We start from the raw sequence: 230686 nt of genomic DNA on the forward strand, positions 1-230686 counted from the left end.
GGAAGCACGGTAACGTGTGGAGGTGACCGGTACTAATAGGCCGAGGGCTTGTCCTCAGTTGCTCGCGTCCACTGTGTTGGTTCTGAAACCACGAACAGCCCCATACCAGGCCACGGTATGGTGTGGCATTGTTCGACAGTTTCATAGTGTTTCGGTGGTTTTAGCGTGAGGGAAACGCCCGGTTACATTTCGAACCCGGAAGCTAAGCCTTACAGCGCCGATGGTACTGCAGGGGGGACCCTGTGGGAGAGTAGGACGCCGCCGAACAATTTTTGGGAAAACCCCCGTGCCTTGGGCACGGGGGTTTTCTGCGTTCCAGGGACGGTTGACCACGTCCTCTATGGTCTTGGGCATGCGCTATGACCTTGTCATTTTCGACAACGATGGTGTCCTCGTCGACAGCGAGCCCATCTCCAACAAGCTCCTGGCCGGCTATCTGACCGAGCTCGGGCATACGACCTCGTACGAGGACTCCCTCCGCGACTACATGGGCTCCGCCATGCACCGCGTACACGATCTGGTGGAGGCACGGACCGGGCGGCGGCTACCGGAGGATTTCGACGATGTCTTCCATGGGCGGGTGTTCGCCGCGTTCGAGCGGGAGTTGGAGCCCGTGACGGGGGCTGTCGGGGTGCTGGAGAAGCTGGCCGCGGACGGAACGCCGTACTGCGTGGCGTCCTCCGGGAGCCACGAGCGGATTCGAGTGGGGCACCGGAAGACCGGACTGGACCGGTGGTTCGATGACGAGCGGATCTTCAGCTCGCAGGATGTGGGGCGGGGGAAGCCGGAGCCGGACCTCTTCCTCTACGCCGCCGAGCGGATGGGAGTCGAGCCCGCGCGGTGCGCGGTGGTGGAGGACAGTCCGCTGGGTGTGCGTGCGGCTGTCGCGGCCGGGATGGACGTGTACGGGTTCACCGCCATGACGCCTGCCGAGCGGCTTCAGGAGGCCACTCAACTCTTCTCGGACATGGGGGAGTTGCTTGACCTGCTGGTCTGACATTTGTCATGCCGAGGTCCGGACGATCGTTTCTATTGGCGTCGGCGGCTGCCCGGGAAGCTTGAAGCATGACGGAGACGCAGACGAAGACGATGGCGAAGTCGGACACCAAGACCAGGCGGAAGGCGTTTGTTCCGCTGATCATGGACGTGGCGGTGCCGGTCGGGTCGTACTACCTGTTCAAGGACGGGTTCGGGATGGGCACCGTGGCCGCGCTCGGCTGGAGCAGTGTGCTGCCGGCCGTGCGGACCGGATGGAGTGCCGTGAAGGACCGGACAGTCAACGGGCTTGCCGCGCTCATCCTGTTCGTGAACGTCGCCGGACTGCTGCTGGGGTTCGTCGCCGGTGATCCACGGCTGATGCTCGCCAAGGACAGCGGGGTCAGCAGCGTGGTGGGAATCGGGATCCTGGTGTCCGTGGCAATGGGGAAGCCGGTGATGACGGCCGGTATGAAGCCGTTACTGGTGAAGGGGGACCCGCGGCGGGAGGCCGCCTGGGCTCGGCTGCAGGGTGAGTCCGCCGCCTTCCGGCGCTTCGAGCGGGTCTTCTCCGTGGTGTGGGGTGTGGTGCTGCTCACGGAGTGCGTGGTGCGGGTCGTGGGCGCGTACACGGTGCCGGTGGACACCATGGTCTGGCTCGGGACCGTCATCATGATCGGCGCCATGGTTGTCGGCTTCCTCGCCGGCGGGGCCCTGGGTGCCGGGCCGATGGCGGCCATGCTCGAGCGGGAGTTGAAGTGTGAAGGCCAGGAGTGCTCGGACACCGTTCCGGTAACTGCTGGTGTCGCCGTCGCCCGGTGACGAATCAAAGCTGAGGGAAACTCATCTTTGGCTGGATCTACCCACGAGTACGCCGGGGCCCTACGCTCGCCGCCATGACAGATGTGCTGCGGCGCGGCAGGGCCTCGCTGGCGTTCAGCTTCTTCGCCCAGGGCGTGGCCTTTGCTCTGCTGGTGACGAGGATCCCGGCCATCCAGGACCGGTACGGGGTGTCCGACGCGCTGTTGCCCGCGTTCCTGGCGGCCGTGCCGATCCTCGCGGGGGTCGGGAGCGTGAGCACCGAGCAGTTGGTGAAGCGGATACCGCCCAGCCGGGTGCTGCGCTGGGCCCAGCCCGTCGTGCTCCTGGCGCTGCTCGGGGTGGGGGCGGGGGACGCGACGGTCGAGCTGGGTGTCTCGCTGGCCGCCTTCGGGCTCGCCGTGGGTGCGCTGGACGCGTCGATGAACATGCTCGGGGTGAGCCTGCAGCGGGCGTACGGGCGCAGCATCATGCTGAGTTTCCACGCCGTGTTCAGCCTGGGCGGGATTCTGGGAGCCTCGCTGGCGTGGGTGGGGGCGCACTGGCATCTGGCGTTGTGGGTGTCGTATCTGCCGGTGGTGGTCGTGCTGTTGCCGACCGTGCTGGTGGGAAGTCGGTGGTACGTCGACGGGTCCGGGGACGGCGATGCGGCGGGGGAGAAGGACGAGGGTGGGGCCCTCGCCTTCAAGCTGCTCCTGCCGCTGTGTCTGGTGATGTGTTTCGCGTACATCGGGGACTCGACGGTCTCCAACTGGAGCGCGAAGTATCTGCAGGACGTGCTGGGCAGCAGTGAGCAGCTGGCGACCGTGCCGTACAACGTGTACATGGTGACCACGCTGCTGGGGCGGGCCATCGGGGATCTCGGGGTGCGGCGGTTCGGGGCGGTCGCGGTCGTACGGGTGGGGGCGATGGTGGCGGCCGTCGGGTTCGCCGTGGTGGCGGTGGCGCCGGGGCCGTGGGTGGGGATGCTCGGGTTCACGTTGTTGGGGCTCGGGTTGTGTGTGCTGGTGCCGCAGACCTTCGCGGCGGCCGGCCGGCTGTTTCCGGGGGCGTCCGATGCGGCTGTCGCGCGGCTCAATGTCTTCAACTACGTGGGTTTCTTGATCGGTTCGCCGCTCGTGGGGGCGCTGGGGGACACCTGGAGCTACCGGGGGGCCATGCTCGTGCCGATGGTGTTGGTGCTGGTGACGCTCGTGTACGCCCGGTCGTTCGCCGCTCGACCGGACCGATACGGTGGCGGGCATGAGCGGCCGCGGACAGCTGATGTGGGACGAGGCAGTAACGGGCTATGACTTCGGTCCGGACCATCCGATGGATCCGGTTCGGCTTGCCCTGACCTGGAGGCTCGTTCAGGCCTTCGGGCTTGACCGGGAGATGGAGGTCGTGGCTGCCAAGCCGGCCGGGGAGTCGACGCTGCGGCTGGTGCATCGGGAGGACTACGTCGAGGCCGTGAAGGCGGCTTCGGCAGCGCCTCGGGCGGCCGACGGGTCGTACGGGCTGGGGACTCTGGACGATCCCGCGTTCGCCGGGATGCACGAGGTGTCCGCGCTGATCGCCGGGCAGTCGGTGGGGGCCGCGGAGGCCGTGTGGCGGGGGGACGCGCTGCACGCGGTGAACTTCTCCGGTGGGTTGCATCATGCGATGCCCGGGGGCGCGTCGGGGTTCTGCATCTACAACGACGCGGCGCTGGCGATCGCACGTCTGTTGGAGCTCGGGGCCGAGCGGGTGGCCTATGTGGATGTCGACGTGCATCACGGGGACGGGGTGCAGGCGGCGTTCTGGGAGGATCCGCGGGTTCTGACGGTCTCCCTGCATGAGCATCCGCGTACCTTGTTCCCGCAGACCGGGTGGCCGGAGGAGACCGGGGCGGAGCGTGCGGAGGGGTCGGCGGTGAATGTCGCGTTGCCGGCGGGGACCGGGGACGCGGGGTGGCTGCGGGCGTTCCACGCCGTGGTGCCTGAGGTGATCGCGGACTTTCGGCCTCAGGTGCTGGTGACCCAGCACGGGGCCGATACGCACTTCGAGGATCCGTTGGCGCACCTGGCCGTGTCGCTCGACGCGCAGCGGGCTGTGCAGGTTGCCTGTCATGACCTGGCGCATGAGTACGCCGAAGGGCGGTGGGTGGCGCTGGGTGGCGGCGGTTACGCGGTGGTGGACGTCGTGCCGCGGTCCTGGACGCATCTGGTGGGGATCGCGGCGGGGCGGCCGGTGTCGCCGGAGACGGTGATTCCGGAGTCGTGGCGGCAGGAGGTGTTCGCCCGGACCCGGCAGTTGGGGCCCGGGCGGATGACGGACGGGCGGTGGCCGGTGTCCTGGGCGGGGTGGGAGGAGGGGTACGACCCCGCGGACCGGGTGGACCAGGCGGTGATCGCTGCGCGGCGGGCGGTGTTTCCGTTGCGGGGGCTTTTGGCTTAGGCGCCCGAGGTTCTCGCCCCCGCCGCCCTTACCCGTCCCATCCCCGGGGCTGTGCCCCTGGACCCCGGCGGGGCTCCGTCCCCCCGGCGAATGATCCCCCCGGCCCCAGGCGCGGACTGGGTCCGTGAGCCCCAGGAGCCCGCCCCTCGACCCGGCGGCAGCTGCATCCGGGTCGGCCTCGGCGGGGGCTTGTTCGTGTGGCGTCGGGGGCCCGCGGGCGGGCTGTTACGTGGAGCTTGCTCTGCCCGCTGGGTGGGGCTGTCGGTGGTTGGGTTCTCGGGGTTACGCCGACCGTGGTGTGTTTTCTTGTTCGTGTCGTGAGGGTGGGGTTGGTGCGACAGCATCACTGGGGTGTTGAGCACTGGGGCGATGCGGGCTCATCTTCTGGCGGCTCGGTTGGCTGGGAGCGTGGCTACTTCGCGGGAGGAGAGTCTTCGGAGTTATCGGCTGTTCGCGGCTCGTGATCCTCGAGTTCTGATCGGGATTGATCCCGAATGGCCTTGGGGCGAGCGGGAATTGATCGAGTTGATGGCGGACAAGTGTGGGGTTTCGGCCGATCCGGGGCATACATCTGGTCATGATGTGATTGATCCGGAGCGGACGCTGGAGGCTCTGGATGCCTTCGCGGCGCGGCTCGCGGTGGCGGCCGAACGGGGCGGGCCCGTGCTGTTCGGCACCGGGCACCCGCATCGGCTGCTCGGTTTCTACGCCGCCTTGGCGGACGCGCTGTCGGCGGCTGGATGTGCCGTCCTCACCCCAGCGCAGGGTCACTCTGTCGACATAACGACCCAGTTCGGTCTACGTACGTACGACCTTGACTACGTACGAGGAGTCGCGTTGGTACGGGAACCCGACGCGTCGAACTCCGGTCGCCGGGCCGGCGCGCACACGCATTCACCACTCCCGGTTCGCACCGCGCTGACGGCGGCCGCCGATGCCGGCGGGCCGCTTCCCGAGCTCGTCATCGGGGACCACGGATGGGTCTGCGGGGCAGGTCAGCTGGGGTTTGAGGCCATCGGGCTGGCGGATACCGACGACCCGGCGCTGTTCGTGGGGGAGGCCGAGGGGGTGGTGTCTGTCGTCGTTCCACTTGATGACGCCGTGCGGGCTGCTCACTACCGGCCGGTCACCCGCTACGTACTCAATCGCGCGGCTCTGTCACAGTAGGCCGCCGATGGGTGCACCTCTTCCCCACTTGCATCACCCGCCCCTACATTGGGGAGTGAGCACGCAACGACGAAGAGTCACCGGAAGGGGAAGCCGGTGGCCGTCGAGTGCGGAAGGTTCAGGTGTGTCATGGCTGCAGCTGGCGAGAGGCCTCTGAACGAGGTTCAGTTCCTTACCGTGGCGGAAGTCGCCTCGGTGATGCGAGTGTCGAAGATGACCGTGTACCGGCTGGTGCACAGCGGTCATCTGCCCGCTATCCGGGTGGGGCGGTCCTTCCGCGTCCCCGAGCAAGCGGTTCACGAGTACCTCCGTGAGAGCTATGTGGGGGTGGAAACCGCCTGACGACGACGGGCCGGGGACGCCTCAGGGCAGGTCAGGGCCTCCCCGGCACCTCGATTACGACCTCAGCGCTCGGGCGGGTAGGCTAACCCCTCGTAGGTCGTATGGGCCCATGGCGCCCAGCACCGAGTGATGAGAAGTGAGCGAGGGTAGTCGTGGGCTCTGTTATCAAGAAGCGGCGCAAGCGGATGGCCAAGAAGAAGCACCGCAAGCTGCTCAAGCGCACGCGCGTTCAGCGTCGCAACAAGAAGTAAGCGACGCCGCGTAAGAAGCGTGTCTGTGGCCCCCCACCACACCGGTGGGGGGCCACACGCGTATCCGGACACCATGAGCCGGCGTTGTGCGGTACGCACGTCATCCACCTGGCTGGGACCGGCCGTACGTCTGTGTGTGCCGTCACGTGGCGCATCGGGCGGTCATCACAGCGCAACACCGACCCGCTAAGTTGGCCGTACACGGGGACTCGGCGGAGTACGAGGGTTGGAAGGAAGGCGCTGATCTTGGGCAATGTCGTGCTCGTGACCGGGGTGGCCCGTCAACTGGGGGGCCGGTTCGTACGACGAATCCAGCGTGACCCGCAGGTGGACCGGGTCATCGCCGTGGACGCGGTCCCGCCGGAGCACCATCTGGGCGGCGCCGACTTCATCCAGGCCGATCTGCGGCAGCCCACCATCGCGCGGGTGCTCGCGGAGACGGCCGCCGACACGGTCGTCCACCTGGACGTGACCGCGACCGCGCTCGGCAGCGGCAGCCGGACCTCGGTCAAGGAGACCAACGTCATCGGCACCATGCAGCTGCTCGGTGCCTGTCAGAAGTCCCCGACGGTCCAGCGGCTCGTGGTGAAGTCCAGCACGAACGTCTACGGGTCCGCGCCCCGGGACCCGGCCGTGTTCACCGAGACCACCTCGGCCAAGTCGCTGCCCAGCGGCGGGTTCGCCAAGGACACCGTCGAGGTCGAGGGATATGTGCGCGGGTTCGCCCGGCGGCGGCCCGACGTAGCGGTGTGCGTACTGCGGTTCGCCAACATCCTCGGCCCGACCGCGGACACCCCGCTCGCCTCGTACTTCTCGCTGCCGGCTCTGCCGACCGTGCTGGGCTACGACCCGCGACTGCAGTTCGTGCACGAGGACGACGTGATCGAGGTGCTGCGGATCTCCTCGCACGAGCCGGCGCGGGGCACGCTCAACAGCGGCACCTTCAACATCGCCGGCGATGGCGCGCTGCTGCTGTCGCAGTGCGCGCGGCGGCTCGGCCGACCCACCGTGCCCCTGCTGCTGCCCGCCGTCACCTGGGCGGGCTCGCTGGTGCGTACGCTGGGTATGACGGACTTCTCGCCCGAGCAGATCCGGCTGCTGACCCACGGCCGTGTCGTGTCGACGGTCCAGATGCGGGAGACCCTCGGGTTCCAGCCGAAGTACACGACGGCGGAGACCTTCGCGGACTTCGCGCGCAGCCGCGGCCCCGGACTCCTGCCGCCCGAGACCGTCGCCGGGGCTGTCGACCGGATCGCCGCCCTGCCCTTCGTGGGCAGCGGCCACCCCCCGGCGCAGAGCGCCAACTGAGGAGCGCATCAACGATGGCGGACGCCAAGGTCATCCCGTTCGACGACGACCGGTCCCGCGGGGGCGCCGCGCAGCGGCCGCCGCGGCGCCGGAGTGCGGGCAGTCGGCGCAACGGCACGGAATCTTCGCTGGTCCGCGAGGTCCAGCCCCTGCCGAGCAGGCCGCCCGCGCAGGATGATGTTCCTGTGACCGGTGAGGAACAGCCGCCTGAGCAGGCGCACGACGACAGTGGACCCGACGGCCTGGAAGCGCGTGTCGCGAAGGGACTCGCCTTTCTGCGCCGCCGCCTCACCGGTGACTACGAGGTCGACGACTTCGGCTACGACGAGGAGTTGACCGACCAGGTTCTGATGTCCCTGTTGCGGCCGGTGTACGAGAAGTACTTCCGGGTCGAGGTGAAGGGCGTCGAGAACATCCCGGCGAAGGGTGGCGCCCTGATCGTCGCCAACCACTCGGGGACGATCCCGCTGGACGGCCTGATGATGCAGGTCGCCGTCCACGACCACCACCCCGATGACCGTCATCTGCGCCTGCTGGCGGCGGACCTGGTCTTCATGCTGCCGGTGGTCAACGAACTGGCCCGCAAGCTCGGTCACACGCTGGCCTGCGCGGAGGACGCGGAACGGCTGCTGGCCAAGGGCGAGCTGGTCGGAGTGATGCCGGAGGGCTTCAAGGGCATCGGCAAGCCCTTCAGCGAGCGCTACAAGCTTCAGCGGTTCGGCCGCGGCGGTTTCGTCTCCACGGCGCTGCGGCAGGGCGCACCGATCATCCCCTGCTCCATCGTCGGGGCCGAGGAGATCTACCCGATGATCGGTAACGCCAAGACGCTGGCCCGCGTCCTGGGCTTCCCGTACTTCCCGCTCACGCCGACCTTCCCCTGGCTCGGTCCGCTGGGCGCGATCCCGCTGCCGACCAAGTGGACGATCCAGTTCGGCGAGCCGATCCGTACGGACGGTTATCCGCCGGAGGCCGCCGAGGACCCGATGCTGATGTTCAACCTGACCGACCAGGTCAGGGAGCAGATCCAGCACACGTTGTACAAACTGCTGGTGCAGCGGCGGTCGGTGTTCTTCTGAGGGCGGTTCTGCAGAGGCGCCCTCAGCGCGCGTACGACGATGGGGGCGCCCTCCTGAGAGGGGCGCCCCCATCGCCGTAAGGACCGCAGGGACAACCAGGGGCCCGGACCGCCGAGCTACTGGTCCTCTTCGCCGTCGATGCCCAGGCCGGGGAGCAGGCCGGGGAGCAGGGGCGGGAGGGTGACGTCCGGTTCGGTGGTGGGCGGGATGGTGGTGGACGGGGTGATGCTGCCGGTGTCCTTGGAGGGGTCCAGGAGACCGCCGGTGTTGCCGCCGAGCAGGCCTTCCTCGTCGCCGGTGGAGCCGGCCGACCCGCTGGGGCTGTGGCTGCCGGTACCGGTGCCGGTGCCTGAGCCGCTGTTGTCGGAGGAGCTGCTGCCGCCGCCGGTACGGGGCGCCGAGGAGTGGGCGGACCCGGACGAGGCGTCGGAGGACGCCGGTCCTGAGCCCTGCCGTCGTCCGTCGTCACCGTTGCCCCGGGCCGGGGGGCGGGGGAGGAGGGACTGCAGCGGGGCGACCTCGTCGTCTATGGCGTCGAAGACCGACGACACCTGCTGACTCACGTCACCGAGCTGCACCGGAAGCCTGTCGCGGAGCGCGCCCCAGGCGTCACGGTGCGAGCGGGAGAACGCGTCGAGGGCCTGGATGGGGCCCAGGGAGTCCGGGTCGTGGTGGTACGCCGCCGTCAGCAGGCGGTGGCCCTCGGACGCGTCGTGCTGCATGCCGGACAGGGCGCGGCGGATCTCGCCGAGGGACTCGTGGTCGAGATGGCCGCCGCGATCGCGCTCCATCAGTCGGCGGGCCTCGCTCAGGCGGGTGGAGGCCTGGTCGAGGTAGGCCACGCCACGTTCGTCGTCGCCCTCGGACAGGTGGTTGAGCTTGAAGTCCTCGATGCCCCGCTTGAGGCCGTACAGCGAATCACCGGGCAGGGCGTCCGAGCTGGCGGCCGCGATGCCCCCGAAGGCGCCCGCGGCCACTCCGACGCTGAGCCCGCCCGCGGCAAGGCCCTTGGCCAGGCGGGAACGCGGCCGGAACTTCCCCAGCGGACTCGCCCGGTGGGAGCCCCGCGCCCGAGTCGAACGCTGCTCGGGAACCGAAGCGTCCGTCGCCCCGTCGCCCGCCGCCGTGCCCTCCAGGAGCATGGCCTCCATGGCGGCCACGAGCTGGGCCCGTTGGACGACCTTGACCTCGGGATCCAGCTGTGGTCGGGGCAGCTCGCCGAGACACGCCGCGAGGGCCGCCAGACGGCCCTGCTCGGTCTGTTCCGCAGCAGCCGGGGACGGCGGGGGTCCTTCGGACTGCTCGGCCGCCGTGCCCAGGTCGGACTGCTCCTCCAGGACTTGGGCGAAGGCGTTCGCCCGCCGGTGCGCCGAAACGTTCGCGATCACAGGCGGCACCTCCTCTCGTCATGACGATCGGCTCCCCAGGGGGTCCTGAGGGTCGCACGCCCTGACCACAAGCACTCGATCGGGTGATCGAAGTCGGCCAGGGAGTGACCACAGGGAGCCTGCATCCCGCACAACGAGTGGCGCGGCACTTGGGTTACGGACGGCGGATGATCGGATCGGGGAGCCAACGGACTTTCACCCGCTGCGAGTTGAGGGTCACCGAGCGTGCGCTGTCAGTGCGCGTCGTCCGGGAGGAGCCGGGCGAGCGTGCGGACGGCCCGGTACTGGAGGGTCTTGATGGCCCCCTCGTTCTTGCCCATCACCCGGGCGGTCTCGGCGACGGACAGGCCCTGGAGGAACCGAAGGGTCACACACTCCTGCTGCTGTGGATTGAGCCGCCGTACGGCGTCGAGGAGCGCGGCGTTGGAGAGGGACTCCAGGACGGAGTCCTCGGGGGAGCGCTCGACCTCGTTGGCGTCGAGCATCTCTCCGGTGGTCACCTCGAGCCGGAAGCGGCTCGACTTGAAGTGGTCGGCGACCAGGTTGCGGGCGATCGTCACCAGCCAGGCGCCGAAGTCGCGGCCCTGCCAGGTGAAGGTGCCGATGCGGCGCAGGGCGCGCAGGAAGGTCTCGCTGGTGAGGTCCTCGGCGGTGGCTTTGCCTCCCACGCGGTAGTAGATGTACCGGTACACGGTGTCGCTGTACTGGTCGTAGAGGCGGCCGAACGCGTCGGACTCGCCGGCCTGGGCGCGTTCCACCAGGTCCATCATGCGGGCGCTGTCACTGTCCGCGGCGGGACGGCGGACGGGGGCGGCGCCATTCGAACGCCCTCGTCTGCCGACGGCGGCGCTCCCGTCGGCGAGTGCGTAGCACGGGCCGACGGGGGTAGTGGCAACGGCGAGGGCGGGGGCGGCGTACGCGGTGGGGACGAAGCCGCGCAACAGGTCTTGGACCGTTGCGCGCAGCGTAGCCAGGCCCGAGGCGTCAACCCCGACGTGTGGGTACACGGGACTCCCAGAGGCAGAGCTTCCAACACGTGCAGTGCGGAACCGTTCACCCGTCGTAGCGACGGAAGGGGATCCGGATTGCGTCTGAGGAGAATAACGCTTAGTGCAGGCCCTGTTACACGCAGTTGCTAAAATCATCGGTTACGTCGCTTCCGTAACCGATTGACGCCCGATCAAGTATCGGACCGTGATCGATTGCTGATCGAAATGGCCCGTATTAGGTCCCGGTCCGGGGCGTGTTGTGGCCGTGTGCAGCCAACGTGACTGGACAGCCGGGTGCGGGGGGACCGAGCTGGGACTCGGTCGTCAGCGACGCAGCTTGTGCAGGGCGATCGCCGTCAGCGACGGCGCTTGTGCAGGGCGATCGCCGCCGCCGTACCGCCCGCCACCGCGCCCACACCGGCCGCCGCCGGGATTCCGACCTTCGCCGCCTTGCGGCCCGTGCGGTAGTCGCGCAGGCGCCATTCCAGTTGACGGGCGTGCTTGCGGAGCTTGCTGTCCGGGTTGATCGCGTAGGGGTGGCCGACCAGGGACAGCATCGGGATGTCGTTGTGCGAGTCGCTGTAGGCCGCGCAGCGGGAGAGGTCCAGGCCCTCCGCCGCGGCCAGGGCGCGGACCGCCTCCGCCTTGGCGGGGCCGTGCAGGGGCTCGCCGACCAGCTTGCCCGTGTAGACGCCGTCGACCGACTCGGCGACCGTGCCGAGCGCGCCCGTCAGGCCGAGACGGCGGGCGATCACCTGGGCGATCTCCACCGGGGCCGCTGTGACCAGCCACACCCTCTGGCCCGCGTCGAGGTGTGCCTGCGCGAGGGCCCGGGTGCCCGGCCAGATGCGCTCGGCCATGTACTCGTCGTAGATCTCCTCGCCGATGGACTGCAGCTCGGCGACGCGGTGGCCCTTGACGATGGACAGCGCGGAGTCCCGGGCCTCCTGCATGTGCTCCGGGTCCTCGACGCCGGCCAGCCGGAACCACGCCTGCTGCCAGGCGAACTTCGCCAGGTCGCGGGTCTCGAAGAACTTCCGCTTGTACAGGCCCCGCCCGAAGTGGAACAGCGCGGCGCCCTGCATCACGGTGTTGTCCAGGTCGAAGAAGGCGGCGGCGTGTGCGTCGCCGTGCACCGGGAACTCCGGCTCCTCGCCGGAGACGTCCTGGGTGGACTTGCGCGCTGCCTCCGCCGAGGCCTCGCCGGCCAGCACGCTGCGTGCCGTGGCGGAGCGCCTACGGGGGGTGAGCCATCCGAGAGCGGCCATGGCGTGAGCATAGCCATTCTGTTCGGTGGTTCCGGAGTCGTGGGGTTTGGAGGCTGTGAACTCTCCGCGACTGTGCCGTTAAACAAGCGGGAGAATGGACGGCATGACTCCACTCTTCCGCCGTGGCGGACCCGCCCCGCAGGACCGGCTTGTGACGCTTATCCGGAAGCCAGGGTGCCATTTGTGTGACGACGCCCAGGTGATAGTGGAGAAGGTGTGTGACGAGCTCGGCGTTTCCTGGGAGCGGAAGGACATCACCGAGGACCCGCAGCTGCATGACCAGTACTGGGAGCAGGTTCCGGTCGTCCTCGTCGACGGCGAACAGCACACGTTCTGGCGTGTGAACGAGGAACGCCTTCGCAAAGCATTGGCTTAGGATCGACGACGAACAGGTCTCGGGGGCGGGGATCGTAGAGGAGAGTGGGCGGTTTTGCCCCCAGGAGAGAAGGAACGGCGGTGCGTGTGCGCCGGTTCCACGCCGGTGCGCCGGGGGCGCGTGACCCCGGTCACGTTGACCGGGCAAAACGGACACCATCTTTGTGCACGCGTTCACAAAGACATAGCCTGCTGTCGACGGGGCGGTCTGGGGACGTGTGACCGCCTGCAGCCCCGCTCTACCCGCAGGAGCACCGTGGCAACTGGCCGAACTCACCGACCGGCGACCCGCAGCCGAGGGATTCCCGAGGCCACCGTCGCCCGGCTTCCGCTGTATCTCCGCGCGCTGACCGGCCTCTCGGAGCGCTCGGTGCCCACGGTCTCCTCCGAGGAGCTCGCGGCCGCCGCCGGAGTGAACTCCGCGAAGCTGCGCAAGGACTTCTCGTACCTGGGTTCGTACGGCACCCGTGGTGTCGGCTACGACGTCGAGTATCTCGTCTACCAGATCTCCCGTGAGCTGGGGCTGACCCAGGACTGGCCGGTAGTGATCGTCGGTATCGGCAACCTCGGCGCTGCCCTGGCCAACTACGGCGGGTTCGCCTCCCGTGGATTCCGGGTCGCCGCGCTCATCGACGCCGACCCCGCGATGGCCGGGAAGCCGGTGGCCGGGATCCCCGTCCAGCACACCGACGAGCTCGAGAAGATCATCGACGACAACGGCGTGTCGATCGGCGTCATCGCCACGCCCGCCGGCGCCGCCCAGCAGGTCTGCGAACGACTCGTGGCCGCCGGGGTCACCTCCATCCTGAACTTCGCGCCGACCGTGCTGTCCGTGCCGGACGGTGTCGACGTGCGCAAGGTCGACCTCTCCATCGAGCTGCAGATCCTCGCCTTCCACGAGCAGCGCAAGGCCGGCGAGGAGGCCGCCGCCGCCGCCGCGGACGGCGCGATCCCGACCGCGGCCGCGCGCAAGGGCTCCGCCGGCAAGGGACCAGACGGGGACGTCCCCGCCGTGATGCCGGCATGAGTCTCCTCGTCGTCGGGCTGAGCCACCGCAGCGCCCCGGTCAGCGTGCTGGAACGGGCCGCGTTGAACGCGGACGCCCAGATCAAGCTGCTCCAGGACACGGTCGCCGCCGAACCGGCCGCCGAGGCCGCGGTGCTCGCCACCTGCAACCGCATCGAGCTGTACGCCGACGTGGACAAGTTCCACGCCGGTGTCGCCGAGCTGTCCACGCTGCTCGCCCAGCACAGCGGGGTCGGCCTGGAGGAGCTCACTCCCTACCTCTACGTGCACTACGAGGACCGGGCCGTCCACCACCTCTTCTCGGTGGCCTGCGGGCTCGACTCGATGGTCGTCGGCGAGGGGCAGATCCTCGGTCAGATAAAGACCGCGCTGGCGAAGGCCCAGGACCTGCACACCACCGGGCGACTCCTGAACGACCTGTTCCAGCAGGCCCTGCGGGTCGGCAAGCGCGCCCACTCCGAGACCGGCATCGACCGGGCCGGACAGTCCCTGGTCACCTTCGGACTGGAACAGCTGGCGTCCGGTACGGCGATCGAGACCTGGGCGCGGGGCAAGCGGGCGCTGGTCATCGGGGCCGGCTCGATGTCCTCGCTGGCGGCGGCCACGCTCGCCCGAGCCGGGGTCGCCGAGATCGTCGTCGCCAACCGCACCCCCGACCGCGCCGAGCGCCTCGCACAGATACTGGCCGAGGGCGACGACACGGACGTGCTGGCCCGCGCGGTCCCGATGGAATCGGTGCCGGTCGAGCTGACACGTGCTGATGTCGCCGTCTCCTGCACCGGGGCGACGGGGCTGGTGCTCTCGGCCGAGGCGATCGGGGACGCGGTGCGGGGGCGGGGGCCCGAGGGCGGCGGTGGTTCCGAGAGCGGAAGTGGTTCCGAGGGTGGAAGTGGTTCCGCTGGGGCGCACCTGTCGGGTGCGGGCCACCAGGCCACTGGATCCGGTGGGGCGACCGCTTCGGCCGCTCTGCCGCCCACCAGCCTCGGTGCCGAGGACGGCTGTCCGCTCGATCTGACCGCCGTACCGGCGACCGCCGGGTTCTCCGTGCTCGGCGAGGCCGCCGTGGCCGGGATGGCCGCCTCCGACCTGGAACAGCACGCCGCCTGGGTGGACAACGGCACCTCGCGTCATCAGAGCACCCCTCCCGCCGGCCTCGTCAGCACGCTCGACCCGGCCGAGGAGACGGACGCCATCGCCGCGCTCGCCGCCACCGCGGCCGTCATCGGGCGGGTGCCCGAGCGCCGCAAGCCCGAACCGGTCGCCGAGATCCCGCGCCCCGAGCCCACGCTCTTCCTGCTCGACCTCGCCATGCCGCGCGACATCGACGCGGCCGTGCACCGGCTGACCGGGGTGCGGCTGGTCGACATCGAGTCGCTGGCCGAGGCCTCCGCCGACGCCCCCATGGCGGCCGACGTCGACCAGGTCCGCCGTATCGTCGCCGACGAGGTCACGGCCTTCGGGGCGGCGCTGCGGGCCGCCCACATCACGCCGACCGTGGTCGCCCTGCGCACCATGGCCGCCGACGTGGTCGCCGGTGAGATAGCCCGGCTCGACGGCCGGCTGCCCGGGCTCGACGACAAGCAGCGCGGCGAGATCACACAGACCGTGAAGCGGGTGGTCGACAAGCTGTTGCACGCGCCGACCGTGCGGATCAAGCAGCTCGCGGCCGAACCCGGCGGCGCCGGATACGCGGACGCGCTGCGCACCCTGTTCGATCTCGACCCCGAGACGGTGGCCTCCGTCTCCCGCGCCGAGGACAGCACCGAGAACAACGGCAAGAACCGAGGGCCGGCATGAGTAGCAAGGCATTGAGGCTGGGGACCAGGCGCAGCAGGCTCGCCATGGCCCAGTCCGGGCAGGTGGCGAAAGCCGTGAGCCAGGTGACCGGACGGCCCGTCGAGCTCGTCGAGATCACCACGTACGGTGACACCTCGCGGGAGCAGCTCGCGCAGATCGGCGGCACGGGTGTCTTCGTGACCGCGTTGCGCGAGGCACTGCTCAAGGGCGAGATCGACCTGGCGGTTCATTCGCTGAAGGACCTCCCGACCGGGCAGCCCGACCAGCTCTCGCTGGCCGCCGTCCCGGCGCGCGAGGACCCGCGGGACGTCATAGTCGCCCGGGACGCGCTGAAGCTCACCGACCTGCCGCGCGGGGCCCGGATCGGTACGGGCTCACCACGGCGGATGGCCCAGCTGAACGCGTACGCCCGCGGCCACGGACTGGACATCGAGACGGTCCCCATCCGCGGCAACGTCGACACCCGCATCGGGTACGTCCAGGGCGGTGAGCTGGACGCCGTCGTCCTGGCCGCCGCCGGACTGAGCCGGATCGGCCGGATCGACGAGGTGACCGACTTCCTGTCGGTCGACACGGTTTTGCCCGCTCCCGGCCAGGGAGCACTAGCGATCGAGTGTGCCGCGGACAACGCGGGCCTGATCGCCGCGCTCGGTGAGCTCGACGACCCGTTCACACGGGTCGCCGTGAGCGCCGAACGGTCACTGCTCGCCGCCCTGGAGGCCGGCTGCAGCGCCCCTGTGGGTGCGCTGGCCGACCTGCTGGCCGACGGGCAGATTGTCAAAGAAATGCGCCTGCGCGGCGTCGTCGGCACGACCGACGGCTCGCGGATGGTGCAGCTGTCCACCACCGGTCCCGTGCCCGAGACGTACGACCAGGCAATGGCGCTCGGTCGCGAACTCGCTGCCGAGATGCTTGCCCAGGGCGCGGCCGGTCTGATGGGGGAGCGAGCACAGTGAGCCCCACCACTCTTCCCGCCGGTCCTGAACACGGGCACGTCACCTTCCTCGGTGCCGGACCCGGAGATCCGGGACTACTGACTCTGCGCGCCGTCGAGGCGCTGGCGAACGCGGACGTCCTCGTCGCCGAGCACGAAGTGCTCGACGTCGTACGCACGCATGCCAGGTCCGGTGTCGCCGTCGTGAACACGGACTCGGACCCCTTCGCGGGTCCGCATCCGGGCACAGGCGCGCCTCAACTGACGGTCGTTGACGGCGCGTCAACAACCGCTGGCAACCCCGCCGTGCGGGATGCCGCACATCTTGTCATGGAGGCCGCGCGGGGCGGCAGGCGGGTCGTCCGTGCGGTGACCGGGGACCCCGGGCTCGACACGTACGCCGCCGAGGAGATGCTGGCCTGCGCCGCCGCGGGGGTCCCGTTCGAGGTGGTGCCGGGTGTCGCCGCGGCCGTGGGCGTCCCCGCCTACGCCGGTGTGCCGCTGCGGGACGCCGAGGGTGCCGACGTTCGGTTCGTGGACGCGCGGACGGCTTCGGACCGGTGCTGGACGGAGGTGGGGGCGTCGGACGGGACGGTTGTCGTGTCGACGACTCTGGACTCCGTCGCGGTGGCCGCCGGCGAACTGGTGTCTGCCGGGCGCAAGCCCGATACCCCGTTGACGGTCACGGTCGCCGGTACGACCACCCGTCAGCGGACCTGGACGGCGACCCTGGGGACCATCGCCCAGACGCTGAAGCAGGCCAAGGTGCTGCCCTCCCCGGAGGGCGGCCGGCCGGTGATAGCCGTGGTCGGTGAGCGGTCCGCCGCGGCTCAGCGTGAGCAGCTCTCGTGGTTCGAGTCCAAGCCGCTGTTCGGGTGGCGGGTTCTCGTACCGCGTACGAAGGAGCAGTCGGCGTCGCTCTCCGACCAGTTGCGGTCCTACGGGGCCGTGCCGCACGAGGTGCCGACGATCGCTGTCGAGCCGCCGCGGACGCCGCAGCAGATGGAACGGGCGGTCAAGGGGCTCGTGACGGGCCGCTACGAGTGGATCGCCTTCACCTCCGTGAACGCCGTCAAGGCGGTGCGGGAGAAGTTCGAGGAGTACGGGCTCGATGCGCGGGCCTTCGCGGGGATCAAGGTCGCCGCGGTGGGGGAGCAGACCGCGAAGGCGCTGGTCGCGTTCGGGGTGAAGCCGGATCTGGTGCCGAGTGGGGAGCAGTCGGCGGCGGGGTTGCTGGAAGACTGGCCTCCGTACGACCCGGTGTTCGACCCGATCGACCGGGTGTTCCTGCCGCGTGCCGACATCGCCACGGAGACGCTGGTGGCGGGCCTCATCGAGCTCGGGTGGGAGGTCGACGACGTCACGGCCTACCGGACCGTGCGGGCCTCGCCTCCGCCTGCGGAGACTCGGGAGGCGATCAAGGGCGGTGGGTTCGACGCGGTTCTGTTCACGTCGTCGAGCACGGTGCGGAACCTGGTGGGTATCGCCGGTAAGCCGCACAACGTGACGGTCATCGCGTGTATCGGGCCGGCCACCGCCAAGACGGCTGAGGAACATGGTCTTCGGGTGGACGTGATGGCTCCCGAGCCGTCCGTGCACAGGCTGGCCGAGGCTCTTGCCGACTTCGGGCAGCGGCGGCGGGCCGCCGCGGTCGAGGCGGGGGATCCGGTGACTCGGCCCAGTGAGCGGCGGCCGGGGGCTCGGCGTCGGCGTACTACGACCTGACGTTTGGGTGCGTGTAGCGCCTGCGGTTCGGGGGTGGGTCGGGGGGGGGGGGGGGGGGGGGGGGGGGGGGGGGGGGGGGGGGGGGGGGGGGGGGGGGGGGGGGGGGGGGTGGGGGGGGGGGCGGGGGTGTCCGTCCTCGGAACGTCGCGGAATCGGTTTCTTGGGGAGGGAGCCGGTGTTGACGCGACAACCGCTGCGGGCGGACACCCCCGACCCGTCCCCTTCTCGCCGTACGCGGGTGCGGACGCCTCCTCCGGCCCGCCCCCTTCTCGCCGTGCGCGAGTGCGGCGGTCCGTTCCCTACGGTGCTGTGCGCGGGCTTGCCCGTCGTTGTGGTGTGTGTGGGGGGCTCCGACGGCTCGTCGGCAAAGGGGGTGCGGGGGCGGGCGTAGCGTGGTGGCATGACGACCTACGGATCCTTTCCCGGCACGCGGCCGCGTCGGCTGCGGACCACTCCCGTCATGCGGCGCATGGTCGCTGAGACCCGGCTGCATCCGGCCGACTTCATCCTCCCGGCCTTCGTGGTCGAAGGTGCCGCGGAGCCGGTGCCGATCCCCACGATGCCCGGCGTTGTTCAGCACACCCGGGACACACTGAAGAAGGCTGCCGCTGAGGCCGTGGCCGCCGGGGTCTCCGGGATCATGCTGTTCGGTGTGCCGGAGGAGTCGAAGAAGGACGCGGTCGGTACGCCGGGGACCGACCCGGACGGGATTTTGCAGGTCGCTCTTCGTGATGTGCGGGCCGAGGTCGGGGACGATCTGCTCGTCATGTCTGATCTGTGTCTCGATGAGACCACCGATCACGGGCACTGTGGGGTGCTGGACTCGGAAGGGCGTGTCGACAACGACGCGACCTTGGAGCGGTACGCCGAGATGGCCCAGGTGCAGGCCGACGCCGGGGCCCATGTGGTGGGGCCCAGCGGGATGATGGACGGGCAGATCGGGGTCGTCCGGGACGCCCTGGATCAGGTCGGGCGGGAGGACGTGGCGATCCTGGCCTATACGGCCAAGTACGCGTCGGCGTTCTACGGGCCCTTCCGGGAGGCCGTCGCCTCGTCGTTGAAGGGTGACCGGAAGACGTATCAGCAGGACCCGGCGAATGCGCGGGAGTCCCTGCGGGAGCTGGCCCTGGATCTGGAGGAGGGGGCCGACATGGTGATGGTCAAGCCCGCCGGGCCCTACCTGGACATCCTGGCGCGGGTCGCGGACGCCTCGGACGTGCCGGTTGCCGCGTACCAGATCTCCGGCGAGTACTCGATGATCGAGGCCGCCGCCGAGAAGGGCTGGATCGACCGGGACCGGGCCATCCTGGAGTCCCTCACCGGCATCAAGCGTGCGGGCGCGCAGAACATCCTGACGTACTGGGCCACCGAGGTCGCGCAGAAGCTGGGTTAGGCGGCCGGCGACGCGGCGCTGCGAGTGGGGCCCGGGTGAGGGGCGTGGGGGTGGGCACCTTCAAATGGCGTTGGGCGTTAGGTTGTTGACCTGTCTGGTGAAACGACTGGAGACGCCGATGTCCGGTGACGCCCTCAGCCACGATCCCGCCGAGCTGAGAAGGAGGATCGACACCACCAAGGCGCATCCGGCCCGCGTCTACGACGTCTTCCTCGGCGGCAAGGACAACTACCCCGTCGACCGGGACGCGGCCGCGGCCGCGCTCGCCGCCAATCCGCGCGGTTACCTCGACGTACGGCACAACCGCGACTTCCTGCGCCGGGCCGTCACGGAGCTGGCCCAGCGGGACGGCATCCGGCAGTTCCTCGACATCGGCACCGGGCTGCCCACCGCGGAGAACGTCCACCAGATCGCCCAGCGCGTCGCCCCGGAGTCACGGGTCGTCTACGTCGACAACGACCCCGTCGTGCTCGCGCACGCGCGCGCGTTGCTGACCAGCGGGCCCGACGGACTCACCGACTACATCGACGCCGACTTCAAGGACCCGGCGCAGATACTCGAACAGGCCGCGAAGACGCTGGACTTCGACCAGCCCGTCGCGCTGTGCCTGGTGGCGATCCTGCACTTCGTCGAGGACGAGAAGGCGTACCCGATCGTGCGGGAGCTCCTCGACGCGCTGCCGTCCGGCAGCCGGCTCGTCCTCAGCCATCTGACGGAGGACCTCAATCCCGAGAACATCCGCGCCGTCCAGCGGACGTACACCGAGCGCGGGTTCACCTTCGTGCTGCGGTCCGCGGCGGAGGTCGATCGGTTCTTCACCGACAACTCCCTGGAACTCGCCGCGCCGGGGGTCGTTCCCGCTCATCACTGGCGGCCGGATCACGCGGCGCCCGTGCCCAAGCAGCCGGAGGCGGCCTACCTGGCCACCCTCGACGACATCGAGAGAGTCCGCTACGCCGACATCGATGACGTCACGGACGCGGACATCAATGTGTATGCGGCGGTGGGGAGGAAGGGCTGAGGACAGGAGGAAGGGCTGAGGGCAATCGTCCTGACTGGGGGCGGATAGGGGCAGGTGGGGGGCGGGGGCCTGGGCTGGTGTCCGTATCGTGGAAAGCTGCTTGTAGGGGGCATGTAGGTGTTTAGGTTCGCGGGTATTAGTCGTTCCGCTGCCTGAGGAGCCGTGTTGTGACGGTCACCGATTCCGCGCCCATCGCCGCCCCTGTGCCGCCTCTCGCCGCCCGGGCCCGGGCGATCGGTGGTTCGCCGGTACGGGACATTCTTGCCGTCATCGCCAGGCCCGAGGTGATCAACTTCGCGGGTGGGCTGCCGGCGCCGGAGTTGTTCGACCAGGAGGGGATCGCGGCCGCGTTCCGGGACGTGCTCGACGAGGCGCCCGCGCGGGCCCTGCAGTACTCCACCACGGAGGGCGAGCCGGCGCTGCGGACCGCGCTCGCCGACCGTACATCGGCGCGGGGGCTGCCCACCGACGCCGATGACGTGCTGGTCACGACCGGTTCGCAGCAGGCGCTGTCCCTGCTCGCCACCGCGCTCCTGGAACCGGGGGACACGGTCCTGGTCGAAAGCCCCTGCTATCTGGCGGCACTTCAGGCCTTCGGCTTCGCGGGCGCGCGGATCGTGGCGGTGCCGGGGGACGCGGACGGGCTCGATCCGGCGGCGCTGGAGGAGCTGGTGGTGCGGGAGCGGCCCAAGTTGCTCTACACCGTGCCCACCTTCCAGAATCCGACCGGGCGGACGTTGTCGGCGGAGCGCCGGGCCGCGGTCGCGTCCGTCGCGGCGCGGCGGGGGCTGTGGGTCGTGGAGGACGATCCGTACGGCGAGCTGCGCTTCGAGGGCGAGCGGGTGCCGTGGATCGCCTCCCACGAGGCGGCTCGCGACCGGGTCGTCCTGCTCGGTTCCTTCTCCAAGGTGATGGCGCCGGGGCTGCGGCTCGGCTGGCTGCGGGCACCGGATGCGCTGCGGCGGGCCTGCGCCGTGGCCAAGCAGGCCGCGGATCTGCACACCCCCACCGTCAACCAGCTCGCGGCGGCACGGTACCTGGCCGACCGGGACCTGGACGCCCATGTCGTTCGGGTCGCGGGGGTCTACCGGGAGCGCCGGGACGCGATGCTCGCGGGGCTGGGGGAGGCGCTGCCGGACGGCTCCGACTGGACCCGTCCCGAGGGAGGCATGTTCGTCTGGGCGCGGTTGCCGGAGTCGTACGACACCACGGCTCTGCTGCCGCGCGTGGTGCGGCACGACGTGGCCTATGTGCCGGGCGCGCCCTTCTACGCCGGTGAGCCCGACCGCTTCACCCTGCGGCTGTGCTTCGTGACGCAGACGCCGGAGGAGATCGGGGAGGGGCTGCGGAGGCTGGGAGAGGGGCTGGGGGCAGCTCCACGCTGAGCTGGGGGCAGCCCAGGGTGAGCCAGGAGCAGCCCACGCTGGTCGGTCACTCCCAGCAGAAGTGCCATGTCGGCTGGTGGAGGATCTTTCGCTCGGCGTACTCGCGCGGGGTCGGGTCGCCGTCCTGCCAGAAGTTGTCGGGGCAGAACGCGAAGTGCTCGGCGGCGAGTGCCTCCGCGTCGGCGAGGGTCGTGGGCGGCGTGGCGACGGAGACCAGCAGGTGGTCGAAGCCGAGCGCCACGACGCGTATGCCGAATCGGTCCTCCCAGGAGCGGAGCACCGCGCACAGGCGGCCGGGGTCGTCCTCGTGGTTGGCCGGGCCCATCCAGCCGATCGCGGCCGGGACGTCGGCACTGCGGCGGGCCGGGACCAGGGCGAGCCGGGGATCGGAGCCGGCGTTCGCGAGGAGGGAGTCGGCTATGTGCGCCGCCACGGAGTCCGGGTCGGAGGAGGGGGAGGGGGAGAGGGTGGGGGAGGGGGTGGGGGTGGGGCGGTGGGTCAGGCCGGGCCAGGGGGTTGTGTCGGGTGCGCATGCGTGCCAGGAGTCGGTCAGGACCTCCTCGGGGTCGTGGTCTCCCGGGTACGAGCTGTCTGCCGGCGCCAACTGCCAGTCCTCCGGGCCGCCGTGGCCGCCGGCGACGTCGATGACGAGGGGAAGCAGGCCGGCCGTCCGTCGCGCCGGCTCCAGCGCGGTCCAGCCGCCGGGCTCGGCTCGCTGGTCCGCGCACCACAGCAACGGCTCGTGCCACGGGCCCGCGTCGGTCGTGTCGATCAGTCTCCCGGCGGGGAGTTCGAGCCCGAGGGACGCGCCGCGCGGGTCGTCCGCCAGCTTCGGCAGGAGGTTGGGAAGTGTCGCCATGTCGGTGACTGTAAGGGCAGCCACTGACACCGCGGCCCGCCCTCTCTTCGGGGGAGAGGGCGGGCCAGGGTGTGTCGTTACCGCTGGGTGGCTCAGAGCCGTTCCGGAGTCCTGATGCCCAGCAGGGCCATGCCCTGGTGCAGGGTGCGGGCCGTGAGGGCGCACAGGAACAGACGGTTCTCGACGTGGGCCGGGGTGTCGGCCTTGAGGACCGGGCACTTGTCGTAGAACGACGTGTACAGCGACGCCAGCTGGAACAGGTACGCGGCCAGTTTGTGCGGTGCGTACTCCGCGGCCGCCTCGAAGACCGTGTCGCCGAACGCGTCCAGGTGCAGTCCCAACGCCCGCTCGGCCGGGGCGAGTTCGAGCTCGGGGTGAGCGACCGGCTTCGTCTCGCCCGCCTTGCGCAGGATCGACTGGATCCGGGCGTACGCGTACTGCAGGTACACGCTCGTGTCGCCGTTCAGCGACACCATCTGGTCGAGGTCGAACTTGTAGTCCCGGTTCGGCGACGTCGACAGGTCCGCGTACTTCACGGCACCGATGCCGACCTGCGCGGCCCGCTCCTGGATCTCGTCCTCCGTGAGGTCCTGCGCCTTCTCCCGCACGACCTCGGCGGCCCGCTGCACCGCCTCGTCCAGCAGGTCCTCGAGCCGTACGGTCTCGCCCTCACGGGTCTTGAACGGCTTGCCGTCCGCGCCGAGCACCGTGCCGTAGCCCATGTTGTGCGCATGGACGTCGTCGCTCAGCCAGCCGGCCCGCCGGGCCGTCTCGAAGACCATCTTGAAGTGCAGGGACTGGCGTACGTCCACCACGTAGAGCAGCGTCGACGCGTGCAGGTCGAAGACCCGGTTGCGGATCGCGGAGAGGTCGGAGGCCGCGTAGCCGAAGCCGCCGTCCGCCTTCTGCACGATCAGCGGCACCGGCTGGTCGTCCTTGCCGCGGATCTCGTCGAAGAAGACGACGAGCGCGCCCTCGGAGCGCACGGCGACACCGGACTCCTCCAGCAGCCGCGCCGTCTGAGCCATCATGTCGTTGTACGCGGACTCGCCGACGATCTCCTCGTCGCGGATCTCCATGTCGAGCTTCTCGAAGACCGAGTAGAAGTAGACCTTCGACTCGTCCACGAACCGCTGCCACAGGTCCAGCGTCTCCTTGTCACCCGACTGCAGGGCGACGACCCTCTTGCGGGCCCGCTCCTTGAACTCCTCGTCGGAGTCGAAGACCGCGCGCGACGCCTTGTACACCCGGTTCAGGTTGCTCATCGCCTGATCGCCGTCGACGTCGGCCGCCGGGGCCAGCTCGCCGGGGTTCTCGATCAGGTACTGGATGAGCATGCCGAACTGGGTGCCCCAGTCGCCGATGTGGTGCCGGCCGATCGTCTTCTCGCCGGTGAAGTCGAGCATGCCGCGCAGGGCGTCGCCGATGACCGCCGACCGCAGGTGGCCGACGTGCATCTCCTTCGCCACGTTCGGCTGGGCGTAGTCGATGACCGTGGTGCCCGCGTTCTCCTTCAGCGGCACACCGAGGCGCTCGCCGTCCGCGTACCGCGCGGCCAGGATCTCGATGATCGCCCGGTCCGAGAGCGTGATGTTCAGGAAACCGGGCCCGGAGACCTCGATGTCCTTGATCAGGTCACCGGTGACCACCTCGGAGACGACCTGCGTCGCCAGCTCCCGCGGGTTGGCCTTCGCCTTCTTGGCGAGGGCCAGGATCCCGTTGGCCTGGTAGTCGGCCCGGTCGCTTCGGCGCAGCAGCGGGTCGGCGGCACCGGCCTCCGGCAGGGCTGCCGAGAGAGCCGTCGCGAGGTGCTGCTGGACGGAATCGCTGAGGGACGTGACCGGGGCCATAGGAGTGGGTGCCGTTCTCCTCGGGGGAATAGGTGGGCCTGCCCAGTATCCCATGGGGCGTAAAGCGGTTTTCCTGGGCGCGAGGTGGTCTGGGAGAATGGAGCGTCGGCCGTGCGAACGTACCGGCTGCCCGTGTGAACCCTTCAGAAAAAGAGGACGTGCCGATCGTGGCTCAGAGCACCGAGACCACCGACTGGGTCTCCCGTTTCGCGGATGAGGTCATCGAGGAGTCGGAGCGTCGGGCCTCGGGCAAATCGACGTCACCCGCTGCCGCCGAGGTGATCGTCGTCGCCTCCGGGCTGTCCCCGTCCGGGCCCATCCACCTGGGGAACCTGCGCGAGGTCATGACCCCGCATCTCGTCGCCGACGAGCTCCGGCGGCGCGGCCACCAGGTGCGCCACCTGATCTCGTGGGACGACTACGACCGGTACCGCAAGGTGCCCGCCGGAGTCGCGGGCGTCGACGAGTCCTGGGCCGAGCACATCGGCAAGCCGCTGACCTCCGTCCCGGCGCCCGAGGGCTCCGCCCACCCGAACTGGGCCGAGCACTTCAAGGCCGCGATGGTCGAGTCGCTCGCCGAACTCGGCGTCGAGTTCGACGGGATCAGCCAGACCGCGCAGTACACCTCCGGGGTCTACCGCGAGCAGATCCTGCACGCGATGAGGCACCGGGGCGACATCGACGCGATCCTCGACCAGTACCGCACCAAGAAGGCCCCCGCCAAGAAGCAGCAGCAGAAGCCGGTCGACGAGGCCGAGCTGGAGGCCGCCGAGGGCTCCGGCGCGGCCGGTGAGGACGACGGCAGCTCCGGCACCGCCGGGTACTTCCCGTACAAGCCGTACTGCGGCAACTGCGAGAAGGACCTCACCACCGTCACCGCGTACGACGACGACACCACCGAGCTGACGTACACCTGCGCCGCCTGCGGCTTCTCCGAGACGGTCCGGCTCAACGAGTTCAACCGCGGCAAGCTGGTCTGGAAGGTCGACTGGCCGATGCGGTGGGCCTACGAGGGCGTGGTCTTCGAGCCGAGCGGCGTCGATCACTCCTCGCCCGGCTCGTCCTTCCAGGTGGGCGGGCAGATCGTCGGGATCTTCGGCGGCAAGCAGCCGATCGGGCCGATGTACGCCTTCGTGGGGATCTCCGGGATGGCCAAGATGTCGTCCTCCCGCGGCGGCGTGCCCACCCCCGCCGACGCGCTGAAGATCATGGAACCGCAGATCCTGCGCTGGCTGTACGCCCGCCGCCGGCCCAACCAGTCCTTCAAGATCGCCTTCGACCAGGAGATCCAGCGTCTCTACGACGAGTGGGACAAGCTGGACGCGAAGGTCGCGGACGGCTCGGCCCTCCCGGCGGACATCGCCGCGCACACCCGGGCCGTAGGGACCGCCACCGGTGAGCTGCGGCACACCCCGCGGCCGATGCCGTACCGGACGCTCGCGTCCGTCGCCGACATCACCGCCGGTCACCAGGACCAGGCCCTGCGCATCCTCAGCGAACTCGACCCCGCGAACCCGCTCGTCTCGCTCGACGAGGTCCGGCCGCGCCTCGACAAGGCCGAGACGTGGATCAACACGCAGGTGCCCGCCGACCAGCGGACCATCGTGCGCGACGAGCCCGACCACGACCTGCTGAAGTCCCTCGACGAGGCGTCCCAGCAGTCGCTGCGGCTCCTGCTCGACGGGCTGGCCGACCACTGGTCCCTCGACGGGCTCAGTCACCTCGTCTACGGCGTGCCCAAGGTGCAGGCCGGGTTCCCGGCCGACGCCACCCCGAAGGACCTCCCGCCGGAGATCAAGACCGCCCAGCGGTCGTTCTTCGCGCTGCTGTACCACCTGCTGGTCGGCCGGGACACGGGGCCGCGACTGCCCACGCTGCTGCTGGCGGTGGGTCAGGAGCGGGTGCGGGTCCTGCTCGGCGAGTAGGCCGCCACGTTACGACGATGGGGGCGCCCGGTGTTCGCCGGGCGCCCCCATCGTTGTCTGCACGCGGTATCGCTCAGGCGATGTGGTCGTCCTCCAGCTCCGCGGTGTGGCGGTTCTGGAAGCGCAGCACCATGCGCTTGGCGTCGGCGTCCGCGACGGGCGTGCCGTACGTCGCCTCGACGTTGTCGCCGAACTGGCGCGGGGTCGGGTAACTGCCGTTTATCGACTGCTTGAAGACCTGGTAGAACGATTCCTCATCCGGCTCGACGACCGGAGTGCCGCCGCCATCGCCGAGCTCGCGGGTGCGGCCCGGGCCCACCGGGATCGGGAACGTGCCGGTCTCCTCCGGGGAGGGGTCCTGCGCCGGGGGCTCCTCCTCGAACTGCTCGCGGTACGCGTCGGCCTGCTGCTGCTCCTCGAACCACCGGTCGTACTGTTCCGACGGGTCGTAGGTCGGGTCGTAGCCGCCCTGGTACTGGACCTCGTGCGGAGACTGGAACCAGGGGCTCTCATCGGCCTGGGGGCCGGGCTGCGGCTGGGCCTCCTGCGCGTACTGAGGCTCGGGCGCCCGCTGTTCCCCGGGCCGGCCCGCCTGGGGAGCGCCGCCGAGCTCCAACCGCTGCTCGCCGGACGGCGTCGTCCCGCGCCGCGGATCGGAAACCTCGTCGGCGGCACGCCGGCCCCCGGCCGGTCCAGCCCCTTCGGCTGCCGCGGTCGGGCCGGCCACCGCGGGGACCTCGGGCCGCGCCTGCCGGGGGGCCGGCGGAAGGAGGACCGGCTCGATTCCCGCCGCCGCCAGGCCCGCCGGAGCGGTCTCCGCCAGCGGCACGCCATAGCGCGCCAACGTCAGCGGCATCAGGCTCTCCACCGGCGCCTTCCTGCGCCACGCGCGGCCGAAACGGGAACGGAGGCGGGCCCGGTAGACCAGACGCTCCTGCTCCAGCTTGATGACCTGCTCGTACGAACGCAGCTCCCACAGCTTCATCCGGCGCCACAACAGGAACGTGGGGCCCGGGGCGAGCAGCCAGCGGGTGAGGCGGACGCCCTCCATGTGCTTGTCGGCGGTGATGTCGGCTATGCGGCCGATCGCGTGCCGGGCCGCCTCGACGGAGACCACGAACAGGATCGGGATCACCGCGTGCATACCGACACCCAGCGGATCCGGCCAGGCCGCAGCGCCGTTGAAGGCGATCGTCGCCGCCGTCAGCAGCCAGGCGGTCTGCCGCAGCAGCGGGAAGGGGATGCGGATCCAGGTCAGGAGCAGATCGAGGGCCAGCAGAACGCAGATGCCCGCGTCGATGCCGATCGGGAACACGTAGGAGAAGTTCCCGAAGCCCTTCTTGAGGGCCAACTCGCGGACGGCCGCGTACGAACCGGCGAAGCCGATGCCGGCGATGATCACGGCGCCGGACACGACCACACCGATGAGAATGCGGTGCATCCGGGTCAGCTGGACTGGCGCGGCCACCCGTAATCCCCTCCCATTGCGTGTTGTTGCGCGCAACAGAGTGGCACATGTGTGCGTCGGACGCGTCTTCGGTACGTCAGGAGCCCGGTCCCTGTGGAGGGCCGGGCTCCGTCAGACGGACGCCATGAGCTGCGCGTTGGCGTCCAGGTGTGACAGTCAGCTCTTCTTGGCCGCTGACTCTGATGGGGACGCGCTCTTCGAGGGCGACTTCGCCGAGGACTTCGACGAGGACTCCGACGGGGCCGCGCTCTTCGACGCCGACGGCGAGCTGTTCGCCGAGCTGTCGCCCCCGTCGTCCGACTTGCCCTGGCCCTTGCCGTTCGCCTCCGCCACCGCGGCCACCGTCTCCTTGGCCGCCTTCTCGGCGAGCTTCGTCAGGGTCTCGGCGCTCGGCGTCTTCTCACCGGCGAGGCCCGCGCCGTTGTAGTCGACGGTGATGACCACGTTCTCGGCGCGCGTGACGACCGTCTGCTGCTTGAAGGAGCCTTCCTTCTTCTTCAGGTCGTACGTCACCGTCGTCGCCTCGTCGCCCGCCCCGGCGAGCTGCTTCGACTTGGCGTTCTTCGCGCCCTCGGCCGATTGGGCGTCCTGGACCTGCTTCTCGTAGTACGCCTGCGCCTGCTTGTCGCCGCTGCCGCGCGAGGTGTCCGACTCGAAACGCAGCATCGAGATGTTCAGCCAGCGGAACTGGGAGCCCTTGACGCCGTTGTTGTCGAGGCTGTTCCAGGAACAGCCGGCCCGGGTCGCCGTGTCACCGGAGGAGCCCTCCTTGCCGGACTTCGTCCCCTTCGGTACGAGGTCGCCCAGGGTCTTCTTCGACACCACCGCACACGGCTTCGGGAGCGAGCTGTACACCGCCGCCTGCACCGTCGGTGACGGGCTCGCGGACGCCGACGCCTCCGGGCTGCCGGCGGAACTGCCGCTCTGGCTGCTCGCGTTGTCGGAGCCGGAGTCCGAGGAGCAGCCGGCTACGACCAGCACCGCGGGGACCACTGCCGCGCAGACAAGGACGCGGCTGCGGCTCTTCGCCCGCCGCTCACGCTGGTCTCGCTCGTCACTTCCCCACGGCCTGAACGGCGTGGGAGGGGCCCCCAGGTCTCGATGTGCTGGTCGCTGCATGGTTCCTTCACTCATGACGCTTGTGGTTCCTGCCGTCGGATCGGGTCCGCGGGGCCACCGTACGCGGTGAGGAACCGGTGTGGCCTTGGTTCGGTCGCTTTGTGCGTGCGGGTGAGAGGTCTGTGAAGGGGGGTCAGTCGGACAGTGAATCGGCCAGCTGTCCGGCCAGTTTCCGGGCGTTGTCCTGCATTTCCTCACTGTCGGGGGTCACCCCGAGAGTCGCCGACTGCTCCTCGTACTCGATCGTCACAATGACGTTCGACGTGCGGAACGCCACAGTCACGGTGCGCTGCTGGGCCGTCGAACCGCCACTGCTCAACGCGTCGTCCAGGAACCCCTCGTCGCCGAGATCGTCGAGGAGGCGGGGCTGGAGATCGGACGCGGCGACGGAGGACGAGGACGTGGGGGACGGCGATGTGGGGGACGACGCGGAAGAGGAAGAGGAAGGGGAAGAGGGAGAGGCGGGGGAAGCGCCGCCGGCGGCGGAGGAACCGGACGAAGGGGACGCGGGTGCCGACGCGGAGCCGGACGGGGCGGTCGTGGGGCTGCCGGTGCCCGTACCGCTCGGGTCGCCGCTGCCCGCGTCCGAGGCGGCACTGGAGTCCACCGGCGCCGGCAGGTCGGCCGCGTCCGCCATCTTCGCGAACAACTCCTGCGCCTCGGTGTCGTCGCTCACGGTGTTGTCGTACGACACCACCCGCTCGAAGTCGACGAGCAGATGGTCGGTGGCGTCCCGCTGGGCCACCTTCCAACGGCAGCCCACCTTGCGGTCGGTGTCGTAGGTGAGGGTCGGCTCGCCCGCGTACGCCTTCTCCCGCTGGTCCGCGTCGGTGATCTGCCGGATGCCCGGCAGGAGCGAGTCGAGGGTGCTCCGCCCCGCCGCACCGCAGGGTTCGGGGAGGGTGCGGTACCGGCCGGGTTCGGCGGCGGGTGAGGCGGTGCCGGCGGTGCCGGGGTTCGCGTCGTCCGTGGTGCCGCCGTCGTCCGAGCTGCCGGTGCAGCCGGCCAGCAGGGCCGCGAGGAGTGTGGCGACGCCTGTTACGTACGCCTTCCGCTGCACGGTCAGGCTCCTCTCGACGGATCTGTGGGCTGGTGCGCGCACTGGGAACTCGGCCTCCCCGCTGGTTAATCGCTTGCCGCGCGGGGGCGCCCCCTGGAGACAATGTCTATCGCACGCATGGCCATGGACGCCGGTCCGATGTCCCTTTCGTTGATCCTGGCGCTGGTTTTGCGATTCAAGGCTTCTGTTGTTTTTCCGGGGGAATGAGGACGAAATGTCGTACGTGGAAATGCCGGGTGCGAAGGTCCCGATACGTATGTGGACCGATCCGTCGACGGTCGAGGAGGGCGCCCTCCAGCAACTGCGCAACGTGGCGACCCTGCCGTGGATCAAGGGCCTGGCGGTCATGCCGGACGTCCATTACGGCAAGGGCGCCACCGTCGGGTCCGTCATCGCGATGCGCGGGGCCGTGTGTCCCGCGGCGGTGGGAGTGGACATCGGGTGCGGGATGTCGGCGGTGAAGACCTCACTGACGGCCAATGACCTGCCGGGGGACCTGTCCCGGCTGCGGTCGAAGGTCGAGCAGGCGATTCCGGTGGGGCGCGGGATGCATGACACCGCCGTCGAGCCGGGGCGGTTCCATGGGCTGGCCACCGCGGGGTGGGACGACTTCTGGGGGCGGTTCGATGGGGTTGCTGAGGCGGTGAAGTTCCGGCGTGAGCGGGCTGCTTTGCAGATGGGGACGCTGGGGTCGGGCAATCATCACCTTGAGGTTTCGTTGGACACTGAGGGGGTGGTGTGGCTCACGCTTCACTCCGGTTCCCGGAACATCGGCAAGGAACTGGCCGAGCATCACATCGGCGTAGCCCGGAACCTGCCGCACAACCAGGGCCTGGTCGACCGCGACCTCGCCGTCTTCGTCTCGGACACTCCGCAGATGGCTGCGTACCGAAATGACCTCTACTGGGCGCAGGAGTACGCGAAGTACAACCGCACCATCATGATGGCGCTCCTCAAGGACGTGATCCGCAAGGAATTCAAGAAGGCGAAGCCGACCTTCGGGACGGAGGTCAGTTGCCACCACAATTACGTGGCAGAGGAACGCTACGAGGGGATGGACCTCTTGGTGACCCGCAAGGGTGCGATCAGGGCTGGTGCCGGTGATCTCGGAATCATCCCGGGTTCCATGGGGACGGCCACGTACATTGTGAAGGGTCTCGGCAACGAGGCGGCATTCAACTCGGCGTCGCATGGCGCGGGTCGGCGAATGAGCCGCAGTGCGGCGAAGCGCCGGTTCTCGACGAAGGACCTGGAAGAGCAGACGCGGGGCGTGGAGTGCCGTAAGGACTCCGGAGTCGTGGACGAGATCCCCGGTGCGTACAAGCCGATCGACCATGTGATGGATCAGCAGCGGGACCTCGTAGAGGTCGTGGCCAAGCTGAAGCAGATTGTCTGCGTGAAGGGTTGACGTAAGAGGCCCCCGGCGGGGGCAGGGGCCTCGTTCATAAGGTCATTGATCGTTTGGCGTGGCGACTTGGCCGGTGCGTAGTCGCCAGAGGCGCAGGCTGCAGCTCTGGATGGTCCTGCCGAGTTCCTCGGCTGCCGACGTCGGATTGTTGTGGTCCATCAGGATTCGGTCTTCGTGCTCACTCCAGCGACGTTTGGTGTAGGCAACCCTCATACCTGTCGGACGTACCCAATGGGCGAGTGAGTCGGCCACCGTGCGCTTGCGCTCCAGGGACAGGCAATGGGGGTAGTACATGTCGGCGGCCAGTCTCTGGGCGATCTCCTTGGTGTAGAGGACGTTGTAGATGCTGTCGCGGGCGTTGCGCTTGATGATGCGCTCAGCCCCCGTGACCTCCCGCGCGTAGCCGCACAGATATGTGCCGATAGCCGTGCTGGCTGTGGTGAGGGAAATGAAGGGGAAGCCTTTGCTGGTGTACCCGACCGAACCGTCGGCGTCGATGAGGCCGCGGAGGTAGTCGCGGCCTGCGAACTCGCCGCGAGGTGGTGAAATCGTCTTCGACTTGCGACCGTAAGGCAGGCCGAGATCGTTGAGTCTGGTCCTCGCTTCGAGGGAGAACAGGCTCCAGGTTGCCGAGCGGTGAGACTCGGCGAAGTTGGTGGCACGGATGCGTTCGGTGACGCTGCTGTAGTAGGGCGTCAGTTTTTGGAACTTTCGTAAAATCTCGATGTCCCGGGCGCTGAGCTCGACGGACAACTTGCCCTTCTGTCCGATCCCTTGTTGCAGATGCCCGTCCGCCTGTAAGAAGCCGAACATGTACGCGTACTCGGGGACTGTGAGGTCCATGAATGCGTGGGCGATAGGCTCGCAGTCAGCCATGAGGAAGCTGTTCCTTCCTTGCTGGTCAGGCCCTCGGTCGGGTGGCCGCCCGACCGAGGACCATCGCTTTGGTGATGGCGTGAGCCTAGATCGCCCGTTCAGACCCCGTTCGCGTGATCGATGACGTTCACTCCTGTGAGTTACTTCGGTTGAAGCGTGAGACCGGCGTCGGCGCCGACCGTGCGTGAGTCGCGGCCGACGTGCGCGTTCATTGCTGACCGCAGTCGGTGCCGGAAGGTGAAACCCGGAGCCGGTCCTGCCTTCGCGGGCCGCTCCCGCACGTCGGCCTTCGTGCACAGCGCGTCCCACACCCGGTCCGGGCACTCTCCGCGCCGTTGAATGAAGTCGCAGTACGGGACGTGCACGATCTCCAGGTTCAGCCAGCCGTCCTTCGTCAGTACGCCCTCCCACTCGGACAGGCGGAGCTTCAGATAGCCGCGCCGCCGGTCGGACTTGTCGACGCTGGTGATGCCGAGCACGCGGACGAAGCCCGGGGTGCGTTCCAGCACGATCACCGGACGCTCCTTGTAGGTGTTGTTGTCGTGGGTGAGCTCGGCCGTCCACACAGCGCCGACGGCCGGTGGCCAGGACGTCACTGAGGGGGGCGCGGGGCGGGCCGGCGGCCCGGTCCTCAGCCAGGGCACCAGGCGGACCGCCGCGGCCACCGCGCCGCCGGCGGACAGTCCCACCAGCGACCACCACAGGACGGCGAGCAGCAGCGTCCCGGCGGTGGCGTCGTCCGGGTCGGGGACGAGGGTGCCGCCGGTGTGGTGGATCCAGTACCCGGTCACTACGGCTTGGAGCGCCTTCCACAGTGCCTTTCGCAGCAGGACCAGCGGGAAGTAGCCGTGATCCACGATCCGTGTCAGACCCAGTACGGCGGCGGTCGTCGCGTAGATCACGGTCATCCCGGCCATGGGCTGCGTGGGGACCTTCGTGTCCAGCGGTGCCACGACGACCGCCACGACGCAGCAGAGGCCCACCGCGCGTGCCGCGACCAGCATGCGACTCCCCTTGAGTCGCGCGGGGGCCGCCATCCGGACCATCAGCCGGGCGACCAGAACGCACAGCACGAGCAATGCCACGCATACCCAGGTGTTCCTGGTGCCGGTGAAGCCGACGCGGATCACCGGAAACGTCAGCAGCCACATCGCCCAGGAGCCGAGCCCCACCGCCAACGGCGCGCCTACCGAGTATTCGGGTTCTTGCGGCTTCGACCGTTTCGGCCGCTTCGGCCTCAGCCGTGGCTGCTGCATCCCTCCCATCAGGGGCGTGCTCAGACATACCAGAAGTACGGCCCCCGCCAGGATCGCCTGCACGTTCCCCGCCCCCGCCCCCGCTCTCGTCGCTGGGAGCAGCATGGCCGCGCAACCGACCTGCCCGGCGACGTTTCGCTCTTCCGGGACCGCGCGCCGGTCAGTCTGGTAAGGCGCCCGGGTCGGCGCGGCCTCACGCCTCCCGGTGGACCTTCGTGTTGGAGGCCTGGGCGCGGGGGCGCAGGACGAGGAGGTCGACGTTGACGTGGCTGGGGCGGGTCACCGCCCAGGTGATGGTGTCCGCCACGTCGTCCGCCGTCAGGGGCTCGGCGACGCCCTCGTAGACCTTCTGCGCCTTCTCCTGGTCGCCGCCGAAGCGGGTGAGGGCGAACTCGTCCGTCTTGACCATGCCGGGCGCGATCTCGATGACGCGGACCGGGCGGCCGACGATCTCCAGGCGCAGGGTCTCGGCGAGGACGTGGGCGCCGTGCTTGGCGGCGACGTAGCCGCCACCGCCCTCGTACGTGCCGTGGCCGGCCGTGGAGGAGACGACGACGATGGTGCCGTCGCCGCTCGCGTCCAGCTTGGGGAGCAGGGCCTGGGTGAGGTTGAGGGTGCCGATGACGTTGGTCTCGTACATCGTGCGCCAGTCGGCCGGGTCGCCGGTGGCCACCGGGTCGGCGCCGAGGGCTCCGCCCGCGTTGTTGACCAGCACGCCGATCGTCCGGAACGCGGAGGCGAACTCGTCCACCGCCGCGCGGTCCGTGACGTCCAGGGGGTACGCGGTCGCCTGGTGGCCCGCGGCGGTGATCTCCTCCGCGAGCGCCTCGATCCGGTCCTTGCGGCGGGCGGTGAGGACGACGCGGTAGCCCGCCGCTGCCAGCTGTCGGGCCGTGGCGGCGCCGATTCCGCTGCTCGCACCGGTGACGACGGCGATGCGGGAGGCGGCGGACGGGGCGGCGGTGGCCATGGGGGTGCTCCTCGGACGTGGTCGGAAAGCTGTTCGGCCAGGATAGGCAGGCCCGGCGACCGGGTGGTTCGGTATCTCGTTCTCCGGTCTGCAGGGCGGAAGAGCGGTGGGAGAATGGTGTGGGTGATCCTCTGACTTCGCTGGAGGTGGATCATGGGACAGGCACGCGAAGTGATGGACCGGCTCACGGACGCGCTGACCGCGCACCAGGACATCAAGGTCGTCGGGGAGCTGTACGCCGAGGACGCGGTCGCCGTCACCCCCGACGAGGGGGAGATCCGCGGGCGCGACCACATCGTCGAGTACTGGCGGCAGATGACGGAGGCGGTCCCCGAGGCCACGTTCGAGACCCTGCACGCGTACGAGGTTGGCGACACGGCCATCGATGAGGGATTCTTCAGCGGCAGGAACACCGGGCCGCTGCAGTTGCCCACCGGGGAGACCCTCCCGGCGACCCAGAAGGAGCTCAGGATCCGCGGGGTGGACATCGCCACCGTGGCGGACGGCCGCATCGTCGACTACCGGCTCTACTTCGACGAGATGGAGTTCCTGGGGCAGCTCGGTCTGCTGCCCGAAGAGCCGTCCTGAGCCGACTCCGCCTCACGTCCGCCTGAACAGGCACCGTCACGACGCCTGAACAGGCGGCGGCGCCGCACCCGTCCCGGCGGTTGCGGCGTAGGATCTCTGCGCGGCGCAGAGGAGAGGGAGACGGGATGGCCGGTGAGGCGACGGCGGGCAAGGCACGCGAGCGGCTGACGGCGGAGCTGTCCACCGTCTCCCGCCGGTACATGGCGTCGTACGCCCTCTTCAACCAGGCGGTCGCCGATCACCTCGGGCTGCACCCCACCGACCTGCAGTGTCTGAACTTGCTCACCCTGGAGGGCAGGCCGGTCACGACCGGCCGCATCGCCGAGCTGACCGGGCTGACGACCGGGTCGGCGACGCGGCTGGTGGACCGGCTTGAGCGGGCGGGGTACGTCGTTCGGGAGCGGGACGTGGCCGACCGGCGGAAGGTGCTGGTGGCGACCGTGCCGGAGCGGATCGCCGAGTTCGGGCAGGTGTGGGAGCGCCTGTCAGGCGGCTGGTCGACCCTCTTCGACGATCTGGACGACTCTCAGCTCGGGCTGCTCGTCGACCACATGAGGCGTACGACGGAGTTCAGCGCCGCTCAGGTGGCCCGGCTGCGGGCCGGCGAGGTGTGAACGCCTGCGGCGACCTGAACCGGAACCGGGTCAGGCCAGGGCGCCCAGCGTCATCGCGGCGACCACCGGGGCGGCGTACACCAGCGGGAACGGGATGTGGGAGTACCACCGCGCCCGCGCCACGGTGACCACCGCCCCGGCGAAGTACAGCACCAGGCCGATCCCGGCCGCGACCCCGATTTCCGGCACGAACAGCCCGACCAGCAGACCCACGGCCCCGGCGACCTTCGCCGCCCCGAGCCGGGGCCACCACGAGATCGGCACCCGGTAGTCGGCCAGGGCCTTGGTGATCCACTGAGCCCGGGTGAGGACGACGATCCCCGAGTAGCCCGCCATGGCGGCTGCCAGCAGGGTGACGACGGTGTGGGCGACGGACATGGTGTGCTCCTCATCGGTGGGCTGCGGTGCGTTCACCGGGTTGACGTGGAGCGGGAGGGGAGTGTGACGGGCGGCCGGGCTTTTCCTCGCCCACGGCCGCCCCGGGAGCCGGGCACCCCTCAGTGGTGGTGGTCCGCCTGCGCCTTGCGCGGCAGCAGGCGTACGAGGGGCAGGCACAGGACCGTGGCCGCGGCGACCACGCCGAGGCTCACGGTCATCGCGTGGGCCTCGCCGCCGTCGGCGGTGTGGAAGTACACGGTGGTCACGGCCGCCGCCCCGATCGCGTTGGCGACCTGCTGCACCGCGCTGAGCGAGCCGCTCGCGCTGCCCGCCTCCGCGGGGGCGATGTCGCCGATCGTGATGTCGTACACCGTGCCGAAGCAGGTGCCCATGCCGAGGCCGATGAGGAGCAGGGGCGGGACAAGCGCCCAACTGCTCACTGATGTACCGGCGTTGAGGACCAGGCAGGCCAGGTATCCGCAGCCCGCTGTGAAGATCAGCAGTCCGGCGACGACGAGCCCGCGGCCGTAGGAGTGGATGAGGCGGTAGCAGGCGATGGACGCGACGACGATCCCGATCGACAGGGGGATCAGGCCGAGCGCGGTGCCGGCGGGGGAGCGGCCGAGGCCCTGCTGGAAGAAGAGAGAGATGACGTAGAGGAGGCCGGCGGTCGCGGCGAAGACGAGGATGCCCAGGATCAGGCCCGAGGTGAAGCCACGGTTGCGCAGCAGAGACGGCTCGACGAGGGGGCGGGCGGCGGTGCGCTGGCGGTGGCAGAAGCCGGCGAACAGGGCGGATCCGAGAAGCAGCAGGGCGAAAGCGCGGGGCGTCCAGCCGTGGTCCGAGCCGTCGATGAGGCCGCCGAGCAGGCCGAGCAGTGCGCCGGCGAGCAACGCCGATCCGGGGCCGTCGACCGACACGGACGGATCGCCGGTGTCACGCGGCAGCAGGCGTGCGGCGGCGATCAGGGCGGCACCGCCCAGGGCCAGGTTGATCAGGAACATGGGGCGCCAGCCGAGCCCCGCGAGGTCGGCGTCGACGAGGAACCCGGCGAGGATCGGACCGCCGACGGCCGACAGGCCCATCACCGGCCCGAACAGGCTGAACGCCTTGGCGATCTGGTCGCGTGGCCAGGTGGCGCCCAGGATGCCGAAGCCCTGCGGGATGACGAGCGCGGCGAAGGCGCCCTGGACGAGGCGGGCGACGACCAGCACAAGCGGGGTCGGGGCGAGTCCGCAGGCCAGGGACGCGGCGACGAATCCGGCCAGCCCGATCAGGAACATCCGGCGGCGCCCGTATCTGTCGCCGAGCCGTCCGCCGGGCACGAGCAGCACGCCGAGCGCGAGCGCGTAGGAGGCGCCGAGCCACTGGACCAGGCTCGCGCCGCCGCCGAGATCCCTGGTGATGGTCGGGGCGGCGATGTTGGTGATCGTGGCGTCGAGGAGGTCCAGTACATCGGCGGCGAGGACCACGGCGAGGATCGCCCAGCGGGTGCGGGCGGACACCTTCTTTTCGTCTTTGTCATGCAGTATCTGCGTCACGCAGGTAAATATGGGACCGGGAGGGCTGAGCGTCAAGCGCATTTCCTGTCGGGGGTCGGTGCATGGCTTGCGCGTATGCCGGGGAATACGCCTGCCCGGGTGACCGTTGGAGAGCTATAGTTGAACGGTCAACAACTTGGAGGTTGAGCGACCATGCAGTTCGGGATCTTCAGCGTCGGCGATGTCACGCCGGACCCGACCACGGGCCGTACGCCGACCGAGCGCGAGCGCATCAAGGCCATGGTCGCCATCGCGCTGAAGGCCGAGGAGGTCGGGCTCGACGTCTTCGCGACCGGCGAGCACCACAACCCGCCGTTCGTGCCGTCGTCCCCGACGACCATGCTCGGGTACGTGGCCGCGCGCACGGAGAAGCTGGTGCTGTCCACCTCCACCACCCTCATCACCACCAACGACCCGGTGAAGATCGCCGAGGACTTCGCGATGCTCCAGCACCTGGCGGACGGCCGGGTGGACCTGATGATGGGGCGCGGCAACACCGGCCCGGTGTACCCGTGGTTCGGGCAGGACATCCGGCAGGGCATCAACCTCGCCGTGGAGAACTACGCCCTGCTGTGCCGGCTGTGGCGCGAGGACGTCGTGGACTGGGAGGGGAAGTTCCGTACCCCGCTGCAGGGCTTCACGTCCAGGCCCCGCCCGCTGGACGGCGTACCGCCGTTCGTCTGGCACGGCTCGATCCGCTCACCGGAGATCGCCGAGCAGGCCGCGTACTACGGCGACGGCTTCTTCCACAACAACATCTTCTGGCCGGCCGACCACACCAAGCGGATGGTGGAGCTCTACCGCAGCCGGTACGCCCACTACGGGCACGGCACGCCCGAGCAGGCGATCGTCGGCCTCGGCGGCCAGGTGTTCATGCGGAGGAACTCCCAGGACGCGGTGCGCGAGTTCCGGCCCTACTTCGACGTCGCCCCCGTCTACGGGCATGGGCCGTCGCTGGAGGAGTTCACCGAGCAGACCCCGCTGACCGTGGGCTCCCCGGAGCAGGTCATCGAGAAGACCCTGGCGTTTCGCGAGTACGCCGGTGACTACCAGCGCCAGCTGTTCCTCCTTGACCACGCCGGGCTGCCGCTGAAGACCGTGCTGGAGCAGCTGGACATGCTCGGCGAGGAGGTGGTGCCGGTGCTGCGGAAGGAGTTCGCCGTCGGGCGTCCGGCCGACGTGCCCGAGGCACCCACCCACCAGTCGCTGCTCGCCGCCGCCAGGGGGTGACGGTCGAATGAGGCTCGTCGTCGTCTCGGCCGGGCTGAGTGTCCCGTCGTCCACCCGGCTGCTGGCGGACCGGCTGGCGGCCGCGGTGGGGCGCCAGGCACCGGTCGGCGGGCAGGTCCCGGTCGAGGGGCAGGCACCGGTCGACGGGCAGGTCCCGGTCGACGGGCAGGGCGTCGAGACGCAGGTTGTCGAGACGCAGGTCGTCGAGTTGCGCGATCTCGCCGTGGAGATCGCGCACAACTTCACCAACGGGTTCCCGGGCCCCCGCCTCGCCGCCGCGATCGACGCCGTGACCGGGGCGGACGGACTGATCGTCGTCACTCCGGTGTTTTCGGCGTCGTACAGCGGACTGTTCAAGTCGTTCTTCGACGTGCTCAGCGTGAGCGACCAGGACGCGCTGGCCGGGAAGCCGGTGCTGATCGCGGCGACCGGGGGCAGCGCCCGGCACTCCCTCGTGCTGGACCACGCGCTGCGGCCGCTCTTCGCCTACCTGCGGGCCGTCGTGGTCCCGACCGGTGTGTACGCGGCCTCGGAGGACTGGGGCGCCGAGGGGCTGGACGCACGGATCGAGCGGGCGGCGGGGGAGCTGGCGGGGCTGATGACGGGGGTGTCGATGGCCGCGCAGGTCGCGCGGAGCACAGTGGTCGCGCAGTCCACGCCGGCCGACGCGCCGGCCGACGCGCGGGCCGCGCAGTCCCCGCCAGTCGCGTTCGTCCCGTTCGAGGAGCGGCTCGCCGCGCTGCGGGCGTGACCGTGCGGGCGTGACCCGCGATGCCCGGGCCGTGTGACGGTGAGATCCCAGTAAGAAGGGTGACCGTAAGAACCCTCACACGGCCCGGTCGCCGGAGGTCAGGGCACACTGAGGACGTGTCCCGAACCGTGCTGCTCGCCGAAGACGACCGCGCCATCCGTCACGCCCTGGAGCGGGCCCTGACCCTGGAGGGGTATCGGGTCATCGCGGTCGCCGACGGCGTCGAGGCGCTGGCGCAGGCTCACCGGACCCCGCCGGACGTGCTCGTCCTCGACGTGATGATGCCCGGCATCGACGGCCTCCAGGTCTGCCGGGTGCTGCGCGCCGAGGGCGACCGCACGCCGATCCTGATGCTGACGGCACTCGTGGAGACCCAGGACCGGATCGCCGGCCTCGACGCGGGCGCCGACGACTACGTGGTCAAGCCCTTCGACGTCGAGGAGGTCTTCGCCCGGCTGCGTGCCCTGCTGCGCCGCACCAGCCCGGTCGGCGCTCTGACCGGCGTACCGAAGCCGCCGCCCGCCCCCGAGGGGCAGCTCGAGGCGGCCGGGCTGCGGATGGACGTGCAGGCCCGCCGCGCCTGGCGCCGGAACCGCGAGCTGGAGCTGACCCGCACCGAGTTCGAGCTCCTGGAGCTGCTGGTGCGCAACGCGGGCATCGTCCTCGACCACTCCACGATCTACGACCGGATCTGGGGCTACGACTTCGGTCCCGGCTCCAAGAACCTCGCCGTGTACGTCGGCTACCTGCGCCGCAAGCTCGACGAACCGGGCGCGCCCCAGCTGATCCACACGGTCCGCGGGGTGGGTTACGTGCTGCGGGAGGACTGAGTGGGCCGCCTCGGGCGACTGCTGTCCTCCCGGCGGCCCCGGCTGCTGTCCCTGCGCACCACCTTCGCGGTGTCCTTCGCCACGGTGACCGCCGCCGTCACCGTCCTGGTCGGGGTGCTGTCGTACAGCGCGGCGGCGCGGCTGGTCCGAGTGGACCAGGAGTCCGTGTTCGACGAGGTCGTGCAGGATCTGCGGGCCGAGGTGCGGCAGCACCGGATGGCGCCGGAGGACTTCTCCTCCTCGGAACCCGGTCACGACCTGGTACGCCCCGCCCGGACCGACGTGCAGGTACTCGGGCCGGACGGCGCGGTCGTCGACCCGGGGCGCCCGGGCCTGCCCGTGACCGGCGGCGACCGGGAGATCGCGACCGTCGTCCCGGCCGGTCGGGCGGTCGAGCACAAGGACGTCCACGTCGGCAGCGACGTCTACCGCGTCGCGACCGTGTCCCTCGGCGGCGGCCGGGGCGCGGTGCAGGTCGCGCAGGAGTTCAGCGACACCGAGGACCTGCTGCGGGCGCTCCAGCAGCGGACCCTGATCCTGATGGCCGCGGTGGTGGTCGGGGCGGGCCTGTTCGGCTGGTGGCTGGCCCGGCGCATCACCCGCCGCCTGGTGATCCTCACCTCGGCGGCCGAGGACGTGGCCCGCACCCGCCGGCTCGGCATCCAGGTGCCCGTCACCGGCTACGACGAGGTCGGCCGCCTCGGTCGCGCCTTCGACCGCATGCTCGGCCGCCTCGCCCAGTCCGAGGAGGACCAGCGGCGGCTCGTGCAGGACGCCGGGCACGAGCTGCGTACGCCGCTGACGTCGCTGCGTACGAACATCTCGCTGCTCCGCAGGATCGACGAGCTGCCCCCCGCCACCCGCGAAGAGCTGGTCGCGGACCTCGGTCAGGAGGCGCGTGAGCTCACCGACCTGGTCAACGAGCTGGTGGAGCTCGCGGCCGGGCAGTCCGACACCGAGCCGCCGCGGCGGGTCGACCTCGCCGACATCGCCGAGGACGTCGCCGGGCTCGCCCGCCGCCGCACCGGCCGTCAGATCCTGCTCCGGGCGAGCGGCGACACCACGACCGACGGACGGCCCGGCATGCTCACCCGCGCCCTGTCCAACCTGGTCGACAACGCGGCGAAGTTCGACCGTGACGGCACCGAGCCCATCGAGATCAACATCGCCGGTCCGGCCCGGCCGGGGACCGTCCGGGTCGAGGTCCTCGACCGCGGGCCCGGCGTCGCCGACGCCGACCTGGTCCGGGTCTTCGACCGCTTCTACCGGGCCGCCGACGCCCGCTCCCTGCCCGGCTCCGGCCTCGGCCTGTCCATCGTGCGGGAGGTGGCGCTCGCGCACGGGGGGACGCCGTTCGCGATCCGGCGGGACGGGGGTGGGGCGGTGATCGGGTTCACGGTCGGGGGCGGGCTGAGCGGGGTGGGGTGACGAGTCCGCCGTCGAGGGGCGGGGGCTTACCGCGGACCAATGTTGTGCACTTTCTTGACGGAGGTGACTTAAGCGCCTAACTTCACGGTGTCCTTCCTCCGCTCAAGGGAGACCGCGATGCCCTCGTCCCCCATCGCACCACCGCCCGCGCCCCCGTCCCCCGAACGCGCCCGCCAGCTCCGCCGGGTAGCCCTGTCCGGACTCCTCGGCACCGCCGTCGAGTTCTACGACTTCCTGGTCTACGGAACCGTCGCCGCCCTCGTCTTCGGCGAACTGTTCTTCCCGGGTGCCGACCCGGCCGTCGGCACGATCGCCGCCTTCGGCACCTTCGCCGCCGGCTATGTCGCCCGCCCGCTCGGCGGCATCCTCTTCGGTCACTTCGGCGACCGGCTCGGCCGCAAGTCGATGCTGCTGCTCACCATGGGCCTGATGGGCGGCGCGAGTTTCCTCGTCGGCCTGCTGCCCACGTACGACACCATCGGTGTCTGGGCGCCGGTCCTGCTGATCGCGCTGCGCGTGGTGCAGGGCATCGCCATCGGCGGTGAGTGGGGTGGCGCCACCCTGATGGTCGTCGAGCACGCGGGCGAGCGTCGGCGCGGACTGTGGTCCAGCTTCACGCAGTTGGGGGCCCCGCTCGGCTCCCTGCTGTCCACCGCCGTCGTCACGTTCGTCGTCGCCCTCCCCAAGGACGAGTTCGCGGCCTGGGGATGGCGCGTGCCGTTCCTGCTGAGCGTGGTGCTGCTCGGCGTCGGCCTCTTCGTCCGGCTCAAGGTCGTCGAGAGCCCGCTGTTCGCCGAGGTGAAGAAGGACCACGCCCAGTCACGGCTGCCGATCCTCGACGTACTGCGCCGCCCCCGCCCCCTGGTGCTGGCCTGCTGCGTCGGCATCGGCGCCTTCACCGCCCAGTCGCTGCTGACCAGTTACCTCATCGCGTACGCCACCGGCATCGGCTACGCCCGCCCGCAGGTGCTCACCGCGCTCACGGTCTCCGCCTGCGTCGCCCTGGTCGTGCTGCCCTGCGCGTCCGCGCTCTCCGACCGGATCGGCCGCCGCCCGGTCGTCCTCGCCGGAGCCGTCGCCTCGGCGGCGCTCGCCTTCCCGGTCCTCGCGCTGGTCGACTCGAAGTCGCCCGGACTGCTGATCCTCGCCGTCGTCCTCGGCCACGGCATCGCCCAGTCCACGATGTACGGCCCGCTGGGCGCCCTGCTCACCGAGATGTTCGGCACCAAGGTCCGCTACACCGGCGCCTCCCTCGGCTACCAGAGCGCCACCCTCATCGGCGCCGGGTTCTCCCCGATGATCGCCGGCAGCCTGGTGGCCGGGAACGGCGGCTCCAGCACCCCGGTGGCGCTGCTGCTGTGCGGCGGCGCGGCGATCACCGCCGTGACCGTCCTCTTCGTACGCGAGACCAGCCGGTCGTCCCTCATCGACTCCGCCGACACCCCTCCAGCCTCCGACGCCCCCCACACGCAGGAGATCTCCGCATGACGCCCCGCACCCGCACCCGCACCCGAACCCGCCCCCGTACCCGCACCGCCTGGGTCGCCGCCCTGCTGTTCGCCGCCACCGCCCTCCCCGCCTCGACGGCGGTCGCGGCGGACACGAGCCACATCGAGGGCCGGCTCCCCTCCGGCGCCACGTACCTGATGGACGTGCCCGCGGCCTGGAACGGCACCGTGCTCCTCTTCAGCCACGGGTACAACGACACCGGCCGGCCCAACCCCGCACAGGACGCCCCGGACGAGGCCACCAAGGCCCTCCTCCTCCAGCAGGGGTACGCACTCGTCGGCTCCTCGTACGCCACCACCGGCTGGGCGGTGACGGACGCGGTCCCCGACCAGATGGCCGCCCTCTCCGCCTTCACCGACCGCTTCGGCGCGGCCGGCCGCACGATCGCCTGGGGGCGGTCGTACGGCGGGCTCGTCACCACCGCGATCGCCGAGCGCCACCCCGACCGGATCGACGGCTCCCTGTCCATGTGCGGCCTCGTCCACGGTGGCATCGCCAACTGGAACAACACCCTCGACCCCGTCTTCGCCATCAAGACACTCCTCGCGCCCGGCTCCGACGTCCCCCTGGTGAACCTCGCGGACCAGACGGCCGCCACCGACGCGGCGAACACCCTGACGGCCGTGGTCGATTCGGCGCAGACGACGCCCGAAGGCCGGGCCCGCACAGCCCTGGCCGCCGCCCTGCACAACATCCCGGTCTGGAACCAGCCGACGCAGACCCGCCCCGCCGCGACCGACTGGGACGCCCAACAGGCCAACCAGTACGAGGCCGTCAAGGGTCTGCTGAAGATCGCAGCCTTCAACCGGCGGCAGGAGTCCGAATCCCGGGCCGGCGGCAACATGTCCTGGAACACCGGCGTCGACTACGCCGCGATGCTCGGCCGCTCCTCCGTCCGCAAGGAGGTCACCGAGCTGTACAAGAAGGCCGGCCTCTCCCTGCGCGCCGACCTCGCCACCCTCAACCGCGCCCCGCGCATCAGCGCCGACCCGGCCGCCGCCGCGTGGATGAGCCGGACCAGTTCCTTCACCGGGCGGCTGACGAAACCGCAGTTCGACATCCACACCACCGGCGACGCCCTGGTGCCCGTCCAGACCGAGAGCGCCCTGCGCCGCGCCGTCACCGCCGCCGGTTCGGCACCGCTGCTTCGACAGGCGTACGTCGAGAACGCCGGGCACTGCACCTTCAGCCCCGCCGAGCAGCTCGCCGCCCTGCACACCCTGGAGGACCGCGTCACCACCGGCGGCTGGCACGACACCGACCCCGGGTCCCTCAACACCAGGGCCGCCGCGGCCGACCCGACCTCCCCCGCCCGATACGTCGCCTACCGCCCCGCCCCGTATCCGCGGCCGTACGACCTTGCCCACCCGGCCGACCGCCGCTGACGCGGTACGACCGCCCGCCGCACCGCCGGCGGGCGGTCGTACCCTTGCCAGCGTGGAGGACGACGACATCCTGGACACCTCGGTCAGCGACCCTTCGGGCAGCCCGCAGCTTCGGCCGCAGTCGCTGATGCTGGCCTTCTTCGGCAACCACGTCCTCGAGGCGGGCGACCTGGGGGTCTACTCGGGCAGCATCATCGAGGTGCTCGGCCGCGTCGGCGTCGGCGAACAGGCCGTACGGTCCACCCTGACCCGCATGGTCAACCGGGGCCTGCTGCGGCGTCAGCGGGAGGGCCGCAGGATGTACTTCGGCCTGACCCCGCAGGCGACGCGCGTCCTGGAGGACGGCCGGATCCGTATCTGGCAGAAGGGCGCCGTCAACGACGACTGGGACGGAGCCTGGACGCTGCTGGGCTTCTCGTTCCCCGAGTCCTGGCAGCGGCAGCGCCACGATCTGCGCTCGCAGCTCGCGTGGTCCGGATTCGGCGCGCTGTACAGCGGGCTGTGGGTCGCCCCCGGGAGGGTCGACGTCGCGGGCGTCGTCGCGGACCTCGGGCTCGCCGCCCACGTCAAGATCTTCCACGCCCAGGCCGACGAGGCCACCGACATCGGGCTGATGATCCGTGACACCTGGGACCTGGAGAACATCGCCGCCCGCTACGTCTCCTTCGACAAGCGCTGGACGGCCCATCCGGACGCCGGGTCCGGAGGCGACCCGATCGCGACCCGGCTGCGGCTGGTCAGCGAGTGGCTCTGGACCATCCGCACGGACCCCCGGCTCCCGGCCCGCCACCTGCCCGCCGAATGGCCGGCCCGCCCCGCCCAGGAAACCTTCCGCCGCATCGCCGGACAGACCGAGGCACCCGCGGAACGGCTGGCCGGCGAACTGCTGGACACGGCACCGCTGCGGTAGCCGGCGGTCGGCTTGCCGCCGGCTCACCGTCAGCTCGCCCTCAGCTCGCCCTCAGCTCGTCCTCGGCTCGTCCTCAGTGGTAGCCGTGGACGACGGCGTGGCCCTTGCCGCGGCCGATCATCCACTTGTTCACCGGGGTCGTGATCAGGAAGGCGATCACGAACCCGCCGAGGAGGGTCGACCAGAACAGCCCGTCCGACAGCTGGGCATCCATCGAACCCGGGACGAGGGCGATGATGCCGTTGTCCACCAGCTCCATCACAGCGATGGAGACGGTGTCGGCGGCCAGCGCCACCTTGATCGCGGACTTGAGGTCCAGACCGGCCCCGCGTACCGCGAACAGGGTGAAGGAGTACCCGAACAGGAACGCCAGGACGATCGCCGCGACCATGGTGGACACGTTGCCCCAGCCGAGGGCGGTACCGATGGCCATACCGAGGATCTCGCCGATCGCGCACCCGGTCAGGCAGTGCAGCGTCGCCTTCATGGCCATGGCCCAGGAGGCACCCGCGTGCCCCGCGTGCGAGGCGTGACCGCCGTGACCGGCGTGGGAGTCCTGCTCGTGCTGCTCGTGCGGGGTGTCGGTGTGGTGATCGCTGTGGCTCATGAATCAGCTCCGTTCCCGTCGGGTTGCCTGATCTCGTCACCCGGGTCCCGGTGATCCGGGGGATTGCGGGTCAGGCCCTGCCGGTCAGCTCGTAGCCGGCCTCGTCGACGACCTCGGCGATCACCGCGTCGTCCGGCTCGGCGGCGCTCGTGACGGTGACCCGGCCGGTGTCGAGGTCTACATCGACCTCGGTCACGCCGTCCAGTGCACCGATGACCTTGGTGAGCGTGGCCTTGCAGTGGCCGCAGGTCATACCGGAGACGGCGTACGTCGTGGTGGCGCCTTCCGTGGCCGTCGCGGTCGCCGTGGCCGTAGCTGTGGCCTGGCCTGCGGCGCCGGTCGAGCAGTTGCCGTCCGTGGAGCAGCAAGACGAAGACATGGGTTCCTCCTGGTCGATGCGGTCACAGCCATGTGCGTGTGCGGATACGGGGTAGGGGTACCCGTACACGACTCACTGTATACCCCAGGTGGGTATATCTGGCAATCAATTCCAGGCTCGGTAACTTATACCCCTTGGGGGTATCTGAAGTGCACGGGGGTCCCCTTCCTTCCGATGCGCGCGAGTCGTTACGGCCTGTCGGCCCGCGGACCGTACTGGCCGAGGAACATGTCGACGCCGCCGGTGATCAGGCGGTCGGTGCCGCCGTCATCGCCGCGGCGAGCGCCTTGATCGCCCTCGTCCTCGTACCGCACACCAAGCCGCAGGCAACCGGCGGCCCGCACGTGCACTGAACGCGCGGACGCGATCGGAGAACGTGATCGGAGGGAGAGGGAAGGGAGAGGGGGAGGGACCGGCGCGGACACCGGCCCCTCCCCGTCCACTTCCTCCGACCGTCAGTTCTTGCCGAGGAGCTTGTTCATCTCGGTGATCTCGGCGGTCTGCCCGGTCACGATGTCGCCGGCCATGGACATGGCGGGACCGTACTTGCCCTTGCTCTTCTCGGTGCCGGCCATCTCGACGGCGCCCTTGTGGTGGTCGATCATCATGGTCAGGAACATGGTGTCGAAGTCCGCGCCGGACGCCTTCTCCAGCTTGCCCATGTCAGCGGGGTCCATCATCCCGGCCATCCCGGATCCGCCCGAGTGGTCCATGCCGGGCATCGACTCCATGCTGTCGCCGGACGTCGGAACGTCCTCGCCCCAGGACGTCAGCCAGCCGCTCATGGTCTTGATCTCCGGGTCCTGTGCCTTCTCGACGCGCGCGGCGAGGTCCTTCACCTTGGGGGAGGAGGCCCGGCCGTCGGCGAGCTTCGCCATCTCCAGGGCCTGCTGGTGGTGGGGGATCATGCCCTGCGCGAAGGACACGTCCTGGGCGTTGTGCGCACCGGCCGCGGCATCGGCCCCGGCGCTCGCGGACGTGTCGCTGCCCGCGCTGCCGGTGCTCTCGCTGTCACTGCCGCTGTCACTGCCGCAGGCGGCGAGGACGAGGGCGGCGGTGACGGTGGCGGCCGTGATGATGGCGCGGCGGGTCAGGGTACGGGTGTTGCGCATGCGGAAACTCCTGTGCTGCTGTGCGAAAAGGGATGTGGACATGCCGAGGTACACCGCGTCGCCGTACCGGTGACGTGGTGCCGCGTGGTGTCTAGATCCGCAGCAGTTGGAGTTCCGCCAGAGACGGTGGCGCCCGTGCGCTGTCCGGGGCTTTGGGCGTGTACGCGCAGACGGTGTCGCCCCGTTCGGGGACGGCCACCGGGTCGGGAAGCGGGGCGGGCAGGACCGGCGCACCGCGTACGGCGGCCGCCGCGCAGGTCGGATCGGCGTGCTGGACGTGTCCTCCGCCGCAGCCCCCGGAGCACTCGCCGTGAGCGCTGACCGAGACCGACGTCATGCGCTGCGTGTCGGCGGCCCGTTCATGGCCCATGCCGCCCGGGGCCATGGCGTGCATGGCCAGCAGCCCCGCCAGCAACCCGAGCATGAGCAGCGCACGCCACGGCCGCACGGGCGGTGGCGCGAGGTGCTGCTCAGGGCTCTTCATCGGGATCATCCTAGGCGGAGCCCGCGACACGGGCTCGTCGAAGCTGTCCGTGTGGGTACGGGCGCGGAGGCGCTCGCGTTCACCGTGATCGAGCCGACCCTGCGCACACGACGAGGGCGGGACCCGAAAGCCCCGCCCGCACACCATGAACTGCCAGGCTCACGGCCAGACAAGGCAGTACGGCTGATGCCCCGCCTCATGCAACCGATGGCTGAAGTCCTGCCACTCGTGCAGCAGTTGGTACACGTTGAACGCGTCCCGTGGTCCACCCCGGTCCGGCACCGTCGACCAGATGAACGCCGCCGCGCCGACCGCTTCCTCGCCGATGCCGCGCAGCGGGTCGACGACCGTCATGGGGAGCTTGACCACCGCGTAGTCGGGGTGGAGGACGACGAGTTCCAGCGGGGGCACCCTGTTGAGGGGGACGCCTTCGATGCCCGTGAGGACCATCGCCGCCATCGTCTCCGGCTTGATCTTGGTGAACATGCCGTTCATCCCGAGCTCGTCGCCGCCGAGTTCCTCGGGGCGCATCGAGATCGGGACGCGGGCCGCGGTCGCGCCGTCGGGCGCGCCGAAATACTTGTACGTCACCCCCACCCGACCACCATTCCTGCTCCCCGCCCTGAGCTGTTCGACCCGTCGGTCGGTCAGCTCTGACTCGTTCGGTCCACCCGGTACAACGTGCCCCTGACGTGGTTCGTTCGATTCCTCCGCCTCGCGTCGGTGCCTTCCCCGCCGGGCACGTCGAGGACCCAGGTCGTCAGTCCCCTCGCCCAGTCCGCCACCGCGATGCATATCTCCACCCGACTGCTGTTCTAGGACGCGTGGCCCCCGCCGCGCAACCCGATCATCGTGTCAGTGACCTCCCCCACGGCCGCCTGACGAAACGTGCGTTGAAACACCTGTCCGCAGGATCTTCGCAGCCCCTGAACAAGCTTCCGTACACCTATACGTACGCCGGGGCCATGTGAGCTGTGTGTATCCATGGCCAGTTTCGCAGATCGTCGGGGACGGGCGGCTGCCCCGCGGTCGGGTGTGCCCCCTGGCCTACCCTGAGGAGGTCACTGACAACCGGAGTCCAAGAAGTCGGGGAAGGTCGGAGAAGTCGCGGGTCATGAGCGAATATCCCTATGCATACGACGCGCCTGCCTCGCAGGCCCTGTTCGACCGAGCGGCCGACGTCACGCCGGGCGGCGTGAACTCCCCGGTGCGTGCCTTCCGTGCCGTGGGCGGAACGCCCCGGTTCATGGTGTCCGGCACCGGCCCGTATCTGACGGACGCGGACGGCCGGGAGTACGTCGACCTGGTCTGCTCCTGGGGGCCCATGATCCTCGGGCACTCGCACCCCGAGGTCATCGCCGCCGTCCAGGACGCCGTCTCCCGCGGGACCTCTTTCGGTACCCCCGGTGAGGGCGAGGTCGCGCTCGCCGAGGAGATGGTCGACCGGATCGACCCCCTGGAGCAGGTGCGGCTGGTGTCCAGCGGCACCGAGGCCACCATGTCGGCCATCCGGCTCGCCCGCGGCTTCACCCGGCGCTCCAAGGTGATCAAGTTCGCCGGGTGCTACCACGGTCACGTCGACTCCCTGCTCGCGGCGGCGGGCAGTGGCGTGGCGACCTTCGCGCTCCCCGACACCCGCGGCGTCACGGGCGCCCAGGCCGGCGACACCATCGTCCTTCCGTACAACGACCTCGACGCCGTGCACGCCGCCTTCCGCGCCCACCCCGGCGAGATCGCCTGCCTGATCACCGAGGCCTCCCCGGGCAACATGGGCGTCGTACCGCCGCTGCCCGGCTTCAACCAGGGGCTGAAGGACGCGTGTGCCGAAAACGGCGCGCTCTACGTCTCCGACGAGGTCATGACCGGTTTCCGGACCAGCCGGAGCGGGTGGTACGGCATCGACGGGGTGCGGCCCGACCTGATGACCTTCGGCAAGGTCATGGGAGGCGGGTTCCCGGCGGCGGCCTTCGGCGGTCGCGCCGACGTCATGGAGCACCTCGCCCCGGCCGGCCCGGTCTACCAGGCCGGCACCCTCTCCGGGAACCCGATCGCCACCGCCGCCGGCCTCGCCCAGCTGCGGCTCCTCGACGACGCGGCGTACGACAAGGTCGGCTCCGTGTCGACGCGGATCCAGGCGTTGGTCTCGGACGCGCTCGCCAAGGAAGGCGTCGCGCACACCGTGCAGAACGCCTCCAACATGTTCTCCGTCTTCTTCACGGACCGCCCGGTCCGCGACTACGAGGACGCCAAGGCGCAGGAGTCGTACCGCTTCACCGCCTTCTTCCACTCGATGCTGGCGAACGGTGTCTATCTGCCGCCGTCGTCCTTCGAGTCCTGGTTCGTGTCCACGGCCCACGACGAGCGGGCCATCCAGCGGATCGCCGACGCCCTTCCGGCGGCGGCCCGAGCGGCTGCGGAGGCCACCGCGTGAGCGAGAACGGCAACAGCAAGAACGGCGCCGACGGCAGCGAGTTCACCGTCGTCCACGTCATGCGGCACGGCGAGGTCGCCAACCCCGACGGTGTCCTCTACGGCCGTCTCGCGGGCTACCACCTCTCCGAGCTCGGCCGGCAGATGGCCGACCGGGTCGCCGAGCACCTCGCCGCCCGCGATGTCACCTATGTCTGTGCCTCCCCGCTGGAGCGGGCGCAGGAGACGGCGACGCCGATCGCCAAGGCGCACGGGCTGGACCTCGCCACCGACGAGCGGCTCATCGAGGCCGAGAACGTCTTCCAGGGCAAGACGTTCGGGGTCGGCGACGGGGCGCTGCGGCGGCCGGAGAACTGGAAGCACCTGGTCAACCCGCTCCGGCCGTCGTGGGGTGAGCCGTACGTCGACCAGGTGGTGCGCATGATGGGCGCGCTGAACGCCGCGAAGGACCAGGCGCGGGGGCATGAGGCGGTGCTCGTCAGTCACCAGTTGCCGATCTGGATCGTGCGGTCGTACGTGGAGAAGCGGCGGCTGTGGCACGACCCGCGCAAGCGGCAGTGCACGCTGGCCTCGCTGACGTCCTTCACCTACCGGGGTGACAAGATCGTCTCTGTCGGTTACTCCGAGCCCGCCCGCGACCTCGTCCCCACCCACCTCCTCGCCGGCGCCAAGCCGACCAAGGGCAAGGGCAAGGGCAACAGCAAGGCCTTCGGGGCGTGAGCACGGGGCGTGCCTGACGTGGGGGACGTCACACGAGGCCCGCTCGCTGCTAGGCCCCTTCCGTGGGCATCTGTTACGAAAACCGTAAGAATCTGAGGAACCTCCCCGTTCGTCGCCGCCTCTGACTGGGTGACCACCAGAGAACGTGACGAACGGGGACGCCATGCGCACGCTCACCCGCAGGGGAGCACTCGGACTCGGGGCCGGTGCCGCGGCCGCCGCCGGACTCGCCGGCTGCGGCAGCCTCACCGCCTCAGACAAATCCAGTCACCCCGGCGGTTCCAAGAGTGGTCGCCCCAGTGGCAGCCCCAAGCCCAGCGCCCGCCCCATCGGCGACGGCTCCACCTCGTTCACCGGCAAGCAGCCCCACCAGCCAGGGAAACCCGAACCGTTGGAGCCGGGCCAGGCTCCGCCGCAGTTCGTCATCTTCTCCTGGGACGGCGCCGGCGAGGTCGGCAACGGGCTCTTCCCCCGCTTCCTGGACCTCGCCAAGGAACACGGCGCGAGCATGACCTTCTTCCTGTCGGGGCTCTACCTGCTCCCCGAGTCGAAGAAACGTCTCTACGACCCGCCGAACAACCGGCGCGGCGCCTCCGACATCGGCTACCTCGCCGACGACCACGTCAAGGCGACACTGACGAACGTCCGCCGCGCCTGGCTCGAGGGTCACGAGATAGGCACCCACTTCAACGGGCACTTCTGCTCCGGCTCCGGCACGGTCGGCAACTGGTCGCCCCAGCAGTGGCGCAGTGAGATAGACCAGGCGAAGGGCTTCGTCAAGGAATGGCGGACCAACACCGGCTGGAGCGACCTGCCCGCGCTGCCCTTCGACTACGACAAGGAACTCGTCGGCGCCCGCACGCCCTGTCTGCTCGGCCAGGGCAACCTGCTGCCCACCGCGCGCGAGCTCGGCTGGCGCTACGACGCCTCGTCGCCGGGCGGGCGTCAGACGTGGCCGCAGAAGAAGCAGGGGATCTGGGACCTGCCGTTGCAGCAGATACCTTTCCCCGGACACAGCTTCGAAGTGCTCTCCATGGACTACAACATGCTGGCGAACCAGTCGATCAACTCGACGAAGGCTCCCCCGTCCAACTACCCGGGCTGGCGGCAGCAGGCGTCCCAGGCGTACATCCAGGGATTCAAGCGGGCATACGAGACAAATAGGGCGCCTTTCTTCGTCGGCAACCACTTCGAGCAGTGGAACGGCGGCATCTACATGGACGCCGTCGAGGCGGCGTTCAAGCACATCGCGCGCGAGAAGGAGAAGGGCGGGGACGTACGCCTGGTCTCCTTCCGGCAGTTCGTGGACTGGATGGACGTGCAGAAGCCCGAGGTGCTCACCAAGCTCCGTTCGCTCGATGTCGGCCAGGAACCCGCCGGTGGCTGGAAGGAGTTCCTGAAGAAGACGCCCGCGGCCGGCTCCACGGCCTCCGGGAAAGCCGCCTGAAATGCGGGTTTCCGCCCGCAAGGGGGGTGGGCAAGATCCCCAGAACGGGCATGCGAAACTTTTCACATGAGTGCCGCCCACCGCGCCCCCCTGCGCACCGACGACTCGTCCACCGCGCAGCGCACCAACCGCACCCGTAGCCGCGCCGTCCTGCTCACCGCCGGTGCCGCGGCCGTCGCGCTGACCCTCTCGGCGTGCGGCTCGGGCGGCACCTCGGGCGGTGGCGGCGACACCAACTTCGTCACCGGGGCCAACGGCGTCTCCACCGCCGCGAAGGGTGAGCGGGCCGACCTCCCCGACCTGTCCGGCGAGACCGTGGACGGCGGGCAGCTGGACGTCGCCGACTACAAGGGCAAGGTCGTCGTCCTCAATGTGTGGGGCTCCTGGTGCCCGCCCTGCCGTGCCGAGGCGAAGAACTTCGAGACCGTCTACAAGGACGTCAAGGACCAGGGCGTCCAGTTCGTCGGCATCAACACCCGCGACGCCAAGGTCAGTCTGGCCAGGGCCTTCGAGAAGGAGTTCGGCGTCAGCTACCCGAGTCTCTACGACCCGACGGGCAAGCTGATGCTCCGCTTCAAGAAGGGCACCCTCAACCCGCAGGCCATCCCCTCGACGCTGATCATCGACCGACAGGGGAAGATCGCCGCGCGGACGCTGCAGGCGCTCAGCGAGGAGAAGCTGCGGGCCATGCTCAAGCCGGTCCTCGCGGAGAAGTGACGTGACCGTAGCGTCCACGCTCGCCGCCACGGGTTACAACGGCACGGTGCTCAACGGCGCCCTGCTGGTGGCCCTGCCCGTCGCGCTGCTCGGCGGCCTCGTCTCCTTCTTCTCCCCGTGCGTCCTGCCCCTCGTCCCCGGCTACCTCTCCTACGTCACCGGCGTCGCCGGGACCGACCTGGCTCAGGCGCGGCGCGGGCGGATGGTGGCCGGTGCCTCGCTGTTCGTCCTCGGCTTCACCGCCGTGTTCGTCTCCAGCGGAGCCCTCTTCGGGTACTTCGGCGACACGCTCCAGCAGCACAAGGACGTCACGTCCAAGGTGCTGGGCGTGTTCATGATCCTCATGGGTGTCTTCTTCATGGGCCTGATGCCCTGGATGACCCAGCGCGAGTTCCGCTTCCACCAGCGGCCCTCGACCGGTCTGGTCGGCGCCCCCCTGGTCGGCGCGCTGTTCGGCATCGGCTGGACGCCGTGCATCGGCCCGACCCTCTCCTCCGTACTGATCCTCTCCCAGGACCAGGGCAGCGCGGGCCGCGGCGCCATACTGACCGTCGCCTACTGCCTCGGCCTCGGCGTACCGTTCGTGCTGGCCGCGGTCGCCTTCCGCAAGGCGCTCGGCGCCTTCGGCTGGGTCAAGCGCCACTACGTCTGGGTCATGCGGATCGGCGGCGGCATGATGATCGCGACCGGGCTGCTGCTGCTGACCGGCGCGTGGGACAGCATCGTGCAGCAGATGCAGACCTGGTCCAACGGCTTCACTGTGGGGATCTGAACGATGAGCGCGACTCCCGAGACCGCCTCCGACACCGCCACCGAGCGGGCGGACGACAAGGACCTGGGCGCGGCCGGCTCCCAGCTGTCCACCGCCCCCCAGGAGGACGCCCTCAACCTGCCCACCCTGGGCGTCCTCGGCTGGGCCCGCTGGTTCTGGCGACAGCTCACCTCCATGCGGGTCGCGCTGCTGCTGCTCCTGCTGCTGTCGCTCGGCGCGATCCCCGGCTCCCTGATCCCGCAGAGCGGGACCGACGAGACGAAGGTCGCCGACTTCCAGCAGAAGCACTCCGTCCTCGGCCCGATCTACGACAAGCTCGGCCTCTTCCACGTCTACAGCTCGGTGTGGTTCTCGGCGATCTACATCCTGCTGTTCATCTCCCTCATCGGCTGCATCGTGCCCCGCAGCTGGCAGTTCGTGGGCCAGCTGCGCGGCCGCCCGCCGGGCGCTCCCCGGCGTCTGACCCGGCTGCCCGCCTACACGACCTGGCGCACCGAGGCCGAGCCCGAACAGATCCGTGAAGCCGCGCTCACCCTGCTGAAGAAGCGCCGTTTCCGCGCGCACACCGCCGGTGACGCGGTCGCCGCCGAGAAGGGCTACCTGCGGGAGTTCGGCAACCTCGCCTTCCACATCGCGCTGGTCGTGATGCTGGTCGCCTTCGCCTGGGGCCAGCTCTTCAAGTCCGAGGGCAACAAGCTGATCGTCGAGGGCGACGGCGGCTTCTCCAACACCCTCACCCAGTACGACGACTTCAAGTCCGGGACCCTGTTCACCCAGGACGACCTGGACCCCTTCAGCTTCAACCTCGACAAGTTCACCGGCACCTACGAGACGTCCGGTCCGAACCGGGGCACCCCGCGCACCTACCAGGCGACCGTGGACTACAGCGTCGGCGCCTACGGAAAGGCCAAGAAGACCACCATCAAGGTCAACGAGCCGCTGCGGGTGGGCGACTCGAAGGTCTACCTCACCGCCCACGGCTACGCGCCCGTCATCACCGTGCGCGACGGCAAGGGCGACGTCGTCTTCAATGACGCCGTACCGCTGCTGCCGCTCGACTCCAACGTCACCTCCACCGGTGCGATCAAGGTCATGGACGGCTACCGCGACCCCGACGGGAAGAAGGACCAGCTCGGCTTCCAGGCCGCCTTCCTGCCGACCTACGGCGGCGGTACCTCGGTGGTCTCACAGTTCCCGGCGCTGATGAACCCGGTGCTGAACCTGGCGGCGTACCACGGCGACCTCGGCGTCGACGCGGGCATCCCGCAGAGCGTGTACCAGCTCGACAAGACCAACATGAAGGGGTTCAAGGACTCCAAGGGCCAGCAGTTGCGGAAGAACCTGCGGCCCGGCCAGACCATGCAACTCCCGAACGGCGCCGGCTCGGTCACCTTCGAGAAGGGGATCAAGGAGTGGGCGAACTTCCAGGTCACCCGGCAGCCCGGGGCGGGCTGGGCGCTCGGCGGTGCCGTGGTCGCCATCTTCGGTCTCGCCGCCTCCCTGTTCATCCAGCGCCGCCGCGTGTGGGTACGCGCTACGCGCAGTGCTGACGGGGTGACGGTCATTGAAATGGCGGGCCTCGGCCGCAGCGAGTCCGCGAAGGTGCCCCAGGAACTCGGCGACCTCGCCGGGATCCTGTACGACCAGGCACCGGGCGCCCCCGACCCACAAGACCCGTCGGACTCCGACGGGGCCTTTGACCCCTCCGACGACACCCGCACCCCCCACACCCCCGACTCCGACGTCGTACCTGCCGAAGGGGCTGAGACGAAATGACTCTCGCCGCCGCTACCGATCTGGCCGCCGCAACCAACGAAAACCTCGCGAACCTCAGCAACACGCTGATCTACTCCTCGATGGCCGTCTACACGCTGGCCTTCTTCGCGTACATCACCGAATGGATCTTCGGCAGCCGCAGCAAGATCGGCCGCACCGCGGCGGCGCTCACCAGCGGTGCCGGTGCCGGTGGCGGGGCGAAGGCGCCCGAGGTGACGGTGAAGAACGCCGGCGGGACCGCCGTACTGGAGCGGCCCAAGGTCGTCGTACGGGCCGCGGCCGGGGCGCGGGACGTGCCGGACGGGCCCGGGGCGCACGGCGGGAACGAGCAGGGCGACCTCTACGGGCGTATCGCCATCTCGCTCACCGTGCTCGCGTTCCTCATCGAGCTCGGCGGTGTGCTCGCCCGGGCCCTGTCGGTGCAGCGGGCGCCGTGGGGCAACATGTACGAGTTCAACATCACCTTCTCCACCGTGGCCGTCGGGGTGTACCTGGCGCTGCTCGCGCTGCGGAAGAACGTGCGCTGGCTCGGGCTGTTCCTGATCACGACGGTCCTGCTCGATCTCGGCATCGCCGTCACCGTCTTGTACACCGCCAGCGACCAGCTGGTTCCCGCCCTCCACTCGTACTGGCTGTACATCCACGTCTCGACCGCGATCCTGTGCGGCGCGGTCTTCTACGTGGGCGCCGTCACCACGATCCTGTACCTGTTCAAGGACTCGTACGAGAACAAGCTCGCCAACGGCGGCAAGCCCGGCACCTTCGCCACGTCCTTCCTGGAGCGGCTGCCGTCCTCCGCGTCCCTGGACAAGTTCTCCTACCGCGTCAACGCGGCCGTCTTCCCGCTGTGGACGTTCACGATCATCGCGGGCGCGATCTGGGCGGGCGACGCCTGGGGCCGCTACTGGGGCTGGGACCCCAAGGAGACCTGGGCGTTCATCACCTGGGTCGCCTACGCCTGCTACCTGCACGCCCGCGCCACGGCCGGCTGGAAGGGCCGCAAGGCCGCCTACCTGGCCCTGATCGCGTTCGCTTGCTGGCTGTTCAACTACTACGGCGTGAACATCTTCGTCGGCGGCATGCACTCGTACGCGGGCGTGTAGCTCCGGCAACTCGCCTGCCATGAAGGCCGGTTCCCTGTGATGTGGTTCACGGGGGACCGGCCTTCGTCGTCCGGAACGGGCAAGGGGGGCGTGGACGCGGCCGCGGAGGCCGCCCGAGCGGGACGCGGCGCGGGCTGCCCCTGGGCCGGCGCCTGAAGCGCCTCCCCGCCGCCCGCGGGAAGGCCCGGGTCCTCGCGCGGGTTCCCGGCGTGCACGTCCGCATATCCGCGTCGCCGTCACGGCCCCGTGGTCCGCAGCGGCGTCCGGAACGCCGTCAGGGCCCTTGACTGTGCGGTAGCCGGGCCGGGCCGGTGGGCTCCGCCGGTGGTACAGGGGCGCGCAGGGGGCGCACTGAATTAAGGAATGCAACGGTTCTCAGTCGCAAAATCGCATGTACGCGGTCAGGGTCCCGTAGAGGTTCCTGGGTGCCCGCCGAAGCCTCGGTGACCGACAAGTTCGGAGGAATTGTGAACATCAATTCCGGCCACGGCGCCGTGGCTCTGGATCGCGCCACCAAGGGTGCCGCCGGGCCGCCGCTCCGTCGTGCGCGCCCGTTCGCCGGGGGCGGCAGGACACACAAGTCGTGGCCAAAGCTTGTCTGCTGATGGCCGGACAGGTCTGACGGTTGGTCATTGCGAGATAAGTCACAAATTTCAAATCGGCCACAGGGCTTCCACTTCTCGCCAGTCTATTGAACTCTTGACAGAGTGAATGAGGGGGAGTTGTGAAGATCGATGTGCGCGTCTTGCGCACGTTCAGGCAGGGGGCCTGAACCGGTCGTCGAGCCGGCGGTGAATTAACGGGCCGCCTACTGCAACCCGACGGGGGGTGGCAGCAAAGGATCCGGTCCGTACCGCAAACCCATGCACCAGTCGGCGCCGCGGACGCCTGCCCGGATCAGGGCGGTGACCGCACCTCAGGGGCGCCGTTCGTCGGCCCACATTTGCCGCGGGCCGGCTCCAGGAGGGGATCCACCATGAACATCTGCGTTCTCGGGCAGGGCTATGTCGGCCTGCCCCTGGCAATGCGGGCAGCCGAGGCGGGGCACGCCGTGGTCGGTTACGAGCCCGACACCGGCCGTTGTGACCGACTGCTGTCCGGTTCGTCCTACGTTGAGGACATCGACTCCGACCGCCTGCAGTCCGCGCTGCGCTCCGGCGCCTACGCGCCCACATCGGATCCGAAGCGTCTCAAGGGCTTCGACATCGCGGTCATCACGGTGCCGACGCCGTTGACCGACCGCGCCCCGGACCTGAGCTGTGTGAGGGAAGCGGCCCGCGTGCTGGCCGTGCACCTCGAACCCGGGGCCACGGTGGTCCTGGAGTCGACCACTCACCCCGGTACCACCCGGGATGTGCTCATCCCCCTGCTTGAGGAGGGGTCCGGCCTGACGGCCGGCCGCGACTTCCACGTCGGGTTCAGCCCGGAGCGCATCGACCCGGGCAATACCGCGTGGAGGCTGGAGAACACTCCCAAGATCGTCTCCGGGCTGACAGAAACGTGCCTGCAGCGGGTGAAGGCCTTCTACGACACGGTCACCGAGGTCACCGTCTCGGCCTCCGGGCTGGAGGAGGCGGAGCTGGCCAAGGTGTTTGAGAACACCTTCCGGCACGTCAACATAGCGCTGGTCAACGAGCTTTCCCGGATGGCGCACACCCTCGGCGTGGATGTGTGGCACACCCTGAACCTCGCGGAGACCAAGCCGTTCGGCTTCACCAAGTTCCTGCCTGGACCCGGTGTCGGCGGGCACTGCCTGCCCATCGACCCGGTCTACCTCAGCCACCACGTCAAGGCCCGGCACGGGCAGACCTTCCGGCTCATCGAGCTCGCCCAGGACATCAACGACAGCCAGCCCGACTACGTCGTGCGCCGCCTGCAGGACGCTCTGAACCGGCGCTTCCGCCGCAGCGTGCACGGCGCTCGCATCCTCGCGCTCGGAGCCGCCTACAAGCCAGGCACCGCGGACGCCCGTCAGTCGCCGGCTGTCCAGGTCATCGACCGGCTGCGTGAGATGGGCGCGGACGTCACCGTGGTGGACCCCTACCTCTCGGGAGGCGGCTGCCGGGACATCCCCTTCGCCGCCGCGGCCGACGGCATGAGCGTTGCCGACTTCGACGCCGTAGTAGTGCTCACACCCCACGCCGAGTTCGACCTCACGCAGGTCGCCGCCGAGGCGGCCTTCGTGCTGGACACGCGGGGCGTCGTGCCGGGCGGCCCGTGCGTCGAGCGGCTGTAGGACGCGGACGCCAAGCCTCCTGGGCACATCACATGCCGAGTGACCGCACAAAGCCGTGTGGCCCGGTCGGCCAACCAACCACCACAGAAGTCAAGCAAAGCCGATCCACAGAGGGGAAACCATGGGTTACGACGACGGTGCACTGGCCAGGACCGGAGTGGGCGCGCTCACGCTCTTCGGGGCGAGCGTCACACTGAACTGGATACTGGCCGTAGCGGTGACGCTCGTCCTGGCTGGGGCCTTTACCTACCGGGCCGTCACCCGTCAGCAGCGAGGGCGTTCCTGACATGTCCGAGCAGCACCGCACGTCAAAGCGGGGCGTGCATGCTCCGTGGCAGACCTGGGTGTGTGTGGCCGCCTCCGTGGCGGCCGCCGCCTGGACACTCATTTACCACATCTACTGGAGTACCCAGCCCTGGGGAGCCGCCCTGGTCTTCTACGCCGCCATTACGGCAGTTCTGATCTACTCGCTGGCTGCGGTGGTGAAGGGCAGAAGCTTCACCCACCTGCCGGAGTACGAGGGTCGCGTGCTGGCCATCGTTCCCGCCTACAACGAACCGCCCGACGCGCTGTACAAGACAGTCTGGGCGCTCATCAACCAAGTACGTCCGCCCGATGCCATCCACGTCGTCGACGACGGTTCCAAGGTTCCGGTGGTTCCGTTCGAGCACCCTCTCGTGACCTGGCATCGCCAGGACAACGCAGGGAAACGTGAAGCCCAGGCAAACGTGCTGCGCACGGTCGATCCCTCGACCTATGACCTCATCATGACCGTCGACTCCGACTCGATCGTGCACGGCATGGGTCTGGCGCACTGCTTGAAGGCCATGTCCGACCCCCGGATTCAGGCGTGCACCGGGCTGACTCTGGTCTCCAACTACGCGCACAACTTGTTGACGCGAGTGATCGACCTCGAGATTGTCACCTGGTGCCTGGTCACACGAATGGCCCGCTCTCAGGTCGGGGCAGTCGCCCCCACTTCCGGCATTCTCGCCGTGTACCGCAAGGAGTTGGTCCTGGACAACCTGGACGACTACGTCAGCTCCGGAACGGCGGGAGACGACAGGCGTCTGACTCATTACGCACTACAGCGTGGCCAGGTGGTGGCGGTCAACGAGGCGTGGGTCTACAGCAAGATGCCCACGGACCTGAACGAGTTGTTCACGCAACGAGTCCGATGGTTCAAGTCGTACTGGCGCTACGTCGGGTGGGAACTGACGAATTTCTCCGCAGCTCCCCTGTTCTTTCGACTCTACGGCCTGGTTGTCACAGCGACGTTGCCCATCCTGTACGTCTGGGTTCTGTTCGTCGTGCCCTACCACACCGATGGCAAGATGCTGTTCGTCCAGGGGCTCGGATACTGGCTCATCATGACCTACGCCCAAACAGGCATGTATGCAGCTCTGCGGCCGGAGCTGTCGACCCGTCAGAAGCTGATCGCCTGGCTCTTCCTCACACCCCTGGTGACGGTGCTCAATCTGCTCGTCGTCCGCCCTGCCATGTACTGGGCCCTCACTCAAGCCCGCACCACACACTGGGGCACCCGCAAAGTCTCTCTCTCAGCTCCCGTCGCAGACGGCAGCTGACAAGGCCGGGAGGTGCCCCGGTCGGCGGTTGGCCGGCTCCTCTTTCCGGTCCCGTCAGTCGACCGTGATCGAGTCCAGCTTTTCCCGCAGGTACACATGCGAGTCGACCGGCGGATACGCGACCCGTCCCACCGGCGCCGGGACTGACTCCACACGCGTGCCCGGCGTGCACTCGCCGAAGTAGACCAGGGACATCAGCTCCTCGGCGGGCGCGTCGGGCGGTGGGGGAAGGACCCGGTGGCGTCCGGACCGCCAGCGGTCGCCGGTCCAACGGGCCAGCAGGTCACCGACGTTGACGGTGAACGCGTCCGGGTCGTAGGGCGCGTCCTCCCAGCCGCCCTCGTCGGTGTACACCTGAAGGCCGCCCTTGCCGGCCTGCCGGTCGAGGATCGTCACCGTCCCGAAGTCGGTGTGCGGGCCGATGCGGAACTGGCCCGGCTGCGGGGTGCCGACGACCTCGGTGCCCGGGTACCAGTTGATGTTGAAGCCGTACGTCGGATGGTCCATGTGCCGGGAGAAGAAGTCCGGTTCGAGGCCGAGCGCCTCGCCGAGGAGGGACAGCAGTTCCTTCTCCAGTTCGGCCATCCGCGCCAGGTACTCCTCGCAGAGCACTCGCAGCTGGGGCACCTGGGAGGGCCAGACGTTCGGCGCGTACCACTCGGCGTTGACGACTGGGTCGTCGAACGGCTCGTGCGTCGCGAACGTCAGCGACTCCTTCAGGTCCGGCGGGGTCTCGGTGCCCTCCGCGTACCCGTTGGCCTCCGCACCCGGCCCCAGCCAGCCGCGCCCGCCGACCTTCGCCGCGTACGGCTGCTTGGCCTCGGCGGGCAGCCGGAAGAACGTCCGCGCGGCCTCCCGGATCCCGGAGCGCAGGGCCGGGTCCACGCCGTGCCCGGTGACCAGCAGGAACCCGGCGGTCTGAAGGGCCTCGTCGACGGTCCGGGCGATGCCGGCGCGGACGTCCGGGTCACCGCTCAGCCAGGGCTTCAAGTCGATCGTGGGAATGCGGGGCTCACTCACCGATGTCCTCGTTCCACAGTGCCGGATGGTTCTTGATGAAGTCGCGCATCATGGCGACGCACTCGGGATCGTCGAGCAGGACGATCTCCACGCCTGCCTCCGCCAGCCAGTCGTGCCCGCCGTTAAAGGTGGCCGCCTCGCCGATCACGACCCGCGAGATCCCGAACTGGCGGACCAGTCCGGAGCAGTACCAGCACGGCGAGAGGGTCGTCACCATCGTCGTACCGCGGTACGACCGCTGCCGTCCCGCCGCCCGGAAGGCGGCCGTCTCCGCGTGCATGGACGGGTCGTCGTCCTGGACGCGCCGGTTGTGGCCGCGGCCGAGGGGCGTGCCGTCGGGGGAGTAGAGGGCGGCGCCGATCGGGATGCCGCCCTCGGCGAGCCCGGCGCGGGCCTCCTCGACGGCGGTGGCGAGCCAGATGCGTGCCGTCGCCTGATCCATGGGGTCCATACGTTCACTCTCCTGTGGCCGAAACACGAGGGCAACGTGCGGAAAGTACTCTCCCGGCATCCCGTAGCCGGACGAACTGTCCGCGACCCGCAGTCGGACGAACTGTCCGCGACGCGCAGTAGGACGAACTGTCAGCGCCCTGGAGGTGCCCGTGCCCGCACTCACCCTCCGTGAAGTCCTGGCCCTCGACCCGGTACGGGCCGCCGCGCCCGAGCTCCTGGCCGGAGAGGCCGCCCTGGACCGCCCCGTGCGCTGGGTCCACTCCAGCGAGGTCTACGAGGGCGCCAACTTCCTCGACGGCGGCGAGCTGCTGCTGACCAACGGCTTCGGGCTGACGGACGCCGACGACGAGGTCCGCCGCCGCTATGTGCGCGAGCTGGCGGCCCGGGGCGCGGCGGGGCTCGCGGTGGAGGTGGGCCGCGCCCTGCCGGACATGCCGGCCGAGGTGACCGACGAGGCCCGCCGGCTGGGTATGCCGCTGCTGTCCCTGCACCGGGTCGTGCCCTTCGTGCGGATCACGGAGGCCGCGAACCGGGCGATCGTGGCGCGGGGCCTGTCGGGCCGTTCCGTGGTCCGCCCCTGGGGCGGCGACCACACGGCCGCCCTGCTGGCGGACCTGGCGGACCGCGCGGCCCTGAACCAGCCCGAGGTCGAGGCCCGGTCCGCCCTCGCGGGCTTCCACCCCGGCCCGGGTGCCCGCTTGCTCGGCGTGTCCCTGCATTGCGCGCGGGATGTGAGCACGGTGGATCGTGCGGTACGGCTGTTGGGCGGGGCGAGCGCCCTGCGGGCGGCGTTTCCGGGCGACGTGCTGGCGTTGCTGTCGTTGCCGGGCCACGGCACCCGCCCCGGCGACCCGGTCCGCGCCGTCCAGGACGCCTTCCGCGCCGTCGCGGCTCCCGGGCTCACCGTCGCGGTGGGCCATGCCGTCACCTCCGACGGTGGCTGGCTGCGCTGGAGCGACACGCTCCGAGCCGCCCGTACGACGTTGGAGCTGGCGCTGACCGTCCCGGCCGCCGAACCCGGCGTACCCGACGGCCCGTTGGTGACATCCTCCCGGGCCCTGGCCCTGGAGCGGGAGCTGACCCGGGGCGGGGTGGACGCCAACCGGGAGCGTCTGGCGGGGCTGGTCCAGCACGCGCTGGGCCCGCTGCTGGCCTGGGAGGCGACCCGCCCCAGCGACCTCGTCCGCACCCTGGAGGTCCACCTCCGTAACGGCTGCTCCCCGACCCGCACGGCCGCCCTCCTGCACATCGGCCGCCAGTCCCTCTACCAGCGACTGGAACGCATCGAGTCCCTTCTGGGCCTGGAGATCGACGACCCGGACCTGCTGGGCGAGCTGCTGGCGGCGGCCTGTGCGCACCGGGTGGTGCGGGGGACGGGCGCGACGGGCCGGGGCGGACTGCGGACCGTCGCCTGACTCGCTCAGCGCAGCGTGACCCGGCTGGTCCCGTTGTACGGCGCCATACACAGCACCGTCTTCGGGGTGCGCAGGACGTCGTCCTCGGTGAACAGCTTGCGCGCCCCGTCGAAGGACACGTCGTCACCCGCGACCAGGGAGACGCGGTCGTAGAGCTCGCGGGACGCTTCGGACAGGGGCTCGCCGAACTCGCCGTCCTCTCCCCACACGTCCCACAACAGGGTCTCCACCTTGTTCAGGGCGGCCAGGTCGAGCCGGACGTTGCCGGCGACGAACCGCTCCCCGAACATGGGCCCCTGCTCCGGCGGATGGAGCCCGAAGGTCCTCGGGTCCGCCCCGCCCTCACGGACGGCCCGCCACGCCTGGCCCGCGACGAGGAAGCGGTCGCGCGGAACGTCCATGGGGTCGAAGTCCGCGTTCCAGTGCCGGGTGATGCCCGGGTCGGCGAGCTGGGCGTCGGCGAGCAGCCAGCCGCGTTCCGTGTCCCAGTACTCGGTGACCACATGGTCACCGTGGAAGCCGTCCGTGCCGAAGTAGTCGGCGAAGCCGGACCGCAGCCGGGCCGGGACGCCCACATGGCGCAGGAACGAGCAGTGCAGCAGCGTGAAGTCGCGGCACACCCCGACGAACCGGTCCTCGACCGCCCGCCGCCGGGTCAGCGGGGCGTCGTCGCGTGCCACGAGGATCCGCAGGATGTCGTCGGTGTACCGGGTCTCGGCGTCGTTGTGGAGGCGGTCGGTGGGAATGGCGTACCCGAGGAGCTCGCCTTCCAGGCGGTGGATGAGCAGATCCCGGACCGTGCGGGCGAGTCCGGCGGGATCACGCGGCAGGCCGGTGTACCGGTGGGCCAGGTCTCCCGGGTCGGAGAACGGGCTCTGGGCGGCGTAGAAGTCGAGCGACACGGCAGGCCTCCACGAAGGTGTCATCGGCCGTATGTTCGAATAGGGCCGGTGCCCCTCACCGTGTCAAAATCCCCCCGCACATGTCCAGAGCCGGGAACCGGTGCCGTGCCGGCCGTGATCACGTGGGTGATGGGCCCGGCCCCTCCGCTGCCGATCCTGTCGTCGTCCCGGTCGCGCTGAGGTAGTCGTACAGCGCGCCCGCCCCTTCGAGCATCGCGCGGGTGCGGGCCGTCAGCGCCGCCCCGCGCGCGCTGACAGCCGCCCGCAGCGCCTCGCTGCTGCCCTCCTGGCGCAGTCCCTCCAGTCGAAAGCCCCGAGTTCCGAGAGCGGTTCCCCGGCGTCGAGCCGCCCGCCACCGTGCTCGGGGGCCGGTTCGAGGGCGTGGTGACGGCGCTGATGCGGCGGTACGCCGACCGGATCGAGGACACCGAGTACCGGGAACGGACCGAGAAGCAGGCGCTGGTGAAGGCGGGCTGCGGGGCGTGCGGGGGCAGCCGGCTGCGGCCTGAGAGCCGGGCGGTCACCGTGCACGGCCTCACGATCGTCGCGGCGGCGAGTCTCCCGCTCGACGAACTCGCGCTCTGGCTGGGCGGGTTGAAGGAGCGGGTCACCCCCGACGAGTGGCTGTTCGTGGAGCCCGTCGTCGCCGACCTGACCGAGCGGGTACGGCGCCTGGTCGACGTCGGCCTCGGCTACCTCCCGCTCGGCCAGCCCGCACCCACCCTCTCCGGCGGCGAGGCCCAACGCCTCAAGCTGGCCAAGGAGTTGGGCCGCAAGCCCGGCGCCCGCACCCTCTACCTCCTCGACGAACCGACCACCGGCCTGCACGCCGCCGACACCGCCCGCCTCCTCGACGTACTCCAACGCCTCGTCGACGCGGGCCACTCCGTCGTCACCATCGAGCACAACCTGGACGTGATGCGCGCCTCCGACTGGCTGATCGACCTGGGCCCCGGCGGTGGCAACAGCGGCGGCACGGTGGTCGCGGCGGGGGCACCCGGGGAGGTGGCGAAGAACGAGGCGTCACGGACGGGGGGATTCCTGTAGGCGAGCCCGACCCTCGGTCCCCGGCGGTGCGGGGCGGCCCTCACTGCCGCTCCAGCACCGCGTAGTCCGCGAAGCTGCGGCGGTAGCGCAGGTGGCGGGTCTCCTGGGTGTGCCGGCGCTGCCACTCCTCGACCGCGGCCGGGGCCTGGCAGGGGCCCGACCCCGCCCCGCACTCCGCCTCCTCGCCGGAGACGCAGTACGCCTCGTACTCCGGCTGCGCCGAGGGGTCCTGCACGATCGAGTACGGCACGTACCGGAAGATCCGGCGCCCGGCGGCCGGGGTGCCTCCGTGGTCCCGGCCCTGGTGCTGACGCAGCAGCACGTTCGCGTCCGTCTCCGCGCTGCCGTCGAAGGCGGCCCGTGCCTCGTCCCGGCGGGTCGCCAACTCCTCGCAACTCCCGCAGCCGGGGACCGGTACGGGCGGACGGGACACGTCAGCCACCTCGCGCGGCGCCCCCAGGCCCTCCCGGAAGCGGTCGTTGAGCGCCTTCACTCCCGCACTCAGCCGTTCATCCTGCGTCGCCGTCCGGATCCGCGACGGGTCAGCCTGCCACTCCCGGCCGCCGCCGACGGGGCGCAGCATCGCGTACGGGCCCACCCTGTCCTGGTACTCGCCCACTTTCCCGGCCTGCGGGTCATAGACGAGCGTTCCCGGTTCCAACCGCTCAGGCATGTGCAACTCTCGGCACCTTTCGTAACTCTGGGTGTATCGAGCGTCGCCCACGGGAACGGTCCGTATCAATGCCTGGCGCGTGCGAGTGGCTCTTTGACACGGAGGGGGACGCGGTGACGCGGCGCAATGCGGAGGGGGCGTCCGGGGTGACGAGCGCCGACCTGTTCGGCGAGGTGCTCCGGCATTTCCGCGAGAAGGCCCTGCTCACGCAGGACGGGCTGGCCAAGGAGATCCCCTGCGACCGCTCGCACGTGGCCCGGGTGGAGGCGGGGACGCGGGTACCGCAGGACACGTTCGCGAAGAAGTGCGACGAAGTGCTGGGTACGGGTGGGGTGTTGGCGCGGTTGTGGGGGAAGGTGGACTGGTATCCGCAGGTGGAGCATCCGGACTGGTTCCGGCGGCGGGCCGAGATGGATGAGGTGGCCGTTGCCCTGCGGGAGTATCAAGAGCGGGTCATTCCCGGGCTGTTGCAGACGGAGGACTACGCGCGGGCCCTGTTCTCGCGACTTGTGCGCGGCGACCAGTTGGAGGAACGCGTTCGGGCTCGACTGAGCCGACAGCGGCGCTTCCTGGCCGACGGTGGCCCGTTCTACACGGTCGTCCTGGACGAGAGTTGTCTGCGCAACGTGGTGGGTGGCGGGGCCGTCATGCGAGACCAGTGCGCGCATTTGCTCAGCGTGGGGCAGCTCCCCCACATCCATATCCAGGTGGCCCCGGCCGACCGCATCGGACTGGAGCGTCCCAGCGGCTCCATGTCGTTGATCAAACTGCCCGACGGGCATGAGTGGGTCTACTCGGAATCGCTTGACCGTGGCCATTTCAACGGCGATCCGGCCGTCTACGCCCGGCACAGCCAGACCTATGATGTGCTCAGGGCGGACTCTCCGTCAGCCCCCGAGTCCGCCGCGCTGATCGGCGACGCGATGGAGAGGTACGAGCATCATGAACAGCCACGATCTCAGCGCCGCGACCTGGACCAAGAGCAGCCACAGCGACGCCAACGGCGGCAACTGCATCGAAGTCGCCCCAGGATTCCCCACCGTCGTCCCCGTCCGCGACAGCAAGAACCCTGACGGCGCCGTCCTCCTGGTCTCCCGTTCCGCCTGGGCCGCCTTCACCTCCGCTCTGCGCTAGGTCGTGTTGCGAAAGTCCCGCCTGCCGAGCGACGTCTGGCACGCACTCTCGCCGCACCGGGCGAAACCCCACGTACAACCAGTACGAGGGCTTCCGCCCGGCACGCCGAGAGCACGCTCCCCCACTCTCGGCTGCGCTCGAGCGGGAGGGGCCCCCACGACGCCGCTCGGCCCGCCCTCCGGGCGGACGACGGGACTTTCGCAACACGCCCTAGCCGTTACGCCCTGGACCCCAGCCGCCCCCGCAACGCCGCGTACAGTCCCGCGCTCACCGCGAAACCGACCAGCGGGGTGCTGTCCCCGAAGGACGGCCAGTGCTCGGGTACGTAGCCGACGTACTTCTCCTGGTTGGAGAAGAGCGGGACGGACACCGCCACGCCGATCAACAGGGCGGTGACACCGGGCCAGTTGGTGAAGGTGCGGTCACCGAGGCGGGACGCGAGCACCTCGTCGCTCGTCGTACGGCCCTGGAGCAGGCGCTCGACCAGGACGACGCCGAGCCACGGGCCCACCCAGTAGGCGATGACCAGCAGGAACGCCTCGTACGCCGAGCCCGCGTCCGAGAGGGACGCCCATGCCGCCGCCGTACCGGCGACTCCGGACAACACGACCAGCGTGCCGCGGCCCAGCCACGGCGGGAGCTTCAGGCCGAGGGAGGTGAGCGAGATGGCGGAGGAGTAGACGTTCAGGGCGTTCGCGGAGACCGCGCCGAGGATGATGGCGAGCAGCACCAGGTCGCCCAGCCAGCCGGGGAGATGACCGGTGAAGGCAGCGGTGGGGGTGGCGTCCTTCGGGGCCACGATCGTCGCGGAGGCCGCGCCGATGACGGCCACCACGGCGACCGACACGAACAGGCCGACCGCCGGGTAGAGGACCGTCTTGAACTTGCTCGCCGTACGCGGCAGATAGCGCGAGTAGTCCGTGGCGTACGGGTTCCAGCCCGCCGCGTACCCCCAGGCCGCGCTGAACGCCAGCAGGAAGCCGCCGATGCCGCCGCCCGCGCCGCCGCCGCCCAGGTGGGCGTCCTTGAAGGTCCACACCCCGGCCGCCAGGAAGATCACCGCGAGCGCCGGGAACGCGTACTTCTCGAAGACGTGCACGAAATTGTGGCCGATGAAGCCGATCAGGATCTCCGCCGCCACCACGAGCAGCAGCGAGGGCAGCGGACGCAGTCCCGTCAGCGTGTTCAACGCGAAGGCCGCGCTGACGCTGTTGACGGCGAACCAGCCCACGCCCGCGACCACCGCGTTGACACCGGACGGCAGCACGTTGCCCCGGTGGCCGAAGGAGAAGCGGCCGATCACCATCTGCGGCACCCCGAACCGGGGCCCGTCCAGGGAGAGCACGCCCTGGGCGATCGCCCCGACCGCGGTGCCGAGGAGGATGGCGGCGGTCGCCTGCCAGAAGCTCAGACCGAAGAAGAGGACCGAGATCACGCCGATGTAGACCGTCGCGAACTCGATGTTGGGAGACGCCCAGGTCCACAGGAGCTGGAGCGGGGAGCCGTGGCGTTCGGCGTCGGGGATCGGGTCCGAGCCCGCCGTCTCGACGGCGATGACCTTGTCACCGTATGCGGGAGCGAGGGTGCCGGCGGAGTCGGCCGGAGCAGTCGTCATGCGAGGTAAGTGTCCGCTCCGGACGTGTTCCGGCCCAGGGGCGCATTGTCCGCTTCGAGAGGCTCGTCGGCGTACAACCTGTAGGGACCGGCCGCGGTCTCGTCAGTCGCCCTTGGGGTCGTCGCCGGGGCGCTTCCGGCCGTCGTCCCCGTTGTCCCCGTGGTCCCCGTTGTTGTCGGGTTGGTCCCTCAGGGATTTGAGGAACTCCGGGTTGTCGTCGGGCGCCACCCACTGCCGCCCGCCGCCCCGGCTCCACGGCGAACCGGCGGAACCCGTGAGGCCCGTGTAGCCACCCGCGCCGGCCGGGTGCCGCTTCTTGCCCGCGATCAGCCAGGAGATCGAGCCCGCCAGCGGGAACACCAGCACGAGGATCGCCCACAGCGGCTTGGGCATGTGGCGGACGTCCTCGTCCTTCGTGCTGATGCAGTCGATGAACGCGTACACGCTCAGCGCCAGTGGCACGAGGAACATCAGTACCCGGAGCATGGGGCCTCTCGGTTGAACGGTCGTCGGGGCCAGTAGCACGGACCCCAGGTACCGGGCCAGCCTAGTCGCTCGGGGATACTTGACCCCATGGCTTACGACGATCTTCGTTCCCTGCTCAGGGCCCTGGAACGCGAGGGCGACCTCAAGCGGATCAAGGCGGAGGTGGATCCGTACCTGGAGGTCGGGGAGATCGTCGACCGGGTGCAGAAGTCCGGCGGCCCCGCGCTGCTCTTCGAGAACGTGAAGGGCTCCGACATGCCCCTCGCGATGAACGTCTTCGGGACCGACCGGCGGCTGCTGAAGGCGCTCGGCCTGAAGTCGTACGGCGAGATCTCGGAGAAGATCGGCGGATTGCTGCGGCCCGAGCTGCCGCAGGGGTTCATCGGTGTGCGGGAGGCCTTCGGGAAGCTCGGCGCGATGACGCACGTACCGCCGAAGAAGGTGAAGTCCCAGGACGCACCGGTGCAGGAGGTCGTGCTCCAGGGCGACGACGTCGACCTCGACCGGCTGCCCGCGCTGTTCACCTGGCCGAAGGACGGCGGCTCCTTCTTCAACCTGGGGCTCACCCACACCAAGGACCCGGAGAGCGGGATCCGCAACCTCGGGCTCTACCGCCTCCAGCGGCACGACAAGCGCACCATCGGCATGCACTGGCAGATCCACAAGGACAGCCGCAACCACTACCAGGTGGCGGCGAGGCGGGGCGAACGCCTGCCGGTCGCGATCGCCTTCGGATGCCCGCCGGCCGTGACGTACGCCTCCACCGCCCCGCTCCCCGGGGACATCGACGAGTACCTCTTCGCCGGGTTCCTCGCCGGCAAGCGGATCGAGATGGTCGACTGCAAGACCGTCCCCCTCCAGGTGCCCGCGCAGGCGGAGGTCGTGATCGAGGGCTGGCTGGAGCCCGGCGAGATGCTGCCCGAGGGCCCCTTCGGCGACCACACCGGCTTCTACACCCCGCAGGAACCCTTCCCCGCGCTGAAGATCGACTGCGTGACGATGCGGAAGCGGCCGCTGCTCCAGTCGATCGTCGTGGGCCGCCCGCCCACGGAGGACGGCCCGCTCGGCCGCGCCACGGAACGGTTCTTCCTGCCGCTCCTCAAGATCATCATCCCGGACATCGTGGACTACCACCTGCCCGAGGCGGGCGGCTTCCACAACTGCGCGATCGTCTCGATCGACAAGAAGTACCCGAAGCACGCCCAGAAGGTGATGCACGCCGTCTGGGGCGCCCACATGATGTCCCTGACCAAACTGATCGTGGTCGTCGACGCGGACTGTGACGTCCACGACCTGCACGAGGTCGCGTGGCGGGCGCTCGGCAACACCGACTACGCCCGTGACCTGTCCCTCGTCGAGGGCCCCGTCGACCATCTCGACCACGCCTCCTACCAGCAGTTCTGGGGAGGCAAGGCGGGCATCGACGCGACCAGGAAATGGCCCGAGGAGGGCTACACCCGTGACGGCGGCTGGCCCGACATGGTGGAGTCTGACCCGGAGACGGCGGCGAAGGTCGACCGCCGCTGGAAGGAGTACGGCCTGTGAGCAGCGCGTCAGCCGCTCTTCCGCAACCGGGGCGCACCAAGGCGTTCCTGCGCCTGGTGATGATCGAGCACTCGGTCTTCGCCCTGCCCTTCGCGTACATCGCCGCACTGACGGCCATGTTCCAGTGGGACAAGAACATCCACTGGGGCCGCCTGCTGCTGGTCACCGTCTGCATGGTGGGCCTGCGCACCTTCGCGATGGCGGTCAACCGGATCATCGACCGCGAGATCGACGCGAGGAATCCGCGTACGGCGCACCGTGAACTCGTGACCGGTGCGATGTCGGTCCGCCACGCCTGGACGGGCGCGCTGATCGCGCTGGTGGTCTTCCTGGGCTCGGCGGCCCTGCTGAACCCGCTGTGTCTGGCCCTCGCCCCCATCGCGGTGATCCCGATGGTGGTGTATCCGTACGGCAAGCGGTTCACGAACTTCCCGCAGGCCATCCTCGGTCTCGCGCAGGCCATGGGCCCGGTCGGCGGCTGGCTCGCCGTCACCGGCGAGTGGTCCTGGGACGCGGTGATCCTGGGCCTGGCCGTCGGCATCTGGATCGGCGGCTTCGACCTGATCTACGCCTGCCAGGACGTGGAGACCGACCGGGAGATCGGCGTGCTGTCGGTCCCGGCCCGCTTCGGCATCCCGGCGGCCGTCTGGGGGGCGCGGGTCTGCCACGCGCTCACCACGGCGTTGTTCGTCTGGTACGCGGTGGCGACGGACGCGGGCACCTTCTTCTGGCTGGGCCTGATGATCGTGGCCGGCGCCTTCGTCTACGAGCACTCGATCGTGCGCCCGCATGACCTGTCCCGGCTGAACAGGGCGTTCTTCAGCGTCAACGGCTTCATCGGCATCGCCCTGTTCGGGTGCGCGCTGCTGGATCTGCTGGTGCGTGGTCTGACGGTGTGAGCGGCGGTGGCCGGCCCGCCGTCGGCAGCCCCGACAGCGCGGGCCCCAAGCCCATGGCGGCCGGTCACCGGACCACGTGACACCGAGGCAATACATCCCATGACCGTGATCGTAGGGGAGAGGCGCCTGCGGCCGCCACGGTCAGTGGATTGAATAACCGCAGGTGGTGCGGTCGCATATATAAATTTCTGCCGCAGGTATGGACAGTGGTGCCCGGTGGCTCTTAAATCCATCCCATGTCCGGAACCTACTGTTCCGCAGGGACAGCCATAGACGCGTGACGGCGGGTGGCTGCCGTGACTCCGAACCGACACCACGGCCCGCGGGCCGGGATGGCCACGCACCATGACTGAACCGATCAGCAACCACCGGCCCCGCCCGAGCCGTTCCGGCCGCGCGGCCACCGTCGACACCCGCGCTGTCGCGGCGCCCGCCTCCCACCTCTTACTCGCCGGAATCCGCGGCGAGCGTTTCATTCGCCGGCACGGCTGACACTTCGCCGACACGGCTGACACGTCGTGCAGCGGGCGCCGGCCTGAGCGCGCCGCCGACCGAGGCCGCACGTCCGGCCCGCGCGCCCGCCACAGCCATGGGACGTCGGCCGCTGCCTACGAGGTGTCACGGCCGTCACTGCCTCGCGAGCCCACTGTCCGTTCCCCTCCCCGCACGGCCCGACAAGGAGACGCAGCAATGGGCAGTTCGACCACGCTCGGCGTGCCGAAGACGCTCCGTGCGCCGACGACGGTCCGGGTGCCGAAGGTGAGCATGCGGCGCCGGGCCCGGCGCAGTGTCACCCGGCACTGGACGCTCTACCTACTGCTGATGGTGCCGCTGGTCCACCTGGCGATCTTCAAGTACGTCCCCATGACCAACGCGGTCATCGCCTTCAAGGACTACAACATCATCAGGGGCGTCTGGGGAAGCGACTGGGTGGGCCTGCGCAACTTCCAGCAGATCTTCGGCAACCCGGTCTTCTGGCAGCTGGTGAAGAACACCTTCCTGCTGTCGTTCTACGCGGTGATCGCGGGCTTCCCGGTGCCGGTCGTCCTGGCGCTGGCGCTGAACGAGATCCGTCAGGGGATCTTCAAGCGGACCGTCCAGATGGTGACGTACGCGCCGTACTTCATCTCCACCGTGGTCGTCGTCTCGATGACGATCATGATCCTGTCTCCCCAGACAGGTCTGATCAGCCATGTCACCGGCTTCCTCGGCGTCGGCAGGACGGACCTGCTGGCGGACGCGGACTACTTCCGGCACATCTACGTCTGGTCGGACATCTGGCAGACCGCGGGGTACTCGGCGGTGATCTACCTGGCCACCCTCTCAGGTGTCGATCCGTCGCTGTATGAGGCGGCACGCGTCGACGGCGCCACCCGACTGCAGAAGATCTGGCACGTCGACCTGCCGAGCATCAGGCCGACCGCGGTGATCATCCTCGTCCTCGCCGTCGGCAACATCATGACCATCGGCTTCGAGAAGGCCTACCTGCTGCAGAACCCGATGAACCTCAGCGCCTCGGAGATCATCGCCACCTACGTCTACAAGACCGGCCTGCTCAACGCCGACTTCAGCCAGGCGACCGCCATCGGACTGCTCAACTCGGTGGTCAATCTGGCCCTGCTGGTCTGCGTGAACTTCGTCGCCAAACGACTCACCGGGAGCGGGGTATGGTCATGAGCCGGTCACAGATCACAGCGGTTGCCGGCCCGGAGAACGAGGACCGCCCGCGCCGGCCCGGCATCCACCGGGGCCGCCGCTCCACGCGTCCGCTCCCGCTCCAAGGGCCGGGACGGCAGCGGCACATCCAGGAGACCCGGACCGACCGGATGTTCCTGTTCTGCACCTACCTGCTGCTGTGCACGTTTCTGGCCGTCGTTCTGCTTCCGCTGCTGAACATCGTCGCCAGTTCGCTCAGCGACCCGATAGCCGTCTCGTCCGGCCGGGTGCTGTTCTGGCCGGTCGATTTCTCCCTGCGCGGCTACGAAGTCGCCCTGAGCGACCCGCAGATCGTCACCGGATTCCTCAACTCGCTCTTCTACACGGGGGCCGGCACGTTCGTCAGCGTCGTCCTCACGATCGCCCTGGCCTACCCCCTGTCCCGCAAGACCCTGTTCGGGCGCGGCCCGGTCATGGGGGTGGTGATCTTCACCATGCTGTTCTCCGGAGGCCTGATCCCCACCTATCTGGTGGTCCAGGCACTCGGGATGATCAACACTCCGTGGGCGCTGATCGTCCCGCAGGCTATCGGCGTCTGGCAGGTCGTCATCGCCAGCACCTACTTCCGCACCATGATCCCCGACGAGTTGTACGAGGCCGCCCAGCTCGACGGATGCGGGGATCTGCGCTTCCTGTGGAAGGTCGCCCTGCCCCTGGCCAAACCGATGATCGCCGTGGTGGCGCTGATGTACGCCATCACCCAGTGGAACTCCTACTTCGACGCCCTGCTCTACCTCAAGGACGCCGACCTCTACCCGATCCAGCTGGTGCTGCGGAACATCCTCATCCTCAACACCACCTCCGGCGGCATGACGGACGCCTCCCAGATGCTGGAACGCCAGCAACTCGCCGACCTGCTCAAGTACTCCCTGATCGTCATCGCGAGCGTGCCCGTCCTGCTCATCTATCCCTTCGTCGCCCGGTACTTCACCAAGGGGATCATGATCGGCGCGATCAAGGGCTGAGCAGTCCGCGCCTCCCCGCGCACGCCTCACGCCTCCCCGCGCACGCCTCACACCTCCCCGTCCTCCCCGTCCTCCCTGCGCTCGCCTCACTCCCGCTTGTCATCCGCTCGTGACCAGAAGGGTTCCTCCCCCCATGCCTCGTTCACCTCTCCTCACCAGAGCGGCGGTCGCCGGGACGCTGCTCGGCACCCTGTCGGCCTGTACCGGTGGTTCGTCCGGTAACACCGACGCTTCCGAGCCGCTCCCCACGATCACCGGGAACCCGCCGGTCACCCTCAGCGTCTTCGCTCCTCAGGCCGCTGACCAGAACCTCAAGACCAACCAGTTCACCCAGCTGATCAAGCGGAAGTTCAACATCACCATCAACTGGCAGACGACCACCCAGGACGGTGGCGCGGCCAAGGAGAAGCGCCAGATCTCGCTGGCCAGCGGTGACCTGCCCGACGTGTACCTGCTGATTCCGTGGGTGGACCAGTTCAGCCAGACGGAGCTCCTCAAGCTCTCCGGCCAGGGCGTCGTCCAGCCGCTGAACAAGGTGATCGACCAGTACGGCCCCAACATCAAGAAGGCGTTCGCCCAAGTCCCCGCGTACAAGCGGATGGCCACCGCACCCGACGGCAAGGTCTACGGAATGCCTCAGTGGGTGGACTGCTACCACTGCTCGTATCCGTCCAAGCTGTGGATGAACAGCGCGTGGCTGAAGAAGCTGGGGCTGAAGCCGCCGACGACCACGGACGAGTTCCGCGACGTCCTGAAAGCCTTCAAGACGAAGGACCCCAACGGCAACGGCAAGGCCGACGAGGTCCCGCTGAGCGGGGACACCGGCGACACGATCATCCCGTACCTGATGAACGCGTTCATCGACACGCCGAACGGCAACTTCACCCCCGCCACCAACCCCACCCTGGTCCTGAACCACGGCAAGGCCGACATACAGGCGGACAAGGGGGGCTGGCGCGAGGGCCTGCGGTATATCAAGTCGCTCTACGACGAGGGTCTGATCGACAGCAGTGTCTTCACCCAGAACGCGGACGCCCTGCTGAAGCTGGGCGACCACGCGGGCGGGGTGGTCCTGGGCTCGGCGACGGTGATGCACCCCAGCATCTTTGTCACCCAGGGACAGAAGGACGGCCGCGACCAGCAGTACGACGCGCTGCCTCCGCTGACCGGCCCGCAGGGCAAGAGCTACGCGACGTACGCCTCGCCGTCGGTTCCCGGAGCGACCTTCGTCGTCACCACCAAGGCCTCACCGAACCAGCAGATCGCGGCGATCAAGATACTGAACTACATCTTCAGCCAGGAGGGTGAGCTCAACGGCATGTTCGGCCCGAAGGGCTGGGTCAAGCCGGGCCCCGGCGACGTCGCACTCGACGAGAGCCTGACGACGCAGTACAAACGAGTCGACTCTCCGCCTCCCAACGGCAACTGGGACGCGCTGGCGCAGTACAACAACACCGCGCAGTTCCGCAACACGCAGGCGGTGGCCAAGGACCCCAAGTCGCCCGACGGATACGAGCGGCGGCTCTTCGACGCCACCAAGCTCTACGAGCCCCACGCGGACAAGGCCGAGACGTTCCCGTACGGGGAGGCGTGGATCGATCCGACGCAGGCGAGTGAACTCGCCACGCTCCAGACGAACATCGGCACCTTCGTACAGCAGAGCGCCGTGCAGTTCATCACCGGGAAGAAGTCCCTCGACTCGGACTGGGACTCGTACCTCAAGAACCTCGACCAGCTCGGGCTGAAGCGCTTCCTGCAGATCTACCAGCAGGCATACGACAAGACGCACTGATCTCACCCCTGATCTCACCACTGACTCACCAAGGACAGGAAAGCGATGCACTCCGCACACCCCCCGGCGGGCGGCCCGGCCTCGTCCACGGCGGCCCTGGTCGCGCTGCCCGACCGCGGGATCCATGACACCGCTCCCGCCGACGAGTGGACCGACGGTTTCCTCACCGGCAACGGCGAGTACGGGGCGGTGGTGTACGGGGACCCGGCACTGGAAAAGGTCGTCTTCAACCACCACCGCCTCGTCCTGCCGAACGGCACCCGCGATCTCACCCCTCCGGTCCTCGCCGACCGGTTGGAAGCGGTGCGGGACAAGGCGCTGGCCGGGGACTACGCCGGAGCGAGCCGGGACTTCGCCGCCGGGTGGGAGCTGCGCTGGACCCAGACGTACCACCCCGCGTACGAACTGCGGATCGCCACCACGGAGGACCCCGCGGCCGACCGGTACGACCGGCCCAACCGGCACGACCGCTACACGCGGGTCACCGACTTCCGCACGGGTGAGGTCACCTCCGCCTGGACGGACGGGCACGGCGCCTGGTCCCGGCGGGTCTTCGTCTCGCGCGCCGACCGGGTCGTCGTCCACGAACTGCTGCCGGCCCCGGGCCGTACCGTCGACGTCACCCTGGGCGTGCACACCGCGCTCGACGACACCGCGACCGACCACGGCGGGGGCGACAGCCTGCACACCCGCATGACCTTCACCACCCTGGCCGACGCCGCGGAGGGCTCCGGATGGCTGAACCTGCGCGGCACCTACCCCGAGGGACTGGGCGCCCACGGCTACGAGGGCGTCACCCGCGTCGTGCCGACCGGCGGCACCCTCGCCGTCCGCGGCTCGGCCATCGTCGTCACCGGGGCGGCCAGGCTCACCCTCCTGACCCGGCTGGACAGGTACGAGACGCCGACCGCCTGGGACGCCAGGCCCCTGCACGCGGGCCTGGCCACCCTGGAAGCCGACTACGGGGTACTGCTCGCCCGGCACACGCGGATCCACTCGGAGCTGTACGACCGCTCCCGCCTCGACCTGAACGTCCCCGAGGCCGACCGCCGACTGTCCACCACCGAGCTGATCGCCCGTCAGAACGCCGACCGCGACGTCATCGACCCCGCGCTCCTGGAGCGGCTCTACGACTCCGGCCGTTACCTCTTCCTCAGCTCCAGCGGCATCCTGCCGCCCCGCCTGACCGGCATCTGGACGGGCGCGTGGACCGCCGCCTGGGCCGGTGACTTCACCACCGACGCCAACGTCAACCTCCAGGTCGCCGGCGGCAACATCCTCGACCTCACCGAGGCCATGGAGGGCTACGCCGACCTGATCCTCGGTCAACTGGACCACTGGCGCACCAACGCCAGGAACCTCTACGGCGCCCGCGGCTTCCTCGCCCCCTCCCGTACCGACGGCGAGTACGGCCACATGCTGCACTTCAACGGCGGCGACTTCCCCGGCCACTGCTGGACCGGGGGCGCCGACTGGCTGCTCCTCCCGCTCCTGGAGTACTACGAGGTCACCGGCGACCAGGTGTTCCTGCGGGACAGGCTCGGCCCCGCGCTGATGGAACTGGCCCTGTTCTACGAGGACTTCCTCACCCGCACGGACACCCACGGCAAGGCGGTCTTCGTGCCGTCCTTCTCCATGGAGAACGCCCCGGGCAGCACGGGCGAGCCCCTGTCCGTCAACGCCACCGGCGACATCACGGCCGGCCGGCACGCCCTCCGGGCCGCCGTCGACGCCGCGGGCGTCCTCGGCGTCGAACAGGGCAGCGGTGAGGGCGTCGAACGCTGGACGGCGCTGCTCGACAGGATCCCCGACCACCGGATCAACGAGGACGGCGCGCTCGCCGAATGGTCCTGGCCCGGCCTGACCGACCACTACGACCACCGCCACATCCAGCACCTGTACGCGGTCTGGCCCCTGGACGAGGTCAACCCGGAGGACCGTCCCGACCTCGTGGCACCGGCACTCAAGGCGCTCGAACTGCGTGGCGACCAGAACCTCTCCGCCCACGGCAGCCTCCATCGCGCCCTGGCCGCCGCCCGGCTCAAGAGCGGCGCCCAGGTGTACGACAACCTCCGGAAGATCATCGGCGGTGACATGCTCTTCCGGTCGCTGATGACCTCCCACAATCCCGGGCGGCACATCTACAACGCCGACGCCGCGAACGCCCTGCCCGCCGTCCTGGCCGAGGCTCTGCTGCACACCAGGCCGGGCGTGGTGGAACTCCTTCCCGCACTGCCCGAGCAGTGGGACAAGGGCACGATCACCGGCCTCAGGGCCCGGGGCGGAATCCGCGTGCACAGCCTGGACTGGGACCTGTCGGACGGCCTCACGACGGTGACCGTCACCGCGGACCGGACCCAGGACATCACGCTGATCAGCCGCCGCGGCATCACGGCCGTCACCACCACCGCACAGGTCCGCCCCTCCACGCTGGGCCCGCACGCCCGGAACGTCTCCCTCTCCGCCGGGCAACGCACCCGGATCACGATCTCCCTGCCGACGGCCTGACGCCCCCTGGACGTACCCCGCTCCGGCCGGGTTCGGCGGGCCGCACCCGGGGCGCCGAGCGGCGCGTCCTCTCGAACCTGACCGGCCGGTCCTGAGTACTTCCGCGCACGCCGGTACGCTCGGGGTGTGAACGCAGGAGAAACGCAGCGCGTGCCTTGGATCGTGGGGGTCTCCGGGGCGTCCGGTACGCCGTATGCCGCCGCGGTCCTGCGCGCGCTGCTGGACGCGGGGGAGTGCGTCGACCTGGTCGTCAGCCGGGCCTCGCGGCTCACCCTGCTCGACGAGACCGGTATCGCCTTCCGGGACGCGCACTGGCGCGACGACCTGCGGGAATGGCTGGCCAGGGGAGCCGACGGAAAGCCGGAGAGCTTCCCGGTGGACATCGGCCGGGTGCGGTACTGGGCTGCCGGGGACCTGGCGGCCGGGCCGTCCTCGGGGTCGTACCCCGCGAAGGGGATGCTGATCGTGCCCGCGTCGACCGCGTGTGTCGCGGGGGTCGCGCTGGGGCTGTCGAAGGACCTGCTCCAGCGGGCCGCCGGCGTGACCCTGAAGGAGCGCCGCCCGCTGGTCGTGGCCGTACGGGAGGCTCCCCTGGGCGGTCAGACACTGCGGCACCTGGTCGCCCTGGACGACGCCGGCGCGAGCGTGGTGCCCGCCTCGCCGGGCTTCTACGCGGGCGCCACCCACATCCAGGACCTGGTGGACTTCGTGGCCGGGCGGGTCCTCGACGCGGCGGGCGTCAACCACCGCCTCTACCGCCGCTGGAAGGGCGAACTCGGCCAAGGCGGGGCAACCCCTGCGACGTGAGCGCCGTCTGAGCTAGTCGCAGTACCTGACATCACCCAAGAACTTTCAGCGGAAGGCTTCGATCGCATGGACGCCGTGGACAGGCAGCTCATCCAGGCCCTGAGAGAGAACGGCCGGGCCTCCTACGCGGAGCTGGGGCGCCTCGTCGGCCTGTCGGGACCCAGCGTCACCGACCGCATCAACCGGCTGGAGGCGGCCGGTGTCATCACCGGTTACCGCGCCACCGTCGACTCCGCCTCGCTCGGTCTGGGCGTCATCGCGCTGATCGGCATCTCGCTCTCCGACGCCGCCGACCACGAGGACGTGGCCGCCCGGCTGAAGGACCTCGGGGAGATCGAGGACTGCTGGTTCATCGCGGGCGACGACTCGTTCATGCTCAAGGTGCGGGCGACGGACGTGGACGGACTGGAGAAGATCATCCGCCGGCTGTCGGGGACCAAGGGCGTGTCCCGGACCCGTACCACGGTCGTGCTCTCCACGAAGTGGGAGAACAGGGTCGGGGAGCTGCCCGAAGAGGAGTAGCCGCGTTCGGGTGTCCTTTGGGGCCGGCTCACGCCCGAGGGGTGGGGGCGTACGGTTGTCGGATTCGTCGTGGAAAGGTTGTGGGCATGGATCTCGGGCTCAAGCGCGAGCTGGAGGAGAAGGTCAGGGCCGGTGAGCGGCTGACCCGTGAGGACGGCATCGCGCTGTACGAGTCGGACGACCTGGCCTGGCTCGGAGGACTCGCGCACGAGGTGCGGACGCGCAAGAACGGTGACGTCGTCCACTTCAACGTCAACCGTCACCTCAACATGACCAACGTGTGCACCGCGTCCTGCGCCTACTGCTCCTTCCAGCGCAAGCCGGGCGAGAAGGACGCGTACACGATGCGCATCGAGGAGGCGGTGAAGCTCGCCACCGCGATGGAGAGCGAGAACCTCACCGAGCTGCACATCGTCAACGGCCTGCACCCGAGCCTGCCGTGGCGCTACTACCCGCGTTCGCTGAGCGAGCTGAAGAAGGCGCTGCCGAACGTCTCCCTCAAGGCCTTCACGGCCACCGAGATCCACCACTTCGAGACCATCTCCGGGCTCGGCGCGAGTGAGATCCTCGACGAGCTCATCGACGCCGGTCTGGAGTCGTTGACCGGCGGCGGCGCCGAGATCTTCGACTGGGAGGTCCGCCAGCACATCGTCGACCACGACACCCACTGGGAGGACTGGTCGCGCATCCACCGGCTGGCGCACGAGAAGGGGCTGAAGACCCCGTGCACCATGCTCTACGGCCACATCGAGGAGCCCCGCCACCGGGTGGACCACGTGCTGCGGCTGCGTGAACTGCAGGACGAGACCGGCGGCTTCCAGGTGTTCATCCCGCTGCGCTACCAGCACGACTTCGTGGACATGAAGGACGGCAAGGTCCGCAACCGGCTCCAGGCGCGTACCCAGATGGCGACCGGCGCGGAGGCCCTCAAGACCTTCGCGGTGTCCCGGCTGCTGTTCGACAACGTCCCGCACGTCAAGGTCTTCTGGGTGATGCACGGCGTCCAGACGGCCCAACTGGCCCTCCAGCACGGCGCCGACGACATGGACGGCTCGGTCGTCGAGTACAAGATCACCCACGACGCCGACAACTACGGCACCCCGAACAAGCTCACCCGCGAGGACCTCCTCGACCTCATCCGCGACGCGGGCTTCCGCCCCGTCGAGCGGAACACGCGGTACGAGATCCTCCGCGAGTACGAGGGCCCCGATCCGGCCCGCCGGGAGGCGCCGCAGGCGATGCGGGTCTGAGACCGTTCCCGCCCGCGGGTCCGTGGGTGGCCGATCGCGCAGTTCCCCGCGCCCCTGGGGCGGGGGCTTGTGAGGGCACCTCGCCCGCGGGTCCGTGGGTGGCCGGTCGCGCAGTTCCCCGCGCCCTGGGGCGAGTATCCCCACCTAGGGGCGCGGGGAACTGCGCGACCAGCCCCCACGCACCCGCAGCCGCAATGCGTCCGAACCACCCCCGGCGGGTACTCGGCCCCCATGCCCCCCGAGGACGCATACACGGCGGAGCCCTTCGTGCCGACCCGCGGCGGTCTCGCGGCCCTGCGCCGCGCCGCCGCCGACTGTCAGGGCTGCCCCCTGCACCGGGACGCCACCCAGACGGTGTTCGGTGCCGGAAAGGCGGCCGCCCGAGTCATGCTCGTCGGGGAGCAGCCCGGTGACCAGGAGGACCGCCAGGGCAAACCCTTCGTCGGCCCCGCCGGCAAGCTCCTGGACCGCGCCCTGGAAGAGGCGGGCATCGAGCCTGCGGACACCTACGTCACCAACGCCGTCAAGCACTTCAAGTTCACCCAGGCGGAGCCCAAAAAGCGCCGGATACACCGGGCACCGACGCTGCGGGAGATGATGGCATGCGCCCCGTGGCTCGCCGCCGAGCTGGCCGTCGTCGAACCGGAGCTGATCGTGGTGCTGGGTGCCACCGCCGGCAAGGCCCTGCTGGGGTCGTCGTTCCGGGTCACGCAGGTGCGCGGGACGGTGGTGGAGGAGGAGATCCACGGTCGCCCGGAACGGCTGGTGCCGACCGTGCACCCGTCGTCGGTGCTGCGCTCGGACGACCGGGAGGCCGCCTACCGGGCACTCGTCGCCGACCTGACGGTGGCGGCGCGAGCGCTGGGGTGACGTACACGACGTCGCTACGTCCTTGAGGCGACCCTCGCGTAATAACTACTCTCGCCTCATGCCCCTTACCTTCACCCTCGACCCGGCCGTCACCCCCGCCCTGCGCGACGGCCTCCTCGACCTGTGGACGGACGTCTCCAACACGGGCGGCGCCGTCGGTTTCGTGGCGCCGGTGAGCCAGGAGGCGATCCGGCCGGAGCTGGTGAAGCACTTCGTGGGGATGGCCGAGGGCCGCGCCCGGCTGCTCGTCGGGTACGACGAGGAGGGGCAGGTCGCCGCGGCCTGCTTCCTCACCTTCAACACGCACCGGCTGATGACGCACTGGCTGTGGCTCTACACGGTGATGGTCCACCCCCGGCACCAGGGCCAGGGGTACGGCCGGGACCTGCTGGCCGCCGCCGCGGACGCGGCCCGCACCCTCGACGGCATCGAGGCGATCCGGCTCACCTGCCGCGGCGGCCTGGGCCTGGAGCGGTTCTACGAGTCCTGCGGCTACAAGGAGGTCGGCCGGGTCCCCGACGCGATTCGCGTCGCCCCCGGCGACGACCGGGACGACGTGATCATGCTGCTTCCGCTGCACTGACCGGCCTGACCTGACCCGACCGGACCTGGTCCACCCCCCTCGAAGATCGGGACTCGGGCGTGCTTCACTGGGCAGTGCCCCTTTTTGGAATCGGAAGAGTGGATTGAGATGCTCCGCTACACGCTGATGCGCCTCGGGATCTTCGTGGGCTGCCTCGGGGTCGTCTGGGGCCTCGTCTACTCCGGTGCCGCCCCGCGTGGCCTCGGCGCCTCCAACGGCATGTGGGTCATCCTGCTGGCCCTGGTGATCTCCGCCCCGATCAGCTTCGTCGTGCTCCGCAAGGAACGCGACCGCGCCTCGATCCAGGTCGTGCGCAAGGTGGACCGTGTGAAGGCCAACCTGGAGGCGAACCGCAGCCAGGAGGACACCGCCGACGACACGGCGCGGGCCCAGAGCCAGGCTTCCTGACCTGACTGCGAGTGGTCGGCACCCAACTACTCTGTGCGCATGGGTGCCGTGAAGAGCAAGCGCATGCCGCGAGCGGTCCGTGAGCAGCAGATGCTGGACGCCGCCGTACGGACCTTCGGGCAGCGCGGGTACATGGCCGCCTCGATGGACGAGATCGCCGAACTGGCGGGCGTGTCCAAGCCGTTGGTGTACCTGTACCTGAACTCGAAGGAAGACCTCTTCACCGCCTGCATCCGGCGTGAGGCGCGGGCGCTCACCGAGGCGGTCCGGGCCGCGGTCGGGTCCGGTCTGCCGGCCGACCGCCAACTCTGGGACGGGCTGCGGGCGTTCTTCGGGCACACCGCGCAGAACCCGGACGGCTGGTCGGTCCTGCACCTCCAGGCCCGCACCCACGGCGAGCCGTTCGCCGCCGAGGTCACCGCGATGCGGGCGGAACTGGTCGCGTTCGTGACCCGGTTGATCGCCGTCGCGGCCCGGTCCGCCCACCGGGACCCCGATCTGCCGGAGCGGGAGGTCGCCGGTCTGGCCGAGTCCCTGGTCGGAGCCGCCGAGTCGCTGGCCGACTGGGCCAACGCGACGGACGGTGTCACCGCCCGGCAGGCGGCGGAGACCCTGATGAACTTCGCGTGGGCCGGCCTGGGCAACCTGATGGAAGGGCGCCCCTGGTCACCGCCCGACCCCGCTCACGAGACCAGCGGGTAGACGCCTCCGGTCACATGGGTACGGCCGTCCGCGCCGCGCAGTGCGAAGAGACCGTCCCCGGCCGCGTACGTGACCGTCCCCGGCAGCGGCACCGGCGCCCGGAAGTCGGCCCGCATCACGGCGGCGGCCGGGGTGCCGTGCGCGGCCAGACAGCGGGCCACCGTCCACATGCCATGCGCGATGGCCCCGCGGAAGCCGAACAGCCGTGCGGTGAGCGGGTACAGGTGGATCGGGTTGCGGTCCCCGGAGACCGCGCCGTACCGCCGCCCCACGTCCCCGGCGAGCTGCCACTCGGCGACGGCGGGCAGGGGGTCCCGCTGGTCGGTCACGGAGGTCACGGAGGTCACGGACGTCACCAACGCCGCCGCCCCCGGCAGGCCGTCCGTGCGGTGCCGGGCCAGATACGTACTCCGCGACTCCCACACCGCCTCATCTCCCGCCGCTCCGACGGCCCCCGTCCGCCCCCCGTCCGCCGCCCGCACCTCGGTCACCACGGCGGCCTCGGTGCCCCGCCGGTGCGGGACCACCTCGTCGACGTACACCGTGAGCCGGTACTCCCCGGTCGCGGTCAACGCCCGCCGCTGGGTGATCTCGACGGAGGTGTGGACGAGCCCGAGCAGCGGCAGCGGAAAGTCCCGGCCGCTCATCAACCGCATGGCCAGCGGGAAGCCCAGGACGTGCGGATACGTCGGCGGCAGCGCGTCGTCCCCGGTCGGGAACCCGCACACCCGCTCGTAGGCGGCCAGCCGCGCCAGGTCCACGCGCAGACCGGGCAGCACCAGCCGGGTGCGGGGGAAGCCCGCGTCCGGGCGGGGCCGTTTGAACGGGGACAGCAGGGCACCACGGGCGAGCAGGGGCGCGAGGGAGGGGGATCCGGTCAGGACGGTCAGGTGGCGGTCGACCATGTCATCTCCCAGCTGCGGTGACTGCCCTTACCCGCTTCCTTACTCCAAAGTAAGGTTACTGCGGGTAAGCCTATGTCAAAGGTGCGGAGCCGGTCGACACGCCCCCGTCGCGGCCGCCGACGTCACGGCACCCCCGGAGCGCCCCGCCGCCGCCCTGACCAGGGCGGACGCGAATCGTCCGCACGTAACCTCCGAGGTTGCACACGCCCGGCTCGGAAACACCTCCGAACCCGCACCAACCTTCCACGAGGGCCCCGTACGATCGCCGCCTAACCCCCGGTAACCCGGCAGTGACTCTCAAGGACCCCTAAGTCGCAACAGCCGGTGAACGTCCCGGTACGTACCGCACGTACCACTTGCAGCAGAGTGGAACCGAGCTGCACGCCTCAGGAGCTGCCCCATGTCCCTCTCCTACCTGTCCGGCCACGACTACGACGGAGCGCCCGTTCTGGTCGCACCGGAGATCCGGCGACTGGACGGTGAGGTCCGGGAGGTGTCCGTGCCGGCGATCGCCCCGCCGGTCACCCACGGCTCGCTGGCGGACCTGCCCTTCGACAACGCCGACGCGGCTCCTGAGCACCGGGTGCTCAGCCGCTCCACGGGGGACGGGGGCTGGGAGCATGTGACGGCCGCCCAGTTCGCCGAGCAGGTACTGGCGTTGGCGAAGGGCATGATCGCGGAGGGGCTGATGCCCGGCGACCGGATCGCCGTGATGGCCCGGACGATCTACGAGTGGACGCTCCTCGACTTCGCCGCGTGGGCCGCCGGCCTGGTCACCGTGCCGATCTACCCCACCTCCTCCGTCTTCCAGACCCGCTGGATCCTCCAGGACTCCGGTGCGGTGGCCCTGGTGACGGAGCACGCGTCCCAGGCGGCGGCGCTGGGCCCGGAGCTCAGCCGGCTGCCCGACCTGAGCCACATGTGGGTCATCGAGAAGGGGCACCTGGAGCGGGTGGCGGAGCTCGGCCGGCCGGTCCCCGACCAGGAAGTCGCCGTACGGCGGGGGATGCTGGGCCCGGGCACCCTCGCCACCGTCGTCTACACCTCGGGCACGACCGGCCGCCCCAAGGGCTGTGTGCTGACGCACGGCAACTTCCTCGCCGAGGTCGACAACGCGATCGAACTGCTCCACCCCGTCTTCCGGTCGTCGTCCGCCGAGGAACTCGCCACCCTCCTCTTCCTCCCCATGTCCCACGTCTTCGGCCGGATGGTGGCGATCGCGTGCGTCCGCGCCCGGGTCCGGCTGGGCCACGTGCCGAGCCTGCAGGCGGAGGACCTGGTGGCCGAACTCGGCGCCTTCAAACCGACGTTCCTGTTGTGCATCCCGTACATGCTGGAGAAGGTCTTCAACAGCGCCCGGGCCAAGGCGGAGACCGGCGGCCGGGCGACCGCCTTCGACCGCGCGGTGAACGTGGCCGTCCGCTACAGCGAGGCGATGGAGGCCCGCCTGGCCGGCACCGGCTCCGGACCCAGCACCGCCCTGAAGGCCGCCCGCACCTTCTACGACTCCCTCATCTACCGCCGGATCCGCAACGCCATGGGCGGCAGGGTCCGCCACATCATCAGCGGCGGCTCACCACTCGGCCGCCGGCTCGCCGCGTTCTACTCGGGCGCGGGCATGGAGATCATCGAGGGCTACGGCCTGACCGAGTCGACCGGCGCGGCCACGGTCACCCCGCCGCTCAAGCCCCGCCTGGACACGGTCGGCTGGCCGCTGCCCGGCACCAAGGTGCGGATCGCGGCGGACGGCGAGATCCTGCTCAGCGGGGAGCATGTGTTCCGCGGCTACTGGGACCCGCACGGCGGCGGAGTGATCCCCGCGTCGACCGACGGCTGGTTCCCCACCGGTGACATCGGCCGTCTTGACGACGAGGGGTACCTCACGATCACCGGCCGCAAGAAGGAGATCCTGATCACCGCGGGCGGCAAGAACGTGGCCCCCGCCCCGCTGGAGAACTGGCTGCGCTCCCACCCCTTGGTCTCCCAGTGCATCGTCCTGGGCGACCGCCGTCCCTACATCTCCGCGCTGATCACCCTGGACATGGCCGGCGTCTCCCACTGGCGCCGGATGAACGGCAAGCACCCGGTCCCGGCGCAGCTCCTGGTCACCGACGAGGAACTGCGCGGGATCCTCCAGCGCGCCGTCGACGAGGCCAACAAGCTCGTCTCCCGCCCGGAGTCCATCCGCCGGTTCACGATCCTGCCGACCGACTTCTCCGAGGAGGCCGGCCATCTGACGCCGTCGATGAAACTGCGTCGGGAGACGGTACTGAAGGATTTCGCGCAGGAGGTGGAGGGGCTCTACGAGCGGTGAGCCGGGGCCCGCTCCCGGCACCGGGCCGGGAGCCGGTCGGTCCACCCAAGGCAGGAGCCCCGTCGCCTTGCGGCGCGGGGCTCCTTGGGTACTGCTATCGGTTCCGGATCAGAGCTTTGGGCTCATGAACTCAGACAGGGGTGACGTTCTCCGCCTGCGGACCCTTCGGGCCCTGCGTGACGTCGAAGGAAACCTGCTGGTTCTCCTCCAGCGAACGGAAACCGCTCGCGTTGATCGCGGAGTAGTGGACGAAGACGTCGGGGCCGCCGCCTTCCTGGGCGATGAATCCAAAGCCCTTTTCGGCGTTGAACCACTTCACGGTTCCGGTAGCCATAAGCCCTCCTTGGGCCCAAAGGGTTGCCCTGCTCCAGAACCCTGCAAGTGTGAAAACAAAAATGCCGCACAACTGCATACGTCTGAAAACGACTGGAGCCCGCGGTCACATGCTCCGCAGGCTCTGTACTGCAAGGGAAACCAAACTGCAACTTGCGGCGAGCCTAGCACGCGGGCAGCCGAAAGCAATAGAGGCCAAGATCACGTCACCCGGATGTTTGAAGATCGTTCGGAGGTTGACCTCGGGGGTGGAGTCCGGAGCCTACTCCTGTGGGTCTAGTCTCGCGATGTGGACATTGCTCGCACCCGGCCGCGCGTCGGCCACATCCAGTTCCTCAACTGCCTCCCCCTGTACTGGGGGCTCGCGAGAACCGGCACGCTGCTCGACTTCGAGCTGACCAAGGACACCCCGGAGAAGCTCAGCGAGCAGCTGGTGCGGGGGGACCTCGACATCGGTCCCATCACCCTCGTCGAGTTCCTCAGGAACGCGGGCGACCTGGTCGCCTTCCCGGACATCGCCGTGGGGTGCGACGGCCCGGTGATGTCCTGCGTGATCGTCTCGAAGGTTCCGCTGGAGGAGCTGGACGGCGCCCGCGTCGCCCTCGGCTCCACCTCGCGCACCTCCGTCCGGCTCGCCCAGCTGCTGCTGGCCGACCGGTTCGGCGTCGAGCCCGAGTACTACACCTGCCCGCCCGACCTCAGCCTGATGATGCAGGAGGCCGAGGCCGCCGTACTCATCGGAGACGCGGCGCTGCGGGCCCTCCTGCTCGACGGGCCGAGGTTCGGGCTGGAGGTCCACGACCTGGGCGCGCTGTGGAAGGAGTGGACCGGGCTGCCGTTCGTCTTCGCCGTGTGGGCGGCCCGCCGCGACTACCTGGAGCGCGAGCCCGTCATCACCCGCAAGGTGCACGAGGCCTTCCTCGACTCCCGCAACCTCTCCCTGGAGGAGGTCGGCAAGGTCGCCGAACAGGCGGCCCGCTGGGAGGCCTTCGACGAGCAGGTCCTGGAGCGGTACTTCACCACCCTCGACTTCCGCTTCGGCGGCCCCCAGCTGGAGGCGGTCGCGGAGTTCGCCCGCCGCGTCGGCCCCACCACCGGTTTCCCGGCAGACGTGAAGGTCGACCTGCTGGAGCCCTGATCCCGGTGGGTGGCCGTGGTGGGATGATCGGCCGATGACCGGCTTGCTGATCGCCGTCGCGGCGCTGTGGGGTGCGGCCGCCGGAGTGCTGGTGCCGCGCGCCGCGTACCGCTTCTCCGTTCCGGAGGAGGAGGACTGGCGGGATCGGTGCCCCGGCGGGCATCCGTTCGGCGGGCCGGCCGGCGGGTGGCTCGGCCGGGCGCGGTGCGGGCAGTGCACGCCGACCGGCGCGTACGGCCCCGGCGCCCCCCTGGTCTGTCTCGTCACCGCCCTCCTGTGCGCGGGCCTCGCCGCCGCCACCGACACCCGGCCCGACCTCGTCGTCTGGCTGCTGTCGGTGCCGGTGTGGGTCCTGCTGACCCTCGTCGACCTGCGGGTGCGGCGGCTGCCCGACGTGCTGACCCTGCCGCTCGCCGCCGCCACCCTCGCCCTCCTCGCGGTGGTCACCGCGGTGCCCGAGCACACCGGGCACTGGCCGACCGCCGCGCTGGGCGCCCTCGCGCTCGGCGCCGGATACCTCCTGCTGTGGCTCGTCAACCCCGGCGGCATGGGCTTCGGCGATGTGAAGCTGGCGCTCGGGGTGGGCGCCGCGCTGGGCTGGTACGGCTGGGGGACCGTGCTGCTCGGCACGTTCGCCGGGTTCCTGCTCGGGGCGCTGTACGGCGGTGCCCTCGTCGTCGCGAGACGCGCGGGGCGCAAGACGGCGATCCCGTTCGGGCCGTTCCTGTTGGCGGGGGCGTACCTCGGGCTGCTGATGGGCGCGTACGCGGCCTGAGGTCGGTCCCGAGAAGCGCCTGACGTAGGCTGGTTCGGTCCGTCCACAACCCTTGACGAAAGGGACGCCCGGTGACCGAGAAGGCCGACCTTCAGTCCGTCCTCGACCGTGCCGCCGAGGGTGGGCGGATCACCCCGGAGGAGGCGCTCGACCTCTACCGCGACGCCCCGCTGCACGCGCTCGGCGCCGCCGCCGACGCCGTGCGCCGCCGCAGGTACGCGGGCACCGAGCACATCGCCACGTACATCATCGAACGCAACATCAACTACACCAACGTGTGCGTCACGGCGTGCAAGTTCTGCGCCTTCTACGCGGCCCCGAAGGACACCGCCAAGGGCTGGACCCGCGACCTGGACGACATCCTGCGCCGGTGCCAGGAGACCGTCGAACTCGGCGGGACGCAGATCATGTTCCAGGGCGGCCACCACCCGGACTACGGCGTCGAGTACTACGAGAAGCACTTCTCCGCCATCAAGCAGGCCTTCCCGCAGCTGGTCATCCACAGCCTGGGGGCCAGCGAGGTCGAGCACATGGCCCGGATCTCCGGGGTGTCGGTCGAGGAGGCCATCACCCGGATCCACCAGGCCGGTCTCGACTCCTTCGCCGGTGCCGGCGCGGAACTCCTCCCGGAGCGGCCCCGCAAGGCCATCGCCCCGCTCAAGGAGTCCGGCGAGCGCTGGCTGGAGATCATGGAGACCGCGCACCGGCTGGGTGTGGAGTCCACCTCCACCATGCTCATGGGGACCGGCGAGACCAACGCCGAGCGCATCGAGCACCTGCGGATGATCCGTGACGTGCAGGACCGCACCGGCGGCTTCCGCGCCTTCATCCCGTACACCTACCAGCCCGAGAACAACCACCTGAAGGGCCGCACCCAGGCCACGCTCTTCGAGTACCTGCGGATGATCGCCATCGCGCGGCTGTTCATGGACAACATCGCCCACATCCAGGGCTCGTGGCTGACCACCGGCAAGGAGGTCGGCCAGCTGTCGCTGCACTACGGCGCGGACGACCTCGGCTCGATCATGCTGGAGGAGAACGTCGTCTCCTCCGCCGGCGCCAAGCACCGCTCCAACCGGATGGAGATCATCGACCTCATCCGCAAGGCGGGACGCGTCCCGGCCCAGCGGGCGACGACGTACGAGCACCTCGTCGTGCACGACGACCCGGCGAACGACCCCGTCGACGAGCGGGTGATGTCGCACATCTCGTCCACGGCGATCGAGGGCGGCACGGCTCACCCCGAGCTGAAGCTGCTCACCTCCAACTGAGCTGATCCGAGCACGGGGTGGAGACCATTCACGCGGCCGACGAGGTCCGGCGGACCTGGGACGGCACCGAGCCGGTCAAGGACGGTGCCGTGGCGGTCAAGGGCTCCCGGGTCGCCGCCGTGGGGACGCTCGCGGAGGTGCGGGAGCGGTTTCCGGGCGCTCGGGTGCGGCACTGGCCCGGGGTGCTCGGACCGGCGCGCGTTCATGAGGGCCCGCTCCCCGAGGCCCCGTCGCCACGCGAACGCGTCCACGCGGTGCTGAAGACCGGTGCGGTGACGGTCCTGGAGGAGTACGTCGACTCGCCGGAACTCCGCGCCGCGGCCGACCGGAACGACCTCGTCGTACTCCCGCGCACCCGCCCGGCGGCCATCAGGGAGACCGAACGCGCCGACCTTGCGGTCTTCGACGAGACCGGCGCGTGTGTCGCGACGGTGTGCGCGGGACGCCTGGTGCACCGGCGTCGGTGACGTCCGGGCGGTGGGCGTCGTCGACACCTCGTCCGGAAGGCGGCGTCAGCCCGCGAACGCCTTCGCGAACGCGCCCGAACCCTGTTCCACCCCGCTGCAATTGGTGCTCGCGTCGTCGTCCCCGGTTTTTCCCTCCGCGCACTGCTGGTCGCGGAAGGTCGACCACATGGACACCCACGCGATCTCGTTCTCGGCGGCGAACGTCCGCACCTGGGCCGCGTCGGCGAGGGTGAAGGTCTCACCGTCGACATCGTTGACGCCGATCATCGACGTGAGCGCCATGCCCCGCCAGGCGGCCGCGGACGCCAGCCCGAACACCTTCATCAGCTGGGTGTGGGAGGCCTTGGCGGAGGTGAGCGCGTAGTCGCCCATGTCGCCGTCGTACGACTCGCCGTAGTTCATCGTCATGAGGTTGACGGTGGAGACCTGCACGTCGTGCTCGTTGGCCGACTCCAGCAGCGCCAGGCCGTCCGCGTCCAGGCCGGACGGCATCACCGGCAGCGTGAAGGAGACGCCGAGGTCGGCGCGGTCCCGTTGCAGGAGGGCGATCGCCTCCGAGCGGCGGTCCACCGAGGCGGCGTCGGCCAGTTCGTCACCCTCGATGTCGAAGTCGGCCTGGGTGGAGCCGGCCGCGTCCAGTGCCCTGCCGTACGCCTCGGCCAGCTTCGCCGCGCTGTCGCAGGTCGCCGCGAGTTCCTTGCCGGAGGCCCCGCCGAAGGAGACCCGCACGGTGGCACCGTCCTCCTTCAGGCGCGCGATCCGGGACTTCACCGCGGAGGAGCCGACGGCGTCGTCGTCGTTCCACTTCGGTGTGCAGCCACTGCCGTCGGAGATCACGAAGGCCAGGTTGTACGTCCCGGGGGAGCCCGTGGCATCGAGGTCGGAGGCGTCCGTCGCGCTGACGTAGGGGGCGTAGGCGGTGGCCGTCGACGCCTCCTCGCTCGGCGGAGTGCTCGCGCTCGCGCTCGCGCTCGGGGCCGTGGTCGTCCGTCCGGAGGCGTCGGGTGCCGCGTCCGAGGTGCCGTCTGACTCCGCGGAGCAGCCCACGGTGGTCAGCGCGAACAGGCAGGTGAGCCCAGCCGCCGGCTTCAGGAGACTCCGCATTGCGTATCCACCCGCTCTCGTTGCTTCTGTCTCAGGACGGAAACGAAGAGCGCTTCCGGAGGGGAAATGTCTCACACCCGACCGGGCTTCGCAGGGACAGCAAACACACGGGCACTTCATGGGCAGACATGGTCAAAAGGTGCACCTCAAGGGTGCGATCCGGGCATTCAACTCCTTTCTCTGCGAGGGGAGTTACGCAGGATTTCTGGGAAACTCTCAGGAAAGGGACAGGTTGGCGACTTTCTCACGGGCGGCTCACAAGAAATGCAGAGTCAGGACCGAATAAAGGGTCCCTAGCATCCGGGAATGCATTCTGAGCCTGCCATCGAAAACCGCGCCGCCACCGCCGGGCGCGGACGCCGCCGAAAACGCGGCAGCGAGTCCGCCGAGGGGCCCGTGTTCGTCGACACCTCCGGGCGCCGCTCCAAGCTGCTGCGCCGCGTCGGTCTCCTGGTCGGTGTCGTCTGCCTCGGGTACGCGGTCGTGCTCAGCATGGCGTTCATGGGCATCGGCACCTCGATCAACCCGTCCTCGCTGGTGCCGTTCGGCGGCGGCCGCGGCGGTTACCAGAACTCCGGCCCCCGCGGCGCCGAGCCGCAGGGCGGTATCGGCACCCCGCCCGCGAGGCCCACCGGCACCCCGCCCACGGGCATCGCCACCGGCGCCCCGCCCAGCTCCGCCCCGACCGTGTCGGCGTCCGCCGCCGCGGCCGACGACTGACGGGAGCGCAGGCACCCCATGACGACGACACCCTCACGCGGCCGCCGGCGCGCCCCCACCCGGATGGAACGGGCGGCAGGCAAGGCCGCGGCACTGCAGAGACCGCGGATCATCCTCGCGCTGCTGCTCCTGCTCGCCCTGACCAGCGTCATGCTGCTCGACGGCTATCTGCGCGCCGAGGTCGGCGGCGACCAGCGGGTGCGCGACGGAGCCGACTCCGACGAGGTCCCCGACAAGGTCCTCAACGGCGGGCCGATCCTCTCCTTCCGGGGCGGCCGGGCCACCACCGTCTCCGTCCCGAAGAAGACGATCGCGCTCACCTTCGACGACGGCCCCAACCCGACGTACACGCCCGACGTGCTGAAGGTCCTTCAGAAGTACGACGTCCCCGCCACGTTCTTCCTGGTCGGCTCGATGGTCTCGCGCTACCCGGGCATCGTGGACGACATGGTCGAGCAGGGCAACGAGGTGGGCATCCACACCTTCACCCACGTCGACCTGTCCTACCAGAGCGACGCCCGGGTCCGGCGCGAGATGGAGCAGACGCAGCTGACGCTGGCGGGCGCGGCCGGCATCACGACCACCTTGTTCCGGGCGCCGTACTCCTCCAAGACGGACGCCATCGACAACTACAGCTGGCCCGTCTACAAGGAACTCGGCGCCGACGGCTACACCAGCGTCTTCATCGACACCGACAGCGACGACTGGAAGAAGCCGGGCGTCTCGAAGATCGTCCAGTGGGCCACGCCGAAGGGGACCACGGGCGCGTCGGTCCTGATGCACGACGCGGGCGGCGACCGCGCGCAGACGATCCAGGCGCTGCCGAAGTACATCGAGAAGATGAAGGCGAAGGGGTACACCTTCACCACCATCAGCGGCGTCATCGAGCAGCAACAGCAGTCCGGCGCGGGCGGCAGCGGACAGCCGACGGGCGGACCCAACGGCCCGACGAGGAATGGGAGTTCGACCGCCTCCCCGCTCCAGGCCGCACACCGTGAGGCCACCGGAGCGACCCTCTACGAGGGCGAGGCCCTCGTCCTGGCCGTCGCCGTCGCCGAGCTGGCCGTTCCGGCCCTCTCGGCCGGGCTGATCGTCGTGGGGGTGGCGGTCATGGGCCGGTTCGGCATGATGCTGATCCTCGCCCGCCGGCACTACCGACAGCGCAACACCCGCCGGTTCAGCTGGGGACCGACGGTCACCCGGCCGGTGAGCGTGATCGTCCCGGCGTACAACGAGAAGGAGTGCATCGCCAACACCCTCGAGTCGCTGGCGCGGAGCACCCATCCGATCGAGGTCATCGTGGTGGACGACGGCTCGACCGACGGCACCTCCGAGATCGCGCGCGACGCGGCCGCGTCCCTCGGCATGACGAACGTCCGGGTCATCCGCCAGGAGAACGCGGGCAAGCCGGTCGCCCTCAACAACGGGGTACGCAGCGCCAGTTACGACATCGTCGTGATGATGGACGGCGACACGGTCTTCGAGCCGGACACCGTACGGCACCTCGTACAGCCGTTCGCCGATCCGGAGGTCGGGGCGGTCGCCGGAAACGCCAAGGTCGGCAACCGCGACACCGTCATCGGCGCCTGGCAGCACATCGAGTACGTGATGGGCTTCAACCTCGACCGCCGTATGTACGACCTGCTGCGCTGCATGCCGACCATCCCCGGTGCGATCGGGGCGTTCCGCCGCGACGCGGTGCTCCAGGTCGGCGGGATGAGCGAGGACACCCTCGCCGAGGACACCGACATCACCATCGCCATGCACCGGGAGGGCTGGCGGGTCGTCTACGAGGAGCACGCCCGCGCCTGGACCGAGGCCCCGGGTTCCCTGAAGCAGCTGTGGTCGCAGCGCTACCGCTGGTCCTACGGCACCATGCAGGCGCTCTGGAAGCACCGCAAGTCCCTCACGGACAAGGGGCCTTCGGGACGCTTCGGCCGGGTCGGCATGCCGCTGGTGGTCGTCTTCCAGATCGTCACGCCGGTCTTCGCCCCGCTCATCGACGTGTTCACCGTCTACTCGATGATCTTCGTCGACTTCCAGGCGGCGCTGCTGGCGTGGTGCGCGGTGCTGGCCGTCCAACTCGTGTGCGCGGCGTACGCCTTCCGCCTCGACCGCGAGAAGTACCGCTACCTGCTGATGATGCCGCTGCAACAACTGGCCTACCGCCAGATGATGTACCTCGTCCTCATCCACTCCAGCATCACCGCCCTCACCGGCGGCCGCCTGCGCTGGCAGAAACTGAAGCGGACCGGCGAGGTCGGCACTCCGGCGGGGGCGAGCCGATGAGCTGGGGCCAGGAGCAGCCGCAGGGGTACGGCCATGGGTACGGGGAGCAGCCCGGCCACGGGTACGAGGAGTACGCGGGGTACGTGGGGCGTGAGGGGTACACGGGGTACGTGGGGTACGACCAGCAGTCGTATCCGCAACAGCCCCATCCGCCGGTGTGGGCGCCGGAGGCCGAGGCCGAGACAGAGGCCGCTGTCGGGCCGGCGGAGGAGAAGCCTCCGCCACCGGCGAAGCCCGCCGGCCGCGACCGCTACTTCGACACCCTCAGGGCCGTCGCCCTGATCCGTGTCGTCACCTACCACACCTTCGGCTGGGCCTGGGCCGGACTGGTCTTCCCGTCGATGGGGATCATGTTCGGCCTGGCCGGCACCCTGATGGCGAAGTCCCTGGAGCGGCCCGCGCTCACGGTGGTGAGGAGCCGGCTGCGCCGCCTGCTGCCCCCGTTCTGGTTCTGGGGCGTCTTCGTGGTCCTGGCGATGCTGGTCCACGACTGGATGCCGGGCTGGCAGATCGTCTACTGGGTTGTCCCGCTCGGCGACCCCCCGGGCAACGCGTGGGGCGAGCAGGCCTGGGAGATCCTCTGGTACCTGCGGACGTACCTCTGGTTCGTGCTCCTGTCCCCGCTCCTGCTGAAGGTGTTCCGACTCGCTCCCGTCCCCGTACTGTTCCTGTCCCTCGCCCCGGTCCTGGTCCTGAACTTCGTGTGGTCCGGCCCGGACGACCGGCTCGGCAGCGCGCTGTGGGACCTGTCGACGTACCTGTTCTGCTGGATCCTCGGCTTCGCCCACCGCGACGGCGTGCTGCGGCGGCTGAGGCCGGCCGCGGTGGTCCTGCTGTCCCTGGCCGCGCTCGGGTACGGCGGCTGGTACGCCTTCTCCCACCGGGCCGAGTTCGGGACCTACGACCTGGACGAGATCCCCCTCGCGCAGGCCTTCTGGTCGGCCGGTTTCGTCATGCTCCTGATGTGGGCCAAGTCGCGGTTCCGGATCGACTTCGCCGGACTGACGTCCATGCCCCGCCTGGACCGGATCGTGACGGTCTTCAACGCCCGGGCCGTGACGATCTACCTCTGGCACCAGATCGCGCTGATCCTCGCGGTCCCGCTGATCGACCAGTTCTGGGAGGTGCCCGCGTTCGAGAGGTATCTGCCGCTGGAGAGCCAGTGGTTCATGTTCGGCGTCGGCTGGGTCCTGATCGCCGGGTTCGTCCTGCTGTGCGGGTGGGTGGAGGACGTGGCCGCGAGGAAGAAACCACGGCTCCTCCCCTGAGCGGGCGCGGGGTGACGTACTGCAACAATGGCCACGTGACCCGCGCCTCCCTGAACAAGCAGCCGCACGAAGTCGCCTCGATGTTCGACGACGTGGCGGAACGGTACGACCTGACCAACGACGTGCTGTCGCTCGGCCAGGACCGGGTGTGGCGCAAGGAGGTGGCCAGGGCCGTCGACGCCCGTCCCGCGCAGAAGGTCCTGGACCTGGCCGCCGGTACGGCCACGTCCTCCCTGCCCTTCGCCCGCACCGGCGCGTACGTCGTCCCGTGCGACTTCTCCCTGGGCATGCTCCAGGTCGGCAAGGGCAGGCACAGCTGGATGCCGTTCACCGCGGGCGACGCGACCAGGCTGCCCTTCAAGGACGACACCTTCGACGCCGTCACCATCTCCTTCGGGCTGCGCAACGTGCAGGACACGGACACCGCGCTGCGCGAGATGTACCGGGTGACCAAGCCCGGCGGCCGGGTCGTGATCTGCGAGTTCTCCCATCCGACCTGGGCACCGTTCCGCACGGTGTACACCGAGTACCTGATGCGTGCCCTGCCCCCGGTGGCCCGTGCCGTCTCCTCGAACCCCGACGCGTACGTCTACCTCGCCGAGTCGATCCGCGCCTGGCCCGACCAGCCCGCACTGGCCGGGCGGCTGCGCGAGGCCGGCTGGTCCAAGGTGGCCTGGCGCAATCTGACCGGCGGGATCGTGGCCCTGCACCGCGGGTTCAAGACCGACGGCAAGTAGGCCGTTGGGGCTGGGCCGCACGGGCCTGCCCGGTGGTCAGTACGGCGAGCCGAATCCGGCCACGGTGGCGAAGGGGCCGCCCGGCTCATCGAGTTCGCGCCGCAACCCGCCTCCGCCCGGCCGCGGCAGGCGCGGCTCGTGGACGCCCGCGCCTCCGCCTCCCTCGCCCTCGCCGAACTCGAACCAGACCGTGACCACGGCCCCGCGCGGCACTTCGACACCGGGTGGCGGATATTGCCGTACGACGTAGTCGACGACGGTGCGGGAGAAGTCGGGGCGGTCGGGCGCGGCGAGCAGCACGCCGCCTGTCGCGGCTGCCTCACGCGCGTCCATGGCCATCAGGCCGACCAGCCTCGGCACGCGCACTTCCAGCGGTTTGGGTGTAATTCGCACGGATGTCACCCCCAGCGGTACTGGCAGAGTAACCCCGGCCCGGTACCGCCCGGAAGCGTCAAGTGTCGTTCTGTAGCAGTCGATTACTCTCGGTGACGTCTCGTGCTGGATCCATTCATCCGGATGCAGTCATCTGGATGCACGAGGGCTGGAGAATCAGCCGGTAGCAGTGCCCCTCCTGGCGGGTGCTCGGCGTCACGAAGACCTCGGCGAGGCTCATCCCCAGGCGCCGGGTCACCGCGATGGAGCGCGCGTTGGCGGCGTTCACCATCGCCACCACGGTCGGTACGCCCGCCGCACGCACCCGTTCCACCGTCATCCGCGCCGCGGCGGTGGCGTACCCCTGGCCCCAGTGCTCCCGTCCGAGCCGCCAGCCGATCTCGATCTCGCCCTTGGGGCCCCACTCCCGCTCCCACGGCTGGGCCCCGGTGAAACCGATGACCTGCCCGGACTCGTCGAGCATGGTCCACAGGCAGTAGCCCCGCTCGGCGTCGTGCCGGCGCTGGCGCGCGGTGAGCTCCTCGTAGACCGACAGCTCCGCGACCCGGCCGCCGTGGAACTCCATGACGTCCGGGTGGGCGAAGGTCCGGTGCCAGGCCACCGCGTCCTCGTCGGTGGGGACGCGCAGCCGTACTACGGGGAGAGCTCGGTTCACTGGGCAGCCCTTCAGCCGGGTGATCAATTCTGCTGAATAGACTGCCCATGTCCAGTGCCGGTCGGCACGCACATTCCGAACTTGGGGAGATCCCGCCGTGACCGAGCCCCTCTCCGAAAGCACCGCCGATGTGATCGTCGTCGGCGCGGGGCCAGCCGGCTCCACCACCGCGTACCACCTCGCCAAGGCCGGACTCGACGTGCTCCTGCTGGAGAAGACCGAGTTCCCGCGCGAGAAGGTCTGCGGCGACGGCCTCACCCCGCGTGCCACCAAGCAGCTCGTCGCCATGGGCATCGACATCTCCGAGGAGGCCGGCTGGCTGCGCAACAAGGGCCTCAGGATCATCGGCGGGGGTGTGCGGTTGCAGCTCGACTGGCCGGAACTCGCCTCCTTCCCGGACTACGGCCTCGTCCGCAAGCGCGACGACTTCGACGAGCAACTGGCGCGGCAGGCACAGAAGGCGGGCGCGCGGCTCTACGAGCGCTGCAACGTGGGTGCGCCGATCCTCGACGACCGCACCGGCCGGATCACCGGCGTGCACGCCAAGCTCGGCGACGAGAAGCGCCAGGTCACCTTCCGCGCCCCGCTGGTCGTCGCCGCCGACGGCAACTCCACCCGGCTGTCCCTCGCGATGGGGCTGCACCGGCGCGAGGACCGCCCGATGGGCGTCGCGGTCCGTACGTACTTCACGTCACCCCGCCACGAGGACGACTACCTGGAGTCCTGGCTGGAACTGTGGGACCGCCGGGGCGCCGAGGACCGCCTCCTGCCCGGCTACGGCTGGATCTTCGGCATGGGCGACGGCACGTCGAACGTCGGCCTGGGCGTCCTGAACACCTCCGAGTCCTTCAAGGAGCTGGACTGGCGCGAGGTCCTGAAGGCCTGGTGCGCGTCGATGCCGGAGGACTGGGGCTACACCCCGGACAACATGACCGGTCCCATTCGCGGGGCCGCGCTGCCCATGGCCTTCAACCGCCAGCCGCACTACACCAAGGGCCTGCTGCTTGTCGGCGACGCCGGCGGCCTCGTGAACCCCTTCAACGGCGAGGGCATCGCCTACGCCATGGAGTCCGGCCAGATCGCCGCCGAGGTCATCGCCCAGGCACACGCCCGCGCCACTCCCGCGGGGCGCGAACTGGCCCTCCAGCGCTACCCGCGCGTCCTCAAGGACACCTACGGCGGCTACTACACGCTCGGCCGCGCGTTCGTGAAGCTCATCGGCAACCCGAAGGTCATGAAGATCGCGGCCCAGCGCGGCCTGACCCACCCGCTGCTGATGAAGTTCACCCTCAAGATGCTCGCCAACCTCACCGACCCCACGGGCGGCGACGCGATGGACCGCATCATCAACGGACTGAGCAAGGTGGCACCGAAGGCGTGATCGGCCGCTGAGGGGGACGATCCGGTCACCTCAGTGCGATCCGTCGCTGAGAGCGGCTGACGTGGCGGCCCGGCGCGCGAGGACCTCCTCCCGCCGGGCCGCGCTCGGTCCGCCCAGCACCGCCGGGCTCGGCCCGCCCCGGACAACACCCCTGTCGTCCCTGGGCAGTCCTGTGGCGCCACTCGGGCACAACAGAGGGGGCCGTCGCCCGAGCGGCTGCGGCCCCCTCCGTATGTCTGTGTGTGTCCCGGTGTCAGAGCACCCGCACCGCGCCGGTCGGCGGGTCGTACGAGAGCGGCTTCTCGGCGACGCCCGTCGACGGGTTCTGCGCACCGACGAACATGCCGTCGCCGACGTACACCGCCACGTGGTACGCGCTGCCCGCGCTGCCCCAGTACAGGATGTCGCCCGGCTGCAGGTTGCTCAGCCCGACCTGGGTGCCGGCCGTCGACTGGTCCTGCGAGACGCGCGGCAGGCTGATGCCGACCTGCTTGAAGGCGGCCTGGACGAGGCTGGAGCAGTCGTAGGCGGACGAACCGCTCGCGCCCAGCACATAGGGCTTGCCAACCTGCGACTTCACGAAGGAGACGACCGCGGCGGCCGAACCGGTGGCCGTGGACGAGGACGTGGACGTGCTCACGGACGTGTCAGCGCTCGCGGCGGCGGACAGGGTGGTCCGCTCGCTGCTGCGGGTCGCGCGCTCGGCAGCGGCCTTGCGAGCGGTCTCCTCGGCGGCCTTCTTCTTGGCCTCCGCCTTCTTCTTCGCCTCAGCGAGGTCCGCCTTGGCCTGCTTCGCCGCCTTTGCGGCGGCCGCGTCACGCTCGGCCTGCAACTGGTAGTTCGCCGCGGCCTGCTGTGTGGCGTCGGCGGACTGGGCGACCTGGGTGGCCATGTCGGCCGTCAGGGTGGGAAGTTCGAGCGTCTGCGTCACCGGCTCGGCGGCGCTGGCCGAACCGGCTGCCCCGGCGACAGCCAGGGTGCTGAGAACGCCACCGGCCACTCCGGCCCGCATCGCGATTTTCGACGCGCTGCGGCGGGGTTTCCGGTGGCTGCGTATGTGAGCGGTGTGGGACATGAGAACAACCGGTATCAGGGGCTCCTCCATACCTTCAAGAAACGTGTGCTGCGCCACAGTTGTTCAATCGGACCTCTGAACGACAGGTGTGCCGCTCTTTATTGACGCCGTAACGGACATTGCGGACGCAGGCGATCAAGCCTGTGATCATGGCCTTTCGTCGTTTGGTCCGGATTGCCCTCCGCCTACCATCTGTCGCGGTGAGTGGCCAAGCCTGCTTCTTGTGTGGCTCCTGTGGATGTGGCGGAGGTCACGCAACGGTTGCGAGAACGGTCGCGTCTCGCGGGGGGATCACGGACCGATTGCGAGCGGGTCACGACCGGACACCCGCTCGTGAACGCGTGCACACATCCACACCCACGCGACCCCTCGCTCCGATGTGTGAACGCGGCCCTCTATCAAGGCCTCGCTTCCCGTGTCAATTTGGATGCAGAGGAAGTCTCTTGATATAGAGACGCCCCGCTCACGCCGCATTGACAAGCGAAAATGTCACCTCTCGTGATCACTCGGACGCTTCGAGTATGAAGATCACTGCTCATCCGACTTCATGATCCTTCGTCAGGTGGTGGAGATCACAAAGCTTGTGCAATACCCCGTGTCGCAGATCACAGAGTCGCAGGCATAGGATGCGAGGCAGTTGGGCTTGTGACCTGCTTCACATGTTCTCGATCTTCGCCGGGACCAGCGGGGTTCGTGGGACAGGTGAGGCGGATGTGGGTCCGAACATCGCCAGCAGTCAGTGCCGACTGAGAGGAGCGAGGAGCGGTGAACGCGTATGCGCCCATCCTCGTACTGGGAGCCCTCGGGGCAGGCTTTGCGATCTTCTCCGTGGTCATGGCCACGCTGATCGGTCCGAAGCGGTACAACCGCGCCAAGCTCGAGGCCTACGAGTGCGGGATCGAGCCGACCCCCACGCCGGCCGGCGGCGGGCGCTTCCCCATCAAGTACTACCTGACGGCGATGCTCTTCATCGTCTTCGACATCGAGATCGTCTTCCTCTACCCCTGGGCCGTCACCTTCGACGCCCTGGGTGTTTTCGGGCTCGTGGAGATGCTGCTCTTCGTGCTCACCGTCTTCGTCGCGTACGCGTACGTATGGCGGCGCGGCGGCCTGGAATGGGACTGAGGGGCCTTTAGTCATGGGACTCGAAGAAAAGCTGCCGAGCGGCTTTCTGCTGACCACCGTCGAGCAGGCCGCGGGCTGGGTGCGCAAGTCGTCCGTCTTCCCGGCCACCTTCGGCCTCGCCTGCTGTGCCATCGAGATGATGACCACCGGCGCCGGCCGCTACGACCTGGCGCGCTTCGGCATGGAGGTCTTCCGCGGATCCCCGCGGCAGGCGGACCTGATGATCGTCGCCGGCCGGGTCAGCCAGAAGATGGCGCCGGTGCTCAGGCAGGTCTACGACCAGATGCCGAACCCGAAGTGGGTGATCTCCATGGGGGTCTGCGCCTCCTCGGGCGGCATGTTCAACAACTACGCCATCGTCCAGGGCGTCGACCACATCGTCCCGGTCGACATCTATCTCCCCGGCTGCCCGCCACGGCCGGAGATGCTGATGGACGCCATCCTCAAGCTCCACCAGAAGATCCAGACGTCCAAGCTCGGCGTGAACGCCGAGGAGGCGGCCCGGGAGGCGGAGGAAGCGGCGCTCAAGGCCCTGCCGACGATCGAGATGAAGGGGCTGCTGCGGTGAGCGACGCCAACGGCACCACGGGCGCGGGCGGGCCGGACGGGGTGAACCCCGAAAAGGACCTCGGCGCCGACAACCTCCCCGGCCAGCGCGGCGAGGGTGGTGAGGAGATCCGCGTCCAGCGCGGCATGTTCGGCGCCAACAACGGCGGCGACACCTCCGGCTACGGCGGCCTGGTCCGCTCGGTCCGGCTCCCGGGAGCGGCGAGCCGCCCCTACGGAGGCTGGTTCGACGAGGTCGCCGACGAGCTGGAGGGCGCGCTGGAGGAACAGGGGCTCCTGCCCGACAACGCGATCGAGAAGACGGTCGTCGACCGCGGCGAGCTCACCCTCCACATCGAACGCGAGCACCTGCTCCGCGTCGCCCGCACCCTGCGCGACGACCCCGCCCTGCGCTTCGAGCTCTGCACCGGCGTGAGCGGCGTCCACTACCCGCACGACAAGGGCCGCGAGCTGCACGCCGTCTACCACCTGCGCTCGATCACCCACAACCGGCTGATCCGCCTCGAAGTCAGCGCCCCGGACACCGACCGGCACATCCCGTCACTGGTCTCCGTCTATCCCACCAACGACTGGCACGAGCGCGAGACCTACGACTTCTTCGGCATCGTCTTCGACGGTCACCCGGCCCTGACCCGGATCATGATGCCGGACGACTGGCAGGGCCATCCGCAGCGCAAGGACTACCCCCTCGGCGGCATCCCCGTCGAGTACAAGGGCGCCCAGATCCCGGCTCCGGACCAGCGGAGGTCGTACTCGTGAGCACTTCGCATGCCTCCCCTCGGGAGACCACAGAGGGCACCGTCTACACGGTCACCGGCGGCGACTGGGACGAGGTCGTCCAGTCCGCGGCCCGGGCCGACGACGAGCGCATCGTCGTCAACATGGGGCCGCAGCACCCGTCCACCCACGGAGTGCTCCGCCTGATCCTGGAGATCGACGGCGAGACGGTCACCGAGGCCCGCTGCGGCATCGGTTACCTGCACACCGGCATCGAGAAGAACACCGAGTTCCGCACGTGGACGCAGGGCACCACGTTCGTGACGCGCATGGACTACCTGACGTCCTTCTTCAACGAGACCGCCTACTGTCTCGCCGTCGAGAAGCTCCTCGGCATCGAGGACCAGATCCCGGACCGCGCCACCCTCATCCGGGTGCTGCTGATGGAGCTGAACCGGCTGTCCTCGCACCTGGTGTGCATCGCCACCGGTGGCATGGAACTCGGCGCCACCACGATCATGATCTACGGATTCCGTGATCGTGAAATGATTCTCGACATCTACGAGCTCATCACGGGCCTGAGGATGAACCACGCGTACATCCGCCCCGGCGGACTCGCGCAGGACCTGCCGCCCGGCGCGGTGGACCACATCCGCGAGTTCGTGAAGAAGATGCGGAAGAACCTCCCGGAGTACGACAAGCTCGCCACCGGGAACCCCATCTTCAAGGCCCGTATGCAGGACGTCGGCTATCTCGACCTGGCCGGCTGCATGGCCCTCGGCGCCACCGGCCCGATCCTGCGCTCCGCCGGCCTGCCGCACGACCTGCGCAAGGCGCAGCCGTACTGCGGCTACGAGACGTTCGACTTCGACGTCCCCACCGCCGACTCCTGCGACTCCTACGGGCGCTTCCTGATCCGGCTGGAGGAGATGCGCCAGTCCCTCAGGATCGTCGAGCAGTGCCTGGACCGGCTGCAGCCCGGCCCGGTCATGGTCGCCGACAAGAAGATCGCCTGGCCCGCCCAGCTCGCCCTGGGCCCGGACGGCCTCGGCAACTCCCTCGACCACATCAAGAAGATCATGGGCACCTCCATGGAGGCCCTGATCCACCACTTCAAGCTGGTCACCGAGGGCTTCCGGGTGCCGCCGGGACAGGCGTACGCGGCGGTCGAATCACCCAAGGGCGAGCTCGGCGTGCACGCCGTGTCCGACGGCGGCACCCGCCCCTACCGGGTCCACTTCCGCGACCCGTCCTTCACCAACCTGCAGGCCATGGCGGCGATGTGCGAGGGCGGCCAGGTCGCCGACGTCATCGTCGCTGTCGCGTCCATCGACCCCGTGATGGGAGGCGTCGACCGGTGACCACCTCTTCTTCGGAGCGGGGCGTCAGCCTGGGCATGCCCGAACTGCCCGCCCCCGCTTACCCGGACGACGTCCGAGCGAGGCTGGAGACGGACGCGCGGGAGATCATCGCCCGCTACCCCGACTCCCGCTCGGCGCTCCTGCCGCTGCTGCACCTGGTGCAGTCGGAGGAGGGCCATGTCACGCGCACGGGGATGCGGTTCTGCGCGGACGTGCTGGACCTGACCACCGCCGAGGTGACCGCGGTCGCCACCTTCTACTCCATGTACCGGCGCCGGCCCAGCGGTGACTACCAGGTGGGCGTCTGCACCAACACGCTGTGCGCGGTGATGGGAGGCGACGCGATCTTCGAGACCCTCCAGGAACACCTCGGCGTCGGCAACGGCGAGACCACCGACGACGGCAAGGTCACCCTGGAGCACATCGAGTGCAACGCGGCCTGCGACTTCGCCCCGGTGGTGATGGTCAACTGGGAGTTCTTCGACAACCAGACCCCCGCCACCGCCAAGCGCCTCGTCGACGACCTGCGGGCCGGCCGCACGGTCGAGCCCACGCGCGGGGCGCCGCTGTGCACCTTCAAGGAGACCGCCCGGATCCTGGCCGGTTTCCCCGACGAGCGGCCCGGGGCCGTCGAGGCGAGCGGCGGAGCGGGACCCGCTTCGCTGGTGGGCCTCCGCCTGGCTAGGGGAGAGGCCACGCCCGCACGCGTGGTCCATCCACGCGACGGCGATCCGCACGGCGAGCCGCAGGACAGGGCCGTGCACGAACCGTCACCGACCGAGCACCTCAGCTCACACGACGCGCCACAGGACACGTCGGCCTCCGACCCGGCCCACCCGGCAGGGCCTGCCGCCGAGGAGGGGGAGTGATGACCTTGGCAGCCGAACTCAAAGACACCAGCCCCGAGAAGCTGCTCGCACCCGTGCTGTCGTCCTTCTGGGACGCCGACGGGTCCTGGACCTTGGACGTCTACCGACGGCACGACGGGTACGAGGGGCTCCGCAAGGCGCTCGCCATGTCACCGGACGACCTGATCGCGTACGTCAAGGACTCCGGTCTGCGCGGCCGTGGTGGCGCGGGATTCCCGACCGGAATGAAGTGGCAGTTCATTCCGCAAGGGGATGGAAAGCCGCACTATCTAGTTGTCAACGCCGACGAGTCGGAGCCAGGGACCTGCAAGGACATCCCGCTCCTCTTCGCGAACCCGCACAGCCTCATCGAGGGCATCGTCATCGCGTGTTATGCCATCAGGTCTTCGCATGCCTTCATCTATCTGCGTGGTGAAGTCGTCCCCGTGTTGCGGCGGTTGCACGAGGCCGTGCGTGAGGCCTACGCGGCGGGCTACCTCGGCGAGAACATCATGGGCAGCGGACTCGACCTCCAACTCACGGTGCACGCGGGCGCGGGCGCGTACATCTGCGGTGAGGAGACCGCGCTGCTCGACTCGCTCGAAGGCCGCCGGGGTCAACCGCGGCTGCGTCCTCCTTTCCCTGCCGTCGCGGGCCTCTATGCGTGCCCGACTGTGGTGAACAACGTCGAATCGATCGCGTCGGTTCCCGCGATCCTGCACCGGGGCAAAGAGTGGTTCAGGTCGATGGGCAGCGAGAAGTCCCCGGGCTTCACGCTCTACTCGCTCAGCGGCCATGTCACCACTCCCGGTCAGTACGAGGCCCCGCTCGGCATCACACTCCGCCAGCTCCTCGACATGAGCGGCGGCATGCGAGCCGGACATCGCCTCAAGTTCTGGACGCCGGGCGGCTCCTCGACTCCGATGTTCACCGACGAGCATCTCGACGTCCCTCTTGATTACGAAGGAGTGGGCGCCGCGGGTTCCATGCTGGGCACAAAAGCTCTGCAATGTTTCGACGAGACGACCTGCGTGGTCCGTGCCGTCACCCGCTGGACCGAGTTCTACGCCCACGAGTCCTGCGGCAAGTGCACACCGTGCCGCGAAGGGACTTACTGGCTCGTGCAGTTGCTGCGTGACATCGAGGCCGGCAAGGGCGTCATGGCCGACCTCGACAAGCTGAACGACATCGCCGACAACATCAACGGCAAGTCCTTCTGCGCCCTCGGCGACGGCGCCGCCTCGCCGATCTTCTCCTCGCTCAAGTACTTCCGTGAGGAGTACGAGCAGCACATCACGGGACGCGGCTGCCCCTTCGACCCCGCCAGGTCGACGGCCTGGGCCGACCGCACGGAGGTGAACGCATGACTGTGACCACCAGCGCTCCCTCGGGCGGGGGAGAAGCGGCGGTCCCGCCGGAGGACCTCGTGGCGCTGACCATCGACGGCGTCGAGATCAGCGTGCCCAAGGGCACCCTGGTCATCAGGGCCGCCGAGCAGCTCGGCATCGAGATCCCCCGGTTCTGCGACCACCCGCTCCTCGACCCGGCCGGCGCCTGCCGCCAGTGCATCGTCGAGGTCGAGGGCCAGCGCAAACCGATGGCCTCCTGCACCATCACCTGCACGGACGGGATGGTGGTGAAGACCCACCTCACCTCGCCGGTCGCCGAGAAGGCCCAGCACGGTGTGATGGAGCTGCTCCTCATCAACCACCCCCTGGACTGCCCGGTCTGCGACAAGGGCGGCGAGTGCCCGCTGCAGAACCAGGCGATGTCGCACGGCCAGGCCGAGTCCCGCTTCGAGGGAAAGAAGCGGACCTACGAGAAGCCCGTGCCGATCTCCACGCAGGTCCTGCTCGACCGTGAGCGGTGCGTGCTGTGCGCCCGCTGCACCCGGTTCTCCAACCAGGTCGCGGGCGACCCGATGATCGAGCTGATCGAACGGGGCGCGCTCCAGCAGGTCGGCACCGGCGAGGGCGACCCCTTCGAGTCGTACTTCTCCGGCAACACCATCCAGATCTGCCCCGTCGGCGCGCTGACCTCGGCGGCGTACCGATTCCGCTCCCGCCCCTTCGACCTGGTCTCCTCGCCCTCGGTGTGCGAGCACTGCTCCGGCGGCTGCGCCACCCGCACCGACCACCGGCGCGGCAAGGTCATGCGGCGGCTCGCGGCCAACGACCCCGAGGTCAACGAGGAGTGGATCTGCGACAAGGGACGGTTCGGGTTCCGGTACGCGCAGCAGCGGGACCGGCTCCAGTCACCCCTGGTGCGCAACCCGGAGGGCGACCTGGTGCCGGCCTCCTGGCCGGAGGCGCTGCAGATCGCGGCCCAGGGACTGCTCGCCTCGCGCGGGCGGGCCGGGGTCCTGACCGGCGGCCGCCTCACCATCGAGGACGCCTACGCGTACAGCAAGTTCGCGCGGGTGGCGCTCGACACCAACGACATCGACTTCCGCGCGCGTGTGCACAGCGGCGAGGAAGCCGACTTCCTGGCCGCCCAGGTCGCCGGCCGCGGCCGTGACCTCGACGGTACGGGCGTCACGTACACCGCTCTGGAGAAGGCGCCCGCCGTTCTGCTGGTCGGGTTCGAGGCCGAGGAGGAGGCGCCCGGCGTCTTCCTGAGGCTGCGCAAGGCCTGGCGCAAGCACGGACAGAGGGTCTTCTCCCTCGCCACGCACGCCACCCGCGGCCTGGAGAAGGCGGGCGGCACGCTGCTGCCGGCCGCCCCGGGCACCGAGACCGAGTGGCTCGAAGCGCTCGCGAGCGGGGACGGCCTTGAGGACGGCGGCGCCACGGCCGCCGAGGCACTGCGGGCCGAGGGCTCGGTGATCGTCGTAGGAGAGCGGCTGGCCTGCGTGGCGGGCGGCCTGACCGCCGCCGTACGGGCCTCGTCCGCGCTCGGCGCGCGGCTGGTGTGGATCCCGCGCCGGGCCGGGGAGCGCGGCGCCGTCGAGGCGGGCGCGCTGCCCTCGCTGCTGCCGGGCGGGCGCCCGGCGACCGACCCGCGGGCGCGGGACGAGGTCGCCGCGGTCTGGGGCCTGGCCGAACTGCCGCACCGCTACGGGCGCGACACCGGCCAGATGGTCGAGGCCGCCGCCAGGGGCGAACTGCAGGCGCTGCTGGTCGCAGGCGTCGAGGTCGCGGACCTGCCGGACCCGGCCCGCGCGCGGGAAGCCCTCCAGGAGGCAGGCTTCCTGGTGTCGCTGGAGCTGCGGCCCAGCGAGGTCACCGAACTCGCGGACGTCGTCCTTCCGGTCGCCGCGGTGGCCGAGAAGGCCGGCACCTTCCTCAACTGGGAAGGCCGGGTGCGTTTCTTCGAGGCCGCGCTCAAGCCCGACCAGATGACCCGCCGTCTCGCGCCCACCGACGCGCGCGTCCTGCAGATGCTGGCCGACGCCATGGACGTACACCTGGGCCTGCCGGATCTGCGTACCGCGCGCGCGGAGCTGGACCGGCTGGGCCCCTGGGACGGGACGCGCGCCGCCGACCCCCTGGAGACCCCGGCGCCCTTGCCGAGGCCGGCCGCCGGAGAGGCCGTACTGGCCGGGCACCGGCTGCTGCTCGACCAGGGACTCCTCCAGCAGGGCGACGAGGCGCTCGCCGGGACACGGCACGCGGCCCACGCGCGCGTGTCGCCCGCCACGGCCGCCGAGGCGGGTGTGAAGGACGGCGACCTGCTCGCCGTGACCGCGAGCACCGGCACGGTCGAACTTCCCCTGCGGATCACCGACATGCCCGACCGGGTGGTCTGGCTCCCGCTGAACTCCGTGGGCGGTGGCGTCGCCTCCGACACCGGGGCGCGGCCCGGTTCACTCGTCCGTATCGGACCGGCGACGCTCGCCTCCGACGTCACCGAGGAGGTGGAGGCATGAGTCCGTACCTCGCCGCTGAAGACCTCTCGATGTTCGGCACCGACCCCTGGTGGCTGGTCGTCATCAAGGCGGTGTTCTGCTTCGCCTTCCTGATGGTGACGGTGCTGTTCTCCATCGTGTGGGAGCGCAAGGTCGTCGCCTGGATGCAGCTGCGCATCGGCCCCAACCGGCACGGCCCCTGGGGCATGCTCCAGTCGCTCGCCGACGGCATCAAGCTGATGCTCAAGGAAGACGTCATCGTCAAGCGCGCGGACAAGGTGGTGTACGTCCTCGCGCCGATCGTCGCGGCCATCCCGGCCTTCATGGCGATCGCGGTGATCCCCTTCGGCCCGTCCGGCAACGAGATCTCGATCTTCGGCCACCGCACCGCGATGCAGCTCACCGACCTGCCGATCGCGATGCTCTACATCCTCGCGGTCGCCTCGGTCGGCATCTACGGCATCGTGCTGGCCGGCTGGAGCTCCGGATCCACCTATCCGCTGCTGGGAGGTCTGCGCTCCTGCGCGCAGATGATCTCGTACGAGATCGCCATGGGCGCCGCGTTCGCGTCGGTGTTCCTCTACTCGGGGTCGATGTCGACCTCGACGATCGTCGAGGCGCAGCAGGACCGCTGGTACATCCTGCTGCTGCCGGTCTCGTTCCTGATCTACATCGTGACGATGGTCGGCGAGACCAACCGCGCCCCCTTCGACATGCCGGAGTCCGAGGGCGACCTGGTCGGCGGTTTCAACACCGAGTACTCGTCGATCAAGTTCGCGATGTTCATGCTCGCCGAGTACGTCAACATGGTGACGGTCTCGGCCGTGTCGACGACGCTCTTCCTGGGCGGCTGGCGGGCCCCGTGGCCGATCAGCACCTTCTGGGAGGGCGCCAACCACGGCTGGTGGCCGCTGCTCTGGTTCGTGATCAAGGTGCAGTTGCTGCTGTTCTTCTTCATCTGGCTGCGCGGCACCCTCCCGCGGGTCCGCTACGACCAGCTGATGAAGCTCGGCTGGAAGGTCCTCATCCCGATCTCCCTGGTCTGGCTGATGCTCGTGGCCACCGTGCGGACCCTCAGGAACGAGAACTACGACTTCGCCGACATCGTCCTCTACGTGGTCGGCGGGGTCCTCGTCCTGCTGCTGCTCTCCTTCGTCGTCGACATGTTCCGCGAGAAGGCGAAGACGGCCGAGCAGGCCGCCGAGGAACCGGCCGGGTTCGACCCGATGGCGGGCGGGTTCCCCGTACCGCCACTGCCCGGACAGGAGCTTCCACCGGTGCCACGGCGCCGCTCGCGGCGCGAGCGGGAGCTGATTGTCAGTGGTGGGCCCGATACTCAGAGTGACGGATCTCTGGATGGAAAGGAGGCGTCCGATGGCTGAGGAGCCCAAGGAGACCAAGCCCGGTTTCCAGAACCCCGTGGCCGGCTTCGGCGTGACCTTCAAGGCCATGTTCAAGAAGCGGCTGACCGAGCAGTACCCGGAGCAGCAGAAGACCACCGCTCCCCGCTTCCACGGACGGCACCAGCTCAACCGCCATCCGGACGGCCTGGAGAAGTGCGTCGGTTGCGAACTGTGCGCCTGGGCCTGCCCCGCCGACGCCATCTACGTGGAAGGCGCCGACAACACCGACGAGGAGCGCTACTCGCCGGGCGAGCGGTACGGCCGCGTCTACCAGATCAACTACGCCCGCTGCATCCTGTGCGGCCTGTGCATCGAGGCGTGCCCCACCCGCGCGCTGACGATGACCAACGAGTTCGAACTGGCCGACTCCAGCCGCGCCAACCTCATCTACACCAAGGAACAGCTGCTCGCGGGCCTCGAGGACGGCATGGTCGACAGCCCGCACGCCATCTATCCCGGCACCGACGAGCAGGACTACTACCGGGGCCTGGTGACGGAGGCGGCGCCGGGCACGGAGCAGCAGATCGCCGTCTCCAAGGGCGAGCAGCCCTCCGACGAGGAGGTGGAGGCATGAGCGCACTGGCCGCCTACTCCACCTCCACCGGCGAGGCCTTCCAGTTCTGGGTTCTCGGCACCGTCGCCGTGATCGGCGCCCTGTGCACCGTCCTCATGAAGAAGGCCGTGCACAGCGCGCTCTGCCTCGCCGGCACCATGATCATCCTGGCGGTGTTCTACCTCGCCAACGGCGCCTACTTCCTGGGCGTCGTCCAGATCGTCGTCTACACCGGCGCGATCATGATGCTGTTCCTGTTCGTGGTGATGCTCGTCGGCGTCACCGCGGCGGACTCCCTCAAGGAGACCATCAAGGGCCAGCGCTGGCTGGCCCTGCTGTGCGGACTCGGCTTCGCCGTCCTGCTGTTCGCGGGCATCGGCAACGCGTCCCTCACCGAGTTCAACGGTCTCGGCCAGGCCAACGCGAACGGCAACGTGGAGGGCCTCGCCGCCCTCATCTTCACCAAGTACGTGTTCGCCTTCGAGATCACCGGCGCCCTGCTGATCACCGCGGCCGTCGGCGCCATGGTGCTCACCCACCGCGAGCGCACCGAGCGCCCCAAGTCCCAGCGTGAGCTGGCCGAGCAGCGGGTGCGCGAGAACAAGCACGTACCGCCGCTGCCGGCACCCGGCGTGTACGCCCGGCACAACGCCGTGGACATCGCGGGCCTGCTGCCCGACGGCACCCCGTCCGACCTCACCGTCAGTAAGACGCTGCGGGAGCGCGGACAGATCCGTGACGTGTCGCAGGAAGCGCTCAACGACCTGCGGGCCCTGGAGCGGCGCGCCACGGAGCGCCTGGAGCGCACCGAGATCGAGCCGGCGAACCTCAAGCGGGCCGAGGAGGCGTCGAAGTGAACCCCGTCAACTACCTGTATCTCGCCGCCCTGCTGTTCACGATCGGCGCCACCGGGGTGCTGATCAGGCGCAACGCGATCGTGGTGTTCATGTGCGTCGAGCTGATGCTCAACGCCTGCAACCTCGCGTTCGTCGCCTTCTCCCGGATGCACGGCAACCTCGACGGCCAGATCATCGCCTTCTTCACGATGGTCGTCGCCGCCGCGGAGGTCGTGGTCGGGCTCGCGATCATCGTGTCGCTGTTCCGTTCCCGCCACTCGGCCTCGGTCGACGACGCCAGCCTGATGAAGCTGTAAGGGGTCGCTGAACCGTGACTAACGCTGAGAACCTGATCGCGCTGCTCATCGCGGCGCCCCTGCTCGGAGCGGCGGTCCTGCTCTGCGGCGGCCGGAGACTGGACGCCATCGGCCACTGGATCGGCACGGCCCTGGCCGGCGCGTCCTTCGTGATCGGTGTGATCCTCTTCGTCGACCTGCTCGGCAAGGACGCCGAACACCGCACCCTCACCCAGCACCTGTTCAGCTGGATCCCGGTCGGGGGCTTCCAGGCAGACGTCGGCTTCCAACTCGATCAGCTGTCGATGACCTTCGTCCTGCTGATCACCGGCGTCGGCTCGCTGATCCACCTGTACTCGGTCGGATACATGGAGCACGACGAACGCCGTCGTCGCTTCTTCGGTTATCTGAACCTGTTCCTCGCGGCGATGCTGCTGCTGGTCCTCGCCGACAACTACCTCCTGCTGTACGTCGGCTGGGAGGGCGTCGGTCTGGCGTCCTACCTGCTGATCGGGTTCTGGCAGCACAAGCCCAGCGCGGCCACCGCGGCGAAGAAGGCCTTCCTGGTCAACCGCGTCGGCGACATGGGCCTGTCGATCGCGATCATGCTGATGTTCACCACCTTCGGCACCTTCGCCTTCGGCCCGCTGCTGGGCACCCTGGACGATCCGGGACTGGCCGGTGACGCCACCGAGGGCAAGCTCACCGCGATCGCCCTGATGCTGCTGCTCGCGGCCTGCGGCAAGTCCGCCCAGGTGCCGCTGCAGTCCTGGCTCGGGGACGCGATGGAAGGCCCGACCCCGGTCTCGGCCCTCATCCACGCCGCCACGATGGTGACCGCGGGCGTGTACCTGATCGTCCGCTCCGCGGCCATCTTCAACGCGGCCCCCGACGCCCAACTCGTCGTCACCGTCGTCGGTGCGGTCACGCTCCTGTTCGGTGCGATCGTCGGTTGCGCGAAGGACGACATCAAGAAGGCGCTGGCCGGCTCGACCATGTCGCAGATCGGCTACATGGTCCTCGCCGCGGGCCTCGGCCCCATCGGCTACGTTTTCGCGATCATGCACCTGGTGACGCACGGCTTCTTCAAGGCCGGGCTGTTCCTCGGCGCCGGTTCGGTCATGCACGGCATGAACGACGAGGTCGACATGAGGAAGTACGGCGGCCTCAGGAAGTACATGCCGATCACCTTCATCACCTTCGGCCTCGGTTACCTCGCCATCATCGGCTTCCCCGGCCTGTCGGGCTTCTTCTCCAAGGACAAGATCATCGAGGCGGCCTTCGCCAAGGGCGGCACCGAGGGCTGGATCCTCGGCGCGTGCGCCCTGCTGGGCGCGGCCATCACGGCGTACTACATGACGCGCGTGATGCTGATGACGTTCTTCGGCGAGGAACGCTGGCGCAACGCTCCGACGCCCTCCCCGGCCGAGCCGAGCGTGGAGCCCGCCGCCGAGCACCACGGCGAGCACGCCGAACCGCACCCGCACGAGTCGCCCAGCTCCATGACGATCCCGATGATCGTGCTGGCCTTCGGATCGGTCTTCGCGGGCGGGTTCTTCAGCATCGGCGACCGCTTCCTGCACTGGCTGGAGCCCGTCACCGGCCACAGCCACGGCGACTCCCCGGTCAGCGCGCTGACGGTCACCCTCGCCACGATGGTGGTGCTCGTCGTCGGCGTCGCCGTCGCGTACGCCCAGTACGGCCGCCGTCCGGTGCCGGTCCTCGCCCCGCGCGGGTCGCTGCTCACCCGGGCCGCCCGGCGCGACCTGCTCCAGGACGACTTCAACCACGTGGTCCTGGTCCGAGGCGGAGAGCACCTCACGCGCTCCCTGGTGTACGTCGACCACACCCTGGTCGACGGTGTCGTCAACGGCACGGCGGCCTCGATGGGCGGCCTCTCCGGGCGGATGCGCAGGCTGCAGAACGGCTTCGCGCGGTCGTACGCGGTCTCGATGTTCGGCGGTGCGGCGGTCCTCGTCGCCGCGACCCTGCTGATGAGGGCGGTCTGATACCGATGTCCTTTCCCCTGCTGACAGCGACGGCGGCGCTTCCGGCCGTCGGCGCGATCGCCACGGCCGCGGTACCGGCCGCCCGGCGCACCGCCGCCAAGTGGCTCGCGCTGCTGGTCTCGCTCGCCACCCTCGTCCTCGCCGCCGTCGTCCTGGTGCGTTTCGACCCGGACGGCGACCGCTACCAGCTCACCGAATCCCACGCCTGGATCAAGGACTTCGGAGTCCGCTACGAGCTCGGCGTGGACGGCATCGGGGTGGCGCTGCTCGCGCTGACCGCGCTGCTGATCCCGTTCATCATCCTCGCGGGCTGGCACGACGCCGACCCGCTGGAGACCGGCAACAAGCGCTGGCGGCCGACTCAGGGGTTCTTCGCCCTGATCCTGGCCGTCGAGGCGATGGTGATCCTCTCCTTCGAGGCCACCGACGTCTTCCTCTTCTACATCTTCTTCGAAGCCATGCTGATCCCGATGTACTTCCTCATCGGCGGCTTCGGGGACCGTGCCCATGAGCACGGCGAGGAGACGGCGTCCACGCAACGGTCGTACGCGGCCGTGAAGTTCCTGCTCTACAACCTGGTCGGCGGCCTGATCATGCTGGCCGCGGTGATCGGTCTGTACGTGGTCGCCGGGAGCTTCTCACTCCAGGACATCGCCGAGGCACGGGCCAACGGTTCGCTCGACATGGCGACCAACACCGAACGCTGGCTGTTCCTGGGCTTCTTCTTCGCGTTCGCGGTGAAGGCGCCCCTCTGGCCGCTGCACACCTGGCTGCCCAACGCGATGGGGGAGGCCACCGCCCCGGTCGCCGTCCTCATCACCGCGGTCGTCGACAAGGTGGGCACCTTCGCGATGCTCCGCTTCTGTCTCCAGCTGTTCCCGGAGGCGTCGAAGTGGGCCACGCCCGTCATCCTGGTCCTGGCGCTGATCAGCATCATCTACGGGGCGCTGCTCGCCGTCGGCCAGCGGGACATCAAGCGGCTGGTGGCGTACGCGTCGATCTCGCACTTCGGCTTCATCATCCTGGGCATCTTCGCGATGACCAGCCAGGGCCAGTCCGGGGCGACGCTCTACATGGTCAACCACGGGATCTCGACAGCCGCCCTGATGCTGGTGGCCGGCTTCCTGATCTCCCGGCGCGGCTCGCGGCTCATCGCTGACTACGGCGGAGTGCAGAAGGTCGCCCCGGTGCTCGCCGGCACCTTCCTGATCGGTGGCCTGGCGACCCTGTCGCTCCCCGGGCTCGCGCCCTTCGTGAGCGAGTTCCTGGTCCTGGTGGGCACGTTCGCGCGCTACCCGGTGATCGGGATCATCGCCACCTTCGGCATCGTGCTCGCCGCGCTGTACGTCCTGGTCCTCTACCAGAGGACGATGACGGGCCCGGTGAAACCCGAGGTGGCGGCGATGCCGGATCTCAGGGTGCGGGAACTCGTGGTCGTCGCCCCGCTGGTCGTACTGCTGATCTTCCTGGGCGTCTACCCGAAGCCGGTCACCGACATCGTCAACCCGGCGGTCAAGCAGACCATGTCCGATGTACATCAGAAGGACCCCCAGCCCGAGGTGGAGGCGGCCAAGTGAGCGCAACAGCCGTCCACAGCCTGTGGACAACCGCGGCCGATCCGATCTCGAAGATCGACGCACCGAAGTTCGAGTACGGACAACTGTCGCCCATCCTGATCATCATCGGCGCGGCGCTCCTCGGGGTGCTGGTCGAGGCGTTCGTCCCCCGCAAGTCCCGTTACTACGCCCAACTGTTCGTGTCCGTGGTCGCGCTGGCCGCCGCCTTCGCCGCGGTCGTCGCGCTCGCCTCCGACGGGTACGCGACGACGAAGGCCGGCATCGCGGCGATGGGCGCGATCGCCGTGGACGGCCCGGCCCTGTTCCTGCAGGGCACCATCCTGCTGGCCGGCGTGGTCGGCCTGTTCACCTTCGCCGAACGGCGGCTCGACCCCGAGACGCACGGAAACCGCGTCGACTCCTTCGCCGCGCAGGCGGCCTCGGTGCCCGGCAGCGACGGCGAGAAGGCCGCGGTGAAGGCCGGGTTCACCACCACCGAGGTGTTCCCGCTGCTGCTGTTCGCGATCGCCGGCATGCTGATCTTCCCGGCGGCCAACGACCTGCTGACCCTGTTCGTGGCCCTGGAGGTCTTCTCCCTCCCGCTGTACCTGCTGTGCGCGCTGGCCCGCCGCAAGCGGCTGATGTCGCAGGAAGCCGCGGTCAAGTACTTCCTGCTGGGCGCGTTCGCCTCCGCGTTCACCCTCTTCGGCATCGCACTGCTGTACGGCTACGCGGGCTCGATGTCGTACGGGAGGATCGCGCAGGTCGTCGACGGAACGGTCACGAACGTCGACCCGGCGCTCGCGGACACCATGGGCAACGACGCGTTGCTGCTCATCGGTGCAGCCATGCTGGTGATGGGCCTGCTCTTCAAGGTCGGCGCGGTCCCGTTCCACATGTGGACGCCCGACGTCTACCAGGGCGCGCCGACGCCGGTGACCGGGTTCATGGCGGCGGCCACCAAGGTGGCGGCCTTCGGCGCGCTGCTGAGGCTCCTGTACGTGGTGCTGCCGGGGTTGCGCTGGGACTGGCGGCCGGTGATGTGGGGTGTCGCTGTCGTCACCATGCTGGGCGGTGCGATCGTCGCGATCACGCAGACGGACATCAAGCGGTTGCTGGCGTACTCGTCCATCGCGCACGCGGGCTTCATCCTCGCGGGTGTCATCGCGACCACGCCCGACGGTGTGTCCTCGGTCCTCTTCTATCTGGCCGCGTACTCGTTCGTCACCATCGGGGCGTTCGCGGTGGTCACGCTCGTCCGGGATGCCGGGGGTGAGGCGACCCACCTGTCCAAGTGGGCCGGGCTCGGCCGGCGTTCACCGCTGGTGGCGGCGGTGTTCGCGGTCTTCCTGCTGGCCTTCGCGGGCATTCCGCTGACCTCCGGGTTCGCCGGGAAGTTCGCCGTGTTCAAGGCGGCGGCGGAGGGCGGCGCGGCCCCGCTGGTCGTGGTGGGTGTGATCTCGTCCGCGATCGCGGCCTTCTTCTACATCCGGGTCATCGTGCTGATGTTCTTCAGCGAGCCGCGGCCCGAGGGGCCGACCGTTGCGGTGCCGTCACCGTTGACGACGACCGCGATCGGGGTCGGTGTGGCGGTGACGCTGGTCCTCGGTGTCGCGCCGCAGTACTTCCTGGACCTGGCGAACCAGGCGGGAGTGTTCGTGCGCTGACCTGCGCCGCTGCTGTGGTGGGCCCTGGTTCCCGGTGGGGAGCCGGGGCCCACGTGTCGTTCTCGGGCGCACCGCGGATGCTGCCCGGCCCGGGTCCGGGACGACCCAGGGACGGGTTCCTGAGGGGGTCGCTCGGACCGACCGGCGACAGTCCCGTGGACGGCCTGTGGATAACTCGGGCGCTGTCGGTCCCGAGCCCTATCGTGGAGGCAGTGGTCGAGGGACGACGTACGGGGGACATGGCTATGGGCGGGACGGGCGGGATCATCGAGATGCCAGGGATCACCGAGACGCCGGCGACGCAGAGCGAGGCACTGGCCACGCTGCACCGGGTCTTCGGGTACGAGGCCTTCCGAGGCGCGCAGGACGAGGTCATCGAGCATGTGGTGGCCGGCGGGGACGCCGTCGTCCTCATGCCGACCGGCGGCGGCAAGTCCCTGTGCTACCAGATTCCGTCCCTGGTCCGACCCGGTACGGGCATTGTGGTCTCGCCGCTCATCGCGCTGATGCAGGACCAGGTCGACGCGCTGCGGGCACTGGGCGTGCGCGCCGGGTTCATGAACTCCACGCAGGACTTCGACGAGCGGCGAGTCGTCGAGGCCGAGTATCTGGCGGGCGAGCTGGATCTGCTGTACCTGGCGCCGGAGCGGCTGCGGCTGGATTCCACCCTGGACCTGCTCTCGCGCGGCAAGGTCGCTCTCTTCGCGATCGACGAGGCGCACTGCGTGTCCCAGTGGGGCCACGACTTCCGCCCCGACTACCTGTCCCTGTCCCTGCTCGGCGAGCGCTGGCCGGACGTTCCGCGCATCGCGCTGACGGCGACGGCCACGCACGCGACGCACCAGGAGATCACCCAGCGGCTGAACATGCCGCGGGCCCGCCACTTCGTGGCGAGCTTCGACCGGCCCAACATCCAGTACCGGATCGTGCCGAAGGCCGACCCCAAGAAGCAGCTGCTGGGCTTTCTGCGGGAGGAACACGCCGGCGACGCGGGCATCGTGTACTGCCTCTCACGCAAGTCGGTGGAGGCGACCGCCGAGTTCCTGTCCCGCAACGGCATCGAGGCGGTGCCGTACCACGCGGGCCTCGACGCGGGTACCCGCGCGGCCCACCAGTCCCGCTTCCTGCGGGAGGACGGGCTGGTCGTGGTCGCCACCATCGCCTTCGGCATGGGCATCGACAAGCCGGACGTCCGCTTCGTGGCGCACCTCGACCTGCCCAAGTCGGTCGAGGGCTACTACCAGGAGACGGGCCGGGCCGGCCGGGACGGGCTGCCATCCACGGCATGGATGGCGTACGGCCTCAACGACGTCATACAGCAGCGCAAGCTGATCCAGTCCGGTGAGGGCGACGAGGCGTTCCGGCGCCGGGCCGCGGCTCACCTGGACTCGATGCTCGCGCTGTGCGAGACGGCCCAGTGCCGACGCGGTCAGCTTCTCGCCTACTTCGGCCAGGACCCCGACCCGACGGGCTGCGGCAACTGCGACACCTGCCTCGTCCCGCCTCAGACGTGGGACGGCACGGTCGCCGCGCAGAAGGTGCTGTCGACCGTGGTGCGGCTGCAGCGGGAGCGGGGCCAGAAGTTCGGCGCGGTGCAGATCGTCGACATCCTCCAGGGCAAGCGCACGGCCAAGGTGATCCAGTTCGATCACGACCAGCTGTCCGTGTTCGGTATCGGCGAGGACCTCTCCGACGGCGAATGGCGAAGTGTCGTACGGCAGTTGCTGGCGCAGGGGCTCCTCGCCGTCGAGGGGGAGTACGGCACGCTGGTGCTGACCGAGGCGAGCGGGTCGGTGCTGCGGCGGGAGCGGGAGGTGCCGCTGCGCAAGGAGCCGAAGAAGGCGGCGCCCTCGCGGTCCTCGGGGTCCGGCTCGTCCGGCTCCGGGCGCGGCGAGCGCAAGGCCAAGGCCGCGGCGGCCGAACTGCCCGAGGCCCTCCAGCCCGCCTTCGAGGCGCTGCGTGCCTGGCGGGCCGAGCAGGCGCGGGAACAGGGCGTTCCGGCGTACGTCATCTTCCACGACGCGACACTGCGGGAGATCGCGACGGTGTGGCCCACCTCGGTGCAGCAACTCGGTGGGATCAGCGGCGTCGGCGAGAAGAAGCTGGTGACCTATGGGGAGGGCGTGGTCGGGGTGCTCGCCGGACTGGGCGGCCCTCCCGGGGCCGCGGCGACGAACCCGACGGATGGCAGCGGGGGCCCCGCGTCGAGCCCGGCGCGGGACATCGACCCGGGACCGGGCACGGGGTCAGGGCCGGGGTCGGTTTCCGGATCAGGCTTCGACGACTGGCCGGAGATGGATGGGGAGCCCGAACCGGAGGACTGGATATAGAGGGCTGGATATAGCGGGCTCGACAGAGGGGTCGGGCGCCAGGATCCCTACAGGGCCCGGGTGGCGTACGCCCTGACGTCCGCGTCGGTGTCTGCGGTGGCCGTGGACAGGGCCGCACGGGCAGCCTCGGTGGCGGAGTGACGGGTCAGCGCCAGGACCGCGGCCTTGCGGACGTCGGCGTTCGGGTCGGCAATAGCCTTGGCCAGCGCGGGGACGGCCGCGTCGGGGTCCGCCGCGGACAGGGCGGTCGCGGCGCCCGACCGTACCTGCCAGGCGGGGTCGGCCAGGGCGGCCGTGGCCCGGGTGGCGAGCGGTGCGGGGCAGCCGGTGGTGCCCAGCGCTCCGTAGGCGGCACCGCGCACCAGGGCGTCGGGGTCGTCGACCAGGGCGGCGAGGGCGGTGTGGACGGGGCCGGGGTCGAGGGCCGGGCGTCCCGCGAACACCGTCGCCAGGGCCTTGGCGATCGTGACGCGGACCTCACGTGACGGGTCGGCCGTGGCGGCGCGGGCGAGTTCTTCGGCGGCGTCGACCGACACCAGTGCACGCACGGCCTCGATGCGGACGGCGGTGTCGGAATCCGAGAGGGAGCCGGCGAAGAGAGCGGCGTCACCGAGACGCAAGGCGCGCAGTACGTCCAGGGCCGCGGCACGGACGACGGGATCGGACTCGGCCAGCGCGGCGCCGAGACCGTCGCGCAGCGCCGGTTCGGGCGGGAGCGTCTCGACGAGCTCGCGCAACGAGGCGGCGGCAGCGGCACGGACCTCGGCGGCGGGGTCGCGGAGCGCCACGGCGAGGGCGGGCCCCGTCCCGGTCGGCAGCGCCTCGGTCAGAACGGCGACGGATTCGCGACGGACGGCCGGTGAAGGGTCGGTCAAGTACGGCCGGAGAGCATCGAGTTCGGGCTGCTCCTCGGCGAGAGCGACGAGTTCGAGGAGACGGGTCGAGGACTGCTCGGAGGCGGGGCGGGCGTGAGCGCTCTCCCGGTCACCGCCCGCCTCCGGCTGTGCCGCCCCGGTCCGGGAGGCCACCGGAGCGAGGTCCCGCGCCCCGGCCGTCGCCACCTGTTCGGCGTGCACCTCGCCGAGGTGCCGGGACGCACCGCCGGTCGGGGTGAACTCCTCGATCGGGACCAGATAGGGAGCCACGGGACGAGCCGTGAACTCCATCGCACCAGAGGGGGACTTGTGCAGATCGAGGTGGTGGAACCAGGACGCGTCGTCGCGCCGCGGGTGGTCGAGACGATCGTGGTAGAGGCCCCAGCGGGACTCCGTGCGGGCCAGGGAGGCACGGGCGGCCATCTCCGCGCAGTCACGGATGAAGCTGACCTCCGCGCAACGCATCAGCTCGTGCGGGGTGTGGGCACCCATCTCCGCGATGTCGGCGCGCATCCGCTCGAACGCCTCCAGGGCGAGGGACAGCCGGGCGCCCGACTTCGGCGGGGCCACGTAGTCGTTCACGAAGCGGCGCAGCTTGTACTCGACCTGGGCCTGCGGAGGGCCGTCCGGGTTGTGCAGCGGGCGGTAGATCAGCTCGTGGGCGTCCCGCAGTTGGCCGGCCGGCAACTCGCCCTCGTACGGGCGGTACTGGGCCGCGTCCGCGCCCGCCAGGTCGCCGAAGACGAACGCGCCGATCATGTAGTTGTGCGGGACGCAGGCCAGGTCGCCGGCGGCGTAGAGACGGGGGACGGTCGTGCGGGCGTGGTCGTCGACACGGACGCCGGAGGCCGAATGGCCGCCGCACAGGCCGATCTCGGAGATGTGCATCTCGATGTCATGGGTGCGGTAGTCGTGACCGCGTCCGGAGTGGAAGGTGCCACGGGTCGGACGCTCCGTGGAGTGCAGGATCGACTCCAGGGCCGACACCGACTCCTCCGGGAGGTGGCTCAGCTTCAGGTACACGGGGCCCCGGTCGGAGGCGACCTCCGCCGCGAACTCCGCCATCATCTGGCCCGACCAGTAGTCGGAGTCGACGAAGCGTTCACCGTGCCGGTTGACCTGGTAGCCGCCGAACGGGTTGGCGACATAGGCGCAGGCCGGACCGTTGTAGTCCTTGATCAGCGGGTTGATCTGGAAGCACTCGATGCCGGTGAGCTCGGCGCCCGCGTGGTAGGCCATGGCGTAGCCGTCGCCCGCGTTGGTGGGGTTCTCGTACGTGCCGTACAGGTAACCGGAGGCGGGCAGGCCGAGGCGGCCGCAGGCGCCGGTGGCGAGGATCACCGCTCCCGCCCGGACGGTGACGAACTGCCCCGTACGGGTGTTGAAGCCGGCCGCCCCCACGGCCCGCCCGTCCTCGGGCGAGGTCAGCACACGCACCGGCATCACCCGGTTCTCGATACGGATCCGCTCCCGCATCTCGCGCCGCCGCAACTGCCGGTACAGCACCTTCTTGACGTCCTTGCCCTCCGGCATCGGCAGCACATAGGAGCCGGAGCGGTGGACCTGGCGGACCGCGTAGTCGCCGTGCTCGTCCTTCTCGAACTTCACGCCGTACGACTCCAGGCGCTGCACCATGGCGAAGCCGCGGGTCGCGGTCTGACGGACGGTGGACTGGTCGACGATGCCGTCGTTGGCGCGGGTGATCTCGGCGACGTAGTCGTCGGGCTCGGCACGACCCGGGATGACCGCGTTGTTGACGCCGTCCATGCCCATCGCGAGGGCACCGGAGTGACGGACGTGGGCCTTCTCCAGGAGCAGGACGTTCGCACCGTGCTCGGCGGCGGTCAGGGCGGCCATGGTGCCGGCGGTGCCGCCTCCGATGACGAGGACGTCGCAGGTCAGCTCCTCGGCGTCGGTGAGCGCGGGGATCGCCGGGAGGCTGTCCGTGGCGCCGGCCGTGGGGGTGTCCGGGGTGGTGTCCACCAGGGTGCCTTTCACGTACTGAGGAGTCAGCTGCTGAGGGAGGTGAGGACGTCACGCCGCAGTGCCACACGCGCCGGGTCGTCGTGCGCCGAGCGGTCGCGGGGGTTCGGGACGTCCCGGACCGCGATCAGGCCGCCCGCGCCGAGCAGGGCCACCCGGTCGCCGAGGAACAGGGCCTCGTCGACGTCGTGGGTGACGAACACGACGGTCGCGCCCGTGCCGCTCAGCACCTCCACCAGCAGGTCCTGCATGCCGGCGCGGGTCTGGGCGTCGAGGGCACCGAACGGCTCGTCCATCAGGACGGCACGCGGTCGGGCGGCGAGGGCGCGGGCCAGCTGCGCGCGCTGGCGCTGGCCGCCGGAGACCCGGTGCGGCAACTGCCGGGCCCGGTCGGCGAGTTGGACCCGGTCGAGCCAGGCGTCGGCCTGTTTCCTGCGCTGCCCGCGCGGCAACCCCTGGATGGCGAGCGGGAGTTCGACGTTGGCACGCAGGGTGCGCCAGGGCAGCAGGGCGTCCTCCTGGAAGACCAGGGCGCGGTCGGCGGCGGGGCCGGTCAGCGGACTCCCGTCCTGGGTGACCGTGCCGGCGAGCGGGGGCAGCAGGCCCGCGAAGGTGCGCAGCAGCGTCGACTTGCCGCAGCCCGAGGGGCCGACCACGGAGAGGATCTCGCCGGGCGCCACGTCGAGGTCCACCTCGTCCAGCGCGATCGCGCCGGGGCGGCCGAGCGTGGCGCCCCGCAGGGTGAGCCCGGCACCGGTCCGTGCCTGCCGGGCGGGGCGGACCTCAGACGAGCTGGTCATGGGGCACGTCCTCCTCGGTCTTGGGGCGCGCCACCACAGGGGTGGGGGCGGCGGCGCGGGTTCGGGGGACACGCGTGCCCGGGGCGTACGACGTGCGCGGAAGCCAGTGGGTCAGGCGCCGGCCGAGCATTTCGACGGCCGTGGAGGTGAGCCAGCCGAGGACGCCGATGGTGACCATGCCGACGAAGACGCCCGGGTAGTCGACGACGGTGTAGTCCTGCCAGGTGCGGTAGCCGACGCCGTACTGGCCGGAGATCATCTCGGCGGAGATCACGCAGATCCACGAGACGCCGATGCCGACCGACAGACCGCCGAAGATCCCGGGCAGCGCACCGGGCAGCACCACCGAGGCGAGGATCCGCCACCGGCCGCCGCCCATCGTGAGCACCGCCTCCTCCCACACCGGGGTCAGCGCGCGGACCGCGTGCCGGGTGGACACCAGGACCGGGAAGAAGGCCGCGGCGCAGGTGATGAAGACGATGCCCTGTTCGTTGGAGGGGAACAGGAGGATCGCGACCGGGACGAGGGCGATGGCGGGGATGGGCCGGATCACTTCGAGCACCGGTCCGAGCAGGTCCTCCGCGAGCCGCGACCGCGCCACGAGCACGCCCGTGGCCACGCCCACGACGGCCGCGAGGAGGAAACCGGTGAGGATGCGGGTGAGGCTGTCGGCGAGGTCCGTCCAGTAGTCGGGGCCGGACAGCCGGTCGGTGAAGGCGTGGGCCACGTCGGTGACCGTGGGGAACTGCGAGAAGCGCAGCCACAGGTTGACGTCCAGGCTGGTCAGCAGCTGCCAGGTGCCGAGGGCGACCGCCAGCGAGGCGACCCGCAGCGCGTACCGGCCGGCCCGCCGCGGATACCGGGGCGCGAACCGGCCCGCCCGCCTCGGGTGCGGTGGCGCGGCAGGGTCCGGCTGCCTCGGTTGGCGGCGCGTGTCAGGGTCCGGCTGCCGTGCCTCCCGGGTCACGAGGCCCGCCCCAGCGCGTCGGCGTATGTGATGACGCGGGCGCCGCCGTGCCCGGCGATGTACGACTGGGCGGTCGCCGGGGCGACGAAGGGGAGGAGCTGGTCACCGTCGGCCACCCAGACCGCCTTGTCGGCGAACCAGAGGGTGCCGGTGGTCGCGTCGGGGACGTAGGAGGCGCGGATGTCGGACGTGTGCGCGGCGACGTAACGCAGCAGCTCGGCGGGAGTCTTGAAGCTGCGGGTCGTTTCGGCGCCCTTGGGCCAGACCTCGCTCGCGGCGGGAGCGGGCGCGGCGGAGAGCCGCTTCGCGTAGTCCGCGCCGAGGGCCTTCCTGACGTAGTGGTCGTCGATGAAGGCGTCCACGTCCACGTCGCCGGTCAGCTTCGCCGACTTCAGCACGGACACGTCGTCCTTCAGTGCGGAGACGAGCTGCGGCTTGATCGCCGGGTCGAAGGTGGCGATGCCGTGGTCGCCGTTGTAGAGGTAGACGACCTCGGCGGGCAGGGTGGTGGCCTTGGCGACCTTCTCGGCGGCCGTCACGGGGTGTTCGTCGAGGTAGTCGGTCGCCTCCGCCTGGGCCTTCAGGAAGGCCTCCAGGACGGCGGGCCGCTGCTTGGCGAAGTCTTCGCGGGCGGTGACGCCGTGGAAGGTGGGGAGGTTCAGCTGGGCGCCGTCGTACAAGGCCTTCGCCTTGCCCTGGAAGGCGAGCAGGCCGGGCCAGGCGACGAACTGCGAGAGCGCGTCCGTGCTGCCGGCGGTGAGGGCCGAAGCACCCACCGCTGGCTGCTGGTTGAGCTTCTCGATGTCCTTGTCGGGGTCGAGGCCGGCGCGTTGCAGGGCGCGCACGAGGGTGCCGTCGGCGGCCGAGCCGATGCTGGTCGACACCTTCTTGCCGCGCAGGTCGGTGAGGGATGTCAGCCTGGAGCCAGGGGAGGTGACGATCGTGTTGAGGCCGCCGCGGAGGTTGTAGCCGGTGACCGAGACCAGCCGGGTGGGCTTGCCGAGCTGCTTGCCGCGGGCCGCGTTGATGAGGAGCGGGAAGTCGCCCATGGAGCCGATGTCGATCTTCCCGGCGGTCATCTGGGCGGTGATGGGGGCGCCGGTGGCGTAGTCCTGCCAGTCGACCTTGTAGGTGTGGCCGTCGTGGAGGGCGTTGAGCTGCTTCTCGAAGTAGCCGAGTGAGCGCAGGAGGGTGCCGGCGGTGACGGTGTTGATCGTCTTGGACTGGTAGCCGACGGTGACGGTGACCGTGGAACTGTCCCCGGCCGACGCGTCACCGCCGCAGGCGCTGAGGGGGAGGAGCAGGGCGACGGCGGCGACGGCGACTACTGAGCGTTGGTGTTTCATGGCGGATAGGAGGCCTCTCACCGGAGCAGATAGGGCATGTTGACCGTGACGGCTCCGGTGGGGCAGCGGGCCGCGCAGGGGCCGCAGTACCAGCACTCGTCGACGTGCATGTAGGCCTTGCCGTTGCTCTCGTCGATGGCGAGGGAGTCCAGCGGGCACATGTCCACGCAGAGCGTGCAGCCGTCGATGCACTTCGACTCGTCGATGGTCACGGGCACGTCGGCCCGCTGGGGCGCCAAGGGCATGGCTGTCTCCAGGGAGGTGCGCAAGCGGGGGGTGAGGGTTACGGGTTACGAGTTACAGCGGCCGGTACATGGACCGGTCAGCCGCCGGCGCGTGGTCATAACGACCGGTGCAGCAGGCCGCTCATCGTGATGCGGTCCCCGCGGAAGCGGATGAACTCGAGGTCGACCGGGCGGCCGTCGGCGAGGTGGGTGAGGCGTTCCAGCATCAGGACGGCCGCGCCGCGCGGGGCTTCCAGAACGGCGGCGGAGTGGGTGTCCGCGTTCACCGCCTCCAGGGTGATCTCGGCGTGGCCGAGACGCTGACCGGTGATGGCTTCCAGGAGGCGGAAGACGTCGGTGTTCTCCAGGTCGGCGCCGAGCAGGGCGGTGCCGATGTCGAGCGGGATGTAGGTGAGGTCGAGGGAGAGGGGGAGGCCGTTCAGGCGGCGCAGGCGTTCGATGTAGAGGACGTCCGTGCCGGGTGGGACCTTGAGGCGGTCGGCGACGGGGGCGGGGGCAGGAGCCGGGCCCATCGTGCGCACCTCGTTGGTGACGCGGCCGTGTTCGTGGAGGGTTTCCGCGAGGCCCATCAGGTGGTCGAGGCCGTGCGGGTACTTCTGGCCGACGACCACGGTGCCGACGCCCGGGAGGCGCTCGACCAGGCCTTCCGCGCGGAGCAGGTCCAGGGCTTGGCGGACCGTGTTGCGGGAGGCGCGGTACTCGGTGGTGAGGGTGGACTCGTGCGGGAGGGTGCCGTCCGGGAATCCGGCCGTGAGGATCTGGTGGCGCAGCAGGTCGGCCAGTTGGCGTGCCTGGTCCGCGCGCAGCCGACGGCGCGCGCGGTGGGCGGCGACGGTGGTCGCGCCCTGGCCGGCGTGCTCTCGGACGCGGTCGGAGGCTGGCATGTTTCGAACCATAGCGAGCCGGTAGGGAAAGCTGTGTTGCGGGAGTGTTGCGCCACCAAGGGCTCCGCCGGTACGGCCGCTGACCTGGGGGGTCCGGCGCTGGACGGGAAGATCTGCCACCAGGCGGTCGCGCGGCGGGCCCGGGGAAAGGTGTAGCGGGGACGCCTAGGACAGTGCCGTCAGGCCCGGGGCGAAGGTGATCAGAAGGGGGAGCAGGGGCACCAGGGCCGCCACCGTCGTCGTCAGCAGCCGGTGCCTGGGGCCCAGGCGGGGCTGGGGTTCCAGGAGGCGGTCAACCCGCTCGCCGAGGAGGCGGTGGGTGGAGGCGCAGGAGAGGACGCCGCGGTGTTGGTTCAGCTCGATCAGGGCCAACGCCGTCGTCAGGTGGCCGCAGCGGCGCGAGGCGGTGTCGTCGGCGGCGAGCTCGACCAGGCGGTGGGTCTGGTCGCAGAAGTGGGAGAACAGCGGGACCTGGGGGAAGCCGGTGGCCAGCGCGGTGGAGAGGTGGAGCAGCCAGTTGTGGCGGGCCCGGGCGTGGCCGCGTTCGTGGGTGAGGACGGCGTCGAGCTGGTGGTCGGTGAGCCGGTGCAGGGCGCCGGTCGTGACGATCAGCTGGGGCGGGTGGCCCGGCATCCACCAGGCGTCCGGGTACTCGTCCTCCAGGACCAGCAGCGGGCCGCGCGCCTCGGGCAGCCCCGCCGGCAGGTCGGGGGCGCGCTCCCGCAGGTGGGCGTGGGCCTGGCCGCGGCGACGGCGGGCCTCGACGAGCTCCCGGGTCAGCATCGCGGTCGTCCAGGCCGCGCCGCAGGCCAGCAACAGGGTGAGAGCGGCGGCCCACACCGGGGCCGCGGAGAGGTCGTAGGCCGCGGTCACGGCGGGCGGCGCCGGGGCGAAGACGTGGTCGCGGACCGTTTGGAAGACCGCGGCGGCACCGAGGACCAGGGCGGTCAGACAGCACAGCAGGACCGTGGCGACCAGGCACTGCCACACCCACAGGCCGACCACCGGGTCCCGCTCGGGCCACGCGGCCCGGGTCAGCGCGCGCGGGGCCGGCACGGCGGCCGTCAGGGCGACGGCGCTCAGCAGGAGCAGGCAGAAGGTCATGCCACGGGCTCCGGATCCTGGTCGGAAGAGAGGCGGCTACGGGTCGGGCGGTGGGGCTGCGTGCGGCTGTGCGGGCGGCGGGTGCGGTGTCTCGAACCGCGCGGGGCGCCCGCCGCCAGTATGACGGCGGGAAGCGCCGGAGTCAGGCGGTAACCAGGACACGGATGTCACAGGCGCGGTGATCAGTGCGGCGCGCCGGGCGCGGCTCAGTTCGTACGGCGGGACCGGACCGGCCGGGTCGACCCGCACCGCCGACCCGCTCACCGGCGCCCCGTCCGGCCTCACCGGCTCCCTCAAGCGCTCGGTACAACCCTCCCGCTGACCTCGCCCAACCCCACCCGCACCCCGTCCGGCCCGGGCGCCCACGCCGACAGGGTCACCACGTCGCCGTCCTCCAGGAACGTCCGCTTGCCGTCGGGGAGTTCGAGTGCGTCGCGGCCGTTCCAGGTCAGCTCCAGCAGGGAGCCCCGTTCGCGCTCGGAGGATCCGCTCACCGTTCCCGAGCCGTACAGGTCGCCGGTGCGCAGCCAGGCGCCGTTGACGGTCATGTGGGCCAGCTGCTGGGCGGCGGTCCAGTACATGGTGGAGAAGGGGGGCTCCGAAATGACGTGGCCGTTGACGGAGACCGAGATGCGCAGGTCGTAGCCGCCGGGCTCGTCCTCGGAGTCGTCCAGGTACTCCAGCAGCGGGTGGGTGCGCTCCGGCGGTGTCACCCGCGCCTCTTCCAGCGCGTCCAGCGGAGTGATCCACGCGGACAGCGAGGTGGCGAAGGACTTGCCGAGGAACGGGCCGAGGGGGACGTACTCCCAGGCCTGGATGTCCCGCGCCGACCAGTCGTTGAGCAGGCACAGTCCGAAGACGTGCTCGCGGAAGTCGGTCAGTGCCACCGGCCTGCCCGGCTGCGAGGGCGCCCCGACCACGAAGCCGACCTCGGCCTCGATGTCCAGTCGGACGGACGGCCCGAAGACGGGTGCGGGGTCGGTGGGGGCCTTGCGCTGGCCCGACGGTCGTACGACGTCCGTGCCGGACACCACCACCGTGCCCGCGCGGCCGTGGTAACCGATGGGCAGGTGCTTCCAGTTGGGGGTCAGGGAGTCGGCGGCGTCCGGGCGGAAGATCTGTCCGACGTTGCGGGCGTGGTTCTCGGAGGCGTAGAAGTCCACGTAGTCCGCGACCTCGAAGGGGAGGTGCAGGGTGACGTCGGACAGCGGGCGGAAGAGTCCCGCGATCGCCTCCTGGTGGGACGGGACCGTCACCCATGCCGTCAGCGCGCGCCGCACGTCCGACCATGCGGTGCGGCCCGCGGCGAGCAGCGGCCCCAGGGAGGGGCGGGCCAGCAGGGAGACGTAGGGGGAGCCCAGAGCGGCGGCCGCGGCACCCGCGTCGAGTACCTGGTCCCCCAGTCGGACGCCGACGGTCCGGTCCGTCGAGCCGGGGAGCGAGAACACGCCGTACGGAAGGTTGTGCGGGCCGAAGGGGTCGCCCTCGGGGAGGTCGAAGGGGGGCATGGGTGCTGCCTCACTCTCGTGCAAACCGTGCGGTTCATGTGGTCGTGCCACACGTTACGGCTGAGTTGCCCGCCCTGGGCAGTGTCTAAAGAGTTTGCAATGTCCGAAATTTCCTTGTGGGAGGGTGCAATTCCGGCTTAGCGTCCTTTGGGGGACACGGACGGGGTGGGTCCGGTCCGTAGGGGGGACACGTGGGGGGACCCGTGGCCAGGAGCACCAGCAGTGTGCCGTTTTCGGCCGCCCGTGAAGTGCCGGGCCTGATCGTGAAGTTCGGCGACTATCCGCTGCACCACGGCGGTGTCGGCGCCATCCGGAGTCTGGGCCGCCTGGGCGTCCCGATGTACGCGATCACCGAGGACCGTTACACACCCGCGGCCGCGTCCCGCTACCTGAAGCGCGCGTTCGTGTGGCCGACGAGGGGGACGGAGGACCCGGGCCGTCTGGTGGAGGGGCTGCTGCGGATCGGGCGACGGATCGGCCGGCCCGCGGTGCTGATCCCCACCGACGAGGAGGCCGCCGTCCTCATCGCCGAACACCAGGGCGAACTGGGTGACCGCTTCCTCTTCCCGCGCGTCGATCCGGTGCTGCCGCGCCGCCTCGCCAGCAAACAGGGGCTGCACGAACTGTGCGTGGAACACGGGATTCCGAGCCCGTCGGCGGCCTTCCCGCGGTCGTACGACGATGTCGTCGACTTCGCGGAGAAAGCCCGCTTCCCGGTGGTGGCCAAGAATCGCGAGGCGTTCGTACGGCGGGAGAGGCCGGCCGTGAACGGCACCACCCGCATCGCCACCCGCGCGGGGCTTCTCCGCCTGGCCCGGGGCTGGGGCGAGCGACCGGGGGTGGTCCTCCAGGAGTACCTGCCGAGGGAGCAGGCGGAGGACTGGATCGTGCACGCGTACTTCGACCGGGACTCGGTCCCGCTGGCCCTGTTCACCGGGGTCAAGGTCCGTTCCTGGCCACCGCACGCGGGCATGACGGCGCGGGCGTACGTCGTCGACAATCCCGAACTCGCGGATCTCGCCGCGCGTTTCATCAAACAGCTCGGCTTCACCGGGATCATCGACCTCGACCTGCGCTTCGACCGGCGCGACGGGCAGTACAAACTCCTCGACTTCAACCCGCGCATGGGCGCCCAGTTCCGGCTCTTCGAGAGCGAGTCGGGGGTGGACGTGGTGCGTGCCATGCATCTGGATCTGACCGGGCGCACCGTTCCGGAGGGGGAACAGCGGGCCGGCCACCGGTACATCGTGGAGAACATCGACCTGCCCGCCCTGCTCGCCTACCGCCGCAGCGGCTACACGACGCCGCACGCACCGGCGCGGGCGAGCGGGACGGAGCTGGCCTGGTTCGCGGGTGACGACCCGCTGCCGTTCCTCACGATGCTCGCGCGCTTCGTGCGACCGGGCGCGAAGCACCTGTATCAGCTGTGGCGCAGCAACCGCCTCGGCGACCTGACGAAGTGACGAACCGACGAAGTGACGTAGTGACGTAGTGACGAAGTGGCGTAGTGACGTCCTGGGGAGGGACTTCGTGATCCAACCGGTAGCAGTCATCGGTGCCGGCCCGTTCGGCCTGTCGACCGCGGCGCATCTGCGGGCGCGCGGCATTCCCGTCCGTGTCTTCGGCGAACCCATGGTCAGCTGGCGCGACCACATGCCCGCCGGAATGCTCCTGAAGTCGACCCCGGCCGCCTCCAGCATCGACGCGCCGCAACCTCACCACACCCTGGCCGACTACTGCGACGCCGCGGGCATCCGGCGGCTCGTGACGGACGAGGACATCATTCCCGTCGAGACCTTCATCGCGTACGGCGAGTGGTTCCAGCAGAAGCTGGTGCCCGAGCTGGAGCGGGAACGGGTGGTGTCCGTGGACCGGCGGACCGGCGGCGGCTTCGAACTGAAGCTGGACTCGGGCGAGTTGTTCACCGCGCGCGCGGTCGTCGTGGCGACCGGCCTGTCGGGCCTCGCCCATCTGCCCCCGGAGCTGGCCGCGGCCGCGCCGGACGGCCCCGCCCCCACCGGGGCGCTCTCCCACAGCTCCCAGCACCACGATCTCAGCCGCTACGCCGGCCAGGAGCTGATCGTCGTCGGCGCCGGCCAGTCGGCGCTGGAGACCGCGGTGCTGGCGGCGGAGGCGGGCGCGCGGGTGCGTGTGGTGGCGCGCGGGCGCGGCAGCGTCGCGTTCGGGGCGCCCCCCTGGCGGCAGCCGAGGCTGCGACCCGAGTCACCGTTCGGCCGCGCCTGGTCCCTGTGGGCGCTCAGCTACTACCCGCACCCCTACCGCCGCCTGCCGGCCCAGGCCCGCCACTACCTGGTCCGCCGGGTTCTGGGCCCGCTGGGCGCGTGGTGGTTGCGCGAGCGCTTCGAGAGCTCGGTGCGGGTCAGCGAGGTCGACCGGGTGCTGAGCGCGGACACCGCCGACGGTCACCCGACGCTGACCGCCCTCGGCCTCACCGGCCGCAGGGAACGGATGGCGGCCGACCATGTCATCGCGGCCACCGGATACCGCGTGGACCTGGCCGCGATGGACTTCCTCGGCCACGAACTGCGCACCGGGCTCACGGTGAGCCGGGGCGCCCCGAAACTGGGCGCGGGGTACGTGTCGTCCGTCCCCGGCCTGTACTTCACCGGCCTGCCGTCGGCGGCGTCGTACGGGCCGGTGATGCGGTTCGTGTGCGGGACGGAGTTCGCGTCACCGAGGCTGGTGAAACACCTGGCCGCCGCCCACGGGTAGCCGCCCGTCGCAGGTGACCGTGCCGGCGGAACTGGTGGTGCGGGACGTCGCGTGAGCGCGACAACCGTGGTGGAGGAACAGGCGTGCGCGACCGGAGCGGGCGTCGCCGCGGGGGAAGGCGGTAGCCGTCCGGTTCGCGTCGAGTCGGCGGGGCGTTCCATCCGTATTCTCTGATCATGGCCGCACCTACCGCATATTCACTGATCGCCACCGACCTGGACGGAACGCTGCTCCGAGACGACGACACGTTCTCCGACCGGTCACTCGCCGCGCTCGCGCGGGTGGCGGCGGCCGGCGCCCGGCACCTCGTCGTCACCGGCCGGCCGGCGCCCAGGGTGCGGCCCCTCCTCGACGTCCTCGGCAGCGAGGGGCTCGCGGTGTGCGGGCAGGGCGCGCAGGTGTACGACGCCGGCGCGCACCGTCTGCTGTGGTCGGTCACCCTGGACCGGGAATTGGCCGAGACCGCGCTCGGCAAGATCGAGGCCGAGGTGGGCGAGGTGTACGCGGCCGTCGACCAGGACGGCGTCGACGGACTTACCCTCATCGAACCGGGCTACCTCATGCCCCACCCGACGCTGCCCGCGGTGCGCGTGGGACGGCGCGACGACCTGTGGTGCGAGCCCATCAGCAAGGTGCTGCTGCGTCACCCCGACCTGTCGGACGACGAGTTGGCGGCGACCGCCCGCTCGGTGGTCGGCTCCCTCGCCACGGTCACCATGTCCGGGCCCGGCACCGTCGAACTCCAGCCCTGCGGCATCACCAAGGCGACCGGCCTCGCACTGGCCGCCGACCGTCTGGGCCTCGGCGCGGACCGGACCGTCGCCTTCGGTGACATGCCCAACGACATCCCCATGTTCGACTGGGCCGCGCACGGCATCGCCATGGCGAACGCCCACCCCGAACTCAAGGCCGTGGCCGACGAGGTCACCCAGTCGAACGAGGACGACGGCGTCGCCGTCGTCCTCGAAGGACTCTTCCCGGAGGCCTGACAAAGGGCTACCGGTGACGGGGCTACCGGCGAAAGGGCGACCGGTGACAGGGCTACCGGCGAAAGAGGCTCAGTACGCGCCCCACACGTTGTCGATCGAGCCGTACCGCGCGGCCGCGTAGTTGCAGGCGGCCGTGATGTTCGCGACCGGGTCGTACGGGTCCCACGAGGTACCGGCCACGTGGTACGCCTGGAAGGTCGGGTCGATGGTCTGGAGCAGGCCCTTGGACGGGGTGCCCGCGGCCGCGTTGGAGTCCCAGAGGTTGATGGCGTACGGGTTGCCCGAGGACTCCCGGATGACATTGCGGTAGATGCCGTTGTACGAACCCGGAATGTCGTGTTCCGCCATGACCTGGAGCGACGCCCGGATCCAGCCGTCGAGGTTGTTGGCGTAACCCAGTGAGGAGGCGGTGACCACGGTCGGGGTCGCCGCCGACGCGGTGGTCGCGCCGATGAGCGGGAGCGCCAGGACGGCGACTCCGGTGCCCGCGACGGCGATCCTGCGGGCGAGACGAGCTCTCTTGGAAAGACGGTTGTGACCTGCGGACATGGGGACGTTCCTTCTCCGGCGCCTGCGAGGTGAGCTGTCGGGTTCGGGCGGGAGTTGCCCGGCCGTGCCCCCATGAGGCGGCACGACTTCACCCCGAGCCGTACCGGAATGTCCTGGAACATCCCGAACGGCGGCTTACCTGGGTCCCCCGCTCCTGCCGTGCGGTGTTCGTCGGTGGATGTCTCTATGGGCGGCGGCAGGATTCGGCGTCCGCCCGACAGGCCGGGAACGTATGCGAGAGCACATGTCCGAAACAAGGGCGGATTCATACCTCGCACCTATTGACCTTGGTCTGAGGCATTTGAGGCACTTGATCCTTTGCTGTTGCCAAGGTTCAACTGGCGTGCAAGGCAAGGCGAAGGGAGGTGACGTGGGAGCCGGGTGTACTCGACCGCGAGTGACCCAACTCACGGGCGAGCGCAAGACCGGCAAATCGGGCAATGAGCCCAACTCGGAGCGCCCGTACCGCTCGTTATCGCCGGCGATGAGAACGCGTGTGCCTGTGATCACTGGTCGGGGTGGCGGCTGCGAGGTTCGGGAATGTGTGTGCGACGTCCGTACGTGTGGTCCTTCGGAGGGGTGGGGACGGCGCAGTGCCCTGGTTGGGGCTGTGAGGGGGCGAGGCAGGCGTGGGGTGGCCGTGGGCGGCGGGCGTAACCCGCTACGCCGACCGGCTCTGCGTGTCGTCGACTGCGCGCACCACTCTGACGGCGGAGCGGGGCGTGGGGACCCCAGTCGCCGGGTGAGCGCACCTACACCCGCGCCGCGTGTGGAACCGTGTCCCCGCGGGACAAGAACTCCGCACGGGTGATGCTTGTCCGGGCTGGTCTCAACCCGGCTGGTGCCGAGGGCGGAGGGCGGAGGACCACCTGGAGTACTGCTCCAGGGGGCTGCCTGAGTCAGGAATCCCCTCCCGCCAGGAGGGGAGGATTCAATACTTCCATGTAAGTCGATAGATATCCGTTCTTTTCAAGTGATCAAAAACATACCCGGCATGATCCAATACCGCCTGGCCTGGACCGGTGGGCGCTATCGGTGATCGAAAGATGACCGGATACGCTGACTTGAGTGATGTCAGCGACCTATCGACAAACCGTGTATCGCCAGTAGACACCAGCAGACAGGAGACCCCTCGTGACCGTCGTCGGGCCGTTCGGGCTGAGCGTGCGGGACCAGGCTCTGGAAGCCGATGTCCAGGCCGGATTGGCGGCTGTCGAGGAGGGACTGCTCGAAGCCACCAAGAGCGAGGTTCCCTTCATCACGGAGGCCGCCCAGCATCTGGTGCGGGCGGGCGGAAAGCGGTTCCGGCCGTTGCTCGTGATGCTCGCCGCCCAGTTCGGGGACCCCTATGCGCCGGGCATCGTGCCGTCCGCGGTGGTGGTGGAGCTGACCCACCTGGCGACGCTGTACCACGACGACGTGATGGACGAGGCCGAGGTGCGGCGCGGGGTGGACAGCGCGAACACCCGCTGGGGCAACTCGGTCGCCGTCCTCACCGGTGACTTCCTGTTCGCACGCGCCTCGCACATCCTGGCCGACCTCGGGCCCGAGGCGGTCCGGGTCCAGGCCGAGGCGTTCGAACGCCTGGTCACCGGGCAGATCCTGGAGACCGCGGGCCCCCAGGACGGCCGGGACCCGGTCGAGCACTACCTCGACGTCCTCGGCGGCAAGACGGGATCGCTGGTGGCGGTGGCGTGCCGCTTCGGGGCGATGATGTCGGGCGCCGACGAGACGGTGGTCGACGTGCTGACGCAGTACGGCGAGCGGCTGGGCGTCGCCTTCCAGCTCGCGGACGACGTCCTGGACATCGCGTCCGACTCCCACGAGTCCGGCAAGACCCCGGGCACCGACCTGCGCGAGGGCATCGCGACCCTGCCGGTCCTGCGGCTGCGCGAACGGGCGGCCCGGCTGGGTCTGGCCGAGGACGTCGCCCTGTGCGAGCTGCTGGACTCCGACCTCACCGACGACGAACGGCACGCCCAGGCACTGGCCGGCCTGCGCGCGCACCCGGCGCTGGAACAGGCCCGCCGTGACACGGTCCGCTACGCCAAGGACGCCCGCTCCGCGCTGTCCCCGCTGCGGGAGTGCGACGCGAAGCTGGCGCTCATGGAGTTGTGCGACGCGGTGGTCCACCGGGCGGGGTAGCGACGTACCGCTGATCCGGACCGACCCGAGGCGGGGGGGGGCCCCCCGCCCCGGCGGGGGGGGGGGGGGGGCCCCCCCCCGGGGGGGGGCCGCGCGGGGGGGGGGGGGGGGGGGGGGGGGGGCGCGCGGGCGCGGGGGGGGGGGGGTGGGGGGGGGCGCCGCGGGGGGGGGGGGGGGGCCCCCGGGGGGGGGGGGGCCCCCCCCCGGGCCCCCCCCCCCCCCCGGGGGGGGCCCCCCCCCCCCCCCCCGGGGGGCCGGGGCCCCCCGCCGCCTTCGCGTGTCATACCGGAGGTGTACGTGGAGTTGAGCCCGCGGGTTGACGCATCTTCCCGGCCCATTTGGTCAGATGGACACCAGGGGAAAACACCAATCCTCACCGATTCGGGTGAGAATGGCGGCTACGGGGTGGACGCAGGGGAGTCGCACAGCCGCCGCCGACGACGGAGGTAAGGCACACATGGCACCGTATGAGTCCGACGACAGCACGACTGCCGCGGCGGAGGTCGACGACAGGTACCCGAGGCGGCACAAGGCCGCGCGGTACGCCGTCCCGGTCGCGGTGGTGGGGGTGGCGGCGGCGACCATCGGTCTCGTCCCCGCACTCGCCGACTCCGGCGATCCCGACCTGCCGAAGATCAGCGCACAGAAACTCATCGAGAAGATCGCCGCGTCGGACGTGCAGCAGCTGTCCGGCACGGTGAAGATCAGCACGGACCTCGGACTGCCCGACCTCGGCGGCCTGGAGAGCAGCCTGGCCTCCGGCGCCATGGAGTCGGGCAAGGGCGACGGCTCCTCCGCCGACCCGTCCGCCAAGCTGACCGAGCTCGCGACCGGCACCCACACCATGCGCGTCGCGGCCGACGGCCCGGACCGGCAGAAGCTGTCCCTGCTGGAGAGCGGCTCCGAGTACAGCGTGATCCACAACGGCAAGGACGTCTGGGGCTACGACAGCAAGTCCAACGAGGTCTACCACGCCACGACGTCCGGCAAGGCGGCCGCCGACAAGGAGCGGGACGTCCCGGCCACGCCCAAGGACCTCACCGAGGAGGCCCTCAAGGCGGTCGACGACACCACCTCCGTGACCGTCGACGGCACCGCGCAGGTCGCGGGCCGCGACGCCTACCGCCTCGTCATCAAGCCCAAGGACTCCGGCTCCACCGTCGGCCAGATCACCGTGGCCGTGGACTCGAAGACCGGGCTGCCGCTGAAGTTCACGCTGACCCCGTCGAGCGGCGGCGCCGCCGTCGTGGACGCGGGCTTCACCCAGGTCGCCTTCGCCGAGCCGGCTGCCTCCACCTTCGCCTTCACCCCGCCCAAGGGCGCGAAGGTCACCGAGGGCGAGAAGGGCCCGAAGGCCGAGAAGGGCGAGATCCCCGAGAAGGGCGCGCACGGTCCGGCGGGCGCCAGGCCCGAGGAGGACCTCGGCAAGGGGCTCGACGGCCTCAAGGTCATCGGCCAGGGCTGGAACTCCGTCGCGGTCCTCGACACCGGCGGCCAGGGCATGCCCAGCGGCTCCGCGGCCGGCGGCGACCTCGGTGGCTTCCTCGGCTCGCTCGGCGACAAGGTCACCGGCAAGTTCGGCTCGGGCACGGTCTTCTCGACCCGCCTGGTCAACGCCCTGATGACCGACGACGGCAAGGTCTACGTCGGCGCGGTCGACAAGGCCGCCCTGGTGAAGGCGGCCGACGCGGGGCGGTAAACCCGTAGGCGCACGCGGCGGGTAGCGTACGCGCACGACGAATCGAGGGAGCCGATGGGCGAAACGTCCGCCACGGAACCGGAGTCGGAGCCGGATCCCCAGGGTGTGGAGGGCACTGTCATCCACACCCGCGCGCTCACCAAGCGCTACCGCGGCGGACAACTCGCCGTCGACGGTCTCGACCTGACCGTCCCGGCGGGCAGCGTCTTCGGCTTCCTCGGCCCGAACGGCTCCGGCAAGACCACCACCATCCGCATGCTGATGGGCCTCATCGAGCCCACCTCAGGTGCGGCCCGGGTCCTGGGCCACCCCATGCCGCGCTCCTCGCGCGCCGTGCTCCCGCACGTCGGCGCCCTCATCGAGGGCCCGGCTCTCTACGGCTTCCTCTCCGGCCGCCAGAACCTGACCCGGTACGACGCCGCCGACCCGACCGCCGATCCGCGCACCCGGGCCGACCGCGTCGCGGCGGCACTGGACCGGGTGGGGCTGGCGGCCGCCGCCGGCAAGAAGGCGAAGGCGTACTCGCTGGGCATGAAACAGCGCCTCGGTCTCGCCGCCGCCCTGCTCCAGCCGCGCAAGCTGCTCGTTCTCGACGAGCCGACCAACGGCCTCGACCCGCAGGGCATGCGTGAGATCCGCTCCCTGATCCGGGAGCTGGCCTCCGACGGCACGACCGTCTTCCTCTCCTCCCACCTGCTCGACGAGATCGAGCAGGTCTGCACCCACGCGGCCGTGATGGCGCAGGGCCGACTGATCGTCCAGGGCCCGGTGGCGGACCTGGCGGCGGGCACCCGTGGCCGGCTGGCCGTGACGACCCCGGACGCGGCGGACGCGGCACGGGTACTGAAGGAGCAGGGGGCCTCGGACGTGATCGTCACGGACGACCGGGTGACCGCCGAGCCACCGGACGGCGATCTCGCCGACGTGAACGCGGCGCTGGTGGCGGCGGGCGTCCGCGTCCGCGGCTTCGGGCTCCAACGGGCCTCCCTGGAGGACGTGTTCGTGGCACTGACGGGGGAGGGCTTCGATGTCGCGGGCTGAGGGGGAGCGGGCCGTGACCGTGCGGACTGGGGCGGAGCGGGCCGAGGGCGAGAGGTCGGGGATGGAACGGGCAGGGCTCGAAGGGACGAAGCCCCAAGGGACGGGGCTCGAACCGTTCGGCACCGCGCCGACCCCGGCGGTACGCGCTCCCCGTGCGCTGTGGACCCTGGGTCTCCTGCGCAACGAACTGCTGACCACCTTCCGGCGCTGGCGCACGCTCGCGCTGCTCGGTGTGCTGGCGGCCGTGCCGATCCTGGTCGGGATCGCCGTGAAGCTGGAGACCAGCGACGGCTCGTCCTCCGGCCCCGGCGGCGGCGGAGGACCGGCGTTCATCTCGCAGATCACCAACAACGGTCTGTTCCTGGTCTTCACCGCGCTCGCCGCGACACTCCCGTTCTTCCTGCCGATGGCGATCGGCGTCATCGCGGGCGACGCGATCGCCGGCGAGGCCAACGCGGGAACTCTGCGCTACCTCCTGGTCGCCCCGGCCGGCCGCAGTCGTCTCCTGCTCACCAAGTACGCGACGGTGATGGTCTTCTGCCTGGTCGCCACCTTGGTGGTCGCGGTCTCGGCGCTGACCGTCGGCGCGCTGCTGTTCCCGCTCGGCGACCTGGTCACGATTTCCGGCACCCGGATCAGCTTCGCCGACGGCCTCGGCAGGGCCCTGCTGATCGCCCTGGTGGTGGCGGCGTCACTGATCGGCGTGGCGGCCCTGGGCCTGTTCGTGTCCACCCTGACAGGCAGCGGCATCGCGGCGATGGCGACCACCGTGGGCCTGCTGATCACCATCCAGATCCTCGACCAGATCCCCCAACTCCACACGATCCAGCCGTACTTCTTCTCCCACTACTGGCTGTCCTTCGCCGACCTCATGCGCGACCCGGTGTACTGGGACGACCTGGTGAAGAACCTCGGCATCCAGGCCCTGTACGCGGCGGTGTTCGGCTCGGCGGCCTGGGCCCGCTTCACGGCGAAGGACGTGACGTCCTAGGTCTGTCCCTCAGCCCTCCTCGTCGGGCGTGGTCACGCGGTACCGGCGGCGAGCCGGGCCAGCGCGGCCGGCTCGCGGGGCGCGGGACCGGTCAGGTCGTCCAGCCGCCAGGCGGGCATCCAGGGCACGCGGTACACGTCGATCGCCGACTCGATCACCTTGATCCGCTGGGCGAGCGGACGCGGCAGTCGTCCGGGCGCGTCCGCGACCAGCACGACCGCGGCGAGATCGAGGCCGGGAGGCGCCCCGCCGTGCCGGAAGACCTCCAGGGTGTGCAGCGCGGAGCGCAGGCCGGCCGCATGAGTGCGGGCGACGAGCAGCACGGACCTCGGGGCAGCGGGCCCGGGCCAGTCGCGTCCGCAGTCGTGACCGCCGTAGACGGTCGCGAGGGTGGAGGTGCCGGCGCCGCCGTGAGCGCCGACGAAGGAGACGAAGGGGCGGCGCCGGGCGGTCGCGGGGGTGTGGACGGGCTCCGGCGGAACCGGCTCCGGCGCGGGCACGGGCCCGCGGATCCAGATCTCCGGCCCGAGTGGTGTGTCCGTCCGCATGCCTGTCCCCATCTGCGTGATCATTCCTGGTCACCCCTTCCTACCCGACGGCGGTCACCGCATCCGGGAAGGACCCTGACGAGGAGTGAGTTCCTGGAACGAGGCTGTGACGCCACAGTGACGTGAGAATCGCGGGCGAGCGGAGACACTCGACAGTACGTGTACGACCGGATCTTGACGCTGGGGACGGAGTCCGACGGCGGGAGGGAGCACCATGGAATTCGAAGGTGCTGTCCGGCGACTCTCCGACGCATCCGAGTGAGGGAACCGATGTCTCGATTCAGCCGTGACAAGAAGCGGGATCAACAGCGGGATCACCAGCGGGATCACCAGGGGGCTCCCCAGCGGGCCGGGCGTCCTGCCGCCTCGGCGGTGCCGATCGACGTCCGCGTTCCCGGCGACGCGGGTCCGGGCTGCGCCTCCGTCGGCGGTGTCGGGGTTGTCGCGGCTCCCGGCGAGGAGATCCAGCAGACCGTCCTGAACCACCTTCACCGCATCGCCCGCGCCACCGGTCACACCGTCCTGGCCACCATCCACGACACCCGCATCGGCTACGTCGTGCCCCTCCGGGTCGCCCCTGACGGTTCGAGCGGCTTCAGTTCGGAGCCGGTGCGGATGGGAGCGGCGGGCGAGCGGGACGAACGGGCCGAGCGGGAGGGGACGGAGAGGGCGGAGGGACCAGCGGAGCCGGCGGCATCCGGGTCGGCACCTCTGCGGTCACCCGTCTGGCCGGAGGCGCCCGCGACGATGGACACCGACTGGCCCGAGCCGGCGCCCGACATGCCCGCCCCACCGCTACCGCCCGCCCCGCCCGTGGTCCCCGTACAGCCCCAGTGGGCGCAGTACGACAGCCCCACGGATCTGCCGCCGGAGGTGCCAGAGCCCGAGCGGGACGAGGCGCCCACGTTCCGGATGCGGGCCCTCTCGGTCGACGCCGTGCCGGACGGGACGACGCCCGACGACGAGGCCGAACCGACGTTCACGCTGCGCGCGCTCCCGCGGCCGCAGGCGCAGACCTCCACCCCCGGTACGGTCACCGCCCCGACAGGCGTGTTCGGCCCGCCGCCCGTGATGGACGCATCCCCCACACCCCCCGCGCCCGCACCGGAGCACGGCCCCACGCCAACCCCCGTCTCCGCACCCACGCCCACGCCCTCCCGCGCACCCCTCCTCGCCCCCGAGCCCACCGACGACCTCGGCCTCGACCCCGCCCCCAAACCCACCCCGCCCCGCGGCTTCGACGCCGTCGCCGAGGCTGTTCTCGGGGACGGCCCCCTCACCGCGCCCGGCGACGATGCCGCGCCCGCCCTGCTCGCCGAGCCGATGGGGCGGATCAACGAGGAGGTGAAGGCGGGGCGCACGGACGCCGCGGCACAGCTGGCGGAGCGGACCGTGGCGCAGGCCTCTCAGACGTTGGGGCCCGAGCATCCCGAGGTGCTGAGGCTGCGTGAACTGACCGCCTACATCGCCTACTTGGCCGACGATCCGGTCCGGGCGTTCCGTCTCTCCCTGGACCTGGCGCACGTCCACCACCGCGCACAGGACGCGGAGGCCGCGTACGGCAATGTGCAGAGCGCCTTCACCGCCTGGCGTGCCGTACGCGACCCGCGTGAGGGACTGGACCTGGGCCACGCCCTGATCGCCCTGTGGACCGAGCTCGCCTCCGAGGAGGGCCCCGCCGCCGACGACGCCGAGCAGTTGGAGAAGGCGCACGCCCGCATGGGGCGGCTCACCGACCGTGCCGGGGACAGCGGCTGACCGTCACGCCGGGGCCGCTGGGCGGGCGAGCTGGTGCCGTGGCAGGCACGGCACCAGCTCGAAGGCACCCTTACGAGGACAACTGCCACACCGCGTATGCGATCGCGTCGCTGTTGCGGTCCAGCGCCGTGTCGTTGATGTTGGCCGTCGTGTCGCACGACGAGTGGTAGCAGCGGTCGAACGCCAGCCCCGAGGTCCCGCCCCACTTGGCCGCCTGCGCCGCCGTCTTGACGTAGTCGGCGCCGCTGAACAGCCCGCCCACTGGCACGCCCGCGTTCTTGAAGGGCGCGTGGTCGGAGCGGCCGTCGCCCTCGGTCTCGATCTCCGTCGGCACCCCGAGCCCGGTGAAGTACGTCTTGAACGTCTTCTCGATGGCCGGGTCGTCGTCGTAGACGAAATAGCCGGGATTCGGCGAGCCGATCATGTCGAAGTTCAGGTACCCGCTGATCCGTGAACGGTTCGCGGTGGAGAGGTTGTTGACGTAGTACCGGGAGCCCACCATCCCCAGTTCCTCCGCGCCCCACCAGGCGAACCGCAGGTGTTTGGTGGGCTGGAAGTTCGCCCGGGACACGGCGAGCGCGGTCTCCAGGATCGCCGCCGATCCGGACCCGTTGTCGTTGATGCCGGCGCCGGCCGTGACGCTGTCCAGGTGCGAGCCCGCCATGACGACCTGGTTGGTGTCCCCGCCGGGCCAGTCGGCGATCAGGTTGTAGCCGACGCGGCCGGAGGACGTGAACTGCTGGACCGTCGTGGTGAACCCGGCGGCGTCCAGCTTGGCCTTCACATAGTCGAGGGAGGCCTTGTAGCCGGCGCGGCCGTGCGCACGGTTGCCGCCGTTGGCGGTGGCGATGGACTGTAACTGCGCGAGATGTGCCTTGACGTTGGCCACGGATATGTCGGGCGCGGCGGCCGCCGTCGTGCCGGCCGCGGGTACCGCACCGGCGAGTGACCCGCCGGTCAGGAGCGAGGCGGCGACGACGGCGGTGGCCGTGGCGCGCCCGGGAACCGAGAGCTTCATGGGTGGGGGGCTCCGAATTCCTGAGGGAATGAGTGACCGATGGTGAAGCTGAGTCTGAAGTTCCGTCAAGAGCACGATCAGGTCAGCACTGTTCGTACAGCTGAACCATCTCGCTCAGTGCACGCAGAACTCGTTCCCTTCGGGATCCGCCATCACCACCCACTCGCCCCCCGGCTCCCTCACCTCCCGCAGTACGCTCGCCCCGAGCCCCGTCAGCCGCTCCACCTCACCCGCGCGCCGCCCCTCGCCGGGGTGCAGGTCGAGATGGAGCCGGTTCTTGACCGTCTTCGCCTCCGGCACTCGCTGGAACAGCAGCCGCCGCCCCAGCCCGGTCCCGCTCTCCTTGTCGTACGGGTCCTCGGGATGCCGTGCGGCGATCAGGTCCCGCCAGGCGCGGCGGCCGTGCGACTCGACGGTCAGTTCGGCAGGCGCGGCCTTCAGGTCCAGCAGCTTCTCGATGAGCGCGCTGTTGTCCTCGACCTGGTAACCGAGCGCCGCGGCCCAGAAGTCGGCCTGCGCGTGCGGATCGCCGGCGTCGATGACGAGCTTCCAGTGCACCGGGCTGGGAGTGGTCTGAGTCATATAACCAGTTATACTGGTTATATGGGCGAGCGTGCGATGGAATCGCCCGGACGGGGGCGTCCGGCTGCCCCCGTCGATCTCCCGGGCCTGACCCTGGTCTCGTACGGCGGCAAGACCTTCCGCTTCGACCCGGGCGCCCTGTGTCTGGAGCTGGTGGCGACGGGCGGACCGGGTGAGTTCGCACGGTTCGAGGTCCTGCACACACCGGCCGACCTGGTGACCTGGGCGGGCCGGAGCCGGTTGCCGAACGGGCTTGAACTCGCCGTCACCGAAGGGGAGTTGCTGGGGGCGCGCGAGCTTCGCGACACCCTCTTCCGGCTCGCCGCGGACCGCGCCCACGGCCGTCCGCTGCAGCCGTCCCACCTCGATGCCGTCAACGCGGCCGCCGTAGAGCCCCCGCTGGTTCCCCGGATGGCCCCGGACGGCACCCACGCCTGGGCCCCGGGCGCCACGGGCACCCAGCTCCTGTCGACCGTCGCCCGGGACGCGATCGACCTCTTCACCGGCCCGTACGCCGACCGCGTCCGCGAATGCGGCTCGGACCACTGCTCTCTGCTGTTCGTCGACACCTCCCGCCCGGGCCGCCGCCGCTGGTGCGCGATGGAGCACTGCGGGAACCGGGCGAAGGCGCGGGCGTTCAGATCGCGTCGGCCCACCGAGGAGAGCTGATCTCAGCGAGCGCCTCGCGGGCGCTGTGTCGGGTGGGTGGCGGGAGCGCCGACTACGGCTTGGCGGCGGAGGGGCCCAGCGGCTCCGGATCCAGCGTCCGCGCATGTCCCTGGACCGGCTCCGGATTCAGCGGCTCCGGATCGAGCGCCTTCGAGTCCGAGTCCCGCACCTTGGAGTCCCGCACCTTGGAGTCCAGCGCCTTGGACTCCGGCGGTTCCGCGCTGGACCGCTCCGCGGCCGACGGCTTGGTCCCGGCCCTGAGCGTGCGGGCGGCGCGGCGGGCGGTGCGCAGGGCGTCCCAGGTGAGCAGCGTCAGCGCCAGCCAGACCAGCGCGAACCCGGCCCAGCGCTCGGGCGGCATCGCCTCGTGGAAGTAGAGGATGCCGAGCAGGAACTGGAAGGCCGGCGCGAGGTACTGCAGCAGCCCCAGCGTGGACAGCGGGACGCGGATCGCGGCGGCGCCGAAGCAGACGAGGGGGATCGCGGTGACGATGCCGGTCGAGGCGAGCAGGGCCGAGTGCCCCACGCCCTCGGAGGTGAACGTGGCATCACCGCGCGCGCCGAGCCACAGCAGGTAGGCGAGCGCGGGCAGGAACTGGATCGCGGTCTCGGCGGCCAGCGATTCCACGCCCCCCAGATTGACCTTCTTCTTCACCAGGCCGTACGTGGCGAAGGAGAAGGCGAGGGTCAGGGAGATCCACGGCGGCTGCCCGTACCCGACGGCGAGCACGAGGACGGCCGCGAAACCGATGCCGACCGCCGCCCACTGCACGGGCCGCAGTCGTTCCTTCAGGATCAGGACGCCCATCGCGATGGTGACGAGGGGGTTGATGAAGTACCCGAGCGAGGCCTCGACCACGTGACCCGAGTTCACGGCCCAGATGTAGACGCCCCAGTTCACGGTGATGACGGCCGCGGCCACCGCGACCAGCCCCAGCCTGCGCGGCTGCCGCAGCAGCTCACCGGCCCACGCCCAGCGCCGCACGGCGACCAGCGCGACGGCGACGAAGGCCAGGGACCACACCATCCGGTGGGCGAGGATCTCGACCGCTCCGGCGGGCTTCAGCAGGGGCCAGAAGAGCGGCACGAGCCCCCACATCCCGTACGCCGCGAAGCCGTTCAGCAGACCTATCCGGCCTTCACTCCTCGACGTCCCGGCCACGGGCCCTCCCTCTCGCGCTCTGCTCGGCTGCACGAAGGTAACGCCGAGCACCCCCGGCTGTCATGTCCGTATCGGCATACGGTCATGACAGCCGGGGGTGGGGCGCCCGAAGGCCCGAGGGGGAGTTCGGCCTCCGGACGCCGGTCCGCCCGGGTCAGCCCTTGAGCGCGGTCGCGATCGCCTCGGAGAGAGGCGTGGTCGGACGGCCGGCCAGGCGGGACAGGTCGCCGGTGGACACGACCAGCTCGCCCTTCTCGATGGACGCGTCCACGCCGGCGAGGATCGCGGCGAACGGCTCGGGCAGCCCGGCACCGGTCAGGATCCCGGTGAACGCCTCGACGGAGACGGGGCTGTAGGCGATCTCCTTGCCGGTCTGCCGGCTCAGCTCGGCCGCGTACTCGGCGAAGCTCCACGCCTCGTCGCCGCCCAGCTCGTAGGTCTTGTTCTCGTGCCCCTCGCCGGTCAGTACGGCGACCGCGGCGGCCGCGTAGTCGGCGCGCGCGGCGGAGGAGACCCGGCCCTCGCCCGCGGCGGCCACGACCGCGTTGTGCTCCAGCACCGGGGCGAGGTTCTCGGTGTAGTTCTCGTGGTACCAGCCGTTGCGCAGCAGCACGTAGGGCACGCCGGAGGCGAGCAGCGCCTCCTCGGTGCCGCGGTGGTCGTCGGCGAGTGCGGCGGTCAGGCTGCCCGGGGCGCTGGTGTACGCGAGCAGCGCCACACCGGCCGCCTTCGCGGCGGCTATGACGCCCTGGTGCTGCTGGACACGGCCCTTGTCGAACTCGTTGCCCGAGACGAGCAGCACCTTGTCGCCGGACGCGAACAGCCCGTCCAGGGAGGCGGGGTTGTTGTAGTCGGCGAGCGCGATCTTCACGCCGCGGGCCGCGAAGTCGGCGGCCTTCTCCGCGTTGCGGACGACCGCGGTGATCTGGTCGGCCGGAACCTTCTCCAGCAGCTGTTCCACGACGTGGCGACCCAGGTGGCCGGTGGCTCCGGTGACGACGATGCTCATGATGGAAACTCCTTGTGGGGTGCGTTACCGCTAACCCTAGGTGGTGCGCTAACTCTTTGAAAGTACCCACTTTGAAGTAAGTACCCCCCTGGGAGTAAGTACTCGCCCACCCTGTCGGTGGGCCCGCGCGGGGCACCGCCCACTCCGCTGGTGGCGCCCGCGGGGGCACACGTAGGTCAGGGCGCCGGCGGCCCAAGCCCCACGTCCCTCCATGCGCCCCCTCTCCGCCTCCCGTGCCGACCGGGGTCCCCGGGCATGCTGGGATGCGGAGTTCTACGCCCACTGTGCGACCGGCTTGCGAGCCACCCTTCGGCGCACGGTCACCGGATCCAGGGGGATGCCTTGACATGGCCACACGGAATCTGGCCGCGCGCAGTATCGGTTCTGCGGTAGTGGCGGGGCTGGGCTTCTTACGGTCATCTCTCGCCTGGGGTACCCGCCGAAGGCGCCAGCAGGACGTTCTGGTGGCGTTGCTGCGGCAGCTCGAAGTGATGACCGAGGAGATCCACCGGGCGAACCTGATCCAGCAGTACCGGCTCACGGTGGACCAGATGAACCGGACCATCGACGACCCCTCCCTGGCGGACGCGTCGAGCACCCTGACCGGCCTGACCGAGGGCAAGCGACGCCAACTGCTCTTCGCTAACCGGCAGTACGGATCCCTGCTGCTGGCCCATCGCGTCGGGGCCTGCGGCTGGGACGAGCTCCTCGGCCATCTGCGCGTTCTGTGTCGCAACGCCGTCTTCGCGGAGTACTGGGACCGGACGGCCGAGCACCGGCGAAGCATCCCCGCGGACTCCATCGAGGCGCAGGTCGGCGCGGCGGTCGACATCATGATGGAGGAACTCGCGGAGGACCCCGAGGAATGGTGGATCGTGGGGCCGTCGGCCACCGCCGAACCGCCCGCCTGACGGGCGGGTCCCGCTGCCGCCGAGGGCGTCAATCGCGAGGAGCCGCCGCCGAGCGAACGAAGGGAATTCTTCCCCGCCAAGAGTGTCGAAGGCGGGGTTGACCATAGAGGATCTTGATAGCGTGACCGGACTGTCACCGGGTGGTAAAGAGGCTCCGAGTGCCCCGCGAATTCCCTGTCCCCAGTGTCGTCCGTCGCATCGGGGACCCGCCCAGGTTGAGGGGCAGCCAGACCTCGGAGACCTGCCCGGACCTCTTCGAGCTGAGTGACGGCAACTTCGCCGTCATCGGCACCGAGGCCACGGCCGTGCTGGATCCCCAGCTACCCGCCGACGCGGCTCGCGCCGACTACGAACGGATCGTGGTCATCAGCCGCGAGACCCTGATCCGCGCCAAGAGGGACATCCCCGACATGTGATGACAGCGCGTGCATCCGTGCGCCCCCTTTGCCATCGGTCGCGAAACGGCGAACCGAGCAAGCGGGATGTGGGACACGCGCCTACGTCAGAGAGGGTCCGGCCGCTCCACGCGCCGGACCCTCCTGTGACGTACGGCCCCCGGTCAGCCGACCACGGTCCAGGTGTCCCCGCCCGCCAGCAACGCCCCCAGGTCCCCCTTGCCCTTCTGCTCGATCGCCGTGTCCAGCTGATCCGCCATCTGCGTGTCGTAGACGGGCCGTTCCACGGACCGCAGCACCCCGATCGGGGTGTGGTGCAGGGTGTCCGGGTCCGCCAGGCGGGACAGGGCGAAGGCCGTGGTGGGGGAGGCGGCGTGGGCGTCGTGGACCAGGATGTCCGACTCGTTGTCCGGGGTGACGTCCACGACCCTCAGGTCACCGGTCGCCGGGTCCCGGACCACGCCGCGCGAACCTCCCGCACCGCCGAAGCGGATCGGCCGGCCGTGCTCCAGCCGGATCACCGCCTCCTCGGCCGACTGGTTGTCCTTCAGCGCCTCGAAGGCGCCGTCGTTGAAGATGTTGCAGTTCTGGTAGATCTCGATCAGCGCGGTGCCCTGATGGGCGGCCGCCTCCCGCAGCACCCCCGTCAGGTGCTTGCGGTCCGAGTCGATGGTCCGCGCCACGAACGACGCCTCCGCGCCGAGAGCGAGGGACACCGGGTTGAAGGGGGCGTCCAGCGACCCCATCGGCGTCGACTTGGTGATCTTGCCGACCTCGGAGGTGGGGGAGTACTGGCCCTTCGTGAGCCCGTAGATCCGGTTGTTGAAGAGGAGGATCTTCAGGTTCACGTTCCGCCGCAGGGCGTGGATCAGGTGGTTGCCGCCGATGGACAGCGCGTCACCGTCACCGGTGACCACCCACACGGACAGGTCCCGCCTGCTGGACGCGAGCCCCGTCGCGATCGCGGGCGCGCGGCCGTGGATGGAGTGCATGCCGTAGGTGTTCATGTAGTACGGGAAGCGGGAGGAACAGCCGATGCCCGAGACGAAGACGATGTTCTCCTTGGCCAGACCCAGCTCGGGCATGAAGCCCTGCACCGCGGCGAGGATCGCGTAGTCACCGCAGCCGGGGCACCAGCGCACTTCCTGGTCGGACTTGAAGTCCTTCATGGACTGCCGGGCCTCGGCCTTGGGAACGAGCGAAAGCGCCTCGACCGTGCCCGTGCCTTCCGTGGACGTCTCAGCCATCGATGGCCTCCTTGAGTGCCGCGGCGAGCTGCTCCGCCTTGAACGGCATACCGTTGACCTGGTTGTACGAGCGGGCGTCGACCAGGTACTTCGCCCGCACCAGCGTGGCGAGCTGACCGAGGTTCATCTCGGGGATCACCACCGTGTCGTACGCCTTCAGCACCTCGCCCAGATTCCGCGGGAACGGGTTGAGGTGACGCAGATGGGCCTGCGCGATCGACTCGCCGGCCGTCCGCAGCCGCCGTACCGCCGCCGTGATCGGCCCGTACGTCGAGCCCCAGCCCAGTACCAGGGTCCGCGCCCCGTGCGGATCGTCGACCTCGACGTCCGGTACGTCGATGCCGTCGATCTTGGCCTGGCGGGTGCGGACCATGAACTCGTGGTTCGCGGGGTCGTAGGAGATGTTGCCCGTGCCGTCCTGCTTCTCGATGCCGCCGATGCGGTGCTCCAGGCCCGGCGTGCCCGGGATCGCCCACGGCCGGGCGAGGGTCTGCGGGTCGCGCTTGTACGGCCAGAACGTCTCGGTGCCGTCGTCCAGGGTGTGGTTCGGCCCCTGCGCGAACTGCACCCGCAGGTCCGGCAGTTCGTCCAGTTCCGGGATGCGCCAGGGCTCGGAGCCGTTGGCCAGGTAGCCGTCGGACAGCAGCATCACCGGCGTGCGGTACGTCAACGCGATGCGCGCCGCCTCCACGGCCGCGTCGAAGCAGTCGGCCGGGGTGCGCGGGGCGATCACCGGGACCGGGGCCTCGCCGTTGCGCCCGTACATCGCCTGCAACAGGTCCGCCTGCTCGGTCTTGGTGGGCAGACCGGTCGACGGGCCGCCGCGCTGGATGTCGATCACCAGCAGCGGCAGTTCGAGGGAGACCGCGAGGCCGATGGTCTCGCTCTTGAGCGCGACTCCGGGCCCGCTGGTCGTGGTCACCGCCAGCGAGCCGCCGAAGGCCGCGCCCAGTGCCGCGCCGATGCCCGCGATCTCGTCCTCGGCCTGGAAGGTGCGCACACCGAAGTTCTTGTGCTTGCTGAGCTCGTGCAGGATGTCCGAGGCCGGGGTGATCGGGTACGAGCCCAGGAACAGCGGCAGGTCCGCCTGGCGGGAGGCCGCGACCAGGCCGTACGACAGCGCCAGGTTCCCGGAGATGTTCCGGTACGTGCCGACCGGGAAGGCCGTGGTCGCCGGGGCGATCTCGTAGGAGACCGCGAAGTCCTCGGTGGTCTCGCCGAAGTTCCAGCCCGCGCGGAAGGCGGCGATGTTGGCGGCCGCGATCTCCGGCTTCTTGGCGAACTTCGAGGTCAGGAACTTCTCCGTGCCCTCGGTGGGCCGGTGGTACATCCACGACAGGAGGCCGAGCGCGAACATGTTCTTGCTGCGCTCGGCCTCTTTGCGGGTGAGGTCGAATTCCTTGAGTGCCTCGACGGTCAGGGTGGTCAGTGGGACCGGGTGGAGGTGGTAACCGTCGAGGGAACCGTCTTCCAGTGGGGAAGTGCCGTACCCCACTTTCTGCATCGCCCGTTTCGTGAACTCGTCGGTGTTGACGATGATCTCCGCGCCGCGCGGCAGGTCGCCGACGTTGGCTCTGAGGGCGGCCGGGTTCATCGCCACCAGCACGTTGGGCGCGTCGCCCGGCGTGAGGATGTCGTGGTCGGCGAAGTGCAACTGGAAGGACGAGACACCGGGCAGCGTCCCTGCGGGGGCGCGGATCTCGGCGGGGAAGTTCGGCAGCGTCGACAGGTCGTTGCCGAAGGACGCCGTCTCCGAGGTGAAGCGGTCGCCGGTGAGTTGCATGCCGTCACCCGAGTCCCCCGCGAAACGGATGATCACCCGGTCCAGACGGCGGACGTCTTTCACGCCCGCCGTGGTGCGCTGCTCTCCCGTGACGGATCCGTCGGCCTGCTCCGCTGGGCTACTGACCTGGCTGGTCACTGAACTGGACCTCCCTAGAGGCGGCTGTCTGGGAGCGGCCGTCCCGCTGGCCTCCCAGGAGCAACCCTACGACCGTAAGGGTCGCCTTCCCTGGGTCATTCGCATGATGGACACGCTTTTGAGACGACGGAGAACCCCGATTTGTCATGATTTACCCGCCCCCGGCGTTCACTGTGAAGACGCTCCCGCGCGACCCCCGGTTCTCGTCCGGCGCGAGAGGGGTCCGGCTTACCTGACACGGTGTCAGAAAGTCAGGAGTTCAGATAGGTGAGGACCGCCAGCACCCGCCGGTGGTCCCCGTCGCTCTGGGACAGCCCGAGTTTCAGGAAGATGTTGCTGACGTGCTTCTCCACGGCCCCGTCGCTCACCACCAGTTGCCGCGCGACCGCGGAGTTGGTCCGCCCCTCGGCCATCAGGCCCAGCACCTCGCGCTCTCGCGGGGTGAGTCCCGCGAGCACGTCCTGCTTGCGGGAACGGCCCAGCAACTGGGCGACGACCTCCGGGTCGAGGGCCGTGCCGCCCTGAGCCACCCGGACCACCGCGTCCACGAACTCACGTACCTCGGCCACCCGGTCCTTGAGCAGATAGCCGACGCCGCGACTTGAGCCGGCCAGCAGTTCGGTGGCGTAGCGCTCCTCCACGTACTGCGACAGCACGAGCACCCCGAGCCCCGGATGCGCCTTGCGCAGCTGGACCGCCGCCCGCACGCCCTCGTCGGTGTGCGTCGGCGGCATCCGTACGTCCGCCACCACGACGTCCGGCAGCTCGCCCTGCGCTTCCAGCTCGGTGATGGTCTTGATCAACGCCTCGCCGTCCCCGACCCCGGCCACCACGTCATGTCCACGGTCGGTCAACAGCCGGGTCAGGCCCTCCCTCAGCAGCACCGAATCCTCGGCGATGACCACCTGCACCCTGTCCTCCACGATTCTTGGTCCCCCAACCCCTGCAGCGGGCCGAAACCGGCCCCGTCCCCATCCCTTGGGGGTCAGTATCCCGCGATCCGACCGTCCTCACCGGGCCTGTGGACAGACCGGGCGCGGCGCGCGTCCTCTGAGGCTGGGGAGGGGCAGGTTCGGCTGAGGGCTCGGTGTTCGGCTGAGGGCCCGGGGCTCCGGCTGGGGGTTCGGTGACCGGGCCGGGGGGCACGGCTGGGGGTTCGATCTCCGCGGCATGGCTCGGCCCCCTGATCCACGGTGAAACCGCAGATCAGGGGTGCCGAAGCGAGCGACCTGGCTACACCGTTCGCCAGGGCAGTTCGGCGGTGATCCGGGTCGGGCCACCGGCCGGCGAGTCCACCACCAGGATTCCGTCCACCGCGTCCAGCCGCTCGGCCAAGCCGGCCAGCCCCGAACCGGCGGAGGTGTCCGCGCCGCCGATCCCGTCGTCGACGACCTGGAGCATCAGGCGGTTCTCCACCTGCCACACGTCCACCGACGCCCCCGTGGCGTGCGCGTGCTTGCTGATGTTCTGCAGCAGCTCCGACACCGTGAAGTACGCGATCCCCTCGATCGCCGGGGCCGGCCGCGCCGACAGGTCCACCTCCACCTGCACCGGCACCGTGCACCGCGAGGCGACGGAGGACAGCGCGGCGTCCAGACCCCGGTCCGTCAGTACGGCCGGATGGATGCCCCGGGCCAGGTCCCGCAGCTCCTGCAACGCCGTCTTCACCTCACCGTGCGCGTCCCCCACCATCCGGGCCGCCTCCCGCGGATCCTCCGCCAGCTTCTCCTTCGCCAGCCCCAGGTCCATCGCCAGCGCCACCAGCCGGGCCTGCGCCCCGTCGTGCAGGTCCCGCTCGATGCGCCGCAGGTCCGCGGCCGCCGTGTCGACCACGACCCCCCGGTCCGACTCCAGCTCCACCACCCGCGCCGACAGCCGCGACGGCCCGAGCAGCCCGAGCACCAGCAGCCGGTCCACCATCGTCAGCGCCCGCAGGACCCAGGGCGTGGCCAGCGTGACCAACAGCCCCACCAGCGCCGTCACGGTGATCTCGAACGGGTTGTCGAGGTACACGTGGTGGCTCTCGTCGCCGTACAGCTGGATCCCGCCCTGTCCGCCGTACAGCGGGAAGAGCCAGAACCACACCGGGTACGTCATCAGCGTCCAGCCGAGCGTGAAGAAGTTCACCGCGACGACGAAGGAGAACACCGACCACGGCAGGTGCACCAGCGTGTACAGCACGCTCCGCCACGAGGTGCCGCTCTTCAGGACGGCGCCCATCCAGGCCAGCGCGCCCTGCTTCTTGATCCGCAGCGGCTCCGGGTCGGCCACGTCGAGTCCGAGCAGCCCCCGCGCGCGGGCCCGCTCCAGCGCCCCGAGCCCCCGGCAGCCGGCCAGCCCCGCCGCCAGCACCGGAATCCCGAGGAACGTCACGAGCAGCCCCATACCGAGCGCCACCATCGTGACGGCGTACACGAACATCAGGACGCCGATCGGCAGACCCAGCAGCACATACGCCAGTTCGCGCCAGCTGCGCGCCTCGAACGGCGCCCGCAGCCCGGCCGGCAGACGACGCCGACGTACCCCGTCGGGGAACCCGAGCTCGCTGTCGTGCCCGTAGCTCTGTCCGTAGTGCGTGGCCATCGCCTCGTCCTTCTCCTCGTCTGCGGCTGTGCCGTCGTACCTTCACTCTGCTGTGCCGCGCGCCTGCGGACCATGGAGTCCGTCGGCGTCTCGGAAGGGGGGTTTTCCCTACCGCCTACCGCTTACCGGCGTGCCCGCGGGACCCGCCGGCGCCGGAGGCCTCGTCGCGGTCCCGCCAGGGCAGCTCCGCGGTGACGACCGTCGGGCCGCCCGGGGGTGAGTCGATGACGAAGAGGCCGTCCACGGCGTCCAGGCGGTCGGCGAGGCCACGCATGCCCGTACCGCCGTCGAGGCGGGCACCGCCGCGGCCGTCGTCCCACACCTGGATCAGCAGCCGGTCGTCCGACCGCCACACGTCCACCGACGCCGATCGCGCCCCGCTGTGCTTGCTGACGTTCTGCAGCAGCTCCGAGACGGTGAAGTAGGCGATGCCCTCGATGGCGGCGACCGGTCTGGCGTCCAGGTCCGCCGTCACCTTCACCGGCACCGTGCACCGCGAGGCGACGGAGGACAGCGCGGCGTCCAGACCGCGGTCGGTCAGGACGGCGGGGTGGATGCCGCGGGCGAGGTCCCGCAGCTCCTGCAGCGCGAGCTTCACCTCGCCGTGCGCCTCCTCGACCATCGCCGCCACGACCTTGTCGTCGGCCTGCCCCTCCAGCAGCCTCTCCTTGGCCATGCCCAGCCCCATCGCCAGATTGACCAGCCGGGCCTGCGCGCCGTCGTGCAGATCGCGCTCGATGCGCCGCAGATCGGCGGCGGCCGTGTCGACGACGACACCCCGGTCGGACTCCAGTTCGGTGATCCGCCGCTCCAGTTCGTCGGAGGGCGACAGCAGACCGCGCACCATCGCCCGGTCGACATTGGTCAGTCCCCGCGCGATCAGCGGCAGCACCGGCCACAGCACGAACAGCGAGGCCAGGGTGAAGGCGAAGGTGAAAATGCCCCAGGGCAGCCGGATGAAGTCGTACAGCATCGTCCGCCAGCCGACCGGATCCTTCAGCCCCGTCCACAGCCGCTGGAGGAATCCGCCGCCCCTCCTGCCCCACGGCAGCGGGCTCGGCTCGTCCACCCGCACCCCGAGCAGCGCCCTGGCCCGCGCCCGCTCCAGCCTGCCCAGCTGACGGGCGCCCGTCAGCGCGAGGGCGAGCAGCGGCAGTCCGATCGCCGTGACGGTCAGCCCCGCTCCGAGGGAGAGCGTCGTCACGACGTAGACGAATCCGATCAGCGCCGCCGGAAAGTTCGCCAGCAGGTGCGCGATCTCCTTCCAGGTGTGCCGGGGGAAGGCGAGACGGGCCGGTGGCAGGCGGTCGCTGTCCGCCTCCCCGTAGGGGCTCGAGGCCGAGAGACGTTCGGTCATACGGGTCAGCGTGCCGTGCGTCGGCCCACCGCGCCATGAGGCGGACCGCCGCCACGCACGGGGGAAAACCCCACCCCGGCCATCCAAGGCTTTCCTCAGGCCAGACGGGCTGCTTACGCTCCCTTTAGCAGGGCCTAGACTCCGGTGCGTACAGATCGTCTAACAGCAGCGTTCACAGGGAGCGAGGGACGGACCGTGCGGGAACCGACCGCTGTCGCGGCGGACTACTTCCAGTCGTACTCGGTCGTCGGGCTGCTCGCCGTCGTCGGCGTGCTGTTCGTCGCGGTCGCCTTCGGCGCCGGACGCCTGCTGCGGCCCGTGGTCCCCACCCCCGAGAAGCTCCTGACGTACGAGTGCGGAGTCGACCCCGTCGGCGAGGGCTGGGCGCACACCCAGGTCCGCTACTACGTCTACGCCTTCCTGTACGTCATCTTCGCCGTCGACTCGATCTTCCTGTTCCCCTGGGCCACGGTGTTCGCCGCTCCCGGCTATGGCGCGACCACCCTCGTGGAGATGTTCATCTTCCTCGGCTTCCTCGCCGTGGGCCTGCTGTACGCATACAAGAAGGGCGTCCTGACATGGACGTGACCCCCACTCCTCCCGAGCCCGTTCTGCTTCCGGAGCCGAAGCGGCTGGGTGCCCTCGCACGGCTGGCCCCCGAGCCGATGAAGGTGGTCCTGAACTGGGGCCGCCGCTACTCCCTGTGGGTCTTCAACTTCGGCCTCGCCTGCTGCGCGATCGAGTTCATCGCCGCGTCGATGGCCCGCCACGACTTCATCCGCCTCGGCGTGATCCCCTTCGCGCCCGGCCCCCGCCAGGCCGACCTGATGGTGGTCTCCGGCACGGTCACGGACAAGATGGCGCCGGCCGTGAAGCGCCTGTACGAGCAGATGCCCGAACCGAAGTACGTGATCTCGTTCGGCGCGTGCAGCAACTGTGGCGGGCCGTACTGGGACTCGTACTCCGTCACCAAGGGCGTCGACCAGATCATCCCGGTGGACGTCTACGTCCCGGGCTGCCCGCCCCGCCCCGAGGCGCTGCTCCAGGGGATCCTCAAGCTCCAGGAGAAGATCGCGCGGGAGTCGCTGGGAGAGCGGTACGGGTCCGGGTCCGGGTCTGGCACGGGGCGCCCTTCGGCGGCGGCGCTGACGAGTGGGCTGGTACGGGGGCCGGGGGCAGGGTCCGGTTCGGGTTCCGGTTCGGGGGAGGGGCGATGACCGGGGTCGGCTGGCTGCCCGCTCCGGTCGAGGAATTGTTCGGTACGCAGGCCACGGCCGAGGAGTCGTACGAGGTGCTGACGGTCGACGTACCGCCGGCGTCCTGGCTCGCCGCGCTGGAGGTGGCCCGCGACCGTCTGGCCTGCACCTACTTCGACTGGCTGAGCGCGGTCGACGAACCGGGCGCGGGCTTCCGTGTCGCGGCGCACGTGGTGGCGCTCTCCCCGGTACGGCGACTTCTGCTGCGTACGACGGTTCCGCACGAGGCCCCTGTCCTGCCGAGCGCGGTGAACGTGTTCGCGGGCGCGGCCTGGCACGAACGTGAGACGCACGAAATGTTCGGCGTCGACTTCCAGGGCCACCCCTCCCTGGACCATCTCCTGCTTCCCGAGGGCTTCGAAGGCCATCCCCTCCGCAAGGACTTCGTCCTGGCCGCCCGCGTCGCCAAGGCCTGGCCCGGCGCGAAGGAACCGGGGGAGTCCGCGGCGGGCGGGGCACACGGTGCCCCCAAACGCCGCCAGATGCTTCCCCCGGGCGTCCCCGACCCGAACGAGTGGGGCCCGCAGAAGGGCCAGCTCCCACCGGCCCCGGCCCGCCCGGCCCGGGGCGCGGGGCGCGCGACGCCGGAGCGCCCGGCTCGCGCGGCGGGCGAGCGTCCGGTACGCCGCGCGCGCTCGGCGTCGGAGGGATCGGCGAGCCAGACGGGGGGATCGACGCGTCAGCCGGGGGAGTCGCCGGTGGAGGACCGGGAGGGGACGCCCCCGACGGTGGACGCACCGTCGGCTCCGGGCGCACGGTCCGCCGCAGGCGCGCCAGGTGCACCAGACGCGCCAGGTGCACCAGACGCGTCGGCCGATGCCGCCGCGCCAACCCGTCCGCGTCGCGCGCGCTCGGCCTCGGAAGGCTCGGCAAGTCAGCAGGGCGGGACCGGCACCGGTACGGGCGAAGGCCCCGGTTCCGGCCCGGCCCGACGTGCCCGCAGCGCCGGTGAGGGCTCCGCGTCGCGGCGCACGCAGCCCCCGGCCGAGGACACACCCGACCGTCCCTCCAGGAGCCCCCGCACCTCGGACGCCCCCTGGCACCACGCCCGCCCGACCTTCGACGAACCGGAACCGAACGGCCCCGCCGAACCCCCCAAAGCACCCGACGTCCCCGAAGACACCGAAGCCCCCGAAGACTCCGAAGCCCCCGAAGACTCCGAAGGAGGCTCGCAGTGAATGACGCGTTCGATGTCGCCCTGCGACTCCTGGTCGTCTTCGGCGTCTTCCTCACCTTCCCGCTGATCATCGGGCAGACCGAGCACAAGGTGATGGCCCACATGCAGGGCCGCCTCGGCCCGATGTACGTCGGCGGCTTCCACGGCTGGGCCCAACTCGTCGCGGACGGCGTGAAGTTCGCGCAGAAGGAAGACATCGTCCCGGCGGGCGCGGACCGCCGTATCTTCCAACTCGCCCCGGCCGTGGCCCTCCTCCCTTACTTGCTGGTCCTCCTGGCCATCCCCATCGGCCCCGGCGAGGGCGCCGTCGGCGAGGTCGTCGACGCGGGTGTGTTCTTCGTCCTGGCCGTGATGGGCGTAGGTGTCCTCGGCTCGCTCATGGCCGGCTGGGCCTCCGCCAACAAGTTCTCCCTCCTCGGCGGCCTCCGCACCGCCGCTCAGCTCCTCGCCTACGAACTCCCGATGCTGCTCACCGCCGCCTCGGTGGCGATGGCCGCCGGGACGGTGTCGCTCCCCGGGATCCTGGACGCCTTCGAGTGGTGGTGGCTGCCCTGGCAGATCGTCGGCGCGATCGTCTTCTTCGTCGCCGGCCTCGCCGAACTCCAGCGGCCCCCCTTCGACATGCCGGTCGCCGACTCCGAGATCATCTTCGGCGCCTACACCGAGTACACCGGCCTCCGCTTCGCCCTGTTCCTGCTCGCCGAGTACGCCGGAATCGTCGTCCTGTGCGGCCTGACCACCGTTCTCTTCCTGGGCGGCTGGCACGGTCCCTGGGGCGCCGACGGCCTCGGCTGGGTCTGGACCCTGCTGAAGACCGCCGTCCTCGCCTTCGTCGTGATCTGGCTCCGCGTCACCTACCCCCGACTGCGCGAGGACCAGCTGCAGAAGCTCTCCTGGACCCTCCTGGTCCCCCTGTCCCTCGCCCAGATCGCCCTCACCGGCATCGTCAAGGTGGTGATCCAGTAACCATGGCCGAGCCTCTCCCGCCCACCCGGCCCCGCATCCCCGGCTCAGGCCTCGCCAAGGGCCTGGCCGTCACCCTGCGCACGATGACGAAGAAGACCGTCACCGAGCAGTACCCGGACACCCAGCCCGACCTGCCGCCCCGCACCCGCGGCGTCATCGGCCTGTTCGAGGAGAACTGCACGGTCTGCATGCTGTGCGCCCGCGAGTGCCCGGACTGGTGCATCTACATCGACTCCCACAAGGAGACGGTCCCGCCGGCGGCACCGGGCGGCCGCGAACGGAGCCGCAACGTCCTCGACCGCTTCGCCATCGACTTCTCCCTCTGCATGTACTGCGGTATCTGCATCGAGGTGTGTCCTTTCGACGCCCTGTTCTGGTCCCCGGAGTTCGAGTACGCCGAGACCGACATCCACGAACTCACCCACGAACGCGACAAGCTCCGCGAGTGGATGTGGACCGTCCCGGCCCCGCCCGCCCTCGACCCCGGCGCGGAGGAACCCAAGGAGATCGCGGCCGCCCGTAAGACCGCCGAGAAGCTGGCGGCCGCGCAGGCCGAGCCGCCGGAGGGGACACCGTGAGCCTTGCCACCGAGACCCACGGCTTCCTCTCCCCGACCGGCGTCGAGATCGCGTTCCTCCTGGTCGGCCTGGTCACCTTCGGCGCAGCGCTGGTCACGGTCACCACCAGGCAACTGGTGCACGCCGCCCTGTGGCTGGTGGTCGCCCTCGGCGGCCTCGCCGTCGAATACCTCCTGCTCACCGCCGAGTTCATCGCCTGGGTACAGGTCCTCATCTACGTCGGTTCCGTCGTCGTCCTGCTCCTGTTCGGTCTGATGCTCACCAGGGCTCCGATCGGCCGCTCCCCGGACGCCGACTCCGGCAACCGCTGGGCCGCCCTCACCGTGGCCGTCGCCGCGGCCGCCGCCCTGGTCTGGGTCGTCGTCGACGCCTTCCGCGCGACCTGGATCGACCTGGACGGGCCCCCCGCCGGCTCCACCGAGGCCACCGGCTCCAGCCTCTTCCAGAACTGGGTGCTCCCCTTCGAGGCCCTGTCCGTCCTCCTCCTCGCCGCCCTCGTCGGCGCGATCGTCCTGTCCCGCAAGGCGAAGGCCGACGCGACCCGAGCCGACACCGCCGAGGCCGACCAGGAAGGCGCCCGCTGATGCACCTCGTCTATCCCGCCGTCCTGTCCGCTCTCCTCTTCTGCACCGGCCTGTACGGCGTCCTCGCCCGCCGCAACGCGATCCTGGTCCTGATGTCGGTCGAGCTGATGCTCAACGCCGTCAACCTCAACCTGGTCGCCTTCGACGTCTGGCTCAGCCGGGCAGCCCAGGAGACCCTGCACTCCGGCCAGGCTCTGACCCTGTTCACCATCGCCATCGCCGCAGCCGAGATCGGCATCGGCCTGGCGATCGTCCTCGCCGTCCACCGCAACCGCGGCACCGCGGACATCGACAAGCTGCGCGACACCGCCGAGGGCCACGAGAGCGACCCGGCCGACGACTCCGACGGGGGCCCCCCCACGACCGGGACGGCCGCCGAGAAGGCTGAGGCCAGCGCGTGACCACGACCACCCTCGCCGTCCTCGTCCCCCTCCTTCCGTTCCTCGGCGCCGCGGCCGGACTGCTCCTGGGCCGCACCGCCCCCGGCTTCATCCGCCCCCTCGCCGTCCTGCCGGTCCTCGCCTCCCTCGGCCTCGCCGTGGTCGTCGCCGTACGCCAGGGCGGCGGCCACACCATCGAGGCCGCCACCGAACTCACCCCCACCGGCTCAGTCCCGATCGAACTCGCCCTCGACATCGACGGCTTCGCCGCCCTCGTCGCCGTCCTGGTCGCCTTCGTGGCCGCCTGCGTGCAGATCTACTCGACGGGCTATCTGCGCGACGACCCGCGCTACCCCTCGTACGCCGCCCTCGTCTCCCTCTTCACCTCCGCGATGCTGCTCGTCGTCTACTCCGGCGACCTGATGCTGCTGCTGGTCGGCTGGGAGGTCATGGGCATCTGCTCGTACTTCCTTGTGGGCCACTACTGGGAGACCCCGGAGGCCCGCGCCGCCTCCCTCAAGGCCTTCCTCGTGACCAAGCTCGGTGACGTCCCCTTCCTCATCGGCTTGTTCGCCCTCGCCACCGACGCCGGTTCCTTCCAGATCACGAAGGTCCTCGGCGCCGTCGCCCACGGCGGACTCGACCACCCGACCCTCATCGCCCTGCTGCTCCTGGCCGGAGTGGCCGGCAAGTCGGCGCAGTTCCCGCTGCACACCTGGCTCCCCGACGCGATGGCGGGCCCCACCCCCGTCTCCGCGCTGATCCACGCGGCGACCATGGTCGCGGCCGGCGTCTACTTCGTCGCCCGACTCCTCCCCGTCTTCGAGGCCTCCCGGGCCGCGATGGTCGTCCTCGCCGTCATGGCCGCCGTCACCATGGCCGGTTCGGCCCTCGCCGCCCTGGCCCAGGACGACATCAAGCGCGTCCTCGCCTACTCGACGATCGGTCAGCTCGGCTACATGACCGGCGCCCTCGCCGTCGGCGACCGCTCAGCCGCCGTCTTCCACCTCCTTGCGCACGGCGCCTTCAAGGCGCTGCTGTTCCTCGCGGCCGGCGTGATCATCCACGCCGCCGGTACCAACTCGCTGGCCGCCATGTCCCGCATGAGCGACCTGCGCCACCGCGTCCCCGACGCCTTCTGGACGATGACCGTGGCGCTCCTCGCGCTCGCCGCCATCCCGCCGTTCAGCGGCTTCTTCTCCAAGGAGTCCGTCCTCGGCGCCGCCGAGCACGTGGCCACCGGACACACCGAGCAGGCCCCCGGCGCGGCCGGCTGGACCGTCCTCGTCGCCGGGCTCCTCACCGCCCTGCTCACCGCCGCCTACGCGACCCGGCTGTGGCTGCTCGCCTTCTTCGGCCGGGGTGCCGAGGCCCCCGACCACGGCAGGCAGCCCCTCACCATGACCGTGGTGCTGTGGGTCCTGGCCGTCCCGTCCCTCGCCGTCGGCGCGCTCGCCTACCGCACGCTGCCCGACTGGTTCGACGGCCGAGACCTCACCCCCACCCTCGCCACCTCCGTCCTCGGCACGGGCGTGGCCCTGGTCGGCGGCCTGGTCACCTACGCGGCCTGGCGGCACACCACCCAACTCGCGGCCCGGGTCCCGCTGGGCGCGGTCGCCGCCCACCCCGAGCGGGACGCCGGCCAGGTGGAGGCCGAGGCCATCGCCAGCCACCGGCCCGCCTACGGAGACGTGGCCCACGCACCCGACCCGTCGGACCCCGCACGGCTCCTGCTCGGCCCGCTGCACCGCCACGCGGCCGTCGGCTTCCACCTCGACGCCGTGTACTCGGCCCTCTTCGTCCGCCCGGTCCAGGCCGGAGCCACCCTCGTCCGGTTCCTCGACCGCGAGGTCGTCGAGACCTACGTACGCGGCGCGGGCGCGCTGCCCCGGCTGCTCGGGGCCGCCGTACGACGTGCCCAGACCGGCAATCTGCAGACCTATGTGAGCGCGCTGCTCGCCGGCACCGTCGTCCTGGTGGTCGCCGCCGTCCTCGTCGCCACCGGAGCGTGAGCAGGCGTGATCGATATCAACGAGTCCGTGATGCAGTTCCTTCTGGCATTGATCGTCGTCGGCCCGCTCCTCGGCGCCGTCGCCGCTCTCCTGCCCGCCCCGCCCGGACTGAAGGGGAAGTCACCCGAGCAGGCCGCGCTGCGGCACGGTGTGACGGTCACCGGCGTGATCCTCATCGCCGCGACCGTCCTCGCGCTCGGCTTCGACCACGACCACCCCTCGAAGATGCAGGCCACGACCGACATCAGCTGGATCCCCGCACTCGACGTGCGGATCCACCTCGGCATCGACGGCATCTCCCTCCCCCTTCTGGTCCTGACCGCGCTGCTGACCTTCCTCTGCGCGCTCTACTCCTACTTCAAGCCGCCCGCGGGCGGCTCCCCGAAGGCCTTCGTCGCCCTGCTGCTCGTCCTCGAGTCCGGCACCCTCGCCACCTTCGCCGTCCTCGACCTGCTGCTCTTCTTCCTCGCCTTCGAGATGGTCCTCATCCCGATGTACTTCCTCATCGCCCGCTGGGGCGGTGAGCAACGGACCCAGGCGGCTTGGAAGTTCATCCTCTACACCCTGCTCGGCTCCGTCGTCATGCTGCTCGGCCTGCTCCTGATCGGAATCAGGGCGGGCACATTCGACATGGTGGCACTCGCCACTGACAACGGCCGCTCGCTGACCACATCCGTGCAGGTCATCGCCGTTCTCGCGATCGGGATCGGGCTCGCGGTCAAGACCCCGATGTGGCCGCTGCACAGCTGGCTGCCGGACGCCCACACCGCCGCCCCGACCGTCGGCTCGGTCCTACTGGCCGGTGTCCTGCTGAAGATGGGTACGTACGGGTTCGTCCGGATCCTGCTGCCGGTCGCGCCGGACGGTTTCCGCACCTTCGCGCCCTACCTCGCCGCCTTCGCCGTGGTCGGCATCATCTACGGATCCCTGGCCTGCCTGGCCCTCGCCAAGCGGGGCGCGAAGGGCGATCTCAAACGCCTCATCGCCTACTCCTCCGTCGGCCACATGGGCTTCGTCCTCCTCGGCATCTCGACCATGACCCCGACCGGCGTGAACGGCGCGCTGTTCGCCAACATCGCCCACGGCCTCATCACCGGCCTCCTCTTCTTCCTGGTCGGCGCGGTGAAGGACCGAACCGGCAGCACCGACCTCGACGCCCTCTCCGACAAGACCGGCGCCGCGCTCTACGGCAAGGCCCCCCGCCTCGGGGGCCTGCTGGCCTTCGCCGCGGTCGCCTCGCTCGGACTGCCCGGCCTCGCCGGGTTCTGGGGCGAGATGCTGGCGCTGTTCGGCGCGTTCGAGCCCGCCGCCGGCCTCAACCGCGCCGCCTTCCTCACCTTCATGTCGATCGGCGCCTTCGGCACCCTGCTGACGGCCGCGTACATGCTCATCGTGGTCCGCCGCGTCTGCATGGGCGCCGTACCGCAGGAAGCCCCGAAACTCACCGATGTGCGCAGCTACGAGTTCGCGGCGTGGACCCCGCTCGTCGCCCTCACCGTCGTCGCCGGTCTCTGGCCCAGGGCCCTCCTCGGCCTGACCGACCCGGCCGTGCAGCAACTCCTCGCAGGAGGCACCCGATGAGCTCCCTGGCCCAGCCTGCGGCCGCGACGCTCGTCCAGTCAGTCGACTGGCTCGCCATCGCCCCGCCCACCATCACGGCCGTCGTCGCACTCGTCGTCCTGGTCGCCGACCTGTTCGTCGGCGAGCACAAGAAGGCGCTGCTCGGATGGCTGTCGGTCGCGGGCCTCGCCGCCTCGGCCCTCATGCTGCTGCCCCTCCTGGACGGCGACCGCAGCACCTTCTGCCTGACGGGCGACGCCGACGTGTGCAGCTACACGGCCGACCGCTTCACCCTCGTCCTCCAGCTCCTGGTCCTCGGCGGTGCCCTCCTCGCCGCCCTCCTGTCGGTCACCGCCCTCAAGGACGCCGACAAGCAACTCCCCGACGGGGAGTACTGGTTCCTGCTGCTGTCCTCCGCGGCCGGAGCGGCCCTCCTGCCCGCCTCCCGCGACCTCGCGACCCTGATCGTCGCCCTGGAGGTCGCCTCCCTGCCCGCCTTCGCCCTCGTCGGCCTCAGGCACGGTGACAGGAAGTCCTCCGAAGCGGCCCTGAAGTTCTTCCTGTCCTCGGTCACCGCCACCGCGGTCAGCCTGATGGGCATCAGCTTCGTGTACGCCGCCACCGGCACCCTCTACCTCACCCAGGTCGCCGAGCGCATCCAGCACGTCGACGGGCAGCTGCACACCCTCACCCAGACCGGCGTCGTCCTCACCCTCATCGGCTTCGCCTTCAAGACGGCCGCCGTGCCCTTCCACTTCTGGGTGCCCGACACCTACGTGGGAGCGCCCCTCCCGATCGCCGCCTACCTGTCGGTCGTCGGCAAGGCCGTCGGCTTCTCCGGCCTCATCCTCATCACCGTCGTCGCCCTCCCGTCGTACGGCGACGTCTGGGGCCCGGCCCTCGCCGCGCTGGCCGCCCTCACCATGACCGTCGGCAACGTCGGCGCCCTCCGCCAGCAGGCCACCCGCGCCTACAGCGCGGTACGCCTGCTCGCCTGGTCCTCGGTGGGCCAGGCCGGGTACCTCCTCGTCCCGATCGCCGCGGCCGGGTACTCCCACGACGCCGAGCGCTCGATCGGCTCCACCGTCGCGTACGCCCTCATGTACGGCGCCGTGAACCTGGGCGCCTTCGCGGTGGCCGCACTCGTCGGCCGTACGAAGTCCCTCAACCGCATCTCCGACTACCGCGGCCTGTACGCCTCGAACCCCCTCGCGGCGCTCCTCCTCGCCTTCTTCCTGCTGAGCCTGGCCGGACTGCCGCCGGGCATCATCGGCCTCTTCGCGAAGGTCACCGTCTTCTCGGCGGCCGTCGACGCGGGCCTCGGCTGGCTCGCCGTGGTCATGGCCGTGAACGTCGTGATCGCGCTGTTCTACTACCTCCAGTGGACGAGCCTGCTGTTCCGCGCCCCGGAGGGCGAGCCCGTCAAGCACCGGCTGCCCGCTCCCCTCACCGCCGCGATCGCCCTCACCGGCGTCCTCGCCGTCGCCCTCTCCGGGGCCCCGCAGCTGGTCCTGCGCTTCGCCGACACCGGTCTGTTCTGACCCGTCGTCCGGAGGGCCGCCGAGGGCCCCCGGACGCACAAGGGAACTAGTGGCCCTCGCCTGGCGTTCACCACAACGGGAGGGTCCACTGGGCGTGACACCGCGACACCAGTGGTACAGCTGATCAGCAAGGAAGATCACCAAGCAAAGGGTTCCCCTGCTGTACGACTTGGAGGGCGTACCGTGCACCGCCGGCACAACGGGCTCAGGACCGCAGTACTCCTCGGGGGACTGTCCGCACTCATCATCGTCATCGGTGCCTTCTTCGGCCGCGCGGGGCTCGTCATCGCGGTCGTCGTCGCCCTCGGGACCAACGCGTACGCGTACTGGAACAGCGACAAGCTGGCTCTACGCGCGATGCGCGCCCGCCCGGTCAGCGAGTTCGAGGCCCCCGCCCTGTACCGCATGGTCCGCGAGCTCTCCACCCAGGCCCGACAGCCCATGCCGCGGCTGTACATCTCCCCGACCGAGGCACCCAACGCCTTCGCGACCGGCCGCAATCCGCGCAACGCCGCGGTGTGCTGCACCGACGGCATCCTGCGTCTCCTGGACGAGCGCGAACTGCGCGGCGTCATCGGCCACGAGCTCAGTCACGTCTACAACCGCGACATCCTGATCTCCTCGGTCGCCGGCGCCCTCGCCTCCGTGATCATGTTCCTGGTCAACTTCGCCTGGCTGATCCCGATCGGCCGCTCCGACGACGACGAGGGCCCCGGCCTCCTCGGCATGCTGCTGATCATGATCCTGGGCCCGCTCGCCGCCACCCTCATCCAACTGGCCATCAGCCGCTCCAGGGAGTACGAGGCCGACGCCTCAGGCGCCCAGCTCACCGGCGACCCGCTCGCCCTCGCCAGCGCCCTGAACAAGCTCGAAACGGGCACCAAGCAGCTCCCGTTGCCCCCGGAACCCCGCATCGAGACGGCGAGCCACATGATGATCGCCAACCCCTTTCGTCCGGGTCAGGGGTTCTCCAAGATGTTCTCGACCCATCCGCCGATGGCGGAACGCATCGCCCGTCTCGAGAAGATGGCGGGTCGCCCCCAATGACGTCGTGATGACGTCGTGGCTCAACGGTTGGCGAACCCTTGATCCGACTCGACCACCTCACGTCCCAGCGGCATGAGGGAGATCGGGATGAGCTTCAGGTTGGCCCACCCGAACGGGATGCCGATGATGGACAGGAACAGCGGGATGCTCGTGACCAGGTGTCCCAGGGCCAGCCACCAGCCCGCGAAAATCACCCAGATCACGTTGCCGACGAACGACCCCGCCCCCGCGTCCCGCCGTTCCACCGTGGTCCGGCCGAACGGCCACAGCACGAAGCCCGCGATACGCAGCGACGCGATGCCGAACGGGATGGTGACGATCAGGATGAAGCACACCAGCGCGGCCACGGCGTACGCGATCGCCATCCAGATCCCGCAGAAGATCAGCCACAGGATGTTCAACAGCAGGTTGAACGGGTTCATGATCGACACCTCTCGAAGTAGCGTCGCCGACACTGCCTGCCAAACCCAGTATCAGCTGGTCATGTGCTCAACAGAAACCGCAAACGGCCCTGTGGCGTGATCGGGACCATCGGGAGACGATGGCGAGGAGCGTGTCCAGGAGCGTCTCCGCCCCCGGCCAAGGGACCTATCCCCGCCCCGCCCCCCACCGCCGTACCCCGTACGCCACCACGCCGACCGCCAGCACTCCCGCCCCCACCGCCACCGAGACCGCCGGAAGCGCGAACGCCAGGACCACGCAGCCGAGCAGGCCCACCGCCGGCGTCAGGCGGGCCGCCGGAGCCCGGGAGAGCGTCCAGGCCGACGCGTTGGCCACCGCGTAGTACGCCAGCACACCGAAGGACGAGAAGCCGATCGCACCCCGTACGTCCACCGTGGCGGCCAGCACGGCGACCACCGCGCCCACCGCCAGCTCCGCCCGGTGCGGGACCTGGAAGCGCGGATGCACGGTGGCCAGCACGGCGGGCAGGTGCCCGTCCCGGGCCATGGCCAGCGTCGTCCGGGAGACGCCCAGGATCAGGGCGAGCAGGGAGCCCAGCGCGGCCACGGCGGCGCCCACCCGTACCACCGGGACCAGTCCCGGCACCCCCGCCGCACGCACCGCGTCCGCCAGTGGAGCGACCGACTGTCCGAGGCCCCCCGCCCCCAGGACGGACAGGACGGCCACCGCCACGCACGCGTACACGGCCAGCGTGATCCCCAGGGCCAGCGGGATCGCGCGGGGGATGGTGCGCGCCGGGTCCCGCACCTCCTCGCCCAGGGTCGCGATGCGCGCGTACCCGGCGAACGCGAAGAACAGCAGGCCGGCCGCCTGAAGGATCCCGCCCACACCGTCCGACGCCCCGATGTCCAGCCGTCCGGCGTCGGACGCTCCCGACCCCAGCGACACGACCACCACGGCGGCCAGGACAGCCAGTACCACCGCCACGATCGCCCGGGTCAGCCAGGCGGACTTCTGGACGCCGCCGTAGTTCACCGCGGTCAACGCCACCACGGCGGCGACCGCGACCGCGTGCGCCTGTCCCGGCCAGACGTACGCGCCCACGGTGAGCGCCATCGCCGCGCACGAGGCGGTCTTCCCGACCACGAACGACCAGCCCGCGAGATAACCCCAGAACGGCCCGAGCCGCTCGCGCCCGTACACATAGGTGCCGCCGGACACGGGGTACAGGGCGGCCAGCCGCGCCGACGAGGTGGCGTTGCAGTACGCGACCACGGCGGCGACCGCCAGCCCGAGCAGCAGCCCGGAGCCGGCCGCGCGTGCCGCGGGCCCGAGGGCGGCGAAGATCCCGGCGCCGATCATCGAACCGAGGCCGATGACGACCGCGTCGCCCACCCCGAGGGTGCGCCGCAGTTCAGCGCCCGAACCTGTCATGTGCGGCACCCTACTGACCGCTGCAACCGGTGGGTGCAGCCCTGTCGTCCTGTTCACCAACACGGCATGAAGACTCGCGCGACGCGCACAGCGCACACACCCAGCCCGCAGCGACCCGGCCCGCAGCGACCGAGATCACAGCGCCGGGACAGCACGGGCACAGAACGGAAGGGCAGGTTCAGGGCATGAGCATCATCAGCTGGATCATCCTCGGCCTGTTGGCCGGAGCCATCGCCAAGTTCCTGCTGCCGGGCCGTGACCCGGGCGGCTTCGTCGGTACGACCATCATCGGGATCGTGGGCGCCTTCCTCGGCGGCTGGATCTCGGCCCGTTGGCTCGACCACCCGATCAGCAAGGACTTCTACGACGGCGCCACTTGGGCGGCGGCGATCGGCGGCTCGCTCGTCCTCCTCGTCCTCTACCGCCTGCTGTTCGGCAACTCACGCGACTGAGCGCGCCGCGACAGGCCTCTAAGGCAGGTGCTGGTCGCGGAGTTGCGGAGACAGAAGACCCGGCACGGGATGAGCCATTCGTCCCGGCATCGCGCACCTCGGTGTCGGGGAGAGCATCCCGACGAGCAGGACCGGCGGTTCCTGGGCGGTGTGCTGGACCTGGAGCGGGCGGCGGAGGCGCTACGGCAGCGGGTACGCGGTCAGCTGAGAAGCTGCCGCTGTCCGCGGTCCGGGTGCCGCGCGGTCAGATCGCCGGTACCGGCGAGGATGACGCTCCGGCCGACTCTGTTGCCGCACCTACCTCCCGCAGAAGAAGAGGGTGCGACGAGGGCGAGCAGCCCAGGTCACACCCTCCGGCGATCGCTCGACGGTGGCTACCGGTAGTTCACGAACTGCAGAGCGAAGTCGAAGTCCTTGCCCTTCAGGAGGGCGATGACAGTCTGCAGATCGTCGCGGCTCTTCGAGCTGACCCGCAGCTCGTCGCCCTGCACCTGGGCCTTGATGCCCTTCGGGCCCTCATCGCGGATGATCTTCGCCACCTTCTTCGCGTTGTCCTGGGAGATGCCCTCCTCGATCGACGCGAAGATCTTGTACTCCTTGCCGGAGAGCTGAGGCTCACCCGCGTCCAGCGCCTTCAGCGAGATCCCCCGCTTGATCAGCTTGGACTGGAACACGTCGAGGATCGCCTTCACCCGGTCCTCGGAGTTCGCCTCCATCAGGATCTTGTCGGCGGACCACGAGATCGAGGCACCCACGCCCTTGAAGTCGTAGCGCTGCGAGATCTCCTTGGCGGCCTGGTTGAGGGCGTTGTCGACCTCCTGCCGCTCGACCTTCGAGACGATGTCGAAACTGGAGTCGGCCATGTCCTGTGGCTCCTTGTATCGGGGTGCGTATCGGGGTGCGTACAGGTATGTATCGGCGTACGTGGGGGCGGGCGCCGAGCCCGGCAGTCCCGGGCCGCATCCGGACAAGCCTAGCCACCCACCGGCGTCCGAGCGCAGATCAATCGGGTGGCGAAGCACCCCACCGCATCAGGTATTGTTTACGTCGTTGCCACGGAGCGCCGCCGAAAAGCGGTTCGAAGGGCAGCAACCCCGGCGGTGTGCCCGAGCGGCCAAAGGGAGCAGACTGTAAATCTGCCGGCTCAGCCTTCCCAGGTTCGAATCCTGGCGCCGCCACATTGGGGAAAACCCCCTCTGACCAGCATTCACCGCTGGTCAGAGGGGGTTTCTTGTTAGCGGTCTCCGTGCGATGCCTCGTGGACGGGGCGCGGACGTGTCTCACCTCGTGCCGCCCGTATCCCAGCTTTGATCAGTGCGTGTCCCCCAGGTGTCCCCCGGGGGAGAGCATGATCACTCAGGTTCGTTCCACTCCCGCAGGGCCGCATCGATCCGACTGTTCGCGTGCTCCCGAGTCTGATCCAGCACCTTGGCGTACACCTTGTGCAACACCGCGATGCTGTGTCCCGCGCGGCGGGCACACTCCATAGCGTCCACCCCGGAGCTAAGCCAGAACGACACTCCGGCGTGCCGCAGGTCGTAGGGGCGGCGAGCCAGCAGCGAGACCGTCTCCGCTTCACTCAGCACGTCTTTCCGGGCCCTCGCCCACACCTCCCCGTAGCCGGTTTCCTGTAGCAGGCCGTTGCGGTTCGTCCGGAAGAGCCGGCCATCGGGCGCCGTGCCATGCGTGGCGATGTGCTGCCGCAGCAGGCGGACGAAGTGCGGCGGGATCGGCACCGGACGGGAATCCTTCTTGGCACGGGCCTTGAGGTGGCGCGTCTCGTGCGCCGTCCCGTCGTCGGTCCAGCTCCGTCCGGCCCGCACAACCCCCTGCCGCAGGGTGAGCAACCCCCATCCCGTCTCCGGGAGGTGACACTGACTCACCCGCAGTCCGGCGGCCTCAGCGGGACGCATGGCCGCGTAGTACAGGCACCCGAAGAACGCTTCCAGGTGCCGGCCACGCGGGCCCTGCTCACGCACCCCTGCCAGCAGCGCGCGGACCTGGCGCGGGTTGGCGACGCTCTCGGGGTCCACCGCTTCCACCGACTTCGGGGCGGTCCACTTCACGGCCGTGATCGGGTTGACCGGCATGGTGAAGTACTGCGCTTCCACGGCGAGCCCGAGAACGTCGCTCAGGCAGGCCCGCTTTCGTTTCGCCGTGCGCGGCGCTGCCTCCTTACCGTCCAGCCGTAGAGACAGCGCATCCAGGGCCAGACGCACCGTCGCCGGGTCCTCCAGCGCGGAGACCGGCATCGAGTGCTTGGAGATCCAGGTGAGGGCACGGGCCACATCGTCCGGCGGGGTCTCGTTCCAGCGGTTCCGGTTGTAGGCCCACCCGTACAGGGCGCGCCGCATAAGCGCGGTGTCGGGCATACCTGTCTTGGTCTTCACGAGCGCGGGGGTGATGGTCGCCAGCGCATCGGCGTAGTTCTTCCGCGACTTCGCCGGGGCCAGCGCCCACTTGCGGTCGATGTACGCGCGGCTGTGCTCGTACCACGTGATGGAGCCGTGCTTGGCGCGCAGTTCGGATACAGGCAGGCCCGTCTCTTCGTCGAACTGGTCGCCGCGGCGCACTGCGGACATGAGTTCCGAACGGCGGCCTTCCGCCTGGACCTTGAGCGTGTAGCTCTTGGAGTGCTTGCGCTCTCCGACCAGCCAGCGCAGGCGGTAGGGCTTCGGGCGATCCTTGCGGATCTCAATGGAGTAGAGGCGAACGTCGTAGGTCAGTGCCATATGAACTCCAGAGGGGCCCGCCGGAAGCGGGCCCCTCTTGTCTCGTGTGGGCTGGGGGTGGTCAGGCGGCAGCGTCTTCCATGGACGACCACCACGCGTCGAGGTCGGCCCGACGGCACCGGATCTGTCCGTTCGGCAGCTTTATGAGCTTGGGAGCCTTGCCGCGGGCACGCATGCGGTAGAAGGCGGCGCGGCTCATCTTGATCTCTGCGAGGACTTCGGGAAGCTTGAGCATCTGAGGGCGTGCCACAGTCGACTCCTTCGAGGCTCTGGTCATGGCGGGCTGGCACCTGTCCGAGGTTCGGATTTCTGCGTCACAGCGTCACCTGCGTCATTCAGGCTTCTGACCTGCGGGAATGCGTGACACAGCACGGCGGGGGTGCGTCACTGCCGCGTCACCTGCGTCACGGTGGCGTGACGCAGGTGACGCACGATGACGCAGACGGATCGGCTCTGCGTCACGCTCTTCCGGCAGGTCAGGGGCCGTTTTCCATCGCTTGTGACGCAGGTGACGCAGCGTTCCCCTACTTAGGAAAAAGAGGGAGTGGTGTCTGTTGTTGTGCGCGGCTCCAAGCGCGAAGAAGGAGCCGCAGCGCGGCACGTCCTTCGGGCGGTGCTGCGCACCGAACAGCAAGAGGAGCACCCATCGCCGCGTCGGGCCGGGTGCTCTTCTTGCTGTTGTGCGGTGACCCCCGTGTTCAGAACGCGGCACCTTGTTGTGGTCCGGGTGCCGGCGCGGGTTCGGTGAGCTCGATGTAGCGGGCCTCGCGGGTGCGCCCCCAGTCCACGACCAGGCCGCGGGCGGCGAGGGTGGGCTGAAGGCGCTTGAGCCGGTCGGAGAGGACCTTGCCGGTGGTCGGCCACCCCTTGGGCAGCGGGCGGCAGTCCTCGCCGCTGTAGAGCCGGGTCAGGAGGTGCAGCCACTCCGCGGACGTCATCCGCTCCTGCGCCCCGGGTTGCATGCCGGCCGCGTACTGCAGCACGGTCTGCGCGAGCAGGTCGCCCTCGATGACGTCGTCGTTGAGGTCGTCCAGCCCGGCCCGGTAGGCCGCCAGCGCCCCTAGGCCCATCGCTTGGTCGAGCTGCGCGCATAGGTGGGCGAAGTCCGCCATCCGCAGGTCGGTTGGTGTCTCGGCGGTGGCGGCGCGGACCTTGACGGTCAAATCCAGCAGCGAGCCGAGCATGACGGGCAGCGCTTGGGCGTACTCCGTCCACAGCTCCGCTTCGGTGCGCCGCACCTTAGGGCGTTCCAGGCGGAGCGGCAGGAGGCGTTCGGCGAGGTCGGGGCGGATGACGCCGACGTCGATGCCGGTCAGGAGCAGGGGGCGGCGGTAGCGGGCTCGGAAGACGTCTCCGTCGGTGAACAGCGCCCGCTTGACGGACTCGGCTCCGGTGACGATGCAGCACATGGCGTCGGACAGGTCCGGGGTCATGTGGGAGAGGTTGTCGAGCGCGGTGACCCATCCCGCGGCCACGGCCGCGATGAGGTTGTCCTCGTCTTTCGGGGCGCGGCGCAGGTCGCCGGTCATGCCCTCGATGAGGCGGATCAGCATCCGCCCGCCGGTGGACTTCCCGGCGCCCTGGGGGCCGGTGAGGAAGGGGGCGGGGACGGGCACGGAGGGTTCCAGGCAGCCGATCAGCCAGGCCATGGCCAGGCACTCGGTCTCGGCGCCTGCGAAGTTGCACAGCCGGAACAGCGCGTCGATGCCCTTGCCGTTGGTGTCCTTGGCGGGCAGGGGCAGTTCGCCGGTGAGCTGGGTGCGCCGCCAGCACACTTCGCTTGGGTCGGGGATGCGGATGTCCCAGCCGGTGGGGTGGATGCGGATCGACTGGCCGTCGTTGCGGCCCAGGTCCAGCCAGGTGGCCCCGTCCAAGCCGGGGGCGACGCGGATGTGGACGGGCTGGACCTGCTCGGTGAGGGCGAGTGCTTCGATCAAGTCGAGTGCCTCCTTCATCGCGGTGCCGTTGAACGTGCCGAGTCCGTCCTTGAACAGGCCGACCATGAGTTCTTGGCGGTGGCTTCCGGTGGTGCCCTGGGAGCGGATAGGGCGGGCCACGGGGTGGCCCTTGCGCTGTGCGTAGACGGTGCCGTCCGCGGTGCGGAAGTAGCGGAAGCGCTCTTGCGCGTAGTCCGCGATGACCTTCCGGGCCGGGTTCTTGTCGTCGTCGTCCATGCTCAAAGCCCCAACGTGGTGCGCGCGTTGGTCCACGCGTCTGTGCAGTGCCGGGCGGTCTCGCCCTTGGCCTGAGCGGCGGTGAACAGGCGGGCGATGTGGTCCTCGGTGAGGCAGCCGCACCGGCCGTGCGTGGAGAGCACGGCCAGGAACGTCCGGTACACGGCCGTGTGCACGCCGCTGGACGTCTCGGTGATGCGCTGTACGGCCATGGCGATCCCGCGTTCGAGGTAGGCGGGGGTGCGGTGGCGGCATTCCCCGCCCCCGACCGGCGCGGGAACCCTGACGGGTACGGGGGCCGCGGGCTTGGCTGCGGTGAGCGCGCGCACGACGTCGGGCAGCGCGGCCATGGTGCCGGTGCCGGACCCGAGCCAGCGGGCGTAGGCCATGGTCGACTTGATGTCCACGCCAGGCCGGACTGCGTTGGCCGACTGCATCCGACCGAGGTAGAGCCAATGCTCGCCCCGGGTGGTGGGCACGACCTGGGTGGTCGGCAGGTTCTTGCGGGCCCATGCGATCGCGTCGGCGTTGTCCAGGTCCACGACGGTCAGCCCCGCCCCGCCCGGGTGGTAGGCGACCGCCTCGGCTCGCAGCCATGCGTGGCGCCAGGGTCCGGAGGTGATGACGTCCGGGTCGGTGGTCGCGGCGGCCCACGCGTGACAGGGGGCGAGGCAGGCGCAGGGCCCGGGAGTCTTCATGTTGGGTCGCCCCCCGCAGGCGTTATTGGCGCACCTGCGGCAGTTGCCGAACGGGACCTTGCCCGCCCGCAGGGGCAGCGGCGGAACACCGGAGGCGGCCAGGTCGAGCGCGGTGCGCAGGTGCTCCCTCATGCCGTCGTACCGGCGCTCTCGCCGAATGTCGGTGGGTTGGGTCATTCTGGATGTCTCCAGTTCCGTAGGTGGATGCTGGTTGGCAAGGGCGGCCCCGCTTCTTTGGCGAGAGGGAGGGGCCGCCCTTGGCGTCCTTAGGCGATGTCCAGGGCCAGTTGGGAGCGTTCTGTGGCTTCGGGTGCGGAGCGGGCGGCCAGCAGCGTGCGGTAGGCGAGTGCGGCTTGGTGGATGACGACGCCGTTGCCGAGGATCTTGAGCTGATCGGAGCGGGACAGACCCAGATCGGTGCCGGTGACCCAGCCGGGATCGGCGCCCATCATCCATTCCACGAACGCCGGGGACAGCCGGCGGTTTCCCTTCGCGCCCGGCTCGGTCGGCTCGGGCGCGGGGCGTCCCAGCACTTGCTCCCAGCGCCGGATCGCGGGCCCGTAGTCGGTGCCGTTGGTGGCCACCCACCGCCCGTCCAGGCGCACGGCCTGGCCGGGCAGGTAGTAGTTCCCCGCCGCATCGCGCTGATTGGGCCCGCCGTGCGGTCCGTCGGACGCCTTCGGGGTGGCCAGCAGATTGACCACCACCTCGTTCAGGGGGCGGGAGTTGGTGCCGAGCAGGTTGGAGGCGCCCGACTTCCAGTCCCGGGCCGCGGGAGTGGGCAGCAACGTGACGGCGGTGCGCAGGTTCATCCCGCCCTGCCGCTTGGGTGAGGTGCCGGGGCCGCCGGTTCCGTCGGCGGCGGCCGGGGTGGGCAGCAGCCTCAGGCCTCGGTCGGGGGCAGCAAGAAGACCACTTCGTCCTCCAGCGTGGGCCCGTGCCCGCCCGCCTTGCGCTTGTCCGGGTGCTGCGGTCCCCCGTTGCGCCCGAGCTGGGAGGTGGGGGTCTTCAGCAGCGGGATACGCGACGGCGAACCAGCGATCTCGCCGGTGGCAGGCGCCGACTTCGGGATCTCCAGCGCGTAGGCACATCCACCGCGCGTCGTACCCGATCGCGGCCAGGTCGGCGGCGACGACGTCGAGTCCCCGGCTTCGCAGGGCGGCGACGTTTTCCAGGAAGACGAGGCGGGGTCGAAGGTGGCGAATGGCGCGGGCGATGGTTTTCCACAGTCCGGAGCGGTCACCGGCGATTCCTCCCCGAGGTCCGGCATTCGAGATGTCCTGGCAGGGAAACCCGGCGGTCAGCGCCCTGGGGCGCGCGATCTCGGCGGCGAGCGCCGGCCAGTCGACGGCGGTGATGTCCCCCAGGTTGGGGGCGTGCGGCAGTCGGGCGGCCAGCAGTCGGGACGCGGCCGGGTCCTTCTCGCCGACCAGGATCGTGGGCAGGCCGGAGACGGCTTCCACGGCCTGGTCCAGCGCACTGGATCCGGTGCACAGGCTGATGTTGCCGCCCTCCAGTGGCGCGGCAGAGTGATGGGTCATGCTGGATGTCTCCAGTTCCGTAAGTGGATGCTGGTTGGCAAGGGCGACCCCGCTTCTTTGGCGAGAGGGAGGGGCCGCCCTTGGCGTAGCTAGGCGCCCTTGTTGCGGGCGAGCCTCAACGTGACTCCGCCGACCCCGATGGGTCCGGCGGCGCCGGCGATGACGGTGGCGGTGTGGGCGGCGACGTCCATCAGCCAGCACAGGGCGGCGACCACGCCCCACGTGCCGAGCGCGGCGGCCCCGGCGATGGCGAACGGGATCAGTAACCGCTGCCACGGGAAGCGGGCCGGGGGCGTGTCGTTGACGACGAACACGACCGGCTGTCCGGTCGCCTGTGCGCGCTGGAAGACCTCGGCGGGGATGTGCGGTGCCATCTGGCCGTGCGGGTTGTGCTGGCTCATTTCTGGCTCCCTCGGGGTGTGCCGCGGGCCCGCGCCAACAGGTGGCGCGGGCCCGTGCGGGGTGGGTGTGTGCTTGTCGCGTGCTTGTCGTCTCTCTTGTCGTGCGGCTTGTCGTCTGGCTTGTCGCTTGTCTTGTCTTGTCGCTTGTCGCCTCCCAGCTCACAAGCCGTATCCGAGGCGCCAGGCCCCGGCAGGCGGCATGTGAGCTGGGAGGCGACAAGCGACAAGTGATCAGTCGCCGGACGCGTGGGAGCGGTGGATGTAGCGGGCTTTGGTGCCCTCACCGACGCGGACGGCAATGCCGTCCTCCACCCACGTTTTCAGCCAGCCGACGACCGTCTGACGGGTTGTGCCGTACTGGTCTGTGAGCGCGCGGGCGATCGCGGACGCTCCGGTTCCTGCGGATCCGGCGGCGAGCAGTGCGGCGAGCGCGGCCTGTTGCGCGGGGCTGTCCTGCTCCCCGCGCAGCGCCGACAAGTTCAGTCCGGCCGACCGGTCCGGCCCGTCGCCCTCGTCGGTGGTGCGCGGGTCGGGTGCGGTGCCGAACTGTGCGTCGATCTCCTCACGGAACCGGCGCGCCAACTCCTCCTCCGGCGACTCCGGCTGAGGGCTCAGCGCGGACAGGCGCAGCGCTCCCGGCCCGCCCGGCCCCACGTCGCCAGCATCGGCGTCCGTCGCGATCTGGTCGCGCATCCACGCGGTGCGCTCAGCGTCCCAGCGGCGTGCGTAGGCGGGCCCGGCGGCCTTGGCAGACACGCTGTCGAGGACGGGGTGGCGGTCGGAGGTGGCGGCGATGATGTCCCGGATCTGGTTCGGGAGGATCCGCCACGCCTTGAACAACGCGGCCGCCGACTCCGGCGTGCCCATGAACCCGGCACCCTTGTACGGGGCCTGGTCCACGCGCAGGCCGCGGCTGCCAGGGAACATCTTGCTCAGGTCCATGCCTTCGGTCTCACCCCCGGTTAGGGCGACGCGGACCTTGGCCTCCCGGCGGATCATCAGGTTGCTCAACACCGACCCGGTCGCCCCGAGCGCGGTGAGCACGGTGCGCACCCCCATGGCGCGGGCGATCCGGATGACTTCCAGGATCTTCTCCCCGAGCTTGCGCACCTGCCGGTCGGGGCTGGCCAGGATCTCCGCGCCCTCATCGATCACCAGCATGATCTGAGGAATCCGCGCGCTGATCGGCAACAGGTCCGTGTTGGCCTTGGACAGCAGGTCCTGGTAGCCCATCTTGCGCTGCTTGGCCACGCGCACGGCCGCATCCAGCATCGTCATGGCCTCGTCGAACGTCCCGGCGAGCCAGTCGATACCGGGCCGCACAGGCTTGCCGTCCTCCCGCACGATCTCCCCGTTCAGGGCGGGCAGCACCCACGGCAGGCCCGCGCTGCCCGCGTTGAGGTCGATCACCCACGTCAGGACGTCTTCGGCGCGGGCGAACCCGGCGAGGATCGCGTGCACCATGTTCGTCTTGCCCGAACCGGTCGGACCGACGATCAGCGCGCACTGCTCGCGCAGGTACGCGAGGATCTGCTGAGCGTTGGTGCGGTAGCCCCACGGGATGCCCGTGTGCAGGGACAGGGCGCTGTAGTCGGTGGGGTAGGTGCGCTCTTCCTCCAGCACGTTGACCGTGGTCACGTCGATGATGACGCGGCCCTGGTGGATGCCGGGGGAAGCGGTGGCGGTGCAGCCGTGCGGCAGCCGCGCGTCCGCGGACAGGCGCGCCGACTCTGCGGCGATCTTGGCGTAGGTGGCGCCGCCGGGCGGGAGTTCCGCGTCGATGGAGAACCCGGCGCCGGTCTCCCACATCTCGACCCCGAGCACGCGCACGGTGACCGAGCACACGCGCTGGATACGCTCGGCCCATTCCGCGGCGATCGCCCGGCGCTCCGCGGACAACTCCGCGGCGACCTGCCGCTGTTCAGCCGAGAGGGCCTCTTCCTCGCGCGCCTCTTCATACAGTGCGCTGGATCGTGCGGCGGCCCCGATACCCACACCGATGGTGGCCAGGGAGCCGAGTGCAGCCCAGGTGAGCGGGCCGTGGGTCATGGCCCATGTGGTCCAGCCTGCGCCGACCAGCCAGGACGCGGCGCGGGTGGCGAGGGTGCGGCCGGCGTTGCGTACCCGCAGGCCAACGACGGTGTGACCGAGCGCGCCCGCGGCGCCGACGGCGAGGGCCCAGCCGGGGGGCATGGCGGTGGCCGCTCCGGTGGTGGCGACGGCGAAGGCTCCGGTGGTGGCGGACAGAGCGCCGGTCACGGGTCCGTGACCGGCGCTCCAGTCCAGCACCGGGCCACTGCTCTGCTGCTTCTTGGCGGTGGCGGTGGCGCTCATGTCAGACGTTCCAGCCCTTCTCTGCCGCGGTGCCGTTGCGGGGGTCCTCGTGGCGGGCGATGTCCTGTGCGTGGGCCTGCCTAAACAGCGGGCCCATGTCCTCCGCGACCGCAACCGCGCTCATCACGGCGCCGAAGATGTCGTTGAAGCCGTCCGCCACTTCCTTCTCCAGCGGGAACTCGGAGTCGGAGCGCTCCGCGAGGATCTTCATGACGTTGGCGACGCTGGTCAGCGCGGCGGGGAGGCCTTCGACCATGGCGAGGATCTCCATGGCGTTCTCGGGGTCGTACTGGTTGGCGGCCTGCTCCATCTCGGCCGCGGCCTCTTCGAACCGGAAACCGGACACGTGCTCTCCTTCACTGGCGGGGGTGTTCGTGCTGGTGGGGACCGTGGTCGCGGGCCGTTCGACGCTGTCCGCGATGCCGTCCGTGCCGTCCGTGGCGGCCTGCGCGTCCGCGGCGGCTTCCTGCTCGCGCAGGTCCTCGCGGGCGGTCTCGTCTCGCGCGGCGCGCTGCTGCGTGGCGGTGCGGACCATGGCCCAGTACAGGCGCCGGCCGGGGTACATCAGCCACGGGAGATCGAACTTGCGCCCGATGGGCGTGGTCAGGCAGCCCAGCAACCCAACCGGCAGGGAGAGCAGGGCGGCGAGTACGCGGCGGCCGTGGAAGCGGGCCGCGGACCGGCGCAGTGCCTTACGCGCCGCCCGGCGAGCCGGGGCCTTACGGACCGCGGCACGCTGAGCTGCGACCGTGCCGCCTGCCTTGGCGTCCCGCTTGGCCCGGTTCTTGGTGATCGCCGCATCCCGCGCGGCACGGGCCTTACGGACGGCGCCACCCAGCAGACGGCCCCCGCCGCTCCCGCGCCTGCCCGCCCCTGCCTTGCCTGCTGTGGCTTTGGCGTTGCGGCGGGCATCGGCAACCGCGCGGCGGGCCGCGGTGGTCTGCGCCCGCCTGTCACCATGGGATCCACCTGCAGACTTCTGCGCCGCTCGCAGGGCCTTGACCTGCCCCACCCGCCCCGCAGCCTGCTTCGCGGCACCGGCCGCATGCTTGGCCGCACCGCCACCGGCTTTGCTGTGCGTCTTCTTGCCGGTGCCGGTGCTCGCGCCGGCGCGGTGGGCAGCCGTGCCTGTGCCGCGGCGGTGCTGGCCGGACGCGCTGCCTGAGCGGCCCCCGGATCGGCCGGCACGGGAGCCAGCCGAACGGTTCCCGGAGCTGGCGCGGGTGCCCATACCGGCGCTCCGCTGCCCTGCGGAGCGTGCAGCCCTGCGGCCGGCCGTGCGGGCCGCGGCCCGGCGAGCCTCGCGGCGCGGGCTCGGCTTGCGGGAACGAGTGGCGGCGACCGTACCGAGGACCACCATCCCCGTGGCAGCCACCGCCGCGGCGATCGGTCCGCCTGCCAGGGAAGCGGCGGCGACCGCGCCCACCGTGCTGTTCGCGCCGGACAAGGCGAGCGGGACGATGGGCCACCCACCGGGCGTGTGCTCCACCTCCCTCACGTCCTCGGCCACGGTGGGCGGGGTGTCAGGGGGCGGGGGCGGTGTGGCCGGGGCAGCCTGAACGGCTACCGGCTCGGTGCTGAGTTCCGTCATGCTGTGAGCACTCCTTAAGGGGAGTAGGGCCCGACCGGGGCCGTAGGAAGTTGCCGGTCGGGCCTGCCGAAACGCGCGGTTAATCCGTAGTTCAGTGGGTGCGGTGCGGGTGCTGTGCGGCGATCTCCTGCCAGCGCCGGTTCTCCGCACTGTCCGCGTGGGTGAGGCTGACGCGGAAGTCGCAGCCGGGCCGCGTGCAGCGGTGAGTGCTTGTCGACCAGGCGCCGATCACGCTGAACAGCAGGCTGGAGAACGTGGTCACGCAGGACAGGCAGCAGGCCAGCAGCAGCGAGAGGGGCACGCCGTAGCCGGACAGCCGCACCCCGATCACGACGGTCAGCGCTCCGCTGACCGTGACTGCACCCGTGATCAGGGCGCGGTGACGTGTGGTGTTCACTCGAACTCCTCTGTTCAGTTGGGGTGTTCAGGCGGCGCGCTGTTCGTCGTCGGGGTAGGCGCAGGGCACGCACATGCCCAGCGAGGTGGGGATGACGTATCCGGCGTCCGTGCGGCACTTCGGACAGGTGCGGCGCGCGCGCATCGCGCACTCCAGCGCCCGCCACTTGCCCAGGGTCATGGGCCTGACCTTCTTGGCCTGGTCGAGCCGGTAGAGGTAAGCGACCAGCGGGCCGCGCCGGTAGCGCGGACGCAGCACCTGCGCCGCCACCGGCTGGCCACCCGGGCGTAAGCCACGGGCCCGTAACTGCCGGCGGGTGGCGTAGCCGTCCGGGGCGTACCGCCACGGGAAGGTGGGGATGCCGTAGCGGGCACCGGTGGGGTCAAAGCACTTGCCGTACGTGGACGACATCGCTCGGCTCCCCCCGTCTCAACCGGCGATCGCGGCGGGCAGGTCGGCCAGGTACGGCTCACGGGCCTTGACCCGTCCGCGCGCGGTGCGGGCCGTCGACTCCGACGCCCCGAGCCCCATCTCTGCCATCGCCTGCGTCATCCGGGCCGTGCTCGGCTGCGTGAAGTCCGTCCCGTACAGCGCCCGCACCAACTGATCGACCCGGTTCGGGTAGACGACCGGCATGCACAGATCGACGGCCGTCGACCGCGCGTCGACGCCGACCGGCTCCGTATTGACGGGCGTCGGACCGGTCTCGACGGCGACCGGCAGGGCCGGGCGTTCCGGCACCGGGTCCGACTCGACGGCCGCGGGTGCGGACGGGGCGGCGGTCGGTCGGTCGACGCTCACGTTGACGGGCGTCGAAGGGGCGTCGACGCCCGGCGGCGGGGTGGTGACGGCCGTCGACGCCCGGCGGGCGAGGTAGGCGTGCACCTGCCGCATCAGCGCCCCAAATGCCAGCAGCGCGGCCACCGGAGGCACCGCGGCCACCACATAGTTCAGTGCGTTGGCGTCCTTGCCGACACCGGCCACGTTCAGCGCGATGGATGCGCCGTCACCTGCGGTGACCAGGCCAATGGCCCACCAGTCGACCCGGTGGGCGAGCGACGCACGCAGGATCAGCAGCTCACCGATCACGATGAACAGGTCCACCGTGGCCGGCCACGCCCACGAGCGGGCCACCGCTTCCGCCATGCCGTGACCGGCGGCCACCTCCTGCAAGTGCTCGTAGGACAGCCAGAACGCCACCGCGGTCAGCACCACCGTGAGCACCGCCGCGAGCGCGGTAATGGCACGGTCCACGTTGACGGGCGTCGACGGCACTTCGACGGGCGTCAACGATGCGTCGACGCGGGCCGGGGCACTCATGCCGAACCCCCGACCAACACCGGGGCGACGACGTCCGCGTAACCCGTCAGCTGCACCACGGCGCCCGCATGGTCGACGCTCGCGCGCAGGACGCGCGTCCGGCCGTTCCCCTGCTCGCGGTAGGTCACCGCGTCCGGAGCGACCCCCAGGGCCTCCCGCCACACCTCGAAGCCGGGCAGGTCGTCGTAGAACGTCAACTCCAAGCGGTCCGGGTAGATGGTGGACACGTGCACGTCCGGCGCCGGCAGGTGCCCAAAGTCGGCGGCCAGCAGACGCAGCGCACGCAGCGGCACGGCCACATCGTCCAGCGTCAGGTCCTCGCTCACGCCGCCACCGCCGTACGCACCGCGTGACGCTGCACCGACCGACGCGCCGACGTCCGGCGCGGCCGGCGAGCAGCGGCCCGCGCGTCCTTCAGCGGGCTCGTGCGCAGCAGCGATTCCGCGAACGCCGCGGCCTCCAGGTCCGACTCCCGCAGCTCCGCGAGCACTTCGCGCGCCACGTCCAGCCGCGCCGCCCGATCGCTCTCCGACTCGCGGCCGGGGCCAAGGAACAGCTCCAGGTCGATGCCGAACGCCAGCTCAGCGAACTCGGTCGGCGTAACAGCTACATGACCAGCAACGATGCACTTCATGGGTCGTGACTCCTTCATCGTGGCAACGGCCCAAAACAGCGGCCCCGGTGTTCGAGCACCGGGGCCGCGCCGTTGGAAACCAGAACTTCCGGCTCCCCTCAGCCCCGCCCGTACGACCACGTGGGCCGGACGGACGGAGGAGGCAACCGGCGCGGCGCTATCCGCCGCGTGTCGGTCAAGAGGTGACCGGTTGGCCGCAGCACTCAGCGGTGCCTGCGGACCGAGGTGGAGCGGCGCCCGCCGTGCCGGTCGATCACGGCGGGCGCCCATCGTCTTCGTTGACTCACTGCCACTCCTTAGGGCGATGGACAGGGGAAATGCACTGCAAGGGGGGCCACGCCCCCACTCTCCGGCCGTTGCTCGCGGTCGCCGGGCCACCTCGCCAGTACGGGCCGAAACCCTGTTCCACCTGGCCTTTAGCGGGATTGCAGCGTCCCCGCCCTGTGCATTGCGGCATGAAGCCGCCCTTCAGCCGAGCTGTTCCGTTCGGCCGTTGTGGCGTTGCATCTACAGACTGGACCGGTGGACCGGTCCAGTCAAGCAATGAAAAACGAGTTGGAGAGCAGCAGGTGGAGTTTGCCCAGCTCAGAGCGTATGACGAGGCATCAAAAGAGCTGGACCGGGTGACCGGTCCAGCTACTTTCAGGCGGCTTCACTACATGGCGTAGGTGTCCACCTGCTCGAAAAGCGAGGACGGCGTGACACCTTCCTCGCAGACCAGCGGGCGACCGTCCTCGTCGTATGCCGTGTGGAGGATTACGGCGACCGCGGTGGCTGGCGCTACCTGCAAGCGGTCCGCTTCCGCGTCCGTGGCGAGGCGGACTGTTGTGATGTCCACTCCCTCGACCGGGAATCGGCCGGTCTGCCGACGTACATAACGCGTCGTGCCCTCGGCGATTGGGGCAGTGTCGGCGAGGCGAGGTGCCGCCTCCGCGATCTCTGGGGGGAACCATGCCTCCACGCAGCTGTTCGGGGTTCCGTCCGGGAGCTGGAGGACGCGGATGCGTCGCAGTGCCAGCACTCCGGAGGAGATCCCAAGCGCGTTGGCGACGCGGGTGGGAGGTTCGGCCCAGTCAGGCGCGCCGATCCGCAGGAACGGCATTCCGCCCAAGATGCGCGCCGACCCGGCGCGGCGGGCTCCGGCGGGACGCGCCACGGGTGTCTCCGTGACGACGAAGCCGGTGCCCTGCTTGGCCACCACCACGCCGTCGTTGCGCAGCACGTCCACGGCCTTGATGGCGGTGGCCCGTGATACGCCCCACTGCTCGGCCAGGTCGCGGCCGGACGGGATGGTGGCGCCAGGAGCGAACTCACCTGCGGCGATGCGGGCGCGCAGAGATTCAGCGATCTCTTCGTACTTCAGAACGGCCATGGCTTCCCCTACTCCGCGCGCTGGACTGGTCCACCGGTACACAGGATACTTCGACCATGTCGAATCTCGAATTGGCTCCCTCCGTGATGCGGTTCTACGGCGAGACAGTGAACGAGGACAGCCGCCTGCGCAGCTCGGCAGACGGACGTATGGAGCTGGTCAGGACTCAAGAACTTCTCCGACGCTTCTTGCCCCCCGCGCCGGCGCGCGTACTCGACGTGGGAGGGGGGACTGGGATTCATGCTGAATGGCTGGTGAAGGACGGCTATGACGTCACGCTCGTGGACCCCGTACCGCGTCATGTCGAGAGCGCGGCGGCCGTGTGCTCGGCGATCGTGGGAGACGCTCGCGATCTGCGCGAGCGGAACGACAGTTTCGACGTAGTGCAGCTCCTCGGGCCGCTGTATCACCTGCCCGACCCTGATGACCGGCGTCAGGCACTGGCGGAAGCTCACCGCGTGGTGAAGCCCGGTGGGTTGGTCGCGGCGGCGGCGATCAATCGGTACGCGTCGCTCTTTGAGCACGTCACGTACGCCCACCTGCACACCGAACGGATTCGAGGCTCCGTCTCCAAGATTCTTGAGACGGCCGTCTATGACGGTGTGCGAGGGTTCACCTTGTCCTACTTCCACCGGGCTGAAGAGCTCGTGGCGGAACTGGTGGACTCCGGGTTGTCGGACGTACAGGTCTTCGGCATCGAGGGGCCCGCATGGTCACTCGTGAAGGCGGCCGAGCAGCAGCCGGGCGAGGGGCCCACGGACGATCTGATTGCCTCTGCCATGGAGGCGGCGCGCATGGCTGAGCCCTACCCCGAGTTGCTGGCTGCCAGTTCGCACCTCCTGGCCGTGGGCCGGGCATCCGCTGACATCAACGCCTGATATGCCGTCCGCGCCGCTGTAAGTGTGCGGGAGAGGGCAGGCATTGAAGGCTGTCGTGTCCTAGACCGGTGGAACTTTCCCTACTGCATCAAGGCCCGCGCACGGCGCGGGCGCGCGCCGCCTCTGCGGCGCGGCCTGCCTCCTGTCTGCGCCCCGGCTGGCCGCGCCCGGCGGCGCGCTCGGCGGCTGCGGGCAGAAGGTAGGAGACACCCTCTGTGGCTGGGGCGGTCGACTCCACGGCTTTAGGCAGCCGCTTTGGGGCGAGCCTCTAAGATCATGGCCCCAACGTCGTGCTTTAACGGGCAGGTCCACAGACTGCCCGACTCGCCGGAAGCTTACGGGGCCATGATCACTCGCCCCAAAGCAGCTCCAGCCCAAAGCCGCTCCGTCGACCTTGTGGTGCCCTACTGGAACCGACTTACCAAACTGATGATCGATTGGCCGACCGCCTCCACTGTCTGCGGGCCAACCCTTTGGTAGAAACGGTTATCGTAGGTAACCGGCTTGCCGATTGAATTGGGTTCAAGGCGCCACAGCAAGTAGCCCTTGTATCTGAAAGGGGCGAGTGTGCGTGCCAGGGTTTCAGCGAAATCAAGGTCGAGCTTTGAGGTCTTGATCCGCTGGGTCAGTTCGCGCCACAACTCGTCCATAGATTTCTTCATAGCCGACAGTTCGTGCTGAGTTCCGGTTACGAAGAATTCTTCGTACTGCAGTGGCTTGATTTGCGCGAATCGTTCCACGGCTGCAGCGTCATTGGCGTCATCAGCGACCCCGATGAAGATGACACCCTTGCTGTCACGACCGTGATTTGCCATGGCGCTCGCAGTACGGAGGATCTTTGCGAAGCTGGCATCGTCAAAGGTCGCGCCATCGTTGATGCGGCAAAATCCTTGTTTAAGCTCAAAGAGGGAATCTTCGGTTAGAGCCATGGAAAGGGCTGCTTCGAAACGCACCGAGTGATCCCTTAGGTGAGCACTCCTTGCATCTGTCTTTGGTTTGAAGGCCGGACGGAGAGCTGCTTTTGCCATCTCCAGTAGTTGGTTCTTGCGCTCTGAGCCCCAGTCGCCGCCACCTGAAGGGATTCTCAAATCCCCGTCCCAAAAACCTGACAGGATGCCGAGTAAATCCTTGTTACTCTTCAGTTCGAGGCTTTCGTCATGCAATAGCTGGTTAATGGCGACGAAGACTGCCTGGAAGTGCCTAGGGACTCCTCTGTAGTTCTGTTGTGTGACAGTGAGAGCCGCGAATGGCTTGCTCGACTCATTGAGTGCATTCTGGATTAGTTCGAGCGTATTGACGAAACGGTCTTCTAGCTCGGCTTCGCCGAGGGAAACGATCCGTCGGTGAACTGCATCGGCACTAGTGACTGCGCGGTCATTCTCGATGCCGTAAGCGGAGTCACGGTACCTGAGCCCTGTAGCCGCCGGCCGCTCAAGCATTAGATCTAGAAGGATGTCGAGAACTAGTTCCTCATCTCTCGACTCGCGCACGGACTCACGAGTCAAGATGCCTTGCTTCACCCAGAAAATGTTCTCAACGTAGATGCCGTATGGCAGATCGTGGTTCGTAATGCTGATCTTTGCCATACCGGAAAGTGGAACGAAATCGGTGAAGGAGGCGTCACCACGAACAGTAGCCGCGAGCCTTCGCACCATAGTGGCGATGGTCTGCGTGGCCCCAGCCTGCCGAATCTCGTGTGGGCTCAGGTGTCGTCCGCTGGAGTTGATGCGCCGAAACACTTCGTCTACCGATTCGTCACTTGCTGATCGATAGATGGATACAGGAAGCCTGTAGTTGGCGATCCTTCGGCAGACTTCGCGATCAAGTACTGGCGTTTTCTGCTTTAGGCTTCCACTGTCAAGGCGAATCTTCGTATCTGCGAGGGTTGCGAGGTCGAAGTACTCGCCGTTCAAGGGGAATTCATTCTCAATGAACGAGAAAACGGAGTTGAGTCGCTGGAGTCCATCAATTACTTCAAGGCGTCCAGAGTGCTCTCCTGATGATTCCGCCAAAAGGATCAGTGGAATCGGGAGCTTCTGAACGACAGAGTCGATTAGGCGCTCCTTTTCTTCCACTCCCCAAACGAGCTTTCGCTGGTAGCGCCGATTCACCAAGAACTTTTCGGATGTGTAGTCGTTGTAGAGCTGCTGAATACTCTCGCCCTCAACGGACAACTCAGTGCTGGTCGGTGTCGACATCCGAGGCTCCCATGCTCTGTGATGGCCGAGAGAATAGCGCGCCCGGTGCAGCCCCGGTGAGCACTGGCTACCCGTCTGCGACCCGAGCCAGCGGGTCTGCAACCAAGCTGCAGGGGCGCAGGCCTGGCTCTGGGCCGTCCCTGGGCCGTCCGAAGCCGACCAACGGTGACAGTCCGCACCCACAGGTGACCACCCCCACCCCGCTCCGGCCTGGGCACCTGGCGATGATCTGCCACACTGGAAGGGTTATGCCTGCACCCGGAGATTAGGCGTACTCAGCGACGAACTCCGGGCGGCACATGGCTCGGTAGTTGTCGAGCGCCCCTTGAAGGGTGGCGGCCCCACTGGGAACGCCGGCCATGAGTTGAGCCCAGCCAAGGAAACGCACGTGGTCCGGGATCCGCACCAGGCCAGTGATTGCGTCCCAGAAGGCAGCCCAGTTCATGCCGTAGAAGTCCGGGAAGCCCAGCTCCCGCTTCAGGAGCAGGTGCAGGGCGCGCTCGTCGGTCACCTCGCTGACGTCAATGGTGATCACGACGACATGCTTGCATGCGGTCGCAGCGTTCTGACATCCACGAGTGACATCAACTTCAGTGGACGTCGGCGACAGTCAGTAGACGCGCACGGCACCGGTGCACGAGGCGGGCCCCCGCCGGACCCGGTGGGGAACGAACTCCTAAAGCGGTGGTCACTGCCCGCCTACCGCCCCTGCTTCCCCCAGGTAGCCCCCACAAGTGGGTGGTTCACGAGAAGCCGCAGGTCGTCGGCGGTGAATGGAGCCCGCTGTAAATCTGCCGGCTCAGCCTTCCCAGGTTCGAATCCTGGCGCCGCCACGCTGAGAAAGAACCCCTCCGATCTGCGGAAACGTAGATCGGAGGGGTTCTTTGCGTGCCGTGCCTCGTGGTCGGTGTCAAGGATTCGGCTCGCCCCCACCCCCGCCGGGCACACTGATCCCATGTCCACCCGCCGCAGACACTGTCCCGAATGCCGTCGCGAGATCGCCGTCGTCGCCGGCCGCTTCGCCCGGCATGACCCGCCCGGCGCACGGGGGAGCGGGGAGCTCGTCTCCTGCCCCGGCTCCCGGCGGCAGGCCGAACTCGGGGCGGCGCAGCCTACGTTGGACGGCTACACCGTCCCGGAGTTCCCCGGTCAACTCCCCCTGTTCTAGGCGGGGTTCACGGGCGGACTCGCGGATCCCGCAGGCCCGCCCCGCACGTCCATCCGCGTCACCAGCCCGTCCCCACCGAACCGGTACACATGCTCGACCGTGCCGGCCCAGTGCTCCCCGCCCGCGTCCCGCATCCCCTGCCGAACGGTCGCCACCACCGCCTCGCCGTCCCCGTCGAGCCGCAGCCCCTCCAGCCGTACGAGGGGATGGCCGGACGCGAACTGCCGCGACCAGTACGCCCGCACCTCGTCACGGCCGTGCAAGCGGACCCCGTCCAGTACGTTCGGCCAGTCCACATCCGGCGCCAGGCAGCGCAGCACGAACGTGTCCCGCTCGTCGGTCGAGAAGACCTCGTACATCCGCCGCAACAGCGCCTGCCGCGCCGCCGGCACCCCATCGGCGTCCAACGTCAGTTTCCGGCCACCGACTTGACCGCCACCGACACCGGCGTCGGCCCACTGACCAGCTCCAGGACCAGACCGGCCGTGGCCGGCGTGTCCACCAACTCCGCCAGTACGGCGGCCACGTCGTCGCGCGGCACCGAGCCCCGCCCCGTGTGCGCCTCCAGCCGAACGCGTCCGGTACCGGCGTCGTTGGTCAGCGAACCCGGACGCAAAACCGTCCAGTCCAGGGCGTCCAGACCGGTCACGTACGCGTCGGCCTCGCCCTTGGCCCGCAGGTACACGTCGAACACCTCGTCGCCCTGGTGCGCCGGATCCGCGCCCATGGACGACACGACGACATAGCGCCGTACACCCGCCTGAACCGCCGCGTCGGCGAACAGCACCGCCGCACCCCGGTCCACCGTGTCCTTGCGGTCCACGCCGCTGCCCGGACCGGCACCCGCGGCGAAGACCGCCGCGTCCGCGCCCCGCAGGCGCTCCGCGACCTCCTCGACCGAGGCCGACTCCAGGTCCAGCACCACCGGTTCGGCACCGGCCTGCCGTAGATCGTCGCCCTGTTCGGCGCGGCGGATGATCCCCGCGACCTCGTCCCCGCGCGCGGCGAGCAGCCGCTCCAGCCGCAGCGCGATCTGACCATGACCACCAGCGATGACAATGCGCATGTTTCCGACCGTACGCCCGCCCGCCCTCATCCGCCGCACAACTGCGGCGACACCTCAGGGGGGGGCACACACAAACCACACACCTACGGTCTCCACACCGTCGGTCTCCACGCCCTACGGCAACTGCCCGCGTCCCTGCCTGGGCAGCCCCGACTCCGTCGCCGCGGCCGAATTGCAGTACTCCCGCACCGCGCTGGTCCGCGCCACCACCCGCCCCTGATGGATCACGATCCGGCTGTACGCCAGAGACAGCGCCCCCGCCAGCCGGTCGCCCCGCAATGCCAACAGCTCGGCCGGGAAACCGGCCTCCACCCGAACCCCGGGCAGGCCCAGCACCGTGCGTGCGGACGCGCTCACCGCGTCGTACGCGTCCTCGGGCCGCAGACCCTGGCGGGACGCCAACAGGTACGCCGCCTCCAGCGGATCGCCGCGCCCCACCGGATTCGACACGTCCCTCAGGGCCCCGCTCCCGGCAGCCACCCGCACCCCGGCCGCACGCAACAGCCGTACCGGAGCCGTGCCCCGCCGTTCCGCACCCGCGCAGCCGCCCTGCGGCAGGCACACCACCGCCACGCCGGCCGCGGCCAGCTGGTCGGCGGTCCGGCAGGCCACCTCGGTGGGCAGCCGGTCCAGCCCGCCGCACGGGGTGAGGGCCACCCCGGGGCGCAGCCCGCCGGCCATCGCCGAGATGCGGGCCAGCCGAGCCGGGTCGGTGGCGTCGGTGTGCAGGTCGACCGGGCAGCCGTGCTCGGAGGCCACCTCCAGGACCGCCTCCACATAGCCGGTCGGATCGGGGTCCAGATCCGGACAGCCGCCCACCACGGAGGCGCCCATCTTCATCGCGTCCCGCAGCATCGCGAGACCGTCGGCACCGGCCACCCCGGTCAGCACCCTCGGCATCGCCACGGTCGTCAGCTCGGTCAGCCCGCGCAGCGAACGCCGTGCCCGCAGTACGGCGGCCAGCGCGCCGAGCCCCTGGACATCGCCCACCCGCACGTGCGCCCGTACCGCGGTCGACCCGTGCCCCAGCTGCAGCAGGGCCGCCTCCGTGGCCCGGCGCTGGACGTCCTCGGAGTCGTACGAGACCGGTCCCTCCTCGTCCGCCGACAGGGCGGTGTCGCTGTGGGCGTGCGGCTCGGCCGGGGCCGGCAGGAGCAGATAGCCACCCAGATCCATCCGCGTGCCGAACGGACGCGTGCCACGCGCCGCGAGGCTCCCGACCGTGCCGACCGCCTCGATGCGGCCGCCGACCAGCCGTACGTCCACGGTCCGGCCGTCGGCGAGTCGCGCTCCGCAGAGCAGGAGGGCCGCGCCCTCGGCCGAGCCGTGACCGGAGGAGGCCCCGGACGAGAAACCCGACGAACCGGACGCGGAGCCCGACGACGAGTGGGGCGGCTGCGGCTGGCTGTCGGGCATCGCGCTCCAGGGGCTCGGGCTGCGCAAGCTCGGGGACTGCGCAAGAGGACGCAAGATCACTCAGAGTGAGTCGAGCCTAGGGCGGAGCCACGCTGCCGCCGGGGAGGAGCGCAATAGTCGTACCGGTGTGGTCCGCCGTGGCCGAAGAGGCATCCGAGGCTCCCGTGAGGAGCCCGGAACAGCCCGTCACGAGGGCCACGAAACGGATTTGGGCGAACGGCTGCCGACCGTGTAATGTCTTCATCGCTCGCCCCAATAGCTCAGTCGGCAGAGCGTCTCCATGGTAAGGAGAAGGTCTACGGTTCGATTCCGTATTGGGGCTCTGGTGCGAAAGGTTCCCGTCGAGAGGCGGGGGTTGATCGCATCTCAGCGGTGTAGCTCAGTCGGTAGAGCAAGCGGCTCATAATCGCTGTGTCACCGGTTCAAGTCCGGTCACCGCTACTGACAGTAGCCGATTGTGGGGTCGGTCCTTCGATCGGCTACTCTTCTATGCGTTAATGCTTTAATCGTCCCATCCGTTCGTCAAGGAGCACTCCTGTGGCTGCCACCGACGTCCGCCCGAAGATCACGCTGGCCTGCGTGGAGTGCAAGGAGCGGAACTACATCACCAAGAAGAACCGGCGTAACAACCCGGATCGAATGGAGATGAAGAAGCACTGCCCGCGTTGCAACGCGCACACCGCGCACCGCGAAACGCGATAATTCAGGCTCGTACGTGAGGCCGCCCCCGCAGTCGGGGGGCGGCCTCACGTCGTTCCGGTCCCGGTTACCGGCCGGTCAACCACAGCAGACACAGGAGGTGCCGGGGCATGGCGCTCGACCAGTCCTTCGTGGGGCGGACCTATCCGCCCACCGAGCCCTACGAGGTGGGCCGGGAGAAGATCCGCGAGTTCGCCGAGGCCGTGGGCGAGACCAACCCTGTGTACACGGACCCGGAGGCCGCGAAGGCGTTCGGGCACCCCGATGTGATCGCCCCGCCGACCTTCGTGTTCTCGATCACCTTCAGGGCCGCGGGCCAGGTCGTCCAGGACCCCCAGCTCGGCCTGGACTACAGCCGGGTGGTGCACGGCGACCAGAAGTTCGCCTACGTGCGCCCGGTGCGGGCCGGTGACCGCCTCACCGTCACCTCCACCATCGAGGCCGTCAAATCCATGGCGGGCAACGACATCCTGGACATCCGCGGCGAGGTCCACGACGAGGCCGGCGAGCACGTCGTGACCGCCTGGACCAAGCTGGTCGCCCGCGCGGCCGAGGAGGCGTGAGCATTCGATGACGGCGAAGATCGCTTACGACGATGTCGAGGTCGGCACCGAACTGCCCGCCCAGTCCTTCCCTGTGACCCGCGACACCCTCGTCCGGTACGCGGGCGCGTCCGGGGACTTCAACCCGATCCACTGGAACGAGAAGTTCGCCAAGGAGGTCGGACTCCCGGACGTCATCGCGCACGGCATGTTCACCATGGCCGAGGCGATCCGCGTGGTCACCGACTGGACCGGCGACCCCGGCGCGGTCGTCGAGTACGGCGTCCGCTTCACCCGACCCGTCGTCGTCCCGAACGACGACCAGGGCGCCACGATCGAGGTCAGCGGCAAGGTCGCGGTCAAGCTCGACGACAACACCGTCCGCGTGGACCTCACGGCCACCAGCGCCGGCCAGAAGGTACTGGGAATGTCACGGGCGGTCGTACGCCTGGCCTGAGCGCGAGCGCGAAGCAAGTAGACAGGGGCGCCCTCCAGCTGGAGGGCGCCCCATGCGCGTTCGTGCTTCACGTATCCGCCTCCTTGACGCCAGCAGTTATTGAGTACTAACTTACTTACATGGTCAGGATGAGCGCTGAGGAGAGGCGCGAGAGCGTCATCCGCGCGGCGACGAGCGAGTTCGCCCGCGGCGGCTACTACGGCACGTCGACCGAGGCGATCGCCAAGCGGGTCGGTGTCTCGCAGCCGTATCTCTTCCGGCTCTTCCCGGGCAAGAAGGCGATCTTCCTGGCGGCGGCCGAGCGGTGCGTGGAGGACACCATCCGCACGTTCGCGGAGGCCGCCGAGGGGCTTGAGGGAGAAGAGGCCCTGCACGCCATGGCGAACGCGTACACCACGGTCATCGCGGAGCGGCCCGAGCGGCTGATGATGCAGATGCAGATGTACGTGGCGGTGGCCGCCGCCGAGCAGTCCGGCGACCACGAGTTCGGTGAGGCGGTGCGGGCCGGCTGGATGCGGCTGTGGGACGCCGTCCACCTGCCCCTGGGGGCCGACACCGACGAAACGGCCACCTTCATGGCGTACGGAATGCTCATCAACTGCCTGGTGTCCATGGGCTTTCCGCCCGAGCACCGGGTCTGGGAGGGGCTCTACCCGTCGGCGCGATCGAAGGGCCGACTGGAGAAGTAGAGGGACAACGAGGCGCGTCGGGAACGCCTTTTCATGAGTACGAAAGTTAGTCATCAATAACTAACCGCATCTGAACATCCTCTGGGGGAGCGATGTCACAGCACCCAGCACGTCGCGGGGGAGCCGTCTGGGCCCTCGTCATCACCAGCGTCGCCGGATTCATGGCGGCCCTGGACAACCTCGTCGTCACCACCGCCCTGCCCTCCATCCGTGAGGACCTCGGCGGAGCGCTGGACGACCTCGAATGGACCGTGAGCGCCTACACGCTCACCTTCGCCGTCCTCCTCATGTTCGGCGCGGCACTGGGCGACCGCTTCGGCCGCCGCAGGCTCTTCCTCGCCGGTCTCACCGTCTTCACCGGTGCGTCCGCCGCCGCGGCCATGGCGTCCGGCATCGACACCCTCATCGCCGCCCGCGCCGTCCAGGGCGTCGGCGCGGCGATCATGATGCCCCTGACACTGACCCTGCTGACGGCCGCCGTGCCCGCCGCCAAGCGCGGGATGGCGTACGGCATCTGGGGCGCCGTCAACGGGCTCGCGGTGGCTTCCGGGCCGCTGATCGGCGGCAGTCTCACCGAACACGTCTCCTGGCACTGGATCTTCTGGCTGAACGTTCCGCTGGGCCTGGCCCTGCTGCCCCTCGCCCGTCTGCGCCTCGCCGAGTCGCACGGCACGGGCGCCCCGCTCGATGTCCCCGGCACCCTTCTCGCCAGCGGCGGCCTCTTCGGCATCGTCTACGGACTCGTGCGCAGCCCCGTCGACGGCTGGACCAGCCCCCTGGTCCTGACCGGCCTCATCGCGGGTACCGCACTGCTCGGCGGCTTCGTCCGCCACGGCATCCACCACAAGACCCCGATGCTGCCGATGCGCCTCTTCCGCTCCCGAGCCTTCGCCGGGATCAACGCCGCGAGTCTGCTCATGTTCCTCGGTATGTTCGGCTCGATCTTCCTGCTCAGCCAGTACATGCAGGGCGTGCTCGGCTACTCGCCCACCGAGGCGGGCCTGCGGATGCTGCCCTGGACCGGCATGCCGATGCTCGTCGCCCCGATCGCCGGCATCCTCTCCGACCGGATCGGCGGCCGCCCGGTCGTCGCCACCGGCCTCTTCCTCCAGGCGGCCGGCCTCGGCTGGATGGCCTCGGTGGTCACCGCCGACGCCTCCTACGCCGTCCAGTTGCCCGGCCTGATCATCAGCGGAATCGGCATGGCGCTGTACTTCGCCCCGGCCGCCAACCTGGTGATGTCCAGCGTCCGGCCCCAGGAGCAGGGCATCGCCTCCGGCGCCAACAACGCCCTGCGCGAGGTGGGCGGAGCGCTCGGCATCGCGATCATGGCGTCGATCTTCTCGGCCCAGGGCGGTTACGAGACCGGGCAGACCTTCGTAGACGGATTGCGCCCGGCGCTGTACACGGGGTCGGCGCTGGTCGCTCTCGCGGGACTCACGGCCCTGCTGATCCCCGGGCGCCACGGCAAGGAGAACTCCGCCGAAGAGGCACCGTCCCCCACACCCCTACGGGACCTGGAGCCGGCGTCCAGCTGACAGCCCCCCGCACTGCTCCGAGCGCCCCTGGGGGCTCCGCCCCCAGACCCCCGCTTCTCGCCCACCACACCCACCCGTCGCGGTGGGTCAAGAAGCGGGCGCCGGGCTCGGGACAGTGATTGCCGATTGTCGGTTGGGTTGCCGCACTCGCGGACGGCGCGAAGGGGACGGGTCGGGGGTGTCCGCCCGCAGCGGTTGTCGCGTCAACACCGCCCAGTCGCCGAGAGACCGATTCCGCGACGTTCCGAGGACGGACACCCCCGACCCGGCCCCGACCCCCACCGAACCCGCGTCTCGTAGTCTTGGCCCCGTGCAGGAACTCCACGACGCCCCCCTCGCCCCGCTGACCACCTTCCGCCTGGGTGGCCCCGCCACCCGCCTGGTCACCGCGCAGACCGACGCCGAAGTGATCGCCGTAGTCCGCGAGGCCGACGACACCGGAACCCCGCTGCTGATCATCGGCGGCGGCTCCAACCTGGTCATCGGCGACAAGGGCTTCGCCGGCACCGCACTCGTCATCGCCACGAAGGGCTTCGCCCTCGACGGTACGAGCCTGGAGCTGGCCGCCGGCGAGGTGTGGACCGACGCCGTCGCCCGCACCGTGGACGCCGGACTGGCCGGCGTCGAGTGCCTCGCCGGGATCCCCGGCTCAGCCGGCGCGACCCCGATCCAGAACGTCGGCGCGTACGGCCAGGAGGTCTCGTCGACGATCACAGAAGTCGTCGCCTACGACCGCACCACGCACACCACGGTCACCCTCACCAACGACGAGTGCGCCTTCTCCTACCGCCACAGCCGCTTCAAGGCCGACCCCCAGCGCTACGTCGTCCTGCGCGTCCGCTTCGCCCTGGAGAACGCGAACGGCCTCTCCGGCCCCATCAGGTACGCCGAGACCGCCCGAGCCCTCGGCGTCGAACCCGGCGACCGCGCCCCACTCTCCGCCGCCCGCGAGACCGTGCTCAAGCTCCGCTCCGGCAAGGGCATGGTCCTCGACCCCGAGGACCACGACACCTGGTCCGCCGGTTCCTTCTTCACCAACCCGATCCTCACCGACGAGGAGTTCACCGCGTTCCGCGCCCGCGTCCGGGACCGGCTCGGCGAGGACGTACAGCCGCCCGCGTACCCGGCCGGGGACGGCCACACCAAGACGAGCGCCGCCTGGCTGATCGACAAGGCCGGCTTCACCAAGGGCTACGGCACCGGCCCCGCCCGCATCTCCACGAAGCACACCCTCGCCCTCACCAACCGAGGCAAGGCAACCACGGAGGACCTCCTCACCTTGGCCCGCGAGGTCGTCACCGGCGTCAAGAGCGCCTTCGGCATCACGCTGGTCAACGAACCGGTGACCGTAGGCGTAACCCTCTGAAAGCCCGCCGTACTCAGCCGACCGGCCCGCTCAACCACGCGTCGATCCCCGCCAACAGCTCGCCCCGCACATCATCCGGCGCAGCCGAAGCCCGCACCGACTGCCGTGCCAGTTCCGCCAGTTCCTGGTCGGTGAAGCCGTGGTGCTCCCGCGCGATCTCGTACTGGGCCGCGACCCGTGAGCCGAACAGCAGCGGGTCGTCGGCGCCCAGCGCCATCGGAACGCCCGCCTCGAAGAGCTTCCGCAGCGGCACGTCCTCGGGCTTCTCGTAAACGCCCAGGGCCACATTCGACGCCGGGCACACCTCGCACGTGACCCCCCGATCGGCGAGCCGCTTCAGCAGGCGCGGATCCTCCGCCGCCCGCACCCCGTGGCCGATCCGGTGCGCGTGCAGGTCGTCGAGGCAGTCCCGCACCGACGCGGGCCCGGTCAGCTCCCCACCGTGCGGCGCCGACAGCAGCCCACCGTCCCGCGCGATCCCGAACGCCCGGTCGAAGTCCCGCGCCATGCCCCGGCGCTCGTCGTTCGACAGACCGAAGCCGACGACCCCCCGGTCCGCGTACCGCACCGCCAGCCGGGCCAGCGTCCGCGCGTCCAGCGGGTGCTTCATACGGTTCGCGGCGACCAGGACACGCATCCCGAGCCCGGTCTCCCGCATCGTCGTGTCCACCGCGTCCAGGATGATCTCCAGAGCCGGGATCAGACCGCCCAGCCGTGGGGCGTACGACGTCGGATCCACCTGGATCTCCAGCCAGCCCGAGCCGTCGCGCAGGTCCTCCTCGGCCGCCTCCCGCACCAAGCGCTGAATGTCCTCGGGATCCTGCACGCACGAGCGTGCCGCGTCGTACAGCCGTTGGAAACGGAACCAGCCGCGTTCGTCCGTGGCCCGCAGTCTCGGCGGTTCCCCGCTGGTCAGTGCCTCGGTCAGGGAGTCGGGCAGCCGCACACCGTGCTTGTCGGCCAGTTCCAGCACGGTGGTGGGCCGCATCGACCCGGTGAAGTGCAGGTGCAGATGGGCTTTAGGCAGCTCAGAGACATCACGTACACGCTCCATCCAAAGATCCTGCCGTACGTCCCCGCCGCCCCGGTAGCACTTTCCCCTTTAGTGGCATTGCTCGCACAAACACACCCCACCCCACCACCCGCACCCCCCACCACCGGCACCACCCGCACCCCACCCACCACCACCCCGCCCTCACCACCCGCACCCCCACCCACCCCCAAACAAAAACAGGACCCCGCCTACGCCAACACGTAGCCGGGGCCCTGCCACCGATACTCAGTCCCGCGCCTCCGCCAGCAACTTCTGGATCCGCGAGACCCCCTCGACGAGGTCCTCGTCCCCCAGGGCGTACGACAGCCGCAGATACCCCGGCGTGCCGAACGCCTCGCCCGGCACGACCGCGACCTCGGACTCCTCCAGGATCAGCGCGGCCAACTCGACCGTGTCCTGCGGCCGCTTGCCGCGGATCTCCTTGCCGAGCAGGCCCTTCACCGACGGGTACGCGTAGAAGGCACCCTCGGGCTCCGGGCAGACCACGCCGTCGATCTCGTTGAGCATCCGCACGATGGTCCGGCGCCGCCGGTCGAAGGCCTCACGCATCTCCGCGACGGCGTCCAGCCCACCCGACACCGCGGCCAGCGCCGCGACCTGGGCCACGTTCGACACGTTCGACGTGGCGTGTGACTGGAGGTTCGTCGCCGCCTTCACCACGTCCTTGGGGCCGATGATCCAGCCGACCCGCCAGCCCGTCATCGCGTAGGTCTTCGCGACACCGTTGACCACGACACACTTGTCGCGCAGCTCCGGCAGGATCGCGGGCAGCGAGGTGAACGTCGCGTCGCCGTAGACGAGGTGCTCGTAGATCTCGTCGGTCAGCACCCACAGGCCGTGCTCGACGGCCCAGCGACCGATCGCCTCGGCGTCCTCGGCGCTGTAGACCGCGCCGGTCGGGTTGGACGGCGACACGAAGAGGACGACCTTCGTCTTCTCCGTACGAGCCGCCTCCAGCTGCTCCACGCTCACCCGGTAGCCGGTCGTCTCGTCCGCGACGACATCCACCGGGACACCGCCGGCCAGCCGGATCGACTCCGGGTACGTCGTCCAGTACGGCGCCGGGACGATGACCTCGTCGCCCGGGTCGAGGATCGCGGCGAAGGCCTCGTAGATCGCCTGCTTGCCACCGTTGGTGACGAGGATCTGCGACGGGTCGACCTCGTAGTTCGAGTCGCGCAGCGTCTTCGCGGCGATCGCGGCCTTCAGCTCGGGCAGACCACCGGCCGGGGTGTAGCGGTGGTACTTCGGGTTCTTGCAGGCCTCGACGGCGGCCTCGACGATGTAGTCCGGGGTCGGGAAGTCGGGCTCACCGGCGCCGAAGCCGATCACCGGGCGCCCGGCGGCCTTGAGTGCCTTGGCCTTGGCGTCCACGGCGAGGGTGGCGGACTCGGAGATCGCGCCGACTCGGGCGGAGACCCGGCGCTCGGTGGGAGGGGTTGCAGGGCTCATGGACCCCATCGTTCCAGACCGGAAACTTCCCCGGCACGCGGGTTTCACAGACTGAACAACCACTGAACAACCGTCCGGATCCGGGCCCCACGCTGGGCGATCTTCCGTGGACAACGTCCCTACGCGCACTTTCTGTTCGACCTCGGGCCGCGGAACACGTACACTCTCACCTCGTTGGCCTTCAGCGGGCTGCGCTCAACCGGTGCACACCGAGCACTCGGGCGAATGCGGTACGTTGGGTGGCACACAAAGGGTCGTAGCTCAATTGGTAGAGCACTGGTCTCCAAAACCAGCGGTTGGGGGTTCAAGTCCCTCCGGCCCTGCTACACACACCTTCGCCAGGATGTGTGCACGCATGTACGTACAGCAATGCACCGCCGTGCGGCTCAGACCGGGCGCGGCACGGCCACGACCCGGAATCAGGTGAGGACGAGTGACGGACGCCGTGGGCTCCATCGACATGCCTGATGCCCAGGACGAGGCGCCGGAGTCCAAGAAGACTCGTAAGGGCGGCAAGCGGGCCAAGAAGGGTCCGCTGAAGCGTCTCGCGTTGTTCTACCGCCAGATCGTCGCGGAGCTCCGCAAGGTCGTCTGGCCGTCACGCAGCCAGCTGACGACGTACGCGACCGTGGTGATCGTCTTCGTGCTCGTCATGATCGGCCTGGTGACCGTGATTGACTATGGTCTCAACCACGCCGCCAAGTACGTATTCGGCTGAGCACAGAGCGAAGGGCGCCGCGGTTACCGGCGCCCGTTTTCGCATGTTCCACCCCTATGTATCCAGGAAGAAGCAGCCACCGTGTCTGACCAGAACCTGAACGACGCCATCGAGCCACACGGGCAGGACGTCGAGTCCGTGGAAGACGAGCTCGAGATCGTCGAGGGTGCGGACGAGGACCTGGACGAGGTCGAGGCTGCCGACGCCGACGCGGGCGAGCCCGCGGAGGAAGCCGCGCTCCACGCCGAGGACGAGAACGACGAGGCCGCCGACGACGAGGCCGCCGAGGACACCGACGGTGAGCTCGCGGACGAGGCCGGGGAAGCGGAAGAGGCCGAGGACGAAGAGCCGGCCGAGCCCGTCGACCCCGTGGCCGCCCTGCGTGAGGAACTGCGCACCCTCCCCGGCGAGTGGTACGTCATCCACACCTACGCCGGCTACGAGAACCGCGTGAAGACCAACCTGGAGCAGCGCGCCGTCTCGCTGAACGTCGAGGACTACATCTTCGCGGCCGAGGTTCCGCAGGAAGAGGTCGTCCAGATCAAGAACGGCGACCGCAAGACCATCCGGCAGAACAAGCTCCCCGGCTATGTGCTGGTGCGCATGGACCTGACGAACGAGTCCTGGGGCGTCGTCCGCAACACCCCCGGCGTCACCGGCTTCGTGGGCAACGCCTACGACCCGTACCCGCTGACCCTGGACGAGATCGTCAAGATGCTCGCCCCGGAGGCCGAGGAGAAGGCCGCCCGTGAGGCCGCCGAGGCCGAGGGCAAGCCGGCTCCGGCCCGCAAGGTCGAGGTCCAGGTCCTGGACTTCGAGGTCGGCGACTCGGTCACCGTCACCGACGGCCCGTTCGCCACGCTGCAGGCGACCATCAACGAGATCAACGCCGACTCGAAGAAGGTCAAGGGTCTCGTGGAGATCTTCGGCCGCGAGACGCCGGTCGAGCTGTCCTTCGACCAGATCCAGAAGAACTAGTTCCTCGGGTCTTCTGGGCCTACCGCTTCCGACCAGGTCAGATGGGCTGCCAAAAGCTTGTCTGACCTGCTCGGTTTTTGGCCGCGCATCTATACCCGTTATCGTTGTGCGGTATGCCTTCATCCGGGACGCGACCCGGGCGCAGGCACATCCGATTCGAAAGGACCCGGAGAGCAATGCCTCCCAAGAAGAAGAAGGTCACGGGGCTCATCAAGCTCCAGATCCAGGCCGGTGCCGCCAACCCGGCTCCGCCGGTCGGCCCCGCGCTGGGTCAGCACGGCGTCAACATCATGGAGTTCTGCAAGGCCTACAACGCCGCGACCGAGTCGCAGCGTGGCTGGGTGATCCCGGTGGAGATCACGGTCTACGAGGACCGCTCCTTCACCTTCATCACCAAGACGCCGCCGGCCGCCAAGATGATCCTCAAGGCCGCGGGCGTGGAGAAGGGCTCCGGCGAGCCGCACAAGACCAAGGTCGCCAAGATCACCCAGGCGCAGGTCCGCGAGATCGCCACCACCAAGATGCCCGACCTCAACGCCAACGACCTGGACGCCGCGTCGAAGATCATCGCCGGCACCGCGCGTTCCATGGGCATCACGGTCGAGGGCTGAACCCCAGCCCCGTAGCACCTTCGTAGAACCCCATGCGGCCTCGGCCGCACGTGGCAGGGCCTGCTCGGCCCGTACCACGACTCCTTTCAGAACACACAGGAGCAGTTGTGAGCAAGCGCAGCAAGGCTCTCCGCGCTGCGGACGCCAAGATCGACCGGGACAAGCAGTACGCCCCGCTCGAGGCCGTCCGTCTCGCCAAGGAGACCTCCACGTCCAAGTTCGACGGCACCGTCGAGGTCGCCTTCCGTCTGGGTGTCGACCCGCGCAAGGCCGACCAGATGGTCCGTGGCACCGTGAACCTCCCGCACGGCACCGGTAAGACCGCCCGGGTCCTGGTCTTCGCGACCGGTGACCGTGCCGAGGCCGCGACCGCCGCGGGCGCCGACATCGTCGGCGCCGACGAGCTCATCGACGAGGTGTCGAAGGGCCGTCTGGACTTCGACGCCGTCGTCGCCACCCCGGACCTCATGGGCAAGGTCGGCCGCCTCGGCCGGGTCCTCGGCCCGCGTGGTCTGATGCCGAACCCGAAGACCGGCACCGTGACCCCGGACGTGGCCAAGGCCGTGACCGAGATCAAGGGCGGCAAGATCGAGTTCCGCGTCGACAAGCACTCGAACCTGCACTTCATCATCGGCAAGTCGTCCTTCGACGACACCAAGCTGGTGGAGAACTACGGCGCGGCCCTGGAGGAGATCCTCCGTCTGAAGCCGTCCGCCGCCAAGGGTCGCTACATCAAGAAGGCCGCGATCAGCACCACGATCGGCCCCGGCATTCCGGTCGACCCGAACCGCACCCGCAACCTCCTCGTCGAGGAGGACCCGGCGGCTGTCTGATCTGGCCGAGTCCGCCGGATCGCCCTGTCGGCGACGGGCCCCGCACCTTCGAGGTGCGGGGCCCGTTCCCATGTGCGGGTGCCGTGCCCTGGGTTAGCGTGCGGGCAGAGCGACGGCACAGGGGGACGTATGAAGTGCAGGAACGGGTGCCGGATCGCCCTCGCGGCCGCGACCGCGTTGACGGGCCTGGCCGCCTGCACCTCCTCCGGGTCGCCCGACGAGCCCGAGGGCGGACGGACGAGTTCCGCGTCCCACGCGGCCCTGCGCCTGGCCGAGCGGTCCACCGACCGCGCCGAATCGGTCCGGGTACGGTCCACGACCGTCATGGGCACCCAGCTGTCCCTCAAGGCCGACGGCGCACTCGACTGGGACCAGGGGCTCACCGGCACGCTGACCATCACCTACACCGGCGGCACGACGGCCGAGACGATGCGCACGCTCGGCATCACCTCGATGGAGGCGCGCTATCTGCCCGACGCCTACTACGCGCACATGGGCGACGCGTTCGCCCGGAAGGCCGGCGGCAGGCACTGGATCAAGTACGCCTATGACCACCTCGCGGACCTCGGCGGCGGCGCGACCTTCGGCGACCAGATGCGCACCACCACGCCGAACCAGTCGATACGGCTGCTGCTCGACTCCCAGGACGTGCGCGAGGTCGGCGAGGAGCAGGTCGACGGGCGGGCCACCACCCACTACTCCGGCACGGTGGTCGTGGGCGAGGTGGCCGACGCGCGGCTGCGCGAGCAACTCCAACAGGCCGGCGTCACCACCGAGACCGTGGACATCTGGGTCGACGACCGGGACCTGCTGGTCAAGAAGGTCGACCGGGGCAGGACCGCGACCGGCGAGCTGACCCAGACCGCCCACTACGGCGACTACGGCGTCCGGGTCTCCACACGCAGGCCCCCGGCCGACGACACCCAGGACTTCCGGAACCTCCTGACGCAGCAAGGCGGTTCGGCCTCCTGAGGCCCAGGGAATTCGCGGGTCCCGGGCCGCCTCCTGGGATACGCTCACGGCCTTGCTGTGAGTAGTCCATGTGTTCCTTGGGGGGAATCAGTGGTGTCTTCCATACGTACGTCCAGGCGCCGTAAGACCGCCGGTGCCGGCCTCGCCGCCCTGCTCCTCGCCGCGGGGGCGGCTGGATGCGGGACGGAGAAGTCGCCGAGCATGTCGCCCGCCGCGGCTGTCGCCAAGGCGGCGAAGAACACGGAGGACATCACGTCCTTCCGGTACCGCATGACCGGCAAGGTGCCCGAGGAGGGCCGGGTCAAGGCCGAGGCCTCGATGCGCACCAAGCCCACCGTGGCCATGAGCATGAAGATCACGGCGCTCGACCAGGGCGCGGACGGCACCGCGGAGATCCGGCTCGTCGACAAGGCCATGTACATCGGCGGGGGAGCCGCGGCGGCCAAGGAGATGGACGGCAAGAGCTGGATCAAGTTCGACATGTCCGCGCTGGGCGACAAGGGCCTCGGCGGGGGCACGCCGGGCGCGGGCCAGGCCGACCAGAACCCGGCGACCGAGTCCACCTTCCTCACCGGCGCCAAGGACGTGAAGAAGGTCGGCACCGAGACCGTCGAGGGCACCGAGACCACGCGCTACTCCGGGGTCGTCACCCTCAAGGACCTCAAGGCCTCCCTGAAGGACAAGGACAAGGCCACTCGCGAGGCGCGCGAGAAGAGCATCAAGCAGTACGAGAAGCTGGGCGTCGACGAACTCACGATGGACATGTGGGTGGACGGCGACGACCACACCAAGCAGTTCCGCATGAAGGGTGAGGCCGACAAGGGCCCGCTCGACATGACCATCACCTTCCTCGACGTCAACAAGCCGGTGAGCGTGACGGCCCCGCCCGCCAAGGACACGGCGGACCTCGCCGAGATGATGAAGAAGGCCCTGGACAGCTGATCCGGTGCCGGTCGCTCAGCCCCGTGCGACCGGATTTGCCTGACGGCGATTCGTTCACGTACTCTCCTACAGAAGCCAAAGACCGCTGGTCGTTGCCGTGCGCTCGTGAGAGGGCCCGGTGGCCGAAGGATCCGCTGCAAACCGCGGACGACCCGCGTAGGTGACTGTGGAAGTACTCCCGGAGTCCGCTGCTCGCGCTGCGGAAACCGGTTGAGTTACGCCCCGTGCGCCTGCGCCGGGGCGTTTCGTTTCTCCCAGCCCCTTCCGAGCGGTCGTCATCACCCGGAAGGAGGCCGACGCTCATGGCAAGGCCCGACAAGGCTGCCGCGGTAGCCGAGCTCGCGGAGCAGTTCCGCAGCTCGAACGCCGCTGTGCTGACCGAGTACCGGGGTCTCACCGTCGCGCAGCTCAAGAACCTGCGCCGCTCGCTCGGTGAGAACGCCCAGTACGCCGTGGTGAAGAACACGCTGACCAAGATTGCGGCCAACGAGGCCGGGATCACGACGCTCGACGACCTGTTCAACGGTCCGACGGCAGTTGCCTTCGTCGCCGGTGACCCGGTGGAGTCGGCGAAGGGTCTTCGTGACTTCGCCAAGGACAACCCCAACCTCGTCATCAAGGGCGGTGTCCTTGACGGCAAGGCGCTGTCCGCCGACGAGATCAAGAAGCTCGCGGACCTCGAGTCCCGCGAGGTTCTGCTCGCCAAGCTGGCGGGTGCCTTCAAGGGCAAGCAGACCCAGACTGCGCAGCTCTTCCAGGCGCTTCCCTCGAAGTTCGTCCGCACCGCGGAGGCGCTTCGTGCCAAGCAGGCCGAGCAGGGCGGTGCCGAGTAATTCGGCTCGCGCATTGACCGCCGCCTAGGCAGTGGTCGCAGCGGGCCGAAAGTACGCCCGCCTCACATGTACATCCGGCACCAGCCGATTTAGTGGAAGGATCGCCCCCATGGCGACGAAGCTGTCCCAGGAAGAGCTGCTCGAGCAGTTCGAGTCCCTCACCCTCATCGAGCTCTCCGAGTTCGTGAAGGCGTTCGAGGAGAAGTTCGACGTCACCGCCGCCGCCGCGGTTGCCGCTGCCCCGGTCGGCCCGACGGCCGCCGTCGAGGCCGCTGAGGAGCAGGACGAGTTCGACGTCATCCTCACCGGTGCCGGCGAGAAGAAGATCCAGGTCATCAAGGTCGTGCGTGAGCTGACCTCGCTGGGTCTGAAGGAGGCCAAGGACCTCGTGGACGGCGCCCCGAAGCCCGTCGTCGAGAAGGTCGCCAAGGAGGCCGCTGAGAAGGCCGCCGAGGCCCTCAAGGGCGCCGGCGCCTCCGTCGAGGTCAAGTGACCCCACGGAGTCCGCAGGACTCTCTGGCCGGCTGACACGGTTCCTCTGAGAGGGCTGTAACGCTGACGCATCGAAGAGCGATCATCCATCCGGGTGGTCGCTCTTCGGCGTTCGAGGAGCCGGGCGGCGGCAACCTTGCACCGAGGTCCGCGCGGAGTATGGTGATCTTCATCGTGCCTCCGGGCGTCCCCGGTACGGGCTGTACGTGACGAGCGCAGCACCCGGTTCGGGCAAGGGGGCCTTGACGAACCGCACGCAGCGCGCAATTCTCAGGACGCGTCGTCACAACGATCCGAATCCGAGGCATGGATCGGCGACGAAGAGGGCAGTATCAACGTGCGTTGAGGACGTGAGCTTGCCGAAGGTGTTGAGAACAACGAGGGTCTCAAAAACCCGCACTGGACATCAGTGTGCCAACTGGCTACACTGACCCTTTGCGCTGCCTGTTAGCTGTCCCCTGCCCGTCACCAGGGGCATGCCCTCGCTTGAACACCGACGATCAGACCGAATCCGACCTGGCCAGCATGTGAGCCGGAGAAGGAAACGGCTGTCTCTGTGTCCCGGAGAGGGACCGGTACGCGCGTAGTGAGTCCGAGCCCTCGGAAGGACCCCCTCTTGGCCGCCTCGCGCACTGCCTCGACCGCGAATACGAACAACGCCGCCAGCACTGCCCCGCTGCGCATTTCCTTTGCAAAGATCAAGGAGCCCCTCGAGGTTCCGAACCTTCTCGCGCTGCAAACCGAGAGCTTCGACTGGCTGCTCGGCAACGACGCGTGGAAGGCTCGCGTCGAGGCGGCTCTCGAGTCCGGTCAGGACGTCCCCACCAAGTCCGGTCTGGAGGAGATCTTCGAGGAGATCTCTCCGATCGAGGACTTCTCCGGGTCGATGTCGCTGACGTTCCGCGACCACCGCTTCGAGCCTCCGAAGAACAGCATCGATGAGTGCAAGGACCGTGACTTCACGTACGCGGCCCCGCTCTTCGTGACGGCCGAGTTCACCAACAACGAGACCGGCGAGATCAAGTCCCAGACCGTCTTCATGGGCGACTTCCCGCTCATGACGGGCAAGGGCACCTTCGTCATCAACGGCACCGAGCGTGTCGTGGTGTCCCAGCTGGTCCGCTCGCCGGGTGTCTACTTCGACTCCTCCATCGACAAGACGTCCGACAAGGACATCTTCTCCGCCAAGGTCATCCCGTCCCGGGGTGCCTGGCTGGAGCTGGAGATCGACAAGCGCGACATGGTCGGTGTCCGCATCGACCGCAAGCGCAAGCAGTCCGTCACCGTCCTGCTCAAGGCTCTCGGTTGGACGACCGAGCAGATCCTCGAGGAGTTCGGCGAGTACGAGTCGATGCGCGCCACCCTGGAGAAGGACCACACCCAGGGCCAGGACGACGCGCTGCTCGACATCTACCGCAAGCTGCGTCCGGGCGAGCCCCCCACGCGTGAGGCCGCGCAGACGCTGCTCGAGAACCTCTACTTCAACCCCAAGCGCTACGACCTCGCCAAGGTCGGCCGCTACAAGGTCAACAAGAAGCTGGGTGCGGACGCTCCGCTGGACGCGGGTGTCCTGACCGTCGAGGACGTCATCTCGACGATCAAGTACCTGGTGAAGCTGCACGCCGGTGAGACCGAGACGGCCGCTGACAACGGCACCACGATCGTCGTCGAGACCGACGACATCGACCACTTCGGCAACCGTCGTCTGCGCAGCGTCGGCGAGCTCATCCAGAACCAGGTCCGTACGGGTCTGGCGCGTATGGAGCGAGTCGTCCGTGAGCGCATGACGACCCAGGACGTCGAGGCGATCACGCCGCAGACCCTGATCAACATCCGGCCGGTCGTCGCCTCCATCAAGGAGTTCTTCGGCACCAGCCAGCTGTCGCAGTTCATGGACCAGAACAACCCGCTGTCGGGTCTCACCCACAAGCGCCGTCTGTCGGCTCTTGGCCCGGGTGGTCTCTCCCGTGAGCGGGCCGGCTTCGAGGTCCGTGACGTGCACCCGTCCCACTACGGACGCATGTGCCCGATCGAGACGCCCGAAGGACCGAACATCGGTCTGATCGGTTCGCTCGCCTCCTACGGCCGCGTCAACGCGTTCGGCTTCGTCGAGACGCCCTACCGCCGGGTCACCGACGGTGTCGTCACCGACGAGGTCGACTACCTGACGGCCGACGAAGAGGACCGGTTCGTCATCGCGCAGGCCAACGCCACGCTCGACGACAACCTGCGCTTCACCGAAAACCGCGTCCTGGTCCGCCGCCGTGGCGGCGAGGTCGACTACGTCCCCGGTGACGACGTGGACTACATGGACGTCTCGCCGCGCCAGATGGTGTCGGTCGCGACCGCCATGATCCCGTTCCTCGAGCACGACGACGCCAACCGTGCCCTCATGGGCGCGAACATGATGCGCCAGGCCGTGCCGCTGATCAAGTCCGAGGCCCCGCTCGTCGGCACCGGCATGGAGTACCGCTCCGCCGTCGACGCCGGCGACGTGGTCAAGGCCGAGAAGGACGGTGTGGTCCAGGAGGTCTCCGCGGACTACATCACCACCACCAACGACGACGGCACGTACATCACGTACCGCCTGGCCAAGTTCTCCCGCTCCAACCAGGGCACCTCGGTCAACCAGAAGGTCATCGTCAACGAGGGCGACCGGATCATCACCGGCCAGGTCCTCGCCGACGGTCCCGCCACCGAGAACGGCGAGATGGCGCTGGGCAAGAACCTGCTCGTGGCGTTCATGCCGTGGGAGGGTCACAACTACGAGGACGCGATCATCCTGTCGCAGCGCCTCGTGCAGGACGACGTCCTCTCCTCGATCCACATCGAGGAGCACGAGGTCGACGCCCGTGACACCAAGCTCGGCCCCGAGGAGATCACCCGGGACATCCCGAACGTCTCCGAGGAGGTCCTCGCCGACCTCGACGAGCGCGGCATCATCCGTATCGGTGCCGAGGTCGTCGCCGGAGACATCCTGGTCGGCAAGGTCACGCCCAAGGGTGAGACCGAGCTGACCCCGGAGGAGCGCCTGCTCCGCGCGATCTTCGGTGAGAAGGCCCGTGAGGTCCGTGACACCTCGCTGAAGGTGCCGCACGGTGAGATCGGCAAGGTCATCGGCGTCCGCGTCTTCGACCGTGAGGAGGGCGACGAGCTTCCCCCCGGTGTGAACCAGCTGGTGCGCGTGTACGTGGCGCAGAAGCGCAAGATCACCGACGGTGACAAGCTCGCCGGCCGTCACGGCAACAAGGGCGTCATCTCCAAGATCCTGCCCATCGAGGACATGCCGTTCCTCGAGGACGGGACCCCGGTCGACATCATCCTCAACCCGCTCGGTGTCCCGTCCCGAATGAACCCGGGACAGGTCCTGGAGATCCACCTCGGCTGGCTCGCCAGCCGCGGCTGGGACGTCTCCGGCCTCGCGGACGAGTGGGCGCAGCGCCTGCAGGTCATCGGCGCCGACCAGGTCGACGCGGGCACGAACGTCGCGACCCCCGTCTTCGACGGTGCGCGTGAGGACGAGCTCGCGGGTCTGCTGAACCACACGATTCCGAACCGTGACGGCGAGCGCATGGTGCTCCCGACCGGCAAGGCACCGCTGTTCGACGGCCGCTCCGGCGAGCCGTTCCCGGAGCCGATCTCGGTCGGCTACATGTACATCCTGAAGCTGCACCACCTGGTCGACGACAAGCTGCACGCCCGTTCGACCGGCCCGTACTCGATGATCACCCAGCAGCCGCTGGGTGGTAAGGCCCAGTTCGGTGGCCAGCGGTTCGGCGAGATGGAGGTGTGGGCGCTGGAGGCATACGGCGCCGCGTACGCCCTCCAGGAACTGCTGACCATCAAGTCCGACGACGTCACCGGCCGCGTGAAGGTCTACGAGGCCATCGTCAAGGGCGAGAACATCCCCGAGCCCGGCATCCCCGAGTCCTTCAAGGTGCTCATCAAGGAGATGCAGTCCCTGTGCCTCAACGTGGAGGTGCTGTCCTCGGACGGCATGTCCATCGAGATGCGCGACACCGACGAGGACGTCTTCCGCGCCGCGGAGGAGCTTGGCATCGACCTGTCCCGGCGTGAGCCGAGCAGCGTCGAAGAGGTCTGACGGGAGTCCGGTCCGGAGGTTCTGCGACAAGATCCAGAACCTCCGGCCGGCCCCAGGACCCCCGTTTCAGACCCCACAGACTTACAACCCTGAGAGGGATTGACGCATAGTGCTCGACGTCAACTTCTTCGATGAGCTCCGGATCGGCCTGGCCACGGCTGACGACATCCGTCAGTGGAGCCACGGCGAGGTCAAGAAGCCCGAGACGATCAACTACCGCACGCTCAAGCCTGAAAAGGACGGACTCTTCTGCGAGAAGATCTTCGGTCCGACCCGGGACTGGGAGTGCTACTGCGGCAAGTACAAGCGTGTCCGCTTCAAGGGCATCATCTGTGAGCGCTGCGGCGTCGAGGTGACTCGCGCCAAGGTGCGCCGTGAGCGGATGGGCCACATCGAACTGGCCGCCCCCGTCACGCACATCTGGTACTTCAAGGGTGTCCCGTCGCGTCTGGGCTACCTGCTCGACCTGGCGCCCAAGGACCTCGAGAAGGTCATCTACTTCGCGGCGTACATGATCACGTTCGTCGACGAGGAGCGTCGTACCCGCGACCTGCCCTCCCTGGAGGCGCACGTCTCCGTCGAGCGGCAGCAGATCGAGAACCGTCGCGACTCGGACCTCGAAGGCCGGGCCAAGAAGCTCGAGACCGACCTGGCCGAGCTGGAGGCCGAGGGCGCCAAGGCCGACGTGCGCCGCAAGGTGCGCGAGGGTGCCGAGCGTGAGATGAAGCAGCTGCGTGACCGTGCGCAGCGCGAGATCGACCGTCTCGACGAGGTGTGGACCCGCTTCAAGAACCTCAAGGTCCAGGACCTGGAGGGCGACGAGCTCCTCTACCGCGAGCTGCGTGACCGCTTCGGCACGTACTTCGACGGTTCGATGGGTGCCGCGGCGCTGCAGAAGCGCCTGGAGTCCTTCGACCTGGACGAGGAGGCCGAGCGCCTCCGCGAGATCATCCGTACCGGCAAGGGCCAGAAGAAGACCCGTGCGCTGAAGCGGCTGAAGGTCGTGTCTGCCTTCCTGCAGACCTCCAACAGCCCCAAGGGCATGGTCCTCGACTGCGTGCCGGTCATCCCGCCGGACCTTCGCCCGATGGTGCAGCTGGACGGTGGCCGCTTCGCGACCTCCGACCTGAACGACCTGTACCGCCGTGTGATCAACCGGAACAACCGCCTGAAGCGCCTTCTCGACCTCGGTGCGCCCGAGATCATCGTGAACAACGAGAAGCGCATGCTCCAGGAGGCCGTCGACGCGCTGTTCGACAACGGTCGTCGTGGCCGTCCGGTCACCGGTCCCGGTAACCGCCCGCTGAAGTCCCTCAGCGACATGCTGAAGGGCAAGCAGGGTCGATTCCGTCAGAACCTGCTCGGTAAGCGTGTGGACTACTCCGCGCGTTCCGTGATCGTCGTCGGTCCGCAGCTGAAGCTGCACCAGTGCGGTCTGCCGAAGGCGATGGCGCTGGAGCTCTTCAAGCCGTTCGTGATGAAGCGCCTGGTCGACCTGAACCACGCGCAGAACATCAAGAGCGCCAAGCGCATGGTGGAGCGCGGCCGCACGGTCGTGTACGACGTCCTCGAAGAGGTCATCGCCGAGCACCCGGTTCTGCTCAACCGTGCGCCCACCCTGCACCGCCTCGGCATCCAGGCCTTCGAGCCGCAGCTGGTCGAGGGCAAGGCCATCCAGATCCACCCGCTCGTCTGCACCGCGTTCAACGCGGACTTCGACGGTGACCAGATGGCCGTGCACCTGCCGCTGTCCGCGGAGGCGCAGGCCGAGGCCCGCATCCTGATGCTGTCCTCGAACAACATCCTCAAGCCCGCCGACGGTCGTCCGGTGACGATGCCGACCCAGGACATGGTCCTCGGTCTGTTCTTCCTCACCACCGACGGCGAGCTGCGCAACGTCAAGGGCGAGGGCCGGTCCTTCGGCTCCGCGGCCGAGGCGATCATGGCGTTCGACGCCGGCGAGCTCTCGCTGCAGTCGCGCGTGGACATCCGCTTCCCGGTGGGCACCATCCCGCCGCGCGGCTGGACCCCGCCGGCCCGCGAAGAGGGCGAACCGGAGTGGCAGCAGGGTGACACCTTCCGCCTGAACACCACGCTGGGCCGTGCGCTCTTCAACGAGCTGCTGCCCGAGGACTACCCGTTCGTCGACTACGAGGTCGGCAAGAAGCAGCTCTCCGAGATCGTCAACGACCTCGCCGAGCGCTACCCCAAGGTCATCGTGGCGGCGACGCTCGACAACCTGAAGGCGGCCGGCTTCTACTGGGCGACCCGGTCCGGCGTCACCGTGGCCATCTCCGACATCGTCGTTCCCGACGCGAAGCGCGCGATCGTCAAGGGCTACGAGGACCAGGACGAGAAGGTCCAGAAGCAGTACGAGCGTGGTCTGATCACCAAGGACGAGCGCACGCAGGAGCTCATCGCGATCTGGACCAAGGCGACCAACGAGGTCGCCGAGGCGATGAACGCGAACTTCCCGAAGACCAACCCGGTCGCCATGATGGTCAGCTCGGGTGCTCGCGGAAACATGATGCAGATGCGTCAGATCGCCGGTATGCGTGGTCTGGTGTCGAACGCGAAGAACGAGACCATCCCGCGTCCCATCAAGGCCTCGTTCCGTGAGGGTCTGTCGGTGCTGGAGTACTTCATCTCCACGCACGGTGCGCGTAAGGGTCTGGCGGACACCGCCCTGCGTACCGCCGACTCGGGTTACCTGACCCGTCGTCTGGTGGACGTCTCGCAGGACGTCATCATCCGCGAGGAGGACTGCGGCACCGAGCGCGGTCTGAAGCTGAAGATCGCCACCCGCGGCGCCGACGGCGTGCTGACCAAGACGGAGGACGTCGAGACCAGCGTCTACGCCCGCATGCTCGCCGAGGACGTCGTCATCGACGGCAAGGTGATCGCGCCGGCCAACGTGGACCTCGGCGACGTGCTCATCGACCAGCTCGTGCACCACGGTGTGGAGGAGGTCAAGACCCGTTCGATCCTGACCTGCGAGTCCCACGTCGGCACCTGCGCGATGTGCTACGGCCGCTCGCTGGCCACCGGCAAGCTGGTCGACATCGGTGAGGCGGTCGGCATCATCGCCGCCCAGTCCATCGGTGAGCCCGGCACCCAGCTGACGATGCGTACCTTCCACACCGGTGGTGTGGCCGGTGACGACATCACCCAGGGTCTGCCGCGTGTCGTCGAGCTCTTCGAGGCCCGTACCCCGAAGGGTGTCGCCCCGATCTCCGAGGCCAACGGCCGCGTCCGGATCGAGGAGACCGAGAAGACCAAGAAGATCGTCATCACGCCGGACGACGGCAGCGACGAGACGGCGTTCCCGATCTCGAAGCGTGCCCGACTCCTGGTCAGCGAGGGCGAGCACGTCGAGGTGGGCCAGAAGCTCACCGTGGGTGCCACCAACCCGCACGACGTGCTGCGCATCCTGGGCCAGCGTGCCGTCCAGGTCCACCTGGTCGGCGAGGTCCAGAAGGTCTACAACTCGCAGGGTGTGTCGATCCACGACAAGCACATCGAGATCATCATCCGGCAGATGCTGCGCCGTGTGACGATCATCGAGTCCGGCGACGCCGAGCTGCTGCCCGGCGAGCTGGTCGAGCGCTCGAAGTTCGAGCAGGAGAACCGTCGTGTGGTCCAGGAGGGCGGTCACCCGGCCTCCGGTCGTCCGCAGCTCATGGGTATCACCAAGGCCTCGCTGGCCACGGAGTCCTGGCTGTCGGCGGCGTCCTTCCAGGAGACGACCAGGGTTCTGACGGACGCGGCGATCAACGCCAAGTCCGACTCCCTGATCGGCCTCAAGGAGAACGTCATCATCGGTAAGCTCATCCCGGCCGGTACGGGTCTGTCCCGCTACCGCAACATCCGGGTCGAGCCGACCGAGGAGGCCAAGGCCGCGATGTACTCGGCCGTCGGCTACGACGACATCGACTACTCGCCGTTCGGCACGGGCTCCGGGCAGGCTGTGCCGCTGGAGGACTACGACTACGGGCCGTACAACCAGTAGGCGAGCAGTGTGAAGCGAGCAGTTTGATTCGAAGGGCGCCCACTCCGTTTCGTACGGGGTGGGCGCCCTTCGGCGTGTCCGGGGCCGCCGGAGCGGGGCGCTCAGCGGGTCAGGCGCAGGAACGGTTCCAGTTCGCTCAGCCGGGTCCGGTGGTCGGGGTGGGTGGACAGGAGCCTGGTCAGGGTGCCGGGCTCGCGGAGCTTCTGTCCCTGGGCGACGAGGGCGGCCTTGGTCGCCGTCTCCTCGGTCTGGAAGTGGTGGAGCACCTCGGCCAGCTGGCGGGCGAAGCCGAGTTCGGCGGCCTGCTGGTCGGCGCGCAGTTCGCCGCGCCGGCCCGCGTAGGCGAGCAGATAGGGGGCGGCGACCAGCGGGATCGTGATGTACCAGGCGGCGAAGAACGCGGCCACCACCACCAGGCTCATGAACAGGATCAGGAAGCCGGTCGCCGCCATGGAGAACACGCCGGCCACGGCGATCGCGAACCTCGCCAGCGCCCTGGTCACCGCCCAGGCGATCCGGCCGGGCAGGGAGTACCAGTAGCCGAGCAGTCCGGCCCAGGCGTGGCCGCCGGTGTGGTGGCCGAGTTCGTGGGCGAGTACGGCGGCGAGGTTGCTGCTCGGGATCCGGTTCAGGGCGTACGTGGTGACGCCGACGACATGGCCGGCGACCGCCGCCGCGTTCAGCTCCTCGCTGTTCTCCACCATCAGTTCGTAGGTGCCCCGCTCGATGCCGGCGCGGGCGGTGACCTCGTGCCAGACGGGTTCCAGACGGGCCCGCTCGTCGGGTGTCGGCAGCCGGAGCTTGAGCACGTGCCGGGCGAAGGCCAGCTCGGTGGGCCGGTGGAAGACGAGCAGCCCGGAGGCGACCCAGGCCACGATCACGAACGTCCCCATGACGCTCCCGAAGACACCCAGGGCCAGGGAACTCACCAGCGCGAGGCTCACCAACGCCCCGGGCAGCTGCACCGCGAGCCGCCCGATCGCCGTGGCATCGGCCCCCCGCTGGTGCTCGGCGACGTGCACACGGGCGCCCCGGTGGCGGTAGTCGAGGTCGTCGGGGGCGGCATCGGGCTGGGGTGGGGGCAGGGGCGCCACGCCGGGGGGAGCGGGCGCGGGGGGTACGGCGCCGGGGTGGACGTACGGAGGCGGGGCGGCGCCTGCGTCGACGGGGTAGGTGGGATCGGCGCCGGGGTAGGCGGGGCCGGGGCCGGGGTATGCCGGGGCGGCGTCGGGGTGGCCGGAGCCCGGTCGCCCCGCGCCCGGACCCGGACGGGCCGGATCCGGCCAGGGACCGCCCAGGTCTGGGTTCGGCGAGGGCGTCCCGGGCCGCGGTTGGTGCGGGGCCGGGGCGGTGGGTTCCGGGTAGGCGGGTGCCTGCGGATATGCGGGCTGCGCGGTGGCCGGTATCGCGGTGGTCGGGTATGCGGGGGCGGGGTACGTGGCGCCCGTGGTGGTGGTCTCGGGGTAGGGCGGGGCCGGGTATGTGGGGCTCGTGGTGGTGGTCTCGGGGTAGGGCGGGGCCGGGTAGGCGGGACTGGGGGTGCCGGGAGGGGCGGTCTCCGGGTACGGCGGGTCCGGGTAGGCGGGGCCGGGTGGCACGGGCGGAGTGGGTGGCTGGGACATGGCGGGCTCCTTCGAGGCGGGGACGTCAGCCGATGAGCGGGGCGGTGGGCAGCAGCAGGGTGCCGACGCAGAAGGCGATCAGGCCCACGCGGATCCAGCGGTGCTTGGCCGCGGCGATCCCGCTGTTCTCGGCGAGGGCGGTCAGCAGACCGGCGGCCGGGTCACGGTCCGTGTCGGCGAGAGCCTCGGCGAGCCGCCCCTCGCGCACGGCCTGCTGGATGTCGCCGAAGTAGCAGAGAGGCCGTCCGGCGGCCCAGGCATCGGTGCGGTAGCGGGGCAGCACCGCCAGCAGCAGCGAGACCAGCGACAGCGTCAGCGCGCCCGCCCCGGCCCACCAGACCGCGGCCCCGGGACCGGACAGCCGCCCCGGCGACCAGTCCCGGCCGGCCAGCAGCGCGGTGAACACCCCGGCTGTCATCCCAAGGGCCGCCACCAGGACGGAGGCCTTGGAGTCGGCGCGGGCGATCTCTCCCCGCACCTCGGTGAGCAGCCGCTCCGCGGCCCGGTTTCCCGTGGTGCCGGTGCCGGTGCCAGTGCCGGTGCCGGTGCCGGGGGACAGGGTGGTCACGCGGACCCTGCCTCGGGCGGCTGTGCCGGGTACGCCCCGGGCGCGGGCGGCACGGCGGGCGCCGGTCCGTCGGTGACGGGGGACGTCGGCGGCGGGGGTGGCGCGGGGACGGCGTACAGCGTGTGCTCGTACGACCCGGCGGACCCCTGTGCCGCCGGGTCGTACGGGACCTGTGCGGGGGCCTGGAACGCGTCGTACCGCGCTGCCGGAGCCCCCGGGGTGTAGGCGGACGGTGAGCCAGACGTGTAGGGCTGCTGCGCGGGCGCGTACGGCTGCTGCGGAGCCGCGCCCGGCTGGGGGCCCGGCGCGTCGGGGTAGGGCGGCTGAGGGGCTTCGCCGTACGGCGGCTGCGGGGGCGCGCCCGCGGGCAGCGCGGGGGGTGTCTGCTCACGCAACAGGTCGTCCACGGAGCGCAGGACGGACCGGGCCGACTCCGCCTTCTGGAAGTCCTCCATCGTGTCCCCGGCGATCACCTCCAGCTCCTTGCGGATCGCGCCGAGCTGGTCCTTCTGCAGGGTCTGGATCACCATCCGGGTGTCCCTGGGGTGCGCGGCGAGGTGGAAGGCCCAGGCGCCGACACCGCCGTGCTGGAGGTGGTGCTGGTAGAAGGCGATCTTCTGGGCGATCAGCTCCTGTGACTGATGCTCACGCAGCACCTCCAGCTCGTGTTCGAGGCGGGCCTGCCGGAGCCGGTACTCGTGCTCGGGGTCGAGCATCTCCGACTCGTAGCGCAGGGTCCGCCGGCGCCGCCGGTGGGCGATCGCGTCGTCGTCCAGGCGCAGCCGCACCACGCACGACACGGTCAGACCCGTGCCCGCCGCGAAGTCGGCCTCCTCCTCCACCGCTCGCTGGACGGCCCGTTCGGCGGCGGGGCTGTCGTCGATGGGGAAGCGCCGGGTGACCGGCCGGGCCGCCTGCTGGAGTTCCCGGGTCAGCCGGGTCGGCACGTCCCGCTCGCCGCTCACCACGAACGCGACGGGATCCGACACGCGCCAGGTCAGGTCGGCGGTGACGCCGAACGCGAACGCGTCGTCGTCACTGGGCAGTTCGAGCTCCAGCTGCACGGGATGACTGCCCATGTCCACCTCGTACACGGAGGTGTAGCGGCGGGTCGCCGCCTCCGCGCGGCTCGGCCGGTGCGGCGGCATGAAGACGTCGTACGAGCCGCTCGCGGTGACGAAGACCAGGGCGTGGTCGATCGCGCCGACCTGTCTGCGGGCGGTGTAGTCGAAGCGCGAGATGGGGCGCACGGTCAGCACCGGGTCGATCAGCGCGGTGTGCCGGTCGGCCTGTTGCTGCCACTCCGGCGGCCGGCGGAAGTCCGTCATGGGTCACTCCTCGAGTTCTGCGGGACTGCGGGACTGCGGGTCTGCGGGAGATGAGGGCGCTGAGGGTCCTGAAGGTCCTGAAGGTCCTCGAGGCCCTCGGGTGGTTCAGCGCGTGGGCGCCGGATGCAGCACGGCGAGCAGGCGGTCGGCCGACGCGGGGCGCGGGCCACCGTCCTCGGCGCGCATCGTGCGCAGCGCGTGGTCGAGCCGTTTGCGGTCGTCCGCGGTGACGACCAGCGCGGGCAGCAGCAGCTCGAGCGCCAGTGCCGTGTCCGCGCGGCGCCCGGCGACGTACACCCAGGTGCGCAGCGCGGCGAGGGCCGGGCGGGTGTGGGTGCGGTCGTTCAGGGCGGTGCGCCAGAGGGTGGCGAGATCGCGGGCCGCGTCGGCCTCGTACATGCCGGTCTCGGCGTACCAGCCGACGAGTCCGCCGTCCTCGTCGTTGTCGCAGGCGCGCACGAAGGCGGCGAGGGCGAGGTCGCGGACCGCCGGGGTGTCCAGGTACAGCAGTCGTACGAACTCGGCGAGCACCTCGGCGCGGCGCCGGCCCGGGCCGCCGGACAGCAACAGGGCCGCGGACTCGGTGAGGTTGGCATACTCGGCCGGACTGCTGGCGTCGACCCGCGCGCGGGCGGCGAGCGCGCCGAGCGCGGCTCCGGCGAGGTCGGGGCGCAACGGGGCGAGCAGGCCCAGAGCGCGGATGGCCGTCCAACGACGGCCCGGATGAGAGTCGGAGCACCACTGGGTGAGGAGCCGCAGGGCGACAGGCAGGTCCAGGAGCAGGGCGAGCGTCAGGGTGTTCGCGGCGGTGACCCGGGGGCCGAAGGCGCGGGACCTGGCCCAGCCGTCCACGAGCAGCGCCATCGCCGAGGGCAGGTCGGCCGCGGCGAGCAGCGCGGTCGCCGCGGCGGCGCGGGTGCGCACCAACGGGCGCCCGTCGCGGGCGAGTTGTCTCACCCACTCGACGAGTGCGGGGCGGGCCGAGGGGTGGCCCGTCCAGACCTCGGTCAGCAGGACCCGCGGGGTGCGTTCGTCGCGGAAACGGGACATGAACTGGGGTACCGCGCCCCACTCCGTCTGCTCGTCGCGCAGTTCGCCTTCGGCCCGGGCGAGCGCGAGCCGGTCCTCGGCGGCCGGCCCGAACACCGGGATCTCCGGTGGCTGTTCGGGGTGCTGGAGCCGCTGTAAGTGGACGAACAGCTTGTCGGCGAGCTCGGCCGCGAGGACGTACGGGGCCTGGTCGAAGACGGCGAGCGAGAGCAGGAAGGCCTTGTCCCGCAGACTCGTCGCGGGGTCACTGAGCCAGTCCCGGCACTGCTTCTCCACCGTGGCCTGCCCGAAGTCCGCGAGCCGGGCCAGGGCTTCAGCGCCGCCGTCGTACGCGGCCAGCGACTCGGCGAACGCGGCCGCCTCGGCAGGCCGGCGATCCGGGGCGGCGAGAAACCCCGTCACCGGTTCGAGGGCGAGCAACGCGTCGACGTCGTCCGGTCGATGCCGGGCCAGCTGCGCCCGTACGACACCCGCGCGCCCGGCGGGACCCAGGCGCACGGGGTGATGCCGGGCAGGTGCGGCGAGTTCTCGACGGTGACGACGAGATAGCCGTCGGCCTTCCCGAGCTGGTCCCGGGCCGCGAACAGGTGGGTGTCGCGCAGGGGGCGGTTGCGGCTCAGGGGCAGGTCGCGCAGGACGTACCCACCGGGCCGGGTGAGCTGTGCGCTCAGGGCGGCCGGCGGGGTCTCGGGACTCAGGGCGTGGACGGCGCTCACGCCCAGCCGGTGCAGCAGCATCACGGCGGCGGCGTTGCGGCCGGTGGCGTGGGCGCCGCGGAGGACCAGGACGCGTTCGTCGCGCAGCCGTTCCAGGGCGGTGCCGAAGGCGGGGCCTTCGGCGAACACCGCGGCCAGCGCGTCCAGGCGCTCGGGGGGTATCTCGCCGGAGGCGCCCTGGGCGGTGGCCGCCGGGCCGTGGTGGTGGATCTCGGTCCTGCCGCCGAGATAGACGTCGCCGCCGACCTGCCCGCCGGACACGCCGTGCTGGGAGCCGCCGACCAGGCTGCCGCCGAAGCCCGTCCCCTCGCCGAGGATGAAGTCCGGGGTGTGCGCGAACAGTTCCCGCTGCGCGGCCCGCGCCTCCTGGGGCCGCTCCTCGTCCGGGTCCGGCACGGTGTCGGTGTGTGGTTCCCGGCTCGGGGGCGCAGGCTGCTGCGCGGCGCGCGGGGTGACGTCGTCGGGGCCGGCGTCCCCGGCCTCGGGTGCCGTCACGCCTCCTCACCCACCGTGCCGCCGAGGTGCACGTCCCCGGTGACCTGCCCGCCGGACACGCCGTGCTGGTCCCCGGCCACGAGACCGCCCCCGAACCGGGGCGACCCGCTGCCGAAGTTGAAGACCGGGCCGGGGGCCGGCGTCGGTGGCCGGACTGGGGCGGCGTTCGGCGGAGCAGCCGGTGCGGCGGGGGCCGTAGGCGTTTCCGTCGCGGTGACCGGAGCCGCCGTCCGTAAACCCGCCGTCTCCGGAGTCGCCGCCCCTTCGGGGGCCGGGCCGTGGAGCCAGGCCGTCAGCGAGCCGTTCTTGCCGGTCAGCGTTACCGGGTGGAAGTCCGCGGCCGGGATGCCGTGGTGGTCGTGGCGGACGATCCCGGCGTGCACGCCCTCCGACACACAGAGCGCGAATCCGGACGCGCGTTCGCGCAGGGCCTCCCGCAGCAGCCGCGCGTCGAGGAGACGGCAGGCGTGGTTGAGGTCCGAGCCGACCCAGCCGTCGTGCTCGTCCACGGCCACGTAACCCGTGGAAACCACGCCCCGCAGCCTGATCCGGGCCGAGCTGGAGGCGATCCGGTTGTAGCCGTGCAGCTGCGCGGGGACCTCGGTGAGCAGGGCACGCAGCAGCCTCGCCACGGATGCGTTGGCGTCGATCAGTTCCATGACCGAGTCGCCACGGTCGGCCCGCAGACGCAGCGTCTCGTCGATGCCGGCGTGTTCCAGGGCCCGGTCGGTGATGTCGTAGAGGACACGCCGCAGATACGTCTGCTCGACGTCGTCCCGGTCGCTGTACTTCTCGATGTCGAGCAGGAGGATCGTGCGGCTCACGGGGTCGGGCATGGTCGCCTTTCGGTCGCGGGCGATGGCTTGTGGGGGCGGTGCGCTTCGGGATCCGAAGAGTGCCGCGGCCTCAGCCGTGGCCGTGAGGACGGATGACTCACTGGAACTGTGACCGTTTGCACACAGGGCCCCAGGCGCCCACGGCTCACTCGGGTCCCTCGGCGCGCGCGATCCTGCGCAGGACGCCGGGTCGGACGATCACCAGGGCCCGCCGCCCGGTGATCACCACCCCGCGCTCGCGCAGTTCCTTGAGCAGCCGCTGCACCGCCTCGCGTGAGGCACCCACCGAGCCGGCGAGCTCCTGTTTGCTCAGCGGCACGGACAGTTCGACGCCGTCGGCGGTACGGCGGCCGTGGGTGCGGGCGAGGTCGAGGAGCAGGGTCGCGAACCGTTCCTTGACACTCATCGAGGCGAACTCCAGGCGGCGCCGGTCGGCGGCGCGCGTACGGTCCGAGGTGAGGCCGAGGAGGGCGAAGGAGGTGGCGGGGGAGTCGTTCAGGAAGTCCGTGAAGCGTTCGCGCTGTACGGCTACGGTCCGTACGGCCTCCAGCGCGGTCACTGTCGCTGAGCGGGTCCGGCCGGTCAGCGCGGCGGACTCGCCGATGATGTCGCCGGGGCCGCGCAGCGCCAGCAGAGCCTCGTAGCCGCTGGCCGCCGCCGCGGTCACCTTGGTCCAGCCGTCGACGATGAACAGGACGTGCGAGGAGGGTTCGCTCTGGCGCAGGAGGACCATCCGGGGCGCGAAGGACAGCTCGCGGCCGAGCGCGAGCAGCGCGGCCCGGTCCGTCTTCTCCAGCCGGGCGAGGAAGGGCACCCGGTCGTCCAGACCGTCCTCCCCCGACAGGCCGCCGTCGTACGGTGATCCGCCCGATGGGCCGCCGGGCAGGTCGTACGCTGATCCAGCCGGAAGGCCGCTGGATATTCCGCCCGGTATGTCCGCCTGCCCGGGTGTGCCGTCCCGGCTCTCTGCTGTCATCGTTCCCGCCCCCCACGCCTCAGCGATCGCTCAACGTACTGAAGGGGCGCAGCGGTCGATACCCGAACGGTGGGGATTCACACGGAAGTGCCAATTAGCAGATATGGGGAACCAGAACAAGTCCGGCGTGTCGGGGCGGACGGCATTTGTTTTGACCGAAGTCGTTGAGGTAGGTACGCTCAGACCTTGTGCCTGGGGTGTGCCCTGGCTCTCGTGCGTGCCTTCAAACCGCATAGCGAGCCGTCACTGGCCACCGTGATCCGTGCCCTTCTCGCCTTGCGGCGAGGGTCTGCCGGATTCGACACACCCGACCGCGTGGGTCGGCGACGTTCCAGGTTAGCTTCACCATTCGGCACACAGAAACCGGAGAAGTAGTGCCTACGATCCAGCAGCTGGTCCGGAAGGGCCGGCAGGACAAGGTCGAGAAGAACAAGACGCCCGCACTCGAGGGTTCCCCTCAGCGTCGCGGCGTCTGCACGCGTGTGTTCACGACCACCCCGAAGAAGCCGAACTCGGCCCTGCGTAAGGTCGCGCGTGTGCGTCTGACCAGCGGGATCGAGGTCACTGCTTACATTCCGGGTGAGGGACACAACCTGCAGGAGCACTCCATCGTGCTCGTGCGCGGCGGCCGTGTGAAGGACCTGCCCGGTGTTCGCTACAAGATCATCCGCGGTTCGCTCGACACCCAGGGTGTCAAGAACCGCAAGCAGGCCCGCAGCCGCTACGGCGCCAAGAAGGAGAAGTAGAAATGCCTCGTAAGGGCCCCGCCCCGAAGCGCCCGGTCATCATCGACCCGGTCTACGGTTCTCCTCTGGTGACCTCCCTGATCAACAAGGTGCTGCTGAACGGCAAGCGCTCCACCGCCGAGCGCATCGTGTACGGCGCCATGGAGGGCCTGCGCGAGAAGACCAGCAACGACCCGGTCATCACGCTGAAGCGCGCGCTGGAGAACATCAAGCCGACCCTCGAGGTCAAGTCCCGCCGTGTCGGTGGTGCGACGTACCAGGTTCCGATCGAGGTCAAGCCCGGTCGCGCCAACACGCTCGCGCTGCGCTGGCTGGTCGGTTACTCCCGCGCCCGTCGCGAGAAGACCATGACCGAGCGTCTCCTCAACGAGCTCCTCGACGCCTCCAACGGCCTTGGTGCCGCTGTGAAGAAGCGCGAGGACACCCACAAGATGGCCGAGTCCAACAAGGCCTTCGCGCACTACCGCTGGTAGTCGCAACCCACATCGAGACCGAGAGAAGACGAAAGCCTTATGGCTACCACTTCACTTGACCTGGCCAAGGTCCGCAACATCGGGATCATGGCCCACATCGACGCGGGCAAGACGACCACCACCGAGCGGATCCTCTTCTACACCGGCGTCAGCTACAAGATCGGTGAGGTCCACGACGGCGCCGCCACCATGGACTGGATGGAGCAGGAGCAGGAGCGTGGCATCACGATCACCTCTGCTGCCACCACCTGTCACTGGCCGCTCGAGGACAACGACTACACGATCAACATCATCGACACCCCCGGGCACGTCGACTTCACGGTCGAGGTGGAGCGTTCGCTCCGCGTGCTCGACGGTGCCGTCACGGTGTTCGACGGTGTCGCGGGTGTCGAGCCGCAGTCCGAGACGGTGTGGCGTCAGGCCGACCGTTACGGCGTGCCGCGCATCTGCTTCGTGAACAAGCTGGACCGTACCGGCGCCGAGTTCCACCGCTGCGTGGACATGATCTCGGACCGCCTGGGCGCCCAGCCGCTCGTCATGCAGCTCCCGATCGGCGCCGAGGCCGACTTCAAGGGCGTCGTGGACCTGGTCCGCATGAAGGCGCTCGTGTGGTCCGCCGAGGCCGCCAAGGGCGAGATGTACGACACCGTCGACATCCCGGCCACGCACACCGAGGCTGCCGAGGAGTACCGCGGCAAGCTGATCGAGGGCGTCGCCGAGAACGACGAAGAGATCATGGAGCTGTACCTGGAGGGCGTGGAGCCCACCGAGGAGCAGCTGTACGCCGCGATCCGTCGCATCACCATCGCGTCCGGCAAGTCCAGCGACACCACGGTCACCCCGGTGTTCTGTGGCACCGCGTTCAAGAACAAGGGCGTCCAGCCCCTGCTCGACGCGGTCGTGCGCTACCTTCCGACTCCGCTCGACGTCGAGGCCATCGAGGGCCACGACGTGAAGGACCCGGAGCTGGTCGTCAAGCGCAAGCCGTCCGAGGACGAGCCGCTGGCCGCGCTCGCGTTCAAGATCATGAGCGACCCGCACCTGGGCAAGCTCACCTTCGTCCGGGTCTACTCGGGCCGCCTGGAGACCGGCACTGCCGTGCTGAACTCCGTCAAGGGCAAGAAGGAGCGCATCGGCAAGATCTACCGCATGCACGCGAACAAGCGTGAGGAGATCGCGTCGGTGGGCGCCGGTGACATCGTCGCCGTCATGGGCCTGAAGCAGACCACCACCGGTGAGACGCTGTCCGACGACAAGAACCCGGTGATCCTGGAGTCCATGGACTTCCCGGCGCCGGTCATCCAGGTCGCCATCGAGCCCAAGTCGAAGGGTGACCAGGAGAAGCTCGGCGTCGCGATCCAGCGCCTGGCCGAGGAGGACCCGTCCTTCCAGGTCCACACCAACGAGGAGACCGGCCAGACCATCATCGGTGGTATGGGCGAGCTGCACCTCGAGGTGCTGGTCGACCGTATGCGCCGTGAGTTCAAGGTCGAGGCCAACGTCGGCAAGCCGCAGGTCGCTTACCGCGAGACGATCCGCAAGGCCGTCGAGCGCGTGGACTACACCCACAAGAAGCAGACCGGTGGTACCGGCCAGTTCGCCAAGGTGCAGATCGCGATCGAGCCCATCACCGAGGCCGACGGCCCGGCGTACGAGTTCGTGAACAAGGTCACCGGTGGCCGTATCCCGAGGGAGTACATCCCCTCGGTCGACGCCGGTGCGCAGGAGGCCATGCAGTTCGGCATCCTGGCCGGCTACGAGATGACCGGTGTCCGCGTGACGCTGATCGACGGTGGCTACCACGAGGTCGACTCCTCCGAACTCGCGTTCAAGATCGCCGGTTCGCAGGCCTTCAAGGAGGCCGCGCGCAAGGCGAGCCCCGTGCTCCTGGAGCCGATGATGGCCGTCGAGGTCACCACGCCCGAGGACTACATGGGTGAGGTCATCGGCGACATCAACTCCCGCCGTGGTCAGATCCAGGCCATGGAGGAGCGGGCCGGTGCCCGCGTCGTGAAGGGCCTCGTGCCCCTCTCGGAGATGTTCGGCTACGTCGGAGACCTCCGCAGCAAGACGTCGGGTCGCGCGAGCTACTCGATGCAGTTCGACTCCTACGCCGAGGTTCCGCGGAACGTCGCCGAGGAGATCATCGCGAAGGCCAAGGGCGAGTAACGCAAGCCGTTCACACGCTTTAGGCTTGACTCCGGAGCCTCAGGGGCATTCCGCCACAATCATGGTGCGAATGCCTCCAGGCCCGGGCATTCCAGCAAAGATCACCTGGCGCCGTTGAAGTAAGGCGTACCAGAACCACTCCCAGGAGGACCCCAGTGGCGAAGGCGAAGTTCGAGCGGACTAAGCCGCACGTCAACATCGGCACCATCGGTCACATCGACCACGGTAAGACGACCCTCACGGCCGCCATTACCAAGGTGCTGCACGACGCGTACCCGGACCTGAACGAGGCCTCGGCCTTCGACCAGATCGACAAGGCTCCTGAGGAGCGCCAGCGCGGTATCACGATCTCCATCGCGCACGTCGAGTACCAGACGGAGACGCGTCACTACGCCCACGTCGACTGCCCCGGTCACGCGGACTACATCAAGAACATGATCACGGGTGCGGCGCAGATGGACGGCGCCATCCTCGTGGTCGCCGCCACCGACGGCCCGATGCCGCAGACCAAGGAGCACGTGCTCCTGGCCCGCCAGGTCGGCGTTCCGTACATCGTCGTCGCCCTGAACAAGGCCGACATGGTGGACGACGAGGAGATCCTGGAGCTCGTCGAGCTCGAGGTCCGTGAGCTCCTCTCCGAGTACGAGTTCCCGGGCGACGACCTGCCGGTCGTCAAGGTCTCGGCGCTCAAGGCGCTCGAGGGCGACAAGGAGTGGGGCAACTCCGTCCTCGAGCTGATGAAGGCCGTCGACGAGTCGATCCCGGAGCCCGAGCGCGACGTCGACAAGCCGTTCCTCATGCCGATCGAGGACGTCTTCACGATCACCGGTCGCGGTACGGTCGTCACCGGCCGTATCGAGCGTGGTGTCCTGAAGGTCAACGAGACCGTCGACATCATCGGCATCAAGACCGAGAAGACCACCACCACGGTCACCGGTATCGAGATGTTCCGCAAGCTGCTCGACGAGGGCCAGGCCGGTGAGAACGTCGGTCTGCTCCTCCGTGGCATCAAGCGCGAGGACGTCGAGCGCGGCCAGGTCATCATCAAGCCGGGCTCGGTCACCCCGCACACCGAGTTCGAGGCGCAGGCCTACATCCTGTCCAAGGACGAGGGTGGCCGCCACACGCCGTTCTTCAACAACTACCGTCCGCAGTTCTACTTCCGTACGACGGACGTGACCGGCGTCGTGACCCTCCCCGAGGGCACCGAGATGGTCATGCCGGGTGACAACACCGAGATGAAGGTGGAGCTCATCCAGCCCGTCGCCATGGAAGAGGGCCTGAAGTTCGCCATCCGTGAGGGTGGCCGGACGGTCGGCGCCGGCCAGGTCACCAAGATCAACAAGTGACTTTGTTGACTTGACCTGGTAGCTCCAGCGCGAGCTCCTGAGGGGCCCGCACGACTTCGGTCGTGCGGGCCCTTTCGCGTGTCCGCGCCCGCGTGTCGGCTTGTCACGTTGCTCCCGTGCGCGTCAGGTGAAGTGTCGGAGAACTCTCGGCGGCGGCCCGGCGAGAGTTGCGGCAACTCCCCGGCGCCCACGCGTGGAATGTTCGTGTCTGTTCGCTGTGGGGCGTTTGGGGCGGCCGTAGCGTGAGCTGTCCGGTGACCGCCCCGGCCCGGACTCCTCTCGTGAGAACGGACGGACAGGTGTCGATGCACGGCGCGGACAGCAGGACGTCGATACCGCGACGGGTTGTCGGCGGCCTGCAGCAGCCACTCCCTCCGCTCGCCCTCACCGGACAGCGACGGCACCAGCCCCCGCAGTCCACCCGGACGGGCCGCCACGCCGTCGTACGGGATCGTGTGGGCCGCCGGCTGTACGCCATCGACGGCATCCGGCTGCTGGCCGCGCTGATGGTCGCCATGCACCACTACGCCGGCACCAACCGCGTCGACCAGCCGGGCAACGCGATCTGGGACCGGCCGGTGTCCGACGTCATGCCCACGGTGTTCCGATTCGCCTCCTACGGCTGGATCGGCGTCGAGATCTTCTTCGTGATCAGCGGCTTCGTCATCTGCATGTCCTGCTGGGGACGTACGCCGAGGCAGTTCTTCGTCTCCCGGGTGATGCGGCTCTACCCGGCGTACTGGTTCGCCGTCCTCTTCACGACGGCCGTCCTGGTGGCGGTCCCGGGCGTGTGGGAACGCCTGCACCCACGCGAGGTCCTGCTCAACCTCACGATGCTGCAGTCCGGTTCGGGCGTGGCCAACGTCGACGGCGTGTACTGGACGCTCTGGTCCGAGCTGCGCTTCTACCTGCTGTTCCTGCTCGTGGTCGCGACCGGGCTGACGTACCGCAAGGTCGTGGTCTTCTGCTGCGTGTGGGGCGCGGCCGCGATGCTCGCGCCGGTCTCCGAGTTCCCCCTGCTGGAGCTGGTCGCCAACCCGGAGGGCGCCTGGTACTTCATCGCGGGCCTCGCCCTGTACCTCATGCACCGCTTCGGCCAGGACCTGCTGCTGTGGGGCATCCTGGCGATGGCCTGGCTGATGGGCCAAGTGGAGCTGGGGCAGCGGATCGACGAGGTCGAGCATGTCTCCGGCTGGCGGGGGAGCGTACTGATCTTCACGGTCTTCCTGCTGGCCATGGTGGCCATCGCCCTGGGCGCGACCGACCGGATCCGCTGGAAGTGGCTGGTGACGGCGGGCGCGCTGACCTATCCGCTGTACCTGACGCACTACGCGGCGGGCACGACGATGATCAGCCGCCTCCGCGACACGATGGACCCGCGTCTCCTGGTCGTCGTGGTGCTGGCCGGGTTCCTGGTGCTGAGCTGGCTGGTGCACCGGTTCGTGGAGCGGCCGGTGGCCGGGATGGTGAAGCGGGGGCTGGAGACGTCGTTCGCACGCATGCGGAATGCGCGTGCCTGACGCCGTGACCAGGTGGCTTCGCCGAGTTGGTTGGTCATGGCGGTCGGATGTGCGGTGCGGCTGAGCTGCCGGCTTCACCCGCGCGGTTGTGTTCCGGCGGTGCCCCGACTGCCAGGAGCACAACATCGTGCGCGAGGACGACTTCGTCTGACCTTAGGTGGGCAGGTCAGGGCATTGCCGCAGCGGACGAGAGCCTGTTGGATCGGCAGACCGCAATACCACCGCTGGGGAGGCGTCGGTGAGCAACAACGCACCAGTCGATACGACCGCTTCCCCCTTCGCCGTTCGGCCGTTGGACACGGACACCTGGCCGGCGTTCGCCCGACTGGTCGAGGCGAATAACGGCGTGTGGGGCGGCTGCTGGTGCATGGGCTTTCATGTCAAGGTCGGGAAGGGGCGTACCTCCCAGCAGAACCGGGCCGAGAAGGAGCAGCGAGTCCGTGAGGGGCGGACCCATTCCGCGCTCGTCTTCGAGGGCGACGACTGCCTGGGCTGGTGCCAGTTCGGCTCGCCGACCGAGCTGCCGGAGATCAAGAGCAAGCGGACGTACGAAAAGGACCTCGTGGTGCTGCCCAACTGGCGCGTCACCTGCTTCTTCACCGGGAAGGGCCTGCGTAAGCGCGGTGTCGCTCATGCTGCACTCGGCGGGGCGCTGGCCGAGATCACCCGTAAGGGGGGCGGCACGGTCGAAGGCTACCCCGAGGAGACCGACGACCGTTCGGTGTCGGGATCGTTCCTGCACACCGGCCCGATGGCCGTCTTCGAGGACTACGGTTTCACGCGGACTCGGCAGATCTCGCCCCACCGCTGGGTCGTCAACCTCACCATCGCTCCTGCCTGAGCCTGAACTGCTTTGCGGTCCGTCGGTCCAACAGGCTCTCGTCCGGAGTTCGTCGCGTGGGCGCCCGATCAGCGTCCTGATCCGCGAGAGGGGCCAGGTCTGGTCAGGCCCCCCATGTGTCACCGGCCCCTGGCCGGCTAGGGGCCGTACGACCAAGACGTCGTACGGCCCCTTCGCCTCCGCCGGGTGGTGACCGGCGCCGGAGGCGTCGAGCTAAGGCGTCACCACCTTGCCGCCGAGGGTCACGTTGAGGCGGCCGTCCGAGGCGAAGGACCAGCCCAGGGCGCCGGAGTACGAGGAGCACCGGGAGCCGTTGGTGCCGGTCCAGAACTGGTTGGAACTGTCGGCGCTGCCGATGGTCTTGTCGTTCGAGCCGCTGACGCTGAACCGGCACGAGGTGTTGTTGCGGTACACATGGGTGCCGGCGTCGAACGAGAAGTTGCGCTGGGCGTTGTCGATGCTCGCGTTGTTCGAGATCGTCATCTGGCCCGGGTTGCTGTTGTACGTGAACCCGTGCTTGCCGTTGCGGTAGGCGATGCTGTGCTGCACGACGTGGTTGACGGCGATGTCGTCGCCGCCGAGCTTGTAGCCGTTGCGGTCGCCGTTGGAGTTCACGGTGCCGTTGCTCAGGGTGCCGTTGGTGTAGGAGAGGGAGTACTCGATGGTGACCGGGCCGATGGGGCCCGTGTCGGTCTTGGTGTACAGGTCCCAGCCGTCGTCGATGTTGTTGTGGGAGACGTCGTAACGGAAGACGTTCCCGGTACCGGTGGTGAGCTTCGCGGCGAAGCCGTCGGCGTCCTCGCCGTCGGAGTCGGCGTTGTCGTGCGACTCCGAGCTCACGATCAGGTTGTTCGACGGCCACTGGGAGCTCGGGGTGCTGGAGGCGATGCGCCCCAGCTGCAGACCGGTGTCGCGGTTGTACCTCGTCACCGTGCGCTCGACGACGTTGTTGCTGCCGCCGACGTAGATCCCGTTGTCCCCGGCACGCTCGACGGTGAGGCCGTAGAGGCGCCAGTAGTTGGCATTCAGCTGGAGCCCGCGGTTCGACGAACTCTCGCTCTGCGCCGAGAAGTTGAGCACCGGCTTCTCGCCGGAGTAGGCGGTCAGCGTGGTGCGGGCGCTGGAGGTGCCGTTGCTGCCCGCCGGGATCGTGATCGTCGACGAGTAGTTGTACGTCCCGCCGCGCAGGTAGATGGTGCCGCCGGGGGCGATGCGGCTGATCGCCGTGGCGAGCGTGGTGGGCGCGGACTGCGTGCCGGCCGCGCTGTCGGTGCCGCTCGGTGAGACGTACTGGGTGGTGCTCGCGGCCTGAGCCGGGGTGCCGGAGAGCGCGACGAGCGCGCCGGCCAGCAGGCTGACACTTGCGATGACGGGTCTCACTTGCATGGTGGTGCCTCCGGGTTCGTCCGTGACCTGGGGGGCCGTGCAAGAGAAAGCGCTTTCTCGGGTTCTAAGGTGGGAACGTAAGGTGCTTGCCGTGGACGCGTCAATACGTGTGTACGTGATCCTTGTTCATATCCGCGAACGCGGAACGGTCGGCCGGACCGCACCCGGAGCATCGCCGTCGAGCGGGGTCCGGCACGAACCGAGGCCCATGTCCACGGCCCCTGGTTTGACGTACGTCACCCTCGGGGTAAGGTCTCCGGCTCGATTGGCCAGGCCCCTGCCCCATATGGCAGACTGTCGGAGTTGCTCGGTCGAGCGTTGATGCTGCGCGCCTCCCGCCGGGAGGACCGAAAGCGAGTCCCACAGTACTCGTCGTCCCAACTGCCAGGTGGCAGCGCTGGGGCGGACGTACGGGAATCTTTCGGGAAGTGTCAGTGCGGCGCCGTCCAGGCACCCGGTGGGTCACGCGTCAGCATGTCGGCGCCGCGCTCCCGGCTTGCGGTTCCGGAAGGGCCGCGTTTTCCCGGACGGGATGTTCCAGAGATGGGACATCTGTGTCAGCGAGAGCGCGACACGCCCGACCGCGTGGGTCGGCGAGCGAGTGTTCGGAATACCGGGTTCCAGAGCGTTATGAGAGACAGGACTACTAGTAGCCATGGCGGGACAGAAGATCCGCATCCGGCTCAAGGCCTACGACCACGAGGTCATCGACAGCTCGGCGAAGAAGATCGTCGAGACGGTGACGCGTACTGGTGCGTCGGTCGCGGGCCCGGTGCCGCTGCCCACTGAGAAGAACGTGTACTGCGTCATCAAGTCGCCGCACAAGTACAAGGACTCGCGCGAGCACTTCGAGATGCGCACGCACAAGCGTCTGATCGACATCCTCGACCCGACCCCCAAGACCGTTGACTCTCTGATGCGACTCGACCTCCCGGCCGGTGTCGACATCGAGATCAAGCTCTGAGGCCGGTGATCTGAACGATGGCTAAGCAGATCAAGGGCATCCTGGGCGAGAAGCTCGGCATGACGCAGGTGTGGGACGCGAACAACCGTGTCGTCCCGGTCACCGTCGTCAAGGCCGGCCCGAACGTCGTGACCCAGGTCCGTACGAATGACAGTGACGGCTACGAGTCGGTCCAGATCGCCTTCGGCGAGATCGACCCGCGCAAGGTGAACAAGCCCCTCAAGGGTCACTTCGCCAAGGCCGACGTCACCCCCCGTCGCCACCTCGTCGAGATCCGCACCGCGGACGCCTCCGAGTACACGCTGGGCCAGGAGATCACCGCTGAGGTGTTCGAGGCCGGCGTGAAGGTCGACGTGACCGGCAAGAGCAAGGGCAAGGGCTTCGCCGGTGTCATGAAGCGTCACAACTTCAAGGGCCTCGGCGCCGGACACGGCACCCAGCGCAAGCACCGCTCGCCCGGTTCCATCGGTGGCTGCGCCACCCCCGGCCGCGTGTTCAAGGGCCTCCGCATGGCGGGTCGTATGGGCAACGAGCGGGTCACCACCCAGAACCTGACCGTCCACGCCGTTGACGCGGAGAAGGGTCTGCTGCTCATCAAGGGCGCGGTTCCCGGTCCGAACGGCGGCCTCGTCCTGGTCCGCACCGCGGCCAAGGGGGCCTGAGGTACCGATGAGCACTGTTGACATCCTTTCGCCTGCCGGCGAGAAGACCGGAAGCGTCGAGCTCCCCGCGGAGATCTTCGGCGTCGAGAAGATCAGCATCCCGCTGATCCACCAGGTCGTCGTCGCGCAGAACGCCGCTG

General features: G+C 69.7%; 210 protein-coding genes, 5 tRNA genes, 1 rRNA gene, 4 pseudogenes and 1 riboswitch (1 of these 221 cut by a window edge). Of the genes and pseudogenes, 138 read left to right on the plus strand and 82 right to left on the minus strand.

The features are described 5' to 3' along the window. Positions 1–150: 150 nt before the first annotated feature. From rrf to ACFYRY_RS13590, 10 genes are all read left to right on the plus strand, one after another. A 5S ribosomal RNA gene (gene rrf, locus ACFYRY_RS13545) occupies positions 151–267 on the plus strand. A gap of 85 nt (positions 268–352) precedes the next feature. Next, on the plus strand, positions 353–997 hold the full coding sequence (locus ACFYRY_RS13550) for an HAD family hydrolase (protein WP_389143796.1): 645 nt from the start codon (positions 353–355) through the stop codon (positions 995–997). Positions 998–1065: 68 nt separating this feature from the next. Further along, positions 1066–1797: a VC0807 family protein gene (locus ACFYRY_RS13555; protein ID WP_389143799.1), complete on the plus strand. Its 732-nt coding sequence runs from the start codon at positions 1066–1068 to the stop codon at positions 1795–1797. A 74-nt stretch (positions 1798–1871) separates the two neighbouring features. Then, positions 1872–3086, plus strand: a complete 1215-nt coding sequence (locus ACFYRY_RS13560) for an MFS transporter (RefSeq protein ID WP_389143802.1) — start codon at positions 1872–1874, stop codon at positions 3084–3086. Further along, complete coding sequence (locus ACFYRY_RS13565) at positions 3037–4209, plus strand: acetoin utilization protein AcuC (protein ID WP_389143805.1); 1173 nt, start codon at positions 3037–3039, stop codon at positions 4207–4209. Before ACFYRY_RS13560 ends, ACFYRY_RS13565 begins: the two co-directional genes overlap by 50 nt. Positions 4210–4560: 351 nt before the next feature. Continuing rightward, positions 4561–5376 carry a phosphatase gene (locus ACFYRY_RS13570; RefSeq protein WP_389143807.1) on the plus strand — a complete coding sequence of 272 codons (816 nt, stop codon included), beginning with the start codon at positions 4561–4563 and terminating at the stop codon, positions 5374–5376. A gap of 129 nt (positions 5377–5505) precedes the next feature. Next, a complete protein-coding gene (locus ACFYRY_RS13575; RefSeq protein WP_004984898.1) occupies positions 5506–5718 on the plus strand; it encodes a helix-turn-helix domain-containing protein in 213 nt (70 codons plus the stop codon). 152 nt (positions 5719–5870) lie between these two features. Continuing rightward, positions 5871–5969, plus strand: a complete 99-nt coding sequence (locus ACFYRY_RS13580; protein ID WP_003948845.1) for a 30S ribosomal protein bS22 — start codon at positions 5871–5873, stop codon at positions 5967–5969. 246 nt (positions 5970–6215) lie between these two features. Continuing rightward, the gene (locus ACFYRY_RS13585) at positions 6216–7277 is read left to right on the plus strand and encodes an NAD-dependent epimerase/dehydratase family protein (RefSeq protein WP_389143810.1); all 1062 of its coding nucleotides are present in this window, start codon (positions 6216–6218) and stop codon (positions 7275–7277) included. 14 nt (positions 7278–7291) lie between these two features. Next, entirely contained in the window at positions 7292–8353 is a 1062-nt protein-coding gene (locus ACFYRY_RS13590; RefSeq protein ID WP_389143813.1) for a lysophospholipid acyltransferase family protein, read from the plus strand. Positions 8354–8469: 116 nt separating this feature from the next. Here ACFYRY_RS13590 and ACFYRY_RS13595 read toward each other — a convergent pair whose 3' ends face one another. From ACFYRY_RS13595 to ACFYRY_RS13605, 3 genes are all read right to left on the minus strand, one after another. Then, on the minus strand, positions 8470–9741 hold the full coding sequence (locus ACFYRY_RS13595; RefSeq protein WP_389143816.1) for a DUF5667 domain-containing protein: 1272 nt from the start codon (positions 9739–9741) through the stop codon (positions 8470–8472). Between the two features lie 233 nt (positions 9742–9974). Beyond that, positions 9975–10748, minus strand: coding sequence for an ECF subfamily RNA polymerase sigma factor, BldN family (locus ACFYRY_RS13600; RefSeq protein WP_389143819.1), 774 nt, complete (start codon positions 10746–10748; stop codon positions 9975–9977). Between the two features lie 338 nt (positions 10749–11086). Beyond that, positions 11087–11998 carry an HAD family hydrolase gene (locus tag ACFYRY_RS13605; protein ID WP_389143822.1) on the minus strand — a complete coding sequence of 304 codons (912 nt, stop codon included), beginning with the start codon at positions 11996–11998 and terminating at the stop codon, positions 11087–11089. A 103-nt stretch (positions 11999–12101) separates the two neighbouring features. On the opposite strand from ACFYRY_RS13605, the gene ACFYRY_RS13610 reads away from it, so the two are divergent. From ACFYRY_RS13610 to ACFYRY_RS13645, 8 genes are all read left to right on the plus strand, one after another. Beyond that, positions 12102–12374, plus strand: coding sequence for a glutaredoxin family protein (locus ACFYRY_RS13610; RefSeq protein ID WP_389143825.1), 273 nt, complete (start codon positions 12102–12104; stop codon positions 12372–12374). A gap of 255 nt (positions 12375–12629) precedes the next feature. After that, positions 12630–13400, plus strand: coding sequence for a redox-sensing transcriptional repressor Rex (locus ACFYRY_RS13615; RefSeq protein ID WP_389143828.1), 771 nt, complete (start codon positions 12630–12632; stop codon positions 13398–13400). Then, complete coding sequence (locus ACFYRY_RS13620) at positions 13397–15196, plus strand: glutamyl-tRNA reductase (protein ID WP_389143831.1); 1800 nt, start codon at positions 13397–13399, stop codon at positions 15194–15196. Before ACFYRY_RS13615 ends, ACFYRY_RS13620 begins: the two co-directional genes overlap by 4 nt. Then, positions 15193–16152 carry a hydroxymethylbilane synthase gene (gene hemC, locus ACFYRY_RS13625; protein ID WP_389143834.1) on the plus strand — a complete coding sequence of 320 codons (960 nt, stop codon included), beginning with the start codon at positions 15193–15195 and terminating at the stop codon, positions 16150–16152. The genes ACFYRY_RS13620 and hemC overlap by 4 nt, the downstream gene beginning before the upstream one ends. Next, positions 16149–17855 carry a uroporphyrinogen-III synthase gene (locus ACFYRY_RS13630; protein WP_389143837.1) on the plus strand — a complete coding sequence of 569 codons (1707 nt, stop codon included), beginning with the start codon at positions 16149–16151 and terminating at the stop codon, positions 17853–17855. Before hemC ends, ACFYRY_RS13630 begins: the two co-directional genes overlap by 4 nt. 400 nt (positions 17856–18255) lie before the next feature. Further along, on the plus strand, positions 18256–19248 hold the full coding sequence (hemB, locus tag ACFYRY_RS13635) for a porphobilinogen synthase (protein WP_389143840.1): 993 nt from the start codon (positions 18256–18258) through the stop codon (positions 19246–19248). A gap of 118 nt (positions 19249–19366) precedes the next feature. Next, entirely contained in the window at positions 19367–20269 is a 903-nt protein-coding gene (locus ACFYRY_RS13640; protein WP_389143843.1) for an SAM-dependent methyltransferase, read from the plus strand. A 167-nt stretch (positions 20270–20436) separates the two neighbouring features. Next, positions 20437–21654: a PLP-dependent aminotransferase family protein gene (locus ACFYRY_RS13645; protein WP_389143846.1), complete on the plus strand. Its 1218-nt coding sequence runs from the start codon at positions 20437–20439 to the stop codon at positions 21652–21654. A gap of 46 nt (positions 21655–21700) precedes the next feature. Here ACFYRY_RS13645 and ACFYRY_RS13650 read toward each other — a convergent pair whose 3' ends face one another. Together ACFYRY_RS13650 and argS are read right to left on the minus strand one after the other, a co-directional pair. Next, positions 21701–22513, minus strand: coding sequence for a DUF4253 domain-containing protein (locus ACFYRY_RS13650; RefSeq protein WP_389143849.1), 813 nt, complete (start codon positions 22511–22513; stop codon positions 21701–21703). 92 nt (positions 22514–22605) lie between these two features. Next, positions 22606–24363 carry an arginine--tRNA ligase gene (argS, locus tag ACFYRY_RS13655; RefSeq protein WP_389143852.1) on the minus strand — a complete coding sequence of 586 codons (1758 nt, stop codon included), beginning with the start codon at positions 24361–24363 and terminating at the stop codon, positions 22606–22608. A 158-nt stretch (positions 24364–24521) separates the two neighbouring features. Between argS and lysS the strand changes: the two genes are divergently transcribed. Further along, positions 24522–26288 carry a lysine--tRNA ligase gene (lysS, locus tag ACFYRY_RS13660; RefSeq protein WP_389143855.1) on the plus strand — a complete coding sequence of 589 codons (1767 nt, stop codon included), beginning with the start codon at positions 24522–24524 and terminating at the stop codon, positions 26286–26288. Between the two features lie 73 nt (positions 26289–26361). On the opposite strand, the gene ACFYRY_RS13665 is transcribed toward lysS, so the two are convergent. The 3 genes from ACFYRY_RS13665 to ACFYRY_RS13675 form a co-directional block, all read right to left on the minus strand. Beyond that, positions 26362–27756: a DUF2637 domain-containing protein gene (locus ACFYRY_RS13665; protein ID WP_389143858.1), complete on the minus strand. Its 1395-nt coding sequence runs from the start codon at positions 27754–27756 to the stop codon at positions 26362–26364. Positions 27757–27912: 156 nt separating this feature from the next. After that, positions 27913–28890, minus strand: coding sequence for a DUF3558 family protein (locus ACFYRY_RS13670; RefSeq protein WP_389143862.1), 978 nt, complete (start codon positions 28888–28890; stop codon positions 27913–27915). 118 nt (positions 28891–29008) lie between these two features. Beyond that, positions 29009–29935, minus strand: coding sequence for a DUF3558 domain-containing protein (locus ACFYRY_RS13675; RefSeq protein ID WP_389143864.1), 927 nt, complete (start codon positions 29933–29935; stop codon positions 29009–29011). A 214-nt stretch (positions 29936–30149) separates the two neighbouring features. Here ACFYRY_RS13675 and ACFYRY_RS13680 point away from each other — a divergent pair, with 214 nt between their 5' ends. Then, positions 30150–31343: an RtcB family protein gene (locus ACFYRY_RS13680; protein ID WP_389146178.1), complete on the plus strand. Its 1194-nt coding sequence runs from the start codon at positions 30150–30152 to the stop codon at positions 31341–31343. Between the two features lie 42 nt (positions 31344–31385). On the opposite strand, the gene ACFYRY_RS13685 is transcribed toward ACFYRY_RS13680, so the two are convergent. From ACFYRY_RS13685 to ACFYRY_RS13695, 3 genes are all read right to left on the minus strand, one after another. Beyond that, a complete protein-coding gene (locus ACFYRY_RS13685) occupies positions 31386–32219 on the minus strand; it encodes an LAGLIDADG family homing endonuclease (protein ID WP_389143867.1) in 834 nt (277 codons plus the stop codon). A gap of 140 nt (positions 32220–32359) precedes the next feature. Beyond that, positions 32360–33391 carry a hypothetical protein gene (locus ACFYRY_RS13690; protein ID WP_389146181.1) on the minus strand — a complete coding sequence of 344 codons (1032 nt, stop codon included), beginning with the start codon at positions 33389–33391 and terminating at the stop codon, positions 32360–32362. A gap of 277 nt (positions 33392–33668) precedes the next feature. Then, entirely contained in the window at positions 33669–34445 is a 777-nt protein-coding gene (locus ACFYRY_RS13695; RefSeq protein ID WP_389143870.1) for an SDR family NAD(P)-dependent oxidoreductase, read from the minus strand. A gap of 153 nt (positions 34446–34598) precedes the next feature. Here ACFYRY_RS13695 and ACFYRY_RS13700 point away from each other — a divergent pair, with 153 nt between their 5' ends. Continuing rightward, the gene (locus tag ACFYRY_RS13700; RefSeq protein ID WP_389143873.1) at positions 34599–35033 is read left to right on the plus strand and encodes an ester cyclase; all 435 of its coding nucleotides are present in this window, start codon (positions 34599–34601) and stop codon (positions 35031–35033) included. A 125-nt stretch (positions 35034–35158) separates the two neighbouring features. Then, complete coding sequence (locus ACFYRY_RS13705; protein WP_389143876.1) at positions 35159–35647, plus strand: MarR family winged helix-turn-helix transcriptional regulator; 489 nt, start codon at positions 35159–35161, stop codon at positions 35645–35647. Between the two features lie 30 nt (positions 35648–35677). Here ACFYRY_RS13705 and ACFYRY_RS13710 read toward each other — a convergent pair whose 3' ends face one another. After that, a complete protein-coding gene (locus ACFYRY_RS13710) occupies positions 35678–36025 on the minus strand; it encodes a DoxX family protein (RefSeq protein ID WP_389143879.1) in 348 nt (115 codons plus the stop codon). A 119-nt stretch (positions 36026–36144) separates the two neighbouring features. Then, positions 36145–37566, minus strand: coding sequence for an MFS transporter (locus tag ACFYRY_RS13715; protein ID WP_389143882.1), 1422 nt, complete (start codon positions 37564–37566; stop codon positions 36145–36147). 153 nt (positions 37567–37719) lie between these two features. Between ACFYRY_RS13715 and ACFYRY_RS13720 the strand changes: the two genes are divergently transcribed. The 7 genes from ACFYRY_RS13720 to ACFYRY_RS13750 all read left to right on the plus strand — a co-directional run bounded on the left by ACFYRY_RS13720 (position 37720) and on the right by ACFYRY_RS13750 (position 45609). Then, on the plus strand, positions 37720–38796 hold the full coding sequence (locus ACFYRY_RS13720) for an LLM class flavin-dependent oxidoreductase (RefSeq protein ID WP_389143885.1): 1077 nt from the start codon (positions 37720–37722) through the stop codon (positions 38794–38796). A gap of 7 nt (positions 38797–38803) precedes the next feature. Then, positions 38804–39547: an FMN reductase gene (locus ACFYRY_RS13725; RefSeq protein WP_389143888.1), complete on the plus strand. Its 744-nt coding sequence runs from the start codon at positions 38804–38806 to the stop codon at positions 39545–39547. Positions 39548–39675: 128 nt separating this feature from the next. After that, the gene (locus tag ACFYRY_RS13730) at positions 39676–40377 is read left to right on the plus strand and encodes a response regulator transcription factor (RefSeq protein ID WP_389146184.1); all 702 of its coding nucleotides are present in this window, start codon (positions 39676–39678) and stop codon (positions 40375–40377) included. Further along, the gene (locus ACFYRY_RS13735) at positions 40378–41805 is read left to right on the plus strand and encodes an ATP-binding protein (protein ID WP_389143891.1); all 1428 of its coding nucleotides are present in this window, start codon (positions 40378–40380) and stop codon (positions 41803–41805) included. Between the two features lie 117 nt (positions 41806–41922). Beyond that, positions 41923–43293 (plus strand): MFS transporter, encoded by a 1371-nt coding sequence (locus ACFYRY_RS13740; protein WP_389143894.1) that lies wholly within the window; start codon positions 41923–41925, stop codon positions 43291–43293. Then, the gene (locus tag ACFYRY_RS13745; protein ID WP_389143897.1) at positions 43290–44699 is read left to right on the plus strand and encodes an alpha/beta hydrolase family protein; all 1410 of its coding nucleotides are present in this window, start codon (positions 43290–43292) and stop codon (positions 44697–44699) included. The genes ACFYRY_RS13740 and ACFYRY_RS13745 overlap by 4 nt, the downstream gene beginning before the upstream one ends. Before the next feature lie 52 nt (positions 44700–44751). Next, a complete protein-coding gene (locus ACFYRY_RS13750; protein ID WP_389143900.1) occupies positions 44752–45609 on the plus strand; it encodes a PaaX family transcriptional regulator C-terminal domain-containing protein in 858 nt (285 codons plus the stop codon). 73 nt (positions 45610–45682) lie between these two features. Here ACFYRY_RS13750 and ACFYRY_RS13755 read toward each other — a convergent pair whose 3' ends face one another. After that, positions 45683–46216 carry a DUF4396 domain-containing protein gene (locus ACFYRY_RS13755; protein WP_389143903.1) on the minus strand — a complete coding sequence of 178 codons (534 nt, stop codon included), beginning with the start codon at positions 46214–46216 and terminating at the stop codon, positions 45683–45685. 70 nt (positions 46217–46286) lie between these two features. Further along, positions 46287–46595: a heavy-metal-associated domain-containing protein gene (locus ACFYRY_RS13760; protein ID WP_389143906.1), complete on the minus strand. Its 309-nt coding sequence runs from the start codon at positions 46593–46595 to the stop codon at positions 46287–46289. 134 nt (positions 46596–46729) lie between these two features. Between ACFYRY_RS13760 and ACFYRY_RS13765 the strand changes: the two genes are divergently transcribed. Beyond that, a complete protein-coding gene (locus ACFYRY_RS13765) occupies positions 46730–46948 on the plus strand; it encodes a hypothetical protein (RefSeq protein WP_389143909.1) in 219 nt (72 codons plus the stop codon). Positions 46949–47050: 102 nt separating this feature from the next. On the opposite strand, the gene ACFYRY_RS13770 is transcribed toward ACFYRY_RS13765, so the two are convergent. The 3 genes from ACFYRY_RS13770 to ACFYRY_RS13780 form a co-directional block, all read right to left on the minus strand. Next, on the minus strand, positions 47051–47707 hold the full coding sequence (locus tag ACFYRY_RS13770) for a DUF305 domain-containing protein (protein ID WP_389143912.1): 657 nt from the start codon (positions 47705–47707) through the stop codon (positions 47051–47053). Positions 47708–47798: 91 nt separating this feature from the next. Then, positions 47799–48191 carry a DUF6153 family protein gene (locus tag ACFYRY_RS13775; protein ID WP_389143915.1) on the minus strand — a complete coding sequence of 131 codons (393 nt, stop codon included), beginning with the start codon at positions 48189–48191 and terminating at the stop codon, positions 47799–47801. A 159-nt stretch (positions 48192–48350) separates the two neighbouring features. After that, complete coding sequence (locus ACFYRY_RS13780) at positions 48351–48986, minus strand: hypothetical protein (protein ID WP_389143918.1); 636 nt, start codon at positions 48984–48986, stop codon at positions 48351–48353. 319 nt (positions 48987–49305) lie between these two features. On the opposite strand from ACFYRY_RS13780, the gene hemL reads away from it, so the two are divergent. The 10 genes from hemL to ACFYRY_RS13830 all read left to right on the plus strand — a co-directional run bounded on the left by hemL (position 49306) and on the right by ACFYRY_RS13830 (position 60978). After that, positions 49306–50622 (plus strand): glutamate-1-semialdehyde 2,1-aminomutase, encoded by a 1317-nt coding sequence (gene hemL, locus ACFYRY_RS13785; protein WP_389143921.1) that lies wholly within the window; start codon positions 49306–49308, stop codon positions 50620–50622. A 59-nt stretch (positions 50623–50681) separates the two neighbouring features. After that, the gene (locus tag ACFYRY_RS13790; RefSeq protein WP_389146187.1) at positions 50682–51341 is read left to right on the plus strand and encodes a histidine phosphatase family protein; all 660 of its coding nucleotides are present in this window, start codon (positions 50682–50684) and stop codon (positions 51339–51341) included. Positions 51342–51504: 163 nt separating this feature from the next. Beyond that, a complete protein-coding gene (locus ACFYRY_RS13795) occupies positions 51505–52788 on the plus strand; it encodes a hypothetical protein (RefSeq protein ID WP_389143924.1) in 1284 nt (427 codons plus the stop codon). Positions 52789–52854: 66 nt separating this feature from the next. Then, positions 52855–53505, plus strand: coding sequence for a TlpA family protein disulfide reductase (locus ACFYRY_RS13800; protein ID WP_389143927.1), 651 nt, complete (start codon positions 52855–52857; stop codon positions 53503–53505). Position 53506: 1 nt separating this feature from the next. Next, the gene (locus ACFYRY_RS13805; RefSeq protein WP_389143930.1) at positions 53507–54277 is read left to right on the plus strand and encodes a cytochrome c biogenesis CcdA family protein; all 771 of its coding nucleotides are present in this window, start codon (positions 53507–53509) and stop codon (positions 54275–54277) included. A 3-nt stretch (positions 54278–54280) separates the two neighbouring features. Beyond that, on the plus strand, positions 54281–56053 hold the full coding sequence (locus tag ACFYRY_RS13810; RefSeq protein WP_389143932.1) for a cytochrome c biogenesis protein ResB: 1773 nt from the start codon (positions 54281–54283) through the stop codon (positions 56051–56053). After that, positions 56050–57156, plus strand: a complete 1107-nt coding sequence (ccsB, locus tag ACFYRY_RS13815; protein ID WP_389143935.1) for a c-type cytochrome biogenesis protein CcsB — start codon at positions 56050–56052, stop codon at positions 57154–57156. Before ACFYRY_RS13810 ends, ccsB begins: the two co-directional genes overlap by 4 nt. A 976-nt stretch (positions 57157–58132) precedes the next feature. Then, positions 58133–59392 carry a nucleotide sugar dehydrogenase gene (locus ACFYRY_RS13820; protein ID WP_389143938.1) on the plus strand — a complete coding sequence of 420 codons (1260 nt, stop codon included), beginning with the start codon at positions 58133–58135 and terminating at the stop codon, positions 59390–59392. A 121-nt stretch (positions 59393–59513) separates the two neighbouring features. Next, entirely contained in the window at positions 59514–59678 is a 165-nt protein-coding gene (locus ACFYRY_RS13825; protein WP_389143941.1) for a hypothetical protein, read from the plus strand. A gap of 1 nt (position 59679) precedes the next feature. Then, positions 59680–60978, plus strand: coding sequence for a glycosyltransferase (locus ACFYRY_RS13830; protein WP_389143944.1), 1299 nt, complete (start codon positions 59680–59682; stop codon positions 60976–60978). 54 nt (positions 60979–61032) lie between these two features. Here ACFYRY_RS13830 and ACFYRY_RS13835 read toward each other — a convergent pair whose 3' ends face one another. Next, positions 61033–61998 (minus strand): isopenicillin N synthase family dioxygenase, encoded by a 966-nt coding sequence (locus ACFYRY_RS13835; protein ID WP_389143947.1) that lies wholly within the window; start codon positions 61996–61998, stop codon positions 61033–61035. Then, entirely contained in the window at positions 61991–62449 is a 459-nt protein-coding gene (locus ACFYRY_RS13840; protein ID WP_389143950.1) for a nucleoside deaminase, read from the minus strand. Before ACFYRY_RS13840 ends, ACFYRY_RS13835 begins: the two co-directional genes overlap by 8 nt. A gap of 151 nt (positions 62450–62600) precedes the next feature. Between ACFYRY_RS13840 and ACFYRY_RS13845 the strand changes: the two genes are divergently transcribed. Beyond that, positions 62601–63866, plus strand: coding sequence for a PucR family transcriptional regulator (locus ACFYRY_RS13845; protein WP_389143952.1), 1266 nt, complete (start codon positions 62601–62603; stop codon positions 63864–63866). A gap of 5 nt (positions 63867–63871) precedes the next feature. Here the strand turns inward: ACFYRY_RS13845 and ACFYRY_RS13850 are convergent, their stop codons facing one another. Together ACFYRY_RS13850 and ACFYRY_RS13855 are read right to left on the minus strand one after the other, a co-directional pair. After that, entirely contained in the window at positions 63872–64792 is a 921-nt protein-coding gene (locus ACFYRY_RS13850) for a transglutaminase-like domain-containing protein (protein WP_389143955.1), read from the minus strand. A 94-nt stretch (positions 64793–64886) separates the two neighbouring features. After that, positions 64887–65072: pseudogene (locus tag ACFYRY_RS13855) on the minus strand (MerR family transcriptional regulator); the annotation flags it as partial. Between the two features lie 53 nt (positions 65073–65125). Here ACFYRY_RS13855 and ACFYRY_RS13860 point away from each other — a divergent pair. Beyond that, positions 65126–65815: a hypothetical protein gene (locus ACFYRY_RS13860; protein WP_389143958.1), complete on the plus strand. Its 690-nt coding sequence runs from the start codon at positions 65126–65128 to the stop codon at positions 65813–65815. 40 nt (positions 65816–65855) lie between these two features. Here ACFYRY_RS13860 and ACFYRY_RS13865 read toward each other — a convergent pair whose 3' ends face one another. Continuing rightward, positions 65856–66488 carry a hypothetical protein gene (locus ACFYRY_RS13865; protein WP_389143961.1) on the minus strand — a complete coding sequence of 211 codons (633 nt, stop codon included), beginning with the start codon at positions 66486–66488 and terminating at the stop codon, positions 65856–65858. Positions 66489–66601: 113 nt separating this feature from the next. Between ACFYRY_RS13865 and ACFYRY_RS13870 the strand changes: the two genes are divergently transcribed. Both ACFYRY_RS13870 and ACFYRY_RS13875 read left to right on the plus strand, forming a co-directional pair. After that, on the plus strand, positions 66602–67561 hold the full coding sequence (locus ACFYRY_RS13870) for a Scr1 family TA system antitoxin-like transcriptional regulator (protein ID WP_389143964.1): 960 nt from the start codon (positions 66602–66604) through the stop codon (positions 67559–67561). Further along, positions 67515–67622: pseudogene (locus tag ACFYRY_RS13875) on the plus strand (DUF397 domain-containing protein); the annotation flags it as partial. The gene ACFYRY_RS13870 and the pseudogene ACFYRY_RS13875, both read left to right, overlap by 47 nt. Positions 67623–67839: 217 nt before the next feature. On the opposite strand, the gene ACFYRY_RS13880 reads toward ACFYRY_RS13875, so the two are convergent. Both ACFYRY_RS13880 and ACFYRY_RS13885 read right to left on the minus strand, forming a co-directional pair. After that, a complete protein-coding gene (locus tag ACFYRY_RS13880) occupies positions 67840–69237 on the minus strand; it encodes a purine-cytosine permease family protein (protein WP_389143967.1) in 1398 nt (465 codons plus the stop codon). 102 nt (positions 69238–69339) lie between these two features. After that, positions 69340–69723 (minus strand): PLD nuclease N-terminal domain-containing protein, encoded by a 384-nt coding sequence (locus tag ACFYRY_RS13885; RefSeq protein WP_389143970.1) that lies wholly within the window; start codon positions 69721–69723, stop codon positions 69340–69342. A gap of 87 nt (positions 69724–69810) precedes the next feature. On the opposite strand from ACFYRY_RS13885, the gene ACFYRY_RS13890 reads away from it, so the two are divergent. From ACFYRY_RS13890 to ACFYRY_RS13950, 13 genes are all read left to right on the plus strand, one after another. After that, positions 69811–71268, plus strand: coding sequence for a menaquinone biosynthesis decarboxylase (locus tag ACFYRY_RS13890; RefSeq protein ID WP_389143972.1), 1458 nt, complete (start codon positions 69811–69813; stop codon positions 71266–71268). Further along, positions 71265–72167, plus strand: coding sequence for a menaquinone biosynthesis prenyltransferase MqnP (mqnP, locus tag ACFYRY_RS13895; protein ID WP_389143975.1), 903 nt, complete (start codon positions 71265–71267; stop codon positions 72165–72167). The genes ACFYRY_RS13890 and mqnP overlap by 4 nt, the downstream gene beginning before the upstream one ends. Positions 72168–72857: 690 nt before the next feature. Further along, the gene (locus ACFYRY_RS13900) at positions 72858–73844 is read left to right on the plus strand and encodes an ABC transporter permease (protein ID WP_389143978.1); all 987 of its coding nucleotides are present in this window, start codon (positions 72858–72860) and stop codon (positions 73842–73844) included. Further along, entirely contained in the window at positions 73841–74848 is a 1008-nt protein-coding gene (locus ACFYRY_RS13905) for a carbohydrate ABC transporter permease (RefSeq protein WP_389143980.1), read from the plus strand. The genes ACFYRY_RS13900 and ACFYRY_RS13905 overlap by 4 nt, the downstream gene beginning before the upstream one ends. A 133-nt stretch (positions 74849–74981) precedes the next feature. Next, positions 74982–76640: an ABC transporter substrate-binding protein gene (locus ACFYRY_RS13910; RefSeq protein ID WP_389143983.1), complete on the plus strand. Its 1659-nt coding sequence runs from the start codon at positions 74982–74984 to the stop codon at positions 76638–76640. 45 nt (positions 76641–76685) lie between these two features. Next, positions 76686–79148 (plus strand): glycoside hydrolase N-terminal domain-containing protein, encoded by a 2463-nt coding sequence (locus ACFYRY_RS13915; protein ID WP_389143986.1) that lies wholly within the window; start codon positions 76686–76688, stop codon positions 79146–79148. Between the two features lie 150 nt (positions 79149–79298). Continuing rightward, complete coding sequence (locus tag ACFYRY_RS13920; protein WP_389143989.1) at positions 79299–79955, plus strand: UbiX family flavin prenyltransferase; 657 nt, start codon at positions 79299–79301, stop codon at positions 79953–79955. A gap of 66 nt (positions 79956–80021) precedes the next feature. Further along, positions 80022–80477 (plus strand): Lrp/AsnC family transcriptional regulator, encoded by a 456-nt coding sequence (locus ACFYRY_RS13925; protein WP_356766010.1) that lies wholly within the window; start codon positions 80022–80024, stop codon positions 80475–80477. Positions 80478–80563: 86 nt separating this feature from the next. Beyond that, positions 80564–81727, plus strand: coding sequence for an aminofutalosine synthase MqnE (mqnE, locus tag ACFYRY_RS13930; protein ID WP_389143993.1), 1164 nt, complete (start codon positions 80564–80566; stop codon positions 81725–81727). A 231-nt stretch (positions 81728–81958) separates the two neighbouring features. Next, a complete protein-coding gene (locus tag ACFYRY_RS13935; protein WP_389143996.1) occupies positions 81959–82597 on the plus strand; it encodes a UdgX family uracil-DNA binding protein in 639 nt (212 codons plus the stop codon). Positions 82598–82655: 58 nt separating this feature from the next. Then, positions 82656–83180: a GNAT family N-acetyltransferase gene (locus tag ACFYRY_RS13940; RefSeq protein WP_389143999.1), complete on the plus strand. Its 525-nt coding sequence runs from the start codon at positions 82656–82658 to the stop codon at positions 83178–83180. 108 nt (positions 83181–83288) lie between these two features. After that, entirely contained in the window at positions 83289–83588 is a 300-nt protein-coding gene (locus tag ACFYRY_RS13945) for a DUF4229 domain-containing protein (RefSeq protein WP_389144002.1), read from the plus strand. Positions 83589–83627: 39 nt separating this feature from the next. Next, on the plus strand, positions 83628–84290 hold the full coding sequence (locus tag ACFYRY_RS13950; RefSeq protein WP_389144005.1) for a TetR/AcrR family transcriptional regulator: 663 nt from the start codon (positions 83628–83630) through the stop codon (positions 84288–84290). Here the strand turns inward: ACFYRY_RS13950 and ACFYRY_RS13955 are convergent. Further along, positions 84272–85195, minus strand: a complete 924-nt coding sequence (locus ACFYRY_RS13955; protein WP_389144008.1) for a MaoC family dehydratase — start codon at positions 85193–85195, stop codon at positions 84272–84274. The two genes, ACFYRY_RS13950 and ACFYRY_RS13955, sit on opposite strands and share 19 nt — an antisense overlap. Positions 85196–85595: 400 nt before the next feature. On the opposite strand from ACFYRY_RS13955, the gene ACFYRY_RS13960 reads away from it, so the two are divergent. Next, the gene (locus ACFYRY_RS13960) at positions 85596–87509 is read left to right on the plus strand and encodes an AMP-dependent synthetase/ligase (RefSeq protein ID WP_389144010.1); all 1914 of its coding nucleotides are present in this window, start codon (positions 85596–85598) and stop codon (positions 87507–87509) included. Between the two features lie 130 nt (positions 87510–87639). Here ACFYRY_RS13960 and ACFYRY_RS13965 read toward each other — a convergent pair whose 3' ends face one another. Continuing rightward, complete coding sequence (locus ACFYRY_RS13965; RefSeq protein ID WP_003992177.1) at positions 87640–87843, minus strand: cold-shock protein; 204 nt, start codon at positions 87841–87843, stop codon at positions 87640–87642. Positions 87844–88131: 288 nt separating this feature from the next. Between ACFYRY_RS13965 and ACFYRY_RS13970 the strand changes: the two genes are divergently transcribed. The 4 genes from ACFYRY_RS13970 (at position 88132) to ACFYRY_RS13985 (ending at position 91493) form a co-directional block, all read left to right on the plus strand. Then, the gene (locus tag ACFYRY_RS13970; RefSeq protein WP_389144013.1) at positions 88132–88980 is read left to right on the plus strand and encodes a menaquinone biosynthetic enzyme MqnA/MqnD family protein; all 849 of its coding nucleotides are present in this window, start codon (positions 88132–88134) and stop codon (positions 88978–88980) included. A gap of 34 nt (positions 88981–89014) precedes the next feature. Then, entirely contained in the window at positions 89015–89755 is a 741-nt protein-coding gene (locus ACFYRY_RS13975) for a prepilin peptidase (protein WP_389144016.1), read from the plus strand. A gap of 71 nt (positions 89756–89826) precedes the next feature. Beyond that, complete coding sequence (mqnC, locus tag ACFYRY_RS13980; RefSeq protein WP_389144018.1) at positions 89827–91026, plus strand: cyclic dehypoxanthinyl futalosine synthase; 1200 nt, start codon at positions 89827–89829, stop codon at positions 91024–91026. 17 nt (positions 91027–91043) lie between these two features. After that, positions 91044–91493 (plus strand): hypothetical protein, encoded by a 450-nt coding sequence (locus tag ACFYRY_RS13985; protein ID WP_389144021.1) that lies wholly within the window; start codon positions 91044–91046, stop codon positions 91491–91493. 45 nt (positions 91494–91538) lie between these two features. Here the strand turns inward: ACFYRY_RS13985 and ACFYRY_RS13990 are convergent, their stop codons facing one another. Further along, positions 91539–92597, minus strand: a complete 1059-nt coding sequence (locus tag ACFYRY_RS13990) for a chitinase (RefSeq protein WP_389144024.1) — start codon at positions 92595–92597, stop codon at positions 91539–91541. Positions 92598–92903: 306 nt separating this feature from the next. Between ACFYRY_RS13990 and ACFYRY_RS13995 the strand changes: the two genes are divergently transcribed. Genes ACFYRY_RS13995 through ACFYRY_RS14010 form a run of 4 tightly spaced genes read left to right on the plus strand, consistent with a single transcriptional unit; the run spans position 92904 to position 97611 of the window. Continuing rightward, positions 92904–93317 carry a hypothetical protein gene (locus ACFYRY_RS13995; protein WP_389144026.1) on the plus strand — a complete coding sequence of 138 codons (414 nt, stop codon included), beginning with the start codon at positions 92904–92906 and terminating at the stop codon, positions 93315–93317. A gap of 18 nt (positions 93318–93335) precedes the next feature. Beyond that, positions 93336–95606: a bifunctional polysaccharide deacetylase/glycosyltransferase family 2 protein gene (locus tag ACFYRY_RS14000; RefSeq protein WP_389144029.1), complete on the plus strand. Its 2271-nt coding sequence runs from the start codon at positions 93336–93338 to the stop codon at positions 95604–95606. Next, a complete protein-coding gene (locus ACFYRY_RS14005; RefSeq protein WP_389144032.1) occupies positions 95603–96874 on the plus strand; it encodes an acyltransferase in 1272 nt (423 codons plus the stop codon). Before ACFYRY_RS14000 ends, ACFYRY_RS14005 begins: the two co-directional genes overlap by 4 nt. Positions 96875–96909: 35 nt before the next feature. Next, on the plus strand, positions 96910–97611 hold the full coding sequence (locus tag ACFYRY_RS14010; protein WP_389144035.1) for a demethylmenaquinone methyltransferase: 702 nt from the start codon (positions 96910–96912) through the stop codon (positions 97609–97611). Positions 97612–97647: 36 nt separating this feature from the next. Here the strand turns inward: ACFYRY_RS14010 and ACFYRY_RS14015 are convergent, their stop codons facing one another. Next, a complete protein-coding gene (locus ACFYRY_RS14015; protein WP_389144038.1) occupies positions 97648–98004 on the minus strand; it encodes a PASTA domain-containing protein in 357 nt (118 codons plus the stop codon). A 115-nt stretch (positions 98005–98119) separates the two neighbouring features. After that, positions 98120–98659, minus strand: a complete 540-nt coding sequence (locus ACFYRY_RS14020; protein ID WP_389144041.1) for a GNAT family N-acetyltransferase — start codon at positions 98657–98659, stop codon at positions 98120–98122. Between the two features lie 97 nt (positions 98660–98756). On the opposite strand from ACFYRY_RS14020, the gene ACFYRY_RS14025 reads away from it, so the two are divergent. Further along, positions 98757–100040, plus strand: a complete 1284-nt coding sequence (locus ACFYRY_RS14025; protein ID WP_389144044.1) for a geranylgeranyl reductase family protein — start codon at positions 98757–98759, stop codon at positions 100038–100040. Between the two features lie 253 nt (positions 100041–100293). On the opposite strand, the gene ACFYRY_RS14030 is transcribed toward ACFYRY_RS14025, so the two are convergent. Further along, positions 100294–101115, minus strand: a complete 822-nt coding sequence (locus tag ACFYRY_RS14030; protein WP_389144046.1) for a C40 family peptidase — start codon at positions 101113–101115, stop codon at positions 100294–100296. 765 nt (positions 101116–101880) lie between these two features. On the opposite strand from ACFYRY_RS14030, the gene ACFYRY_RS14035 reads away from it, so the two are divergent. The 15 genes from ACFYRY_RS14035 to recQ all read left to right on the plus strand — a co-directional run bounded on the left by ACFYRY_RS14035 (position 101881) and on the right by recQ (position 120230). Next, entirely contained in the window at positions 101881–102240 is a 360-nt protein-coding gene (locus tag ACFYRY_RS14035; protein ID WP_007383963.1) for an NADH-quinone oxidoreductase subunit A, read from the plus strand. Positions 102241–102253: 13 nt separating this feature from the next. After that, a complete protein-coding gene (locus ACFYRY_RS14040) occupies positions 102254–102808 on the plus strand; it encodes an NADH-quinone oxidoreductase subunit B family protein (RefSeq protein WP_010041554.1) in 555 nt (184 codons plus the stop codon). Next, the gene (locus ACFYRY_RS14045) at positions 102805–103566 is read left to right on the plus strand and encodes an NADH-quinone oxidoreductase subunit C (protein WP_389144049.1); all 762 of its coding nucleotides are present in this window, start codon (positions 102805–102807) and stop codon (positions 103564–103566) included. Before ACFYRY_RS14040 ends, ACFYRY_RS14045 begins: the two co-directional genes overlap by 4 nt. Further along, positions 103563–104885 carry an NADH-quinone oxidoreductase subunit D gene (locus ACFYRY_RS14050; protein ID WP_389144052.1) on the plus strand — a complete coding sequence of 441 codons (1323 nt, stop codon included), beginning with the start codon at positions 103563–103565 and terminating at the stop codon, positions 104883–104885. The genes ACFYRY_RS14045 and ACFYRY_RS14050 overlap by 4 nt, the downstream gene beginning before the upstream one ends. Further along, positions 104882–105754, plus strand: coding sequence for an NADH-quinone oxidoreductase subunit NuoE (gene nuoE / locus ACFYRY_RS14055; protein WP_389144055.1), 873 nt, complete (start codon positions 104882–104884; stop codon positions 105752–105754). The genes ACFYRY_RS14050 and nuoE overlap by 4 nt, the downstream gene beginning before the upstream one ends. Next, positions 105751–107100, plus strand: a complete 1350-nt coding sequence (gene nuoF, locus ACFYRY_RS14060) for an NADH-quinone oxidoreductase subunit NuoF (protein WP_389144058.1) — start codon at positions 105751–105753, stop codon at positions 107098–107100. Before nuoE ends, nuoF begins: the two co-directional genes overlap by 4 nt. Then, the gene (locus ACFYRY_RS14065; protein ID WP_389144061.1) at positions 107097–109601 is read left to right on the plus strand and encodes an NADH-quinone oxidoreductase subunit G; all 2505 of its coding nucleotides are present in this window, start codon (positions 107097–107099) and stop codon (positions 109599–109601) included. The genes nuoF and ACFYRY_RS14065 overlap by 4 nt, the downstream gene beginning before the upstream one ends. Next, on the plus strand, positions 109598–110962 hold the full coding sequence (gene nuoH, locus ACFYRY_RS14070) for an NADH-quinone oxidoreductase subunit NuoH (protein ID WP_389144064.1): 1365 nt from the start codon (positions 109598–109600) through the stop codon (positions 110960–110962). Before ACFYRY_RS14065 ends, nuoH begins: the two co-directional genes overlap by 4 nt. Next, positions 110955–111557, plus strand: coding sequence for an NADH-quinone oxidoreductase subunit NuoI (nuoI, locus tag ACFYRY_RS14075; protein WP_389144067.1), 603 nt, complete (start codon positions 110955–110957; stop codon positions 111555–111557). The genes nuoH and nuoI overlap by 8 nt, the downstream gene beginning before the upstream one ends. Beyond that, on the plus strand, positions 111554–112393 hold the full coding sequence (locus ACFYRY_RS14080) for an NADH-quinone oxidoreductase subunit J (protein ID WP_389144070.1): 840 nt from the start codon (positions 111554–111556) through the stop codon (positions 112391–112393). Before nuoI ends, ACFYRY_RS14080 begins: the two co-directional genes overlap by 4 nt. Then, positions 112390–112689, plus strand: coding sequence for an NADH-quinone oxidoreductase subunit NuoK (gene nuoK / locus ACFYRY_RS14085; protein ID WP_004927567.1), 300 nt, complete (start codon positions 112390–112392; stop codon positions 112687–112689). Before ACFYRY_RS14080 ends, nuoK (ACFYRY_RS14085) begins: the two co-directional genes overlap by 4 nt. 14 nt (positions 112690–112703) lie before the next feature. Further along, positions 112704–114677, plus strand: coding sequence for an NADH-quinone oxidoreductase subunit L (gene nuoL, locus ACFYRY_RS14090; protein ID WP_389144073.1), 1974 nt, complete (start codon positions 112704–112706; stop codon positions 114675–114677). A 5-nt stretch (positions 114678–114682) separates the two neighbouring features. Next, positions 114683–116254 (plus strand): NADH-quinone oxidoreductase subunit M, encoded by a 1572-nt coding sequence (locus ACFYRY_RS14095; protein WP_389144076.1) that lies wholly within the window; start codon positions 114683–114685, stop codon positions 116252–116254. Beyond that, a complete protein-coding gene (nuoN, locus tag ACFYRY_RS14100) occupies positions 116251–117900 on the plus strand; it encodes an NADH-quinone oxidoreductase subunit NuoN (RefSeq protein WP_389144078.1) in 1650 nt (549 codons plus the stop codon). Before ACFYRY_RS14095 ends, nuoN begins: the two co-directional genes overlap by 4 nt. Before the next feature lie 245 nt (positions 117901–118145). Beyond that, complete coding sequence (recQ, locus tag ACFYRY_RS14105; RefSeq protein WP_389146190.1) at positions 118146–120230, plus strand: DNA helicase RecQ; 2085 nt, start codon at positions 118146–118148, stop codon at positions 120228–120230. A 47-nt stretch (positions 120231–120277) separates the two neighbouring features. On the opposite strand, the gene ACFYRY_RS14110 is transcribed toward recQ, so the two are convergent. From ACFYRY_RS14110 to fahA, 8 genes are all read right to left on the minus strand, one after another. Next, a complete protein-coding gene (locus ACFYRY_RS14110; protein ID WP_389146193.1) occupies positions 120278–123088 on the minus strand; it encodes a fumarate reductase/succinate dehydrogenase flavoprotein subunit in 2811 nt (936 codons plus the stop codon). A 26-nt stretch (positions 123089–123114) separates the two neighbouring features. Further along, complete coding sequence (locus ACFYRY_RS14115; RefSeq protein ID WP_389144081.1) at positions 123115–123888, minus strand: ABC transporter ATP-binding protein; 774 nt, start codon at positions 123886–123888, stop codon at positions 123115–123117. Then, complete coding sequence (locus tag ACFYRY_RS14120; RefSeq protein WP_389146196.1) at positions 123872–124720, minus strand: ABC transporter permease; 849 nt, start codon at positions 124718–124720, stop codon at positions 123872–123874. The genes ACFYRY_RS14115 and ACFYRY_RS14120 overlap by 17 nt, the downstream gene beginning before the upstream one ends. A 131-nt stretch (positions 124721–124851) precedes the next feature. After that, a complete protein-coding gene (locus tag ACFYRY_RS14125; RefSeq protein WP_389144084.1) occupies positions 124852–126201 on the minus strand; it encodes an ABC transporter substrate-binding protein in 1350 nt (449 codons plus the stop codon). Positions 126202–126218: 17 nt separating this feature from the next. Continuing rightward, positions 126219–126446, minus strand: coding sequence for a ferredoxin family protein (locus ACFYRY_RS14130; protein ID WP_010986276.1), 228 nt, complete (start codon positions 126444–126446; stop codon positions 126219–126221). 95 nt (positions 126447–126541) lie between these two features. Beyond that, a complete protein-coding gene (locus ACFYRY_RS14135) occupies positions 126542–127330 on the minus strand; it encodes a GntR family transcriptional regulator (protein ID WP_389144087.1) in 789 nt (262 codons plus the stop codon). A gap of 165 nt (positions 127331–127495) precedes the next feature. After that, complete coding sequence (locus ACFYRY_RS14140) at positions 127496–128434, minus strand: M56 family metallopeptidase (RefSeq protein WP_389144090.1); 939 nt, start codon at positions 128432–128434, stop codon at positions 127496–127498. 293 nt (positions 128435–128727) lie between these two features. Then, entirely contained in the window at positions 128728–129942 is a 1215-nt protein-coding gene (gene fahA, locus ACFYRY_RS14145; protein ID WP_389144092.1) for a fumarylacetoacetase, read from the minus strand. A 224-nt stretch (positions 129943–130166) separates the two neighbouring features. Here fahA and ACFYRY_RS14150 point away from each other — a divergent pair, with 224 nt between their 5' ends. From ACFYRY_RS14150 to ACFYRY_RS14160, 3 genes are all read left to right on the plus strand, one after another. Then, a complete protein-coding gene (locus tag ACFYRY_RS14150; RefSeq protein WP_389144095.1) occupies positions 130167–131405 on the plus strand; it encodes an ATP-grasp domain-containing protein in 1239 nt (412 codons plus the stop codon). 67 nt (positions 131406–131472) lie between these two features. Further along, on the plus strand, positions 131473–132675 hold the full coding sequence (locus ACFYRY_RS14155; protein ID WP_389144098.1) for an FAD-dependent oxidoreductase: 1203 nt from the start codon (positions 131473–131475) through the stop codon (positions 132673–132675). 176 nt (positions 132676–132851) lie between these two features. Continuing rightward, positions 132852–133664 (plus strand): HAD family hydrolase, encoded by an 813-nt coding sequence (locus ACFYRY_RS14160; protein ID WP_389144101.1) that lies wholly within the window; start codon positions 132852–132854, stop codon positions 133662–133664. Between the two features lie 69 nt (positions 133665–133733). Here the strand turns inward: ACFYRY_RS14160 and ACFYRY_RS14165 are convergent, their stop codons facing one another. Continuing rightward, positions 133734–134213: a transglycosylase SLT domain-containing protein gene (locus ACFYRY_RS14165; protein ID WP_389144104.1), complete on the minus strand. Its 480-nt coding sequence runs from the start codon at positions 134211–134213 to the stop codon at positions 133734–133736. A 4-nt stretch (positions 134214–134217) separates the two neighbouring features. Further along, positions 134218–134397, minus strand: a riboswitch (cyclic di-AMP (ydaO/yuaA leader). A gap of 560 nt (positions 134398–134957) precedes the next feature. Here ACFYRY_RS14165 and ACFYRY_RS14170 point away from each other — a divergent pair. The 5 genes and pseudogenes from ACFYRY_RS14170 to ACFYRY_RS14190 all read left to right on the plus strand — a co-directional run. Continuing rightward, positions 134958–135111 (plus strand): annotated as a pseudogene (locus tag ACFYRY_RS14170) (RNA-guided endonuclease TnpB family protein); the annotation flags it as partial. A gap of 236 nt (positions 135112–135347) precedes the next feature. After that, on the plus strand, positions 135348–136358 hold the full coding sequence (locus ACFYRY_RS14175) for a polyprenyl synthetase family protein (RefSeq protein WP_389144107.1): 1011 nt from the start codon (positions 135348–135350) through the stop codon (positions 136356–136358). Positions 136359–136815: 457 nt separating this feature from the next. After that, complete coding sequence (locus ACFYRY_RS14180; protein WP_389144110.1) at positions 136816–138057, plus strand: outer membrane lipoprotein carrier protein LolA; 1242 nt, start codon at positions 136816–136818, stop codon at positions 138055–138057. A gap of 54 nt (positions 138058–138111) precedes the next feature. After that, a complete protein-coding gene (locus ACFYRY_RS14185) occupies positions 138112–139098 on the plus strand; it encodes an ATP-binding cassette domain-containing protein (RefSeq protein ID WP_389144113.1) in 987 nt (328 codons plus the stop codon). Between the two features lie 61 nt (positions 139099–139159). Beyond that, positions 139160–140089 (plus strand): ABC transporter permease, encoded by a 930-nt coding sequence (locus ACFYRY_RS14190; RefSeq protein ID WP_389146199.1) that lies wholly within the window; start codon positions 139160–139162, stop codon positions 140087–140089. Positions 140090–140121: 32 nt separating this feature from the next. Here the strand turns inward: ACFYRY_RS14190 and ACFYRY_RS14195 are convergent, their stop codons facing one another. After that, complete coding sequence (locus ACFYRY_RS14195; RefSeq protein ID WP_389144115.1) at positions 140122–140661, minus strand: DUF6668 family protein; 540 nt, start codon at positions 140659–140661, stop codon at positions 140122–140124. A gap of 246 nt (positions 140662–140907) precedes the next feature. Here ACFYRY_RS14195 and ACFYRY_RS14200 point away from each other — a divergent pair, with 246 nt between their 5' ends. Further along, positions 140908–142395, plus strand: coding sequence for a tetratricopeptide repeat protein (locus ACFYRY_RS14200; RefSeq protein ID WP_389144118.1), 1488 nt, complete (start codon positions 140908–140910; stop codon positions 142393–142395). A 70-nt stretch (positions 142396–142465) separates the two neighbouring features. Here ACFYRY_RS14200 and ACFYRY_RS14205 read toward each other — a convergent pair whose 3' ends face one another. Further along, entirely contained in the window at positions 142466–143413 is a 948-nt protein-coding gene (locus tag ACFYRY_RS14205) for a M28 family metallopeptidase (protein ID WP_389144121.1), read from the minus strand. A gap of 114 nt (positions 143414–143527) precedes the next feature. Further along, on the minus strand, positions 143528–143995 hold the full coding sequence (locus tag ACFYRY_RS14210; protein ID WP_389144124.1) for a VOC family protein: 468 nt from the start codon (positions 143993–143995) through the stop codon (positions 143528–143530). 21 nt (positions 143996–144016) lie between these two features. Here ACFYRY_RS14210 and ACFYRY_RS14215 point away from each other — a divergent pair, with 21 nt between their 5' ends. Next, complete coding sequence (locus ACFYRY_RS14215) at positions 144017–144664, plus strand: CGNR zinc finger domain-containing protein (RefSeq protein ID WP_389144127.1); 648 nt, start codon at positions 144017–144019, stop codon at positions 144662–144664. Positions 144665–144716: 52 nt separating this feature from the next. Here ACFYRY_RS14215 and rarD read toward each other — a convergent pair whose 3' ends face one another. Both rarD and ACFYRY_RS14225 read right to left on the minus strand, forming a co-directional pair. After that, the gene (rarD, locus tag ACFYRY_RS14220) at positions 144717–145826 is read right to left on the minus strand and encodes an EamA family transporter RarD (protein ID WP_389144130.1); all 1110 of its coding nucleotides are present in this window, start codon (positions 145824–145826) and stop codon (positions 144717–144719) included. Between the two features lie 154 nt (positions 145827–145980). Beyond that, positions 145981–146835 carry an SDR family oxidoreductase gene (locus ACFYRY_RS14225; protein ID WP_389144133.1) on the minus strand — a complete coding sequence of 285 codons (855 nt, stop codon included), beginning with the start codon at positions 146833–146835 and terminating at the stop codon, positions 145981–145983. Between the two features lie 392 nt (positions 146836–147227). Between ACFYRY_RS14225 and ACFYRY_RS14230 the strand changes: the two genes are divergently transcribed. Then, positions 147228–147746, plus strand: a complete 519-nt coding sequence (locus ACFYRY_RS14230) for a DUF6082 family protein (protein WP_389146202.1) — start codon at positions 147228–147230, stop codon at positions 147744–147746. A gap of 158 nt (positions 147747–147904) precedes the next feature. After that, on the plus strand, positions 147905–148162 hold the full coding sequence (locus ACFYRY_RS14235; protein WP_389144136.1) for a hypothetical protein: 258 nt from the start codon (positions 147905–147907) through the stop codon (positions 148160–148162). Between the two features lie 143 nt (positions 148163–148305). Here the strand turns inward: ACFYRY_RS14235 and ACFYRY_RS14240 are convergent, their stop codons facing one another. The 5 genes from ACFYRY_RS14240 to ACFYRY_RS14260 all read right to left on the minus strand — a co-directional run bounded on the left by ACFYRY_RS14240 (position 148306) and on the right by ACFYRY_RS14260 (position 155249). After that, positions 148306–149388 carry a 2-oxoacid:ferredoxin oxidoreductase subunit beta gene (locus ACFYRY_RS14240; RefSeq protein WP_389144139.1) on the minus strand — a complete coding sequence of 361 codons (1083 nt, stop codon included), beginning with the start codon at positions 149386–149388 and terminating at the stop codon, positions 148306–148308. Next, the gene (locus ACFYRY_RS14245) at positions 149381–151309 is read right to left on the minus strand and encodes a 2-oxoacid:acceptor oxidoreductase subunit alpha (RefSeq protein WP_389144142.1); all 1929 of its coding nucleotides are present in this window, start codon (positions 151307–151309) and stop codon (positions 149381–149383) included. The genes ACFYRY_RS14240 and ACFYRY_RS14245 overlap by 8 nt, the downstream gene beginning before the upstream one ends. 251 nt (positions 151310–151560) lie before the next feature. Further along, complete coding sequence (locus ACFYRY_RS14250) at positions 151561–152220, minus strand: response regulator (protein WP_389146205.1); 660 nt, start codon at positions 152218–152220, stop codon at positions 151561–151563. Positions 152221–152542: 322 nt separating this feature from the next. Next, the gene (locus ACFYRY_RS14255) at positions 152543–153892 is read right to left on the minus strand and encodes a sensor histidine kinase (protein ID WP_389144145.1); all 1350 of its coding nucleotides are present in this window, start codon (positions 153890–153892) and stop codon (positions 152543–152545) included. A gap of 115 nt (positions 153893–154007) precedes the next feature. After that, entirely contained in the window at positions 154008–155249 is a 1242-nt protein-coding gene (locus ACFYRY_RS14260) for a sensor histidine kinase (protein WP_389144148.1), read from the minus strand. A gap of 195 nt (positions 155250–155444) precedes the next feature. On the opposite strand from ACFYRY_RS14260, the gene ACFYRY_RS14265 reads away from it, so the two are divergent. The 11 genes from ACFYRY_RS14265 to htpX all read left to right on the plus strand — a co-directional run bounded on the left by ACFYRY_RS14265 (position 155445) and on the right by htpX (position 166350). Next, positions 155445–155837 (plus strand): NADH-quinone oxidoreductase subunit A, encoded by a 393-nt coding sequence (locus tag ACFYRY_RS14265; RefSeq protein WP_356765892.1) that lies wholly within the window; start codon positions 155445–155447, stop codon positions 155835–155837. After that, positions 155828–156466, plus strand: coding sequence for an NADH-quinone oxidoreductase subunit B (locus tag ACFYRY_RS14270; protein ID WP_389144150.1), 639 nt, complete (start codon positions 155828–155830; stop codon positions 156464–156466). Before ACFYRY_RS14265 ends, ACFYRY_RS14270 begins: the two co-directional genes overlap by 10 nt. Next, positions 156463–157683 (plus strand): NADH-quinone oxidoreductase subunit C, encoded by a 1221-nt coding sequence (locus ACFYRY_RS14275; protein WP_389144153.1) that lies wholly within the window; start codon positions 156463–156465, stop codon positions 157681–157683. The genes ACFYRY_RS14270 and ACFYRY_RS14275 overlap by 4 nt, the downstream gene beginning before the upstream one ends. Next, positions 157680–158648 carry an NADH-quinone oxidoreductase subunit H gene (locus ACFYRY_RS14280; RefSeq protein ID WP_389144155.1) on the plus strand — a complete coding sequence of 323 codons (969 nt, stop codon included), beginning with the start codon at positions 157680–157682 and terminating at the stop codon, positions 158646–158648. Before ACFYRY_RS14275 ends, ACFYRY_RS14280 begins: the two co-directional genes overlap by 4 nt. A gap of 2 nt (positions 158649–158650) precedes the next feature. Then, complete coding sequence (locus tag ACFYRY_RS14285; RefSeq protein WP_389144158.1) at positions 158651–159226, plus strand: NuoI/complex I 23 kDa subunit family protein; 576 nt, start codon at positions 158651–158653, stop codon at positions 159224–159226. Next, entirely contained in the window at positions 159223–159810 is a 588-nt protein-coding gene (locus ACFYRY_RS14290) for an NADH-quinone oxidoreductase subunit J (RefSeq protein ID WP_389144161.1), read from the plus strand. The genes ACFYRY_RS14285 and ACFYRY_RS14290 overlap by 4 nt, the downstream gene beginning before the upstream one ends. Next, positions 159810–160211: an NADH-quinone oxidoreductase subunit NuoK gene (gene nuoK / locus ACFYRY_RS14295; protein WP_389144163.1), complete on the plus strand. Its 402-nt coding sequence runs from the start codon at positions 159810–159812 to the stop codon at positions 160209–160211. Before ACFYRY_RS14290 ends, nuoK (ACFYRY_RS14295) begins: the two co-directional genes overlap by 1 nt. After that, the gene (locus tag ACFYRY_RS14300) at positions 160208–162202 is read left to right on the plus strand and encodes an NADH-quinone oxidoreductase subunit L (RefSeq protein WP_389144166.1); all 1995 of its coding nucleotides are present in this window, start codon (positions 160208–160210) and stop codon (positions 162200–162202) included. The genes nuoK (ACFYRY_RS14295) and ACFYRY_RS14300 overlap by 4 nt, the downstream gene beginning before the upstream one ends. A 6-nt stretch (positions 162203–162208) precedes the next feature. Next, positions 162209–163783: a NuoM family protein gene (locus ACFYRY_RS14305; RefSeq protein WP_389144169.1), complete on the plus strand. Its 1575-nt coding sequence runs from the start codon at positions 162209–162211 to the stop codon at positions 163781–163783. After that, positions 163780–165303 (plus strand): NADH-quinone oxidoreductase subunit N, encoded by a 1524-nt coding sequence (locus tag ACFYRY_RS14310; protein WP_389144172.1) that lies wholly within the window; start codon positions 163780–163782, stop codon positions 165301–165303. Before ACFYRY_RS14305 ends, ACFYRY_RS14310 begins: the two co-directional genes overlap by 4 nt. A gap of 183 nt (positions 165304–165486) precedes the next feature. After that, positions 165487–166350 (plus strand): zinc metalloprotease HtpX, encoded by an 864-nt coding sequence (gene htpX / locus ACFYRY_RS14315; RefSeq protein WP_389144175.1) that lies wholly within the window; start codon positions 165487–165489, stop codon positions 166348–166350. A 20-nt stretch (positions 166351–166370) separates the two neighbouring features. Here htpX and ACFYRY_RS14320 read toward each other — a convergent pair whose 3' ends face one another. Together ACFYRY_RS14320 and ACFYRY_RS14325 are read right to left on the minus strand one after the other, a co-directional pair. Next, entirely contained in the window at positions 166371–166772 is a 402-nt protein-coding gene (locus ACFYRY_RS14320; protein WP_389144178.1) for a YccF domain-containing protein, read from the minus strand. A gap of 166 nt (positions 166773–166938) precedes the next feature. Continuing rightward, positions 166939–168186: an APC family permease gene (locus ACFYRY_RS14325; RefSeq protein ID WP_389144180.1), complete on the minus strand. Its 1248-nt coding sequence runs from the start codon at positions 168184–168186 to the stop codon at positions 166939–166941. Positions 168187–168371: 185 nt separating this feature from the next. Between ACFYRY_RS14325 and ACFYRY_RS14330 the strand changes: the two genes are divergently transcribed. Next, positions 168372–168638: a GlsB/YeaQ/YmgE family stress response membrane protein gene (locus tag ACFYRY_RS14330; protein WP_389144183.1), complete on the plus strand. Its 267-nt coding sequence runs from the start codon at positions 168372–168374 to the stop codon at positions 168636–168638. Between the two features lie 374 nt (positions 168639–169012). Here the strand turns inward: ACFYRY_RS14330 and ACFYRY_RS14335 are convergent, their stop codons facing one another. Next, entirely contained in the window at positions 169013–169501 is a 489-nt protein-coding gene (locus tag ACFYRY_RS14335; RefSeq protein ID WP_389144186.1) for a YajQ family cyclic di-GMP-binding protein, read from the minus strand. Positions 169502–169734: 233 nt separating this feature from the next. On the opposite strand from ACFYRY_RS14335, the gene ACFYRY_RS14340 reads away from it, so the two are divergent. Then, positions 169735–169816 (plus strand) — tRNA-Tyr (locus ACFYRY_RS14340). 174 nt (positions 169817–169990) lie between these two features. Here the strand turns inward: ACFYRY_RS14340 and ACFYRY_RS14345 are convergent. The 14 genes from ACFYRY_RS14345 to ACFYRY_RS14410 all read right to left on the minus strand — a co-directional run bounded on the left by ACFYRY_RS14345 (position 169991) and on the right by ACFYRY_RS14410 (position 183832). Next, on the minus strand, positions 169991–171370 hold the full coding sequence (locus ACFYRY_RS14345; protein WP_389144189.1) for a tyrosine-type recombinase/integrase: 1380 nt from the start codon (positions 171368–171370) through the stop codon (positions 169991–169993). Between the two features lie 61 nt (positions 171371–171431). After that, complete coding sequence (locus ACFYRY_RS14350; protein ID WP_389144192.1) at positions 171432–171620, minus strand: helix-turn-helix transcriptional regulator; 189 nt, start codon at positions 171618–171620, stop codon at positions 171432–171434. A 448-nt stretch (positions 171621–172068) separates the two neighbouring features. Continuing rightward, a complete protein-coding gene (locus ACFYRY_RS14355) occupies positions 172069–173544 on the minus strand; it encodes an ATP-binding protein (RefSeq protein ID WP_389146208.1) in 1476 nt (491 codons plus the stop codon). A 2-nt stretch (positions 173545–173546) separates the two neighbouring features. Beyond that, positions 173547–174419 (minus strand): bifunctional DNA primase/polymerase, encoded by an 873-nt coding sequence (locus tag ACFYRY_RS14360; RefSeq protein ID WP_389144195.1) that lies wholly within the window; start codon positions 174417–174419, stop codon positions 173547–173549. Between the two features lie 89 nt (positions 174420–174508). Beyond that, a complete protein-coding gene (locus ACFYRY_RS14365) occupies positions 174509–175783 on the minus strand; it encodes a DNA cytosine methyltransferase (RefSeq protein WP_389144198.1) in 1275 nt (424 codons plus the stop codon). Positions 175784–175872: 89 nt separating this feature from the next. Continuing rightward, the gene (locus ACFYRY_RS14370; protein WP_389144200.1) at positions 175873–176184 is read right to left on the minus strand and encodes a hypothetical protein; all 312 of its coding nucleotides are present in this window, start codon (positions 176182–176184) and stop codon (positions 175873–175875) included. A gap of 231 nt (positions 176185–176415) precedes the next feature. Then, positions 176416–178518 carry a hypothetical protein gene (locus ACFYRY_RS14375; RefSeq protein ID WP_389144203.1) on the minus strand — a complete coding sequence of 701 codons (2103 nt, stop codon included), beginning with the start codon at positions 178516–178518 and terminating at the stop codon, positions 176416–176418. A 1-nt stretch (position 178519) separates the two neighbouring features. Beyond that, positions 178520–180109 carry a hypothetical protein gene (locus ACFYRY_RS14380; protein WP_389144206.1) on the minus strand — a complete coding sequence of 530 codons (1590 nt, stop codon included), beginning with the start codon at positions 180107–180109 and terminating at the stop codon, positions 178520–178522. A 91-nt stretch (positions 180110–180200) separates the two neighbouring features. Beyond that, the gene (locus ACFYRY_RS14385; RefSeq protein WP_389144209.1) at positions 180201–180506 is read right to left on the minus strand and encodes a hypothetical protein; all 306 of its coding nucleotides are present in this window, start codon (positions 180504–180506) and stop codon (positions 180201–180203) included. A gap of 27 nt (positions 180507–180533) precedes the next feature. Next, positions 180534–180917, minus strand: a complete 384-nt coding sequence (locus tag ACFYRY_RS14390; protein WP_389144212.1) for an RRQRL motif-containing zinc-binding protein — start codon at positions 180915–180917, stop codon at positions 180534–180536. A gap of 18 nt (positions 180918–180935) precedes the next feature. Next, entirely contained in the window at positions 180936–181826 is an 891-nt protein-coding gene (locus tag ACFYRY_RS14395) for a DUF2637 domain-containing protein (RefSeq protein WP_389144215.1), read from the minus strand. Then, positions 181823–182152, minus strand: coding sequence for a hypothetical protein (locus ACFYRY_RS14400; RefSeq protein WP_389144218.1), 330 nt, complete (start codon positions 182150–182152; stop codon positions 181823–181825). Before ACFYRY_RS14400 ends, ACFYRY_RS14395 begins: the two co-directional genes overlap by 4 nt. Continuing rightward, positions 182149–182460 (minus strand): hypothetical protein, encoded by a 312-nt coding sequence (locus ACFYRY_RS14405; protein WP_389144221.1) that lies wholly within the window; start codon positions 182458–182460, stop codon positions 182149–182151. Before ACFYRY_RS14405 ends, ACFYRY_RS14400 begins: the two co-directional genes overlap by 4 nt. A 655-nt stretch (positions 182461–183115) precedes the next feature. Further along, positions 183116–183832 carry a GntR family transcriptional regulator gene (locus tag ACFYRY_RS14410; protein WP_389144224.1) on the minus strand — a complete coding sequence of 239 codons (717 nt, stop codon included), beginning with the start codon at positions 183830–183832 and terminating at the stop codon, positions 183116–183118. 56 nt (positions 183833–183888) lie between these two features. Here ACFYRY_RS14410 and ACFYRY_RS14415 point away from each other — a divergent pair, with 56 nt between their 5' ends. Continuing rightward, a complete protein-coding gene (locus ACFYRY_RS14415; protein WP_389144227.1) occupies positions 183889–184710 on the plus strand; it encodes a class I SAM-dependent methyltransferase in 822 nt (273 codons plus the stop codon). A gap of 404 nt (positions 184711–185114) precedes the next feature. Here the strand turns inward: ACFYRY_RS14415 and ACFYRY_RS14420 are convergent, their stop codons facing one another. Together ACFYRY_RS14420 and ACFYRY_RS14425 are read right to left on the minus strand one after the other, a co-directional pair. After that, the gene (locus tag ACFYRY_RS14420) at positions 185115–186908 is read right to left on the minus strand and encodes a DUF262 domain-containing protein (protein ID WP_389144230.1); all 1794 of its coding nucleotides are present in this window, start codon (positions 186906–186908) and stop codon (positions 185115–185117) included. Between the two features lie 265 nt (positions 186909–187173). Further along, positions 187174–187443 carry a barstar family protein gene (locus tag ACFYRY_RS14425; RefSeq protein WP_389144233.1) on the minus strand — a complete coding sequence of 90 codons (270 nt, stop codon included), beginning with the start codon at positions 187441–187443 and terminating at the stop codon, positions 187174–187176. 230 nt (positions 187444–187673) lie between these two features. Between ACFYRY_RS14425 and ACFYRY_RS14430 the strand changes: the two genes are divergently transcribed. Further along, positions 187674–187741, plus strand: a tRNA-OTHER gene (locus ACFYRY_RS14430). Between the two features lie 122 nt (positions 187742–187863). Next, positions 187864–188076: a hypothetical protein gene (locus ACFYRY_RS14435; RefSeq protein ID WP_356765862.1), complete on the plus strand. Its 213-nt coding sequence runs from the start codon at positions 187864–187866 to the stop codon at positions 188074–188076. On the opposite strand, the gene ACFYRY_RS14440 is transcribed toward ACFYRY_RS14435, so the two are convergent. The 3 genes from ACFYRY_RS14440 to ACFYRY_RS14450 form a co-directional block, all read right to left on the minus strand. Then, positions 188073–188483: a nuclear transport factor 2 family protein gene (locus ACFYRY_RS14440; protein ID WP_389144236.1), complete on the minus strand. Its 411-nt coding sequence runs from the start codon at positions 188481–188483 to the stop codon at positions 188073–188075. The genes ACFYRY_RS14435 and ACFYRY_RS14440 overlap by 4 nt on opposite strands. A 2-nt stretch (positions 188484–188485) precedes the next feature. Further along, positions 188486–189142 carry an SDR family oxidoreductase gene (locus ACFYRY_RS14445; RefSeq protein ID WP_389144239.1) on the minus strand — a complete coding sequence of 219 codons (657 nt, stop codon included), beginning with the start codon at positions 189140–189142 and terminating at the stop codon, positions 188486–188488. Between the two features lie 114 nt (positions 189143–189256). After that, positions 189257–190558: an amidohydrolase family protein gene (locus ACFYRY_RS14450; RefSeq protein WP_389144242.1), complete on the minus strand. Its 1302-nt coding sequence runs from the start codon at positions 190556–190558 to the stop codon at positions 189257–189259. Positions 190559–190807: 249 nt separating this feature from the next. On the opposite strand from ACFYRY_RS14450, the gene ACFYRY_RS14455 reads away from it, so the two are divergent. From ACFYRY_RS14455 to ACFYRY_RS14490, 8 genes are all read left to right on the plus strand, one after another. Further along, positions 190808–190880, plus strand: a tRNA-Thr gene (locus tag ACFYRY_RS14455). A 46-nt stretch (positions 190881–190926) separates the two neighbouring features. After that, positions 190927–190999: transfer RNA gene (locus ACFYRY_RS14460), tRNA-Met, on the plus strand. A 96-nt stretch (positions 191000–191095) separates the two neighbouring features. Continuing rightward, entirely contained in the window at positions 191096–191260 is a 165-nt protein-coding gene (rpmG, locus tag ACFYRY_RS14465) for a 50S ribosomal protein L33 (protein ID WP_018834916.1), read from the plus strand. Between the two features lie 107 nt (positions 191261–191367). Next, positions 191368–191820, plus strand: a complete 453-nt coding sequence (locus ACFYRY_RS14470; protein ID WP_389144245.1) for a MaoC family dehydratase N-terminal domain-containing protein — start codon at positions 191368–191370, stop codon at positions 191818–191820. A gap of 7 nt (positions 191821–191827) precedes the next feature. Beyond that, positions 191828–192256, plus strand: a complete 429-nt coding sequence (locus tag ACFYRY_RS14475) for a MaoC family dehydratase (protein WP_389144247.1) — start codon at positions 191828–191830, stop codon at positions 192254–192256. A 119-nt stretch (positions 192257–192375) separates the two neighbouring features. Continuing rightward, on the plus strand, positions 192376–192945 hold the full coding sequence (locus ACFYRY_RS14480; RefSeq protein ID WP_389144250.1) for a TetR/AcrR family transcriptional regulator: 570 nt from the start codon (positions 192376–192378) through the stop codon (positions 192943–192945). A 92-nt stretch (positions 192946–193037) separates the two neighbouring features. Then, on the plus strand, positions 193038–194483 hold the full coding sequence (locus ACFYRY_RS14485) for an MFS transporter (RefSeq protein ID WP_389144253.1): 1446 nt from the start codon (positions 193038–193040) through the stop codon (positions 194481–194483). A gap of 310 nt (positions 194484–194793) precedes the next feature. Continuing rightward, positions 194794–195849: a UDP-N-acetylmuramate dehydrogenase gene (locus tag ACFYRY_RS14490; protein WP_389144256.1), complete on the plus strand. Its 1056-nt coding sequence runs from the start codon at positions 194794–194796 to the stop codon at positions 195847–195849. A 13-nt stretch (positions 195850–195862) separates the two neighbouring features. Here ACFYRY_RS14490 and ACFYRY_RS14495 read toward each other — a convergent pair whose 3' ends face one another. Both ACFYRY_RS14495 and ACFYRY_RS14500 read right to left on the minus strand, forming a co-directional pair. Beyond that, a complete protein-coding gene (locus ACFYRY_RS14495; protein WP_389144258.1) occupies positions 195863–196903 on the minus strand; it encodes an adenosine deaminase in 1041 nt (346 codons plus the stop codon). 225 nt (positions 196904–197128) lie between these two features. Next, positions 197129–198355: a pyridoxal phosphate-dependent aminotransferase gene (locus ACFYRY_RS14500; RefSeq protein WP_389144261.1), complete on the minus strand. Its 1227-nt coding sequence runs from the start codon at positions 198353–198355 to the stop codon at positions 197129–197131. 250 nt (positions 198356–198605) lie between these two features. Between ACFYRY_RS14500 and ACFYRY_RS14505 the strand changes: the two genes are divergently transcribed. The 11 genes from ACFYRY_RS14505 to ACFYRY_RS14555 all read left to right on the plus strand — a co-directional run bounded on the left by ACFYRY_RS14505 (position 198606) and on the right by ACFYRY_RS14555 (position 212845). Then, positions 198606–198678 (plus strand) — tRNA-Trp (locus ACFYRY_RS14505). Positions 198679–198788: 110 nt separating this feature from the next. After that, on the plus strand, positions 198789–199073 hold the full coding sequence (gene secE, locus ACFYRY_RS14510; protein WP_356765844.1) for a preprotein translocase subunit SecE: 285 nt from the start codon (positions 198789–198791) through the stop codon (positions 199071–199073). A gap of 81 nt (positions 199074–199154) precedes the next feature. After that, complete coding sequence (gene nusG / locus ACFYRY_RS14515; protein ID WP_389144263.1) at positions 199155–200051, plus strand: transcription termination/antitermination protein NusG; 897 nt, start codon at positions 199155–199157, stop codon at positions 200049–200051. A gap of 176 nt (positions 200052–200227) precedes the next feature. After that, entirely contained in the window at positions 200228–200662 is a 435-nt protein-coding gene (rplK, locus tag ACFYRY_RS14520) for a 50S ribosomal protein L11 (protein WP_030359033.1), read from the plus strand. Positions 200663–200769: 107 nt separating this feature from the next. Beyond that, the gene (gene rplA / locus ACFYRY_RS14525; protein ID WP_389144265.1) at positions 200770–201495 is read left to right on the plus strand and encodes a 50S ribosomal protein L1; all 726 of its coding nucleotides are present in this window, start codon (positions 200770–200772) and stop codon (positions 201493–201495) included. 129 nt (positions 201496–201624) lie between these two features. Next, positions 201625–202467, plus strand: coding sequence for a hypothetical protein (locus tag ACFYRY_RS14530; protein ID WP_389144268.1), 843 nt, complete (start codon positions 201625–201627; stop codon positions 202465–202467). Positions 202468–202560: 93 nt separating this feature from the next. After that, on the plus strand, positions 202561–203409 hold the full coding sequence (locus ACFYRY_RS14535) for a DUF1396 domain-containing protein (protein ID WP_389144270.1): 849 nt from the start codon (positions 202561–202563) through the stop codon (positions 203407–203409). A 302-nt stretch (positions 203410–203711) separates the two neighbouring features. After that, positions 203712–204242, plus strand: a complete 531-nt coding sequence (gene rplJ, locus ACFYRY_RS14540) for a 50S ribosomal protein L10 (RefSeq protein ID WP_389144273.1) — start codon at positions 203712–203714, stop codon at positions 204240–204242. 109 nt (positions 204243–204351) lie between these two features. Beyond that, positions 204352–204735 (plus strand): 50S ribosomal protein L7/L12, encoded by a 384-nt coding sequence (gene rplL, locus ACFYRY_RS14545; protein ID WP_389144275.1) that lies wholly within the window; start codon positions 204352–204354, stop codon positions 204733–204735. Positions 204736–205350: 615 nt separating this feature from the next. After that, a complete protein-coding gene (gene rpoB / locus ACFYRY_RS14550; protein WP_389144277.1) occupies positions 205351–208836 on the plus strand; it encodes a DNA-directed RNA polymerase subunit beta in 3486 nt (1161 codons plus the stop codon). A gap of 109 nt (positions 208837–208945) precedes the next feature. Continuing rightward, positions 208946–212845, plus strand: a complete 3900-nt coding sequence (locus ACFYRY_RS14555) for a DNA-directed RNA polymerase subunit beta' (RefSeq protein ID WP_389144280.1) — start codon at positions 208946–208948, stop codon at positions 212843–212845. Between the two features lie 101 nt (positions 212846–212946). Here the strand turns inward: ACFYRY_RS14555 and ACFYRY_RS14560 are convergent, their stop codons facing one another. The 7 genes from ACFYRY_RS14560 to ACFYRY_RS14590 form a co-directional block, all read right to left on the minus strand. Next, positions 212947–214467 carry a M48 family metalloprotease gene (locus ACFYRY_RS14560; protein WP_389144283.1) on the minus strand — a complete coding sequence of 507 codons (1521 nt, stop codon included), beginning with the start codon at positions 214465–214467 and terminating at the stop codon, positions 212947–212949. Positions 214468–214492: 25 nt separating this feature from the next. Further along, the gene (locus tag ACFYRY_RS14565) at positions 214493–215035 is read right to left on the minus strand and encodes a Pycsar system effector family protein (RefSeq protein ID WP_389144286.1); all 543 of its coding nucleotides are present in this window, start codon (positions 215033–215035) and stop codon (positions 214493–214495) included. Further along, on the minus strand, positions 215032–216363 hold the full coding sequence (locus ACFYRY_RS14570; protein ID WP_389144289.1) for a PE-PGRS family protein: 1332 nt from the start codon (positions 216361–216363) through the stop codon (positions 215032–215034). Before ACFYRY_RS14570 ends, ACFYRY_RS14565 begins: the two co-directional genes overlap by 4 nt. Positions 216364–216468: 105 nt before the next feature. Next, positions 216469–217911: a hypothetical protein gene (locus tag ACFYRY_RS14575; RefSeq protein WP_389144292.1), complete on the minus strand. Its 1443-nt coding sequence runs from the start codon at positions 217909–217911 to the stop codon at positions 216469–216471. Continuing rightward, positions 217812–218624, minus strand: a complete 813-nt coding sequence (locus ACFYRY_RS14580; RefSeq protein WP_389144295.1) for a hypothetical protein — start codon at positions 218622–218624, stop codon at positions 217812–217814. The genes ACFYRY_RS14575 and ACFYRY_RS14580 overlap by 100 nt, the downstream gene beginning before the upstream one ends. Next, complete coding sequence (locus ACFYRY_RS14585; RefSeq protein ID WP_389144297.1) at positions 218621–219460, minus strand: hypothetical protein; 840 nt, start codon at positions 219458–219460, stop codon at positions 218621–218623. The genes ACFYRY_RS14580 and ACFYRY_RS14585 overlap by 4 nt, the downstream gene beginning before the upstream one ends. Before the next feature lie 145 nt (positions 219461–219605). Next, entirely contained in the window at positions 219606–220304 is a 699-nt protein-coding gene (locus tag ACFYRY_RS14590; protein ID WP_389146210.1) for a Crp/Fnr family transcriptional regulator, read from the minus strand. A gap of 506 nt (positions 220305–220810) precedes the next feature. On the opposite strand from ACFYRY_RS14590, the gene rpsL reads away from it, so the two are divergent. The 6 genes from rpsL (at position 220811) to ACFYRY_RS14620 (ending at position 227534) form a co-directional block, all read left to right on the plus strand. Then, positions 220811–221182, plus strand: coding sequence for a 30S ribosomal protein S12 (gene rpsL, locus ACFYRY_RS14595; protein ID WP_003948652.1), 372 nt, complete (start codon positions 220811–220813; stop codon positions 221180–221182). Positions 221183–221184: 2 nt separating this feature from the next. Continuing rightward, positions 221185–221655, plus strand: coding sequence for a 30S ribosomal protein S7 (gene rpsG, locus ACFYRY_RS14600; protein WP_005481264.1), 471 nt, complete (start codon positions 221185–221187; stop codon positions 221653–221655). A gap of 39 nt (positions 221656–221694) precedes the next feature. Beyond that, positions 221695–223824 (plus strand): elongation factor G, encoded by a 2130-nt coding sequence (gene fusA / locus ACFYRY_RS14605; protein WP_389144300.1) that lies wholly within the window; start codon positions 221695–221697, stop codon positions 223822–223824. A 155-nt stretch (positions 223825–223979) separates the two neighbouring features. Then, entirely contained in the window at positions 223980–225173 is a 1194-nt protein-coding gene (gene tuf / locus ACFYRY_RS14610) for an elongation factor Tu (protein WP_356765816.1), read from the plus strand. A gap of 299 nt (positions 225174–225472) precedes the next feature. Continuing rightward, positions 225473–226693: an acyltransferase family protein gene (locus tag ACFYRY_RS14615; protein ID WP_389146213.1), complete on the plus strand. Its 1221-nt coding sequence runs from the start codon at positions 225473–225475 to the stop codon at positions 226691–226693. A 238-nt stretch (positions 226694–226931) separates the two neighbouring features. Then, positions 226932–227534, plus strand: coding sequence for a GNAT family N-acetyltransferase (locus tag ACFYRY_RS14620; protein ID WP_389144303.1), 603 nt, complete (start codon positions 226932–226934; stop codon positions 227532–227534). A gap of 213 nt (positions 227535–227747) precedes the next feature. Here the strand turns inward: ACFYRY_RS14620 and ACFYRY_RS14625 are convergent. Beyond that, a pseudogene (locus tag ACFYRY_RS14625) lies at positions 227748–228827 on the minus strand (hypothetical protein); the annotation flags it as partial. A 748-nt stretch (positions 228828–229575) separates the two neighbouring features. Between ACFYRY_RS14625 and rpsJ the strand changes: the two are divergent. The 3 genes in view from rpsJ to rplD are tightly spaced (at most 17 nt apart) and all read left to right on the plus strand, a layout consistent with a single transcriptional unit that may run on beyond the window. Further along, the gene (gene rpsJ, locus ACFYRY_RS14630; RefSeq protein WP_003948644.1) at positions 229576–229884 is read left to right on the plus strand and encodes a 30S ribosomal protein S10; all 309 of its coding nucleotides are present in this window, start codon (positions 229576–229578) and stop codon (positions 229882–229884) included. Positions 229885–229901: 17 nt separating this feature from the next. Then, the gene (gene rplC / locus ACFYRY_RS14635) at positions 229902–230546 is read left to right on the plus strand and encodes a 50S ribosomal protein L3 (protein WP_232031828.1); all 645 of its coding nucleotides are present in this window, start codon (positions 229902–229904) and stop codon (positions 230544–230546) included. A 7-nt stretch (positions 230547–230553) separates the two neighbouring features. Then, positions 230554–230686: the beginning of a 50S ribosomal protein L4 gene (rplD, locus tag ACFYRY_RS14640; RefSeq protein ID WP_362451340.1), read on the plus strand. It continues 524 nt past the right edge of the window; 133 of the gene's 657 nt are visible here — the first part of the coding sequence; it begins with the start codon at positions 230554–230556; the stop codon falls past the right edge of the window.

Source organism: Streptomyces sp. NPDC005263 (genome assembly GCF_042872365.1).
In the GTDB taxonomy this organism is placed as follows: domain Bacteria; phylum Actinomycetota; class Actinomycetes; order Streptomycetales; family Streptomycetaceae; genus Streptomyces.

Bases quoted from the DNA above. Each gene is read 5' to 3' on its own strand.
- ACFYRY_RS14240 (WP_389144139.1), bottom strand. From the start codon at position 149,388: ATGGCTGAGACGTCCACGGAAGGCACGGGCACGGTCGAGGCGCTTTCG.
- ACFYRY_RS14390 (WP_389144212.1), bottom strand. From the start codon at position 180,917: ATGTCGTCCACGTACGGCAAGTGCTTTGACCCCACCGGTGCCCGCTAC.
- rplK (WP_030359033.1), top strand. From the start codon at position 200,228: ATGCCTCCCAAGAAGAAGAAGGTCACGGGGCTCATCAAGCTCCAGATC.
- ACFYRY_RS13830 (WP_389143944.1), top strand. From the start codon at position 59,680: ATGTCCGAGCAGCACCGCACGTCAAAGCGGGGCGTGCATGCTCCGTGG.
- ACFYRY_RS13680 (WP_389146178.1), top strand. From the start codon at position 30,150: ATGTCGTACGTGGAAATGCCGGGTGCGAAGGTCCCGATACGTATGTGG.
- ACFYRY_RS14485 (WP_389144253.1), top strand. From the start codon at position 193,038: ATGTCACAGCACCCAGCACGTCGCGGGGGAGCCGTCTGGGCCCTCGTC.
- ACFYRY_RS13650 (WP_389143849.1), bottom strand. From the start codon at position 22,513: ATGGCGACACTTCCCAACCTCCTGCCGAAGCTGGCGGACGACCCGCGC.
- ACFYRY_RS13710 (WP_389143879.1), bottom strand. From the start codon at position 36,025: ATGTCCGTCGCCCACACCGTCGTCACCCTGCTGGCAGCCGCCATGGCG.
- ACFYRY_RS13620 (WP_389143831.1), top strand. From the start codon at position 13,397: ATGAGTCTCCTCGTCGTCGGGCTGAGCCACCGCAGCGCCCCGGTCAGC.
- ACFYRY_RS14260 (WP_389144148.1), bottom strand. From the start codon at position 155,249: ATGACCGAACGTCTCTCGGCCTCGAGCCCCTACGGGGAGGCGGACAGC.
- ACFYRY_RS14370 (WP_389144200.1), bottom strand. From the start codon at position 176,184: ATGAGCCAGCACAACCCGCACGGCCAGATGGCACCGCACATCCCCGCC.
- ACFYRY_RS13925 (WP_356766010.1), top strand. From the start codon at position 80,022: ATGGACGCCGTGGACAGGCAGCTCATCCAGGCCCTGAGAGAGAACGGC.
- ACFYRY_RS14395 (WP_389144215.1), bottom strand. From the start codon at position 181,826: ATGAGTGCCCCGGCCCGCGTCGACGCATCGTTGACGCCCGTCGAAGTG.
- ACFYRY_RS14130 (WP_010986276.1), bottom strand. From the start codon at position 126,446: ATGCCCTTGGCGCCCCAGCGGGCCGACGTGCCCGTGACCATCGACGAG.
- ACFYRY_RS13915 (WP_389143986.1), top strand. From the start codon at position 76,686: ATGCACTCCGCACACCCCCCGGCGGGCGGCCCGGCCTCGTCCACGGCG.
- ACFYRY_RS14065 (WP_389144061.1), top strand. From the start codon at position 107,097: ATGACTGTGACCACCAGCGCTCCCTCGGGCGGGGGAGAAGCGGCGGTC.
- ACFYRY_RS14480 (WP_389144250.1), top strand. From the start codon at position 192,376: ATGGTCAGGATGAGCGCTGAGGAGAGGCGCGAGAGCGTCATCCGCGCG.
- ccsB (WP_389143935.1), top strand. From the start codon at position 56,050: ATGACTCTCGCCGCCGCTACCGATCTGGCCGCCGCAACCAACGAAAAC.
- ACFYRY_RS14470 (WP_389144245.1), top strand. From the start codon at position 191,368: ATGGCGCTCGACCAGTCCTTCGTGGGGCGGACCTATCCGCCCACCGAG.
- hemL (WP_389143921.1), top strand. From the start codon at position 49,306: ATGAGCGAATATCCCTATGCATACGACGCGCCTGCCTCGCAGGCCCTG.
- fahA (WP_389144092.1), bottom strand. From the start codon at position 129,942: ATGCCCCCCTTCGACCTCCCCGAGGGCGACCCCTTCGGCCCGCACAAC.
- ACFYRY_RS14255 (WP_389144145.1), bottom strand. From the start codon at position 153,892: ATGGCCACGCACTACGGACAGAGCTACGGGCACGACAGCGAGCTCGGG.
- ACFYRY_RS14205 (WP_389144121.1), bottom strand. From the start codon at position 143,413: ATGAAGCTCTCGGTTCCCGGGCGCGCCACGGCCACCGCCGTCGTCGCC.
- ACFYRY_RS13705 (WP_389143876.1), top strand. From the start codon at position 35,159: ATGGCCGGTGAGGCGACGGCGGGCAAGGCACGCGAGCGGCTGACGGCG.
- ACFYRY_RS14475 (WP_389144247.1), top strand. From the start codon at position 191,828: ATGACGGCGAAGATCGCTTACGACGATGTCGAGGTCGGCACCGAACTG.
- ACFYRY_RS14140 (WP_389144090.1), bottom strand. From the start codon at position 128,434: ATGACCTTCTGCCTGCTCCTGCTGAGCGCCGTCGCCCTGACGGCCGCC.
- ACFYRY_RS14285 (WP_389144158.1), top strand. From the start codon at position 158,651: ATGGCCGAGCCTCTCCCGCCCACCCGGCCCCGCATCCCCGGCTCAGGC.
- mqnE (WP_389143993.1), top strand. From the start codon at position 80,564: ATGGATCTCGGGCTCAAGCGCGAGCTGGAGGAGAAGGTCAGGGCCGGT.
- ACFYRY_RS13810 (WP_389143932.1), top strand. From the start codon at position 54,281: ATGAGCGCGACTCCCGAGACCGCCTCCGACACCGCCACCGAGCGGGCG.
- rplJ (WP_389144273.1), top strand. From the start codon at position 203,712: ATGGCAAGGCCCGACAAGGCTGCCGCGGTAGCCGAGCTCGCGGAGCAG.
- ACFYRY_RS14345 (WP_389144189.1), bottom strand. From the start codon at position 171,370: ATGGCACTGACCTACGACGTTCGCCTCTACTCCATTGAGATCCGCAAG.
- ACFYRY_RS13755 (WP_389143903.1), bottom strand. From the start codon at position 46,216: ATGAGCCACAGCGATCACCACACCGACACCCCGCACGAGCAGCACGAG.
- ACFYRY_RS13955 (WP_389144008.1), bottom strand. From the start codon at position 85,195: ATGGTCGACCGCCACCTGACCGTCCTGACCGGATCCCCCTCCCTCGCG.
- ACFYRY_RS14570 (WP_389144289.1), bottom strand. From the start codon at position 216,363: ATGACGGACTTCCGCCGGCCGCCGGAGTGGCAGCAACAGGCCGACCGG.
- ACFYRY_RS13790 (WP_389146187.1), top strand. From the start codon at position 50,682: ATGCGGCACGGCGAGGTCGCCAACCCCGACGGTGTCCTCTACGGCCGT.
- ACFYRY_RS13685 (WP_389143867.1), bottom strand. From the start codon at position 32,219: ATGGCTGACTGCGAGCCTATCGCCCACGCATTCATGGACCTCACAGTC.
- nuoI (WP_389144067.1), top strand. From the start codon at position 110,955: ATGGCTGAGGAGCCCAAGGAGACCAAGCCCGGTTTCCAGAACCCCGTG.
- ACFYRY_RS13725 (WP_389143888.1), top strand. From the start codon at position 38,804: ATGAGGCTCGTCGTCGTCTCGGCCGGGCTGAGTGTCCCGTCGTCCACC.
- ACFYRY_RS13795 (WP_389143924.1), top strand. From the start codon at position 51,505: ATGCGCACGCTCACCCGCAGGGGAGCACTCGGACTCGGGGCCGGTGCC.
- ACFYRY_RS13975 (WP_389144016.1), top strand. From the start codon at position 89,015: ATGACCGGCTTGCTGATCGCCGTCGCGGCGCTGTGGGGTGCGGCCGCC.
- ACFYRY_RS14560 (WP_389144283.1), bottom strand. From the start codon at position 214,467: ATGTCCCAGCCACCCACTCCGCCCGTGCCACCCGGCCCCGCCTACCCG.
- ACFYRY_RS14030 (WP_389144046.1), bottom strand. From the start codon at position 101,115: ATGTCCCACACCGCTCACATACGCAGCCACCGGAAACCCCGCCGCAGC.
- ACFYRY_RS14195 (WP_389144115.1), bottom strand. From the start codon at position 140,661: ATGATCACGCAGATGGGGACAGGCATGCGGACGGACACACCACTCGGG.
- hemC (WP_389143834.1), top strand. From the start codon at position 15,193: ATGAGTAGCAAGGCATTGAGGCTGGGGACCAGGCGCAGCAGGCTCGCC.
- ACFYRY_RS13670 (WP_389143862.1), bottom strand. From the start codon at position 28,890: ATGAGTGAAGGAACCATGCAGCGACCAGCACATCGAGACCTGGGGGCC.
- ACFYRY_RS14495 (WP_389144258.1), bottom strand. From the start codon at position 196,903: ATGGAGCGTGTACGTGATGTCTCTGAGCTGCCTAAAGCCCATCTGCAC.
- ACFYRY_RS14415 (WP_389144227.1), top strand. From the start codon at position 183,889: ATGTCGAATCTCGAATTGGCTCCCTCCGTGATGCGGTTCTACGGCGAG.
- ACFYRY_RS14275 (WP_389144153.1), top strand. From the start codon at position 156,463: ATGACCGGGGTCGGCTGGCTGCCCGCTCCGGTCGAGGAATTGTTCGGT.
- ACFYRY_RS13560 (WP_389143802.1), top strand. From the start codon at position 1,872: ATGACAGATGTGCTGCGGCGCGGCAGGGCCTCGCTGGCGTTCAGCTTC.
- ACFYRY_RS13780 (WP_389143918.1), bottom strand. From the start codon at position 48,986: ATGCATCGCGGTGGCGGACTGGGCGAGGGGACTGACGACCTGGGTCCT.
- ACFYRY_RS13935 (WP_389143996.1), top strand. From the start codon at position 81,959: ATGCCCCCCGAGGACGCATACACGGCGGAGCCCTTCGTGCCGACCCGC.
- ACFYRY_RS14330 (WP_389144183.1), top strand. From the start codon at position 168,372: ATGAGCATCATCAGCTGGATCATCCTCGGCCTGTTGGCCGGAGCCATC.
- ACFYRY_RS13695 (WP_389143870.1), bottom strand. From the start codon at position 34,445: ATGGCCACCGCCGCCCCGTCCGCCGCCTCCCGCATCGCCGTCGTCACC.
- ACFYRY_RS14270 (WP_389144150.1), top strand. From the start codon at position 155,828: ATGGACGTGACCCCCACTCCTCCCGAGCCCGTTCTGCTTCCGGAGCCG.
- ACFYRY_RS13575 (WP_004984898.1), top strand. From the start codon at position 5,506: ATGGCTGCAGCTGGCGAGAGGCCTCTGAACGAGGTTCAGTTCCTTACC.
- ACFYRY_RS14310 (WP_389144172.1), top strand. From the start codon at position 163,780: ATGAGCTCCCTGGCCCAGCCTGCGGCCGCGACGCTCGTCCAGTCAGTC.
- ACFYRY_RS14450 (WP_389144242.1), bottom strand. From the start codon at position 190,558: ATGCCCGACAGCCAGCCGCAGCCGCCCCACTCGTCGTCGGGCTCCGCG.
- ACFYRY_RS13550 (WP_389143796.1), top strand. From the start codon at position 353: ATGCGCTATGACCTTGTCATTTTCGACAACGATGGTGTCCTCGTCGAC.
- argS (WP_389143852.1), bottom strand. From the start codon at position 24,363: ATGGCCCCGGTCACGTCCCTCAGCGATTCCGTCCAGCAGCACCTCGCG.
- ACFYRY_RS14160 (WP_389144101.1), top strand. From the start codon at position 132,852: ATGGCCGCACCTACCGCATATTCACTGATCGCCACCGACCTGGACGGA.
- ACFYRY_RS14180 (WP_389144110.1), top strand. From the start codon at position 136,816: ATGGCACCGTATGAGTCCGACGACAGCACGACTGCCGCGGCGGAGGTC.
- ACFYRY_RS13910 (WP_389143983.1), top strand. From the start codon at position 74,982: ATGCCTCGTTCACCTCTCCTCACCAGAGCGGCGGTCGCCGGGACGCTG.
- ACFYRY_RS13745 (WP_389143897.1), top strand. From the start codon at position 43,290: ATGACGCCCCGCACCCGCACCCGCACCCGAACCCGCCCCCGTACCCGC.
- ACFYRY_RS13775 (WP_389143915.1), bottom strand. From the start codon at position 48,191: ATGAAGAGCCCTGAGCAGCACCTCGCGCCACCGCCCGTGCGGCCGTGG.
- ACFYRY_RS14125 (WP_389144084.1), bottom strand. From the start codon at position 126,201: ATGAAACACCAACGCTCAGTAGTCGCCGTCGCCGCCGTCGCCCTGCTC.
- ACFYRY_RS14080 (WP_389144070.1), top strand. From the start codon at position 111,554: ATGAGCGCACTGGCCGCCTACTCCACCTCCACCGGCGAGGCCTTCCAG.
- fusA (WP_389144300.1), top strand. From the start codon at position 221,695: ATGGCTACCACTTCACTTGACCTGGCCAAGGTCCGCAACATCGGGATC.
- recQ (WP_389146190.1), top strand. From the start codon at position 118,146: ATGGGCGGGACGGGCGGGATCATCGAGATGCCAGGGATCACCGAGACG.
- ACFYRY_RS14445 (WP_389144239.1), bottom strand. From the start codon at position 189,142: ATGCGCATTGTCATCGCTGGTGGTCATGGTCAGATCGCGCTGCGGCTG.
- ACFYRY_RS14210 (WP_389144124.1), bottom strand. From the start codon at position 143,995: ATGACTCAGACCACTCCCAGCCCGGTGCACTGGAAGCTCGTCATCGAC.
- ACFYRY_RS14320 (WP_389144178.1), bottom strand. From the start codon at position 166,772: ATGAACCCGTTCAACCTGCTGTTGAACATCCTGTGGCTGATCTTCTGC.
- ACFYRY_RS14500 (WP_389144261.1), bottom strand. From the start codon at position 198,355: ATGAGCCCTGCAACCCCTCCCACCGAGCGCCGGGTCTCCGCCCGAGTC.
- ACFYRY_RS14585 (WP_389144297.1), bottom strand. From the start codon at position 219,460: ATGCCCGACCCCGTGAGCCGCACGATCCTCCTGCTCGACATCGAGAAG.
- ACFYRY_RS13825 (WP_389143941.1), top strand. From the start codon at position 59,514: ATGGGTTACGACGACGGTGCACTGGCCAGGACCGGAGTGGGCGCGCTC.
- ACFYRY_RS13950 (WP_389144005.1), top strand. From the start codon at position 83,628: ATGGGTGCCGTGAAGAGCAAGCGCATGCCGCGAGCGGTCCGTGAGCAG.
- ACFYRY_RS14005 (WP_389144032.1), top strand. From the start codon at position 95,603: ATGAGCTGGGGCCAGGAGCAGCCGCAGGGGTACGGCCATGGGTACGGG.
- ACFYRY_RS14530 (WP_389144268.1), top strand. From the start codon at position 201,625: ATGAAGTGCAGGAACGGGTGCCGGATCGCCCTCGCGGCCGCGACCGCG.
- ACFYRY_RS13850 (WP_389143955.1), bottom strand. From the start codon at position 64,792: ATGACACCTTCGTGGAGGCCTGCCGTGTCGCTCGACTTCTACGCCGCC.
- ACFYRY_RS14355 (WP_389146208.1), bottom strand. From the start codon at position 173,544: ATGGACGACGACGACAAGAACCCGGCCCGGAAGGTCATCGCGGACTAC.
- ACFYRY_RS14115 (WP_389144081.1), bottom strand. From the start codon at position 123,888: ATGACCAGCTCGTCTGAGGTCCGCCCCGCCCGGCAGGCACGGACCGGT.
- ACFYRY_RS13900 (WP_389143978.1), top strand. From the start codon at position 72,858: ATGGGCAGTTCGACCACGCTCGGCGTGCCGAAGACGCTCCGTGCGCCG.
- nuoH (WP_389144064.1), top strand. From the start codon at position 109,598: ATGAGTCCGTACCTCGCCGCTGAAGACCTCTCGATGTTCGGCACCGAC.
- ACFYRY_RS13720 (WP_389143885.1), top strand. From the start codon at position 37,720: ATGCAGTTCGGGATCTTCAGCGTCGGCGATGTCACGCCGGACCCGACC.
- ACFYRY_RS13770 (WP_389143912.1), bottom strand. From the start codon at position 47,707: ATGCGCAACACCCGTACCCTGACCCGCCGCGCCATCATCACGGCCGCC.
- ACFYRY_RS14200 (WP_389144118.1), top strand. From the start codon at position 140,908: ATGTCTCGATTCAGCCGTGACAAGAAGCGGGATCAACAGCGGGATCAC.
- ACFYRY_RS14190 (WP_389146199.1), top strand. From the start codon at position 139,160: ATGGAACGGGCAGGGCTCGAAGGGACGAAGCCCCAAGGGACGGGGCTC.
- ACFYRY_RS13840 (WP_389143950.1), bottom strand. From the start codon at position 62,449: ATGGACCCCATGGATCAGGCGACGGCACGCATCTGGCTCGCCACCGCC.
- ACFYRY_RS14410 (WP_389144224.1), bottom strand. From the start codon at position 183,832: ATGGCCGTTCTGAAGTACGAAGAGATCGCTGAATCTCTGCGCGCCCGC.
- ACFYRY_RS13555 (WP_389143799.1), top strand. From the start codon at position 1,066: ATGACGGAGACGCAGACGAAGACGATGGCGAAGTCGGACACCAAGACC.
- ACFYRY_RS14375 (WP_389144203.1), bottom strand. From the start codon at position 178,518: ATGAGCGCCACCGCCACCGCCAAGAAGCAGCAGAGCAGTGGCCCGGTG.
- ACFYRY_RS14000 (WP_389144029.1), top strand. From the start codon at position 93,336: ATGACGACGACACCCTCACGCGGCCGCCGGCGCGCCCCCACCCGGATG.
- ACFYRY_RS14095 (WP_389144076.1), top strand. From the start codon at position 114,683: ATGTCCTTTCCCCTGCTGACAGCGACGGCGGCGCTTCCGGCCGTCGGC.
- ACFYRY_RS14165 (WP_389144104.1), bottom strand. From the start codon at position 134,213: ATGTCCGCAGGTCACAACCGTCTTTCCAAGAGAGCTCGTCTCGCCCGC.
- ACFYRY_RS13740 (WP_389143894.1), top strand. From the start codon at position 41,923: ATGCCCTCGTCCCCCATCGCACCACCGCCCGCGCCCCCGTCCCCCGAA.
- ACFYRY_RS13960 (WP_389144010.1), top strand. From the start codon at position 85,596: ATGTCCCTCTCCTACCTGTCCGGCCACGACTACGACGGAGCGCCCGTT.
- ACFYRY_RS13905 (WP_389143980.1), top strand. From the start codon at position 73,841: ATGAGCCGGTCACAGATCACAGCGGTTGCCGGCCCGGAGAACGAGGAC.
- ACFYRY_RS13565 (WP_389143805.1), top strand. From the start codon at position 3,037: ATGAGCGGCCGCGGACAGCTGATGTGGGACGAGGCAGTAACGGGCTAT.
- ACFYRY_RS13990 (WP_389144024.1), bottom strand. From the start codon at position 92,597: ATGCGGAGTCTCCTGAAGCCGGCGGCTGGGCTCACCTGCCTGTTCGCG.
- ACFYRY_RS13885 (WP_389143970.1), bottom strand. From the start codon at position 69,723: ATGCTCCGGGTACTGATGTTCCTCGTGCCACTGGCGCTGAGCGTGTAC.
- ACFYRY_RS14405 (WP_389144221.1), bottom strand. From the start codon at position 182,460: ATGAAGTGCATCGTTGCTGGTCATGTAGCTGTTACGCCGACCGAGTTC.
- ACFYRY_RS14225 (WP_389144133.1), bottom strand. From the start codon at position 146,835: ATGAGCATCGTCGTCACCGGAGCCACCGGCCACCTGGGTCGCCACGTC.
- ACFYRY_RS14135 (WP_389144087.1), bottom strand. From the start codon at position 127,330: ATGCCAGCCTCCGACCGCGTCCGAGAGCACGCCGGCCAGGGCGCGACC.
- ACFYRY_RS14435 (WP_356765862.1), top strand. From the start codon at position 187,864: ATGTCCACCCGCCGCAGACACTGTCCCGAATGCCGTCGCGAGATCGCC.
- ACFYRY_RS14185 (WP_389144113.1), top strand. From the start codon at position 138,112: ATGGGCGAAACGTCCGCCACGGAACCGGAGTCGGAGCCGGATCCCCAG.
- ACFYRY_RS13880 (WP_389143967.1), bottom strand. From the start codon at position 69,237: ATGACGACTGCTCCGGCCGACTCCGCCGGCACCCTCGCTCCCGCATAC.
- nuoK (WP_389144163.1), top strand. From the start codon at position 159,810: ATGCACCTCGTCTATCCCGCCGTCCTGTCCGCTCTCCTCTTCTGCACC.
- ACFYRY_RS13945 (WP_389144002.1), top strand. From the start codon at position 83,289: ATGCTCCGCTACACGCTGATGCGCCTCGGGATCTTCGTGGGCTGCCTC.
- rplL (WP_389144275.1), top strand. From the start codon at position 204,352: ATGGCGACGAAGCTGTCCCAGGAAGAGCTGCTCGAGCAGTTCGAGTCC.
- ACFYRY_RS14365 (WP_389144198.1), bottom strand. From the start codon at position 175,783: ATGACCCATCACTCTGCCGCGCCACTGGAGGGCGGCAACATCAGCCTG.
- rplC (WP_232031828.1), top strand. From the start codon at position 229,902: ATGGCTAAGCAGATCAAGGGCATCCTGGGCGAGAAGCTCGGCATGACG.
- rpsJ (WP_003948644.1), top strand. From the start codon at position 229,576: ATGGCGGGACAGAAGATCCGCATCCGGCTCAAGGCCTACGACCACGAG.
- ACFYRY_RS13610 (WP_389143825.1), top strand. From the start codon at position 12,102: ATGACTCCACTCTTCCGCCGTGGCGGACCCGCCCCGCAGGACCGGCTT.
- ACFYRY_RS13760 (WP_389143906.1), bottom strand. From the start codon at position 46,595: ATGTCTTCGTCTTGCTGCTCCACGGACGGCAACTGCTCGACCGGCGCC.
- ACFYRY_RS13890 (WP_389143972.1), top strand. From the start codon at position 69,811: ATGGCTTACGACGATCTTCGTTCCCTGCTCAGGGCCCTGGAACGCGAG.
- ACFYRY_RS13965 (WP_003992177.1), bottom strand. From the start codon at position 87,843: ATGGCTACCGGAACCGTGAAGTGGTTCAACGCCGAAAAGGGCTTTGGA.
- ACFYRY_RS14360 (WP_389144195.1), bottom strand. From the start codon at position 174,419: ATGACCCAACCCACCGACATTCGGCGAGAGCGCCGGTACGACGGCATG.
- ACFYRY_RS13995 (WP_389144026.1), top strand. From the start codon at position 92,904: ATGCATTCTGAGCCTGCCATCGAAAACCGCGCCGCCACCGCCGGGCGC.
- ACFYRY_RS14335 (WP_389144186.1), bottom strand. From the start codon at position 169,501: ATGGCCGACTCCAGTTTCGACATCGTCTCGAAGGTCGAGCGGCAGGAG.
- ACFYRY_RS13820 (WP_389143938.1), top strand. From the start codon at position 58,133: ATGAACATCTGCGTTCTCGGGCAGGGCTATGTCGGCCTGCCCCTGGCA.
- hemB (WP_389143840.1), top strand. From the start codon at position 18,256: ATGACGACCTACGGATCCTTTCCCGGCACGCGGCCGCGTCGGCTGCGG.
- ACFYRY_RS13590 (WP_389143813.1), top strand. From the start codon at position 7,292: ATGGCGGACGCCAAGGTCATCCCGTTCGACGACGACCGGTCCCGCGGG.
- rpsG (WP_005481264.1), top strand. From the start codon at position 221,185: ATGCCTCGTAAGGGCCCCGCCCCGAAGCGCCCGGTCATCATCGACCCG.
- ACFYRY_RS14420 (WP_389144230.1), bottom strand. From the start codon at position 186,908: ATGTCGACACCGACCAGCACTGAGTTGTCCGTTGAGGGCGAGAGTATT.
- ACFYRY_RS13700 (WP_389143873.1), top strand. From the start codon at position 34,599: ATGGGACAGGCACGCGAAGTGATGGACCGGCTCACGGACGCGCTGACC.
- ACFYRY_RS14215 (WP_389144127.1), top strand. From the start codon at position 144,017: ATGGGCGAGCGTGCGATGGAATCGCCCGGACGGGGGCGTCCGGCTGCC.
- ACFYRY_RS13605 (WP_389143822.1), bottom strand. From the start codon at position 11,998: ATGGCCGCTCTCGGATGGCTCACCCCCCGTAGGCGCTCCGCCACGGCA.
- ACFYRY_RS14040 (WP_010041554.1), top strand. From the start codon at position 102,254: ATGGGACTCGAAGAAAAGCTGCCGAGCGGCTTTCTGCTGACCACCGTC.
- ACFYRY_RS13940 (WP_389143999.1), top strand. From the start codon at position 82,656: ATGCCCCTTACCTTCACCCTCGACCCGGCCGTCACCCCCGCCCTGCGC.
- ACFYRY_RS13865 (WP_389143961.1), bottom strand. From the start codon at position 66,488: ATGCCTGAGCGGTTGGAACCGGGAACGCTCGTCTATGACCCGCAGGCC.
- ACFYRY_RS13640 (WP_389143843.1), top strand. From the start codon at position 19,367: ATGTCCGGTGACGCCCTCAGCCACGATCCCGCCGAGCTGAGAAGGAGG.
- ACFYRY_RS14380 (WP_389144206.1), bottom strand. From the start codon at position 180,109: ATGACGGAACTCAGCACCGAGCCGGTAGCCGTTCAGGCTGCCCCGGCC.
- ACFYRY_RS14325 (WP_389144180.1), bottom strand. From the start codon at position 168,186: ATGACAGGTTCGGGCGCTGAACTGCGGCGCACCCTCGGGGTGGGCGAC.
- ACFYRY_RS13800 (WP_389143927.1), top strand. From the start codon at position 52,855: ATGAGTGCCGCCCACCGCGCCCCCCTGCGCACCGACGACTCGTCCACC.